Annotated in this window: 180 protein-coding genes, 2 tRNA genes and 3 pseudogenes (2 of these 185 only partly in view); 122 read left to right on the forward strand and 63 right to left on the reverse strand. The window is 41.3% G+C overall.

Features of this window, described 5'->3' with window-relative positions:
* The 6 genes from NQ505_RS13390 to NQ505_RS13415 all read left to right on the forward strand — a co-directional run.
* On the forward strand, window positions 1-5 hold the end of the coding sequence (locus NQ505_RS13390; protein ID WP_004302261.1) for a Cof-type HAD-IIB family hydrolase. Its footprint begins 1,228 nt before the window's first position; the window shows 5 of its 1,233 coding nt (coding positions 1,229-1,233); its start codon lies beyond the left edge, outside the window; the stop codon is at window positions 3-5.
* Window positions 2-1,117, forward strand: coding sequence for an isochorismate synthase (locus tag NQ505_RS13395; RefSeq protein WP_009000796.1), 1,116 nt, complete (start codon window positions 2-4; stop codon window positions 1,115-1,117). Before NQ505_RS13390 ends, NQ505_RS13395 begins: the two co-directional genes overlap by 4 nt.
* 19 nt (window positions 1,118-1,136) lie before the next feature.
* Window positions 1,137-2,804, forward strand: coding sequence for a 2-succinyl-5-enolpyruvyl-6-hydroxy-3-cyclohexene-1-carboxylic-acid synthase (gene menD / locus NQ505_RS13400; protein WP_009000797.1), 1,668 nt, complete (start codon window positions 1,137-1,139; stop codon window positions 2,802-2,804).
* A 3-nt stretch (window positions 2,805-2,807) separates the two neighbouring features.
* Window positions 2,808-3,632, forward strand: coding sequence for a 1,4-dihydroxy-2-naphthoyl-CoA synthase (menB, locus tag NQ505_RS13405; protein WP_009000798.1), 825 nt, complete (start codon window positions 2,808-2,810; stop codon window positions 3,630-3,632).
* A 61-nt stretch (window positions 3,633-3,693) separates the two neighbouring features.
* Window positions 3,694-4,719 (forward strand): o-succinylbenzoate synthase, encoded by a 1,026-nt coding sequence (locus NQ505_RS13410; RefSeq protein ID WP_009000799.1) that lies wholly within the window; start codon window positions 3,694-3,696, stop codon window positions 4,717-4,719.
* Window positions 4,720-4,750: 31 nt separating this feature from the next.
* Entirely contained in the window at window positions 4,751-5,887 is a 1,137-nt protein-coding gene (locus tag NQ505_RS13415; protein WP_009000800.1) for an AMP-binding protein, read from the forward strand.
* Between the two features lie 542 nt (window positions 5,888-6,429).
* On the opposite strand, the gene NQ505_RS13420 is transcribed toward NQ505_RS13415, so the two are convergent.
* A complete protein-coding gene (locus NQ505_RS13420; RefSeq protein ID WP_009000801.1) occupies window positions 6,430-6,993 on the reverse strand; it encodes an RNA polymerase sigma-70 factor in 564 nt (187 codons plus the stop codon).
* 173 nt (window positions 6,994-7,166) lie between these two features.
* Between NQ505_RS13420 and NQ505_RS13425 the strand changes: the two genes are divergently transcribed.
* The 17 genes from NQ505_RS13425 (at window position 7,167) to NQ505_RS13505 (ending at window position 35,741) form a co-directional block, all read left to right on the forward strand.
* Window positions 7,167-9,158 carry an SUMF1/EgtB/PvdO family nonheme iron enzyme gene (locus tag NQ505_RS13425; protein WP_259825075.1) on the forward strand — a complete coding sequence of 664 codons (1,992 nt, stop codon included), beginning with the start codon at window positions 7,167-7,169 and terminating at the stop codon, window positions 9,156-9,158.
* A gap of 95 nt (window positions 9,159-9,253) precedes the next feature.
* Complete coding sequence (locus NQ505_RS13430; protein ID WP_032811819.1) at window positions 9,254-10,174, forward strand: FecR family protein; 921 nt, start codon at window positions 9,254-9,256, stop codon at window positions 10,172-10,174.
* Between the two features lie 254 nt (window positions 10,175-10,428).
* Complete coding sequence (locus NQ505_RS13435; protein WP_009000805.1) at window positions 10,429-13,722, forward strand: SusC/RagA family TonB-linked outer membrane protein; 3,294 nt, start codon at window positions 10,429-10,431, stop codon at window positions 13,720-13,722.
* A gap of 23 nt (window positions 13,723-13,745) precedes the next feature.
* Window positions 13,746-15,359 carry a SusD/RagB family nutrient-binding outer membrane lipoprotein gene (locus NQ505_RS13440; RefSeq protein ID WP_032853856.1) on the forward strand — a complete coding sequence of 538 codons (1,614 nt, stop codon included), beginning with the start codon at window positions 13,746-13,748 and terminating at the stop codon, window positions 15,357-15,359.
* A gap of 24 nt (window positions 15,360-15,383) precedes the next feature.
* Window positions 15,384-16,469 (forward strand): endo-beta-N-acetylglucosaminidase family protein, encoded by a 1,086-nt coding sequence (locus NQ505_RS13445; RefSeq protein ID WP_009000807.1) that lies wholly within the window; start codon window positions 15,384-15,386, stop codon window positions 16,467-16,469.
* Window positions 16,470-16,491: 22 nt separating this feature from the next.
* Window positions 16,492-17,706 (forward strand): DUF1735 and LamG domain-containing protein, encoded by a 1,215-nt coding sequence (locus NQ505_RS13450; protein ID WP_009000808.1) that lies wholly within the window; start codon window positions 16,492-16,494, stop codon window positions 17,704-17,706.
* A gap of 30 nt (window positions 17,707-17,736) precedes the next feature.
* Window positions 17,737-19,011, forward strand: a complete 1,275-nt coding sequence (locus NQ505_RS13455) for a BT_3987 domain-containing protein (RefSeq protein ID WP_232293050.1) — start codon at window positions 17,737-17,739, stop codon at window positions 19,009-19,011.
* A gap of 65 nt (window positions 19,012-19,076) precedes the next feature.
* The gene (locus NQ505_RS13460; protein ID WP_009000810.1) at window positions 19,077-20,153 is read left to right on the forward strand and encodes a DUF1573 domain-containing protein; all 1,077 of its coding nucleotides are present in this window, start codon (window positions 19,077-19,079) and stop codon (window positions 20,151-20,153) included.
* 73 nt (window positions 20,154-20,226) lie between these two features.
* A complete protein-coding gene (locus NQ505_RS13465; RefSeq protein WP_259825081.1) occupies window positions 20,227-22,575 on the forward strand; it encodes a glycoside hydrolase family 3 N-terminal domain-containing protein in 2,349 nt (782 codons plus the stop codon).
* A gap of 158 nt (window positions 22,576-22,733) precedes the next feature.
* On the forward strand, window positions 22,734-23,297 hold the full coding sequence (locus tag NQ505_RS13470; protein WP_008999073.1) for an RNA polymerase sigma-70 factor: 564 nt from the start codon (window positions 22,734-22,736) through the stop codon (window positions 23,295-23,297).
* Window positions 23,298-23,344: 47 nt separating this feature from the next.
* Window positions 23,345-24,340, forward strand: a complete 996-nt coding sequence (locus tag NQ505_RS13475) for a FecR family protein (RefSeq protein ID WP_008999074.1) — start codon at window positions 23,345-23,347, stop codon at window positions 24,338-24,340.
* 176 nt (window positions 24,341-24,516) lie between these two features.
* Entirely contained in the window at window positions 24,517-27,873 is a 3,357-nt protein-coding gene (locus tag NQ505_RS13480; RefSeq protein ID WP_008999075.1) for a SusC/RagA family TonB-linked outer membrane protein, read from the forward strand.
* Between the two features lie 3 nt (window positions 27,874-27,876).
* Window positions 27,877-29,442, forward strand: coding sequence for a SusD/RagB family nutrient-binding outer membrane lipoprotein (locus tag NQ505_RS13485; protein WP_008999076.1), 1,566 nt, complete (start codon window positions 27,877-27,879; stop codon window positions 29,440-29,442).
* Between the two features lie 31 nt (window positions 29,443-29,473).
* A complete protein-coding gene (locus tag NQ505_RS13490; protein ID WP_008999077.1) occupies window positions 29,474-30,538 on the forward strand; it encodes a glycoside hydrolase family 18 in 1,065 nt (354 codons plus the stop codon).
* A gap of 9 nt (window positions 30,539-30,547) precedes the next feature.
* Window positions 30,548-31,720 carry a DUF1735 and LamG domain-containing protein gene (locus NQ505_RS13495; RefSeq protein WP_008999078.1) on the forward strand — a complete coding sequence of 391 codons (1,173 nt, stop codon included), beginning with the start codon at window positions 30,548-30,550 and terminating at the stop codon, window positions 31,718-31,720.
* Between the two features lie 31 nt (window positions 31,721-31,751).
* On the forward strand, window positions 31,752-33,176 hold the full coding sequence (locus NQ505_RS13500; protein WP_008999079.1) for a BT_3987 domain-containing protein: 1,425 nt from the start codon (window positions 31,752-31,754) through the stop codon (window positions 33,174-33,176).
* Window positions 33,177-33,392: 216 nt separating this feature from the next.
* Window positions 33,393-35,741: a glycoside hydrolase family 3 N-terminal domain-containing protein gene (locus NQ505_RS13505; RefSeq protein WP_259825086.1), complete on the forward strand. Its 2,349-nt coding sequence runs from the start codon at window positions 33,393-33,395 to the stop codon at window positions 35,739-35,741.
* Between the two features lie 122 nt (window positions 35,742-35,863).
* Here the strand turns inward: NQ505_RS13505 and NQ505_RS13510 are convergent, their stop codons facing one another.
* Window positions 35,864-36,340 carry a Dps family protein gene (locus tag NQ505_RS13510; RefSeq protein ID WP_004305814.1) on the reverse strand — a complete coding sequence of 159 codons (477 nt, stop codon included), beginning with the start codon at window positions 36,338-36,340 and terminating at the stop codon, window positions 35,864-35,866.
* Window positions 36,341-36,476: 136 nt separating this feature from the next.
* Between NQ505_RS13510 and NQ505_RS13515 the strand changes: the two genes are divergently transcribed.
* Together NQ505_RS13515 and NQ505_RS13520 are read left to right on the forward strand one after the other, a co-directional pair.
* Window positions 36,477-37,403: a hydrogen peroxide-inducible genes activator gene (locus NQ505_RS13515; RefSeq protein WP_009000812.1), complete on the forward strand. Its 927-nt coding sequence runs from the start codon at window positions 36,477-36,479 to the stop codon at window positions 37,401-37,403.
* 147 nt (window positions 37,404-37,550) lie between these two features.
* Window positions 37,551-38,231: an MIP family channel protein gene (locus tag NQ505_RS13520; RefSeq protein ID WP_004302280.1), complete on the forward strand. Its 681-nt coding sequence runs from the start codon at window positions 37,551-37,553 to the stop codon at window positions 38,229-38,231.
* 131 nt (window positions 38,232-38,362) lie between these two features.
* Here NQ505_RS13520 and NQ505_RS13525 read toward each other — a convergent pair whose 3' ends face one another.
* Window positions 38,363-39,085, reverse strand: coding sequence for a NigD-like protein (locus NQ505_RS13525; RefSeq protein ID WP_004305817.1), 723 nt, complete (start codon window positions 39,083-39,085; stop codon window positions 38,363-38,365).
* A gap of 175 nt (window positions 39,086-39,260) precedes the next feature.
* Between NQ505_RS13525 and NQ505_RS13530 the strand changes: the two genes are divergently transcribed.
* The 15 genes from NQ505_RS13530 (at window position 39,261) to NQ505_RS13600 (ending at window position 55,144) form a co-directional block, all read left to right on the forward strand.
* Entirely contained in the window at window positions 39,261-39,809 is a 549-nt protein-coding gene (locus NQ505_RS13530) for an RNA polymerase sigma factor (protein ID WP_004302282.1), read from the forward strand.
* Between the two features lie 6 nt (window positions 39,810-39,815).
* Window positions 39,816-41,120, forward strand: coding sequence for an outer membrane beta-barrel protein (locus NQ505_RS13535; RefSeq protein WP_004302283.1), 1,305 nt, complete (start codon window positions 39,816-39,818; stop codon window positions 41,118-41,120).
* Between the two features lie 212 nt (window positions 41,121-41,332).
* Window positions 41,333-41,929: an RNA polymerase sigma-70 factor gene (locus tag NQ505_RS13540; protein WP_009000813.1), complete on the forward strand. Its 597-nt coding sequence runs from the start codon at window positions 41,333-41,335 to the stop codon at window positions 41,927-41,929.
* 63 nt (window positions 41,930-41,992) lie between these two features.
* Window positions 41,993-42,952, forward strand: coding sequence for a FecR family protein (locus NQ505_RS13545; protein ID WP_009000814.1), 960 nt, complete (start codon window positions 41,993-41,995; stop codon window positions 42,950-42,952).
* 76 nt (window positions 42,953-43,028) lie between these two features.
* A complete protein-coding gene (locus NQ505_RS13550; RefSeq protein WP_008648506.1) occupies window positions 43,029-44,588 on the forward strand; it encodes an ATP-binding protein in 1,560 nt (519 codons plus the stop codon).
* A gap of 170 nt (window positions 44,589-44,758) precedes the next feature.
* Window positions 44,759-48,097: a TonB-dependent receptor gene (locus tag NQ505_RS13555; RefSeq protein ID WP_004325423.1), complete on the forward strand. Its 3,339-nt coding sequence runs from the start codon at window positions 44,759-44,761 to the stop codon at window positions 48,095-48,097.
* 19 nt (window positions 48,098-48,116) lie between these two features.
* On the forward strand, window positions 48,117-49,535 hold the full coding sequence (locus NQ505_RS13560; protein ID WP_004325424.1) for a RagB/SusD family nutrient uptake outer membrane protein: 1,419 nt from the start codon (window positions 48,117-48,119) through the stop codon (window positions 49,533-49,535).
* Window positions 49,536-49,557: 22 nt separating this feature from the next.
* Entirely contained in the window at window positions 49,558-50,481 is a 924-nt protein-coding gene (locus tag NQ505_RS13565; protein ID WP_004325425.1) for a fibronectin type III domain-containing protein, read from the forward strand.
* Between the two features lie 9 nt (window positions 50,482-50,490).
* A complete protein-coding gene (locus NQ505_RS13570; RefSeq protein WP_004325426.1) occupies window positions 50,491-51,342 on the forward strand; it encodes an endonuclease/exonuclease/phosphatase family protein in 852 nt (283 codons plus the stop codon).
* A 102-nt stretch (window positions 51,343-51,444) separates the two neighbouring features.
* Window positions 51,445-52,650, forward strand: a complete 1,206-nt coding sequence (locus NQ505_RS13575; protein ID WP_232293052.1) for an MBL fold metallo-hydrolase — start codon at window positions 51,445-51,447, stop codon at window positions 52,648-52,650.
* Between the two features lie 36 nt (window positions 52,651-52,686).
* Entirely contained in the window at window positions 52,687-53,958 is a 1,272-nt protein-coding gene (locus NQ505_RS13580) for a histidine-type phosphatase (protein ID WP_004325428.1), read from the forward strand.
* A gap of 119 nt (window positions 53,959-54,077) precedes the next feature.
* Entirely contained in the window at window positions 54,078-54,212 is a 135-nt protein-coding gene (locus tag NQ505_RS13585) for a hypothetical protein (RefSeq protein WP_004325429.1), read from the forward strand.
* Between the two features lie 8 nt (window positions 54,213-54,220).
* Complete coding sequence (locus NQ505_RS13590; protein ID WP_004325430.1) at window positions 54,221-54,466, forward strand: hypothetical protein; 246 nt, start codon at window positions 54,221-54,223, stop codon at window positions 54,464-54,466.
* 56 nt (window positions 54,467-54,522) lie between these two features.
* Complete coding sequence (locus NQ505_RS13595) at window positions 54,523-54,876, forward strand: type II toxin-antitoxin system RelE/ParE family toxin (protein WP_004302296.1); 354 nt, start codon at window positions 54,523-54,525, stop codon at window positions 54,874-54,876.
* Window positions 54,842-55,144 (forward strand): helix-turn-helix domain-containing protein, encoded by a 303-nt coding sequence (locus NQ505_RS13600; RefSeq protein WP_004302297.1) that lies wholly within the window; start codon window positions 54,842-54,844, stop codon window positions 55,142-55,144. The genes NQ505_RS13595 and NQ505_RS13600 overlap by 35 nt, the downstream gene beginning before the upstream one ends.
* 239 nt (window positions 55,145-55,383) lie before the next feature.
* Here NQ505_RS13600 and NQ505_RS13605 read toward each other — a convergent pair.
* Together NQ505_RS13605 and NQ505_RS13610 are read right to left on the reverse strand one after the other, a co-directional pair.
* Window positions 55,384-57,500: pseudogene (locus NQ505_RS13605) on the reverse strand (BT4734/BF3469 family protein).
* A gap of 87 nt (window positions 57,501-57,587) precedes the next feature.
* A complete protein-coding gene (locus NQ505_RS13610) occupies window positions 57,588-57,818 on the reverse strand; it encodes a DUF4248 domain-containing protein (protein WP_004302304.1) in 231 nt (76 codons plus the stop codon).
* A 193-nt stretch (window positions 57,819-58,011) separates the two neighbouring features.
* On the opposite strand from NQ505_RS13610, the gene NQ505_RS13615 reads away from it, so the two are divergent.
* Genes NQ505_RS13615 through NQ505_RS13625 form a run of 3 tightly spaced genes read left to right on the forward strand, consistent with a single transcriptional unit; the run spans window position 58,012 to window position 59,133 of the window.
* Window positions 58,012-58,515, forward strand: a complete 504-nt coding sequence (locus NQ505_RS13615; protein WP_004305836.1) for an HU family DNA-binding protein — start codon at window positions 58,012-58,014, stop codon at window positions 58,513-58,515.
* Window positions 58,512-58,703, forward strand: coding sequence for a hypothetical protein (locus tag NQ505_RS13620; RefSeq protein WP_004302306.1), 192 nt, complete (start codon window positions 58,512-58,514; stop codon window positions 58,701-58,703). The genes NQ505_RS13615 and NQ505_RS13620 overlap by 4 nt, the downstream gene beginning before the upstream one ends.
* A complete protein-coding gene (locus tag NQ505_RS13625; protein WP_004319684.1) occupies window positions 58,690-59,133 on the forward strand; it encodes an N-acetylmuramoyl-L-alanine amidase in 444 nt (147 codons plus the stop codon). The genes NQ505_RS13620 and NQ505_RS13625 overlap by 14 nt, the downstream gene beginning before the upstream one ends.
* Window positions 59,134-59,160: 27 nt before the next feature.
* On the opposite strand, the gene pflA is transcribed toward NQ505_RS13625, so the two are convergent.
* Window positions 59,161-59,889: a pyruvate formate-lyase-activating protein gene (gene pflA, locus NQ505_RS13630; protein WP_004308786.1), complete on the reverse strand. Its 729-nt coding sequence runs from the start codon at window positions 59,887-59,889 to the stop codon at window positions 59,161-59,163.
* A gap of 15 nt (window positions 59,890-59,904) precedes the next feature.
* Window positions 59,905-62,133: a formate C-acetyltransferase gene (gene pflB / locus NQ505_RS13635; protein WP_009000816.1), complete on the reverse strand. Its 2,229-nt coding sequence runs from the start codon at window positions 62,131-62,133 to the stop codon at window positions 59,905-59,907.
* 241 nt (window positions 62,134-62,374) lie between these two features.
* Here pflB and NQ505_RS13640 point away from each other — a divergent pair.
* From NQ505_RS13640 to NQ505_RS13675, 8 genes are all read left to right on the forward strand, one after another.
* Window positions 62,375-62,459, forward strand: a tRNA-Ser gene (locus NQ505_RS13640).
* A gap of 274 nt (window positions 62,460-62,733) precedes the next feature.
* Window positions 62,734-63,966, forward strand: a complete 1,233-nt coding sequence (locus NQ505_RS13645; protein ID WP_009000817.1) for a site-specific integrase — start codon at window positions 62,734-62,736, stop codon at window positions 63,964-63,966.
* Window positions 63,967-64,042: 76 nt separating this feature from the next.
* Window positions 64,043-64,585: an ORF6N domain-containing protein gene (locus NQ505_RS13650; RefSeq protein ID WP_009000818.1), complete on the forward strand. Its 543-nt coding sequence runs from the start codon at window positions 64,043-64,045 to the stop codon at window positions 64,583-64,585.
* Between the two features lie 257 nt (window positions 64,586-64,842).
* Window positions 64,843-65,295, forward strand: a complete 453-nt coding sequence (locus tag NQ505_RS13655) for a RadC family protein (RefSeq protein WP_009000819.1) — start codon at window positions 64,843-64,845, stop codon at window positions 65,293-65,295.
* A gap of 297 nt (window positions 65,296-65,592) precedes the next feature.
* Window positions 65,593-66,126, forward strand: coding sequence for an antirestriction protein ArdA (locus NQ505_RS13660; RefSeq protein WP_009000820.1), 534 nt, complete (start codon window positions 65,593-65,595; stop codon window positions 66,124-66,126).
* Between the two features lie 43 nt (window positions 66,127-66,169).
* Entirely contained in the window at window positions 66,170-66,382 is a 213-nt protein-coding gene (locus NQ505_RS13665; RefSeq protein ID WP_009000821.1) for a hypothetical protein, read from the forward strand.
* A 24-nt stretch (window positions 66,383-66,406) separates the two neighbouring features.
* Entirely contained in the window at window positions 66,407-66,622 is a 216-nt protein-coding gene (locus NQ505_RS13670; RefSeq protein ID WP_009000822.1) for a DUF3873 domain-containing protein, read from the forward strand.
* A 19-nt stretch (window positions 66,623-66,641) separates the two neighbouring features.
* Window positions 66,642-67,121 (forward strand): DUF6956 domain-containing protein, encoded by a 480-nt coding sequence (locus NQ505_RS13675; RefSeq protein WP_009000823.1) that lies wholly within the window; start codon window positions 66,642-66,644, stop codon window positions 67,119-67,121.
* A 96-nt stretch (window positions 67,122-67,217) separates the two neighbouring features.
* Here NQ505_RS13675 and NQ505_RS13680 read toward each other — a convergent pair whose 3' ends face one another.
* The 18 genes and pseudogenes from NQ505_RS13680 to NQ505_RS13765 all read right to left on the reverse strand — a co-directional run bounded on the left by NQ505_RS13680 (window position 67,218) and on the right by NQ505_RS13765 (window position 81,087).
* Window positions 67,218-68,234 (reverse strand): hypothetical protein, encoded by a 1,017-nt coding sequence (locus tag NQ505_RS13680; RefSeq protein WP_130059663.1) that lies wholly within the window; start codon window positions 68,232-68,234, stop codon window positions 67,218-67,220.
* 40 nt (window positions 68,235-68,274) lie between these two features.
* On the reverse strand, window positions 68,275-69,048 hold the full coding sequence (locus tag NQ505_RS13685; RefSeq protein WP_009000825.1) for a hypothetical protein: 774 nt from the start codon (window positions 69,046-69,048) through the stop codon (window positions 68,275-68,277).
* 142 nt (window positions 69,049-69,190) lie between these two features.
* The gene (locus tag NQ505_RS13690) at window positions 69,191-69,634 is read right to left on the reverse strand and encodes a DUF3872 domain-containing protein (protein ID WP_009000827.1); all 444 of its coding nucleotides are present in this window, start codon (window positions 69,632-69,634) and stop codon (window positions 69,191-69,193) included.
* 21 nt (window positions 69,635-69,655) lie between these two features.
* The gene (locus tag NQ505_RS13695) at window positions 69,656-70,234 is read right to left on the reverse strand and encodes a conjugal transfer protein TraO (RefSeq protein WP_009000828.1); all 579 of its coding nucleotides are present in this window, start codon (window positions 70,232-70,234) and stop codon (window positions 69,656-69,658) included.
* A gap of 2 nt (window positions 70,235-70,236) precedes the next feature.
* On the reverse strand, window positions 70,237-71,145 hold the full coding sequence (gene traN / locus NQ505_RS13700) for a conjugative transposon protein TraN (protein ID WP_009000829.1): 909 nt from the start codon (window positions 71,143-71,145) through the stop codon (window positions 70,237-70,239).
* 33 nt (window positions 71,146-71,178) lie between these two features.
* A complete protein-coding gene (gene traM / locus NQ505_RS13705; RefSeq protein WP_009000830.1) occupies window positions 71,179-72,531 on the reverse strand; it encodes a conjugative transposon protein TraM in 1,353 nt (450 codons plus the stop codon).
* The gene (locus tag NQ505_RS13710; protein WP_009000831.1) at window positions 72,506-72,811 is read right to left on the reverse strand and encodes a TraL conjugative transposon family protein; all 306 of its coding nucleotides are present in this window, start codon (window positions 72,809-72,811) and stop codon (window positions 72,506-72,508) included. The genes traM and NQ505_RS13710 overlap by 26 nt, the downstream gene beginning before the upstream one ends.
* 3 nt (window positions 72,812-72,814) lie before the next feature.
* A complete protein-coding gene (gene traK / locus NQ505_RS13715; RefSeq protein WP_009000832.1) occupies window positions 72,815-73,438 on the reverse strand; it encodes a conjugative transposon protein TraK in 624 nt (207 codons plus the stop codon).
* A gap of 12 nt (window positions 73,439-73,450) precedes the next feature.
* A complete protein-coding gene (gene traJ, locus NQ505_RS13720) occupies window positions 73,451-74,476 on the reverse strand; it encodes a conjugative transposon protein TraJ (protein ID WP_009000833.1) in 1,026 nt (341 codons plus the stop codon).
* A gap of 20 nt (window positions 74,477-74,496) precedes the next feature.
* A complete protein-coding gene (locus tag NQ505_RS13725) occupies window positions 74,497-75,126 on the reverse strand; it encodes a DUF4141 domain-containing protein (protein WP_009000834.1) in 630 nt (209 codons plus the stop codon).
* Between the two features lie 4 nt (window positions 75,127-75,130).
* A pseudogene (locus NQ505_RS13730) lies at window positions 75,131-75,487 on the reverse strand (DUF3876 domain-containing protein).
* 28 nt (window positions 75,488-75,515) lie between these two features.
* Window positions 75,516-78,020, reverse strand: a complete 2,505-nt coding sequence (locus NQ505_RS13735) for a TraG family conjugative transposon ATPase (RefSeq protein WP_009000836.1) — start codon at window positions 78,018-78,020, stop codon at window positions 75,516-75,518.
* On the reverse strand, window positions 78,017-78,349 hold the full coding sequence (locus NQ505_RS13740; RefSeq protein WP_008775036.1) for a DUF4133 domain-containing protein: 333 nt from the start codon (window positions 78,347-78,349) through the stop codon (window positions 78,017-78,019). Before NQ505_RS13740 ends, NQ505_RS13735 begins: the two co-directional genes overlap by 4 nt.
* A gap of 12 nt (window positions 78,350-78,361) precedes the next feature.
* Window positions 78,362-78,658, reverse strand: a complete 297-nt coding sequence (locus tag NQ505_RS13745; RefSeq protein ID WP_005926215.1) for a DUF4134 domain-containing protein — start codon at window positions 78,656-78,658, stop codon at window positions 78,362-78,364.
* Between the two features lie 163 nt (window positions 78,659-78,821).
* A complete protein-coding gene (locus NQ505_RS13750) occupies window positions 78,822-79,535 on the reverse strand; it encodes a hypothetical protein (protein WP_009000837.1) in 714 nt (237 codons plus the stop codon).
* Window position 79,536: 1 nt separating this feature from the next.
* Window positions 79,537-80,007, reverse strand: coding sequence for a DUF3408 domain-containing protein (locus NQ505_RS13755; protein ID WP_009000838.1), 471 nt, complete (start codon window positions 80,005-80,007; stop codon window positions 79,537-79,539).
* Window positions 80,008-80,011: 4 nt separating this feature from the next.
* Complete coding sequence (locus NQ505_RS13760; protein WP_009000839.1) at window positions 80,012-80,773, reverse strand: ParA family protein; 762 nt, start codon at window positions 80,771-80,773, stop codon at window positions 80,012-80,014.
* Window positions 80,770-81,087, reverse strand: a pseudogene (locus NQ505_RS13765) (hypothetical protein). Before NQ505_RS13765 ends, NQ505_RS13760 begins: the two are co-directional and overlap by 4 nt.
* Window positions 81,088-81,156: 69 nt before the next feature.
* On the opposite strand from NQ505_RS13765, the gene NQ505_RS13770 reads away from it, so the two are divergent.
* From NQ505_RS13770 to mobC, 4 genes are read left to right on the forward strand one after another with little or no spacing between them, the layout of a single operon-like run.
* Entirely contained in the window at window positions 81,157-81,426 is a 270-nt protein-coding gene (locus NQ505_RS13770; protein ID WP_232293053.1) for a hypothetical protein, read from the forward strand.
* Between the two features lie 20 nt (window positions 81,427-81,446).
* On the forward strand, window positions 81,447-81,884 hold the full coding sequence (gene mobA / locus NQ505_RS13775; protein ID WP_008775030.1) for a conjugal transfer protein MobA: 438 nt from the start codon (window positions 81,447-81,449) through the stop codon (window positions 81,882-81,884).
* Window positions 81,869-83,107, forward strand: coding sequence for a conjugal transfer protein MobB (mobB, locus tag NQ505_RS13780; protein WP_009000842.1), 1,239 nt, complete (start codon window positions 81,869-81,871; stop codon window positions 83,105-83,107). The genes mobA and mobB overlap by 16 nt, the downstream gene beginning before the upstream one ends.
* A 20-nt stretch (window positions 83,108-83,127) precedes the next feature.
* Window positions 83,128-85,137, forward strand: a complete 2,010-nt coding sequence (gene mobC, locus NQ505_RS13785; RefSeq protein ID WP_009000843.1) for a conjugal transfer protein MobC — start codon at window positions 83,128-83,130, stop codon at window positions 85,135-85,137.
* 19 nt (window positions 85,138-85,156) lie between these two features.
* Here mobC and NQ505_RS13790 read toward each other — a convergent pair whose 3' ends face one another.
* Window positions 85,157-87,283, reverse strand: coding sequence for a DEAD/DEAH box helicase (locus NQ505_RS13790; protein WP_259825143.1), 2,127 nt, complete (start codon window positions 87,281-87,283; stop codon window positions 85,157-85,159).
* A complete protein-coding gene (locus NQ505_RS13795; RefSeq protein WP_009000844.1) occupies window positions 87,268-88,107 on the reverse strand; it encodes a DUF1837 domain-containing protein in 840 nt (279 codons plus the stop codon). The genes NQ505_RS13790 and NQ505_RS13795 overlap by 16 nt, the downstream gene beginning before the upstream one ends.
* A 243-nt stretch (window positions 88,108-88,350) precedes the next feature.
* Here NQ505_RS13795 and NQ505_RS13800 point away from each other — a divergent pair, with 243 nt between their 5' ends.
* From NQ505_RS13800 to NQ505_RS13810, 3 genes are read left to right on the forward strand one after another with little or no spacing between them, the layout of a single operon-like run.
* Entirely contained in the window at window positions 88,351-89,880 is a 1,530-nt protein-coding gene (locus tag NQ505_RS13800; protein ID WP_009000845.1) for a DUF3945 domain-containing protein, read from the forward strand.
* Window positions 89,877-90,044: a hypothetical protein gene (locus NQ505_RS13805; RefSeq protein WP_009000846.1), complete on the forward strand. Its 168-nt coding sequence runs from the start codon at window positions 89,877-89,879 to the stop codon at window positions 90,042-90,044. The genes NQ505_RS13800 and NQ505_RS13805 overlap by 4 nt, the downstream gene beginning before the upstream one ends.
* A 17-nt stretch (window positions 90,045-90,061) precedes the next feature.
* Window positions 90,062-92,143, forward strand: coding sequence for a type IA DNA topoisomerase (locus NQ505_RS13810; protein WP_009000847.1), 2,082 nt, complete (start codon window positions 90,062-90,064; stop codon window positions 92,141-92,143).
* A 105-nt stretch (window positions 92,144-92,248) separates the two neighbouring features.
* On the opposite strand, the gene NQ505_RS13815 is transcribed toward NQ505_RS13810, so the two are convergent.
* The 7 genes from NQ505_RS13815 to NQ505_RS13845 form a co-directional block, all read right to left on the reverse strand.
* Window positions 92,249-92,770, reverse strand: a complete 522-nt coding sequence (locus NQ505_RS13815; RefSeq protein WP_009000848.1) for a dihydrofolate reductase family protein — start codon at window positions 92,768-92,770, stop codon at window positions 92,249-92,251.
* 375 nt (window positions 92,771-93,145) lie between these two features.
* The gene (locus tag NQ505_RS13820; protein ID WP_009000849.1) at window positions 93,146-93,424 is read right to left on the reverse strand and encodes a helix-turn-helix domain-containing protein; all 279 of its coding nucleotides are present in this window, start codon (window positions 93,422-93,424) and stop codon (window positions 93,146-93,148) included.
* 12 nt (window positions 93,425-93,436) lie between these two features.
* Window positions 93,437-95,479, reverse strand: coding sequence for a bifunctional DNA primase/helicase (locus tag NQ505_RS13825; RefSeq protein WP_009000850.1), 2,043 nt, complete (start codon window positions 95,477-95,479; stop codon window positions 93,437-93,439).
* Window positions 95,442-95,801: a helix-turn-helix domain-containing protein gene (locus NQ505_RS13830; RefSeq protein WP_009000851.1), complete on the reverse strand. Its 360-nt coding sequence runs from the start codon at window positions 95,799-95,801 to the stop codon at window positions 95,442-95,444. Before NQ505_RS13830 ends, NQ505_RS13825 begins: the two co-directional genes overlap by 38 nt.
* Window positions 95,802-96,012: 211 nt before the next feature.
* Window positions 96,013-96,861 (reverse strand): RteC domain-containing protein, encoded by an 849-nt coding sequence (locus NQ505_RS13835; RefSeq protein WP_009000852.1) that lies wholly within the window; start codon window positions 96,859-96,861, stop codon window positions 96,013-96,015.
* 32 nt (window positions 96,862-96,893) lie between these two features.
* Complete coding sequence (locus tag NQ505_RS13840; protein WP_232293054.1) at window positions 96,894-97,415, reverse strand: prolyl-tRNA synthetase associated domain-containing protein; 522 nt, start codon at window positions 97,413-97,415, stop codon at window positions 96,894-96,896.
* A gap of 24 nt (window positions 97,416-97,439) precedes the next feature.
* Window positions 97,440-98,336, reverse strand: a complete 897-nt coding sequence (locus tag NQ505_RS13845; protein ID WP_009000854.1) for an EamA family transporter — start codon at window positions 98,334-98,336, stop codon at window positions 97,440-97,442.
* 600 nt (window positions 98,337-98,936) lie between these two features.
* On the opposite strand from NQ505_RS13845, the gene NQ505_RS13850 reads away from it, so the two are divergent.
* A tRNA-Ser gene (locus NQ505_RS13850) sits at window positions 98,937-99,024 on the forward strand.
* A gap of 88 nt (window positions 99,025-99,112) precedes the next feature.
* On the opposite strand, the gene nuoE is transcribed toward NQ505_RS13850, so the two are convergent.
* The 3 genes from nuoE to nuoF are packed head-to-tail and all read right to left on the reverse strand — an operon-like array spanning window position 99,113 to window position 103,296.
* Window positions 99,113-99,589 (reverse strand): NADH-quinone oxidoreductase subunit NuoE, encoded by a 477-nt coding sequence (gene nuoE, locus NQ505_RS13855; RefSeq protein WP_004305841.1) that lies wholly within the window; start codon window positions 99,587-99,589, stop codon window positions 99,113-99,115.
* A gap of 19 nt (window positions 99,590-99,608) precedes the next feature.
* Window positions 99,609-101,375: an NADH-dependent [FeFe] hydrogenase, group A6 gene (locus tag NQ505_RS13860; RefSeq protein WP_009000855.1), complete on the reverse strand. Its 1,767-nt coding sequence runs from the start codon at window positions 101,373-101,375 to the stop codon at window positions 99,609-99,611.
* 13 nt (window positions 101,376-101,388) lie between these two features.
* Window positions 101,389-103,296: an NADH-quinone oxidoreductase subunit NuoF gene (gene nuoF, locus NQ505_RS13865; protein WP_009000856.1), complete on the reverse strand. Its 1,908-nt coding sequence runs from the start codon at window positions 103,294-103,296 to the stop codon at window positions 101,389-101,391.
* Between the two features lie 162 nt (window positions 103,297-103,458).
* On the opposite strand from nuoF, the gene NQ505_RS13870 reads away from it, so the two are divergent.
* From NQ505_RS13870 to NQ505_RS13950, 17 genes are all read left to right on the forward strand, one after another.
* The gene (locus NQ505_RS13870; RefSeq protein ID WP_009000857.1) at window positions 103,459-106,212 is read left to right on the forward strand and encodes a heparinase II/III family protein; all 2,754 of its coding nucleotides are present in this window, start codon (window positions 103,459-103,461) and stop codon (window positions 106,210-106,212) included.
* Between the two features lie 240 nt (window positions 106,213-106,452).
* Window positions 106,453-106,998 (forward strand): DUF3575 domain-containing protein, encoded by a 546-nt coding sequence (locus NQ505_RS13875; protein ID WP_004305849.1) that lies wholly within the window; start codon window positions 106,453-106,455, stop codon window positions 106,996-106,998.
* A gap of 26 nt (window positions 106,999-107,024) precedes the next feature.
* Window positions 107,025-109,058 carry a tetratricopeptide repeat protein gene (locus NQ505_RS13880; RefSeq protein WP_004310198.1) on the forward strand — a complete coding sequence of 678 codons (2,034 nt, stop codon included), beginning with the start codon at window positions 107,025-107,027 and terminating at the stop codon, window positions 109,056-109,058.
* Window positions 109,059-109,082: 24 nt separating this feature from the next.
* Entirely contained in the window at window positions 109,083-111,449 is a 2,367-nt protein-coding gene (locus NQ505_RS13885) for a hypothetical protein (RefSeq protein WP_004316053.1), read from the forward strand.
* Window positions 111,450-111,668: 219 nt separating this feature from the next.
* Window positions 111,669-113,039, forward strand: a complete 1,371-nt coding sequence (locus tag NQ505_RS13890; RefSeq protein ID WP_004316051.1) for a DUF5690 family protein — start codon at window positions 111,669-111,671, stop codon at window positions 113,037-113,039.
* 13 nt (window positions 113,040-113,052) lie between these two features.
* A complete protein-coding gene (locus NQ505_RS13895) occupies window positions 113,053-114,198 on the forward strand; it encodes an OprO/OprP family phosphate-selective porin (RefSeq protein ID WP_004302334.1) in 1,146 nt (381 codons plus the stop codon).
* A 336-nt stretch (window positions 114,199-114,534) separates the two neighbouring features.
* Window positions 114,535-115,947, forward strand: coding sequence for a glycosyl hydrolase family 28 protein (locus tag NQ505_RS13900; RefSeq protein ID WP_009000858.1), 1,413 nt, complete (start codon window positions 114,535-114,537; stop codon window positions 115,945-115,947).
* A gap of 447 nt (window positions 115,948-116,394) precedes the next feature.
* The gene (locus NQ505_RS13905; RefSeq protein ID WP_009000859.1) at window positions 116,395-118,308 is read left to right on the forward strand and encodes an alginate lyase family protein; all 1,914 of its coding nucleotides are present in this window, start codon (window positions 116,395-116,397) and stop codon (window positions 118,306-118,308) included.
* 59 nt (window positions 118,309-118,367) lie between these two features.
* Window positions 118,368-122,444, forward strand: a complete 4,077-nt coding sequence (locus NQ505_RS13910; RefSeq protein WP_004310204.1) for a hybrid sensor histidine kinase/response regulator transcription factor — start codon at window positions 118,368-118,370, stop codon at window positions 122,442-122,444.
* A 114-nt stretch (window positions 122,445-122,558) separates the two neighbouring features.
* A complete protein-coding gene (locus tag NQ505_RS13915; RefSeq protein ID WP_004325485.1) occupies window positions 122,559-122,933 on the forward strand; it encodes a hypothetical protein in 375 nt (124 codons plus the stop codon).
* Window positions 122,934-123,170: 237 nt separating this feature from the next.
* The gene (locus tag NQ505_RS13920; protein ID WP_004302348.1) at window positions 123,171-123,701 is read left to right on the forward strand and encodes a sigma-70 family RNA polymerase sigma factor; all 531 of its coding nucleotides are present in this window, start codon (window positions 123,171-123,173) and stop codon (window positions 123,699-123,701) included.
* Between the two features lie 49 nt (window positions 123,702-123,750).
* Window positions 123,751-126,999, forward strand: coding sequence for a SusC/RagA family TonB-linked outer membrane protein (locus tag NQ505_RS13925; protein ID WP_004325486.1), 3,249 nt, complete (start codon window positions 123,751-123,753; stop codon window positions 126,997-126,999).
* 33 nt (window positions 127,000-127,032) lie between these two features.
* Window positions 127,033-128,829, forward strand: a complete 1,797-nt coding sequence (locus NQ505_RS13930) for a RagB/SusD family nutrient uptake outer membrane protein (protein ID WP_004325487.1) — start codon at window positions 127,033-127,035, stop codon at window positions 128,827-128,829.
* Between the two features lie 36 nt (window positions 128,830-128,865).
* Complete coding sequence (locus tag NQ505_RS13935; protein WP_009000860.1) at window positions 128,866-130,059, forward strand: DUF5013 domain-containing protein; 1,194 nt, start codon at window positions 128,866-128,868, stop codon at window positions 130,057-130,059.
* Window positions 130,060-130,108: 49 nt separating this feature from the next.
* Window positions 130,109-132,148, forward strand: a complete 2,040-nt coding sequence (locus NQ505_RS13940; protein WP_004325489.1) for an IPT/TIG domain-containing protein — start codon at window positions 130,109-130,111, stop codon at window positions 132,146-132,148.
* A gap of 58 nt (window positions 132,149-132,206) precedes the next feature.
* Window positions 132,207-133,505: an alginate lyase family protein gene (locus NQ505_RS13945; RefSeq protein ID WP_032848567.1), complete on the forward strand. Its 1,299-nt coding sequence runs from the start codon at window positions 132,207-132,209 to the stop codon at window positions 133,503-133,505.
* Between the two features lie 14 nt (window positions 133,506-133,519).
* On the forward strand, window positions 133,520-134,926 hold the full coding sequence (locus tag NQ505_RS13950; RefSeq protein WP_009000861.1) for a glycosyl hydrolase family 28 protein: 1,407 nt from the start codon (window positions 133,520-133,522) through the stop codon (window positions 134,924-134,926).
* 459 nt (window positions 134,927-135,385) lie between these two features.
* Here the strand turns inward: NQ505_RS13950 and uxuA are convergent, their stop codons facing one another.
* Together uxuA and NQ505_RS13960 are read right to left on the reverse strand one after the other, a co-directional pair.
* Entirely contained in the window at window positions 135,386-136,573 is a 1,188-nt protein-coding gene (gene uxuA, locus NQ505_RS13955) for a mannonate dehydratase (RefSeq protein WP_009000862.1), read from the reverse strand.
* 40 nt (window positions 136,574-136,613) lie between these two features.
* The gene (locus tag NQ505_RS13960; RefSeq protein ID WP_009000863.1) at window positions 136,614-137,429 is read right to left on the reverse strand and encodes an SDR family oxidoreductase; all 816 of its coding nucleotides are present in this window, start codon (window positions 137,427-137,429) and stop codon (window positions 136,614-136,616) included.
* Window positions 137,430-137,549: 120 nt separating this feature from the next.
* Here NQ505_RS13960 and NQ505_RS13965 point away from each other — a divergent pair, with 120 nt between their 5' ends.
* The gene (locus NQ505_RS13965; protein ID WP_009000864.1) at window positions 137,550-138,431 is read left to right on the forward strand and encodes an AraC family transcriptional regulator; all 882 of its coding nucleotides are present in this window, start codon (window positions 137,550-137,552) and stop codon (window positions 138,429-138,431) included.
* 70 nt (window positions 138,432-138,501) lie between these two features.
* The gene (locus NQ505_RS13970) at window positions 138,502-140,454 is read left to right on the forward strand and encodes a glycoside hydrolase family 97 protein (protein ID WP_009000865.1); all 1,953 of its coding nucleotides are present in this window, start codon (window positions 138,502-138,504) and stop codon (window positions 140,452-140,454) included.
* A 181-nt stretch (window positions 140,455-140,635) separates the two neighbouring features.
* Here the strand turns inward: NQ505_RS13970 and NQ505_RS13975 are convergent, their stop codons facing one another.
* Window positions 140,636-141,487, reverse strand: coding sequence for an aldo/keto reductase (locus NQ505_RS13975; protein WP_009000866.1), 852 nt, complete (start codon window positions 141,485-141,487; stop codon window positions 140,636-140,638).
* A 236-nt stretch (window positions 141,488-141,723) separates the two neighbouring features.
* Here NQ505_RS13975 and NQ505_RS13980 point away from each other — a divergent pair, with 236 nt between their 5' ends.
* The gene (locus NQ505_RS13980) at window positions 141,724-143,340 is read left to right on the forward strand and encodes an alpha/beta fold hydrolase (protein WP_009000867.1); all 1,617 of its coding nucleotides are present in this window, start codon (window positions 141,724-141,726) and stop codon (window positions 143,338-143,340) included.
* Between the two features lie 25 nt (window positions 143,341-143,365).
* On the opposite strand, the gene NQ505_RS13985 is transcribed toward NQ505_RS13980, so the two are convergent.
* Both NQ505_RS13985 and NQ505_RS13990 read right to left on the reverse strand, forming a co-directional pair.
* Window positions 143,366-143,749, reverse strand: coding sequence for a DUF3037 domain-containing protein (locus tag NQ505_RS13985; RefSeq protein ID WP_004297000.1), 384 nt, complete (start codon window positions 143,747-143,749; stop codon window positions 143,366-143,368).
* Complete coding sequence (locus NQ505_RS13990; protein ID WP_009000868.1) at window positions 143,727-144,509, reverse strand: HipA family kinase; 783 nt, start codon at window positions 144,507-144,509, stop codon at window positions 143,727-143,729. The genes NQ505_RS13985 and NQ505_RS13990 overlap by 23 nt, the downstream gene beginning before the upstream one ends.
* 164 nt (window positions 144,510-144,673) lie before the next feature.
* Here NQ505_RS13990 and NQ505_RS13995 point away from each other — a divergent pair, with 164 nt between their 5' ends.
* The 12 genes from NQ505_RS13995 (at window position 144,674) to NQ505_RS14050 (ending at window position 166,906) form a co-directional block, all read left to right on the forward strand.
* On the forward strand, window positions 144,674-146,605 hold the full coding sequence (locus tag NQ505_RS13995; protein WP_009000869.1) for a glycoside hydrolase family 127 protein: 1,932 nt from the start codon (window positions 144,674-144,676) through the stop codon (window positions 146,603-146,605).
* A gap of 18 nt (window positions 146,606-146,623) precedes the next feature.
* Entirely contained in the window at window positions 146,624-148,549 is a 1,926-nt protein-coding gene (locus tag NQ505_RS14000) for an alpha/beta fold hydrolase (protein ID WP_009000870.1), read from the forward strand.
* Between the two features lie 21 nt (window positions 148,550-148,570).
* Window positions 148,571-150,838 carry a heparinase II/III family protein gene (locus tag NQ505_RS14005; RefSeq protein ID WP_009000871.1) on the forward strand — a complete coding sequence of 756 codons (2,268 nt, stop codon included), beginning with the start codon at window positions 148,571-148,573 and terminating at the stop codon, window positions 150,836-150,838.
* Between the two features lie 236 nt (window positions 150,839-151,074).
* Window positions 151,075-153,900: a two-component regulator propeller domain-containing protein gene (locus NQ505_RS14010; protein WP_009000872.1), complete on the forward strand. Its 2,826-nt coding sequence runs from the start codon at window positions 151,075-151,077 to the stop codon at window positions 153,898-153,900.
* Window positions 153,901-154,601: 701 nt separating this feature from the next.
* Window positions 154,602-155,117, forward strand: coding sequence for an RNA polymerase sigma-70 factor (locus NQ505_RS14015; RefSeq protein ID WP_009000873.1), 516 nt, complete (start codon window positions 154,602-154,604; stop codon window positions 155,115-155,117).
* Window positions 155,118-155,249: 132 nt separating this feature from the next.
* Entirely contained in the window at window positions 155,250-158,480 is a 3,231-nt protein-coding gene (locus NQ505_RS14020) for a SusC/RagA family TonB-linked outer membrane protein (protein ID WP_009000875.1), read from the forward strand.
* Between the two features lie 10 nt (window positions 158,481-158,490).
* Complete coding sequence (locus NQ505_RS14025) at window positions 158,491-160,227, forward strand: RagB/SusD family nutrient uptake outer membrane protein (protein ID WP_004319584.1); 1,737 nt, start codon at window positions 158,491-158,493, stop codon at window positions 160,225-160,227.
* 29 nt (window positions 160,228-160,256) lie between these two features.
* The gene (locus NQ505_RS14030; protein ID WP_009000876.1) at window positions 160,257-161,732 is read left to right on the forward strand and encodes an Ig-like domain-containing protein; all 1,476 of its coding nucleotides are present in this window, start codon (window positions 160,257-160,259) and stop codon (window positions 161,730-161,732) included.
* Window positions 161,733-161,741: 9 nt separating this feature from the next.
* Complete coding sequence (locus tag NQ505_RS14035; protein ID WP_009000877.1) at window positions 161,742-163,118, forward strand: alginate lyase family protein; 1,377 nt, start codon at window positions 161,742-161,744, stop codon at window positions 163,116-163,118.
* A gap of 207 nt (window positions 163,119-163,325) precedes the next feature.
* Window positions 163,326-164,975: a glycoside hydrolase 43 family protein gene (locus NQ505_RS14040; RefSeq protein WP_009000878.1), complete on the forward strand. Its 1,650-nt coding sequence runs from the start codon at window positions 163,326-163,328 to the stop codon at window positions 164,973-164,975.
* A gap of 88 nt (window positions 164,976-165,063) precedes the next feature.
* Window positions 165,064-166,284, forward strand: a complete 1,221-nt coding sequence (locus tag NQ505_RS14045; RefSeq protein ID WP_009000879.1) for a glycoside hydrolase family 88 protein — start codon at window positions 165,064-165,066, stop codon at window positions 166,282-166,284.
* 64 nt (window positions 166,285-166,348) lie between these two features.
* A complete protein-coding gene (locus NQ505_RS14050; RefSeq protein WP_009000880.1) occupies window positions 166,349-166,906 on the forward strand; it encodes a TlpA family protein disulfide reductase in 558 nt (185 codons plus the stop codon).
* Window positions 166,907-166,996: 90 nt separating this feature from the next.
* Here NQ505_RS14050 and NQ505_RS14055 read toward each other — a convergent pair whose 3' ends face one another.
* The 4 genes from NQ505_RS14055 to NQ505_RS14070 form a co-directional block, all read right to left on the reverse strand.
* Complete coding sequence (locus NQ505_RS14055) at window positions 166,997-167,470, reverse strand: copper resistance protein NlpE N-terminal domain-containing protein (RefSeq protein WP_032853868.1); 474 nt, start codon at window positions 167,468-167,470, stop codon at window positions 166,997-166,999.
* Window positions 167,471-167,527: 57 nt separating this feature from the next.
* Complete coding sequence (locus NQ505_RS14060; protein ID WP_009000882.1) at window positions 167,528-168,820, reverse strand: hemolysin family protein; 1,293 nt, start codon at window positions 168,818-168,820, stop codon at window positions 167,528-167,530.
* A gap of 185 nt (window positions 168,821-169,005) precedes the next feature.
* On the reverse strand, window positions 169,006-169,788 hold the full coding sequence (locus tag NQ505_RS14065) for a M48 family metallopeptidase (RefSeq protein WP_008774941.1): 783 nt from the start codon (window positions 169,786-169,788) through the stop codon (window positions 169,006-169,008).
* 32 nt (window positions 169,789-169,820) lie between these two features.
* Window positions 169,821-172,199 (reverse strand): TonB-dependent receptor, encoded by a 2,379-nt coding sequence (locus tag NQ505_RS14070; protein ID WP_009000883.1) that lies wholly within the window; start codon window positions 172,197-172,199, stop codon window positions 169,821-169,823.
* Between the two features lie 181 nt (window positions 172,200-172,380).
* Here NQ505_RS14070 and NQ505_RS14075 point away from each other — a divergent pair, with 181 nt between their 5' ends.
* Both NQ505_RS14075 and NQ505_RS14080 read left to right on the forward strand, forming a co-directional pair.
* Window positions 172,381-172,815: a DUF2007 domain-containing protein gene (locus tag NQ505_RS14075; protein ID WP_004296960.1), complete on the forward strand. Its 435-nt coding sequence runs from the start codon at window positions 172,381-172,383 to the stop codon at window positions 172,813-172,815.
* A 25-nt stretch (window positions 172,816-172,840) separates the two neighbouring features.
* Window positions 172,841-173,659, forward strand: a complete 819-nt coding sequence (locus NQ505_RS14080) for an alpha/beta hydrolase (protein ID WP_004296959.1) — start codon at window positions 172,841-172,843, stop codon at window positions 173,657-173,659.
* A gap of 408 nt (window positions 173,660-174,067) precedes the next feature.
* On the opposite strand, the gene NQ505_RS14085 is transcribed toward NQ505_RS14080, so the two are convergent.
* Both NQ505_RS14085 and NQ505_RS14090 read right to left on the reverse strand, forming a co-directional pair.
* Window positions 174,068-174,862, reverse strand: a complete 795-nt coding sequence (locus tag NQ505_RS14085; protein WP_004296958.1) for a DUF4595 domain-containing protein — start codon at window positions 174,860-174,862, stop codon at window positions 174,068-174,070.
* 6 nt (window positions 174,863-174,868) lie between these two features.
* Window positions 174,869-176,314, reverse strand: a complete 1,446-nt coding sequence (locus NQ505_RS14090; protein ID WP_004305925.1) for a S41 family peptidase — start codon at window positions 176,312-176,314, stop codon at window positions 174,869-174,871.
* A 180-nt stretch (window positions 176,315-176,494) separates the two neighbouring features.
* Between NQ505_RS14090 and mnmA the strand changes: the two genes are divergently transcribed.
* Window positions 176,495-177,562 (forward strand): tRNA 2-thiouridine(34) synthase MnmA, encoded by a 1,068-nt coding sequence (gene mnmA / locus NQ505_RS14095; protein ID WP_004325516.1) that lies wholly within the window; start codon window positions 176,495-176,497, stop codon window positions 177,560-177,562.
* Window positions 177,563-177,602: 40 nt separating this feature from the next.
* On the opposite strand, the gene NQ505_RS14100 is transcribed toward mnmA, so the two are convergent.
* From NQ505_RS14100 to NQ505_RS14130, 7 genes are all read right to left on the reverse strand, one after another.
* Window positions 177,603-178,262 carry a LuxR C-terminal-related transcriptional regulator gene (locus NQ505_RS14100; protein WP_004319560.1) on the reverse strand — a complete coding sequence of 220 codons (660 nt, stop codon included), beginning with the start codon at window positions 178,260-178,262 and terminating at the stop codon, window positions 177,603-177,605.
* Between the two features lie 89 nt (window positions 178,263-178,351).
* On the reverse strand, window positions 178,352-178,942 hold the full coding sequence (locus NQ505_RS14105) for a DUF4251 domain-containing protein (RefSeq protein WP_004325517.1): 591 nt from the start codon (window positions 178,940-178,942) through the stop codon (window positions 178,352-178,354).
* 67 nt (window positions 178,943-179,009) lie between these two features.
* The gene (nhaC, locus tag NQ505_RS14110; RefSeq protein ID WP_004325518.1) at window positions 179,010-180,437 is read right to left on the reverse strand and encodes a Na+/H+ antiporter NhaC; all 1,428 of its coding nucleotides are present in this window, start codon (window positions 180,435-180,437) and stop codon (window positions 179,010-179,012) included.
* Window positions 180,438-180,593: 156 nt separating this feature from the next.
* Window positions 180,594-181,028, reverse strand: a complete 435-nt coding sequence (locus tag NQ505_RS14115) for a hypothetical protein (RefSeq protein ID WP_004305936.1) — start codon at window positions 181,026-181,028, stop codon at window positions 180,594-180,596.
* 46 nt (window positions 181,029-181,074) lie between these two features.
* Window positions 181,075-182,250 (reverse strand): MFS transporter, encoded by a 1,176-nt coding sequence (locus NQ505_RS14120; protein WP_004325519.1) that lies wholly within the window; start codon window positions 182,248-182,250, stop codon window positions 181,075-181,077.
* Window positions 182,251-182,276: 26 nt separating this feature from the next.
* Entirely contained in the window at window positions 182,277-184,700 is a 2,424-nt protein-coding gene (gene pbpC / locus NQ505_RS14125; RefSeq protein WP_004325520.1) for a penicillin-binding protein 1C, read from the reverse strand.
* Window positions 184,701-184,811: 111 nt separating this feature from the next.
* On the reverse strand, window positions 184,812-190,442 hold the full coding sequence (locus NQ505_RS14130; protein ID WP_009000885.1) for an alpha-2-macroglobulin family protein: 5,631 nt from the start codon (window positions 190,440-190,442) through the stop codon (window positions 184,812-184,814).
* Between the two features lie 99 nt (window positions 190,443-190,541).
* Here NQ505_RS14130 and NQ505_RS14135 point away from each other — a divergent pair, with 99 nt between their 5' ends.
* Complete coding sequence (locus NQ505_RS14135) at window positions 190,542-190,943, forward strand: FKBP-type peptidyl-prolyl cis-trans isomerase (protein WP_009000886.1); 402 nt, start codon at window positions 190,542-190,544, stop codon at window positions 190,941-190,943.
* 24 nt (window positions 190,944-190,967) lie between these two features.
* Here the strand turns inward: NQ505_RS14135 and NQ505_RS14140 are convergent, their stop codons facing one another.
* From NQ505_RS14140 to NQ505_RS14160, 5 genes are all read right to left on the reverse strand, one after another.
* The gene (locus tag NQ505_RS14140; protein WP_004296947.1) at window positions 190,968-191,354 is read right to left on the reverse strand and encodes a LytTR family transcriptional regulator DNA-binding domain-containing protein; all 387 of its coding nucleotides are present in this window, start codon (window positions 191,352-191,354) and stop codon (window positions 190,968-190,970) included.
* Between the two features lie 165 nt (window positions 191,355-191,519).
* Complete coding sequence (locus NQ505_RS14145; RefSeq protein WP_004325522.1) at window positions 191,520-192,632, reverse strand: AraC family transcriptional regulator; 1,113 nt, start codon at window positions 192,630-192,632, stop codon at window positions 191,520-191,522.
* A 128-nt stretch (window positions 192,633-192,760) separates the two neighbouring features.
* On the reverse strand, window positions 192,761-193,114 hold the full coding sequence (locus NQ505_RS14150) for a DUF1622 domain-containing protein (RefSeq protein WP_009000887.1): 354 nt from the start codon (window positions 193,112-193,114) through the stop codon (window positions 192,761-192,763).
* A gap of 341 nt (window positions 193,115-193,455) precedes the next feature.
* A complete protein-coding gene (locus tag NQ505_RS14155) occupies window positions 193,456-194,466 on the reverse strand; it encodes a GGGtGRT protein (protein ID WP_004296943.1) in 1,011 nt (336 codons plus the stop codon).
* 19 nt (window positions 194,467-194,485) lie between these two features.
* Window positions 194,486-195,187 (reverse strand): iron-sulfur cluster assembly scaffold protein, encoded by a 702-nt coding sequence (locus NQ505_RS14160; RefSeq protein WP_004296942.1) that lies wholly within the window; start codon window positions 195,185-195,187, stop codon window positions 194,486-194,488.
* A gap of 238 nt (window positions 195,188-195,425) precedes the next feature.
* Between NQ505_RS14160 and NQ505_RS14165 the strand changes: the two genes are divergently transcribed.
* The 9 genes from NQ505_RS14165 (at window position 195,426) to NQ505_RS14205 (ending at window position 204,002) form a co-directional block, all read left to right on the forward strand.
* Window positions 195,426-195,830 carry an HsmA family protein gene (locus NQ505_RS14165; RefSeq protein ID WP_009000888.1) on the forward strand — a complete coding sequence of 135 codons (405 nt, stop codon included), beginning with the start codon at window positions 195,426-195,428 and terminating at the stop codon, window positions 195,828-195,830.
* Between the two features lie 601 nt (window positions 195,831-196,431).
* The gene (locus NQ505_RS14170) at window positions 196,432-196,932 is read left to right on the forward strand and encodes a DMP19 family protein (RefSeq protein WP_004325524.1); all 501 of its coding nucleotides are present in this window, start codon (window positions 196,432-196,434) and stop codon (window positions 196,930-196,932) included.
* 82 nt (window positions 196,933-197,014) lie between these two features.
* Window positions 197,015-197,773, forward strand: coding sequence for a hypothetical protein (locus NQ505_RS14175; RefSeq protein ID WP_009000889.1), 759 nt, complete (start codon window positions 197,015-197,017; stop codon window positions 197,771-197,773).
* A gap of 32 nt (window positions 197,774-197,805) precedes the next feature.
* Complete coding sequence (locus NQ505_RS14180; RefSeq protein ID WP_004305955.1) at window positions 197,806-198,351, forward strand: Yip1 family protein; 546 nt, start codon at window positions 197,806-197,808, stop codon at window positions 198,349-198,351.
* Between the two features lie 9 nt (window positions 198,352-198,360).
* The gene (gene smpB / locus NQ505_RS14185; RefSeq protein WP_009000890.1) at window positions 198,361-198,813 is read left to right on the forward strand and encodes an SsrA-binding protein; all 453 of its coding nucleotides are present in this window, start codon (window positions 198,361-198,363) and stop codon (window positions 198,811-198,813) included.
* An 89-nt stretch (window positions 198,814-198,902) separates the two neighbouring features.
* Window positions 198,903-201,650: a methionine synthase gene (gene metH / locus NQ505_RS14190; protein ID WP_009000891.1), complete on the forward strand. Its 2,748-nt coding sequence runs from the start codon at window positions 198,903-198,905 to the stop codon at window positions 201,648-201,650.
* Window positions 201,651-201,661: 11 nt separating this feature from the next.
* A complete protein-coding gene (locus tag NQ505_RS14195; protein ID WP_004296933.1) occupies window positions 201,662-202,261 on the forward strand; it encodes a nitroreductase family protein in 600 nt (199 codons plus the stop codon).
* A gap of 71 nt (window positions 202,262-202,332) precedes the next feature.
* Window positions 202,333-202,458 carry a symporter small accessory protein gene (locus NQ505_RS14200; protein WP_004296931.1) on the forward strand — a complete coding sequence of 42 codons (126 nt, stop codon included), beginning with the start codon at window positions 202,333-202,335 and terminating at the stop codon, window positions 202,456-202,458.
* On the forward strand, window positions 202,455-204,002 hold the full coding sequence (locus tag NQ505_RS14205; RefSeq protein WP_009000892.1) for a sodium:solute symporter: 1,548 nt from the start codon (window positions 202,455-202,457) through the stop codon (window positions 204,000-204,002). The genes NQ505_RS14200 and NQ505_RS14205 overlap by 4 nt, the downstream gene beginning before the upstream one ends.
* Before the next feature lie 28 nt (window positions 204,003-204,030).
* Here NQ505_RS14205 and NQ505_RS14210 read toward each other — a convergent pair whose 3' ends face one another.
* A complete protein-coding gene (locus tag NQ505_RS14210) occupies window positions 204,031-205,422 on the reverse strand; it encodes a transglycosylase SLT domain-containing protein (protein WP_009000893.1) in 1,392 nt (463 codons plus the stop codon).
* Window positions 205,423-205,439: 17 nt separating this feature from the next.
* Window positions 205,440-206,051, reverse strand: coding sequence for a uridine kinase (udk, locus tag NQ505_RS14215; protein ID WP_008648370.1), 612 nt, complete (start codon window positions 206,049-206,051; stop codon window positions 205,440-205,442).
* 108 nt (window positions 206,052-206,159) lie between these two features.
* Here udk and NQ505_RS14220 point away from each other — a divergent pair, with 108 nt between their 5' ends.
* Both NQ505_RS14220 and NQ505_RS14225 read left to right on the forward strand, forming a co-directional pair.
* Window positions 206,160-206,459: a Dabb family protein gene (locus NQ505_RS14220; RefSeq protein WP_009000894.1), complete on the forward strand. Its 300-nt coding sequence runs from the start codon at window positions 206,160-206,162 to the stop codon at window positions 206,457-206,459.
* A 15-nt stretch (window positions 206,460-206,474) separates the two neighbouring features.
* Entirely contained in the window at window positions 206,475-208,532 is a 2,058-nt protein-coding gene (locus tag NQ505_RS14225; RefSeq protein WP_009000895.1) for a protein-disulfide reductase DsbD family protein, read from the forward strand.
* Window positions 208,533-208,637: 105 nt separating this feature from the next.
* Here the strand turns inward: NQ505_RS14225 and NQ505_RS14230 are convergent, their stop codons facing one another.
* Window positions 208,638-209,342: a pirin family protein gene (locus tag NQ505_RS14230; protein ID WP_009000896.1), complete on the reverse strand. Its 705-nt coding sequence runs from the start codon at window positions 209,340-209,342 to the stop codon at window positions 208,638-208,640.
* Between the two features lie 195 nt (window positions 209,343-209,537).
* Here NQ505_RS14230 and NQ505_RS14235 point away from each other — a divergent pair, with 195 nt between their 5' ends.
* The 16 genes from NQ505_RS14235 to hisB form a co-directional block, all read left to right on the forward strand.
* Window positions 209,538-210,140 carry an RNA polymerase sigma-70 factor gene (locus NQ505_RS14235; RefSeq protein ID WP_009000897.1) on the forward strand — a complete coding sequence of 201 codons (603 nt, stop codon included), beginning with the start codon at window positions 209,538-209,540 and terminating at the stop codon, window positions 210,138-210,140.
* An 86-nt stretch (window positions 210,141-210,226) separates the two neighbouring features.
* Window positions 210,227-211,216 carry a FecR family protein gene (locus tag NQ505_RS14240; protein WP_004305966.1) on the forward strand — a complete coding sequence of 330 codons (990 nt, stop codon included), beginning with the start codon at window positions 210,227-210,229 and terminating at the stop codon, window positions 211,214-211,216.
* Between the two features lie 208 nt (window positions 211,217-211,424).
* On the forward strand, window positions 211,425-214,868 hold the full coding sequence (locus NQ505_RS14245; protein WP_008648359.1) for a TonB-dependent receptor: 3,444 nt from the start codon (window positions 211,425-211,427) through the stop codon (window positions 214,866-214,868).
* A gap of 23 nt (window positions 214,869-214,891) precedes the next feature.
* Window positions 214,892-216,283, forward strand: coding sequence for a RagB/SusD family nutrient uptake outer membrane protein (locus tag NQ505_RS14250; RefSeq protein ID WP_004305970.1), 1,392 nt, complete (start codon window positions 214,892-214,894; stop codon window positions 216,281-216,283).
* Window positions 216,284-216,310: 27 nt separating this feature from the next.
* Window positions 216,311-218,275, forward strand: coding sequence for a PQQ-binding-like beta-propeller repeat protein (locus NQ505_RS14255; protein WP_004296919.1), 1,965 nt, complete (start codon window positions 216,311-216,313; stop codon window positions 218,273-218,275).
* Window positions 218,276-218,281: 6 nt separating this feature from the next.
* The gene (locus NQ505_RS14260; protein WP_009000898.1) at window positions 218,282-219,163 is read left to right on the forward strand and encodes a sugar phosphate isomerase/epimerase family protein; all 882 of its coding nucleotides are present in this window, start codon (window positions 218,282-218,284) and stop codon (window positions 219,161-219,163) included.
* Between the two features lies 1 nt (window position 219,164).
* Complete coding sequence (locus NQ505_RS14265; protein ID WP_009000899.1) at window positions 219,165-220,223, forward strand: MBL fold metallo-hydrolase; 1,059 nt, start codon at window positions 219,165-219,167, stop codon at window positions 220,221-220,223.
* Window positions 220,224-220,243: 20 nt separating this feature from the next.
* Window positions 220,244-221,143 (forward strand): glycerophosphodiester phosphodiesterase family protein, encoded by a 900-nt coding sequence (locus NQ505_RS14270; RefSeq protein ID WP_004319541.1) that lies wholly within the window; start codon window positions 220,244-220,246, stop codon window positions 221,141-221,143.
* A 12-nt stretch (window positions 221,144-221,155) separates the two neighbouring features.
* The gene (locus NQ505_RS14275; protein WP_009000900.1) at window positions 221,156-222,523 is read left to right on the forward strand and encodes an MFS transporter; all 1,368 of its coding nucleotides are present in this window, start codon (window positions 221,156-221,158) and stop codon (window positions 222,521-222,523) included.
* Window positions 222,524-222,729: 206 nt separating this feature from the next.
* Window positions 222,730-223,386 (forward strand): DUF2490 domain-containing protein, encoded by a 657-nt coding sequence (locus NQ505_RS14280; protein ID WP_009000902.1) that lies wholly within the window; start codon window positions 222,730-222,732, stop codon window positions 223,384-223,386.
* 307 nt (window positions 223,387-223,693) lie between these two features.
* On the forward strand, window positions 223,694-225,598 hold the full coding sequence (locus NQ505_RS14285) for a fimbrillin family protein (RefSeq protein WP_009000903.1): 1,905 nt from the start codon (window positions 223,694-223,696) through the stop codon (window positions 225,596-225,598).
* Window positions 225,599-225,671: 73 nt separating this feature from the next.
* Window positions 225,672-226,163, forward strand: a complete 492-nt coding sequence (locus NQ505_RS14290) for a PaaI family thioesterase (protein WP_004296910.1) — start codon at window positions 225,672-225,674, stop codon at window positions 226,161-226,163.
* Between the two features lie 258 nt (window positions 226,164-226,421).
* Complete coding sequence (gene hisG / locus NQ505_RS14295) at window positions 226,422-227,273, forward strand: ATP phosphoribosyltransferase (protein WP_004305985.1); 852 nt, start codon at window positions 226,422-226,424, stop codon at window positions 227,271-227,273.
* A gap of 41 nt (window positions 227,274-227,314) precedes the next feature.
* Window positions 227,315-228,604 (forward strand): histidinol dehydrogenase, encoded by a 1,290-nt coding sequence (hisD, locus tag NQ505_RS14300; protein WP_008648347.1) that lies wholly within the window; start codon window positions 227,315-227,317, stop codon window positions 228,602-228,604.
* Window positions 228,564-229,661, forward strand: coding sequence for a histidinol-phosphate transaminase (gene hisC / locus NQ505_RS14305; protein ID WP_008648343.1), 1,098 nt, complete (start codon window positions 228,564-228,566; stop codon window positions 229,659-229,661). The genes hisD and hisC overlap by 41 nt, the downstream gene beginning before the upstream one ends.
* Window positions 229,662-229,664: 3 nt before the next feature.
* Window positions 229,665-230,686, forward strand: partial view of a bifunctional histidinol-phosphatase/imidazoleglycerol-phosphate dehydratase HisB gene (gene hisB, locus NQ505_RS14310; RefSeq protein ID WP_004296905.1) — the 5' portion only. 103 nt of this gene lie beyond the right edge of the window; only the first 1,022 of its 1,125 coding nucleotides appear in the window; it begins with the start codon at window positions 229,665-229,667; its stop codon lies beyond the right edge, outside the window.

The following is a 230,686-nucleotide window of genomic DNA, read 5'->3' on the forward strand; positions in this document are numbered from 1 at the left end:
GATGACCGACGAAGAAATAAGTAATTTGACAACTATTGATGCATTTATTCAGCGGAAGCAGCCGTTTGCTGTTTACCGTATTCCCGGGGAGAAAGTTCCCCGTCTGTTGACACAGGCGGAAGGAGCGGTACGTCTGATATACGACCTGAAAGAACTGAATGGACAGAGAGGATTTGTCATCGCTCCGTTTCAGGTGAGTGAGACGTGTCCTGCCGTATTGATTCAACCCGATCAGTGGGGGCAACCTTTGCCGATTGACAATGATACGGCAGAAGAACGGGAAGTCGCTTTGCGGATGCAAGGACAAGAATCGTTCCTGACTTCTTCTACGGAGGAATATGCCTCCTGCTTTCATACCTTTATAAATGCTTTGCGTGATAATACTTTTGATAAATTAGTACTTTCACGTCATCTTACTATTGATAAAGTATCCGGTTTTTCTCCTTTATCTATATTTCGTGCAGCGTGCAGGCGTTATATTCATTCATATATATACTTGTGCTACACTCCGCAGACGGGTATCTGGCTGGGAAGCACTCCTGAAATCATTTTATCGGGTGAAAAAGATGAATGGAATACAGTAGCGTTGGCCGGGACACAGCCTTTGCAAGATGGTAAACTGCCCCAAATATGGGATGAAAAGAATCGGAAAGAGCAGGCTTATGTAGCTTCTTACATTCGTCGCCAACTCCTTTCGTTGGGTATTCATTCTACGGAGAACGGGCCTTATCCGGCTTATGCAGGTGCTTTGTCACATTTGAAAACAGATTTCCAGTTTTCTTTGAAAGATAACAAAGGTTTGGGAGATCTCTTGAAAGTGTTGCATCCAACGCCTGCTGTATGCGGTTTACCGAAAGAAGAAGCCTATCGGTTTATATTGCAGAACGAAGGCTACGACCGCCGCTATTATTCCGGCTTTATCGGCTGGCTGGACCCGGAAGGGCGAACTGACATCTATGTGAATCTGCGCTGTATGCATATTAAAGATGAACAACTGACTCTTTATGCCGGCGGTGGACTACTGGCTTCTTCGGAATTGAATGACGAATGGCTGGAAACGGAAAAGAAGTTGCAAACCATCAAACGGCTGATTGCAACGCCTCCTTTAAAATCATAAACTACTAATAATTATCATCATGTATACAGACAAGAAGAACATACTCCAGTTGGTTGCGTTGCTCGAGGCGCACGGGATTACTAAGGTTGTGTTGTGTCCGGGTAGTCGTAATACGCCCATCGTACATACTTTGTCTAATCATCCGAACTTCACCTGTTATGCAGTGACGGATGAACGGAGTGCCGGTTATTTTGCTATTGGTCTTGCGTTGAATGGTGGTAAGCCCGCTGCTGTGTGCTGCACTTCCGGTACTGCATTATTAAATCTTCATCCGGCTGTAGCGGAAGCATTTTATCAGAATGTTCCTTTAGTTGTCATTTCAGCAGACCGTCCCGCTGCCTGGATCGGACAGATGGATGGACAGACAGTGCCGCAACCGGGTGTGTTTCAAACGCTGGTAAAGAAGTCGGTCAATCTTCCGGAGATTCATACGGAAGAAGATGAATGGTATTGTAATCGCCTGGTGAATGAAGCCTTGCTGGAGACGAATCATCATGGAAAAGGCCCGGTGCATATCAATGTTCCTATTTCCGAACCGCTGTTTCAATTCACGGTAGATGCACTCCCGGAAGTACGTGTGATAACCCGTTATCAGGGATTGAACGTCTATGACCGTGATTATAATGATCTGGTCGACCGGATGAATAAATATCAGAAGCGCATGATTATCATCGGTCAGATGAACCTTATTTATCTGTTTGAAAAAAGATATATCAAGTTATTATATAAACATTTTGCCTGGTTGACGGAACATATCGGCAATCAGACAGTTCCCGGTATTCCGGTAAAGAATTTCGATGCGGCACTTTATGCCATGCCCGAAGAGAAGATAGACCAGATGGTTCCCGAATTGCTGATTACTTACGGAGGACATGTCGTTTCCAAACGATTGAAGAAGTTTCTCCGTCAGCATCCGCCTAAAGAGCATTGGCACGTATCGCCGGAGGGTGAGGTGGTCGATTTGTACGGCTCATTGACTACAATGATCGAGATGGACCCGTTTGAATTTCTGGAGAAGATCGCCAGCCTGCTGGATAACCGGACTCCTGACTATCCCCGTGTATGGGAGAATTATTGTAAGATTATTCCCGAACCGGATTTTGCCTATTCGGAGATGTTGGCTGTCGGTACATTATTGAAAGCTTTGCCGGAGTCCTGTGCATTGCATCTGGCAAACAGTTCGGTAGTTCGTTATGCACAACTATATTCGATTCCTCCTACAATTGAAGTTTGTTGCAATCGGGGAACAAGTGGTATTGAAGGGTCGTTGTCTACCGCTGTCGGTTATGCGGCAGCTTCCGACAAACTGAATTTCATAGCTATCGGAGATCTAAGTTTCTTCTATGATATGAATGCGTTATGGAATATCAACGTCCGTTCCAACCTGCGTATCCTTTTATTAAATAACGGAGGAGGAGAGATTTTCCATACTTTACCGGGATTGGATATGTCGGGCACCTCACATAAATTTATTGCAGCAGTTCATAAAACGTCAGCCAAAGGCTGGGCGGAGGAACGTGGTTTCCTTTATCTGCAGGTACAAAATGATGAAGAGCTAACTGAAGCAATGAAAACTTTCACCCAGCCGGAAACTATGGAACAACCTGTGCTCCTGGAAGTGTTTACCAACAAAAACAAGGATGCACGTATGTTGAAGAATTATTATCATCAATTAAAACAAAAATAAATTATGCCAACACAAAGAGAGTGGACAACCATCAGAGAATACGACGATATTCTTTTTGATTATTATAATGGAATTGCCCGTATCACAATCAACCGTGAACGTTATCGGAATGCATTTACCCCGACTACTACTGCCGAAATGAGTGATGCATTGCGCATTTGCCGTGAAGAAGCGGATATTGATGTGATTGTAATTACCGGAGCCGGTGATAAGGCATTCTGTTCGGGAGGCGACCAGAATGTGAAAGGACATGGCGGATATATCGGAAAAGACGGTGTGCCTCGTTTGAGCGTATTGGATGTGCAAAAGCAAATCCGTAGTATTCCGAAACCTGTGATTGCTGCCGTGAACGGCTTTGCCATTGGTGGCGGACACGTGCTCCATGTAGTATGTGATTTATCCATTGCTTCGGAAAATGCCATTTTCGGTCAGACAGGTCCTCGCGTGGGTAGCTTTGATGCCGGATTCGGTGCATCTTATCTGGCACGCGTGGTAGGGCAGAAGAAAGCACGTGAAATTTGGTTCCTTTGCCGGAAGTATAATGCACAGGAAGCATTGGATATGGGATTGGTGAATAAGGTAGTACCTTTGGAACAACTGGAAGATGAATACGTGCAGTGGGCGGAAGAAATGATGTTGCTTAGTCCGTTGGCTTTGCGCATGATTAAAGCGGGATTGAATGCCGAACTGGATGGTCAGGCAGGTATTCAGGAGTTGGCAGGTGACGCAACATTACTTTATTACCTGACGGATGAAGCACAGGAAGGCAAGAATGCGTTCTTGGAGAAACGTAAACCGAACTTCAAACAATATCCGAAATTCCCTTAAAAATGATAGGCTAATGAAAGACTGATTGTGCAGTAATTAGCAGATTGAAAAGATATTCATTATGGATTGTAAGATAGATATTATTCCCCGGTTGCTTCATTTCAAGCAACCCGCGGGAACTTCCCGGGGAATATATACTACCCGAAAAGTCTGGTATCTTCACTTTACTTCTCCTGACTTTCCGGGTAGAGTGGGAATTGGAGAGTGCGCGCCTTTGCCCGCTTTAAGTTGTGATGATCTCCCTGATTATGAAGATATATTAAAAAGAATTTGTCGGCAAGTAGAGAAAGAACAAGGAATGTGGGATAAGGATGTTTTATGCCAATATCCTTCCATCTTATTTGGTTTGGAAACGGCTATCTGGCATTTCTTTGCAGGGAGTTGGGCTTTGTCCGATACGGCTTTTTCACGTGGAGAGGTAGGGATTCCAATCAACGGCCTGATCTGGATGGGAGATTTTGATCACATGTTATCCCAGATCGAGAAAAAGATGGAAGCCGGATTCCGTTGTGTCAAACTAAAGATTGGTGCTATCGATTTTGAAAAAGAATTGGCGTTGTTACGTCATATTCGTACCCATTTCTCTTCTAAAGAAATAGAGTTGCGTGTAGATGCAAACGGTGCTTTCTCTCCGGGTGATGCAATGGAAAAACTGAAACGTCTGTCAGAATTTGATTTACATTCTATCGAACAGCCGATTCGTGCCGGACAATGGGAAGAAATGGCTCGGCTCACTTCTGAATCTCCGTTGCCAGTAGCATTGGATGAAGAGCTGATAGGATGCAACACGCTGGAAGAAAAAAAGAAACTGCTGGCAACCATCCGTCCGCAATATATCATCATTAAACCATCTCTCCACGGAGGAATATGTGGAGGGGATGAATGGATTATGGAAGCGGAAAAGCAACATATCGGCTGGTGGATCACTTCCGCTTTGGAGTCCAACATTGGTTTGAATGCTATCGCCCATTGGTGTGCAACATTCAATAATCCGTTACCACAAGGATTGGGAACGGGTATGCTCTTTACTGACAATATAGAAGTGCCTCTTGAAATCAGAAAAGATTGCCTGTGGTTTTGTAAATGATGGTATTTAGTGGTATTTAAAGGATATTCTGATGATATTCGATCGACAACAACAGCGCTTGCTACTGGAAGGAAAAGAATACACTTTTGAAGAAATAAGCCAACTGATAGCAGGAGGAGCAGAAGCTCATTCTCCTGCTTATTGGGATTTATATCTTTTCCTGAACGAATGGTTTAATGATTCTCCTGTTATTACAGTTCATACATCGGGCTCCACGGGTATACCTAAAGAACTGATGGTACGCAAGGATCAAATGATGCAAAGTGCACGTCTGACTTGTGAATTTCTGAATTTGAAGAAAGGTGAGTCGGCATTATTATGTATGAATCTTCGTTATATCGGTGCAATGATGGTGGTCGTACGTTCATTGGTTGCAGGCTTGAACCTGATTGTTCGTCCTGCTTCCGGTCATCCGTTGGCGGATATAAAAGAATCTTTGAGATTTGTGGCAATGGTCCCATTGCAAGTTTATAACACGATGCAGGTTCCCGAAGAAAAAGAGCGATTAAAACAAACGGATATTCTGATTATAGGAGGCGGAGCCGTTGATGAGGCTCTGGAAACGGAGATAAACCATCTTCCGACTGCCGTTTACTCCACTTATGGCATGACTGAAACTTTGTCGCATATTGCCCTTCGTCGTCTGAACGGAGCATCGGCTTCAGAACATTATTATCCATTTCCTTCAGTAAAATTGTCTTTATCCGCAGAGAATACATTAATCATTGATGCCCCTTTGGTATGTGACGAAACATTGCAGACCAATGACATTGCACGTATCTATCCCGATGGAAGTTTTATGATTCTAGGCCGGAAAGACAATGTGATTAACAGTGGCGGAATTAAGATTCAAGCAGAGGAGATGGAGAAGTTACTTCGCCCGTTTATTCCTGTGTCCTTTGTCATTACTTCAGTTCCGGATCAGCGTTTAGGGCAGGCTGTAACCTTATTGATAGTGGGACAATTGGACACAAGGGAGATAGAAAATAAGTTGCAGGCAACATTGGAACCATATTATCGTCCCAAACATATTTTTATTACAGAATTTATTCCACAGACGGAAAACGGCAAAATTGATCGTGTCGGATGTCGCGCTTTGGCAGCATCATACCTTTCCCATTCGCATCAGTTCCCATCCATAGAACTACATGATGATGCAATAATGTAGTTGAGGTTTCCGGTAAAACTAGTGAACTTGTAAAACAAGGAGGTGTCGCATTTACAACTTGAATTCAGCCTCCCATAAGCGATTTGGCAATTCTATTTCTCATATTCTCATGAATATAAGTCAACCTGTTGAAACATAATGTAATAGAATATGAGAAATACTTTTAAAAGTTGGCATTTCTCATACTCATTCTCGTTATTTCTCATAGCAGTTGTATAACAATCTACTGCTATTTTACGCCTAAATCATTAATAGCAAAGTTATTCTTCATTATAGATAAACTTGTTTGGGGTTAATAGTAAACTTGTTTTTCACCTATTATAAGCTATAATTGCAAGCTTTGATTATATAATTGCAAGTTTCATTTTTATAAATGCAACCTTTGATTATAAAAACGAAGCTTGCATTTATAGTTTATGATTAGTCGAAAGCAGCTTTATATATAAAGGATTGGAAGTTTGCTATTAGGCAATAGCAACTTTATTATTAATACTTTCCGGACGGACAAGTAATAGTTTGTATGTGTTGATTAGGAGTGGCTGTTATGCGTGATGGAATAACAAAAGTAACAATGGCAGATAGTCTTTCAGTTCATTACGTAATAGTTCCATTGTCTTTTGCTTGTAACGGTTGATAGATTTCACACTAAGATTCATCTCTTCTGCAATTTCTACATGCGTTTTGCCTTCAAAGAAGCTTTTTATAAAGACGGTTCGATAGTTTTCGGGAAGTTTGTTTAATGTCTCATACAACATTCTGTATAGCTCATCAAGAGTATATATACTATCCGGTTCTGTTTCATAGACAGGAGCTTTCTTCTGTATATTTTCCGCATAGCTCCATTCATATTCCTGATGTTTCAGGAAATTCAGGCAGCTATTTTTTACACATATTTTGATGTAAGCTAATGCAGTGTTCGATTGAAGATCAAAAGAATCAGTATCCAGTTTATCCCATAATGAGGTGAATACATCCGAAACGATGTCTTCACGTGTTTCTTTATCATCAACAAACCTTTTTGCATACAAACAAAATGGGGCATAATACTCCTCATAAAGTTGTTTGAAAGCCCGTTCTTTAGTCTGTTTAGAAAAAGATATTTTCATTATTTTGAGGTTCTGTAGTTTTTCATTTCGTTGCAAATATATAATAAGATAATTATCAAAGCCTCATTTTCGATTCTTTTTTTTGCTTTCACCCCTAATGAATAGAAAATAATCAGATAAGACTGTCCTTTTGTATATAGGTTGATTGTATTATATATAAACAGGATTAAAATATGAAAAACAAGTTTTTTTTATTGGCTATAACCTTTTGTTTGCCAATACATTCTCAAGAAGTTTCCAAGTCTTTTATTCCGATGGCTGAAATACCTGCCGGAAGTTTTTATATGGGAAGTGACGGATTAGGCGAAGATTTTGATGAGGCTCCTATCCATCAGGTAATAATCTCTCGCCCGTTTCGTATGGGAATCACTGAAATAACGAATGCGCAATATGAATCATTCCGTCCGGAACATCGGGCATTACGAGGAAAAAACGGTGTTTCGCTGGAAGATGATGAAGCAGTCGTCAATGTGAGTTATTCCGATGCTGTTGCCTTTTGTGAATGGCTTAGCCGGAAAGAAGGCAAAAACTATCGTTTGCCAACAGAAGCGGAATGGGAATATGCTTGTCGGGCAGGCACATACACACTATTTTCTACAGGAGACGGGTTACCTGCAGTTTATCATCGGAATCAAAAAGTGGTTCGTGACTTTGATCCGGTATCTTTAAAAGTAGCCCAGACTCCTCCTAATACATTCGGGCTTTATGATATGCATGGAAATGTGGAAGAATGGTGCTTGGATTGGTATGCTTCTTATTCCGCAGAAAAGCAGAAAGACCCGGCAGGACCATTGGCAGGAGAGTTTCGGGTCACTAGAGGAGGGAGTCATCACACCCCGGAGAAATACTTGCGAAGTGCCAATCGACTGGCTATGCTCCCGGAAGATAAACATTCCCAAACCGGATTTAGAATTGTGGAAGCAGATACTCGTTTGAATGTATCGGGAACATCTGCCCCTGTCCCGTTCAATCAGGAATCTGTAAAAAATACATCTATAAAATGGAAAAAAATATCTGCTATCACACCGATGTTTCTGCCTCCGATACCATTTGTGGTACGTCCGGCATGTGATTCGAATACCCCATTTTATCTGCATAATCATCAGCCTGCAGTTACGTGGTGTGATAATGGAGATTTGCTGGCAATATGGTTTTCTGCAAATGAAGAGAATGGGAGAGGGATGGTAGTACTCGGTTCCCGCTTGCGTGCCGGGCATACTGATTGGGATGTGGCTTCTTTATTCTTTAAAGTTCCGGATCGGAATATGACAGGAAGCGCTTTGCTCAATGATGGAAAAGGAAAATTGTATCATATCAATGGAGTGGAAGCATCGGGTGACTGGCAGAATCTCGCAATGGTACTACGTACCAGCACAGATAACGGTGCTTCATGGAGCACTCCTAAACTGATAGCTCCCGAACATACCAAACGTCATCAGGTAATAGCTGGTACGATTTGCACACGTGAGGGATGGCTGGTTCAAGCCTGTGATGCGGGTCCCGGCAGTCATGACGGGGCAGCTGTTCAAATCAGTAAAGATGGAGGAAAAACATGGTGCGATCCTTGGGATGGCGCTCCTTTGCCAGACTTCAAAGAAGAAGGAACGGGAAGTACAATCGCAGGTATCCATGCGGGGATTGTACAATTAGAGAACGGAAGTTTGATGGCTATGGGGCGTGGTAATAGCATACGGAATAAAGAAGGAAAACTCCGAATGCCAATGAGCATATCAGATGATATGGGAAAGACCTGGAAATATGTAGCAAGCGAACTCCCTCCTATTGACGGAGGTCAGCGTCTTGTTTTAATGAGACTGAATGAAGGCCCTTTATTATTGGTTTCTTTTACAGACCATCCGCAACGTACGCCTTTGGAAGAACGTGGTCTGGAATTTAAAGATAAAAATGGAAATGTGAAGAAAGGATATGGCATGTATGCGGCTCTTTCCTACGATGAGGGAAAAACATGGCCGGTAAGAAAACTACTGACGGACGGTGAATATCGCTTTTTAAACGGTGGAGCATGGACGGGATATTTCGAAATGGATGAAAATCATGCTGAACCACGTGGCTATCTTGCAGGAACACAAACTCCTGATAATGTGGTTCATATCCTTAGTAGCCGATTGCATTACCGCTTCAATTTGGCATGGCTCGAAAAATAAAATAAAAAAAAGTTTGTTTTTGCTGTCCTTTTCCAATTACTTCAGTTGTATTATAAGTGTAATTACAATTAAAAGATAAGATTTTGAAAGAAAATATGGAAAATATGAGTCCGGAATCATTGCTCCGTAAAGCACAAGCATTGGGAGATGATATTAAAGAAATGGAATCCATTGATGTATTGGGTGCCTATTATCAAGCACAAGCCAAACTAAAAACTAATAGAAGAAAGAACATGTATAATCAACTGATGCGTTATGCGGCATTTCTGACTATACCTTTATTTCTCTCTTCTCTGGTTTTGGGATATTTATATTTTAGTGGAACAGAAACCGACGAAAAATATGCAGAGGTGGTAACCGCTACCGGTTCTGTCATACGTTATGAACTTCCAGATCATTCTGTAGTATGGTTGAATGCGGGTAGTACATTGCGTTATCCTACCACTTTCAAGAAAGACAACCGGTTGGTAGAGTTGAAGGGTGAAGCATATTTCGAAGTGCAGGCAGACAAAGATCGTCCTTTCTATGTAAATACTCCGAATGGCTTGAGCGTATATGTTTATGGTACCAAATTTAATGTAGCTGCTTATGAGGATGATAATTATATAGAAACAGTATTGGAAAAGGGTAAGGTAAATGTGATAACCCCCGATCAGGAGACAATTGTATTGGCTCCTGGAGAACAGTTGCTTTACGACAAACAGAGTCAAAAGTCGAAAAAAAATAAAGTGGATGTCTATGGAAAGATAGCTTGGAAAGATGGAAAACTAATTTTCAGAAATGCTTCATTGGAAGAAATCCTGAAGCGTCTGGAACGACATTTCAATGTAGAAATTCAGTTTAACAATAGGTCTGGAAAAGAATATAAGTACCGGGCTACTTTCCGGACTGAAACTCTGTCGCAGATATTGGATTATCTGGCCAGGTCTGCCGATTTAAAATGGAAAATTGAAGAACCGCAACAACAGGCAGATGATACATTATCAAAGACTAAAATTAGAGTAGATTTATATTAGAGTAGTAACCCTTAAAATAAAAGCCCATGGAATAACACAAGAGAATAAAAGAAAAAAGGAAGAAAGCTGCTACCAACAGCTGTCTTCCTCCGAATTTTCCAGATTCACGGTACAAGGTCTCGCAAACACTAGCCGGAATCAAACCATAGTTCATTTAGTAATAAACTTTAGTTAGCCACAAATGTATGAAAAAAAATCATTCATTTACAGCATTATGTCCTAAATATGCTTTAAATCTAAAACTTCCTTTAGTTATGAGGATTAGTCTAGCACTACTTTTCGCAGTAGTATTACAACTTTCTGCCGAAGATGGTTATGCCCAGCGAACGCGGGTTGCCATTTCAATGAACAATGTATCTGTAGAACAGGTACTGAATAAAATAGAGGAGACGTCCGACTATGTTTTCCTTTATAATGATAAAACAATTCAGAAGAACCGTATTGTTTCTGTGAGAAACAATTCAGGTAAGATACTGGATATTCTTGATGAGGTGTTTAAAGGAACCAACATTACTTATACAGTGGTTGATAAGCAGATTATCTTGTCTACCAATAAATTGAATGTAACAGAGCAAGATCCGACTATCCAGGTAAAAGGTACAGTGAAAGATACAAAAGGAGAACCTTTGATCGGAGTGAATGTGAAAGTAAAAGGAACAACTACCGGTGCTATTACAGACTTCGACGGAAACTTTCAGATTCAAGCTAAAAAGGGAGCGGTATTGGAGATCTCTTATATTGGATATGCTTCTCAAGAGGTGAAGGTTGCAGATAATAAATCGCTTTCCATTGTGATGACGGAAGATACCAAAGTCTTGAATGAGGTTGTTGTAACGGCTTTGGGCATTAAACGAGAAACTAAGTCTTTGACATACAATGTGCAGCAGATTGGCGGGGACGAAGTGGCAAAGGCGAAAGATATGAATGTGATGAGCAGTCTTGCCGGTAAGGTGGCGGGTGTGAATATTAATGCAAGTTCATCCGGTATTGGAGGTGGTGCCCGTGTGGTAATGCGTGGTACGAAGTCTATATCCGGTAATAACAACGCTCTATATGTAGTAGATGGAGTTCCTTTGGCTAATATATCAGGTGAACAACCTGACGATCAGTATACAGGTGCCGGACAATCCGGTGACGGATTGGCTAACTTCAACGCTGATGATATAGAATCAATTTCAGTACTTAGCGGATCGGCCGCCGCTGCACTATACGGTTCGGCTGCTGCCAATGGTGTGGTACTTATCACAACGAAGAAAGGGGCTGTAGATAAAACCAGATTGACTTACAGTAATAATTCAACCTTCTATTCACCATTCCGATTGCCGGAATTCCAGAATACGTATGGTTCGGAAACTGGAGAGTGGTATAGTTGGGCATCTAAATTGTCATCTCCTACCGATTATGAAGTTAAAGATTTTTTCCAGACAGGTTACAATGTAGCAAACACTGTAAGTCTGACTACAGGGACACAAAAAAATCAAACCTATGTATCCGTAGGTGCTGTGAATGCCCGGGGTATCATTCAGAATAATGACTTGGACAGATATAATTTCTCTGTTCGTAACACGACCTCTATGCTGAATGATAAACTGACGATGGATTTAAGTTTTATGTATTCTAATGTAAAGGAACAGAATATGTTGTCGCAAGGAGAGTATGCCAATCCATTGGTTCCCGTTTATTTATTTCCGCGCGGTGATGATTTCTCGAAATATCAGTATTATGAACGATATGATGTAGACCGTAACATAAAAACACAGTTCTGGCCATTGAAAGAAAATGGATTATCCATGCAGAATCCTTACTGGATTACGAACCGGAATATGTATACCAACAAGAAAGACCGTTTTCTGGCAAGCGGTTCACTAAAATATACGATAACAGATTGGTTGAATGTTTCCGGACGCGTGAAACTGGATAAGGAAACTATCAACTCGGAAAAGAAAATGTATGCTTCCACTTTGAATGTGATTGCTGAAAACTCGGATAAAGGAGCATACGTGCAATCGAACAAGAATACCAGTCAGATATATGCGGATGCCATGTTGAATATCAATAAATATTTTTATCACGACACATGGAATTTGACAGCATCTTTAGGTGCCAGTTTATTGGATTTGGATTATAAGGAGCTTAATTTTGGAGGAGGATTACTGACCATTCCTAATCTGTTTACTTCTAACAATGCGAACGTTTCCGGTAAATTAACCTATAAAAAAACGAACTATCACGACCGTACCAATTCTTTATTCGGAACATTCTCATTAGGATATAAGGGCATGGTTTATGTAGACGGTTCGTTACGTAATGACTGGATATCTGCTTTGGCAGGAACAAACCATTCTTCCATATTATATCCTTCTATCGGTGCTTCAGCAATTCTGACTAATATGTTTACAATGAAATCTAACATTCTTTCTTATGCAAAGGTTCGCCTTTCATATAGTGAGGTGGGTAATGCACCGGAAAGATTCAGGGCTATCACTACTTACGCAGTGTTGGGAGGATTGAATACCACTTCTTATTTCCCGATAAAAGACCTTAAACCGGAGAGAACTCATTCATGGGAAGGAGGATTTAATTTAGGTCTGTTTGATAATAAACTGACACTGGACGTGACAGCTTATAAGACATATACAGAGAATCAGCTCTTCAGTCCGGAAATTTCTACAACAACCGGATATTCTAAACTATATGTAAATGCAGGTAAAGTAACGAATAAAGGTATTGAGTTAGCTCTTGGCTTTAAACAGAATATAGGGCCTGTAGATTGGAAAACCACTTTACTATGGTCGCTCAACAGAAACCGCATTGACCAATTACTCCCTGAATATACAAATGAAGAGTTGGGAGTGACAGTACATCTCGACGAAATGGATGTCTATTCGTTAGGCGGTGCCAAACAACGGCTAACAGTAGGGGGCTCTATGGGAGATGTTTATGTTAATACAATGAGAACTGATGAGCATGGACATATCTGGATGAATTCAATGACAGGTGCATTGGAAACAGATAAGAATAATTATGTCTATGCCGGTAATACCAATCCGAAATATACTCTTAGCTGGAGAAATGAATTTAATTGGAAAGGAATCAGCCTCGGATTTATGTTGAATGCCCGTGTAGGCGGTATCGGAGTTTCTGCCACTCAAGCTGTAATGGACTATTATGGAGTGTCTAAGACATCGGCAGAAGCACGGGATAATGGTGGCGTGAAAGTAAACGGCCAGATGATTGATGCCCAGACATGGTATCAGACTATCGGAGCTAATGGTACAGGTTATGTAGGTTCTATGTATGTATATAGTATGACTAATGTTCGTTTGGGAGAATTGACATTGGGATATGATATTCCGATCAATAAATGGTGTAAATGGATTTCTGGATTGAATGTATCCTTTGTAGGACGTAATTTATGGATGCTGTATTGTAAGGCTCCATTTGACCCGGAATCTACTGCAAGTACAGGTACTTATAACCAGGGTATGGACTATTTCATGCAACCGAGTTTGAGATCGATGGGATTTTCTGCAAAGATTTCTTTCTAATTGGATAACCTTTAAAAAAAATAATGATGAACATACGTAAGTTTTTTAAAGTAAGGAACTACTACTTACTCCTTGGAGTAATCATGATAAATGTAGGTTGTACGAAAAATTTTCTGGAGTACAATACCAATCCTAATGAAGCAACCGACGAGATGACGGATTGGGATAATGTGAGAACTGGTTCTCTTCTTTTACAGATGGAGCAGAACGTACTGGTGGTAGCACAACCGGGACTTAATATCGGTTCGGACAGATATCAGACTGTGGAAGTGATGGGTGGAGATGGCTATGTCGGCTATTTTGGTTTTCCTGCTCCTAGTATCAATTCTGCCGGTCGTTACAATTGGGATAAAAGAAGTTGGTATGGTGATATGTTCACTACCAATTACCTGACGACTATGAATGCCTGGCGTGAAATAAGAAAAGCGATTAACAATGACGAAGATCCCCGGTTTTCTATGGCGCAGATTTTGAAAGTAGCGGCAATGCATCGTGTGACAGATACCTATGGGCCTATTCCTTATTTGAATTTTGGAGTTTCAAAAGAAGTGCCTTATGATTCGCAAAAGGATGTTTATTACAGATTCTTTGAAGAATTGGATGGAGCTATCAATAACTTGGATAGTTATGCTGCATCCGGAAGTAAAGTTTTGTCATCATGGGATTGCGTGTTCAACGGTGATGTTACATCTTGGATAAAGTTTGCCAATTCACTTCGTTTGCGTCTTGCATTGCATCTTGCCTATGTGGATGAAACAAAGGCAAAAAGTGAAGCCCAACTGGCTATTGGCAATAGTTATGGATTGATGAATGTGAAGTCTGATTTAGCAGAACTTCAGCATATTACTCCAATAGCGACTTATGAAAGTCCTCTGTATATTCTGAAAGGATGGGATGATATTTGTATGGGAGCGACGCTGGATTCATACATGAATGGTTATCAGGATCCACGACTTTCTGCTTACTTCGAGGCAGGTACGGGTGGAAAATATCGGGGTATAAGAGCCGGAATGTCAAAGGACGTAAGTAAGGATAAATATATAACAGGAATCTTTGCCGAACCACAGGCAACTGCTACTTCCAATGTAGTGTGGATGCGTTCATCCGAATCATATTTCTTGTTGGCGGAATATGCTTTGCGTTGGGGAACGAATGCCGATGCTAAAAAGTATTATGAAGATGGAATAAGAATGTCTTTTGATGAACATGGTGCATCAGGAGCTGACGCGTATCTGACAAGAACTGCGGCGGGTGGATATGTGCCTGCCAATTATGAGGATCCGGTGACATCATCTCATTCCATGGATGCTTTGGGGACTGTTTCTATCGCTTGGGATGAATCGGGAGATTTTAGAACAAATCTGGAACAAATCATTACTCAAAAGTACATTGCTCTTTATCCGGTGGGACAAGAGGCATGGACAGAGTTCCGCCGTACCGGTTACCCGAAAGTATTTCCGGTTGTTGTGAACGAAAGTTCCGGAGGTTCTGTAGACACAAATATACAAATCCGCAGATTACCTTATCCGGAATCGGAATATAATACGAATAGAACAGAGTTGGATAAAGGCATCACACTTTTAGGTGGCGTAGATAACCCGGGTGTCAGATTGTGGTGGGATGTGCCTAATAAATAATTGGTTACTTAAATAATGCAGAATATGAAAAGAAATTATGTATATTTTTTGTTCACCTATCTCTTGACATTTGTTGTGAGTGGTTGTGATACGGATATTGAACCGGAAGTTATACAGGCGGCTAATACTTATAATGAAGAATATTATCAGAACTTACGTGAATATAAGAAAACAGATCATGCTATTTGTTTCGGCTGGTATGCCGGTTATACTTCAGAAGCATCTCCTTCGCAGGGACTTCATTTCACAGGTTTGCCGGATAGTCTGGACATCGTCAGTCTGTGGTCAGGTATTCCTTCCAACAATCCGGCTTATGTAGAAACTAGTTATTATAACGAGCGTTATTTGCCGACTGCTTATGAGGAAATGAATTATATCCGTACAGTAAAGGGGACTCGCGTTGTGATGTGTACGATTTGCCGTATTGGAAGTACGGAGTTTCCTAAAACCGACGCAGGTATCGAGGCTTATGCTTTACATCTTGTGAGATGTGTGTTGCGTAACGATCTGGATGGTTTGGACTTGGACTACGAACCGGAAGGCGACTGGTTGCAAAATGATAACTTTACAAAGTTTATAAAGGTATTGGGAAATTATTTCGGTCCTCAATCGGGTACAGGCAAATTATTAATTGTTGACTTCTATAATCAGCTGCCTCCTAAGGAAACAGAACCTTATGTCGATTATTTTGTACGACAATGTTACACCACCGGTAGTGCTCAAAGTTTGCAATCTAAATTTGACCAGCTTAGCAGCTGGTGTCCTCCTGAAAAATTCGTTGCTACGGAACAAATGGGATGGTACTGGCAGAATGGTGGAGTCGAATTTACGGAAGCCGATGGAAATAAAGTAGATTCATGGGGCAATCCAATCTATTCTGTAATAGGTATGGCACGCTGGAATCCTACACAAGGACGAAAAGGCGGATTCGGCGGATATTATTTTGAATATGAATACAATACCACTCGTCCTGCTAATCAGGCTATAGGTGATAAAGAGAAAGCCGCTATTCCTTATTATAGCCTTCGACGTGGTATTCAGGAACAAAATCCTGCCGGAAAGCCTGTACAACAGTCTACTAAACAAGAAACGGAAGAAGAAAATGGATGAATTTTAAATTTGTATGCAAGGTATGAAAACATTGAATAATATAAAAAAGATATGGGGAGCTGCTTTGATAGGAATAGCTTCTTTTATGCTGCAGGGATGCCAGGAAGCCGCTCAAAAAGGTGACGGGTTGTTAATGACCGGAACATCTTCGGATAGATTGGTAAAGTTTGCCATTGATGGATTTCCATCTGCGTATGCTGTTTCTGTGACTTCAACTTCTCGCGTTGAATCGGATATTCAGGTGAATCTGGCTGTTGATGCAAGTCTGGTTGATACTTATAATGAGGAAATGGGAACCAATTATTATCCCATTCCGGATAAATCATATACATTTGAAAATCCGGAGGTTACGATTTCAGCAGGACAGGCAATTTCTTCTGCTGCCTCTCTTTCAATTGCCGATGATTCGGAATTTGTTCCGGGACGTGTTTATTTGATACCAGTTACCATAAAAAGTGCGACGGGAGATTTGGATATTATAGAAGCAGGACGTACTATTTTCCTGAAAGTATCCCGAACATTGCGTTTCCATGCTCCGTATGTAGGACAGGCTTCTATGGCTTATCAATTTTTGCTTCCGGATCCTATTCCTTCCTTGCCTACTTATACATGGGAAGTGAAGATTTATGCCACTCAATTCCGTTCTTCCGGAGCTTCCGGTACTACCCGTGTTTGCTCATTTGGAGGTAGTGAGGCGTCTGTAGAAGGGGGAGCAATTGATGATGGGGGCTTTAAATGTGACCAGAACCTGCTTCGTTTTGGTGAAGGAACGGATGAGCCGAACCAGCTGCATGTAACAACTAAACAGGGTAAAATGTCATCGAATACTCGCTTTGCTTTAAATACCTGGTATGCTGTTGCCTTGGTAAATGACGGCAGTACGTTGACATTGTATATTAATGGAGAGAAAGATAACTCAATGACAGTTGCTCCGTATGAATATGCGCTTTATGGAGTACAGATCGGTATGCCTTCAAAAGGTTATCAATCTTCACAATTGTTTTATGGTCGTTTGAGTGAGATGCGCCTTTGGACTCGTCCTTTGTCTGCTCGTGAAATTAAAGCAAATGTATGTGGGGTAGACCCTTCTACCAATGGGCTTGTGTCTTATTGGAGAATGAATGAAGGAGAAGGAACTACTTTCTATGATTTATCTCCGTCAAAGCGTGATATCAGTTATAAGAATGGAATCACGATTGACTGGACTTATGATGATACGAATAAATGTCTTGAATAAGGTAATAATAAATGAATAGACTGTATGATAATGAAAAACAATATAAATAGATTAACTCTCCTTTTGCTTGTTTTATTGGGAGGAGTAGGATTCACATCCTGTTCGGATGATGACAATGATTTTATTGAATTGCCGACAATAGAGATGCCACAGTCGGAAGCAGGACCTGTTTCTATTGATTATAGGGAGATACTGGATGCAGGAAGCTATGTTTATGATTATACTATCAAACTGGATAAACCTGCTGCTACTACTTTATTGTGTGACATTGCCGTGGACGAAAGTATGGTAGAGGCTTATAATGCTGCAAATAACACGTCTTATAAGATGATGCCTGCTTTTGTCTATGAGTTGCAAGCTAAAAATGCGATAGTGAAGGCAGGACAGCAAGAATCCAATTCCTTATCAGTTAAGTTTTCATCGTTGTTCGGTTTGGTGGAAGGTGAAGAATATTTGCTTCCTATTGTTGCAACAATAGATGAAACGTGTGTAGGACAATTTGTAACGGACACTCGTTCTGTTTCTTATTTTACGATTAGCATTGATGGGGAATTGGATTATATACCGGGATTGAATATGAGTTCTTATTCAACGGATATGTATCGTACGTTAAGTTTCGCAAATGATGAAGTAGTTACGATTGAAGATAATACACATACGTTTGAGATGCTTGTATATCCATATAGTTGGCATAGTGGAACTAATTATATAGGTACATGGCGTGGTAAAGATACCAACAATAATAATGAGTTTTTTAGTGGTTGTGAACTACGTGTGACCGGTGCAACGGGAGCGTCTAATATTGGTAATCGTCAATGTGACTTGACATTGGCTAATCAAAATATAACGTTGCCGGCTAATCAATGGGTAAGGTTGACTATTACTTGTGACGGAACAAAAACGGGCCAGAATACTGAGGTTGCTTATCGTTTATATATTAACGGTGAGGAAGTTGCTTCTGCAAAACCTACTAAACGTTGGGGACCATCCTCTTCTCAAAGATTCAAGGTGGGATATACGTTGACTGGTATTCAGTTTGGTAATACAAGTTCAAGTATGTATTTTGATGGTCTGATTTCTGATATTCGTATGTGGAAGAAGTGTCTGACGGCGGAAGAAGTAAAAGCTAACTTGCGTACAATAGCTTCTCCATCTTCGTCGGACTTATATGGCTATTGGAAATTGGATGAAGGAGAAGGAAATACATTGAAGGACAGTTCGGGCAATGGGCGTGATTTAACTTTCCCTGCTTCGGCAAACATCATTTGGAATGCAGAATTCAATGATTTGCCTCAAGATAATTAAAATGTGATTTTATATTGGGAGTTATTGTGTTTTTACGTAACTCCCAATATTAACTTAAAGAAATGATGATGAAACGTTTTATGTCAGCTTTGATCGTTTTACTGTGCTCTATTGTTGGCGTATGTGCTCAACAACAGGGAAAAACTGTATTACGTTTTGATACTACTACTTGGAATTTTGGTAATATTCAGGAAGTAGAAGGCAAAGTGAGTCATACTTTTCATTTTACTAATATACATACTTCTCCTGTTGTGATTGAAGAAGTGATTTCAACTTGTGGGTGTGCCATTCCTGTTTATAGTAAACAACCTGTAAAACCAGGGCATACAGGCACTATTACCGTAACTTTCGATCCTAAAGGGCGAACAAACTTTTTCTCTAAGAGTATAAGGGTTGTTTCTAATTCAGGGCAAAGTGTCAATACTCTTTGGGTAAAAGGCACGATAAATACAATGAATCGTATAGAGGATGAATATCCTTATTCTTTATCATCAGATATTCTGGCAGACCGAATGACTCTATCTTATGATCTGTTACAGCATAATGGGAGGCCAAAACAATTGGAAATTAGAATCTATAATCGGTCGGATAAAATAGTCAGGTTGTCATACTCGCTGTTGGATAAGAGTGGATGTTTGTCGATATCTATGCCATCATCTCTTCAAGGTCGATCTTGTGCGACTATAAAAATAACAGCTTCTCCTTTAAAAGGCTTTTACGGTACATTTAAAGATAAGATTATTATTAGTGCCAATTCCGTACACAGTTCTCCTATACAAATCTTTGGTACAGTGATTGATGATATGAGAAAAGTAAGCACGGCAACTGCTCCCCGGATGAAGTGTTCACAGTCTTATTTTAATTTGGGGAATATCTCATTAAAAAAGCGTATTCAGAGAAAAGTTAAAGTTACTAATGAAGGGGCGAATCCTCTTATTATCCGCAAAATAGAATGTCCGGAATTTGTTTCTACTAATATCCGGGGTGAAAAGGTTTTGAAGCAAAATGAGTGTTTGGAGGTTCTGTTTGAATTAAATGTATCATCTTCAAACCATCTATTGGATGCAAAGGTCAAGTTGATAACAAATGATACTCATCAGCCTGTACATACAGTTATATTTGAGGGAGAAATGGGTAAGTAGGGTTGAATATCTCTATTTGAAAGATTAGAAATACACTATAAATTAATTGAGTCATTTTACTGTATATAACATTATGATAAAACGATTGTATATTTTGGTGATGGTACAGATGGTATGTACTTTGGGGTTTACTCAATCCTCTCCCTCGTTACCTGCTTACAAAGATCCCAGTTTGTCAATAGATATAAGACTTTCAGATTTACTTTCCCGCATGACTCTGGAAGAAAAGGTCGGTCAGTTACTTTGTCCTTTAGGTTGGGAAATGTATGAAATCCATGGCAGTGAGGTTCATCCTTCCGGAAAGTTCAAGCAATTGATTAAAGAAAGAAATGCCGGAATGCTTTGGGCAACTTATCGTGCTGATCCCTGGACAAAGAAAACATTGGCTAATGGCTTAAATCCAGAATTGGCAGCGAAAGCCGGAAATGCATTGCAAAAGTATGTGATGGAGAATACCCGTCTGGGAATTCCGATGTTTTTAGCGGAAGAAGCCCCTCATGGGCACATGGCAATTGGTGCTACAGTTTTTCCTACGGGTATCGGAATGGCGGCTACCTGGTCGCCGGAATTAGTAAAAGAAGTTGGTCAAGTTATCGCTAAAGAAATTCGTTCCCAAGGTGGGCATATTAGTTACGGTCCCGTACTTGATCTGACCCGTGATCCCCGTTGGTCCCGCGTGGAAGAAACATTTGGTGAGGATCCTGTGTTGAGTGGCATTTTAGGGGCGTCTATGGTTGACGGTTTAGGTGGAGGTAATCTATCACAAAAATACGCTACCATAGCTACCTTGAAACATTTTCTGGCATACGCTGTGCCGGAGGGTGGACAGAATGGTAATTATGCTTCAGTCGGTATTCGTGATTTGCATCAGAATTTTCTTCCTCCTTTTCGTAAGGCAATAGATTCAGGGGCATTGTCTGTAATGACTTCATACAATTCGATAGATGGGATACCTTGTACGTCGAACCATTATTTGCTGACTCAACTCTTGCGTAATGAATGGAAGTTTTGTGGCTTTGTAGTTTCCGATTTATATAGTATTGAAGGGATTCACGAAAGCCACTTTGTTGCTCTAACTAAAGAGAATGCAGCCATACAATCTGTAACGGCTGGCGTTGATGTTGACTTGGGTGGGGATGCTTATACCAACCTTTGTCATGCAGTTCAATCCGGACAAATGGATAAGGCTGTGATTGATACGGCTGTCTGCCGGGTGTTACGGATGAAGTTTGAGATGGGCTTGTTTGAGCATCCTTATGTGGATCCGAAAATTGCTGCTAAAACAGTACGCCGTAAAGAACATATCGAACTGGCACGTAAAATCGCACAGTCTTCCATAACACTTCTCAAAAATGAGAATTCAATTCTTCCTTTAAGCAAGACGATAAATAAGGTGGCGGTAATTGGCCCTAATGCTGACAATCGATATAATATGTTAGGGGACTATACAGCTCCGCAGGAAGATAGTAATGTGAAAACTGTTCTTGATGGAATTATAACAAAATTATCTCCTTCTCGTGTGGAATATGTACGAGGCTGTGCTATTCGTGATACTACAGTGAATGAGATAGAACAAGCAATTGAAGCTGCCCGTCGCTCCGAAGTTGTAATTGTGGTTGTGGGTGGTTCCAGTGCCCGTGATTTTAAAACGAGTTATAAAGAAACAGGTGCGGCTGTAGCTGAAGAGGGTAGTGTAAGTGATATGGAGTGTGGAGAAGGATTTGACCGTGCCAGTTTATCCTTACTTGGTAGACAACAAGAACTATTGGAATCTTTGCAAAAGACAGGTAAGCCTTTGATTGTCGTTTATATTGAAGGTCGTCCTTTAGAAAAGAATTGGGCTTCGGAATATGCTGATGCACTACTGACTGCTTACTATCCGGGGCAGGAGGGTGGAAATGCCATAGCGGATGTTCTCTTTGGAGATTATAATCCTTCCGGACGTTTGCCAATCTCCGTTCCGCGTTCTGTAGGTCAGATTCCGGTTTATTATAATAAGAAAGCTCCTCGAAATCATGATTATGTGGAAATGTCATCTTCTCCGTTATATAGCTTTGGTTATGGGATGAGTTATACCACTTTTGAATATTCTGCTTTGCAGGTAGTGCAGAAATCTGCTCGTTGTTTTGAAGTCTCATTTAAAGTAAAGAATACAGGGAAGTATGATGGTGAAGAAGTAGCACAACTTTATATGAGAGATGAATATGCATCAGTTGTTCAGCCGATGAAACAGTTGAAACATTTTGAACGTTTCTATTTAAGTAAGGGAGAGGAAAAGTTAATCGTCTTCACGTTAGCAGAAGAAGATTTATCTATCATTAATCAGGCTCTGGAACAAATAGTAGAGTCCGGAACTTTTCAGGTAATGATTGGTAGTTCTTCGGATGATATTAGATTAGAAGGTTCTATTTTAGTAAAATAAGTTTTATTATTAGGATGTTGTTGCTCACTTTTATAAACCTAGGTAAATAAGAGAATATACCGGAAAATGAATGTCTGGAGGAAATAATAAAATTGCTTTTATTGCTGATATTATTTGTTTTTTTTAATAAAAGCATCTACTTTTGGCTCCCATAAAAAATGATAATAACCGGAAAATCTCTGATGACACATATTGGTGAACAAGAAAAGAAGAAGAAATTCGAGCAGTTTTTCATTCTTACTTTTCCGAAGGTAAAGGCTTTTGCATGGAAGATTTTGCGTTCGGAAGAAGATGCGGAAGATATTGCTCAGGATATATTTGTCAAGCTGTGGGATAATCCGGAAATCTGGGAAAACAAAGAAACATGGGATAGTTATATTTATACGATGGCTCGTAATCAGATTTATAACTTTCTGAAACATCAGTCCGTGGAGCTTAGTTATCAAGAGAAGTTAGTGCAGGAAGATTCCCCCTCTTTCGAATTTGATATTTACGATAAGCTTTATGCTAAAGAACTCCAACTTTTAATAAAACTCACTTTAGATAATATGCCGGAACAACGTAGAAAGGTTTTTTCTATGAGTCGGAAAAATGGAATGAGTAATCAGGAAATCGCTGATAATCTGCAACTTTCTATTCGTACAGTGGAGCGCCACATCTATCTTGCACTACAAGAATTAAAAAAAGTCATCTTAATTGCATTTTTTTTCTATTTCAGTTGAGTAGTCCGTTTTAGCAAGTTGTCTATATTATATAAGGCAAATCTAAAATGAAGAATTATATTCAAAAAATTATCAATGTATTTACTGCTTCCGAGCATAGTGAGAATGTAACCAAAGAAGTACATCAATGGTTGGTGGATGAGGAGCATGCTGATGAGAAAGATACAGCGTTGAATACACTATGGAAAGAAACAGAAGGTAAAGTTGATGCAGGCACATGGACTTCCTTGGCGAATGTATATGATAAGTTAAGGGTTCCCCAGCAGAATACCAAGTCTCGGTTCCGTATACGAGCATGGCAATATGCAGCTGCAGCGGTCGTGTTATTGATGGTTGTTATTTCGGGAACTTTCTATTATACTAAAGATATGTATTCTGCAGTTGCCATGGTTGAGAAGTTTACCCCTGCTGGAAAAATGAATGTAATAGAGCTTCCGGATGGAAGTAAAGTACAAACCAATTCTGGTACTATTTTACTATATCCTGAAGTATTCAAGGGTGATACACGAACAGTCTATCTGATTGGTGAGGCTAATTTTAAAGTGAAGAAGAATCCCGAACAACCTTTTATCGTAAAATCAACAACGATGTCTGTTACAGCTCTTGGTACTGAATTCAATGTCATGGCTTATCCTGAAAATGAAGAAATTGTCGCTACATTGATTCATGGAAAAATAAAGGTGGATTGTAATAGTGGAAAAGAAAGTTATATACTGACTCCCGGACAACAAGTGACTTATTTACGTAATACATCAAAGAGTCTGCTTGCTGATGCCAATTTAGAAGATGTAACAGCTTGGCAAAAGGGAATGTTTGTATTCAGAGGAGTGTCTATTAAAGATATTTTTTTAACATTGGAACGTAGGTATGCGATGACTTTTCAATATAATGCCAACTTGTTCAATGACGATAAATATAATTTCCGTTTCCGCGAGAACTCAAGCATAAAAGAGGTGATGGATGTGATGCAAGAAGTGGTAGGAGGATTTGATTATAAGATAGAAGAAGATATATGCTACATAAAGGCGATTAAGAAGAAATAAATCAGTCAAGATATAACATTTGTATAACCTTAAAATAACGAGTTAGTCATGAAAAAAAGTATCCGGAAAAAGGATGCCGCCTGATTCCGGATATGAAATCCTTTTTAGTATTAAAGCTATATGCTTACTCTTTGAGAAATAAATATTATGAGTTAACACTAAAAACGCTCAAATCTATGAATTTTTATCGATTTAAAGCTGTTCTTTTTATAATTTTTAGCTGTTTCTTATTGCAAACAGCCCTTTTTGCTCAAGGTAATGTTAAAATTACGATCAAAAAGAAAAATGTAACGTTACAGGAAGCGTTGCAGGACGTAGAAAAACAATCAGCTTATCTGGTTGCTTTTAATGAGTCAAAATTGGAGAAAACAAAACAAATTCATTTGAATATCAATGCCGAACCTCTCGAAAAAGCCCTTACTATTATTCTTTCGGGCACAGGTTTGACTTACAAGATTAAAGATAAATATATAATGATTGTTCCTGCAGGAAAACCTGCTCCTGAAAAGAAAACAATAACGGGAGTGGTGCAGGATGCCAATGGTGAGCCATTGATTGGCGTCAATGTTTCAGTTAAAGGAGGTTCTGCAGGTACTGTGACAAATCTGAATGGCGAATTCTCTTTACAGGCTGCCAAAGGAGAAATATTAGAATTCTCCTATGTTGGATATGTGGCTGCTTCTCAAACGGTGACAGAAAGAAATTCACTTGCAATAATAATGCAAGAGGATGCGAAAACTTTAGATGAAGTGGTAGTCACTGCCCTAGGTATCAAACGTGCGGAAAAGGCGTTGAGTTATAATGTGCAGCAGATTAATGCGGATGATATTTTGGAAAATAAAGATGCTAACTTTGTCAATTCTCTTTCGGGCAAAGTGGCCGGCGTCAATATCAATTCATCTTCGTCTGGTGTAGGAGGTGCTTCCAGAGTTATCATGCGTGGTACTAAATCTATTGAACAGTCATCTAATGCATTGTATGTGATAGATGGTGTACCAATGTATAATTCGAAAGGTGAAGGAGGTACGGAATATGGTTCTTCGGGTGTGACGGAAGCTATTGCCGACATCAATCCTGAAGATATCGAATCGCTCTCCGTACTGACTGGTGCAGCAGCTGCTGCTCTTTATGGTTCGGATGCTGCCAATGGTGCGATCATCGTGACTACGAGACAAGGAAAAGAGGGAAAACTCTCTGTGACAGTGTCTAGTTCTATGGAATTCATGAAAGCATTTGTTATGCCTAAGTTCCAAAATCGTTATGGTTCCAGTTCGGGTGACATGAGTTGGGGTGACTTACTTTCTTCATCATCTTATATCGGATATGATCCTGCAAGTGACTATTTGCAAGGAGGATTAGTGGCTACAGAGACAGTGAGCCTTTCTACCGGTACGGAGCGTAATCAAACATATTTCTCTGTAGGTGCTGTAGATTCAAAAGGAATAGTTCCCAACAATGGTTATCATCGTTATAATTTTACATATCGCAATACCACTTCGTTTTTGAATGATAAGATGAAGCTCGATGTGGGTGCCAGTTATATCTATCAGAAAGATCGTAATATGACTAATCAGGGTGTCAACTATAACCCACTGATTGGTGCATACCTCTTCCCCCGGGGTAACGACTGGGAAGACGTGGAGATGTTCGAACGCTACGACCCGCAACGTAAGATTATGACTCACTATTTTACAATGGATCCGGGTGAGTATATTATTCAGAATCCTTATTGGATCAACTACCGTAATCTGCGTGAGAACAGCAAGAACCGTTATATGTTGAATGCGTCATTGAGCTATGAGATTACTGATTGGCTGAATGTGTCAGGACGTATCCGTTTGGATAATTCTGTAAATAAATATACGGAGCGCATTTTTGCTTCTACCCCCGAACAGCTGACGATGTTGTCAAAGAATGGATTGTATGCTATCACCCGCTCATCGGACATGCAGATTTATGGTGATATTCTTGCAAATATAAACAAGCGGTTTGGTAATGATTGGTCTCTTTTTGCTACTCTTGGTGTATCGCTCACCGATCTGAACTATTCAGATACAGGTATGCGTAGTCCTCTTCGCGATGGTTCGATAGAAGGTGAGACGACAGGTGTTGCCAATGTTTTTAATCTATCTAATATGAGTAACAAAGCATTGGAAAAAGTGGAGAATCCATGGAGGGAACAGACCCGTTCTATCTTCGCCAGTGCAGAAATTGGTTATAAGAGTACTTACTATCTGACACTGACCGGTCGTAACGATTGGCCTTCGCAGTTGGCAGGACCGGCCTCTACAAGCAAATCGTTTTTCTATCCTTCTATAGGTGCATCAGTCATTGTTTCAGAAATGATTCCAAACTTGTCGAAAGATTATATCTCGTTTTTGAAAGTGCGTGCTTCTTATGCTTCGGTAGGTAATGCGTTTAAGCGTTTTGTTGCAAACCCGGTACTTGAATGGAATAATACCAGTTCTACGTTTGAACAGTTGACGAATTATCCGGTTTCAAACTTAAAGCCCGAACGTACTAAGTCTTGGGAGTTTGGTTTGACTGTTAACTTCCTGAAGTATTTTAATGCCGATCTTAGCTATTATCTGACTAATACTTATGACCAGCTTTTCCAACCTGACATTTCGGTTGGCTCGGGTTATAGTACTATTTATGTGCAGACAGGAAATATTCGTAACCAGGGTGTGGAATTGGCATTAGGTTTTAAGAATACATGGAGAAAATTCACATGGAACTCTAATCTGACATTTAGTACCAACAATAACAAAATTATCGAGTTGGGTAACAATCTGGTTAATCCGGTCACCGGGGAGCTCTTCTCTATATCTTCATTGGATATGAAAGGACTGGGTGATGTGCATTTCTTGTTGAAAGAAGGGGGGACACTGGGCGATATGTACTCTTCCGCAGACTTTGTACGTGATGATAATGGTAACATTTATGTGGATTCCGAAGGTAAGGTTGTCTATGAAAAAGGTATCAAAGAACCAGAGAATTGGAAAAAGTTGGGAAGTGTGTTGCCTAAAGGAAATTTGGCGTGGCGTAACCGTTTTGATATAGGCAATTTAAACGTCGGTTTTATGCTTGCCGCACGTTTGGGTGGAGTAGTATATTCGCGTACACAAGCTACATTGGATTATTATGGTGTGTCCGAAGTTTCTGCCATTGCCCGTGACAATGGTGGTGTACGAATCAATCAAAGTATCATGGATGCAGGTGATTTAATAGAGGCGCATAGTTGGTATAATCAAGTGGCTGTATCAGGAGGTATTCCACAACTCTATACTTATGATGCGACGAACGTCCGTTTGCAGGAGGCTTCCATTGGTTACACTATCCCGCGCAAGTGGTTGGGAGGTGTAATGGATATCGACCTCTCCATTGTTGGACGTAACCTATGGATGATTTATTGCAAGGCTCCTTTCGATCCGGAGAACGTAGCTACCACAGGTAATTATTATCAGGGCATTGATTATTTTATGATGCCGTCTACCCGGAATATTGGATTTAATGTACGATTAAAGTTTTAAGCTATGAAAAATATAATAAAATACATATCATTTGGGGTACTTTGCGGTCTTGTCACGGCATGCACACCCAATTATGAATACATTAATCAGAATCATGCAGGTGTTACGGAGGAACAAGCCGAAGCCGACGGATACAACATCACGACTTCACTGATTACTTTGCAGAACAATGTAATATCCACCAGTACAAGTCGTGCGCAGTATGTAGATTTATTGTTGGGAGGAACATGGGGACGCTATGCTGCTGAATCGAAAGCTAATTCATGGCCTAACAAGTTTTCAACTTTCGATCCGCCTGCAGATTGGTCCGGAGTGGAATTTAACGAAGTGATTCCTTATATTTTCCCCTATGTGAGTAGTATAGAGAGAGTGACGGACGATGTGGTTCCCCAAGCGATAGCCCATATAATTAAAGTGGCTGCTATGCATCGAGTGACAGATACATACGGGCCTATTCCTTACACGCAAGTGGGAGTTGACGGTCAGGTACAGACAGCTTATGATTCACAGGAGCAGGTATATAAGGCAATGTTTGTCGAATTAAATCAAGCAATTACTGAACTAACCGATCATCAGACAGAATCTATTTCCCAGAATGCCGACCTGATATTTAAGGGAGATTTGCTGAAATGGATTCGTTTTGCCAATTCACTGAAACTTCGTTTGGCTATACGTACTTGTTACGTGCCACAATTTAATGTAGATGGAAAGACATCACAACAATTGGCGGAAGAAGCGGTGAATCACTCGGTGGGTGTAATGACATCGAACGACGATGTAGCTCGATTGACAACTTTCTCTAATGTTGGAAATCCATTGAATGAGGCTATTAAGTTTAATGAGGGTGACCACCGGGCTATTGCTGATATGACTATTTATATGAATGCTTATAATGATCCGCGCCGTGCTGCATATTTTAATGAGTCGGGATATTCGTCTCAAACCTATTGCGGACTTCGTACGGGGTTGGCTCCGATTGGCTCGTCAGATTTCAATAAGTTCTCTACCATTAAAATAGAACGCGAAACGCCGTTGGTATGGATGTATCCGTCAGAGGTGATGTTCTTGTGTGCGGAAGGTGCGTTGCGTGGTTGGAACATGGGCGGTGGAACAGCACAGTCGTATTATGAACAGGGTATTAAACTTTCGTTTGAATATTGGGGAGTGTCTGATGACAATTACATTCATAGTACCAAGGCTCCGGATACTTATTCTGATCCTTCTGGAAAGAATTCTTATTCTAACAAAGTTAGTAACATCACTGTACAGTGGAATAACGGAGGTGTTTTTGAAGAAAACCTGGAACGCATCATCGTGCAGAAATGGCTGGCAAACTTCCTGCTGGGATTGGAGTCGTGGTCTGACATGCGCCGTACAGGTTATCCGAAAGTGTTACCCGTTGTGCAGAATAACAGTAATGGTTTGCTGAATAATGATGAGATTCCTCGTCGTTGCATTTATCCTACAAGAGAAGGGCAAAGCAATGCACAAAATTATCAGGCTGCTTTGAAACTGTTGGGCGGGCCGGACAATCTGGCAACTCATCTTTGGTGGGATTGCAAGGAATAATGAGTACTAACAAAGAAATAAAGTAGTAAAAATGAAGAATTTATTTACTAAGAATTATAAATGGATGATGGTAGCAGTCTGCATAGTCGCGGTATTCACCTTTGCTTCGTGTGATGACTGGACGGAAGTGGAGAGTCTTACTGTCAATCAGCCGAACATTGCAGAGCAGGAACCGGCTTTATATGAAAAGTACTTGGAAAGCATACGCAACTATCGGCACGTGAGCCACAAGGTAGTTATTGCCCAGTTTGATAATCTGGATAATCAGGGTGGCCGTCGCTACCACCTCACCAATCTTCCCGATAGCATTGATATCATTTCACTTAAACAGCCGGAAGTGTTGCCTGATTGGATGCAGAAAGAGATGATGACTTGTCGTGACCGAAAAGGAATGAAGTTTGTTTATGAAATAGATTTTGCTACCCTCTCACAAGAGTATAAAGATTTGGAAAGTGCATCCGAAGTAGAGCAACAGACATTTGCGGATTATGCAACCGAGTATGTAAACAGACATTTGGCATTGTGTGAGAAAGAAGGGTATGATGGCGTAATTGTTCGCTATGTAGGTTTGTATACTGGATATATGACGAATGACGAAAAGGAAGATTATATTGCCCGTCAGTCAATTTTCTTGGATATATTTATTAATTGGTATAATGAACATACTGGTAAGATACTTATTTTTAGAGGAACTCCACATTTCATTGAGGATAAGTATTTGGCAGAGGGATCCTTGTTGTTAAATTCTAAGTATATTATCGTCGAAACTTCAGCTGCAACAGCAGCTACAGATATCGATTATCTGATGGCAAATGTGATGGACAAGTCGGGAATTCCTTTCGACCGTTTTATAGTGACTGCCAGTACTTATTCACTTGATGCAAAAGATCAGACCACTGGCCATTTCTGGGATGTGAAAGGAAATGCTGTCAGTGCGGTAAGTGGATGTGCTCGGTGGGTAGTTTCGTTCAATAATGACTACAAGAAAGCCGGACTCTATATTTTGGAGACACAGAATGATTATTATCATTCTGAAAAGGTCTATCCTAATATTCGTGAAGCTATCTCAATTATGAATCCACCAGTTATTAAATAAAGAATAGGTATGAAACAGATTAATTCTTGGATGTACTTCCTGATAACATTTGCCTGTGCTGCCGTTTTGTCTGCTTGTGCAGGTGATGGTATCGAAGAGTCGTCATTTGAAAGCAAAGTATATCTTAACTCGGAAAAGGAAGAAACACTACTCATCAAGCCGGGTGAACCTTCCTATACTAAAACTCTGCAGACTGCATTACCCAAAGCTCTTGATCATGATATCACTGTGAGATTCGCTGCTGATCTTTCAAAAGTGGACGAATACAACACTGTATATAAAGACAATGCCTTGCCATTGCCAGAAGCACAATATAAATTCACCACTTCCGAAGCTATCATTCCGGCTGGAACGGTACGTAGTACACAAGCGGTAATTGACTTTGTAGATGTTGATAAGTTAGATCGCGAGAAGCGTTATGTATTGCCGGTACGTATTGTAGATGCAGGTGATTGTACCATCTTGGCGCGTAGTGCTACTACTTATTATATCTTTAAGGGCGCTGCTTTGATTAACGTAGTGGCCAATATGGAAAGAAATTATTGCAAAGTGAACTGGCAAAGCAATGTTAGTGCGATGAGTGAGCTCACTTTCGAGGCCTTGGTTCGTGCCAAGTCTTTCACGAATCCGGAATCAAGTAATGATATCCTTTCATTGATGGGAATTGAAGGATATTTTCTTCTCCGTACAGGTGACACTCTTTATCCGGGACAACTAATGTTGAGTACAGGTACTAATTTCCCTGGTAAGGATGCAACCAAAGTGCTGCCAGCAAATGAATGGATACATATTGCTCTCACATTTAGCAGTGGAAATGTAATCATTTATATCAATGGAAAACCTCAATCGGAAGGTTCAATTACTCGCAAAAGTATTAATTTGAAAAGTTCAGGGTCAGCTGACGACAGCAATATGAAAGGTTTTCTTATTGGTGCTTCTTGGGATAAGAGTCGTTGGTGGGTAGGTGAAATGTGTGAAATGCGTGTGTGGGAAACTGCTCGTACGCAGGAAGAAATCGCTTCTAACTTTTATTATGTTGATCCACATTCGGAAGGACTGGTTGCCTATTGGAAATTTGACGATGGCGAAGGTAGTAAGGTTACCGATCGCACTGGGCATGGAAATGACGCAGTAGCTCTTAATGAGATCACGTGGATACCAGTGGAACTACCTGCAAAATAAAACAATATGTTGAATGTAAAAACAATATGATATGTATAATAAATGGATAAAGATAATCGTAATGCTCACCGCATGGGGAGGGTTCATGGCGTTGAGTTCGTGCGAAGATGATCTTACGGCATATACGGTGGACAAAGACCGCTACGAAGTGAACGAGCATCCTTGTGCATTCCTGCGCAATGTGCAGGGAGATGGAAAGAATCTAATCGATCTTTACAATGCTGAAGGAGAACAAGTGGAGCTGAACATCCAATTAACGAAACCTGTGACTGCTGATACAAAATGTACACTGATTGCAGACGAATCGTTATTGATTAATTACAATCAGATACATGGAACGGACTTTGCCATATTTCCCATTGTACAAGTAGTCTTCGAGAATGGAAAAGTGGTAACTGTTGAGGCCGGAAATTTAGTATCTGAATCAGTGAAAATTAAGTTAGAAGCAAGAGAATCACTGGAAACAGGCAAAACGTATGTACTTCCTATCCGCATTGAATCAGCTTCCGACATAGCTCTGTCTGAAGATAGAGATACTTATTACTATTTAATTAAGGCACAGGGAGACCGCATCAATCCGCAAAAGGATCCTGATGTAAAAGTGATGAGTTGTTTTGGATTAGACTGGGAGAATCCGTTGATCCATACGCAGATGTTCTTGAAAAAAAGTGGAAAACCATTGTTCGACATTGTGTGTCTCTTTTCAGCAGGTATTAACTATAATGCTGAAACAGGACAAGCCTATGTATACAAGAATCCTAATATTGTCCATTTGTTGAATAATCGTGATAAATATATTAAGCCTTTGCAGGATATGGGCATCAAGGTGGTCATGGGGCTTTGTGGTAATCGAGATTTTACAGGATGCGGATCTATGTTGCCAGAGGCTTGTAAACAGTTTGCCCGTGAATTGAAAAATCTTTGTGATCAATACGGACTGGATGGTGTCTTGTTCGATGACGAATATTCTTCTTATGGAGTAGACATAAAACCTGGATTCTCATCATATGCGTCAAGTGCCAATGCTTCACGTTTATGCTATGAAACTAAAAAGCTAATGCCTGACAGGCTTATTATTCCGTTCTTATGGGGATCGATGAGCTATCTTCAATCAGTAGATGGCATGACACCAGGTGAGTATTGCGATTATTTCTTCCCTAATTATAATTTATATCCTTCTGCTGCAGGTGGAGCTCAAATGAAGCAGATGGGAGCAGGTTCGCAAGAGTTGACTGGTTATCAATGGTATGCCAGAAATTATGGAGATTTAAGTAGAGTAAATAGTAGAGGCTATGGGCTCACTACTGTTTTTGGTATGGGACCCTATCAGGAAGAACGTAAATCAGGCTCGTGGTTGCCGTGGAGTACACAGAAAAAGAGTTTAGATATTATCGCTCGTGATATATTCGACGATGAAGTTGTATGTGACGAGGTCATGATCAGGAAAGATTGGTGATAGATGGTAAATCGAATTGAAGGGTAGGATTAGTAATTTAATCTGAATGAAAGTCCCGTGAGTAGAGAATACTTCTATCTTACGGGACTTTTTTATCATAATCCCATAGAGCCTTTTTAAAAAAGGGAGAAAGCTGATTAATAACGGAGATATAATGAAAATAAAAAGTTACTTTGTTGTTTGTAGAAAAAGAACTGACTTACATTAAGAAATACAATGAAATATATTTTTATTATTTTATGGATATGTGTTTGGGTGACATGTACTCCTATTTTTGCACAGCAGGTTTCTGTTTTGACTTATCAAAACCCTAATTTATCAATAGATATAAGACTCGCAGACTTACTTTCCCGCATGACTCTGGAAGAAAAGGTTGGCCAGTTACTTTGTCCTTTAGGTTGGGAAATGTATGAAATCCATGGTAGTAAGGTTTATCCTTCCGGAAAGTTCAAGCAATTGATTAAAGAAAGAAATGCCGGAATGCTTTGGGCAACTTATCGTGCTGATCCCTGGACAAAGAAAACATTGGCTAATGGCTTAAATCCAGAATTGTCAGCGAAAGCCGGAAATGCATTGCAAAAGTATGTGATGGAGAATACCCGTCTGGGAATTCCGATGTTTTTAGCGGAAGAAGCCCCTCATGGGCACATGGCAATTGGTGCTACAGTTTTTCCTACGGGTATCGGAATGGCGGCTACCTGGTCACCGGAATTAGTAAAAGAAGTTGGTCAAGTTATCGCTAAAGAAATTCGTTCCCAAGGTGGGCATATTAGTTACGGTCCCGTACTTGATCTGACCCGTGATCCCCGTTGGTCCCGCGTGGAAGAAACATTTGGTGAGGATCCTGTGTTGAGTGGCATTTTAGGGGCGTCTATGGTTGACGGTTTAGGTGGAGGTAATCTATCACAAAAATACGCTACCATAGCTACCTTGAAACATTTTCTGGCATACGCTGTGCCGGAGGGTGGACAGAATGGTAATTATGCTTCAGTCGGTATTCGTGATTTGCATCAGAATTTTCTTCCTCCTTTTCGTAAGGCAATAGATTCAGGGGCATTGTCTGTAATGACTTCATACAATTCGATAGATGGGATACCTTGTACGTCGAACCATTATTTGCTGACTCAACTCTTGCGTAATGAATGGAAGTTTTGTGGCTTTGTAGTTTCCGATTTATATAGTATTGAAGGGATTCACGAAAGCCACTTTGTTGCTCTAACTAAAGAGAATGCAGCCATACAATCTGTAACGGCTGGCGTTGATGTTGACTTGGGTGGGGATGCTTATACCAACCTTTGTCATGCAGTTCAATCCGGACAAATGGATAAGGCTGTGATTGATACGGCTGTCTGCCGGGTGTTACGGATGAAGTTTGAGATGGGCTTGTTTGAGCATCCTTATGTGGATCCGAAAATTGCTGCTAAAACAGTACGCCGTAAAGAACATATCGAACTGGCACGTAAAATCGCACAGTCTTCCATAACACTTCTCAAAAATGAGAATTCAATTCTTCCTTTAAGCAAGACGATAAATAAGGTGGCGGTAATTGGCCCTAATGCTGACAATCGATATAATATGTTAGGGGACTATACAGCTCCGCAGGAAGATAGTAATGTGAAAACTGTTCTTGATGGAATTATAACAAAATTATCTCCTTCTCGTGTGGAATATGTACGAGGCTGTGCTATTCGTGATACTACAGTGAATGAGATAGAACAAGCAATTGAAGCTGCCCGTCGCTCCGAAGTTGTAATTGTGGTTGTGGGTGGTTCCAGTGCCCGTGATTTTAAAACGAGCTATAAAGAAACAGGTGCGGCTGTAGCTGAAGAGGGTAGTGTAAGTGATATGGAGTGTGGAGAAGGATTTGACCGTGCCAGTTTATCCTTACTTGGTAGACAACAAGAACTATTGGAATCTTTGCAAAAGACAGGTAAGCCTTTGATTGTCGTTTATATTGAAGGTCGTCCTTTAGAAAAGAATTGGGCTTCGGAATATGCTGATGCACTACTGACTGCTTACTATCCGGGGCAGGAGGGTGGAAATGCCATAGCGGATGTTCTCTTTGGAGATTATAATCCTTCCGGACGTTTGCCAATCTCCGTTCCGCGTTCTGTAGGCCAGATTCCGGTTTATTATAATAAGAAAGCTCCTCGGAACCATGATTATGTGGAAGTGTCATCTTCTCCGTTATATAGCTTTGGTTATGGGATGAGTTATACCACTTTTGAATATTCTGCTTTGCAGGTAGTGCAGAAATCTGCTCGTTGTTTTGAAGTCTCATTTAAAGTAAAGAATACAGGGAAGTATGATGGTGAAGAAGTATCACAACTTTATATGAGAGATGAATATGCATCAGTTGTTCAGCCGATGAAACAGTTGAAACATTTTGAACGTTTCCATTTGAAAAAAGGAGAAGAGAAAAAAGTTACTTTTGTTTTGACAGAGGAGGACTTTTTCTTGGTTAACTATACTTTGAAGAAAGTAGTAGAGTCTGGAAATTTCCATCTTATGATTGGTGCCGCTTCTAATGATATTAGGTTGCAGAATGTTATTTTAGTGGAGTAATTTTTATTAATATCTATATTAAGAGATTTCCTGTTTCGTTTTCTCTTAATAAAAAAGAGAGAATATTCCTTTTGCGGAAATATCCTCTCTTTCTCACCTAAAACCTAAACCTTTTATTTTAATTACTTGCTATTATAAGCAACCAACATCCAAACCAATTTTTCCTGTTCTTTCAGATAATCGCTCATCATCGAAACGGTTACTTCGTCTCCGGCTTGAGAAGCGATAGATAAGATCTTACGTTCTTCACCAATCAGATAGCTGATAGACTGAAGGATATTATTCAATGCTTCGTCTCCGTTGCTTACCTTATCCACTTCATTCACATTTGCTACTTTTAGATAATCGCTGAATTTATTGGCAGGAGTACCACCCAGCATCAAGATACGTTCTGCGATTTCATCCACCTTTTCAGCCGTGTCATCATACATCTTTTCGAATTGACTGTGGAGTACAAAGAAATTATGTCCCTTGATATTCCAGTGGAAACCGCGAAGATTGGTGTAATACACTTGGAAGTCTGCTAATAGTTGTTGCAAAGATGCTACTACGTTGTTTGCTCCCGATTCGTTCAATTTGATAAATTCTAAAGTTTTCATATTCTTCTATTTTTAATGATTTATACTTATTTTCTTTTTTTCTGTACTGCAAAGATAAGGCGTAAAATGCTTGCTGTCAAACTGAAAATTTCTATCTTTGCATAGATGAAATCTATAACTTAATAAGATTTGATAGATGACGATACAACAATTAGAGTATATACTGGCTGTAGACCAGTTCAGGCATTTCGCACGGGCAGCTGAATATTGTCGTGTGACGCAGCCTACTTTGAGTGCAATGATTCAGAAACTGGAAGATGAACTGGGAGTAAAGTTGTTCGATAGGACAGTACAGCCCGTTTGTCCGACAGCCATCGGACAGAAAGTGATAGACCAGGCTCGCGTGATTCTGGCGCAGGCAGCTCAAGTGAAAGAAATAATCAGTGAAGATAAACAGTCATTGTCAGGCGTATTTCGCTTGGGGGTATTGCCTACTATCGCTCCCTATCTGCTTCCTCGCTTTTTTCCTCAACTAATGGAAAAATATCCCGAACTGGATATTCGTGTCACGGAAATGAAGACACAGGATATTCAGCAGGCTTTGCATGCCGGAGATTTGGATGCGGGAATTATTGCCAGTAAACTGGAAGATACGTTCTTGACAGAAGAAACTCTTTTCTATGAGCAATTTTACGCTTATGTGTCACGAAAAGAATCCTCTTTCAAGCATGATATGATCCGCACTTCTGATATAACAGGCGAACATCTTTGGCTTTTGGACGAAGGACACTGCTTTCGCGATCAACTCGTCCGTTTCTGTCAGATGGAGGCCGTGAAGGTTAATCAGATGGCCTATCGTTTGGGAAGTATGGAAACCTTTATGCGAATGGTAGAAAGTGGAAAAGGAATCACTTTTATTCCCGAATTGGCAGTGATGCAATTGACGGAAGAACAGCGGCAGTTGGTACGTCCGTTTGCCATTCCCCGACCTACACGGCAAGTGGTACTGGTAACAAATAAAGATTTTATTCGCCACAGTCTCTTATGCGTCCTGAAAGAGGAAATAAAGGCGGCGGTTCCCAAGGAAATGCTTTCTTTACAGTCCATACAATGTTTGTTATAGCACATTAGGGAATCCCTTTTTCCATCGAGAACAATCTCTTTCAGTAAAAAATGTAGCAAAGTTGCGTTATAATAATATGGATATGTTTTGATTTCTAGTCTGAATTGCTTATTTTTGGAAAGTAAACAAAAAACAATATTAATTACTATGAAAAAGTACATTGCAGAAATGATTGGAACGATGGTGCTCGTTCTTATGGGATGTGGTAGCGCCGTCTTTGCTGGTGGTTTGGCTGATACAGTAGGTGCTGGTGTGGGAACAATCGGCGTAGCTTTAGCCTTTGGTTTATCCGTAGTAGCGATGGCGTATGCTATCGGAGGTATTTCGGGATGTCACATTAATCCTGCTATTACATTAGGAGTGTTTTTGACTGGTCGTATGAATGGAAAAGATGCAGGTATGTATATGATTTTCCAGGTAATTGGAGCTATTATCGGCTCGGCTATTCTTTTTGCTTTAGTTTCTACCGGTGCTCATGACGGGCCTACAGCGACAGGTTCGAATGGTTTTGGCGATGGAGAAATGTTGCAGGCATTTATTGCGGAAGCAGTATTTACTTTCATATTTGTATTGGTAGTGCTCGGCTCTACCGATCCGAAGAAGGGAGCAGGTAATCTGGCAGGACTTGCCATCGGTTTGACTCTTGTATTGGTACATATTGTATGTATTCCTATCACAGGGACTTCTGTAAACCCGGCACGTAGTATTGCTCCGGCATTATTCCAAGGAGGAGAAGCATTGTCGCAGTTGTGGCTGTTCATCATTGCTCCATTTGTAGGAGCTGCATTGAGTGCAGTTGTTTGGAATTATCTGGGAGATAAGAAATAACTCTTTTAGAAGAAAGAATATAAAGAAGAAAGTAAAAGGGCGGCAGTTTCACAACTACCGCCCTCTTTTGCGTAATTAATATATTATATTAAAAAAGAGTGTGTTTCGCATGTTCACATTAGATTAGTTGTCTAAGGAAATTTCACTTCATAAGTTTTCGGCCCGCCATAAATGGTGTTGACACGAATTCTTAGTCCCTTTTTCCCCTCCATCCGGTTTTTAATCTTATCCAGTTTGAAAGACACATATCCTTCACCCAAACGTTGAGGATCATCTCCTTCACTGTTATGACGGAATTCCAGATTGATATATTCGTCCTCCGCATTGCCTTCGTCAGCAGTGGGAGCAGTCTCTTCTTTGTCGTTAATCACCAGATTCAGGAAATGTTTTTTATCTTCACTATGTGTTCCGTAATATTGGAATTCAATCGTCAGATATTTATTATCCTTATTGATCCACATATAAGTCGTGTTGATCTTATCATCTCCGATTTTCTCTTCGTCGTTGTCATCTTCACCCATTGTGACGATGTCTTTGGTTAAGATTGGATTGATACCTTTCACCTGAATATTAAGGTCGTATCCATTCACAGGCTCTTCCAACTCGTTGAATATCACAAAAGCTCTTTGTCCCTCCACCCAATCTTCATTGTTCCATCCTTGTGAGTTGCTGGGATACATCTTTTTCCCGTCATCCAAAGTGAAATAAAATTCCTTGCTATCCTGGCTAATCATATTGATGGTGCTGATAGCCAGAAGATCGGACGAATTATCATCGTCGTCCAAGCATGACTGGAGAATCGGCATGGTAGTCATAATAGCAAAGATAAAGGCAATGAATTTAAATTTCTTCATATACTTACTAGGTTTTAGATTTTATAATATTTATGTTTTCTGTAGTGAAAATGCAAGAGGATAGAAAATATTGCATTCGGATCTGTTAAAGAAACAAAAGTGATAAAAGAGTTGTTCTCTCTATGCAGTATTTCTATCTTTGCTGCATTTATAAGGTAAACACGTGTATAAGAGAATGGAAGAAATAGAGTTGTCGGAACAATGTAGGCTGGGTAATAATCGGGCCCGCAAGGAACTGTATGAACAGTATGCGGGGCGTATGCTTGGCATCTGTCTACGCTATACCGGCGACCGGGATACAGCCCAGGATCTGCTTCACGACGGTTTTTTAAAGATATTCGATTCGTTCGATAAGTTCACCTGGAGGGGTGAAGGCTCTTTGCGAGCCTGGATGGAACGGGTGATGGTCAACACAGTTTTACAGTATCTTCGGAAAAATGATGTGATTAATCAGTCGACACCTTTGGAAGAGTTGCCCGAAGAATATGAAGAGCCGGATGCTTCCGATGTAGAAGCGATACCACAAAATGTGTTGATGCAGTTTATTGAAGAATTACCCGCCGGCTATCGTACTGTGTTCAATCTTTATACATTTGAAGACAAATCGCATAAAGAAATCGCACAGGTATTAGGTATCAATGAAAAATCTTCAGCTTCGCAACTGTTTCGTGCGAAGAGTGTATTAGCAAAAAGAGTAAAAGAATGGATAATGCATAATGGATAGATAGAGATGGAAGAGAAAGAATTGTGGATGAATAAGTTGAAGGAGAAGCTTGCGGATTATTCCGAACCGGCGCCTGCTTCCGGTTGGGAACAACTGGAGAAAGAACTTATGCCTCCTGTGGAGAAGAAAATATATCCTTATCGAAAATGGATGATGGCTGCTGCAGCTATTATAATATTAGCTGTCGTTTCGTCAGTAAGTCTGTATTTTCTAGGGACACCCGCTGCGGATGAAATACGTCATATACAAACTCCGGCATTGGCTTCCACGCCCGATGCATTGCCGGGTGTGCAACAACCGGATATGCAGGGAACTGCTGTGGAACCTGTCTTACGGCCGGTAACTCGCGAAGATCGTTTGGCGAAAGTCGACAGGAATCATACGGAGCAGAAAACAGGTGTAGATCCATTAGGGATCGGTAATGAAAATAAACTTTCAACAGGAAATGGAGAAGACTCTTTGAGTGAGGAAGATAAGAATGTAAAAGGAAATGGAGAAACTGAAAATGTAAAAGATGAACCGAAGCAGGCAGAAAATACAGATGTCAGTCAGGGACAGTCACAGGATACAGAGCGATCGAATAACAGACCGCGTCGTCCTTCCGGTAAAGACAAACTTCATATTCCGACAGAAAAAAGATCTTCTCAAAAGGGAACATGGTCAATGGGACTTTCGGTAGGAAATTCAGGAGGTGCTTCAACAGAAGTAGGTGCCGGATCTCATGCTTATATGTCACGTGTGAGTATGCTTTCAGTTTCCAACGGTCTGATGGAGACGATTCCTAATGACCAAACATTGGTTTTCGAAGATGGAGTACCTTACCTGCGTCAGGCAAAACAGGTGGTTGACATTAAACATCATCAGCCTATTTCTTTCGGATTGTCCGTTCGTAAAGGTTTAGCTAAAGGATTCTCTCTTGAGACAGGACTGACTTATACGCTGCTTTCTTCGGATGCAAAACTGGCAGGTGAAGAACAACAGATAGAGCAGAAACTGCATTATATCGGTATTCCGTTGCGTGCCAACTGGAACTTCCTGGATAAGAAACTTGTCACTCTTTATGTTTCCGGTGGAGGTATGGTTGAGAAATGTGTTTATGGAAAGCTAGGATCTGAAAAAGAAACAGTGAAGCCTTTGCAGTTCTCGGTATCCGGTGGTGTAGGTGCGCAGATCAATGCAACGAAACGTTTGGGTATTTACGTGGAACCGGGTGTTGCTTATTATTTCAATGATGGCTCCGATATACAGACTATACGTAAAGAGAATCCGTTTAACTTCAACATACAAGCAGGTGTTCGTCTGACTTATTAGTACGAATTACCTCACTAAATATAGTAACGCCATCCGGTTCGGATACCGTCACTATCCTGATTGGATAGCGTCATTATCCTGACCGGATGGCGTTACTATTTGCTATTTACTATCTTTTTCTTCAGAAAAGTCGGATAATTGAGAAAATATTAATAATATTGTCACCTGTTTATGACCTATGGCTGCATACCTTTGTTGCAAAATTCTAAGATATGGTAGATTCTACAGATGAAAAACATATATTAATCGACTTAAAAGGCGGTTCCTTTCAGGCATTCGAAAGATTGTATAATATGTATAGTGGCAAACTGTACAATTTCATTATGCGACTCTCTTCCGGCAATCAATATATGGCCGAAGAAGTGGTGCAAGCCACTTTCATTCGTATATGGGAAGTGCATGAAAAAGTAGACCCGGCTTCCTCGTTTATCTCTTTTCTCTGTACGATTGCCAAAAACTTATTGATGAATATGTATCAGCGTCAGACCGTAGAGTATGTTTACAATGAATATCTCATGAAAAGTAGCGTAGACTGTGATTCACAGACAGAAGAGAATATTGATCTGCGCTTTTTGAATGAGTATATCGATTCTCTTGCCGAAGAACTGCCTGCGCAACGGAAGAAAATATTCATTTTGAGCAAAAGGCAGAATTACACAAATAAAGAAATAGCCGAAATCATGGGAATTTCCGAAAGTACGGTTGCTACCCAATTATCTTTGGCTGTGAAATTTATGCGTGAACAGTTGATGAAGCATTATGATAAGGTAATTACCCTTTTGTTGGCCTTTTTTGTTAATGAAATGTAATAGTAATACTTGTTTTTGGATGGGAAGTAGGATGAAAATGTATACTTGTAAATAAGTGGAAAGATGGATAAGACACATTATAAAGAGCTAATTGAAAAATATTTCGAAGAAACGATCACGGATGTCGAGATAAAAGAACTGTCAGACTGGATAAAGAATGACCGTCAGTTGCATGACTGGTGGGAACAAGAGTTTGAGAGATCGGATTCCTCCATGAACCCAGTGTTGCGTGATAAACTTTTTGCCCGGATCAAAGAAGAGACTTTGGGCAAGGAAGTGCGCCCCCTCCGTATCATCCCTTGGAAATGGGTTGCTGCCATTTTATTACCTGTCTGTGTCGCTTTCTTCACTTACTATCTTTTAGATTCTTCTCCAACGGCAGAAACACCCTTTATTGTGAAAGCGGGCAAAGGAGATAAAGCAACCATTGAATTGCCGGACGGAACAAATGTTGTTCTCAATTCAGCTTCCCAATTAAGTTACCTGAATAACTTCGGAGAAAATGTGCGTCGTGTGCAACTAAATGGTGAAGCCTATTTTAAAGTAGCCCATGATGAGAAACACGCCTTCATTGTGCAAATCGGTGATTTGGAAGTGAAAGTGCTCGGTACTTCTTTTAATGTATCTGCCTATGAAGATGCCAAAGACGTGACAGTCGTTCTTTTGGAAGGAAAAGTAGGGGTCTATGCGCAGAAAATATCGCATATCATGAAGCCCGGCGACAAAATAGAATATAATAAAGCCACTCATAAGATAACAGCCACTCAAGTGCATCCGACTGACTATATTGAGTGGACGAAAGGAAATATGTACTTTGAGAAAGAATCTTTGGAAAATATCATGAAAACTCTTTCACGTATTTATGACGTAGAGATTCGTTTCGACTCCAATAAACTACCTAATGAATATTTCACCGGAACCATTCCGGGAGGCGGCATACAGAATGCGCTGAATATTCTGATGCTAACTTCACCTTTCTATTATGAAATGGACGGTTCGGTGATAGTTTTGAAAGAGAAATAAGTGGAACTTTCATAGAGTATCTTTGTTTATTCATCGAATAACATCTATATTTGTGGTACACTAATTTGAAGATGCAATGAATACATTAGAGCGCAAATTGCCGATAGGGATACAGACATTTGAAGATATACGCCAAGGGAATTATCTTTATGTGGACAAAACATCTATTTTATGGCAAATAATAAATACGGGAAAGCCTTATTTCCTTAGTCGTCCCCGTCGTTTTGGCAAAAGTCTGCTTATTTCTACTCTTGAAGCCTATTTTCAGGGTCGTAAAGACCTTTTTGAGGGTTTGGCAATTGAAAAGTTAGAGAAGAAATGGGAGCAATATCCGGTTTTGCATCTTGACTTGAATGCGAAGAAATATGAGACGGCGGCAGATTTGGTTGCCATGCTAAACCAATATTTGGAAAAATGGGAAGCCGTCTATGGCGATGAGAAAAAAGACCGCAGTCCTGAAGAACGTTTTAGCTATGTCATTGAGCAAGCCTGCTTGAAAACAGGAAAAGGAGTTGTGGTATTGGTAGATGAGTATGATAAACCCTTGCTGCAAGCCCTTTTAGACGAGAACCTGCTGGATGAATACCGTCGTATCCTGAAAGCCTTTTACGGTGTACTGAAAAGTTCCGACCGCTATCTTCGGTTCATCTTCCTGACAGGAGTCACAAAATTTGCCCAAGTAAGTGTGTTCAGTGATTTGAATCAGCTGAATGATATAAGTATGAAGATTCCATACGCCAATATCTGCGGTATTACTAAAAAGGAATTAGTATCCACATTTACTCCCGAGTTGGAGCGCTTGGCAGAAGTACAGGAGATGTCTTTTGACGATACTGTCGATAAAATGACAGCGATGTACGATGGATATCACTTTACATATAGCGAAGATGGATTGTTTAATCCCTTCAGTGTGCTCAATGTTTTTGATGGATTAATGTTTGATAATTACTGGTTCCAGACCGGTACCCCTACCTATCTTGTAGACTTGTTGAAACAAAGTGATTATGACTTACGTTTACTCATAGACGGTTTGGAAGTCGGTAGTTCCGGCTTTGCCGAATATCGGGCCGAAGCAAAGAATCCTCTTCCGATGATTTACCAAAGCGGCTATTTGACGATTAAAAATTTCGATAAATCATTGAACCTATATACATTAGGCTTCCCGAATGACGAGGTGAAATATGGTTTCCTTAAATTCCTGATACCCTATTATACCCCCATCTCTTCTGATGAAACGGACTTTAACGCCGTTAAGTTTGTCCGTGAACTTCAGTCGGGCGACGTTCATTCTTTTATGGAACGTATGAAATCATTCTTTGCCGACATTCCCTACGAATTGAATACAAAGACTGAACGTCATTATCAGGTTATTTTCTATCTTGTCTTTAAGTTGATGGGACAATATGTAGATGCGGAAGTCCGCAGTGCAAAAGGGCGTGCCGATGCCGTGGTGGAAACAAAAGACCGTATTTATGTTTTTGAGTTTAAGCTGGAAGGAACAGTAGACGAAGCTCTGAAACAAATAGATGAAAAAGGATATCTGTTACCTTATCAAACAGACGGGCGTGAGCTGGTTAAAGTCGGTGTCTCCTTTAATGCTGAAGAACGTAATATTGGTGAATACAAAGTAGTATAATTACTTATTGAGTAAAATATAGAATAGAGCCATTCCGGAGCCCGCTTCTTTGGAATGGCTTTTTTGTTCTCTGAATTGAATAAGTTAACGAGAGTTAAAGTCTGATAGACGATTGGACGAGCGAGTATGACAGTCTGTATACCTATCAAACAACTTAAAAGTTTTGATATATGAAAAACAGAACAACCTTTGAGAAATTCCCTCGAACAAATGCAGGGAGAAGTAAGAACTGGAAAACACTGCGGGCTCTTTGTCTGCTATTGTTTTTAAGCGTCTCTTTTACCGCTTATTCTCAAATAACGGTGAATGTAAAAGACATCTCTTTAAGAGCCTCTTTAAAGAAAATCGAGCAAGTAAGTAATTACAAATTCTTCTACAATGAGAATCTTCCTGAATTAAATCAGAAAGTATCGTTGAATGTACAGAATGCAACGATTCAGCAGGTCATGAAGCAACTTCTAGGCAAAATGGAACTCACTTACAAACAGGAGCAAGAAAATATCATCGTTTTGATTCGTAAAGAACAAGAGAAGAAGCGGAATATAAATGTTTCCGGAACGGTAGTAGATGAGAAAGGTGAACCTGTTATCGGTGCGAGTGTTACGGTGGTTGGAACGGCGTTAGGTACTATAACCAATTTGGAAGGGAAGTATTCTCTAACTGATGTTCAGGAAGATTCAAAGGTTGCTATTTCATTTGTTGGCTATGGCGCATTGACATTTTCGGCGAAGGACAAGCAGTTGGCAAGAGTTGTATTAAAAGAAGATTCTGAATTGTTGGATGAGGTGGTTGTAATTGGTTATGGAACGGAAAGGAAATCTGATTTATCAACCGCTGTCAGCCAAGTTAAGTCTAAAGATTTTGAAAGCATATCTTATAGTGATCCCGGACAGGCTATTGCGGGAAGAATGCCAGGAATTTATGTCAAACAAGCAAGTGGAGCACCGGGTGGCAATCCACAGATTTCTATCAGAGGTACTGGAACCATTAGTTCCGGAAGTTCACCTTTGGTTGTTGTAGATGGTTTACCGGTGACGGATGATGTGGGACTGAATTCAATCAATCCTAATGATATAGAGAGCATTAACGTTCTGAAAGATGTAGCTTCTGCAGCAATTTATGGTTCCAGAGCTGCAAATGGTGTAATTCTTATTACTACAAAGAAGGGGAAAGCTGGTAAGGCACAATACACATTTAACACATATTATGGTGTTCAACAAGTTGAGAAAAAATATGATCTTGTAGATGCATATCAGCAGGCCGAATTGATGGCTGAAGCTTTTCAATATAAGAATCAAGAAATTCCCAATTTTATAAAGCCATATTTAGAGCATCAACAGGGATTGGTAAATACCAATTGGCAAGATCATATATTTAGAGATGCACCTACAAATTATTATGAGTTATCGGTTTCAGGCGCAAATGAACAAACCGTTTATTTTGTTTCAGGCAGTTACTACAAACAAAAAGGAATAGTAATCGGTTCTGACTACGAAAGAATTTCGGGCAGAGTAAATTTGACATCAAAACTATCAAACAAATTTGAATTTGGAATTAATTTAAATCCCAATTATTCTATGCAAGATAAGATAACGGAAGGCTGGGAAGAGTCTCCTTTATCAATGGGGATTTACAATTCCTATCCATTCTTCCCGGTATATGAACCCGATGGATCTTATGCAATAAGCAAACAGATCCATGCGGTTCAAAATTATGGAGGTATGGCAGAAGTGGAGAACAATGTTGCAACTGCCAACTTAACGACCAATCAAGTTGAAAACTTTAAGATTCTAGGTGGTGCATACTTGTCTTATACGCCACTTAAAGGTCTTACGTTCAAAACTTATGTTGGAGGATATTTTATATCCAACAGAGCCGAGTATTATAGACCATCTACGATTGGCGCTTATAGGCAAGCCGCTCCGACTGTAGCAAAAGCTGCGTCTTCTACCTATGAAACCTTCAACTGGATGTCTGAAAATACAATAACCTTCAACAAGAGTTGGGGAAAACATGATTTTGAAATACTGGGTGGTATGTCATTCCAAAAAGAAACGACAAATAATAACTCTATTGATGCGGAAAACTTTCCTAATGATGATATCCCCACATTGAATGCGGCTCTTACTATAAACACCGCTTCTGCAACCCGTTATCAATGGGCGTTACTCTCATATTTTGGAAGACTGAAGTATGACTATAAGAAGAAATACTTTTTTACGGCAGCTTTACGTATGGATGGCTCATCGAGATTTGGACGCAATAACAGATTTGGACTATTTCCATCACTTTCTGCCGCATGGAGAATATCAGAAGAGAACTTTTTTCCGAAAAATGATATTATTAGTGAATTAAAACCACGTATAAGTTGGGGTATTTCAGGAAATGATGAGATTGGTAATTACTCCAGTTTGTCTCTGATGAGTAGCGCTAAATATAACTTCAATGGCAATCTGGTAGCCGGAATGAGACCAAACACATCTCCCAATGCCAACTTATCCTGGGAAAAAAATAATACTGTTAATGTCGGACTTGATGTTGGCTTATTTAGGAATGCGCTGAATTTAAACTTTGAATATTATGTATCGAAAACAAGCGATATGCTACTTGAAGTGCCGGTACCTGCATATTCCGGTTATTCTACCTCTTTACAGAATGTAGGTAGTGTTCGGAATAAAGGTTTTGAATTTGCAGCTTCATTCAAGAACCATATCAAAGATTTTAATTATCAGATCTCTGCCAATTTCTCGACCAATAAGAATACAGTATTGTCATTGGGGGCAAATCAAAATGAAATAATTACGGCACGAAATATCACAAAAGTAGGTCATCCCATCGGAGCATTGTATGGTTATCGGATCATCGGTATATTTGAAAACGAAGAGCAACTGAAATCTTTACCTAATTATCGGGACTCACAAAAAGTGGGTGACTATATTTTCAAAAACATTGATGACAGCGATAATACCATAACGGAAAAAGATCGGGAAATCATCGGTAATCCTCACCCCGAATTTACTTATGGTGGAAACATTCAATTGTTTTATAAGAATTTTGATTTAGGTATAACGATACAGGGAGTTTACGGTGTTGATGTTATAAACAGAGACCTTCCTACTACCATTTTAAGTAGTGAAATTTGGTCTGTTATGTCCAAGGAATATTATAACAACAGATGGATAAGTCCTGATAAGCCCGGAAAATACGCAAAAGCCGGGTCAAACTCGAATACTTTAAGCAGAGAGTCTGACTTAATGATGCAAGACGGAAGTTTCTTTAGAATAAGGGATATTTCCTTGGGATATACATTGGATAAGAAGTGGTTAACGCGAACCTTTTTGACTAATGTAAGAGTCTACGTCTCGGTTAAAAACCCGCTTCTTGTTTCCAAATACATGGGGCTGAATCCCGAAAGTGAAGGCTCGTCAAATCCACTTAACGCTGGTGTGACCTTAGGACAATATCCTGCAGAAAAGAATTTTGTCGTAGGTGCTTCCATTAGTTTTTAACAACCTTAAAAATTGCATTATGAAAAAAATATTATTTATTCTCATTAGTGGTATTTTTACTATAACTTCTTGTACGAATATGTTGGATTTATATCCTATTTCCAGTTCGACTAAAGAAAATAGTTATACTAAGCCCGAAGATTTCACACAGCTATTAAATTCGGTTTATGCTTTTCTGCAATCAAACGGCCAATATGGACAAAATTTCCATTTCCTGATGGAAGTTCCTTCTGATAATTCGAAAGAAACGTCTGCCACAGTGCGTGGAGGTGTGTATTATCAATTTGAGATACTTCAGGTAGCAACAGACAATAGCATCATAGAAGCTTCATGGACTGACTGTTATAAAGCAATTCAATCTTGTAATATTTTACTTGAGCGGATAGACAATATAGCTATGGATGAACCCCTAAAAACAATTACTATAGGAGAAACCTACTTTTTAAGAGCACTTAATTATTTTAATCTTGTCAGACTGTTTGGTGATGTTCCGTTGATTCTTACCGAAACTAAAGACCCCGCAGATTTATTAAGTGTCGGTCGTGAAAATAAGTCTAAAGTATATGAACAGGTAATTATCGATTTGAAAGAAGCGATCAAAAGATTGCCTGCTATTCAGGAAGAGAAAGGAAGGGCTACTATAGGGGCGGCATATACGCTTTTGGGAAAAGTATATCTTACATTGAAGCAGTATCAGGAAGCTGTGGAAGCACTGCACAACGTAAAAGGATATGCTTTGGTGAAAAATTATTCACAAATATTCGGTCCGGATAATGAATACAATGAAGAATCCATTTTTGAAGTTAACTTTACCTCAAACTTAGAAAACGAGGGAAGTGCTTTGGCTAATCTGTTTGCACCTACAGGCGAAGGTCCGACATTGGGTATTGTGGGAGCTGTATACAACCAGAATATACCGACACAAGAATTGTACGATTTATATTCTTCAGATGACAAGCGCAAGAATGTAACAATCGGAGTCAGCAACAATAAATTATATGCAAAAAAATATGTAGGTCCTACCGTTAAGGATCAGGATTCTGATATAAATGTAATAGTTTTAAGATATGCGGATGTAGTTCTTATGCTGGCAGAAGCTTTAAATGAAATAGGATATACGGGTGACGATTCAGGTGAGGCCTTTACGCTTCTGAACAGTATACGTTCGCGCGCAGGAGTATCTACTTATGATTCAGACGATTTGCCGGATCAAACAAGTTTCAGAAAAGCCATTGCGGATGAAAGAAGATTGGAACTCGCTTTTGAAAACCATAGGTGGTTCGATTTGATTCGTACAGGTACTGCTGTCGAAACAATGAATAATAGCAGCCAGGAGAGCAGTAAGTTCACGGTGAAAGATTATCAATTAGTATATCCTATACCGCAACGCGAGATTAATGCAAATCCTGTCGTTATTAAACAAAATCCGGAATATTAATATAAAAAATAAAAATAGAGTCATGAAAGATATTTTAAACTTCATCATTATTTTATCGATGTCCTTATTGTTAGCCTCATGTGGAGATGATAAAGACGGGATAAATCAACCAGATCCGATAACAGGGTTGACAACGGAGGTATTTGAAGAAAGTATTTCTTTATCATGGGATGTACCAAACGGGGAAGTAAAGAAGTATGTCATTGTATATAATCCCGGAGACGGACTGATTGATATCGTTGATCCTGCTATAACTAAATATTCAATTGAAAAGTTGAAACCGGGCACGGACTACGAGATTGATTTGTATTGGGTGAATAATGCAAATGTACGTTCTCTTGCAAGTACGGTTAATGTAACGATTCCACAGAAAGAAGGAGTGATAGAACATATTTATGTAGGCGATTTGCTGCTGCCAAATCAAAAGGCAATCGATAATTTACAGTTGAAATACACTTCTGTGACCGGTAAATTACGAATTGGAAATGGGACATCAGGCAGTGATATTACAGATGTATCTATGCTTGCAAACATTACCGAGGTGGGTACAAACCTTGAGGTAGATGGTAATAGTCTTCTGGGAAATCTTGATTTTCTAAAAAATCTAAAGAAGATTGGCGGTAATTTTTGGTTGAGAAATAATCCAATGTTGACTTCAATAACCGGTCTGAAAAATTTAAGTGAAATAAAGACGAATCTTTATATTATGGGAAATCCCAGCCTTACAAACTTGAATGGATTAGAAGGGCTTACGGCAGTGAAACTAATTAATATAGGGATAAGAAGTGGAAACAAATCAGACAAAGGTAATGAAAAATTAACTGACCTTTCCGCATTAAAACCAATATTAACCAGTCTGCCTACAGTAAGTTATCATTGTGAAGGTAATGCCTACAATCCATCAGTAGATGATATCTTAAATGATAGAGGGTCTGATTCTAAATAATTAATAGCTATGAAATATCTGAATATTTTGCTTATAATATTGCCTTTTATATTCTCATGCAGTAGTGATACTCCGGAGAATGATAAGGAAAAAATCCCCCCTATAATAGATACTTCTATTCGTGTCGGAACTTTTAATGTGGATGTAGGGCAAACGGCGACAGCGGAAGAAATAGCATTGAGTCTAAAGTCTTTTTATTTAGATATTCTTTCATTGGAAGAATGTCCCATTTTGATTGATAAGAATTCCGGAGTTGAAGAGTTTTATTCAATAATAGGTAAAGCTTTGGGAATGGAATATTTTTATATCGGTGATATATCCTCCGGAAATCATTGGATTGAATGGGGAAAGGATAAAACTGGAAAATATGCAGGAAAATACAAAGTAATATTGAGTAAAACTCCTATATTGCAGTCAAAAGAATTTGCTTTGGAGGGAAAAGGTTGGACACATTCATCGACTATTCGGATTGAAACCAAGATTAAAAATAAGGAACTAACCTTTTATAGTCTGCATATTCCGGGTAGCGCAGGAGTAGTTGAAGGTTCTGTCATGAAGAATTTAGTAGATGTTGTTTTGATGAAAGATACTAGTAAAAGAATCATAGTCATGGGCGACTTCAATGATTTGCCGGAAACTAATGCCATGCAATACATCTTTAATTCAGGCTTTAAGAGTGTATGGGATGATGTGGAAGATGCTGAACAATATATTGATAAATACAAATATGGGCAGATTGATAATATATTAATCAATAAGAATTCTGGTATGAAAGCGGAAATCGCATATAGCATTTTTAAAAAAGACATTAGTCTTTCAGATCATCCATTTCTATGGAGTAAAATAATTATTGGAGAATAAAGTACAGTAGTAATTTATAAACAGATTGATAGAACGATGGATATAAAGAAAATAGTTAATTTCATATTTTTACTCGTTTTTAGTTGTATAATCAAGGCTCAAATGACAATACCGCCTTTCCCTAAATGGGAGAAAGGATACCTTGATATTCATCACATCAATACCGGGCGGGGGAATTGCGCTTTTCTGATTTTTCCTGACGGAACGACCATGATGATTGATGCCGGTGATTTTGATGGCAAGGAATATGCCGCTAAGTATGCACCGATGCATGCAGTTCCGATATTTCCGGATAGTAGTTATACGCCCGGTTCGTCTATCATTAATTATGTGACAAATCTATTGGGAAAGGATGTAGTGATTGACTATTTTCTTCTGACCCATTTTCATTCCGATCATTATGGTGATGTTCAGAAGGCCACTGGAACTTCCAAAAACGGATATCGTATTACGGGGCTGACGGAAGTCGGAGATGTGATTCCTATCAAAATGTATGTTGATAGGGATTATCCTGACTACCAATTCCCCGTGGATTTACGATCAAAGAATGATGGAGTAGATTTGCCTACTTTCTTGAACCTATTGGAGTTCCTCAACTATCAGGAAAAACACAACGGATTGAAAGTCGAAAAGTTCGACATAGGCTCTAATACGCAATTTGTATTAAAGAAAGAACCGAAATCTTATCCGGGGTTTGAAGTCAGGAATATAAAATCGAATAATCGGTTGTGGACAGGGGAAGGTAAAAAAACGACTATTCTGTTTACCAAGGAAGAATTGATGGCAAAAAATGGCAAGTATAGTGAAAACCAAATGTCGACGGCTATTGTGGTGAAATATGGCGCATTCAAGTATTATGCGGGAGGGGATAATTCTGGTTTGGTAGACCAAGACCATGCGGAATGGTATGATATAGAAACTCCTATGGCACCCATAATAGGAAAGGTGTCGGCAGTGTCGCTCAATCATCATAGCAATCGGGATGCCACTAACCGGAACTTTCTCGAAGTGCTCGATCCTAAAGTAGTAGTGGCTCAATCATGGAGTACCGATCATCCGGGAGCGGAAGTGGGGCAACGGTTGTTATCAAAGAATATCGGAACGCAGCCTAGGGATGTTTTTATGACTTACTATGATGATGAAACGGGGGTAGCTATTGGTCCTTGGTTTGCCCGTAGCTTGAAAGCAAAACAGGGGCACATTGTGATAAGAGTATATCCGGACGGGGAATATGAAGTATATGTGCTGGATGCCCGGAAAACAGACTTGGTTATATCGAACAGGTTTGGTCCTTACTCTAGTGAATAATTCTGTGGTATCTTAAACTTATTAAAAAAAGAAAGTATGAAACGTTTTATTTTGTTGACAATCCTTTGTTGCCTTGTGCTTAGTATAAGTGCACAGATAGCAAGAGATGAAATATTTGAAGACATACATCGCTCGGCAGCCAACCATTATGCCTATCCTGATCCCCATTTCACAATGACTGCCCCACCCAAGGGGTATAAACCGTTCTACCTAAGCCATTATGCTCGTCACGGTTCCCGTTATAGAGTGAATCCTGATGATTATACGAAGCCGTTGGCAATTCTTCGCGAAGCAGAGAAAGACGGAGTACTTACAGATTTAGGCAAGAAGGCCCTCTGGCTTGTAGACAGCCTTGCGCGCGGAGCAGAAAATAGATATGGTGATTTGACTCCATTAGGTGCCCGTCAACACAGGGGAATTGCCCGAAGAATGTACAATAACTTTCCTGAAGTGTTTCAGGGAGCGGCAGAGGTGGATGCACGTTCTACAACCGTTATCCGCTGTATACTCTCTATGACGGCTGAGTGCTTGCAATTGCAATCTCTGAATCCGGAGTTGAGAATCAAGGATGAGGCTACTTCTTATGATATGTATTATATGAATTATGGAAATGAATACTTCAAAAAGAAGCGTCAGGAAGATGAAGTGATTGCTGTAAAGGCAGCTTTTCGGAAAGAGCATCTCCATCCCGAACGTTTGATGAAGTCTCTTTTTAATAACGATAATTATGTAAAGTGGAAAGTGGATGCTGGCAAGTTGATGAGTTATTTGTTTGAACTGGCAGCCATTACGCAAAGTCACGACACGGACCTTGATCTTTATTCTCTTTTTACCAAAGAAGAGTGTTATGATTTATGGCTAATCAGCAATCTGAATTGGTATATTGACTACGGGCCGTCTCCGCTCACTCAAGGTAAGATGCCTTATGTGGAAGCAAACCTGCTTGAGAATATACTGAATACTGCAGATACTTGCGTCGTGAAAAAAGAGAATAGTGCTACCCTGCGCTTCGGGCACGAGACTTGTCTACTTCCTTTGGCTTGTTTATTGGAATTAGGTGATTGTGCATATCAGACTACTGATATAAATAAATTGTCAGATATATGGCGTAACTATCGTATCTTTCCAAAAGCTTGTAATATTCAGTTCGTTTTTTACCGTAAGAAAGGAAATGATAATATCTTGGTGAAAATTTTACTCAATGAACAAGAAATGAAACTTCCGCTTGCAAGTGAGCTAGTACCCTATTATCATTGGGAAGAGGTGGAAAGATATTATAGGAATAAATTGGCTACTTTTGTCCATTGAAAGAAACAGTAATATACAAAAACTGGTCTTAAAAATGTTAGTCACCATTCCGGGAAGTAAGTAATGATTGCTTATCTTTCTGGAATGGCTTTTTTATAATCAATTAAATGAAAAGTTTTATGGAAAATTCATGTAATGATGAATTGTTTTGTTCATTGAAAAATGAACTTCGTGAAGTAACCGCACAAATCAATGTGCATAGTGAAAAATTAATGGAGCTGCTCGACCAAAAAAAAGAATCGTCAGTCAACTGACTCGAGAGATGTCGCATCTCACGCCTGTCACCATTGAGTATCGGGGAAATCCGAAGCAATATGTCTCTGTTGTGCTCGATGCCATCAATCGGGGTAGGTTGACGTATGACGGAATAGCAAATTGCGAACAGACTTTTCGTGCGTTAGCAAGCGTTGTAGATGTGATAAGCCCTAAGAATGGGAAAACGCTTAGTGTAGAGACGCTGGTGTCTTATGAGAAGAAAAAGCGTGCCGGAGAATTTGAGGAAAAATAATATAAAATAAAAAGACGATTGTTGTATAGTTGAACAACAATTCGTATATTTGCAGTATGGAAAAGAAACGTAAGATCCGTACATACGGAGGTTACTTTGAGGCTTTCATGGAGACTTTAACCGAAAAGGAACAAGATAAAATCCAGTATGGACTACTCTTGTTGAAAACACAAGAAAGACTCTCCACTAAATTTGTAAAATTTGTTCAGGACGGAGTTTTTGAACTTCGTACAGAATATAATGGTAATATATACCGGGTATTTTTCATATTTGATGATGGAAATATTGTAGTGTTGTTTAATGGCTTTCAAAAGAAGTCGCAAAAAACACCGGGTAGTGAAATAGATAAAGCATTAAAAATAAAGGAGGAATATTATGCAGATAAACAATCATCAAATAGTAGATTATGACGCTGTTCTTGATGCGAAATTTGGAGCAGAAGGTACTCCCGAACGTGCGGAAGCAGAAGAAAAAGCGTATGCTTTCTACACCGGGCAAATTATCGAAGACGCAAGGAAAAAGGCTAAGATTACTCAAGCAGAGTTAGCTCGGCGTATCGGTTCCGACCGTTCTTATATTTCAAGAGTGGAAAGTGGTCAGACAGAACCTAAGGTTTCTACCTTCTATCGTATCATGAATGCGTTAGGTTGTAGGATCGAATTTTCGATGTCTTTATAAGAAGCGATTAAAAAAAACATGGTGGGAAATTTGAAAAAGATAACTGTCTTTTTCAAATTTCCCACCGTTTTTTTGAGGAAGAAAAAGGAAAAAGGTGAGGGTAGGTGAGGGTCAATTTCTAACATTCGTATTTTTTTTTAGAAGAAAATAGAAGAATAGAAATAAGAAATATAAAAATGAAAAGTTGCAAAAGTACCCTCACCAACCCTCACCTTTTTACGTGCGAAGGAGATGAAATCTTATTCATATAGCCTGTTTGATTTCACCTGTTCTGTATCAATAATGAATACAGTGTATCTTCTCCCGTTTTTTCCCTTATGAAATTCGAAGCCGTGTTTGGACATCACTTTTCCTAGTTGGGCTTTGGTTCCGTGAGAATATTGATACCCCGTCCGTTCGCGAATCAATTCCGCAATTTCAGTGACCGTCAGATAATGCACCTTTTCGAAACGTTCCGGTTTGCGGATATGTGTCAACACCAGTTCTTCTTCCGGTGAGTGGAAAATGAAATCCTCGTTGTTCTCTTCAATCCGTGAGTTTTCCCACTGGGTGAACCAATACTGATACCCCGGCTTGTTGAGCAGATACTTGATTTGTGCATACAACTGCGCGTAGTTTATTTTGATAAACTCCATCGAGTCGACATGAAAGCAGAGAAAACGGCGGTTACCTGTGGTGTCGTGAAGCACTTCCTGGTAATTGCATGTGCCGGCAAAAGAAGCCGTATGAGGAAAGTTTTGCGAACGCCGCGCGTATGGCAGGCGGATGCTGATTACTTTGCGGGTAACCAAATCCTTGAAGATATTCAGTTCCCGTCCGCTCATCCCTTCAAATTCATCCAGATTGATAAGCATTGCCTGCGCTATTTTGGCTAGATCATCCTTGTTGCTCGGGTTGATAAGACCGGTAGAAAGATAGGCGCGCAATTCGGGCGGCAGCAGGTTGTTGATAAACGTAGTCTTTCCGATGTTCTGTATTTCGCTGCAAAGCAACAAAACAGTGTGGTTCACCACATCGTCTTGTGTGGCGGCAGCGCACATTCCCACCAGATAACGTTCCAGACATTCTACCCAAAATTTCTGGTGACTAGTATGCACGCTGTTGGCAAGGATACCGATATAATCCGTTCCGTCCCATTCAGGCAGCGAGTCTAAATACTCGCGAATAGGATGGTAGGTGATGCTGAAGTCGGAGTAGATCAGATTCTGAATCGTCTTGACGGTGCACGAATAGCCCAGTTCGTTCATCTCCATCCAAATGCTGTTTTCCATCATTTCGTCGAGAATATGGAAAGGTTCCGGTTGCTCCGTGTCCGTTTTCCTTCTGCGATATTCCATGATATGAAGCACTTCGTTGTAGCGTGTATCGTAATTTTCTTTGATATGTTGCTCAATCTGTAACATTCGCTTCTGCGTACTATTCAGCTTGCGGGTGTCGAATTCCTCGTTGTGTCCGTAAGCACTCCCGATCAGTGCGTCCATTTCATCCGCGGGAAGATCGGTGAACTGGCTCTTGATAAAAGCTGCCGCCTCTTCCTGGGGGACGCCGTAGCGATTGTACATACAAGCCAGGCAATGCAGGTAGTTGTTCCGGTTGCCGGTGACGTACTTTTCGGATTTATTGTGATAATAGTTCAGAGTCACCATTAAGGAAGCGTGCGAGGAATGGTAGTTGAGGGCCACTTGTTCGGTGAGGGGATTGTTGTCTGGTGCTGTCGTCTTTTTCTTTTTGCCGGATGCCCTTTTCTTCTTTTGAGACTTGAAGAACATCGGTGGCTGTTCCACGATGACAGCTGTGGCATCGGGATTGAAATAAATATCCGGATCGTAAGAGAACAGGCAAGTGCGGCTAACATCCTGCCCGGAAGTGTGACCTCAACTCCGCAGAGCTGGGCATAAAAGGAAGCGATTTTGTGATAAGCAGCATGATGGAAATCTTCAATTTCCTGAATTGTTTCGGGCAATGTCCCGTCTGTCCGGCATACACGTACCACGATTTTCAGTCCCATTCCTTTGGGGCTGATGAAAGCGATGCGGGTGTGGGCACACTTTTTTGCCAGTGCGAGGATGCGTGCCAATGCTTCCTGTGTCTGATGGTCGATGTCTACCACGATGTATCCCAGATACTTGACGAGAGTTGCGTTTGAACGTCCTCCCCGGTAGTTGGCTGAAAAGGTGATTTCCGGTAGTTCTATTTTCTTTTCGTTGGCTGCTTTCTCGCCTTGTTCCGCGAAGATTCGGCGCACGTCCTCCACCGTTTCCCGGTATGTGCCGTTGCTGATGGCCGATACGATTTCTTCTTCTGTCATTTCGGCTATGACGCGGTAAAAGTCTTGAAAGATGGTAAAATGATCCATGTTGGTTTGTTCTTTTTAATTTGCGGTTGCAAAGAAATTTGTTTGTAAAATAATAGAATGGAACTTTTCGTTTTTTTGATTAAGTTCCTAGGGTTCTCCCAAATAGCGTATGATCGTTGCCACTTGCCGGGGAGAGAGAAGGCGGTTGCGGGCACGATAGCCTTCTTGTTCGAGTTCTTGCAGGAGCGGAAGGTTGTAGACAATCCAACGACGTAGTATTTGTAAGGCTACTTTGAGGCATACGTTGGGGTTGTAAAGATGAGCTAGTTCCGACTTTTTATAAGTGCGGATAAGAAATGGCTGGTCCGGATAATACATGATGAATGATGTTTGGTTTATGCTATAAAGTTACTGAAAATTAATGGTTTATTAAAAGAATAACGTCATTATTATTCATAGAGTATCAGGAAACTTCGTTGGGGAATCCGGAGGGTGGAAAATGTGTTATCTTTATGTCGTTAACAAATAAGGAACGCGTTCGAAATGTGTGAAATCTTAAAATTATTTTATTATGGCAATGACAGTAACTTATTCAGTAGTGCCGCGCAAGAATCCTGCCAAAAAGGATGAGTCGGCAAAGTATTACGCGCAGGCACAGGCTTCGGGAGAGTTGGATTTTGAAGAGTTGTGCGAAGGAATCACCAGTCGGTCTACCTGTACGGAGACAGATGTGCGTGCCGCCATTTCGGGTATTCTTTATGAGGCGAAGCGTGCGTTGAAAGCGGGAAGAATAGTCCGGTTGGGTGATTTGGGCAGTTTGCAGATCGGGTTGAACAGTGAAGGAGCTGTGTCGGTCAAGGAGTTTTCAAGTTCGCTGATTACGGCTGCCCATATTATTTTCCGTCCCGGAAAGACGTTGGCGGACATCACGAAGATTCTTAGCTACCAACAAGTAACGACGCGTGCGGTGGCCCAAACGGGCGGTAGCGGCAATGAAGGAGAAGACGATGACAAAGGTTCCGGTGGTGGTTCAGACGGTGGTGGAAGCGGAGAAGCTCCGGATCCGGCAGCATGATAACTTTAATATTAGATCAAATGAAAGAAATTGTAACTAAGATTTTGGATGTAATCATGTTCCTTGTGCCTTTCTTCGGAAAAAGAAAGCGGAACAGAATTGTGAGAGAGGTGCGCTTCAATGCTACCCATAAGGAAGTGTGTAATGTGAAAACGACGGAAAGGGAGAAGGACGATGAGAAAGATTAGTCTGATTGTGATTCACTGCTCTGCTACCCGTGTCGATCGCGACTTCACGGCGAAGGATGTGGACACTGCCCATCGCTTTCGGGGCTTTTCGTGTTGGGGGTATCATTACTACATTCGCAAGTCGGGACAGATAGAGCCGATGAGGGATGAAGATACGGTGGGTGCTCATGCACGCGGTTTTAATGCGATTAGTTTAGGGGTGTGCTATGAAGGCGGACTGGATGAGGACGGAAAGGCAGCGGATACGCGTACTTCCCGCCAGAAAGAATCTTTGCATCGCCTGGTACGCGAACTGTTGCAGCGTTATCCGGATGCAAAGGTGGTCGGTCATCGGGACTTGAGTCCTGACACCAATTATAATGGAATTGTTGACCCTTGGGAGCGGATCAAAGAGTGTCCCTGTTTCGAGGTGAAAGCAGAGACATGGTGATTTTTATCCTATTTATTACTGTGGTGGTTAATTGACCACCACAGTAGTGAAATACTCTTTAAATACCTCCGCAGCTTTTTCAAGTTGTTCGGGGGTATTTTCTTTTACGTCTTTCAGCTTGTATTCCTGCTCCATCGCTTCATACTTATGTACGCCTAATGTATGATAAGGCAGGATTTCCACTCGTTGCACCATCTTATATTTTCCCAGAGCCTCTCCCAAGCGGCGGATATCCTCTTCGAAATCGCTGTATCCGGGCACTAATACATAACGCAGCCAGAAAGGTTTCTCGTTTTCTTCCAGCCATGCTGCCGTGCGGATGGTTTGCTCGTTACTTCTTCCGGTCAGTGCTTGATGGCGTGCCGGATTGAACTCTTTAATATCCAGCAATACAAGATCCGTCAGTTTGAAAAGTTCTTCTACTTCTTCGTTCCAGATACCGCCGTTGCTGTCTATGCATACATGTATTCCCTTTTCTTTCAGTTCACGCACTAAAGGGACTAGTGCTTTGGCCTGAAACGTAGGTTCTCCTCCGGAGAAAGTGACTCCTCCGCGTTTCCCGAAAAAAGGACGTTGGCTCATAGCCATGCGGACGATTTCTTCCGGTGGGGTAGGTGTGCCTCCTTTTCCGGCTATCGTGTCGGGGTTGGCACAATACAGGCAGCGGAAATTGCATCCTTGAAGAAAAACGACGAGCCGTAAGCCCGGCCCGTCGAATGTTCCCATACTTTCGTATGAATGTACGTTTATCGTCATATTGAGTAGATCTGATTACATACGTTCGTGGAAGCTACGGCTGATAACTTCCAATTGATGTTCGCGGCTCAACTTCACGAAGTTTACGGCATAACCGGAAACACGGATGGTGAGTTGCGGATATTTTTCCGGATGTTCCATGGCATCGTAAAGCATTTCACGGTTCAGTACGTTCACGTTCAGGTGGTGAGCGCCTTTGGTGAAATAGCCATCCATCATTGTCACCAGATTTTCTACGCGATCCTCTTCAGTAGCTCCCAGTGATTTGGGGACGATGGAGAAAGTGTTGCTGATACCGTCCTGTGAGTCGCGGTAACGTAATTTCGCTACGGAACTCAAAGAGGCGATGGCACCGTTCTTGTCACGTCCGTGCATAGGGTTGGCTCCCGGAGCAAAAGCGACACCTTTGGCGCGTCCGTCGGGAGTAGCACCTGTCTTCTTGCCATACATCACGTTGGAAGTGATGGTGAGCAAAGATAAAGTAGGACGGGCATTTTTGTAAACCGGAAGTTTCTTCAATTCTTCGCTGAAGAAATAGACCAGGTCAACACCCAGGTGGTCTACCTTGTCGTTGTCATTACCGAAGCAAGGGAATTCGCCTTGAATATCGAAACCTTCTGTCAGACCGATGTCGTTGCGGCGTGCGGTTACTTTAGCATATTTGATGGCCGACAGTGAATCGAGGGCGATAGAAAGTCCGGCTACACCATAAGCAAGGTTGATGCGTGGGTTGGTATCTACAAGAGCCATTTGGGCTTTTTCGTAGTAATACTTATCATGCATATAATGGATGATGTTCATCGCTTCGTTGTAAACACGGGCGATTTCTGTCAATACCTTCTTGTAGTTGCTCATTACTTCTTCGAAGTTCAGTGTGTCGCTGGTTAGTACGGAAATATTTTTCACCATTACCGTACCGGTGTTTTCGCAACGTCCGCCGTTGATGGCAAGCAACAGGGCTTTTGCCAGGTTGCAACGTGCGCCGAAGAACTGGATTTGTTTTCCGATTTCCTGATAAGATACGCAGCATGCGATTCCGTAGTCGTCAGACTGGCGTACTTCACGCATCAGGTCGTCGTTTTCATATTGGATGGAAGAAGTGTCGATAGATACTTTTGCGCAGAATTCTTTGAATCCTTCCGGAAGTTCCGGGCTCCACAATACAGTCAGGTTCGGTTCCGGTGAAGGGCCGAGGTTGTAGAGTGTTTGCAGGAAGCGGAAAGAAGTCTTTGTCACCTTGGTGCGTCCGTCGTTGAGGCGTCCGCCCAGAGATTCGGTTACCCATGTCGGGTCGCCGGCAAAGATGTCGTTGTAAGATTGCATACGCAGGTGGCGCACCATACGCAGTTTGATGACAAATTGGTCGATCAGCTCCTGTGCGAAAGATTCTGTGATGGTTCCTTTGCTCAATTCATATTCCATATAAATGTCGAGGAACGAAGAGACGTTACCCAGTGACATGGCAGCACCGTCTTGTTCTTTTACGGCAGCAAGGTAAGCCATGTATACCCATTGTACTGCTTCTTGTGCGGTGTAGGCAGGACGGCTCAAGTCGAGTCCGTAGTATTCGCCCATTACCTTCATGTCCTTCAATGCCTTGATTTGCTCTGCCACTTCTTCGCGCAGGCGGATGCGGGCTTCGGTCATCGGACCGGTAAGGTTACGCAAATCTTCTTTTTTTGCCTCAATCAATCGGTCGATACCATAGAGAGCCATACGGCGGTAGTCGCCGATGATACGTCCGCGGGCATAGTTGTCAGGAAGTCCGGTGAGGAATCCCAGAGAACGGAACGAACGGATTTCTTCGGTATATACGTCAAATACTCCGTCGTTGTGCGTCTTGCGGTAGTGAGTGAATATATCTTTTACGCGGTCGTCCACTTCCACGCCGTTTTCGTGGCAGGCTTTGCTTACCACATTGATACCTCCGAAAGGCTTGATGGCACGTTTCAGAAGTTCGTCTGTCTGCAGACCGACGATCAGTTCGTTTTCTTTGTCGATATATCCGGCTTTATGAGAAGTGATGGTTGAGACGGTGACATTATCCAGTGAGCGTACTCCGTTATTGGCTCTTTCTTCTGCCAGTGCTTCGAGGCAGCGGTTCCATACAGCTTTTGTGCGTTCGGTAGGTCCTTCGAGGAAAGAAGCATCTCCATAATACGGAGTGATGTTGTGACTAACGAAATCTCTTACGTTGATTTCTGTGCTCCAAAGACCGTCTTTAAAGATCTTATTTAATTCCATAAATGATAAAATTAGAGGTTGTAGTTATCCTTTTCTTTAGAGCGCACAAAGTTACAACGTTTTTTCATATAATCAGCATAAATATGCTCTATTTTATGCTTTTCAACATAAAATACCTAGATATTGCTATTCTTTGGAAATGATGTTCGTGATTTTTTTTTGTGAAAACTCTTGTAAGTTTAAAATATATTCGTACCTTTGCACCGCTTTTAACGAAAAGCACTTCTGATAAAGAAGTTTTGGAGAGGTGGCAGAGTGGTCGATTGCGGCGGTCTTGAAAACCGTTGTACTGCGAGGTACCCGGGGTTCGAATCCCTGTCTCTCCGCAGAACCTACTGGACAAAACAGGACAGTAAGCGGACAAAAACCTACAAATCAGCGATTTGTAGGTTTTTTTATTGCCTATAAGTCTTGTTTCCAAGACAGCAAAAGGACTTGAAAAGACATAGTTTCGTTACTAAATCGTTACCTATTTCCTACCGGACAAAAACGGTAACGATTTGTCCCGAAATGACCGCAGAAAGTCCGAATTTGTCCACCGTCTATCTATCTCATATTTAATAAGTTATTAGTAGTTTTGCAACTTAAAAATGTGAGGTTATGAAGAGTACATTTAAAGTCCTTTTCTATTTAAAGAAAGGTTCTGAAAAGAAAAACGGCGAGGTTATGATTATGGCAAGAATTACCATTGACGGTAAGTTGTGCCAGTTCAGTACAAAACAAAGCATCCTGCCCGAAAACTGGAATATAGCAGCAGGTAAAGCCAAAGGTAAGGATGCAGGCAGAATAAATGCCTTATTGGAGGATATAAAAGCATCCCTGAATAATATCTACCACGAACAGCAACGGCGTGATAACTATGTGACAGCCGAAAAGGTGAAGAATGAATTTTTGGGACACAGTGAAAAACACGAAACCATTTTAGACCTTTTCAAAAAGCACAATGACGATGTGAAACAGTTGGTCGGCATATCCAAGACGATTGCCACCTATCGTAAATACGAAGTGACCCGCCGCCACCTTGCCGAGTTTATCCAAAGCAAATACAATATATCGGATATTGCCATCAATGAAATCACCCCGATGTTTATAACAGACTTCGAGTTGTATTTGCGTACCGCCTGTAAATGTGGTTATAATACGACTGCCAAGTTCATGCAGTTCTTCAAACGCATTATCCTGATAGCCCGTAATAACGGTATCTTGGTAGGCGACCCGTTCGCCAATTATAAAATCCGTTTGGAGAAAGTGGATAGAGGGTATTTGACAGAGGACGAAATAAAAATCATCCTTAAAAAGAAGATGGTTTCCGAACGTTTGGAAAACGTCAGGGACTTGTTTATCTTTTCCTGCTTCACAGGTTTGGCTTACATAGATGTCGCCAACCTTACCCAAGATAATATCCGTAAATCCTTTGACGGTAATTTATGGATAATCACCAAACGCCAAAAGACCAACACGGACGTAAATGTTCCCTTGTTGGATATTCCCAAAATGATATTGAAGAAGTATAAGGGCAAGCTGCCGAACGGTAAAATACTTCCGGTAATCAGCAATCAAAAACTTAACGCCTATTTGAAAGAAATAGCGGACGTTTGCGGAATTAAAAAGAATTTGACATTTCACCTTGCAAGGCATACTTTCGCAACGACAACCACGCTTGCCAAAGGTGTACCCGTTGAAACCGTTAGTAAGATGTTGGGGCACACCAACATAGAAACCACACAGATATACGCCCGCATTACCAATAATAAAATCAGTAACGATATGCAGGGGCTTGACAAGAAGTTTGTCGGCATTGAAAAAATCTACAAAGAAGTATCTATGAAATAGGTATATAGGGGGACTTGTCACAAGTTGTGATAAGTCCCTTTATGCTTTTAATTACTCACCATTTAATAATAACATTATGGACTTACAAATCATTCAGAGCAAGATTTATGAAATCAGAGGTTGCCGGGTTATGCTCGATAGTGACCTTGCGGCACTTTATCAGGTGGAAACAAAAGCCTTGAAACAGGCTGTCAAACGTAATATTGAACGTTTCCCAAGTGATTTTATGTTTGAAGTGACAAAGGAAGAAGTAGAATGTTTAAGGTCACAAATTGTGACCTTAAAGAATAATCCCGATGAAACGGAAGAAGAAACCAGTTCAAAACGTGGTAAACATACTAAATATTTGCCCTATGTTTTCACGCAAGAGGGAGTAGCCGCCTTGTCCGGTGTGCTACGCAGCCCTATTGCCATACAGGTGAATATTTCCATCATGCGGGCATTTGTAGCCTTGCGTCAAATGATAACAGGCTATCAGGAACTACTAAAGCGCATTGAAGAACTGGAAGAAAGTACGGATGCACAATTCAGCGAAGTGTACCAAGCACTTACCCAGTTATTAAGCAAACCCGAACCGAAGCCACGCAAACCGATAGGATATAGAACCTATGACGAATAACGGTTTAAGGTATTCGGTTGTCTAAGGGGTGTCACCAGTGATACCCCTTTTCAGTTCCCTAAAGTAATGTATCTCAATCACAAATTTTAGCAAAGTTACAGCCCGGCGAGGACAAATACCAAATCCGAGCCGTTCCGGTTTTTTAAAAAATCTCCACACCTACGGGTCGTATTTTTTGAAAAGATATGGTTGAAGTCCCCGCCAAACTGTGGGTGTCCGGCAAAATTTCTTATTGTTTAATTTAAAATTCAGTAGTCATGAAAACAACAGAATTTACCATGCCGGAAATCACTATCTCTTATAAAGACAATGTAAAAGCATCCGAAAGGGTGAAAATACTCTCATCCGAAACGTCCTGTTCTTTCTTGAAACCGTTCTATGCGGAATGTATGGAACACCACGAAGAAAGTTATGTAATGTTCCTCAACCGGGCTAACAAGGCTTTAGGCGTTTCCCTTATCTCTAAAGGTGGCATGGCTGAAACTGTTATGGACGTGAAAATCATCCTGCAAACCGCCCTGAAAGTCCACGCTTCGGGGATAATCCTCTCACATAACCACCCATCGGGCAACCTGCGTCCGAGCGAACCGGACAAACAAATCACCTCAAAAATAAAAGAAGCCTGCAAGGTCTTGGATTTACACCTGTTCGACCATATCATCCTGACAGAAGAAAGCTATTACAGTTTTGCAGACGAGGGGCTTATCTAAGCCCTTTTTTTACTCTCTCATTACCCAATACAAAAAGCCTGATGGCTTTTACTTCTATCCTCTCAAATAAGAGAAAATTTTCCCTAAAACTGATTGGAACATTGTCAAAGGTATATCCGTGCCTGTTACTGTTCAAATTATTTTTTAGAAATCTCCACACCTGCGGGTAGTATTTCATAAATAATAATTTGCCCTGTACCATTCCCGAACCTTTGAAAAGACAATGTTCCCATTCAGTTAAAGGAAAAATTCATGTGGTGGGCGACAAGCGATGTAAACAATTAAAATACAAAAGTCATGGAAACAGTAACATTATCAGAAGCAAGAGTTTATGTAGGTACTTACGCCAAGTATAACAACGGTTCACTTTTTGGCAAGTGGTTAGACCTTTCGGACTATTCGGACAAGGACGAGTTTTTGGAAGCGTGCCGGGAACTACACGAGGACGAGCAAGAACCGGAATTTATGTTTCAAGACATCGAGAACATACCCGAAGCCCTAATTTCCGAAAGTTGGCTTTCCGATAAGTTCTTTGAGCTACGGGATGCCATCGAAAAACTAAGCGAAACCGAGCAGGAAGCGTTTTTCGTATGGTGCGACCATCACAACAGCGATATAAGCGAAGAAGATGCGGACGACCTTGTTTCTTCCTTTGAGGACGAATATCAGGGAGAATATAAAGACGAGGAAGATTACGCCTATGAAATCGTAGAGGAATGTTACGACCTGCCGGAGTTCGCAAAGACCTACTTTGATTATTCCGCTTTTGCCCGTGACCTGTTTATGACTGATTACTGGATGGATAACGGTTTTGTTTTCCGTTGTGCCTGATTATTAACTGGGTGGAGCAATCCATCCATAACACATCAAGACAATGAAAGTATATAATAAGATAACGACTTTTTTACGATGGTTTATACTTGCTTTTATCATCTATCAGGTAGCCACCAGCACTGCCGGAATGTGGATAGCCCTAATCATAGGCTTTTTTATTATCCGGTTCGTTCTCCGGCTATTTATCTCTGCCGTTTACCTGTTTTGTATGGCGATTATTTTCATTGTGCTGCTTTCACTTCTGATTATCTGATAACTCATTATAAATTATACCAATATGGAAACTTTAAACAAAAACGGGGTAAGCATTACCCAAACACCGGGAGAAGAAAAATATGTAAAATGCTGTTTAGGCGCATTCAGGGGGCAGATTTATTTCCAGTATGATTATCGCCATACAGATATGGAACTGTTCAGCACAGTGGCTAAAACACTTGCCGAATGCCGCAAACAGCGGGATGAATGGATAGCGAAAAAAGAAAAGAAACAATAATGATAAAATAAGTACATTTATGAAAACGACAGAAGTAAATAAAAAGATTATCGGCAGACGCTGCAAGTGCATATTTACGGGCTTACTGGTAACGGGTGTTATCGAGGACACCACAGAGGATAAATATACGGTCAGCGTGAAAGTACGTTTCGACACGCCGCACCAGTGGGGTGATGAATTTTATTCCTATGACTGGTCTTTCGGACGTAAGGCGGACGATTCCGGCTCTTTGAAGTATTTGGAACTGTTGCCGGATAAAACGACATTCGATGCAATGATAGTTACTTTCGGCGACTCCATCGACACGCTGAACGGCATTTTTGAGGATGCGAAAACATGGGGTGTCTGCTCCCTGAAAGGATGGATAGACAGCTACGAAAGCACCCGTTTCACTCCCATAGGCACAGATAAGGCAGTGATAACAAGTGAATATAATATGGAATGTGTAAAAGAGTGGTTGGAACATAACACACCCATAAAGAACATTATAATCGGTTAATGAAGAACGGTGGCAAATGCCGCCGCTACTTTCTTTCTGTGAGCCGAAGCGGACAAAGAAAGATAGCAAAGAAACCTATTTTCCGGACAGATTTTATTAGTTTTTTCTATTTTTAATAAACTCTTGTATGTGGTCGGGGAACTTTTCTTCAAAATATTCAAAAACCAAAGGATTTCCAGTCAAATACTGGCTTGTTAATTCCGTCCAATCATCTATGCTGATTAATCCATTAACTTTAAATAGTTTTAAAGATAAAGTTTTTAGTTGTGAGCTGTTTTTGTTATTGTGATTAAAATCGCTATCACGTCTTTGGTAATATTCATCACTTGTATAAAAATGAATTGCTCCGTCAAAATGTCTGAATGTATTTTTATTCATATCGAACTCCGCATGTAGATATTTGGTCGGGAAAAAATCTTTCCCATTTCTTGATATCTTACATTTTTCACTCTTAAATTCCTCTGCTTGAAATGTCTTGATTCCATTTTTTGATGACCATTTAATATCAAGAGCATATGTGTCACCAAAAAAGAATTCTATTTCAAATGAATTTAAATCTAATGGTGGTCTTAATTTTACTACACCATCATCTATATCTTTGATTGTTTCTTGAAATTTAGCACCATACCAAGTGTCAAATTCCATATACATAGTATTGTCTACATTTATTCGCACCCTATCAGAGTCAATAGCAATGTGTTTTTGAATATCTTTTTTATTAAATTTCCAAAAAACATCAATAAATCTTGGAGCAAAGTTGCAATTGTCATGATATCCACGTCTAAAATATGGGTGAGCCATAACCATATATTTATCCGAATAGTAATAACCAGAGGCAAATGGCTTCATTTGATACTCACTTTCTAATAAGTTCATACCAACTAAGTTTTCTTTATCAGGAATAATTTTTTCATTTAACAAATAAACAATATTTGGATATTTCGCAATTATTCCAATAGTTTGAATATAATCAAAATTTGCTTTTGTTAGATTTATTTGTTTGCTGTTGCAATATTTGATAAATTCGTCAATAATAACTGAATGTTTTTTCAGTTCTTCCATTTTTTCTTCGTTCTGGTATTGCAAATAACGATTTAGTCTTTCATTATTCATAATTTAAGTATTTGAATATATAGCTTAATGCTGGAGACTTCTATTTATTTATACTTTTTACTTTGAGTGACTCTCTTTCAACATATTGTTTTAAGTGATCCTTTGAATATTTTTCCAATTTAATAAATAGCTCAAAATAAGTTCTTAGAGAATCTTTATAAATCATTAAGTTATCATGTCGATGCTTTGCCGTTAAAAGCATACTTTTGTCATATGACATCATTTCTTGATGAAAACCATGAGTTTGAATATCTGTCAGTATCCTTAATAATTCAACATCCAAAAATGCACTTTTTTCAAGTACAATCTTTATGAAATAGTCTATACTGTGGACATATTTAATCATTACACCAAAAAAATGTGGTATTGGTGTGAATCCTGGTAACACAGGCTTGTCTTTATCAATTTCATTCGGGTTTATTTTCGAACAAATTATTTTAAGTTCTTCCTCATTAGGGTATATTTTAGTGTTTCTATCATAAATGCTTGTTTCAAACGGAAAATATTCTAACCCAGACTTACTTCTCATTGAATAGCAAAAATATACACAGTTATTCATTGCAACAAAAACATAATCTGCAATAAATGGCAATATTACTCTCTCGTCTTGTTTTGATTTAAAAACATAAATAACAATATAGAAAATATAAGAAGTAATATATGCCATTGATATGTTTTCAACAAGCCTGTTAAATTTATCCGCATTTTTAAAAAATGTTGTAGTGATATACAAATCTTCAAAAAAGTTTATCCAAATGACAACAATAAATGCGATAATAAATAAAAGATTGATTATTAGTTTGTACATTCTCATGATTGAATGATATAATGTTAAATATTATACTTCGTGTTAATTATAAATAGGCTTTTTATGTCTATTTTCTGCAAAATTAATCACAAAGAAACACTCAGCAAATTTTTGTAGAGTGTTTCTTAACACATTCATTCAAAAACGATTATTTATTTTCCTTGCTACTGTCGTTGTTGAACGAGAAAGTCAGTTGAATGAGCGTCCCGAAGCTATCCTGAAAATACACATCTACCGTTTGTTGGTCGGTCGATGCGGAAGTATAATAAAGCCGGAATGTTTCACTCGGAAGCGGGTACAGGTCATTCGGAAGTAAAACCGTCCCATCGGACATTTGCAATGTTCCCGCCCCGTCCGGTTGAAAATAGCGGATGAAGTACTCTGTTTCTTCATAGCGTCCATCCCGGTGAAGCTGACACCTGATTTCCGCCGTTTCACCTACCTTTAATTTTTTCGGCACTGGCATCGTTTCAATACTGAACGGGTAAGACTGCTGTATATCCACGTTGTCACTACACGCACCCACCAATAACAAGGTAGCCACTATGTAGCACCCTGTTAGCATCTTATAAATTACATTTCTCATATACATTATATATAATAGGTTAGTTTATCACATTATTATCTTTAGACCGATACCGAACTGTGTATGGAACTTTCCAACGGAAGAACCGAACAGGCATCTTTCCCGTGCGTTAATCAGGAATACCACCCGGTCAGTAATGTAACTCTCCAGTTCCAGCGTCAGCGCACCGCCATAGACAAAACCGTCCTTATCGGTCAGGGTAGAGCCATCAGGTAGCAGCTTGTCACCCCAATTACTTGTTTCGTACCCGGCAAGGGCAGACAAGCCCAGCGAAAGGAAAAAGGTTTTCTTCCGGTCTGAAAGGAAATTCAAATAGTAACCGCCCTCGCCTGTAAACTGGCTCACGGGTATCTGCAAATCCTTATAGGGGTAATTCTTTTCGAGGTATTCCCCGCCGATAACCCACCTGTTCCCGTTTTGGGTATAGGTACTCATGGCAGCCCCGAAGTAATAAGCGAAATCGCTTTTACTGTTCCAGTGAACGCCGTCCGCCATGCCGCCCGTAACCTGCAAGCCTTTCATTCCCGGCAGACATCTTTGTGCGTGTGCCCGGTTGAAAGTCAGGCACAGCACAAAAAGGGATATAATACAGCATATCCTTTTCATGTTCATTTGATTTTAAGTTCGTTAATCACTTTGGCTGCCACGACATCCGAGTTTTCCACCCGGATAGTTTGGTGTCTGCCCCCGTTCTTTTCCATCAGTTCGATAACTAATATCTTATCGTCAGGGATAGTGAACTGTGGAACGGTGTACACGGTACGGACGGTACTTTTGCCGCCGATAACCAGTATCTCGTTATAGCTCCGCACCGGGTCAATGACGGTTTCCTGAATAGCCGTTCTTTGGGCTACTTTCTTATCCACAATTTTGAAACGGATAAAATCGGTATCAAACGGCACGTTTGAACTATTCTTTGTTTGTGTGTGGAAGTAAAAAAGCCCGTTATGCGAATAAATGCCCTTTACCAAGAACTGCACCCCGAAACGCTTGCATCCCAAATGCTTTATTTCCCGGTCATTGTTCTTGTAGATGGACTGCATAATCAGCTTTACCAAAAGTGGGCTTTCGCTGCCCAGTTCACGGAAATAGATGTTCATCCGGGTATGGCTGAAATCCGTTGTGTCCTCATTCTCCAAGAAGTCTTTCATTTCGATGTTCAGCATTTCCGGTTCGTGTGCGTATTTTGCATTGAAACTGTAAAAGCTGCCATCCTCACAGATAACGGAAAAATTGGTTTCACCGGGAAAGCCCTCTGTCGTAGCCTTGACCCTGACAACATTTTCCGCCCCGTCCGCTTTTCCGGCAATAATGTAGTTGCTGCCTAAATCCACGTATTTAACGGCAGACGGGAAAATGATATGTACCGTTTTGGCGAACGTCACCTGCACGCCGTAAGGTGTCACCATTTGGCGGTAAGGCAGTTTCTTTGTAATACCCTGATATAAGTCGTTACTTTGTGCTTTCATTGAAACCACGCCCATGATAAGAGCGAATAAAATCATTAACTTTTTCATTTTGGATTGAAATTTTTATGGTTGATAAATAAATTACTGTTGTTTGGCGTAAAGCATCACCTGATAGTTCGCTTTCAGGTGTACTTTTACCGTTCTGAACTTCTTGGCAAGGTATTGCGAACCGCCTTGCATCAAGCCCCTTGTAATATCCATTGCGACCTGCTGCCCGGCACTTTGCGCAAATGAAATGCTCGTACCCAGTCCCGCACCGATATTCGCCATCGCTTCTTTTGCCGCTTCCTGTTCCAGTGACGAGGGAACGGAAAGCCCCTTTTGCCCGTCACTGTCGTACACGGCAAGTTCCACCGGAATGATGTTACCTGCATATTCGAGCGAGGAAACCAGTATATCGAGCCGTTCACCCTGCACTTTGGCACTTCCCGATACAAGGCTGTTTTTCGGGACAATGACATTGCCCGCTTGCAACGGTTCTAACAACCGCAGTTTGACGGTCTGCCCGTCCGTAAGTGTTTGGTCGTTATGAATGCACGCCCGGATAGTGTTCTTTCCCATCGAATAGCTACTGCTGACCGCCGTATTAAACCCGTAATTGCGTGGCTTACTGTATTCGGCGATAAATTCGGCGTTGCTCATGGGCTGCTGCAATCCTGAAACCGTCCTGTCCGATACCGATTTTACGGGTGCGGCATTTCCTTTTTCCTGAATAGCTGCTGTGGGTGTTACTTGTGCTACTTGTCCCGACTGCCCGCCGTTCATATACTTTGCCGCCAGTTCGTATGACTTTTCCATAAGAGCCACTTGTTCATCCATGCTACCCACCCCGTTTTCTTTCGCATCGAGCCGGGCAGTGAGTTCTTCCACCTGCCGTTTGAGTTCCTCTTTTTCCTTGTCCTCTTTCGGCGTTTCATAGAAACTGCCTAACTGACGGTTCATGTCCCGGTAAGCCGCCGCCGAAGACTGGATAGAGGAACGGCTATTGCTCGGCGCACCCGCCCCGAAGTCTATTACATTGGTTTTCGGTTTTTCTGCCGGAGCATCATCTATCAGAGTCAAATCTTCCCCGTTCCCGTTTTCCTCTCCGAGTGAAAAGGCAAAATCCTGCAAGGAGCGCATCTTATCCGCCTGTTTGTTCTCCATCTGTTCCTGTTCGTAGGCGGTCTTTTTATCGCTGATTATCCCGTCCCCTTTGGGTTGCGGAATATCGGCGTTAAATCCGCCCACGTTTTCCACCTTTGCTTCGTCCTTATCGGACGGTGCAAAAATCAGGTACATAGACCCTAAGAATACCAGTCCCATAAGCGGGTAAACCAGCATCTTCTTCCGTTGCTGTATCTGTTGCGGGGTAAGTTCCTTTTTCGTTTTTTCCTCTTTCTTCCTGTCCGTTTCCGGTGCAGGAACTTCATTCCTTACTTCTTTTTCTTCCATTGTCTGACTGATTAAAAATGTTCGTACTGTCTTTACCTTGTAGCTGTAACTGCCTGATATGCTCTATCCGTATGGTTTCGCCGTCCTCTTTGCCTATCCGGTAAATGGATGATACCGTAAAGTATATGGATAGCCCGCCGAAGAACAGGAGCATAAGCAGGATTACCGCCACCCTTATTTCCGGTGTCATGCGCCCGCACAGGTGGCGGAGTTTTTCATCCGCCCAGTCCTGCACATGGATAATTGCCTGATTCACCGGAGAGAGAATTTTCCGTATCATGGTTTACCGCTTTATGGTGTTCAAGTCCTTGTTTTCCGTTATCTCGAAACTTTCCATGATAAAGCCGTGCGGGTTGTTGTCACTCCTTACGGCGTTCAGCAACCGGCAACGGGTGACAAGGCTTCTTTCCGTCACGCTGCTTTCACGGATAATCATTTGGCGGGCATAGGTAGCCACCGCATATGGGTACACATCGAAATTGCAAGAAACACTGTCTATATGTATGGTCTGGCTGATGTTACCGGAGATTATACGGTTGTAATATCCCTTTTCCGAAAGGTCACGATAATAGTTGAATGCGCTCTTGTCGGCAAGGAACAGCGACCGTTTGATATTGCTTTCGATAGCGTTCTTATCCGGTGAGAGCGTGAAAAATAGTTCGTGAAAACGCTTCACGTGTTCCCTTGCTTCGACCGGACGGTTTTGCGAGAGGTCTTGCGAAAGCGCAAGCATCAACGATTTACCGCCATCCAAGACGTAAATCTTCTGCCGTTGCGCTTCGGCAAACGTATAGGAGTTCCAAACGGCATACCCCGTTATCAGGGTACACATGACGACAAACACAATCCCGAAAAGACGTATCTGTTTGAAACTGGTTTCAATATTCTTTAAACTTTTAAATTCCATCTTAATTTTTAATTATTGATTACTTTTGATTAGTTTACCGCCAACCCTGCCACCAGCGTTCCCGGTGGCTGCTCCGGCTACCGCACCGACACCGCTACCTGTTTTGTTAGCTGCACTGTTTATATTCCGGCTCATGTTGCCCATTCCGCCCGCCTGAATAATCCAGTTCGATACGGTGGGAATGGTGAAGTAACCGATGATACCGATTATCATAAAAATGATGTACACGCTGTTACTTCCGTCCGGTATGAAATTGGGGTCTGATAGTTCCTGAATATCCTTTTGGAGCATAAGCACCTGTATTCGGGCAAGAATGGAACTGAACAGGTCTGAAACGGGAAGCCACAGGTAAACGGAAATGTACCTTGTTATCCATTGGGTCAGTGTCGCCTGAAAGCCATCATACACGCTGATGGCAAAGGCTATCGGCCCCAGTATAGCAAGGACAATCAAGAAAAAGGTTCGGATAGTGTCTATCACAAGGGCTGCCGATTGAAAGAGCAGTTCCAACAATTCCCTGAACCAGTCCCGGACGGATTGCTTGATATTGTGGGCTGCCCTATCCATGTACATACCGCCCATTGTGGCAATATCTTTGGCAGACCATCCCAGTTCATCTATCTGCTTGTCAAACGCTTCATCCGAAACAAGGTAAGCCGTTTCCGGGTTGCGTACCATCGCTTCATATTCCAGCTTGTCCTTTTGCTCCCGGTAGGCGTTCATATCGAAAGTTTGCGTTTCGAGCATATTGTTACACCCCTTGACAACTGGCGACATCACGCTGTTAATCGTACCCAGTACGAACGTGGGAAAGAACATAATACAGAAGCCAATCACAAAGGGACGCAGAAGCGGGTAAACGTCTATCGGTTCGGCACTGGCGAGCGACTGCCATACTTTGGCAGCCACATAAAACAAAGCCCCCAGTCCCGCTATTCCTTTGGCTACCCCCGCCATGTTCCCGCACAGCGGCATCATATCCGTGTACAGACTTCGTAAAATCTGATGCAGGTTATCAAATTCGATTGCTAATAACATACTTATCTGTTTTTTAGAAGTTACCAGTAACGTTCATCTGCCGAGCCGTAAAGAGCCATTACCCGGTCGGTGTCCTTTTTCTTTTTCGCCCGCAGGTAGGAAACGGAAATGTTCTTCCGGGTATAGTAACTCACCAAGTCCCGGTAATTCCTGATGGCGTTATACGTCCGGTCGATAATATCCATGCGTTCCTTGTCCGACATGGAAAGTCCGTTGATGTTCACCACGCTTTTCATTTCTTCCAGCACATCGGAACTTTCCTGCAACAGTTGGGTATAGCCGTAGGCGATAGCTGAAAGCTCGTCCGGCGTATAGTTTTCATCCGAAAGCATCTTCTGAAAACTGTTCACATAGATGTCGGAAATTTCCCCGATAAGCAGGATGGACTTTTGCACCTTTCGGGCATCTTTGACAAGGTTATGTACTGATTTAAGCCTGTCGTAGTATTCCTTACCCTGTTGGTAAATCTTCACCGTTTCCTGAAAATTCTTTACCATATTCTGTGCGGTGGATGATGTCTGCACGATGTTCTTTGACGCATTGATAATCCCTTGCGCCAAGTTGCCGGGGTCACTCACCACCCATTGTGCGTTTACCTTTCCGGTAAACAGGCTGCATACTACGAGCAGCATTATAATCTTTGTTCTCATACGCTTACTTTTTTATTGGTTGGTTACTCCGTTTGTATTCTCCGCCGGGTGAAAGCAGAATCCGGTCGTTCTCCTTGTCGTAGGTCAGCAGGACGGAAAGCCCCGTTTCAATGAACAGGTTTCCGTCCTATTCTGAAATCTGATAGGTTTCCGTTTGGATAGTCCCCCGGTAGGTCTTTCGATAGGTCGTTACCCGGTAATGCCCGTTTTCTTCAAAAAGGGTAAATGCCGGACGGTTCTTTACGCTTACCCAGTCGCCACGCATCGCCCTAAGACGGTCGGCGTTTGTTTCCTTACAGGAGGAAAGCCCCAGTAACAAGGTGCATAACAGCACCGGAAACAAGAATTTTAAATGTTTCATACTGAATGATTTTTAATTTTTTAATTGATTATTTTTCGGGATTGCGCTTGCTTTCAGCAAGCCGTTTGATAGCCAGTTCGAGATTGCCACCTAACTTTTCAGACAAGGTGAAAAGTTCCATCTTTTCCGTTTCTTCGGTCGTATATGTAAAATATTCTTCCAAACTCACTTCTGTGGCATATACGGCTGACTGTGTACCGCCTAAGCCTATCCAAACTTCCTTGTATTTCCGGTTCGGATGATTGGCAAGGTTGATGGAAAGCACCTGTGAACGTTCCTTGTCGGTCAGTCCCAAAAGGTTCTGTATGCTGTCGAACTTGTTCAGGTACTTTCTTTGGTCGAGCAAGATTTTACAATCCGAATTGTTTATAATACTCTCTTTTACAATGGGAGAAGATATAATATCTTCCACTTCCTGTGTGACTACAATCGCTTCACCGAAATACTTTCTGACGGTTTTATAGAGGTACTTGATGTAATCCGCCATGTTCGCCGATGCAATCGCTTTCCACGCTTCCTCAATTAATATTAATTTCCTGATACCCTTTAGTTTACGCATCTTATTGATGAAAACTTCCATGATGATAATCGTAGTAATCGGAAATAAAATTTTGTGGTCTTTGATATTGTCCAACTCAAAGACAATGAAGCGTTTATGTAACAAATCAAGCTCCTTGTCGGAGTTCAGCAGGTAGTCGTATTCGCCCCCTTTGTAGTAAGGTTCTAATACATTCAGAAAATTGTCTATATCAAAATCCTTTTCCCGAACGTTCTTTTCTTGCAGGTGTTCCCGGTAATCGGTTTTCACATACTCGTAGAACGTATTGAAGCAGGGAGTAACCGAACTGTCTTTGGTAATCAGTTCGATATAGGAACTTACAGCGTTCGACAAAGCCACTTCTTCCGCCCGTGTGGGTGCTTCATCGTCCCTTTTCCAAAGGGTCAGGATAAGCGTTTTTATACTTTCCTTTTTCTCGATGTCAAACACCCCATCTTCCACATAGAAAGGATTAAACGCTATCGGGTTTTCGGTGGTATAGGTAAAGTAAATCCCATCTTCCCCGTGCGTTTTCCTATTTATCATTTCACACAGACCTAAATAACTGTTTCCGGTATCAACTAACAGGACGTGTGCCCCTTGTTCGTAATACTGGCGCACCATGTGGTTGGTAAAAAATGATTTGCCGCTACCACTCGGCCCAAGTATGAACTTGTTGCGATTGGTAATGATACCTTTTTTCATGGGCAGGTCTGATATGTCGATGTGCAACGGCTTTCCCGTTACCCTATCCACCATCTTGATACCAAAGGGGGAAAGCGAACTTTTATAATTCGTTTCTTCGGTAAACAGGCAAAGAGCCTGTTCGATAAAGGTGTAGAAACTTTCTTCCGCCGGGAAGTCCGCCTGATTGCCGGGTATTCCCGCCCAAAACAGGGTCGGCGTGTCGGTGGTGTTGTGGCGTGGCTTGCACTCCATAAGTGCGAGCTGTGACCCCACATCATTTTTAATGTGTTTCAGTTCGTCCCTGTCATCACTCCATGCCATGATATTGCAATGGCAACGCACGGAGATAAGCCCCTGTGAATGTGCTTCGTTCAAATATTCCTCTATCCAAGACTTGTTAATCTGATTGGCACGGCTGTATTTGGAAAGCGAGTGCATATTACGAGCCATCTTTTCAAACTGTTTCAGGTTCTCCGTGTGGTCGTCAATGAAAATGTACTGGTTATAGATATGGTTGCAGGAAAGTAACACCCCAACCGGAGAAGCAAAAGACAATCTGCAATCGCTCCGGTCAGTGGATAGTTTCTCATAGCGGGTATCTGTTCCCACCTTGCCCGGCATATCTTCCGCATCCGAAAGGGTATGCAGGCAAAGGATGTCGTCGCCAATCTTCATTTCGTCAGCACCCAGTGAAATATCTTTCAATGTGGTGGTGTCTGTCTGTGAGAGTGAAAAGTATTTCTCCACGATGCCCGCCGTTTCCTTTGTTCCGGTGATTTCGTCCGAAGTCAGGCGGGTAAGGGTAATGAAACCGCTATCGTTCATAATGCTTTCAAACTGCCCCACCGCTTCGAGGAACTTTGTAACCGTTTCCTTGTCCCTTATCTCTTTGGGGACAAGGAAGCCCCGGCAAAGGGTGGAGAAGTTACTCTGCATCCGGCTGCGTTCCTTTGTTGTTTTCGTCAGGAACAAATAGCAGGTATGGTTTAAGAACGGACGTTCATTGAAATGCCGTTCAAAGGAACGGGAAAGGAAACTCAAATCATCCTTTTGGATGTCGGGCGCATAGTTCTCTTTGATGAACCAGTCCTGTTTGTGTACGATGCTGTAATCGGGCAGTACCTTTACCGCCTTGTTCCAAGCGGAATGTATCGCTTCGTATTCGGCTGCCGTGACAGTGAACAGTTCGGGCAGTTCCACCCGGAACGCTACTGTTATGTCGGCATCTTTGGAAACGATGCACCCGTTTTCCACCGTGAACAGTGGAAACTTGTTTTCCAGCGTAGTAGCTTTTAATATATTTCTCATTTCGATGCTTGTTTCTGATTTTTAGTGAATAATCGGGATATGGCTTTTCGGTTGATGATATGGAAAGGGTGGCTTTTGCGTGCGGACAATTTCATTAACCCGTGTGTCCCGTACTTTTCGTTTAACCGGAATGTGAGCCATACAAGCAGCGTTGCCGAAGTAACGCCGAAGATGATACACACCCACTGGTTAATGCCTACCATGTACATGATGATGAAAAGCACGAACAGGGCTAATAGCCCGCCCGCAAAAATGAAAAGATACTGGCTTTTCAACCCCTTAAACTCAACTGGTTTGCCTATCCCCCTGTTAATCGGATAGTCTGCCATAGTCCGTTCTTTTTACAGGAAGAACGAGCGTAGAATGGTAGCTGCCACAATCAAGAAGATACACGCACCGAACCATGAAGCCGCCGTTTTGCTCGTATCAGGGTCGCCACTGCTAAACTTGCCATATACTTTCACGCCGCCAATCAAGCCCACCACCGCACCGATGGCGTAAATTAATTTTGTCGCCGGGTCGAAATAGGACGTTACCATGTTGGTAGCTTCTGTAATGCCCGCCATGCCGTTACCTTGTGCAAAAGCGGAGGATGCAGCCAAAAGAACGGCTGCCGAAAAGAGAACTTTCTTTTTCATTATAAATACATTGATTTTAAAATTGCCGGACGGGTGGATAGTCCGCCCGGCGGAGTGATTAATAATTAAATTTTTGTGGTTGCGGGGAGTGTTCCCCGTTTTCTAAAAGGTCTGTTTAACCGTAATCTCTCTGTTTCATCATCTTATTATTTAAAGTTTACCATTAAAGAAAATCGTTCATGTCAAAGGCTGCCACTTCATCATTTCCGGCAGCCGGGACGGTGACGGGTACGGGTATCTCATGCTTTTGTAAAAGTTCCGCTACCCGTGACCTGCCCCCGTTAATCTGTTCCACCAGTGAATGAAACAGGTTTGTTTCCGTCCGGCAGATAGTCTGTACCGCTTGCCGTTCTTCCATTTCGGGTGCTTGTTTTACTTGAATGACCTGAACCATTTGCCCCAGTTCCCCCAGCGTGACACCTTGCGCCATTTCCGGTTCACCCTCACCCATGTAACAGGCGATTTCTTCCGCTTCGATTTCATCCGGCGAAACGTCCGGTTCTTCCGAATCTTCCGTTTCAAATTCCATTTCAAATTCGGTTTCAATCGCTTGCGGGGTATCGGTGTTTTTTTCATCTGCCAGTTCGTTATCAAGCGTTTTCGTTACCGTTTCATCACCTTGCGGGACAAATATAGAAGCATTATCAACCCCTTTTGAAAGGTGTCCTAAGATGTCCCCGTTTGTCCTCATTTGTCCCATCCGATAACGGCTTGCGCCTACAAGAGAATCCCCGTTTCCGGTTTTCACGGTTGGTTTGCTTCCCGGCTGTTCCGGCTCTCTTTTTCCGCTTGTAAACCATGTTCCCAAGCTGTCCCGGTATCGCCATAAGAGGATGGCGTAATACAGGAGCGTTCCGATAATAAACCATTTTAGCATATCAGAACGGCTTTTCAAATTTGCTTTCGTACAGTTCGTTTATCTCGTCCTGAAACTGGTCGAAATGCCGGAGCAGGATATTTTCTACATAGCTGCTCACGGTCGCTTTACGTCCGCCGATAACAGTTACTATCTTCATCAGCTTTTCGTGGGTGGTACGGCTGACGTACAACGGTTGTCGGTCGGTCAAGTCCACCCGCATGAAATAGGTTTCCCGGAAATCTCCCGGAGCGTTCTTTTTCCGGCGGGCAGGTTCTTTCACCGCCTTTTCTTCCTTTACGGTTTCCGTTTCCCGTTTCGGTTCTTGTTCAGGTACGTTTGCCGGGATGTCGGGTGTTTCCGCTTTAGTTTTCACTTCCGTTGGTATTGCCACCATTGGCGTTTCCTGTTTCTTCACAGGCAAGCCCTGTGAAATAATCTCTTTCATAAAATCCTCATCTATTTGCGGTTTCCCGCCGCTTTGCTTTGCCATATCGTTACAGTTTTATAAGGTATGCGATTTCGGTTATCAGTTCTTCCATGTTGCTGCCCTTTACCAGCCGTTTGTCCGCCGGGAACAGCGTAGAACGGAACACGGTTTTACGCTGTGCGTCCAGTTCCTTTTTAAACCTTTTGGTGTCCGGGATAAATACTTTCATAAGGGGTAGTTCCAGTTCCCCGATGGTCTGTTCATACAGGGTGTACAGGTCTGTCTTTTCCCGCCCATCTACCATGTTCCAAAACAGGTGCAGCCCTTTCAGTCGGCAGGCTTCATTCTTTACCAGCAGTTTGTCGATAGCCACCGCAAAGGAAAGGCTGCTTTCCAATACCACCCGGTCGGCGGCTATGGGGGTGAAAATATAATCCACCCCTGAAAGGGAGTTGATAACACCCTCGCTGTTCACCGTTCCGGGCAGGTCGAAAAAGACCACATCATAGTCCATTCCGGCAGACGCAAGATATTCATCCGCCGTTTTTATCGCTTCGTCCGGTGAACTGCAAAGGACAGGGTACGCTTTCTTTCCCAGTGTTTTGAACTGGCTGAAAGCAAGCCGTTTGTAATACTCATCACTGTTCACCTGTTCGGCATCCCGTTTGCGCATGGCGGAAATAGAATGTTGCGGGTAGTCGCAATCCACGACTGCCACATTATACCCTTTCAGGTAATACAGGTAACTTGCCACCAAGACGGTGAACGTTGTTTTGCCGACCCCGCCCTTTTGGGTGGAGAAAGCTACATACAAGGTTTCTTTCTTCATTGTAATACTGGTTTATTGTGATACATCTTTATTTCATTCCATCCGTTTAGATTGACAGACAGAGTGTTTTCTTTCGTTCCATACAGGAAGCCCGAAAGCAGGAATGATTTCTTTCTTCCTATTCTTGTTCCTTTCAATCTTTCCACAAAGACGGACAGTTTTCTTTCCCGATTGAATGACCGTTTCCTTTCAATCATTCCATCCGGTTTGCTTTCTTGTTTTCTTGAAAGATTGCAATCTTGAAATCTTGTTTTCAAGTTTTCAAAACCGCTTTCTTTCCGCACGCTTTTCAAGCTATATTTCCATCTATCCATATTGCTATCTTTCTTAAATCCGGGACAAATAAACATAGAAAAACAACCCGTTTCGAGATGTGTCCTCAAATGTCCCCATTTGTCCTCATTTGTCCTATAACCTGCTATTTCACAGCATTTTTAATACCCGTTACTTTGCAACCGAAAGGTATCGGTCAGGCTAACCAAGCCCCCGCCGCCGGGAGCGTTCCAATCTCCGCTAACTCCAATCCGTCCGTAGGCGGATTTTTATTTGCACTGGCAGATAGCAAGGTGTGTTCTGCGCTGCTTGAAATTCTTTCAGCAGCTTTGAACGCCTTGCCCGGACGAAGCCGGGATAGGGTCACTCCGAAGTCGTAACCCTTTAAAAATAATGTAGCATGAAACAGAAAAATGAAAATGCGTCCCGTCCGGGTGGCGCAGGACGCAAGCCCAAAGCAGACCCGGCAGTGTTCCGGTACTCTATCAGTTTCAATGCGATAGACCACGCCCGCTTTTTGGCATTGTTCGACCAGTCCGGTATGCGCACGAAAGCGCATTTTATCACTGCCCGCATCTTTGGCGAACCGTTCAAAGTGATTAAAATCGACAAGGCGGCAGTAGAATATTATACCCGGCTGACTGCTTTATATTCCCAGTACAGGGGTATAGCCGTGAATTATAATCAGGTGGTAAAGGCTCTCAATACCAATTTCTCCGAGAAAAAAGCTCTCGCATTTCTCTATAAACTGGAAAAGGCAACGATGGAACTTGCCGACCTGAACCGCCAAATTATTGAACTGACCCGTGAATTTGAAACAAGATGGTTGCAAAGATAAGCGTAGGAAGCTCCCTGTTCGGTGCGCTTTCCTACAACCAAAACAAGGTGGATGAAGAACAGGGAAAGGTACTTTTAAGCAACCGTATGTTCGAGAGCGAGGACGGAAATTTCAGCATCCGGCGTTGTATGGAATGTTTTGATATGCACCTGCCCGCAGACCTGAAAACGGAAAAACCGATTATCCATATCTCCCTGAACCCGCACCCGGACGATGTGCTTTCAGACAGCCAGCTTGCGGATATTGCCAAAGAGTATATGGATAAGTTGGGGTACGGCAACCAGCCGTATATGGTTTACAAGCACGAAGATATTGCAAGGCATCACATCCATATCGTTTCCATCCGGGTGGATGAAACGGGCAAAAAGATAAACGACAAGTTCGAGCATATCCGCAGCAAACAAATCACCCGTGAACTGGAACAGAAGTACGGGTTGCATCCGGCAGAGAAGAAACAGGCAACCGAACGCCCCGAACTTAAAAAGGTGGACTACCGGGCAGGGGACGTAAAGCACCAGTTATCCAATACAGTAAAAGCCCTTGCCAGCAGTTACCGTTTCCAGAGTTTTACGGAATACAAAGCGTTGCTATCTATATATAATGTACAGGCGGAGGAAGTGAAAGGGGAAGCGAACGGCAAACCCTATAACGGCATTGTCTATTCGGCGACCAATGACAAGGGAGAAAAGCGGGGAAACCCGTTCAAATCTTCCTCTTTGGGTAAGTCGGTAGGTTACGAAGCCATCCAGCGACACATCAAGAAATCCGCAAAGGGCATTCAGGACAAGAACCTGAAAGAGCGTACCCGCCGGACGGTCGGCGCAGTGATGCAATCCGCCCGTAGCCGGGAACAGCTTATTACGGAATTGAAAGCGAAAGGCATAGATGTTCTTTTCCGGCAGAACGATACAGGCAGGATATACGGTGTAACATTCATCGACCACGAAAACCGTACCGTCCTGAACGGTTCACGGTTGGGAAAGGACTTTTCCGCCAATGTGTTCAACGACCTGTTTTCCGGCTCCCGTACTTTGACGGGAAACAGCAAACAGGAAACGCAGGAACACACGCCGGAATTTAACCCGACCGGACACATTGAAAATACAGGCAAAACCATTGCGGGACTGTTCAGCCTGTTATCCGGTGGGGACGATACGCCACCCGACAACAGCCAAGTTCCACCACCCAAGAAGAAAAAGAAGAAGAAACAAAGACGTATTTAATAACTATAAAAATTTCAATTATGCAAAATGAAGATGATTTAAGAGGACTTGCAAAGGTCATGGACTTTATGCGGGCAATCAGTATTTTATTTGTAGTGATAAACATTTACTGGTTTTGTTACCAGTCGTTCCGGGAGTGGGGTATCAATATCGGGGTAGTCGATAAAATCCTGCTGAACTTCCAGCGTACCGCCGGGCTGTTCTCCAATATCCTATATACCAAACTTTTTTCAGTGGTATTCCTTGCGCTTTCCTGTTTGGGAACAAAGGGAGTGAAAGAGGAAAAAATCACATGGAACAGGATTTATGTGTTCCTGACAATCGGTTTTATCCTGTTTTTCCTGAACTGGTGGCTGTTGGTTCTGCCGTTGCCACTGGCGGCAAACACGGCATTGTATATCTTTACCATGACCGCCGGGTATCTTTCGCTACTTGCTGCCGGAGTATGGATTTCCCGCCTGTTGAAAAACAACCTGATGGATGATGTGTTTAATTTGGAAAATGAAAGTTTCGCACAGGAAACACGTCTGATTGAAAACGAATATTCTATCAACCTGCCGACCCGTTTCTACTATAAGAAGAAATGGAATGACGGATGGATAAACATTGTAAACCCGTTCAGGGCAAGCATGGTTTTAGGTACACCCGGTTCGGGAAAATCGTATGCGATAGTCAATAATTACATCAAACAGCAAATTGAAAAAGGTTTTGCTGTTTATATTTATGACTACAAATTCCCCGACCTTTCGGAGATAGCATACAACCATCTAATCAACCATTTAGACGGGTATAAGGTAAAGCCTAAATTCTACATGATTAACTTTGACGACCCACGTAAAAGTCACCGATGCAACCCGATAAATCCGGCATTTATGACGGACATATCGGACGCATACGAAGCCAGTTATACAATCATGTTAAATTTGAACCGCAGTTGGATAACCAAACAGGGGGATTTCTTTGTGGAAAGTCCGATTATCCTGCTCGCTTCTATCATTTGGTATTTGCGTATCTATCAGGGGGGAAAGTATTGTACATTCCCGCACGCCATCGAGTTTCTGAACAAGAAATATGCCGATACGTTCACTATTTTAACCAGCTATCCCGAACTGGAAAACTACCTTTCACCGTTCATGGACGCATGGGAAAGTAATGCGCAAGACCAGTTACAGGGGCAGCTTGCAAGTGCTAAAATCCCGCTTTCAAGGATGATTTCACCCGCTTTGTATTGGGTAATGACAGGGGATGATTTTTCACTGGATATAAACAACCCGGAAGAACCTAAGATTTTGGTAGTAGGCAATAATCCCGACCGTCAGAATATCTATTCCTGTGCTTTGGGATTGTATAATTCCCGTATTGTGAAGCTGATAAACAAGAAGCATCAACTGAAAAGTTCTGTAATCATTGACGAACTACCGACCATCTATTTTCGAGGACTGGATAACCTGATAGCAACGGCACGAAGCAACAAGGTAGCGGTCTGTTTGGGCTTTCAGGATTTCAGCCAGTTACGCCGGGACTATGGGGACAAGGAAAGCAAAGTAATCGAAAATACAGTAGGTAATATCTTTTCCGGTCAGGTGGTTTCTGAAACGGCTAAAACGCTTTCAGACCGTTTCGGAAAGGTCTTACAAAAACGCCAAAGTATGACTATCAACAGGAATGATAAATCAACCTCTATCAGTACGCAGATGGATAGCTTGATACCACCCAGTAAAATATCCAACTTAACACAGGGTATGTTTGTGGGTGCGGTCAGTGACAATTTCGATGAACGGATAGAGCAGAAAATATTCCATGCGGAAATTGTGGTGGATAACGAGAAAGTGAAGCGGGAAACAGCCCAATATAAGAAGCTACCCCAAATTATAGATTTCAGGGACGAGGACGGGAACGACCGGATGCAGGAAGAAATACAAGCAAATTACAACCGGGTCAAGCAGGAAGTCCAGCAAATTGTCACGGACGAAATGGAACGGATTAAGAACGACCCTGATTTGCGGCATTTGATTAAGACTGAAAATTAGTATAAGTTTCAAGAGTATATCAAATATACTCTTGAAACTCTTCTATAAATTCTTTTTCAATCTTAGGTAAATTTGTCATCATAGGATTAAATCTGCTTATTTGTTGTAATGCTTCATCTATATTGGGAGATAATTGAATGATTTTACCGATTTTTTCAGAAATTTGGATAGGTAATCCGTATTCGTCTAAAGGAACAACATAGGGAGAAATGAAATAACATTCAACCATACTTGCAAAGTAGCTATAATCACATTGCTCTAAACGATACTTCTTGAATACATCATTTGCTATATCATTGAGACTAATTAAAAAACGAGGAAACTGAAAATTAATCCAGTGTCTTTGAATATCAAAAGATAATTCAATTTTTTCATTGATTTCTTCATTTGATTTACAATCTTGTATAATCATTGAAATAAAATTTTTAATATTTCCAGCTTCTCTATATTGATTTATTCTAAAATGTAATTGTCTTCCTGAACTTACACCATATATCATTTTATTAGATGCAACTAAAAATTCCCAAATCAATATACATACAGCTTTTAACTGTTCATTCGTTGGATATTGATTCCAGTTTAATATAGGATGTACTTTAGATAAATTTTCTTTAATGAATGAAGCCAGTTTAATTTGTTTATCTAAATCAATATATGAATTTTTCTTAAGTACCTCTTTGGATAATACCTCTTGCTCTATATATTTTTTTAACTTAAGTTTTGAACTTTCTTTTAAATCTTCTTCATCTATATTTATTAATAGCTTTTCAGGCACATCTTCTGTTTGTGAAAAGATAGGAAAATCTACTAATGGCAATTCTGCTAATGGTGGCTCATGAAATAAATATATATTGCCAATAAAATGTGAGAACATTCTTCCTGAACGACCACAAATATTATTGAATGTAAAATAATCAAATTTGCTTCTTGCTATTTTATTATCATATATGATTACATTTTTAGCTTTTGTATTTACTCCTTCAATTAATGTAGAGGTACATATTAAGAATTTTAGATTTCCATCGTTAAATAGTTTGATACATTTTTGAGCAATAGAACGAGGAATTTTCCCATGATGAATTCCTATTTTACGTTCTATACAGTTGGGTAAAATCCATTGTGGATGATAATTGTTTTTAAGCCATTTTACTAAATCATCATTAATTGTTTCTTTAGGAAAAACTTGACTTTCTAAAAATGCAGTAGCTACTTTATTGGCACTTGCTGGTGATTGGCAAAATATAAGAGTTGGCTCGTCCAATTCTTTGCATAATTCTATCAGTTTATTAATGGGCTTTTCATTTTTACCAACAGTTATATTATGCCGTTCTGATACGACTGTTTTATAGTCTGTTTTAATGAACTTGTATTGAATGTTATCTAATAATTCTGTGGTAACTCGTTCTATATTTGGTCCTAATAAATAAAATTGAGCACCAGTCTTTACTAATGTGTAGAATACCTGATTTAAGATGTGGCATCTTTCTTCATCTGTTCTTTGTGGACTTAATTTATAGAATTCATCTATAACAAAAAAATCAACATTGGTATTTTTAATTATTTCCAATGCCCTCTCTTGTGTAAGGATAAATACATTCTTTGAAGTAATAACTTGACTTGGATGTGTAATAATTTTGTATATAGATTTAAATTTTGAAAGTCGTTTCCTTGTTTCATCAATCAATGCTATTGTTGGTACAATTATGACGATATTTGAATAATTCAAAGAAGCTATAATTGAATCAATAATAAGACTTTTGCCAAAACTAGTTGGAGCACTAAGTACAATGTTTTCTTTTCGCAAAAGTGCGTAATAAATTTCTGCTTGTGCGTGATGAAAAACAATGTTCTCTTTAAATCCAGTAGGTCTGTGCATTTCATACGCAATTGTATCTCTAAAAGATAATTCATCTTCATTAAGATAAGGAAATAATCCTACTTGCCTTACCAATGAATAAATGATTTCCTCAAATCCTTTAAAATCAGAAATTCGGGACAAAAGCCTAAGAATAAACTCTTGACCTATAGTTCTATTTAATGCAGTTAAATTTGCAATATCTTTTAAGATTGAATATTTATCTATTTGACGAATTACTTTACCTCTTAAAATTCGTCTTAGTTCTTGTATATTTATAGACTCTGCCATATTCTTAATTTTTTATCAATACATTCAATCAGTTCTTTTTTAGTATTTAAAGGCAATAAAAATAAGTGGACAGTAACAGGAAATTTCCCTAAATCATTGCAGAATTTATCATGATATTGTATCAATTCCTGTGTAATCTCATCAATATATTCCTTGCATGATTTATTGTATTTAGCTAATATTTTCGAGTCATATGTTAATAATACTGGGATGCATGTATTTTCAAACACATCGTCTAAAGATGTATTTGGATTTAGTAATGCTTTTAATTTATCCGAATGTGACCATTTACTATCTATTTTATTTGTAATAGCAATAAACTCACTCTTAATGTATCTAACTTCAATATGTTGTTTTAACTCTTCTATAACACTATGCATTGCGCTGGAAATATCTTGATAAAACTTAACTTCTCCCAACCAAAGTTCTAAGGTTTCTCCTAAATCAATGACATGCACAGCATCGAAGCCTTTTACCGTTTCATTTGGACCATCTTTGTAATATATCTTACTGATAGCGGGGATTGTGTTATATGTTTCCCGAATGATGGCATGTAATAATAACTCTCCAAATTCTCCTCTACTTTCAAATTTTTTTGATTTATATATATTAGCTGCAACTTGCCTTATTTTTGCAATAGCATTTTCTCCATTAAGGTCTATATATTCAGAATAGTTTAAAGCAAATTCCGGTAAATATTCGAATAAATGGTCTACAAGCTGTTCTTTTCTCCATTTTAGTCCTTCAAATCCTGCACATATCCCGTGCAAATCTGGTATGTTTTCATCTTTGTGAATTATCACTTTGAAAAATGGATGTATCATAATCTATATTTTGTTTTCAATCAATAACATTATTATGCTTTTTACAAAAATAAAGAAAAATGTTGGTTTTAAGGAGCATAGCTACTAAAACTTTAATTTTTCTGAATAATTCTTTAACAATAGGACAAATAAGGACAAACGAGGACTAATGAAGCCACACGTTCCCAAATCCTTAAATATACTCTATTTCATCCTTACTTTTACTTCCGAAAATTTTATTTATTCACTAAAATTCAAAAAGTTATGGATGTAAACACAGCCAACCAATCCACCAGTGACGAGCAGATGATGGATATTCTTCTTGTACTGGATAAGGAGAAAAAGACAATCAGCGCAGTAAAAGGCGTGGATGAAAACGGGGAACTTCAAACCGTACCGCCGGAGAACAACAGCGAACTACTGAAATTCGATCGTCACGGTGATTTCTTTTCCAATTTCTTTTCCAACATGATGAGCCAGTTGAAGAACCCGACCCGCTTCAACTTCTTCAAAATCCCGAAGATTGAACTTCCCAAAATCGAGCCGATAATCAGGGATAACTTCAACAACCCTACACCGGAAAATGAAGCGAACATAGAGCGTTACCGGGTGACACCTGAAACCGTAAAGCAGGAAGTGAAGAAAGAACAGCAGGAAACCCAAAACGGGCAGCAGTCAGCCAAAGAAGCGGGAGCAACGGCACAAGCACTGCAGCAACCCGACAAAAGCAAATATTACATCGACCCCGATAAAGTGGACTGGGAAGCCCTGAAAAACTTCGGGCTATCCAAAGAACAGCTTGAAAAGGCAAAGGCTTTAGAACCCATGTTAAGAGGGTATAAGTCACCCGGAGCGTTCACCATTGCGGGCAACTACAATTCCGCCATTATGAAGATGGATGCACGCCTATCTTTCCGGCACGACAAAGACGGGAATGTGGTTTTGGCTATACACGGCATCCGCCAAAAGCCGGAACTTGAACGCCCGTTCTTCGGTCACGAGTTTTCCAAAGAGGATAAAGCCAATCTTCTTGAAACGGGAAACATGGGACGGATAGTGAACCTGAAAAACTATATCACGGGAGAAATAATACCCTCTTTCGTCAGCGTGGATAAGGTAACAAACGAACTGGTTTCCATGCGTGCAAGCAGCGTCCAAATACCCGATGAAATAAAGGGTGTCAAACTGAACAAGGAACAACAGCAAGCCTTACGGGAAGGAAAAGGGGTATTCCTTGAAAATATGATTTCCAACCGTAAAAATCCCTTTTCCGCAACCGTTCAGGTCAATGCCGACAAGAAAAGTCTGGAATTTATCTATCCCAATGCCAAACAGTCACAGGAACAACAGCAGAAACAAACGCAGCAGAACAGTCTTGTCACCAGTGACGGTGTAACCATTCCCAAAAGCATTTCAGGAATAGAACTATCCCGCCAGCAACAGCAGGATTTAGTCAATGACAAAACCATCTTTGTTGCCGGACTGAAAGATAAGCGAGGGGTAGAATATGATGCTTATATTCAGGTGAACCATGATAAGAAGAAGTTAGGCTTTTACAGTGACAATCCCAGTTTTGACCGTTCCGCCGTGAAAGAGATTACCCCCGCCAGCAAGAACCGCACACAGGTAGCGGTCAATTCGGAGGGCAAGACCAACGAAGCCACCAAGAAAGTGAAAGAACCCTTGAAAAAGGGTCAGGACAAGCCCACTGAAAAACAAAAGACCAAGCAGGATAAAAAGGAGAAGCAGGAGCAGACGGACAAACCCAAACAAAGCAGGGGACGCAAAAGATGATAGCGGTATTCATCCTTATCCCGGTTGTCAGTTTCGCCCTGTTCATTTTCGCCTGTTACAAAACAGACTGGAAAGCCATAGACGAGCAGAACCGACAATTTTATGTTGATGGCTATCACATCTACTATGACCGGAAAATCCTAAGACAAAAAGAAATAGAATAATTAAAATCGAAATTAGAATGATTGCAGTAATCGGAGAAAAACCAAGCGTGGCAAGGGACATTGCCCGCATTTTAGGAGCGAATGAAAAACAGGATGGCTATCTTTCAGGTAACGGGTATCTCGTTACCTGGGCGTTCGGCCATCTTGTAGGTTTGGCAATGCCGGAAGCCTACGGCATACAGAGTTTCCGCCGGGAAAGTCTGCCTATTATCCCGGATAGTTTTCAACTTACACCCCGGCAGGTGAAAGCGGATAAGGGGTACAAGGCAGACCCCGGAGCATTGAAACAGCTAAAGGTAATCAAAGAGGTATTCAACCAGTCGGACAAGATTATAGTCGCCACCGATGCAGGGAGAGAGGGAGAACTTATCTTTCGCTACATCTACCAGTATATCGGATGCAACAAGCCCTTTGTCCGTTTATGGATAAGCAGCCTTACGGACAAGGCAATCCGTGAGGGACTGCAAAACCTGAAAGCCGGCAGCCTGTATGATAATCTTTTCCTTTCGGCACAGGCACGCAGCGAAGCGGATTATTTGATAGGCATAAACGGTACACAGGCTTTAAGTGTGGCAGCCGGACAAGGCATTTTTTCTTTGGGACGGGTACAATCGCCCACGTTGGCAATGATATGTACCCGTTTTTTGGAGAACAAGAATTTTGTCCCGCAAAAGTATTGGCAACTGAAATTACAGGCAGCAAAGGACAATGTTTCCTTTGTTGCACTATCCGCAGACAAGTACGATAAGCAGCAGCCCGCCATCGACACGTTGCAAAGGATAAAGGAAGCGGAAACGGTACAGGTGAAAAACGTAGAGCGTAAGGAAGTGAACCAAGAACCGCCGTTGCTCTATGACCTAACCACGCTCCAAAAAGAAGCGAATACCAAACTGAATTTTTCCGCAGACAAAACCCTATCCATCGCACAAAAGTTATACGAGGGTAAACTAATCAGCTACCCCCGAACCGGAAGCCGTTATATCTCACAGGACGTGTTCGAGGAAATCCCGGAACGTCTTGTTAATTTGGAACAGTACGCCCGTTTTGCCGGATATGCTGCCGGGATGAAAGGAAAAGCCTTAAATTCCCGTTCCGTGAACGATGGCAAGGTAACAGACCACCACGCCCTGATAGTAACGGAAAACCTGCCCGGTAAACTGGAAACGGACGAACAGGTAATCTATGAACTGATAACCGGACGGATGTTGGAAGCCTTTTCTGAAAAATGCGTCAAAGACGTTACCAGTGTAACGCTGGAATGTGCAGGGTCGCTTTTCACGGTCAAAGGCTCTATAATCAAGTCCGCCGGATGGCGTACCGTATTCGGCGAGAAAGAGGACGGAGAAGATAACGCCACTTTGCCCGCCATGCAGGACGGAGATAGTTTACCGCTTTCCGGCATTGAACTGTTAGAGAAACAGACCAAACCCAAGCCGTTGCACACGGAAAGCAGTTTGCTTTCTTCAATGGAAACAGCGGGTAAGGAACTGGAAAACGCAGAACTGAAAGCCAGCATGAAAGATACGGGTATCGGCACGCCCGCAACACGGGCAGCCATCATCGAAACGCTGTTTTCCCGCCAGTACATTGTCCGGGAGAAAAAGAACCTTGTCCCGACCGAAAAGGGGCTTGCCGTTTACAACATCATCCGGGACAAGAAGATAGCAGACGTTGAAATGACGGGTATGTGGGAAAATACGCTTGCCAAAATAGAAAGCGGCGAAATGAACCCCGATACGTTCCGTAAAGGCATCGAAGTATATGCACGGCAAATTACGGCTGAACTTTTGGACGTTCAGCTTTCTTTCGCTTCGGGTAGTGGTTGCATTTGCCCCAAATGCAAGACCGGACGCATCTTTTTCTATCCGAAAGTCGCCAAATGTTCCAATGTGGACTGTTCCGTTACTATCTTCCGCAATAAGAGCGACAAGCAGCTAACGGACAAACAGATTACCGAACTGGTGACTACCGGGAAAACCGGGTTAATTAAAGGCTTTAAAAGCAAGAACGGCAAAGTCTTTGACGCTTCACTTGCCTTTGACGAACAGTTTAATGTTACTTTCGTGTTCCCTGAAAAGAAAGGCAAACCGAAGAAATAAGACGAAAATCGTTATATTTGCCACAGAAAGTTTCATTATAGATAGATTTATAATTGAAATTTTTGTGGTTGAAGCACCCGGAGGGACACCGGGTGCTTTTTAAAATCATTCCCCTTTATACTGGTAGGTCAGGCAAACGACCTGATTGTCTATCACCCGGTGTCCGGTCAGTTCCCACTTCGACCCGAAAGTCTTTCCTATAAACCTGATACCGTCCCCCAGCATGACCGGAACGATATATAGCGTTATTTCATCCAGCAGGGACGCTTCAATCAGCGAGGTTATAAACTTACCGCCGCCAATGACCTGAATATCCGTTTCCGAACTTGATTTAAGTTCATTGATTGCCCGTAAAGGCATATCGGTAAGAAAGGTTACATTCTCCTTTTCGGTCACATTGGTGTCGTAGTGGGACACAACAAAAGTCTTTTTACTTTTGTACGGCCATCCGCCCCAATGTTCAAAGATATAAGAATAGGTGTTTACTCCGGCAAGTAGTATATCCGGCTGTTCATAGGCTGCTGAAATCTCCAGCTTTACATTTTCAGGCATCCAGTCCAATTCATTATCCTTTGTGGCAATGAAGCCATCGAGAGATACAGCAATACAAGTTTTTAAATGTTTCATAATTGGGTATTTAACAGTTACTTTTTATAAACTGTTCGCCAGCACATCCAAAGAAAAAGCGTGAACTCACACTATTCCAACGTAGAGGCACTGGTACGCCTAAGAGAAGAAACAGGCAAGCCCACGCTATACAGAAGTATAGCATGAACATTGCGCATAAATCTCTTCTCTTTGAAAATTACCAGTTTTCTACGTTGAGACGTTCTGCGAACGCTATGTTATATATAAAAGCAATCGGCTTTGCAGCCTATGCTGTTATTATCTTATGAAACAGTTGCAAATATACGGAAAGTCTCGGATATTCACGAATCGGAAAAAGAAATCCTGCCTTATCTCACGACAAAACAGGATTGAAAGCCATTAGAAAAGAAAAAATCAATCGGTTTTCTCACGGATTAACTTGTGTACGTCCGTAGCACGGTAATAACACCTGCCGTCCAGCATAAGGAAAGGGAGTATTCCCTTTTTCCGGTAACGGGTCAGTGTTCGGGGGGCTACTTTTAGCAGCAGGCACAAATCCTGATTATCCAGCAGTTCTTCCCCGTCCAAACAGTTACGCCCCTTTATAACTTTGTCTATCTTTTTGTCCTGCATATCGAACCTATCCATGATACGTTCCATCCATGCGGTAAAATCATCTTTATCTATATACATAAGGCTGTCCGATTAAATTAAACCAATCATAAAATAACTTTGGTTGGACGGGTCTTTGATGATAATGTCCCGTTCCCGCATGAAGCGGATATAGCTTTTGGCGGTGCGTTCTTTCACGTCCAAAATCTGCTGTATCTGCTCGCACAGGTCTATATAGGTTATATGTTCCTGTCTGCCGAATACGTCACGGGCAACCCCGACCAGTTCCTTTTCCTTGCGCTTCTCTTTTTCCTCACGTGGCTTTTCTCCTTTGTAAAGGTGCATCCCGGTTGTTTTGTCCCATGCGAACAGCATCAGGGGAACATCCAGCGGGCTGCCATCCCTTACTTTCAGGGCTTTTACCACTGATTGTGTGGGTTCTTCGTCCTTTTCGATGGAAAGGATAGTTGCCGCTTTACGTTGTAATTCGCTACCCAAGTGTCCCCGCAGTTTCAATCCATTGGGTACGAAATGCAACACGCAGAGAATACAGGTATTATAAATCCCTGCCAGTCGGTACAGTTCATCTATCACCGCTACGCTTTCCACTTCATCATTGGCACTTTTTACAAGGTCGGCGATGCCGTCAATAACTACCAACTGGATGCCGCCATACTGGTAATAGAATTTATCCATACTTTGTACAATAGCGTGCAGGCGTTCTTTACGAGACATACCCGTCAGACAGAATGCTTTCAGTTCTTCCGGTTTGTTCTGTTGCTTGGCACGTGTCAGCAGGTTACTTACATTTTTGAACAGTTGTACTTCGGACTGTTCCGTATCATAGAGTAATACCGCTTTGTGTTTACTGTTGGCGGCTATCTGTATGCCGAGCGTATCTACTTCCTTATCCGGTTGGCAGATACAGCCCGCTAACATGGCGGCTATATAATTACTCTTTCCTGTTCCCTCACCGCCTGTGATACCAAACAGGTTTCCTTGTGTCCCCAATGGGACATCTCCGGCAGAAATTATCACCTGTGCTTTTGCCGGAGGATTATTGAAGTCTATTTCGCACGATTTAAGCATAATCAATGTATCACTATATAGGTTATCTAAAAATTCGATAAACAATTTCAGGAAATCTTCACGGGTATTTCCTGCCTTGAAATAGTCCGATATGTCCTTTTCTTCTTTCGTTCCGGGAAGTGGTAAGAGCAGACGTTTTACCCCCAATTCTTCCAACTGTTTTTCCTGTTTGCGTGCGCTTTCCTTACCCGTCTTGTCGGTATCATATAATAGGATGATATGCTTAAAACGGAACGTTAGTTTATAAATCAGGGTAGGCGAGATAGTCACCGTTTCACTGTTGAAACAGATAGCGTGAAAACCGTGTGCCGCCAATGACATGACATCTTTTTCACCACCCGTGATAAATAATGTATCCCCTTTTGCGGGTAGTTGTTCCAGCCCGAAACAATAATTTTCACCGAAGCTGCCACCATACAGAAAGCGGGTTTTCGAGAATGGACGATATAGTTTTATATATCGTTTACTTTTATACCCGTACATCGGTTCTGCCACGGACGAAGTATAAGTAAATGGTGTACCATCCGCCGTTTCACTTTGAAAATCCCGCAGGGAACAAACCTTATACAGTTCTAATATCTCCGGGGTGATGCCGTATTGTTGCCAGTACATCAATTCGGCAAGCGGAAATTTTTGTTCCCTGAACTGGTAAGGTTTGCTTTCCTTTTCAGGTGTTTCTTCCGGCATATCATCTACTATATGACAAGAAGTACGGGTAACTGGTATCGGATTGCCTGTTGCCAGTCCCAATCCCAAATCCCGGTCTATGGTTTCCAGTATCTCCACGAAATCCATTGAATTATTGCAGTCCAGCCCTTTAAGTTGCCCCACGAAAAAGAAACAATCACCGCTATAACTGTCGTTGCCGAAGTCTTTCATCTTGTAGATACCACTTCGGCGGTCGAAATAGATGTTACAGGATGCTTTGTTATCCTCATAAAGCGGGTTCAAGAAATTGCGACCTATCCGCCAATTACCGGATATGTAATGCTTGAATACGGATAACCCGTTATTTGTCCTTTCTAATATTTCTTCTTTCCTTAACATATAGCTGATGGTTGGTTATCAGGTTTTGAATATTTTCTTTATTACTTCTTATCAGGCGTTCTTCCAGCATCCGTTTTACTTCGCTGATTTTGTAGAAGTAACGTCCCCGAATATTAGAGTAGGCAATAGTTCCAGCCACTCGCAGACGTTGGAGCGTCTTTTCACTGATTTTTAAGAATGTGCAGACCTCGTAACTATCCACCCAAATATCATCTTCATTGGTACTTTCCGCTTCTATGTGATTGAATATATAATCGGCGATAGCGGTAATTTTGTTGTCTAAATCCTTGTAGGCTTTTGACTCGAATGTTATTATCTCCATTTTGCTAACTAATTGATTTGCTGCAAAGGTCGGGAGTTACAAAAGATAAAACTTACAAGATACTACCAAGTTGGTTGATTTATTTTTTTGTGGGAATTGGTATCTGAAAAGGGATAAACAGGAGAATTTAGGAGTAAAAATATCCTTTAGAATAGGACATAAAAAAACTACCAAGTTGGTAATAACTTGGTAGTTTTTTAGAGGAAGTTTATTATAACTTGTCGTCTTCGTCCATTTTTCGCAGTAGTTGATTTATAAGATTGGTTAGGAATGATGTTTTATCTTTCTTCCTTTCTCTTATTGTAAGATAAGTACGGTAGTAATCTCCTAAATCTATCTTGAATGATGCTTCTATATAGGTCATAATCTCTTTAATATCAGCATTTCCATTATTTAGAACTCCGGCTGCATAAATAGCATAGCCCAATTCAATTGCAGCAATTTTAGTTCCTGTCCATTGAAATGGATTATCCGGTAATGAAGCCCGACTGATTTCTATCACTTCTTTTCTTTCTACCTCTTGCAATCGCTGTTGGAGATAAATTTCCAACATATCATAAGCCAGCATTTTAGCAACTCTATGGTCGCAGCAGGTTGAAAACAACGGGTCTTTATCAAACATACCACCGTTATGGCATAATTTGTAGTTTTCATGTCCTCTTAGAAAGTAGTATTTATCCAAGTGAGTAGCTTTAGAACGGTAATATTGGTAAAAATCGAGATTATTATTACAAAATTCCGTTATTGTAGTTTGCTTTTTTTTGTAATACTCTTTAAGAACATCTTTACTTCCATTCGGTTTTCTTAATTCAAGTGTGTATATATCATTAAAATATATCAGTTTGCTTAAAATGAATGGCTTAATGTTTTTGAAGAATGATATTTCCTCATTAGCATCTTGAAAAGTATATTCATGGATAAATTCTCTTAACCTTTCAAACAAAGGTCTTATGAAATTAAGCATATACAGAGCTTTGTCGGACGATACATCACTATTCATACAGACATTTTCTATTTCTGTATTAATTTGAGATATTATCATATTTACAAATTTTTCCATTTTCTTATTTTGAATATTAACTTATTTACAAATTATTGGATTTGGATAATGGTAGGTATGTGCATAGCATAATTGAGGAAATTATTAATAATCAACTTTGTGCTTATTTTCATATATCCTGTCGTCGTACCATCACTACAACCGTAGAAATCTTCTGATATTACTTCTTCGTCAATAACTACTTGTATTTCGTTTTTTACATCAAGTAATACGCTAAAAATTGTTGCAGCTCCAATTTTTGTCCCTAACTTCTCCTGTAATAGTTCAGCGGGAGTAAACGAAATGCGTGAAATATTGAGTGCTTTACTGAATTCTTTCGATTTGAAAGATTTATGTGCAGTAGTTATGAATAGGTAAAACTCAGTTTGTTGTCGATTGCACAAGAAAAGAGTTTTCACCATTTTCATATTCATTTTTTGATTGATTAACACACAATCATCCATTGAAATAGCTTCATCGGTATCAACACGTTCAAATGGAATTTCCAGCTTATCTAATGTTGTGTAAACTAAATTTTGTAATTCTGTATTGAATACGGTCGGTTTTGTATTCATTATTTCACTTATATAGAACATGACTTATTTTTGTTTTTTTGTTTTTAAATATTTGTAGTAGTTCATTGATGTTATAGCTGCAAGCATGATTATTATGCCTGCTATCTGTAATGGACTAATATATTCATTTAGTACCACATAAGCACAGATTACAGCTACGGGTAGTTCGATAGTCATAAGGATAGAACTAATTCCTGCCCCTATTTTGGAAATACCTGCTGCAAATAAAGCTGTTGGAATGGTTGTTCCTACGATAGCAAGAAATATAGCCCAAAGCATAAAATCACTACCAAAATGATTATTTACCAAAATGGTTTGACTGTTTATTATAAAAATGGATAATGATGACCCTATCATAATAGACATACTTTTAGCTTGCCATCTAACTCCCTTACTAACTCTACCATTAGCTATTATATATACTGCGTAGGTAAGTGACGAAAATAGAGCCAGCATAATACCTTTAGGTGAAAAAGACCATTCTTTTACATCGAAAAGATTTCCTGCCATTAATGTACCTATAAGAATAAAGAAAACTGTAAGGAACTCAAGTCGTGATGGCTTTTTAGTAAATATAATCCATTCCAGCAATAAACTGAACCATGTAAATTGCATCAAAATTACGATAGCTAATGAAGCAGATATGTAACTCACGGATTGATAATATAGGAAGTTGGTCAATCCAATAGCACTACCAGTTAGCAATAATGGCAAAAAATCTTTATATAACAATTTGCCTTTATCGGATTTCCTTGTTATAAACGTACATACCCCAAGAAAGAGGGCTGCAAGTAAGGCTTGCCAAAAAGCTAATTCAGCAGCATTAAATCCTTTTGTGTACAATAGCTTCACCAATGAAGACATTGTACCATACATAGTTCCACCGAGTAGAACCAAAAAAATGTATTTGATATTTTTCATTCCAAGATTGTTTAATGTATTAATAAATATACACGCCAAGATATAGGCTAAACAACCTTGTAATACTAAGATAAGTACACAAATATCCCTTTTCCTTATAAGACAATAAGGAATAAAAGATTATAAAAGACCGGTTATTTAGCCATTAGGCTACCGGGGGAGGGGTATTTGCTGCGAAACCGTGATACATAATATAATTTCATTTAGTTTAAAAAACGGCGCAAAGATAACTGTTTTTTTTATATGATTTGCAATGTAACTGTTAAATCTACTTTTAGTGCAAGGTGCAAGTATATATCTATATATATAGCTTGCACCTTGCACTAATCGCTAAACATTTATATTCAGACATTTGCGTAATTCAGAAAAGAGTTGTATCTTTGAACCCGTGAGATAGGCAGACAAACAGCAGACAAAGCTGGACAGATAACTCTGTGAAAATCGTTACTGTTTCGTTACCTATTTGAAATTTTGGAAAATAAAAAGCTGATTTATAGGCGGTTAGATGTATGGGTTCAGTACCCTCCCTCTCCGCTAGAAAGCAGCTTTTTGCTGCTTTCTGTTTTTATGGAGAGTTTTTTCTCTAGTTGGTAATTGTAAGGAGAGGTGCTCGAGTGGTTGAAGAGGCACGCCTGGAAAGCGTGTATACGCCAAAAGTGTATCACGAGTTCGAATCTCGTTCTCTCCGCATCATTTTTTTACATTTTAATATTAATGAACGGCTGTTTTGACTTATCAAGGCAGCCGTTTGTTTTATATTGTTTTCGGGAATTCGGTTATTCCAATTCTTCAATAATCTTCTTTACATCTACCGGTTGTAATCGACCATATACCTTCTCGCCGATCATCACTACCGGAGCCAGTCCGCAGGCGCCTACACAACGCAGACAGTCTAATGAGAACTTTCCGTCCGGGGTAGTGTCACCGACTTCGATACCTAATACACGTTTGAACTCTTCCAGCAGTTTTTCTGAACCACGTACATAACAAGCTGTACCCATGCAAACAGAGATGGGATGTTTTCCTTTGGGAGTCATGGTAAAGAAAGTATAGAAAGTGACGACACCATACACTTTCGATACGGGAATTCCAAGTTTGGAAGCGATAATCCGTTGCGTTTCCTCGGGTAGATACCCTTGCAAATGCTGTGCCTCATGCAAAATATTGATAAGTTCGCCCGGTTTGTTTCCATGCTTGTCGCAGATCGTTTTGATTTGCTCTGCCATGTCACAGGCTAGTTTGATATCTGACATAATACTCTTCATTTAAAAGTTAATCAATCGCTTTGTTGAAATAATGCGTATGCAGGAGAGTTTCCGATTTCTCACCTAGCGGTTTGCCGAGATAATCCTCGTATAATGTCTTGATATACGGATTCTCGTGCGATTTGCGCAAAGGTTTGTTGGCGTCTTCACGGTAAAGTGCGTTGGCGCGTGCATAGAGTATTTCCGAGTTGCCGTGATGCAAAGGCTGCCCGCCGCCACCGATACAGCCTCCGGGGCAAGCCATAATTTCGATTACATGATATTCGTTATGTCCGTTCCGTATATCTTCCAGTAGATGACGAGCGTTGCCTAGTCCGTGTGCGATGCCTACTTTTAATTCAAATCCGTTTAGGTTAATGGTAGCACGACGGACGCCATTTAGTCCGCGTACCTGTTCGAAATTTACATTTTTCAAAGTTTCTCCGGTATAGATTTCATAGACAGAACGGAGGGCGGCTTCCATTACACCACCTGTTGTTCCGAAAATGACACCGGCACCTGTCGATTCACCCATCGGGTTGTCGAATGGGCTGTCCAGTACGAGAGGGAACCCGATATTGGCACGTTTAATTAGTCGTGCCAGTTCACGGGTAGAGATAGAATAATCCACATCGGGGATACCGTTCACTTTGAATTCATCACGTGCACATTCGTACTTTTTAGCCAGACAAGGCATGGTAGATACGACAACCAGCTTTTCTCTGGGTATGCCCATTTTCTCCGCCCAATAGGATTTGGCAATGGAACCGAACATCTGTTGTGGGGAGCGGGCGGTGGACGGAATGTCCAGCATGTCCGGGAAATGATGTTCGAAGAAGTTGACCCATGCCGGACAGCAGGAAGTCAGGATAGGTAATCGTACGGATTTATCTCCGTTGAGATAACGTGTCAGGCGGTTCAGAATTTCAGAACCCTCTTCCATAATGGTAAGGTCGGCTGCAAAATCAGTATCGAATACATAGTCGAATCCCAGTTCGCGAAGTGCATACACCATTTTCCCGGTTACCAGAGTGCCGGGAGGAAATCCGAATTCTTCACCTAGGGCCGCCCGTACGGCAGGTGCGGTCTGCACAATCACTACTTTGTCCGGATTAGCCAGATCGTCGAGCAGACGGTTGGTGTAGTCACGTTCTGTTAATGCGCCTACGGGACAGACAGCCACGCACTGACCGCAGTAAGTACATTCACTTTCCGTCATCATTCGGTCAAAGGCAGGAGCGATGGTTGTATTGAATCCGCGACGGATGGCACCCAATGCTCCGACCGTCTGTACATCATTGCAAACACTTTCACAACGGCGACAGAAAATGCATTTATCCATATTACGGACGATAGAAGCGGTAATTTCCCGTTTGCGGGGGGACAGCTCACCGCCATTGAAAGGCATTTCGCGAATGTTGAAACGCAGTGCTAACGTTTGGAGCTCGCAGTTGCCGCATTTAGGGCAAGTGAGGCAGTCATTGGGGTGATCCGAAAGGATCAGTTCAGCCACCACTTTGCGAGCGTTCATTACGCGCAGGGTACTGGTTTTTACTACCATGCCCTCCGTGCAACGGGTAGCGCAGGCAGGAGCCAGGTTGCGCCGTCCCATCACTTCAACCACACAAATACGGCAGGAAGCCGGATTATTTTTTATACAGGTTCCTTTTAGGTCGATATGACACAGCGTAGGTATATTGATACCGATTTTGATAGCGGCTTCAAGAATAGTGCTTCCCTCGGGCACAGTGATGAAATGACCGTCTATCTGGAGAGTAATTTGTTTTTCTTCCATAGTAAATAAGATTTTAGCAGACAAGAATAGCATTGAATTTGCAGCGTGCCATACACATGCCGCACTTGATACATTTATCAGGAGCAATGACATGTGGCTTACGCACCAGTCCGCTGATAGCATCCGCCGGACAGTTTTTGGCGCATAGATGACAACCAATGCAACGTTCCGGACTGATGGTATATGTTAATAGTGATTTACATTGCTTGGCGCGACAAGTCTTATCCCGCACGTGCTCCATATATTCATCGTAGAAGTTATCCAATGTGGATAAAACGGGATTCGGAGAGGTTTGTCCCAGTCCGCAGAGGGCCGTATCTTTGATGACTTGTCCCAAAGTGGCAAGTGTGTCCAGGTCTTTTTCTGTGCCTTTTCCTTCTGTAATCTTGTTCAGTAGTTCCAACAGACGTTTGTTTCCAATGCGGCAAGGTGTGCATTTCCCGCAGGACTCTTCCACTGTAAAATCCAGATAAAAGCGGGCTACGGATACCATGCAGTCGTCCTCATCCATGACAATCATCCCTCCTGAACCCATCATGGAACCGGTCGAGAGAAGGTTGTCAAAGTCAATGGGAGTGTCCAGATGTTTTTCTGTCAGACAGCCGCCTGACGGTCCTCCTGTTTGTACAGCTTTGAACTTCTTTCCGCCTTTGATGCCTCCTCCGATTTCGTAGATTACTTCCCGAAGAGTAGTTCCCATCGGCACTTCGATCAGTCCGACATTATTAATCTTTCCGGCAAGAGCAAACACTTTGGTTCCTTTGGAACGTTCTGTGCCAATCGTTGCAAACCAGTCGGCTCCTTTGGTTAGAATAATGGGAATATTGGCAAGCGTTTCCACATTATTTACATTGGTTGGTTTTCCCAGATAACCGGATTCGGCAGGGAAGGGAGGTTTCAGAGTCGGCTCTCCCCGTTTTCCTTCCATCGAATGAATAAGGGCAGTTTCTTCTCCGCAGACAAAAGCTCCGGCTCCGTATCGTATTTCTATGTCGAAACTGAAATCTGTTCCTAAGATATGATCTCCCAATAATCCGTATTCGCGTGCCTGATTGATAGCTGTTTTCAGTCGGTTGATGGCTAACGGATATTCCGCACGGATATATACTAATCCTTTGGTGGACCCGATGGAATAACCGCAGACACACATCGCTTCTACAATCGAATGTGGGTCGCCCTCCATTATGGAACGGTCCATGAATGCACCGGGATCTCCTTCGTCGGCGTTACAAACCACGTATTTGACATCCGACTGTTGTTTGTTGGCAAATTCCCATTTCAGTCCCGTCGGGAAACCGCCACCGCCACGTCCGCGAAGTCCCGAACGTTTGATAATATCAATAACGTCCGTCGGCTGTTTGTTAAGCAGGCAATCGGCCAATGCAAAGTATCCTTCACGGGCGATATACTCTTCAATATTTTCGGGATCGATAAAACCACAGTTACGCAATGCGATGCGGAGTTGTTTCCGGTAGAAATCCATGTGCTTGGAGTCGCTGACGGTATGTTCCGTTTTAGGATCTACATACAGCAACCGTTCGATTCTTCGTCCTCCGATGATATGCTCGTTGATGATTTCTTCCGCATCTTCGGGAGTGACTTGGGTGTAAAAGGTATTATCGGGGATAATTTTCACGATAGGACCTTTTTCACAGAAGCCGAAACAGCCTACGGTGATGACTTCTACTTTATCGGTGATTTCGTTCTTTTTGATGGCTTTTAGAAGATTGTCTGTAATACCCTGGCTGGAAGATGCCTTACAGCCTGTACCACCGCAGATCAGAATCTGAAGATGTTGCGCACCGGATGCCAGTCCGTAACACTTTTCAGTCACCTTTTCATTACTTTCTTCGCGCAATGAAAGATTGTGCTCTGCTCTCTTCCTGATTGTTGCCAAATCATGGATAGATAAAATTTTCATAAGTATCAGAATTGTTAGTCGGTTTTTTGCAAATATAATTCTTTGTTTGAAATAACAGCGTAGTCTCGTACAAATAAAATTGTTCTTTGACGGAGGATTTAGGTAAATAAATCTCTATCTTCGTATTTAATAGGTATCAAACCTAAAAAATATAACTGAAGTATGAGACGAATTTTACTTGGACTATGTTTTCTATCCTTTCTGAACAGCGCATCCGGACAAGAGATTCCTTTGCCGGAAAAGATGCCGCAGACACATCCGCGGGTACTGACTACTCCGGCGGGAAAGCAGGAAACATGGAAGCTGATTAAAAAAGAAGAATGGGCGAAAGATGTTTTCAATAAATTGAAGGAACGGACGGAAGTATATACGAACCTGACGGATGCTCAACCGGCGTGGTTGCTGTCTCGTTTGGCAATGTACTGGAAGTCTCATGCCACGGAAGTATATGTGAAAGGTGAAACGTTCGACCATGCAGGTGGTGAAAGAGCTCCTTATCCCACTGTGCGCTACACGGGAACCCGTGGCACAGCTGCCACCCACGGCCGTCCCAAATTGGCGGATGTCGTTCCTTATGATGATGAGGACGGGAATGTCACTTTCTGCAATAATGCACTTCCCGACCGTCCTATGGAGAGTGTACACCCATCCAAAACAGGCCGGAATATTGAAAGCCTGAACTGCGAAATCCTGGGAATTGCCCGTGATGCCGCTTTCCTTTATTGGATGACGGATGAAGAGAAATTCGCTAAACTTGCCGCAGGGGTCTTTGATACATATATGACAGGTATTTATTATAGAAACGCGCCCATCGACCTGAATCACGGCCATCAGCAAACATTGGTAGGATTGACTTCTTTCGAAGTCATCCATGAAGACGCACTCCATATCGCTGTACCTTTATACGATTTTCTATATAATTATCTAAAGGCCAATTACCCGGATAAAATGGAAATCTACGCCGGGGCTTTTAAGAAATGGGCGGATAATATCATTGCGAACGGTGTACCTCATAACAACTGGAATTTGCTACAGGCACGGTTTGTTATGAATGTCGGATTGGTATTGGAAGACAATAAAGAATATGCCGACGGAAAAGGACGTGAATATTATATCGACTATGTGATGAACCGTTCCAGCATCCGCCAGTGGAGTCTGACGCGATTGGCGGATTATGGTTTCGATATAAATACGGGAATTTGGGCAGAATGTCCGGGATATAGCAGTGTGGTAATCAATGATTATGCCAATTTCGTGAATCAGTTTGATACGAATCTGCAATATGATTTGGTGAAAGCAGTGCCTGTATTGTCGAAAGCGGTAGCAACCACTCCCCAATATCTGTTTCCCAACCGTATGATTTGTGGCTTTGGAGATACGCATCCGGGATATTTGAGTACGAACTTCTTTATCCGTATGATACAGAATGCACAGGCGAACGGGAAGAAAGAACAGGAAAACTATTTCACGGCTTTATTGAAATGCCTGAACCCGGATTTGGGAAATGATAAAACAGAAAAGAAGAATGTGCGTGTATCTGTCAATTCTTTCTTTGAAGATAAACCGCTGACGCTAAATCCCAAAGTGCAGCCGGGAAAGATAGAAGATTATGTTTCTCCTTTGTTTTATGCTCCCAATGTGTCATGGCTGGTACAGCGTAACGGTATGCATCCGCGCAACAGTTTGATGATTTCGTTGAATGGCAGTGAAGGGAATCACATGCACGCTAACGGCATTTCGATGGAACTTTACGGAAAAGGATACGTATTGGGTCCGGATGCAGGTATCGGGCTTTTCCTGTATAGCGGACTGGATTATGCGGAATATTATTCTCAATTCCCCAGTCATAATACAGTTTGTGTGGATGGAATATCGAGCTATCCGGTGATGAAAAGTAACCATTCTTTTGATTTGCTTTCCTGTTTCCCGGCATCAGCGGAACCGGGCAAAGCATTTACGTCCGTTACTTACAGTAACCTTTATTTTCGTGAACCGGAAAGCAGGGCGGATCAGACCCGTATGATGAGTATTGTCACTACTGGGGCGGAGACGGGGTATTATGTCGATGTATTCCGCAGCCGGAAAGAGAAAGGAGGCGATAAGATGCACGATTATTTTTATCACAACCTTGGGCAGACTTTGACATTGACGACAGCAGATGGCAGCGACCTGAATCTCCAGCCTACGGAAGAACTCGCCTTTGCAGGCGCACATCTTTACGCTTATTCCTATTTATATGATAAGAAAGTGGCTGTGACCAATAAGGATGTCAAGGCAACTTTCACCATAGATATGAAAGATAAGGACGGCGATGATATATACATGAATCTTTGGATGAAAGGCGAACCGGATCGTGAAGTCTTTACGGCTTTGGCGCCAATGACCGAAGGGCTAAGCCGTACACCGAATATGCCCTATAATATAAAGGAGCAGCCGACGCTGACATTTGTTGCCCGTCAGCATGGAGAAGCTTGGAATCGTCCTTTTGTCTCGATATATGAACCGAGTACGAAAAAGGAACCGTCTGCTATTCAGTCTGTTTCTTATTTTGATGCAGAAGGAGCAGGTTTGGAAGACTTTGCCGGTATCTGTGTGAAAAGCAAAAACGGACGTATAGATCATATCTTCTCTCTATCTGATGCTGCACAAACCGCTACTTATCAAGGAATGAAAGTGAAAGCGGATTATGCTGTTATCAGCAATGAATATGCAGGAAACCGGACGTTGTTTTTAGGGAATGGAACCCAATTGGTTGCACCCGGGGTAATGATTCAGACCGACAATGCCGCTAATGTATTGCTCGAAAAGAAAGAAGGGAAATGGTATATTATTTCTTCTGCTCCCTGTACGGTTGTTATCGGCGATAAGAAGATAAAATCCGATGCTGCGTCGGAGCCTATGTTGTTGCGTATCTGATGTTTCATTGGTAATAAAGAAAAATTGTATATCTTATCCGTAGTATGGTATATTATGGCCTAAGATGGAAATTGTTGCAATAAAAAACAAAAAAAGCGTGTTTAAACGTTTTTAATACTATATTTTTTCTAATTTTGTGGCTTTCTGTCCAAGTAGTATATAAAATGGACAGTAAGCCCTTTTTTGTGGGTAAATATTTAGTGGGAAATATTTAGTGGGAAATAAATGATGGTATATGTGATGAGAAATGGTCGCAGGGTAATAGCTGCGTTATCATTTCTGTTATTATGTTGTGGTGTACATGTGCACGCACAACGGGTGGCTGTAAAGACAAATGCATTGGGTTGGCTGACCGCCAGTCCGAATGTAGAAGCAGAATTTGTATTGGGTAGTCATGTCTCCTTGAACATGGGGATTGCTGCGAACCCAATCAGTACAGACAACTTTAAAACGACTTTCACGCATTTTCAGCCTGAAGTTCGTTACTGGCTAAATCGTCCGATGGTGAGTCATTTTCTTGGAATCACCGCTTTCGTGAATAATTTTGATATGATGGTAAAAGATGTGCATCACAAAGGCGATGCATACGCCGCTGGTTTGACCTATGGATACGCATGGGTGCTGGGCGATCATTGGAACATCGAAGCAACTGCCGGAGTGGGTGTGTTGCGCTACCGTCAGTTTAAGTATGATAAGGGTACTCCGAAACCGGGTGCGGTCAACGATAGTAAGACCACCATTGCACCTGTCAAACTGGGGGTATCCTTTGTTTATATTATTCGATAACGAACATTAGCTAGTCAGAAAAGAGAATGAAAATCAATTTGAAACGTGATAGATTAACAGGTATACTTCTCGTGGCGATGATGTTCGTCGGTATGAATGTATCCGCCCAACGGATCCGCGTGCAGGGGCATATCACAAACCCGCAGGGAAAAAGTGTTCCGAATGTAAATGTGTTGAATCCGGTCAATGACGAACGTATAGAAATGTCCGACGAGGATGGTCGTTACAGTGTCTTGGTTGAGAAAAACGGCTCGTTGAAGTTTACATGTGTCGGTTATGAAGACAAAACAGTGAAGGTGGCAGGAAAGCAGATTCTGAATGTAGTATTGAAAGATGCCGTCATCGAACTGGACGAAGTTACGATTACTTCCAAAGTGAAGGACAAAGTGATTCCGGAACCTACGGACATCGAAATCAAAGGTAATTATTTTCATCTGAAAACCCGTGTCCCGGTGCCTAAGGAGATGTTTAACTCACATCGTCGCTTGGTATTGCAGCCTTCCATTTATGATGTGACACTGAAAAAGCGTCTGTTGATGCGTCCTGTTGTATTCGACGGGGATACTTATAATACAACGCAAAATCGAATGTACGATTATGATATGGATAAAGATCCTTTGCACGATTACATCCGTGTGAAAACTACTTCTTCACGCAAGGGGGATATTATTGCTTACCATGATTCTATCTATATAGAATATCTGCAACATGACTACCGTGCAGATGTGCATCTGGCGATGGAAAATTACCGGAATATCATTTATCGTGACTCTTTCTCCATTGCACGCGGAACGGTCAACCCGCTTCGTTTCTTGGAGTATAAATTCTCCGCTTTCAGCCTGACGGACGAGAAATATCTTCCGAAACCCGTGATGCAGTTGCGGGATACGAAAGGTGAGGTAAACTTAACCTTCCTGGTAGGTAAAGCCGACCTGGATGATAAGAATCCACAAAATCAGGTGGAACTGAACCGATTGAATCAGGAATTACGTGCTATTGAGACGAACCCGGATGCCTCTTTGAAGAGTTTTCATATTACGGGGGTGGCTTCGCCGGACGGTTCTTACGCGACGAATCTTCGTCTGGCAAAATTGCGTACGGATAAGGCCCTGGAACGTATACTGGCACAACTGGACCCGGAAACACGTAAACTGTTGGAGGTGAAATCGGATGCATCGGTTGCCTCCTGGAAGGAGGTAGCTGAATTGCTGAAAAAAAACTCCAAGCCGGAACTGGCTAAAGAAGTAGAGGACTTAATCAAACAATATGCAGCTACTCCTTACCGGTTGAATGGGGTCTTGAAATCGAAACCTTTCTACAAGGAACTTGCGGCTACTTATCTGCCTAAATTGAGAAAGGTGCAATATACCTATGGTTATTCAATCTTCCGTTCTTTGACGGACGACGAGATTAGAGAACTTTACAGAAAGAATCCGAAGCAACTGACCCGTTTCGAATATTACCGTATGATTACGACAGCAAAAACTCCCGACGAAAGGGAAAAGTATTGCAGGGAAGCTCTTGAACTTTATGATAACTTTACGTATGCAGCCAATGAACTGGCAGTGGCAACGATACAGAAAGATACTCCGGATTCACGTATTCTCGAACCGTTTGTCAGTAAATCGGCACCGGCGGAGTTATTGTCCAATCAGGCTATTGCCTTGCTGCATGAAGGGAAATATACAAAAGCAGATTCAGTCTTGACCTTGGTTCCCGAAGAAGCGGTTTCTGAAGATTTGCAGGCCATTGTTCAGGCATTGGCCGGTTATTATAATGATGCTTTCGAAAAGGTGGCGGCTACCAGCCCTTTCAATGAGGTGGTGATGCTGCTGGCAATGAAGAAGAATCAGGAAGCATGGGATAAGATTTCTACCATGGATGTAGAGACCGCCCGCGAATATTATATAAAAGCGATTGCCGCCAACCGCCTGGAGAAAATAGGTGATGCGATTATGAGCATTGAGAAGGCCCTTGAACTTGATCCTTCCTTATTGGAAGTAGCGAAGGTGGACGGTGATATTATTGACTTGCTGCCGGAAGAGCAGAAAATTAAATAATGATATATACAACAAGAGTAAACGATGAATATCTTCAGAATCAACAATAAATATGTAGCAGTGGCAATCTTCCTGATGCTTGCTGTTACCTTACAGGCACAGGATTATGGTGCATTGCAATATATGTTACAGAAACGGCCTGCAAATGAAAAGTTCGAGAGCAATAAATTCAATGAACATCTCTTTTTCTCTGCCGGAATAGGGCCATACAGCTTGTTAACAAGTGGAGATAGTCAGGATGGAATGGGAATGACCGCCCATCTCTTTATGGGAAAGTGGATTACTCCGGTTCATGGACTTCGGATAGGGGTGAATTTAGGTTATCTGCCGTCGAGTATCTACGATTCTAAAATAAAAATGGGTGGCGGCAGCCTGGACTATCTGTTGAATATGTCCTCCCTGGCATACGGATACAATGCAAACCGTTGTTTTGAGTTAGTAGGGATTGCAGGTATAGAAGCCGGTTATTCTAAGGTGGGCGACAATAGCGATCGTTCCGAAAAGTATCCGGATTTGAAAGGCGGCGGTCAGCTTTATTACGGCGCTCATCTCGGTTTACAGGGAAATGTACGTCTTTCTTCTACATTGGATTTGTTTGTAGAACCGCGGATCGGATGGTATAATGACGGTTTTGCGTATACGGAAAGTTGGAGAAACTATAAAATGGCTGGTTCGGTTCTGGTAGGTCTGACCTATATGCCTGCTGCTCCGATGGGAACTAAGATTCATTTCGATGATTTCGATAAAAGTTCCTTCCTGAATCATATGTTTATCTCTTTATCCGGTGGTATCAGTACACTGAAAGTTCCGGGAATCAAGAATACGATTAAAGGATTAGGTCCCCAGTTCTCTGCCGGAATCGGTAAATGGTTCAGTCCTTCTTCCGGTCTGCGTTTGTCCGGGACGGTTGGACTTTCAGACACCCCTTCGGGCAGTGCAAGCGGCTACTTTAAACATGTCGATCTGCATGCGGACTATCTGTTGAATATCAATAATGTTCTTTGGGGATATGATGAAGACAGAATATTTAGTCTGATCGGTATTGCCGGAGTTAACCTGGCAGGTACGAAAGGAGTGGATAAAACCGCCAAGTATGCTCCGGGAATAGGAGTCGGTGTGCAAGGAAGTTTCCGTATCAACCGTTCTGTGGATTTATTTATAGAACCTCGCCTCAATGTGTATAATAAGAGATATGCAGGAGGTCGCGGAGTAGGTGGCAATACGGATCAGCTCGGAGAGTTGAATTTTGGTTTGACTTATCATACGATTGACCGTGCGGCACGTCCGAAGAACGGATTCTCAAGCAATCACATCGCAGACAATCTGTTTATGACTTCGGGAATCGGTGTGCAAATGTTCCTGAATAAGACGAATCTTGAAAACCTTGGTTCTTTAGGTCCGCAGGCTTCTGTCTCTATCGGTAAGTGGTTGAGCCCTTATTCCGGTTTGCGCCTGGTGGGTACGGGTGGATTCTTTACGAACTATGTAGTTCCGGGAAGTGTTAAAGCGGGCAAACTTAGACATGCCAGCGTCAGTGGTGGTCTTGATTACTTGTGGAACATAACGTCTACCATGAGTGGATATAATCCCGATCGTATCTTTGATTTAATAGGTTCGGTAGGTGTCAACCTTGCTTATACTTCCAAATCAGACCATAAGTTCCAACCGGGTATTAATGCAGGCATACAGGGATTATGGCATGTGAATGATTTTCTCGGTTTGTACATTGAACCGCAGATTCGCTTGTATGGAGATAAATTCATTGAAGGTAATCTGGGCTTTATGCAGAAAGACGTAATGGTAGGAGTCAATGCAGGTTTCCACTATCGCTTTGTTCCTTATTCAAAAGCAGCCAATCGCAGCGTGTTTGGTCAGGATGACAAGCGTTACTTCATCTCCGGTGCACTTGGATTGGGTAGCTTGCTCGTAGCCAACAAAGATTTGGTGAAGAATGCAGGTGTAGAAGCAAAAGGAAGCATAGGTAAATGGTACACTCCGTTATCTGCATGGCGGGTAAATGGAACAATTATGTACAAGGCCAAAACGTCGTCGAAGATGAATCTTCATTATGCCGGTTTGGGTATGGATTATATGATGAGTCTGGCCACATTGGCAAAAGGATACAGCCCCGACCATGTGATAGATGTTGTTCCTTTTGTGGGAGTTACGGCCGGACTGGTACGCCGTTACGGTAAGTTCCGAGCAGTGCCGGGACTGGATGCCGGTGTGCAGGTAAAGCTGAAAGTGGCTTCTTCTTTGTATCTGTATGCCGAACCTAAAGTCGGTATCCGTACCGATACATACGATGGCTCCGAACAGGGAAGACCTGACCGCGTAGCTTCCATGGTAGGTGGATTATTGTACAGATTCAAGATGCCTACTTTCCAATAAGAAGAAAAATAAGAAATCGAATAAAAAGGGTTGCGCAATACCGGATTAGTGATTGTGCAACCCTTTTTGTATTCCATTTCCAAGAAATTACGGTTACATAAACGTTACATTAATATTACTTCCATTTCTACCTGATAATGAATAAAATGAATCTTTAGAATTCATTTTCTCCCTTGCTATTCTCCTCTACTTTTGCTCCAGAAATTAAAACGAAAACGTATGAAAACGATTACTGAAGCAATATCGAAACAAAGTTCAAACAGAAGATTAGCCGATTTCCTCTTTATTCTATGGGCAGGTGGAGCAGCCCTTCTTTCTTACTCACTGGTTTATACATTGCGCAAACCTTTCACAGCTGCTACTTTTGACGGGATAGAAGCATTCGGCTTTGATTATAAAGTACTGGTTACTATCATTCAGATAGCAGGTTATCTGATAGCCAAGTTTATAGGTATCAAGTTGATTTCCGAATTGAAGAGAGAGAATCGCCTGAAGTTTATACTCGTTTCCATTGCCGTAGCGGAATTGTCATTGGTTGCGTTCGGAGCACTTCCCACTCCTTATAATATGTTTGCCATGTTCTTCAATGGATTGTCATTGGGCTGTATGTGGGGAGTTATTTTCAGTTTTATCGAAGGTCGCCGCACTACGGATATTTTGGCCAGTCTTTTAGGAATCAGTATTGTTATCAGTTCGGGAACGGCAAAATCCATCGGATTGTTCGTTATGAATACATTGAACGTCAGCGAATTTTGGATGCCGGCACTTATCGGTGCTTTTGCACTTCCTTTATTGGCTCTTTTGGGATATAGCTTAACCCGTTTGCCACAACCTACGGCACAAGATATAGAACAAAAGAGTAGTCGTGTAACTCTGAATGGCAAGCAACGGAAAGAACTGTTCATCGACTTTATGCCATTTCTTGTATTATTGTTTGTAGCTAACCTAATGTTGGTAGTGCTTAGAGATATTAAGGAAGATTTCCTGGTGAAGATTATTGATATGAACGGACAGTCCTCATGGATGTTTGCGCAGGTAGATACAGTCGTTACATTAATAATTCTGGCGTTATTCGGAGCGATGGTCTTTGTGAAAAGTAACATAAAAGTTTTGGTTGCCCTGCTGGGATTGGTCGTACTTGGGACAGCCACCATGAGTTTTATATCTTTCAATTATGATTCTCTGCAATTGGATGCAATCACCTGGCTGTTTGTCCAAAGTCTCTGTCTGTATATTGCCTACCTCTGTTTTCAAAGCATTTTTTTCGACCGCTTCATCGCTTGTTTCAAGATAAAAGGAAATGTCGGTTTCTTCATTGTGACCATTGATTTTATCGGATATACGGGAACTGTACTTGTCTTGATGTTCAAAGAATTTGCCCATGTAGACATAAACTGGTTGGAATTTTATAATATATTATCCGGTTACGTAGGACTGATCTGTACGGTTGCTTTCACCTGCTCCATGATTTACCTGATACAGCGCTATAAAAAAGAGAAACAGCTGAAGAAAGCGAAAGAAGCCGAAATGAGCAACGGGATAAAATTTACGGGAGAAGGTATGGAGCCAACTACTTTTTCACAAATTTGATAAAAGGTGGACGATGAAAATAATAGGACTATATTTGAAATTCTCCTTCCTTCTATCTCTAATACTAACGACTTCCCGGATAACGGCACAGAATCTGCCCGATGGCATACAATATAAAATCACCGGGCGTCTATTAATGGATGGAGGAGTGTATCTGAAGAATCCGAATAACTTTGGCAACGGCACGGAATTTAATGACCTTCGCATCGGTGTAAAAGCTACCTATCAGAACTGGGGAATGAAACTGGAAATGGGATATGCCGGAAACAAAGTAGCCATCAAAGATGCTTTTGCCACCTATTCCTATAAGAATAGTTCCATTCAGATAGGACAATTCTATGAGCCATTCAGTCTCGATATGATTTGTAGTACATTTGATCTTCGCTTCAACCAATCTCCGGGAGCTGTGCTGGCATTGACAAATAGCCGACGTATGGGAGTAGCCTATTCCTATCGTACCCAATATTACTATCTGTGTGGCGGATTCTTTACCGATAATGATTTGAGCAACCTGAAAAACGCATCGCAAGGATATGCCATTGACGGACGTTTGGTTTACCGTCCACTTTATGAGCAAGCGAAACTGATACATATAGGATTAGCAGCTATCCATCGTACACCGGACGGCACGCTTCCCGAAGATGAGAACAGGAATACGTTTACTTATAAATCTCCGGGCGTGAGCACGATTGATAATCGTACATTAATACAAGCAGATGTAGATCATGCAGCATCCCAATTTAAAATAGGAACCGAACTGCTAATTTACTATCATAAATTCTTTCTTCAGGGTGAATACATCCGCGCCCATGTAAAACGGGAAAAGGGTTTTGAGAACTATACGGCACAAGGAGCTTATCTGCAATGTTCCTGGCTATTGTTGGGACAGAATTATCTGTATGACGAAGAAGTAGCCTGTCCCGGAAGACCGGAAGGAAAAGCACTTGAACTATGTGCCCGTTTCAATTATCTCTCTCTGAATGATGCCGGAATAAAAGGCGGAACACAGAAAGACCTCTCCTTCGGATTGAATTACTATATCAATAAACACATTGCTGTCAAATTGAATTATAGCTACTTCATCCCCGGCTCGCATATCAAAGAGATCGAAAGCACAAACTTTAGTGTAGTACAGGGACGTTTTCAATTCATATTCTAGTACTTGGCAGTTCCGTTCGAATAAAGCTATAATAAAGAATAGGAAGGTGTATTGTATACTAGTTTTACTAAATGTTTCAAAGACATATTGAGAGCACTGCCGACTCAATATGCAGAACCGTATGTAAAAAGTAAAAAATAAGAAGACAGAAAAAACTGGAATGTTCTAGGTAAATCTCCTTTATTGTTCGTAATAGACAATAAAGGAGATTTTTTGCATTGGTTATTTTTTCTATAGTTTCTGTTACCAGTTTGCCAACCTGGGTGGAATAGAAAGTATAGTTTTAGAAAGAACTTCAATAAACAGAATAATTAAAATATAACATAGTTTAGTGATATGAATATAGTAGGAGTTTTATCAGGTAAAAGAAAATGTTTGTTAGCAATAGCTATTGCATTTTCGACATTCGGGAATGCCCAATTAGTAACCTATCCGGAAGGATTGAACACTGGTATGCCACATAATGATGATTATACAGTCAAAGTACGTGAAGCAGGCGGTGAATGGAAAGATGTATTCGAATATGAAGTCCAAGTAGATATGGATCGGGTACAATCTGCTTCAATGGTACAGTTTGATATAGGCAGTCCCGTAGAAGTGATGGTGAAAAAGAACAATGGCACCATTCAGGATGTGAAAATCCGTCCGTTAGCAATAGGTATACAACATACGGTAAACCACAATGCTATCTTTTTTACACTCACTAGACCTCAATGCCTGTCGATTGAGTTTAACGGTGATCGTTTGCATAATCTTCATTTGTTTGCTAATCCTTTGGAAACAGAAACTTATACTGAAAGCAGTGACAAAGTAATGTATTTCGGACCGGGTGTCCATCGTCCGAAAGATTTGCCGAACACACAGATACAGATTCCTTCCAATACTACTGTTTATTTAGCTCCCGGAGCTGTTGTAAAAGCTAAATTAGTGATTGACAAAGCTGAAAATGTACGCATTGTCGGGCGTGGTATTCTCGACCATCCGATCCGTGGAATAGAAGTTACCCATTCTAAAAATATATGGATTGACGGTATTACAGTTATAAATCCAGATCACTATACAGTATTTGGTGGTGAGTCTACAGGGTTGACCATCAATAATTTAAAGTCTTTTAGTTGTAAAGGATGGAGTGATGGCATAGATCTGATGTGTTGCAGTGACGTATTAATAGACAATGTTTTTATGCGGAACAGTGATGATTGTATTGCCATCTATGCCCATCGCTGGAACTATTACGGAGGAAGTCGTAACGTGACTTTACAGAATTCAATCCTTTGGGCGGATATTGCTCATCCGATCAATATTGGAGGACACGGTAACCCGGACGATAAGGTTGGAGAGATTCTTGAGAATATAACTGTCCGTAATGTCGATATTCTGGAACATGATGAAGATGATCTTCTTTATCAGGGCTGTATGGCAGTGGATTGCGGTGATAAAAACTTGGTACGCAAAGTATTATTTGAGGATATCCGTGTAGAGAATATTCAGGAGGGAAGATTGTTTCATATTAATGTTCGTTTCAATTCAAAGTATGATAAGCAACCCGGCCGGGGAATTGAAGATATTATTTTTCGGAATATCATTTATAATGGAGTAGGGGAGAATCCATCTCTATTGAAAGGGTTTGATAAAGAACGTTCCGTCAAGAATATCATCTTCGATAATGTGATTATCAACGGCATGAAGATGAAAAATATAGATGATTTTATCACGAATGAATACATAAAGAATATCACAGTCAAATAGCATAATCTGGTATATGAAGTATGAATGGAAAAATCTCTTTGTATTAGGTGCAAACTTCTTTTCTTCTAATATCAAACTTTCTTTAGGTTAAACATAAACTATAAATGCAAGTTTCATTTATATAATTAGAACTTGCAATTATATAAATGAAACTTTCGTTTATATAATCAAAGCTTGCAATTATAGATTTCTATTAGATAAGAGTAACTTTAGTATTAGAAGGAAAGAACTTTGCAATAGGAAGATAATAACTTATCTATTAATAGATGAGAGCAAAGCTGCACTGGAATCAGAATTAAGGAGTCTGGAAGAGAACCATGAGTATAAATACAAGAGTTTTATTCCCGGGTTTATGCTAATCAAAGTAAATGTTTCATTCACTTTGAACTCCTTTCTATTACTAAATACTATCTTTGCTTATCACTTGTATAAAAAACGAATCGCACTATGATTAACAAAATTATATGGATTATTGGGATTGTATGGATTGGGAATATTCAAAATGGAGTGCAAGCGCAACGACGTAACTTTATCCATCCCGGAATCACCTATACCCAAGGTGATTTAGACCGGATGAAAGCTATGGTCAAGGCGAAACATGAGCCTTATTATTCTACTTTTCTGAAATTAAAGGAATCTCCCTATTCTTCACTCAATACGCAAGTTATCAATCGGGGAAAACAAATCAGAGAAGGACGTTTTAATGCTACTATCGGAGTAGATGGCAGGCGGGCACATGATTTAGCATTGCTTTGGCATCTGACGGGCGATGAGGCTTATGCCCGTAAAGCGGTCGAATATCTGAATGCTAATTCTTATTATACCAATACAAGTAGTCGTGGAACAGGACCATTAGATAACGGAAAGATTTACCTTTTAATTGATGCCGCCGAATTAATGCGTGATTATTCCGGTTGGAAAGTAGAAGACCAGCAACGTTTTAAAAATATGTTGGTCTATCCTGGATATAGCAATACGGAAGATTTCTCTTCCAAATATGCAAATTACTGGGATGATTCAAAGAACGGAGTTACATTCTATTGGAATATTTTTAATTTCGATGCCGCAAGGTTTGGTAATCAAGGACTTTTCGCTGCTCGTGGAATGATGGCAATGGGTATTTACTTAGATAACGAAGTAATGTATGACCGTGCTTACCGTTATTTATTGGGAATGAAGCATCGACCGGATGATTTACCTTATCCTTCAGGACCACCGGTCATTAGCAAAGAACCGATTAAGAAATCACCAACCATGCTTGATTATAAATTGGAAGGAAGAGAAAACAAGATTTCAGATTATGGATACGATGAACAGCTACAGTATTATATCTATCCAAACGGTCAATGTCAGGAGTCGAGTCGCGACCAGGGACATGTATTGGCAGGTATCCACAATTATGTAGCTATCGCAGAAATGGCATGGAATCAGGGAGATTCTTTGTATAATTGTCTCAATAACCGTTTGCTTCTTGGTTTGGAATGGAACTATCGTTATAACCTCTCTAAAGTCCAGACCTATGAAGAGCAAAAAGAGCCTTGGGAACCGACAAGTTATAGTAAGAATTCAAATGAAGTTACCTTTGAGAACGGAAAATTTCTCCAGATAAAAAGCCGTAGTGGACGTTGGGAATCCGTAGCCGTATCTCCTCACGGACGTGGAGACGTAGCAGGTAGTGGCGGAACTCGTGAAATGGCATTGGCGCATTATGCAGTACGTGCTGGATTGCCGGAGAACAACTATACCTGGTTGAAACGTTACCGTGATTATATGATAGAACATCACGGTTGCGAAAACTGGGGGATAGCACCCAACTGGTTTTATGAATGGACTGACTGGGGAACATTGACCAAGCGATTGACTCCCTGGATGGCAGGCGATCCCGTTTCTTTCTCTACGGGAAAGCGTGTATCAGGAATTCATTTGCTACCTAGTGAAATATCGGCTGCCGATTACGATTATTATTGTCTTGCGGAAGATCCCGAAGGGCATACCTATCACAATGTAGGAAAGAAACGTGGCAACGAATACAGACCTGACGGAGCAGTAGAGCTACGAAAAGAAGAAGATAATTACGTCGTTACCCAAATAGAAGATGGAGAATGGATGAATTATACTGTAAGTATTCCTACCGATGGAGATTATACCGTTTATCTTGTTTATCAATCAAAAGGAAATTCTTTATTGTCCGTAGCTTCTGATTCAGAAGTAAAGACAGAACCCATGCAATTACCCAGTTCTATACAATGGACGGAAAGAGAAATAGGAAAACTCACTCTTCCCGCAGGAGCTTGTGTACTTCGTTTACAGATAGAGCAAGCCGGAGATAAACTCGAAATTCAGAAAATAATAGTAAAGTAGGATAAGGGGATTTGATTCTTCGTTCGTACTTAATAATAGTACTACAAAAAAAGATGGCCATGAAAATTCGAATATGTTTGTTGATCATACTAATGGGATTATTGTATCCGGGTTATATTAGCTCGCAAGAATCCCCTTATGTATTCCGCCAGATTGGAGTTGTCGAAGGATTACCGGATAACTATGTAAAAAGCGTTTTCCCCATTCCCGACGGACGTATCGGTGTGCGAAGTACTGTGTTATTAAGCCTGTATGATGGTGCGAACTATTCAAATTTCCCTTTCAATATTCATGGCGAATATTCGATAGCATATAACCATATTATTCCCGAACAATATATTGATGCCGACAAACGTTTGTGGATGAAAGAACGCAAGAGCCTACGCGTCTTCGATTTGACTACCGAACAGTACATCTATAACGTAGATTCTTTATTTCAACAATTCGGCTTAAAGGATAAAGTGGCGGACCTGATTATTGATTCAGAGAAACATTGTTGGTTTCTGACGCCGGGTTCCTCTGTCTATATGTACGATGCAGAGACAAAATCAATCGAACAGGTTTGTAGGAATGATGAGTTTATGGAATACTATGGAGGATTACTCGGAGTAGAAAGTCATGGAAAATACAGTTGGATGGTTCATCAGAAAGGGGCTATCCGTTGCTACGATTTAGAAAAGAAACGTTTCGTGCATCAACTTGATTTCCTGAAAGACCAACTGAAACCGGATGACCGTGTGGTTTTGAAGATACTCGATAATGGTGACTTTTGGTTGATGTGGGATCGTGGAGTAGGCTATTATGATGTCTATAATAAAAAATGGAACCAAATTTCAGGTATCCAACTCGGACACTATTCATGGTTTACTTCTATGGATGTGGATAAAGGTGGAAATGCATGGGTAGGAACCGTTATCGATGGATTCTATGTCATTGATATGCACAATTTCTCTGTAACCCGGACACTGGATATTCCTTTATTATCAGGTAATACAGTACGAAACGGTATTCAAAGCATCTATTGCGACCGGGAAAATAATTCCGTTTGGATAGGACTTTATAATCAGGGAATGTGTTATTATCATCCCAGCATGAATAAAATAGTGCTGTACAATAAGAAGATGATAAATGGCGACTGGAAAGGAGAGGAAATCCGCTGTATGCTCGAAACATCTAAAGGAGAAATTCTGATGGGTACTACTCAGGGTGTCTATCGCTATGAACCGGAGACTAAAAGCATGAACAGATTCTATCATGAATTCAGTCAGAAGAATTGCCGTGTACTTTATGAGGACAGCAAGAAGCGTGTTTGGGTCGGAACATACCACGATGGGCTCTACTGCATAGATCATGGAAAGGTACAATCTTACGATTATCCCGATACGGATTATCAGAATGAATTGGATTTCAGTAATATCCGTGTCATGGTCGAAGATTCTTCCGGTCGATTGTGGGTAAGTATATATGGTGGTGTAGGATTATTCAATCCTGAAAACGGGCAAATAAACTTATTGTCCGAACAGTTTCCCGAACTCAAAAAATATAAAGTAGCGAATGCATTGGCCATAGATAATCAATCCCGGTTGGTCGTAGGCAGTGATAACGGACTCTACATTTACGATCCTGCAACGAATAAAATATGGATACCGGAGGAAGACGGCCAGGCTAATTCTATTTTCAATCAGGGAAGTATCAAGTATAATCAGATACTCAAAGACCATGAGGGAACTTTATGGTTTGCTACACAATATGGCTTGAGCGTTTTGACTTACAATGGGCAAAGCTACACATTAGGGAAAGAAGAAGGTCTGTCTAAAGCTATCCTGAACGTAGTGGAAGATAAGAACCATGATATATGGATTTCGACAGTCACTTCTATTTATAAGATAAAAGTAGACAGAAGAGCAGATAAATACAGCTTTCATGTAATCAGCTGTCTGTCGGAAGATGAAATCCGTCAGGATGATTTATATAGTTTCCCTTCGTTAATGACCAGGGACAATCAGCTTTTCCTGGGGCTGATGAACGGCTTTATTGCTTTCTCACCAGAAAACATGATAGATAATCAGTGCCTCAATCGTCCTCTGTTTACCTCATTCCGCTTGTTTAATGTTCCGGTTGTTTCGGGCGAAATATATAACGGACGTGTCTTATTTGATAAAGCATTAAGTTATTCGGACGAAGTACAATTAAAATATGATGAGAACTATATCACACTTGAGTTTTCTGGTCTGAACTTCCCTAATCCTTCTCAAACCTCTTTCCGTTACCAACTGGAAGGATTTGACAAAGAATGGACGGAAACCCTTTTTGAGAATGGACAAGGACGTGTGGTCTATAATAATCTCCCTTCGGGCGAATACATCTTCCGTGTGTCCGCTGCCGGAAACGACCGGATATGGGGACCGGAGTCTGCATTCAAAATTGTAATTCATCCCCCATTCTGGGATACACTGGCCGCTCGTATTTTCTATGCAATTTTAGTTATTCTCTTAATCTTCGGGCTGATCTACGTAATAAACCGCCGCAACCGGCAGAAGATGATTCGTATGCAAGAAGAGGAAGCGTTGAAGCAGAAAGAAGAACTGGATCAGATGAAATTCCGCTTCTTCACAAATATAAGCCATGAACTCCGCACTCCGCTGACATTGATTATCACGCCATTAGACATGGTGATACGTCGATTGACAGACGATGCGATGAAAAAGCAACTGAATACCATCTATAAGAATGCTCAAAACCTATTGTCATTGGTGAATCAGCTACTCGATTTCCGCAAACTGGAAATGAAAGGAGAGAGGTTGCATCTGATGAACGGCGATATGGAGGAATTTATTGTTTCTGCCTATAACAACTTCATGCCAATGGCAGTAGAGAAGCACCTTAACTTTGTGAACCAATCTGAACATAGAGCGCTTTATATGTTCTTCGACCGGGATAAGGTACATAAGATTATGAATAATCTCTTGTCCAACGCCTTCAAATATACACCGCAGGGAGGCACAGTGAACTTACAGCTCGCGACAGAAGAGATAGAAGAAAGAAACTACGTGAGAATATCCGTATCTGATACTGGAATCGGAATATCCGAATCAGACCTTCCTTATATCTTTGACCGTTTCTATCAGGTAGGAAATGAAGGGGACGAAAAAATAGGCAGTGGCATCGGACTTCATTTGGTAAGGGAATATGTAAATATACATGGTGGCCGTATTAAAGTGGACAGTCAGATAGATCGTGGATCAGTATTCACCGTTTGGTTGCCGATGGACCTGAAACCGGAACCGAACGAACTGCCGGAAGAAATCATCGGAACGGAAACACCAGACATTAAAGAGAAAGAAACCACTACATCTACAGTCGATGATAACCTGAAGAAACTGTTGTTAGTGGAGGACAATCAGGAATTCCGTACTTTCCTGAAAGAACAGTTAGAAGATTTTTATCAAATCATTGAAGCGGCAGACGGCGAGGAAGGAGAGCGAAAAGCGATAGAGGAAAATCCGAACCTGATTATCAGCGATATTATGATGCCGAAAGTAGACGGTATCGAACTTTGCCGTCGGATCAAGACGAACGTGCAGACTTCCCATATACCTGTGATATTATTGACAGCCCGTACTGCCGATGATATCAAGATTAACAGCTATGAAGTAGGAGCAGACTCTTATATGTCGAAACCTTTCAACTTTGATATGCTGATGGTACGCATTGAAAAGCTGATAGAGCAGCAGGAAAAGAGAAAACAGGAATTCCGTAAAAACATAGAAGTAAATCCGAGTGCTATCACCATTACTTCAGTAGACGAACAGCTCATACAGAAGTGTCTGGAATACATAGAAAAGAACATGGACAATCCGGAATATGGCGTAGAAGAATTGAGTGGCGATTTGGGTATGGTGCGTATGAGCCTTTACCGTAAGCTACAATCCATCACCGGACATACACCGACAGACTTTATTCGCAGCATCCGTTTGAAACGGGCGGCACAATTATTACAAGGAAGTCAGTTGCCGATTGTTGAAATAGCGAACCGGGTAGGATTCAGTTCACCCAGCTATTTCTCGAAGTGTTTTAGAGAAATGTTCGGTATGCTTCCCAAGCAATATGCCGAGGAATCGGGAAGAAAAGAATGACATTGTGCTTGTGTTTGTAGTTTAATTATTACATTTGCGCTGAATAAGTGAGATAATTGTAAGATCTTGTTCACATTGGGGCAGAAGAAGTTTTATTTTATAATATATATTGATATGAAAGTATTAGTTTTAATTTTGTTGGTAGGAGGTTTGATGTTATCCTCTTGCGGAGGTAGCAGTTCAAAAAATAATGCAAATGTTAAGGAGGTAAATCCTGCAGATACCATCTATTTGGGAGACTTACGTGAAAAATTTGCAAATGATAGTGTTTTCTTTAAAATAGTGGCACCGGATTTGATGTTGATGGATTATCAGTATCTTTGGGCAGTAACAGAATCGGAAGCAGTAGAGAAAGGACTGACAAAAGAATACTATAAACGTGTGAAGAAAGAAATCACCGATACGAATGAAGCGATCAAAAGAGGTGTAATGAAAGGTGCGAACGTAAAACGTATACCGGATTTCCAGGCATCACAGGAAAATAAATAATGAATCCTTCCGGATGAAAGCTTTCATCCATGCAAATATAAGAACAGGGGAGTCGTCAAATGTAACGACATCCCCTTTTTTATTGGTGTAACGGTTAGATTTATCCCGATGAAATGGGAAGTTTTTGCAAAAATACACGCTTGTTACGATAGTTTTGTTATCTGTTACTTTTGTGGTATTTGAATTTGAAACTTGTTCCTACTTTTGTATCATCGTTAAACGGATAAATTTAATGCCATGAATAAACAGCAAGCTACATTTGACGACTTCTTCTCTGAATGCTATCTTAAATATAAGGAGTATATCAAGAACTATATCGCTATCCGCATTTGCCATCCGCATGAAGCGGAAGATTTGGCACAGGATGTCTTTGTCCGCTTATGGGAACACAGGGCATTCGTGAACAAAGATACAGTCTGGTCTTTGCTTTTTACCATCGCTCGCAATATAGTAACCGATAAAATCCGTCGTTATTATAAACAGGAAGATTTCGTCGCCTACATATATAATAGGATGGAAGACACCAGTCGGAATACCACAGAAGATACCATTCATTTTCGTGAACTAAAGAAGATGCATGACCAGGTTATGGAAGCTCTTCCTGTTAAACGCCGTCAGATTTATGAACTTAGTTTCAATCATGAACTCTCTTGTCCTGCCATTGCAGGAAAGCTGTCCTTATCTCCCCGTACAGTAGAATGTCAATTATTACTGGCTCGTAAAACGGTTCGTACTTATTTGAAAAATGAATTCTCCAAAGTCGGTTAAATACCAGATTCGGAAAAACACATATTAACTTTAACAATTTAATAGTATTATGGAAATTAAATCCAAATTCTTATGTTCAAAAGGAGTCGCATTGGCTTTCGCCATGCTGCTGGGTGGTTCGCCCGGTGTATTGCTCTATGCAAATGATTCTGTAGAAGAGAGTTTGATGGTAGTCCAGACGGGCCGCATCATCAAAGGACTTGTGACAGATGCGAATGGTGAACCACTAATTGGTTGTAATGTAGTGGTCGTAGGAAGTAATGCAGGAGTAATTACCGATATTGACGGTCGGTTTACGCTGAATATTCCTGCTGATGCCAAACAGATAAAAGTTAGCTATATCGGATATGTAGATCAGATTATTAACCTTCATGGCCGCTCTGATTTTAAAGTGGTATTAAAGGAAGATAATAATGCACTGGACGAGGTTGTTGTAGTGGGTTATGGCACGCAGAAAAAAGCGACGTTGACAGGGGCGGTAGAACAAATTGGTAGCCAGGTATTGGAAAGTCGTGCCATTACCAATGTCGGTGCTGCTCTGCAAGGAGCCACTCCGGGTTTGGTAGTCACTCGTTCTTCCTCACGTCCGGGTAATGAAGGTTTGAATTTCCAGATTCGTGGTCTGACATCTGTCAATGGCGGTAGTCCGTTGATTATTGTGGATGGAGTACCCGTATTGAATTCAGAGTCATTCCAAAATCTAAACTCGGATGATATTGAGAATATTAGTGTATTGAAAGACGGTTCAGCTTCCATTTATGGGGCGAAAGCAGCTAATGGCGTTATCTTGGTTACTACCAAAAAAGGTAAAGGCAAGACAACGGTTGATTATGGCTTCAATATGCGTTTCACTACCAATGGTATTATGGCTTTCTCTCCCAGTATGCAGGAATATGCTTCCATGTGGCTGGAAGCCAATAAAGAAATGCCGGAACATGACTGGTGGGGCTGGGGAGAAGAAAACCTGAAGAAGATGGCTCAAGGCATTGAAGGTATTTATGAGTCGACTGTAGCCGATTGGGGTACGATGTTCGTTGGTAATGCCAATCGCCTGGATGAATTGTTTGCCCGCCGTTATTCTTACCAGCATAACTTGAGTGTAGCAGGTTCTACGGATAAATCCGATTACCGCATTTCATTAGCTTATGCTGATAACCAGGCTAATCTGGCTACAGCCTATGACGGACAGAAACAGTTGAACTTGCGCTTAAACTACGGCATCAAATTGACTGATTGGTTCAAACTGGAGACTTTAGCCAGTATGATTAAAACAAATACCGAAACACCCACACATGGTATCGACCGTACACTTTACGGAAACGATGCTCCGTTTTTCCCGGCAAAAAATCCCTATGGACAATGGTACGCTAACTTCGGTAATGTAGGTGATCGCAATGCGGCAGCAGCTACAACGGATGGTGGACGTGACGAGAGAGAGAAGTTGACTACTCGTGTCGATTTTAAAGCATTGGTGGATATTTGGAAAGGAATCACTTTCGAGGGTACTGCTTCATTTCAAAATGAGGAATATCGCAGAGAACGCTATTCGCTTCCGGTACAGTGTTACAATTGGTTCGGCGAGCAGACGGCGAAGTTAGTATATGAAACAACACAAACCCTTAGTACTCCGCAAGATGTGCTGAATTTTAAAGATTCCCATCAGCCGGGATATTTGGTACAGGCAAATAATGCCCGGTATCAGTACTATTCAGGGTTATTGAAATATAAGCGTACATTTGCCGAAGTACATAATATAGATGCTATGTTCGGCATCAATGCCGAGAAATGGGTGACTAAGAAAGTTGTTACCGCCCGTGAGAAGTTTGAGGATGCCGGAATTTACGATTTGAATTTGGCTACGGGTACACAGGGTAACGGTGGAGGAAAGACTCATAATGGTACCTATTCATATATTGCCCGTTTGAATTATAACTATGCGGAAAAATATATGGTTGAATTGATGGGGCGTCGTGACGGAAATTCCAAGTTTGCTCCCGGTTATCGTTTCAAAAGCTTTGGTTCTGTCTCTTTGGGATGGGCATTCTCGGAAGAACAATTTGTAGAATTTTTAAAACCTGTTCTTTCTTTTGGTAAGTTGCGTTTAAGTTACGGTAGTTCGGGTAATGATGTCGGGCTGGGTGATTACGATTATGTGTCTACTGTCTCTCTTGGAACAGCCGGTTTTGGAACTATACCTGCCAATCAGGTATCTTCAGGTTTTGGCGGTTTAATTTCTTATGACCGTACTTGGGAGAAAGTTTCACAGAAAAACTTTGGTATCGATCTTAACTTTTTCGATAATCGTTTGAAAGCTACATTCGATTATTTTATAAAAGATAATACCGGTATGTTGGTAAATGTCACATATCCGGGTGTATTAGGAGGTAAAGCTCCTAAAACGAATAGTGGTCATTTGAATGTAAAAGGTTGGGAATTCACTATTGGATGGCGCGATCAGATTAAAGACTTTTCTTACTATGCCAACTTTAATATTGGTGATACAAAGAGTCTGTTGAAAGAGATGGAAGGAGCAGATTCTTATGGGGCTGGTTGGAATGCAGCCGTGAATGGGTATCCGTTGAATTCGTACTTTCTTTATCGCACAGATGGTTACTTTAAAGATCAGGCAGAAGTAGACCGCTATTATGCACTCTATGGAGAGGGTAAAGAAGATTTGACTGGTGTAGGAGCAGGAAGTGCAAGCCGGTTGCGTCCAGGTGATACCAAACGTTTGGATTTGAATGGTGATTATAAGATTTCCGGTGCAGGGAATGAGAATAGCGATTTGCAATATCTCGGTGACTCCAATCCACATTTTGTTTTCGGTTTCACACTGGGAGGATCATGGAAAGGTATTGATGTGAACGCAATGTTCCAAGGTGTCGGCAAGCAGTATGTTATCCGTAATGACTGGATGGCTTATCCTTTTCAAACACGTACTGCCAATCAGAACCCGACATATTTGGGAAAGACATGGACAGAGAGCAATCCGAATGCTGAATTCCCTCGCTTGACTACCAATGCGAATCTCGCACGCTGGAATTATCAGAATAACGACTTTATGATGCAGAATAACCGCTATATCCGTTTGAAAACATTAATAGTCGGCTACACATTGCCGCAGATATGGACTCGCAAGGTGAAACTGGAAAAAGTACGTGTTTACTTCTCTGGTAATGATTTATGGGAAGCTACCAGTATTCGAGACGGTTTCGACCCGGAAATGGGAGCAGCCTCCAACAACAGTGGATACCCGTTTGCACGTACTTGGTCGTTCGGTCTGAACATCACTTTATAGTAGCTATGGAAAATTAAATACAGAATAGAAGATATGAAAAAGATAACGAACTATATATTAATTTGCACCTGCGCATTGGGATTTTCTTCATGCGTGAATACGTTCCTTGACTTGGAACCACTGGATGCCAAGACAGATGTGATTTATTTCAAAACTCCGGAGCATTTCCGTGAATATGCTAACGGGCTTTACGGGCAATTATTGGGATGGCAGTCTTCCTATGGAAGTATATTCGATCACATGGATGCGGCATCCGATCTTTCTACTTGTTTCAGATATTCGTATGGTGTGGGGACCGGTGTGATGGGAGTTCCTAATGACGATAGCCGTTGGGGTAATTGCTATGGTAATATTCGTGCCACTAATCACATGTTTGAAAGAGCAGTTTCTTCCTATACAGGTAATTTAGCGGATATTAAAAAAGAATTAGCCGAAGGTCATTTTTTCCGTGCCTATAACTATTTTTACTTATTGAAGTTTTTTGGTGGAGTGCCTGTCGTTACGAAAGTTCTCGACGTGACTTCACCGGAGTTATATGGAAAACGTAACAGCCGTTATGAGGTTGTCAACTTGATTCTTTCCGATTTGGATGAGGCTATTGCAGGGTTGCCGTTGGAACAGAATATAACCTCTGCCGACAAAGGTAAAATCAGCAAACAGGCTGCACAGGCATTTAAGGCTCGCGTGTTACTTTATGAAGCTACCTGGCGTAAGTACAATGGCACTTCTACTGATTTTGAAGGTTCTGCCGGTCCGGCTTCCGATCAGGTAAATACTTTCTTGGAAGAATCTGTTCAACTATCCGAAATAGTGATGGGGGATGCTGCTTATTCTCTTTGGAATTATAATAATGTAGCAGCAATGAAAAATTTGAGTAGCCGTTATCTGTTTAATATTGAAGAAGAAGCTAGCAATCCTGCCGGTGCAGGAAGAGCGACGAACAAGGAATTTATCATAGCTTCTGTATATAGTCAGGAAACGCGTAAAGGACAGGTTGATTTGAATCAGGTGATTTATACGGATATGCGTCCCAGCCGGAAATTGATTGATATGTTTTTATGCACTGACGGGCTTCCGGTTAGCATGTCCGATAAGTTTCAGGGGTATAAGAATCCGGGGGATGAATTTCAGAACCGGGATTTCCGTTTGACTTCTTATGTGGGTTCATATTCAACGAGCCTGACAGTTGAGAGCTGTGGGTATGGTGTTTCTAAGTTTGCTATTACTGATATTCAACGTCAAAGTAAAGATGAATCGGCTAATTATCCGGTACTTCGGTTAGCAGAAGTATACCTGAACTATGCCGAAGCCGTGATGGAACGCTATGGTGAAATATCAGATGACCAGTTGAATAAGTCGATAAATAAAATCCGTGCCCGTGCGGGAATTGCTAACCTAACAAATGCATTGGCAAAGCGAATTCAGGAAGGAGTGCCGGCAAATGCGACTAAGACAGTCAATCAGGTAATGTTGGATGAGATCCGTCGTGAACGTGCTTTGGAACTCTATATGGAAGGTTTCCGTTGTGACGACCTGAAACGTTGGGGCATTGCGGAGAAGAATCTGAATGAGTCTCGTTGCGGTGCGGTAGTAGGTAATGCCAGCTATCCGACAGCATTTGTAGACGAAAACGGGAACGCTACCAGTGCTTTCAATTCGGCTATCTTTACGAAGGGGACGGAAGAAGTGGAAACAGGTAAAGGCAAATTACCTTGTGTAGTGCTCCTCAAATCATCCGACTGTGCATTTACTAAGGGAGATTATTTGTGGGCGATTCCAAGAAATCAAATCAACCTGAATTCAAATCTGGTACAAAATCCGGGATATTAATCATTCAATCGTTTAACGTATAATACCATAGATTATATGAAGTTTTTATTCAAATATACATTTCACTTGGCAATACTTGCTTGTGTTTCCGCACTTTTCTCCGGTTGTGAGCAAGACCCCAAGTATAGAGTTTATGATTATCCCGTGCCAGTAGTGGAGAGCATTTATCCTACGGACGGATATGTCACTACACAGGTAGTTATTACGGGAACCAATTTTGGTGACCGTGCTGAAGCAGTGAAAGTTTTCTTCGGTGAAGCCCAATCCAATAAAGTGCTCGATTGCAAAAATAACCGTTTGGTAGTGGAAGTGCCGGAAACTGCAGTAACAGGCAATCTGTCTTTACAGATTTATAATAAAAAGGTGGAGAATATCGGTCATTATACAGTACTGCCTACACCGCGTGTCATTACAGTGACTTCTGATAGTGAAGACGGTGAAGGGGTAGCCGATACGGGAGACAAGGTCACTATAACAGGTGAGAACTTTGGTACGGATCCATCTGATATTTCTGTCAGCTTCAATGGAACACCGGCTGAATTTGAACTGGTGGATGAGTCTACTATTGTTGCGACAACTCCTGCAGATTATAAGACAGGTAATGTGACTGTAACTATTCATGGATATACAATGACAGGTAGTGCAATGTTTAATCCTAACTCAAAGGGTGATGTAACAGTGCTTTACCTTCAAAACTACAAGCAGCCGTTTGCCAAGGCAAATGATGAAAATTGGAAGAATGGTGAATGGTGGACTCCGGCAGTATGGAATCAGAATAAGGCATCTTTCAATGCAAAAAACAATACTACTGTTACCGGAATGCAGTATAAAGCAGCAGAGGGCTTCACATTAGCGTTCCAGAATGGATGGGAGAAGGAAGCTTATACGAATGGAAAAATATGGCAAGTTGCTACACTTCGTCCTGGTAAATACAGACTGGAAGTTACTTATGCCTATACGATGGTAGTAAGTGATGCGGGGAATTTTATTTCTGCATTGATGGCCAAAGGAAATAGTGAGAGTGATATACCGAATGTAGCTGATATTGAGCAATTAAATGGAGTTTGTGCGATCTATGACAAAGCTGGAACAAATGATGACTCGGGTGTTTTGGTAACCCCTTCATTTGAAGTGACGGAGACAACGGATGTTGTCATTGGATTCCTGACTTCTCTGGCTAAAGGTAATTCATACTTTAAGGTGACAGAATTGAAATTGATTCTTGAATGATGTGGAAAAAGAAAAAAGAGTAATTCATCGTGATAATATAATTAAGATTATGAAGAAAATATATAACTATCTGTTTCCCGTTTTTCTTTCGCTTTTCGCATTAGCTGCTTGTGACGAGGATAACGAAGAAATTGTTTCAATGAGTTACACTGATCCTGTGGCGACTGTAACAAAGATAGATCCCGTAGAAGGATATGTTGGGAATGAGTTTACCGTAAGTGGCAGTGATTTTGGTATCATAACAGAAGATGTGAAAGTATTTATCGGTTCCCAGGAGGCAGTAGTAGTCTCCTGCGCCGATGATGCTATCCTTGCGAAAGTGCCGGAATCGGCAACAAACGGAAAGATAACCGTTGAGGTTTTCGGGCAACGTGTGGAGACTGATCTAGTTTATCGTGTACTTGGTAAGCCGGGTGTCAGCGTAGTGAAACCTTCTTATGGTTTTCCGGGTGCCAGTATCGTTTTCGAAGGACAAGAATTTGTTTCTTCTAAAACACTGTATACTTTGACTTTCGGGACTTCCACAGACAAGGCAGAGATTGTGGGTACACCTATTGATACCGAATTTATGGCCAAAATTCCCGAGACAGCTGTCAGTGGAGTTATGACACTTATTATGGCAGAACAAACGATTGATTTGGCTTCTTATCCTTTCACTGTGTTGAAGCATGCAACGCTTGATACTCCTAAGGAAGACGAACCGGTTCCATCAGGTTTTGCTGGCAGTAAATTTGCAATAACAGGAACCAATCTTGTGCAAGAATTGCTGGATAAGTCTGTTGAAGGGTTGGAGCCTTTGAAAGTAACTTTCTTTAAAGCTGGCGGAGAACCTGTAGAAGCTGCAATAGATACAGATAATTTGACGGATAAGAGTATTCCACTCACTGTACCTGCTTCGTTGGAAGCCGGAGATTATACAATAACTGTCATTACTCCGTTTGAAGCTATCGGGACACAGTTGAAATATACGGTATTACCGATGCCGACAGTAACAGGCATTTCAACGAAAGCCGGATACATTAATGCGGAAGTAACGATCATTGGTCAGAACTTTGGTACGAAAGCTGAAAATATTCAGGTCTTTTTCGGAGAAACAATTTGTGATAAAGTGACACTGAATGATAAAGGTAATATCGTAGTGAATGTTCCCAAAGGAGTTTCATCTGAAGCTCCGGTGAAGATTAAACTGATAATTCAGGGTAAGGAAATAGAGATGGGCGAATCGGGCACATTTGAGGTTTGGGAAACTCCGGAAATCACTTCTGTTGAAACACCGTATATTTATCCTAATGGCACATTAGTAAAAGCCGGACAGGAAATAACATTTACAGGAAAAGGTTTTGGAACGGATAAGAATTCTGTTACAGTTACTTTTGAGGGAATATCCGTACCCGTTACGGTTAAAGAGATTACTACGACTTCTATTACTGTAACGGTTCCGCAAGGTTTCAATGGTGGAAAAGTAACAATGGTGTTTGAAGGTATTGCACAACCCGTAGAGAGTGATATGTTACAACCTCTGCCGGTGGATGGAGATATTTCTCAATATGTACTCATGAACTATAAACAGCCTTTTGAATATGTAAAAGAAGGTGGGGATAAAGGATTCCATAAAAAAGGAGAGTGGGCAAAAGCTGCTTATTGGATAGTTCAGAACTCTAACTTGACTGCTGGTGAAGGAGGTGCTGCTGTTGATTTGGCATTTAAAACGAAATATGGTGATGGAAGTGATGCAGGTTTGGCTTTACAAACAGATTGGGGATTTGACAATCCTAAAAATGATGGTAAGGTATATCAGACTTCTCATCTTCAAAAAGGAAAATATAAGTTGACGGCACACGTTTATGAATATGACGGCAGAGGTTTTACCGGTTATGTTGCGGTTTGTAAAGGTAACGAGATGGCAAATACGAGTGATATACCAAGTAAGAGTCTGGCAAACGCTTCTATTTCGGGTACGGGTGATGTAGTAGTTGATATTCTTGTTGAAGAGCCTACCGATGTTGTCATTGGTTTTGTATGTACGATTACAGTAAAACAAGGACGGGCTAAGATAGATAATTTCAAATTAGAGTTAGTAGAGCAATAAACTATAATTGGGTGCACCGTAATCAATGGTAGATGCGGTGTACCATTAAACCAAAAATATGATGAAAAAGATATATTATATAACCGCAGTATTTGCTACCCTGTTTTTGGTAGGATGTGGGGACGGCATTGACCTTCCGGGTGTCAATGTGGAAACTGATTTGAATAAAATTCCTCTTCCTGATAATAACGTAAATTTGGAACAGGTTGAACTTAAACCGTCAACGGAACCTATGCTGCATGAAGGGTTGCATACAGAGGAAGACTTCCAGCGTATCCGGGATAAAAAAGCTGCCGGAGAAGAGCCTTGGGTAAGTGCTTATCAATTATTAGTAGAAAGCCAGTTTTCGCAGAAGACGGCAGATACTTATCCTACAGAATGGATTAAACGAGGTATTTCAGGAGATGAAAATTACATGAATGCAGCCAGAGGAGCCACTATTGTATATCAGCAAGCGCTTCGTTGGAAAATTGAACAAGATGATGAATATGCGGCAAAAGCGGTGGAGAATCTGAATAAGTGGGTACAGACTTGTGTAGGTGTAACAGGTAATACGAATTTATCGCTTGCTGCAGGACTTTATGGTTATGAATTTGCTATTGCCGGTGAATTATTGAGGGATTATGGAGGATGGGATCGTGCGGACTTCGCAGCGTTCCAGAATTGGTTGCTTAAAGTGTTCTATCCTGCTAATGATGATTTTCTGAAACGTCATCACGATACGAATGCGTTACATTATTGGGCTAACTGGTGTCTTTGTAATATAGCGGCTAAAATGGCTATCGGCATTGTAACCGATCGTCGTGATATTTATAATGAAGGTATCGCCCATTTGCAGACAGGTGATACAAACGGACGTTTACGTCGTGCTATCTATCACGATTATGCACCGGACTATAACTTTGCTCAATGGCAGGAAAGTGGACGTGACCAAGGACACACGTTGATGTGTGTCGGATTGATGGGAATTATTTGTCAGTTGGCATGGAGCCAGGGAGACGATTTCTTTGCTTATGATGATAATCTCTTCCTACGGGCCTGCGAATATGCCGCTTGCTGTAATTATACCAATGAGACTGTACCATATACTACTTATATATGGCAAAAACAGAGTCAATGGGGATATCCGATTCCGGAAGAACAAACAACACTTGGTGGCGGTAAATGGATCAAACGTGCGATATGGGCGTTGCCTTACTATCATTACAAAGGGATAAAAAACATCTCGGATGATAATCTCAAATATACTAAGATTGCTACCGAATATGTAGGAATAGAAGGCGGCGGCGGTTATTATGATGCTAACTCTGGTGGGTATGATGTACTTGGACTCGGTACATTGATGTATGCACAATAAATGAATAATTCAAAATGAATAGATTGATACGAATAGCGCTTACATTTTTACTTGTAATGACTTCAGGAGTTATACAGGCAGAAATTGTCATCTATCCGGTGCCACAAGGCATCTACTATGCCCGCCATAATGACGATTATACAGTAAAAGTACGGCAAGTGGGTGAAAAAGATTGGGTAGACCTTTATGAATATAATGTAAAGGTGGATATGGATACCAAGTCGGATGCAACCATGGTACAGTTTGATTTTTCCGGTAAAGTGGAAGTGCTGGTGCAAAAGAATAACGGGGAACTCCGTTCAGCAGTAGTGCGTCCACTATCTAAAGGAATTCAGCCGGAGATAGACGGAAATTTTCTGCTGTTCACATTGGATAAACCACAAAAACTCTCTGTAGAGTTCAACGGTGACCGTTTGAATAATCTGCATGTGTTTGCCAATCCGATCATTGAGAATGTGCCTGATAAGAATGATCCGAATGTGATGTATTTTGAGTCCGGTATACACGAACCCACAGATGTGGCAGGCAAATGCTTCCGTATTCCTTCCAACACGACTGTCTATCTGGAAGGTGGAGCGGTGCTGAAAGGTTGCCTGACTTGCGACAGTGTAGAGAATGTAAAGATTCTCGGACACGGTATGTTGCTTGAACCGCAGCAGGGAATATCGGTGGCATACTCCAAGAATGTACTGATTGATGGAATTACAGTTGTCAACTCCCGTCACTATACAGTTTCCGGTGGACAATCACAGGGAATTACTATCAAGAATTTGAAATCATTCAGTTATCAGGGTTGGAGTGATGGATTGGATTTTATGTCTTGCTCGGATGTAGTGATTGATGATGTTTTTCTTCGTAATTCAGACGACTGTATAGCCATCTATACGCATCGTTGGAATTATTATGGAGATTCTCGTAATATCCGTGTACTTAATTCTACACTATGGGCGGATATTGCTCACCCTATCAATATCGGTACGCATGGAAATACGAAAACAGGAGATGAGGTTTTAGAAGATATATTGTTCAAGAATATCGATATCTTGGAACATGATGAGGACGATCGTGATTACCAAGGCTGCATGACTATTAATGTAGGAGATCACAATCTGGCACAAAACATCACTTTTGAGGATATTCGTGTGGAACATATCCAGGAAGGACAGTTGTTTCATCTTCGGGTGATGTATAACCAAAAGTATAACACAGGTCCCGGCAGAGGTGTCAGAAACATAACGTTCCGTAATATTTCATGTACCGGAAAATATATCAATCCTTCTTTGATGGAAGGTTATGATAAGAATAGGAAGGTTGAGAATATTTTGTTTGAGAACATAATGTTGAACGGCAAACGGATCACTTCTTTGGAAGAACTGAATATAGATAAAAAAGATTTTGTAGGGAAGATACAGATAAAGTAGCTAACAAATAAAAGATTGTGCTGATTTTACCCTCACACTCTCACCCGACTCTCAATCCCTTTATCCATCGTACTTTCGTGGGTGAGGGTAAAGGTGAGGGTAGTGTGAGGGTAAAATTTACCCTCACACTGTCGACGCTTACCAAATGATATGAGTATGCATTGGCATTGAAAGGTTTAGCTATTGAGAGGACAGTCCGTTGTATTTTATTGTATCGGAATTATAGGATCATAACTAAAAGTCCGGAGGAATAGTCGTTTCTTGTCTTTGAGATAGAATTTACCTGCTTTAGAAACTATAGTTTCCCGCTATTGGAACTAGAGTTTCGAGTCTTTGGAACTAAAGTTTCAAGGCGGGAAACCATCAGTTTCGTGTCTCGAAACAAAATGTTTCCCGCCTTGAAACAAATAACGAGGTTATTGCTCTGACGAAGCTCTGACTATATCAGCACTGTGATGATTATAATATTATCTGTCGTTTTTTCTCATCATCCACCACAGCCATCATTCCTTCTACTTGTGCAAGAGCCAGCATACGTCCGTGAAAAGAATATCCCGGGTTGTAGCCTTTATCTTCATCTCCCAGCATCATTCGTCCGTGGTCTACACGCGTCGGTAATCCCGGATTCTCATTTTCGAAGATACGGATAAGGTCAATCAGATGTCCTCTTCCCGTAAGATGGGAGCTTTCAATGAAGTTTCCACCTTGCATGGCAGCTGTGCTGCGCAGATGTACGAAATGAGTTCTTTTTGCAAATTTCTTAGCCAACTCACGTGTATCGTTATGTTCGCCTGCACTCAAAGAGCCTGCACAGAAAGTCAATCCATTATGAGGATTATCTACGGCATTCAGGAACCATTCAATATCATTTTCATTGGTAACGATACGTGGTAAACCTAATACTTGGAATGGAGGGTCATCCGGATGTACGCACATATTAACTCCATATTCTTCGCATACAGGCATGATTGCAGATAAGAAATAACGCATATTTTCACGCAAAGCATCCCGGTTTATATCTTTGTACAAAGCAAGTAACCGCTTGAAGATGGAAACCGGATTTTTATCTCCTTCTTTGATATTGCCATTAACAAAACCTTGAGTCTTGACAATGATCGTATCAATCAGAGCGTCTTTTTCTGCTTCTGTGATAACCTTATCTAGTTCGGCAACCTTCTGAAGTTCTTCTTCAGTGTAATCTTTTTCAGCTCCTTCACGTTCCAAGATTCGGATATCGAAATAAGCAAAGCGGATATGGTCGTAATACAGGGAACTGGTACCATCCGGCCAAGGGTGTTGCAAGTCTGTACGTATCCAGTCGATAACGGGCATGAAGTTGTAACATACTGTCTTTATACCGCATTTACCCAAATTGGCAAGGCTTACTTTGTAGTTTTCAATCAACTGTTCACGTTCCGCTCCTGCGTATTTGATTGCTTCGCATACAGGAAGACTTTCCACTACCGACCAACGCAAGCCGTATGATTCGATGTATGATTTCAAATCATTAATAGCTTCCATTGTCCATATTTCACCGTTCGGTACATCATGCAGGGCAGTGACAATCCCTTCTACCCCTATTTGTCGGAGCATCGGCAAGGTTATCTTATCCTTTTTGCCAAACCATCTCCAAGTCTTTTCCATCATAGTCTTTTTTTTCTCTTTATTACAGGCTATTATTTATTGCTTAAACTCCGCTGAATGCACTGAAACCGCCATCAATAGGTAGCATTGCTCCGGTTACGAAGCTAGCGGCTTCACTACACAGGAAATGCACTGCACCATTCAATTCTTTAATGTCACCGAAACGTTTCATTGGAGTTTTTGCCAATACTTTCTTGCTTCTATCTGTCAGTGAACCATCTGGATTGATAAGCACACGACGATTTTGATCGCCGATGAAGAAACCTGGTGCAATAGCATTTACACGGATACCATCACCGTATTTAAGTGCCATTTCGCTTGCCAGCCATTGAGTGAAATTGGCTACGGCAGTTTTTGCAGCCGAATATCCCGGTACACGGGTGATAGCGCTGTATGCTGCCATTGAGGATACATTAATGATACATCCTTTGCCTTGTTTTGCCATTACTTTACCGAATATCATAGACGGATAAACCGTTCCGTTCATATTCAGATTAGTCACTTTCTCCCAACAGGAAATATCCATGTCATAAAAATGTTGTTCCGGTTCAAGAGTAGCTCCCGGCATATTGCCACCGGCAATATTCAGCAGAATATCAATCTGTCCCCATTTGGCTACGATTTTTTCGGCTACTTTTTCCAGGCTGGCAATGTCAAGGACATTACCGATGATACCGATTACATCGTCACCATATTGTTTGAGTTCAGCTACACGATTGTCCAGTTGCTCCTGACGAATGTCAATAGCTACTACTTTTGCTCCCTGCTGTACAAAGTGTTGGGCAATATTTCCGCCCAGTACACCACCTGCTCCGGTAATAACAGCAACTTTACCGGCAATACTAAATAATTCGTTCATGGTTTCTATCAAATGTTTTTATGAATTGATGCAAAAATAGCGGGTTTTTATACATGATATGATGCGTATCTTTGCAAGATATTTACCTATCTTTGCAAAAGCAGTTTAGAAAGGAGATTTATGAAGAAGATAATGAATGAGAAGTTGACTATTACGACTTCTAATCCCGTCCGTGCCCGCTTTTATGAATATCCACGTTTCACGTATCCGTGGCATTTTCATAGTGAGTATGAAATTATTTATGTGGAGAAGGGAGAGGGGGATTGTCTGGTGGGTGACAGCATTATCTCCTATTCAAAAGGTGATTTGATTCTTTTCGGTTCCGAACTGCCTCATAGTATGCAAAGTCCACCGGACGACGGGGAAGAATCTGATAACGAAGAAAAATCCGAACCGAAAGTAAGAGGAGTCAATATTCAGTTTGAGAAAGATTTTATGCATTATTCTATTTCTCAATACTCCCAGTTTATCCCTATCAGGAATTTATTGGAGGATGCTTGCAGAGGAATTAAATTCACAATTACCCGTTCGGGGAAAATCATTAAGTTATTGGAACAAATTCCTTCTGCCAAAGGAGCGGATCAAATCATCCTGTTGCTTTCACTTCTACAGATGATGGCTACCAGCAATCATAAGAAATATCTGACTACTTCTCATTATACTCCGTCCCCTTCGATTATGCGTAATGAAAGAATGGAAAAGGTGATTGCCTATTTGAATAAACATTATACCGAGTCTATCGGTCTGGATGAAATTGCTTCTTATACAGCGATGAACCCTGCCGCTTTCTGCCGATACTTTAAAGAAAACACAGGAAAGACATTTAAAGAGTATGTACTTGATATGCGTATCGGATATGCTTGTAAACTATTGAATAGTAGTATGATGAATATATCTCAAATCAGTGCTACTTGCGGATTTGAATCACCTGTACATTTTAACCGCATTTTTAAAAGGGTGACAGGAATGACACCGACTTTATATAGAGAGCAGATGGAATAAGCTTTTCAGGCAATAAACATTTGAGTATAATTTCTTTCTCGTTCGTATATAATAGGAAAGATGAATAAACATGAACGTAAATAGAATGAAGAAAAGAATTTTGCTTTTGTTGTTGGTGATACCGGCATTGATAAAAGCGCAAGATGTGATGACAGAAACCCGTCAGGAACTGACGTCTCCTGATGGAGCTTATCGTTTTACCTTTTATCAACGTGCGGTGGGAGAGGATAATGCACAAATGTATTATACCTTGACTTATAAGAATCGTCCGGTGATTGAAGAAAGTAAACTGGGTGTTCTGATTGAAAATCAGTTATTTGAATCGGCGTTGGGTATACCGAATGATACTTGTCATTTTTGGTGTGAAAATCTGAAGTTGACAGAGACTGAACATCAAAAGACGGACGAGAGATGGAAGCCTGTATATGGCGAGCGTGCGGAGGTTCGTGATTGCTATAATGAGATGACTTTGAAGTTTAAGAAAGGAGAAGGAAAAGGTAATCGGGATGGTGGTTATGATAAGCGTAAAAACTACTTTATGAATATCATAGTTCGCGCTTATAATGAAGGAGTTGCTTTCCGTTATCATTTTCCGGAAATGACGAACGGTCTTTTCTTGCATATCGTCGGTGAGCAGACTAGCTTCACAATGCCTGAAGGAACGATGGCGTATTATGAACGTTGGGCACAAGGGCCTTATGAACTTCGTCCGTTGGAAGGATGGGGCAAAGAGGAGAGTGAGCGTCCTTTGACATTGGAACTGCCTGATGGATTATCTGTAGCCTTGTTGGAAGCGGAAATGGTGGATTATGTTCGTGGTAAATTCCGTTTATCGGCAGAGAAACCTTCCACTTTGGAGACAAGCCTGTATAGTAGCGTCGATATTATATCTCCTTACAGCACTCCGTGGCGTGTAATCATGGCTGCCGAACGTCCGGTCGATTTAATTAATAACAATGATATTGTCTTGAATCTGAATCCGGCTTGTAAGCTGGCTGATACTTCTTGGATCAAACCCGGGAAAGTATTCCGTTCGGGCGACTTGAAACAAGATAGAGTAAAAGCAGCCATTGACTTTGCGGCAGAACGTGGTATTCAGTATGTGCACATGGATGCAGGATGGTACGGACCGGAAATGAAAATGAGTTCGGACGCTACTACTGTTTCTCCGGACAAAGACCTCGATATACCCGCTTTGTGTAAATATGCCGAATCGAAAGGAATCGGACTTATGGTGTATGTCAATCAGCGTGCGTTAGTGCAGCAGTTGGATACTTTATTGCCATTGTATAAGAAATGGGGATTGAAAGGTATCAAGTTCGGTTTTGTACAGATAGGTAATCAGCGTTGGAGTACCTGGTTGCATGATGCAGTTCGTAAATGTGGAGAATATGATCTGATGGTAGATATTCATGACGAATATCGTCCGACAGGTTTCAGCCGTACTTATCCTAACCTGATGACGCAGGAGGGTATTCGTGGAAATGAAGAAATGCCGGATGCCACACACAATACGACTCTTCCTTTCACCCGCTATCTGGCAGGTGCAGGAGACTATACGCTTTGCTATTTCAATAATCGGGTGAAGAATACGAAAGCACATCAGTTGGCGATGGCAGCTGTGTATTACAGTCCTTTGCAATTTATGTTTTGGTATGACAGACCGGAATTCTACCAGGGAGAAGAAGAACTGGAATTTTGGAAAGCAATTCCGAGTGTATGGGATGACAGTCGCGCGTTAGATGGAGAGATTGGTGAATATATCGTTCAGGCACGTCGTTCGGGGAATGACTGGTTTGTAGGAGCAATGACGAATACGGAAGCCCGCACAATTACATTGACTACGGATTTTCTGGAACCGGGTAAGAAGTATATGCTTCACCTGTACGAAGATGACGACAAATTGAATACACGCACAAAAGTACGCAGTACTCATAAGAAGATAAAAGCCGGAGATAAGCTTGTTTTGAAGCTAAAAGCGAGTGGCGGAGCCGCATTGCATTTCACTCCATTGGAAAAATAAATATGATAAATAATAAAGCAGGAAATAACATACTGCAAGAATTAGTTGCACGACACCCGGGTGTCAGGCGTACCGAGACCCGGATGTCAGGCATACCAACACCCGGGTGTCAGCATGCTTGAGATCCGGGTGTCATACAACTTGTTTATATAGCACAAATATTTCTTGAATACATATCGTTTCATTCATTTTTGGTACTATAATTAATCAACCACTTCACCATCTCCGGATCATAATGGGAGAAGAAAAGGGTTTTAGCTGTATCAAGCGCAGCGATAGCCGCCATATCATCCGGTGTTAATGAAAAATCGAATACATTGAAATTCTCAATCATACGTTCTTTATGAGTCGATTTAGGAATCACGATAATATCGCGTTGAATCAGATAACGCAGTGCGACCTGTGCCACTGATTTGCTATATTCTTTACCGATTTCCTGGAGAGTCGGGTTGGTAAAGAAGTCGTTTCGTCCTTCAGCAAACGGTCCCCATGACATAATTTTAGTACCATATTCTTTCATTACTTCCTGTAACTTTATCTGTTGGTTGAAAACATGTGTCTCTACCTGATTGATGGCAGGAGTGATTTCACAGAACTCTGCCAAGTCTATAAAGCGGTCAGGATAGAAGTTACTGACACCGATCGCACGGAGTTTACCAGCCTTATATGCTTCTTCCATAGCCCGGTAAGTTCCATAATAATCACCGAATGGCTGATGAATCAGCAGTAAGTCTATATAATCACTCTTTAATTTACGAAGTGATTCATCAATAGAAGCTTTAGCCTTTTCGTAACCGGCATTTGAAATCCATACTTTTGTAGTGATGAACAGTTCCCCACGCGGTACTCCGCATTTACTGATTGCATTTCCAACACCTTCTTCGTTATGATAGGCTTGTGCCGTATCAATAGAACGATAGCCCACACTGATTGCATCCGACACGCAACGTTCACACTCTTCAGGCGTAACCTGATAAACACCATAACCTAAAATAGGCATTTCAATGCCATTGTTCAATTTTACTTTTTCCATAATCGAGTATATTATTAAAATAAAAGCGTATTCTAATGTTTTTATTATCTTTATTTCCTCTATACAAAGTTAGTCTGTAAAAGGTAATCTGTTTTTATATAGATTACGGGTTTTGCTACCTTTTTTACGGATAACTCTATCTTTGCATTTAATATCTACTATTATATAGTCGTTTTTTGAGTATTTTGTTCTTCATATTCGTAGTATAGGAAGTTAAATCAATTAAAAGAAGCATTATGAATAAATATTTTCTTGTTGTATTGTTGTCATTATTCATGCAGGTTGCTAAGGTGGCAGCAGCCCCCTGGCAGTGGTCTGTAGAAATAAAAGAGCTGATTTCAGAAGAGACAAACGCCCACCCTTCTGCCTATCTATGGATACCGGAAAACTGTAAACAAGTCCGTGCCGTCATCATCGGGCAACACAATATGACCGAAGAAACAATTTTCGAGCATCCTGAATTTCGGAAGAATATGGGCAAACTGGGAATTGCAGAGATATGGATCACTCCCGGAATAGACCAACGCTGGGACGTGACAAAAGGTACCCAACAAATCTTTGAAACAATGATGAAGAACTTGTCTGAAGTAAGCGGATATACAGAACTGAAGTTTGCCCCGGTCATCCCTATCGGACACTCGGCAATGGCTACTTATCCGTGGAACTTTGCCGCCTGGAATCCTGAACGTACATTGGCCGTACTCTCTATTCACGGTGATTCTCCCAGAACTCATTTGACGGGTTACGGGCGTGCGAATTTGGATTGGGGAACCCGTACGATTGAAGGTATCCCCTCATTAATGGTAATGGGAGAGGACGAATGGTGGGAAGACCGGTTGATAACCTCTTTCGATTATCGTCGTGAATATCCGAATGCTCCCCTTTCATTTCTTGCTGATGTAGGACACGGACATTTCGACATATCCGATGAATTGATTGATTATCTTTCCCTCTTTCTGAAAAAGACAGTGGAATATCGGTTGCCGGAGCATTCGTCATTGGATGCTCCGATTCAGTTAATTCCGGTAGAAGCAAAGAATGGCTGGCTGGCAGACCGTTGGCGAAAGAATGAAAAGCCTACAGCCGAAGCCGCTTCCTATGATAAGTATAAAGGAGACAAGAACCATGCGTTTTGGTATTTTGATAAGGAAATGGCAGATGCCACAGAAAAATATTACGCCAATGAGCGTGGAAAGACAGAGCAGTATATCGGTTTTGAGCAAAAAGGAAAACTGATCACTTTCAATCCGAAATCCCATGTACGTATGTCTCCTTCTTTTCAACCCGAAGCGGACGGAGTCACTTTCCACCTGAAAGCAGTGTACACAGATACGTTAAGGAACGAATATTCAAAAGAACACAGTACGCATCCCATTCGAATGTCGAGAATTTGCGGTCCGGTGGAAGTGGTGAATGATACAACTTTTACTGTTCGTTTCTATCGGATGGGATTGGATAATCCTAAACGTACAGGAGGCATCTGTCTGATGGCTTCCGTAAAACAGGATTGTAAATACCGGAGTGCCGTTCAGCAGGTAGAGATTCGTATTCCTTACCGGAATAAGGAAGGGATACCCCAACGTATAATTTTCCCGAAACTATCCGATGTAAAAGCTTCAGTGAAAGAAATAAGTTTAAATGGAACTGCTGACTCCGGCCTTCCGGTTTACTATTATGTAAAAGAAGGTCCGGCAGAGATAAAGGGAGATAAACTGGTATTGACTAAAATTCCCCCACGTGCAAAATTTCCGGTAAAGGTGACAGTGGTAGCCTGGCAATATGGGCGTAGCGGAGAACCTAAAGTGCAGACTGCTGAAGCAGTAGAACAGAGCTTTTATATTACTGCCCGTTAGTTTGACAAAGAGATTGTTCAAGGAATCAGAGTACTAATTCCTTGAACAATCTTTCCAAAGTCTTATCTAAATCAGTAGAAAATCCCGGATGTGGGCGAGATACTTGTATGCAGGAACTTTTTACAGCAGTCAGCCAACGAAATCTGTCAGGAATATCCATATTGGCTATGGCTCCTCCCTCTTTATTTCCCATGCATATCTTGTCAAAGACCTGTAACCCTTCTTTCAGGCAATTAATATCCAGTTCGGAAGAAAACAGTTTTAGTTTGTTCTCATCTATCGTATAGAGGGATTTCAGGTATTTAGCTTGTTTGGAAAACAACACAATCCCCATATTGATAAACTCCTCCCGTTCTACTTTAGGAACGAAACGGATGACTGCGTATTCATATAAGTGCCTTTCTTGCATTTTGCGCTTCATTTACAAATGTTTCGGAATGCTTAATCCTTTCTTCTAAGAATCGAATATAAATGTCTCTCAAATCCTGTGGAGTTTCTGTGCCCTCTGTCCAGTTCAACCAGTCGTCGGGAATAGCATTGACTATCTCACGGATTTTATCCGAAGTCAATATCTGTCTGAATTCGATATCTACCTCTTCCAGTTTATCGGCAAACGGTAATAATACATGGTCTTTTATCTGTACAAAAGGAACCAGTGCCTGTTTTTGCCAGTTAGTCCAGGAATGGTGGAAATAAAGGGACGCCCCATGATCTATCAGCCATAGTTCTTTGTGCCATATCAACATATTAGTATTTTTAATGGTACGGTCTACGTTAGTCAGCAAGGCATCCAGACATACTACTTGCGAAGCCGTTTTTCCATCTACTTGATGTACTATCGGATCAAAAGTCAACGAACCGGAAAGGAAATGCAATCCCATATTCAGTCCTCGACTCCATTGAAGTAAATCCTGTATCTCTTCGTCTGCTTCCGTTCGTCCGAAGGCCTCGTCTAGATTCAGAAAAACTATTTCGGGGACTCTGAAACCCAGTGCACGGGCTATCTCCCCACCAATCAGTTCGGCAATCAGCACTTTTGTTCCGTGTCCTGCCCCTCTGAATTTGACTACATACTTAAATTCATCGTCAGCTTCGGCTAAAGCAGGCAATGAGCCTCCCTCACGCAGAGGAAGAATATATCTTGTAACATTTGCCGTACGTAAATCCATGTAGCTCCTTTCTTTGATTTGGGGAATAAAGATAGGACGTTTTAGATGAATTTTATAAGAAAGTGGGCTTTAAATTAAAGAATTGTAGCTTAATTAAATAATTTTGTGGCTTTGAGTGTTTAAGGCACCTTGTTCGTATCTTATAGATAAAAGATAGAAATAATATGAATAAGAAAGTTTTAGTTACGGTAATCTTGTTTGGTTCATTGACAGTATCGGGTATAGTGTCAGCTCAATCTGTATATCCCGGACAACATCAGGGAAAGTTGAAAAAGGAAACAGTGGCTCCCCTTCAGGCGGAAAGTTTTGATTTGAAAGATGTTCGCCTGTTGCCAAGTCGTTTCCGTGATAATATGCTTCGGGATTCTGCCTGGATGACGTCAATAGATGTGAATCGTCTGCTACATAGCTTCCGTACCAATGCCGGTGTATTTGCCGGACGTGAGGGCGGATATATGACAGTGAAGAAACTGGGTGGTTGGGAATCTTTGGATTGCGAACTTCGCGGACATACTACCGGACACATGCTCTCGGCACTTGGTTTGATGTACGCAGCTACCGGCAGTGAGATATTCAAACTGAAAGGCGATAGCTTGGTTAACGGATTGGAAGAAGTGCAGAATGCACTGAAAAACGGATATTTGAGTGCCTGGCCCGAGGAACTGATAAACCGGAATATTCAGGGAAAAGGTGTATGGGCTCCCTGGTATACTTTGCACAAACTTTTCTCCGGGCTGATAGATCAATATCTGTATGCGGATAATAAGAAAGCATTGACTATCGTCACCCGAATGGGTGATTGGGCATACAATAAATTGAAACCCCTTAGTGAAGAAACACGTAAACTTATGATCCGCAATGAATTTGGCGGTATCAATGAGTCATTCTATAATTTATACTCAATAACGGGAGATGAACGTTATCGTTGGCTGGCGGAATATTTCTACCACAATGACGTAATCGACCCATTGAAAGAACTTCGTGATGACTTGGGAACGAAGCATACCAATACTTTCATCCCGAAAGTGATAGCTGAAGCCCGCAACTACGAATTAACCCGCAACGAGACAAGCAGGAAACTATCGGAATTCTTCTGGCACACCATGATTGACCATCATACTTTTGCTCCGGGATGTAGCAGTGACAAAGAACACTACTTTGATCCGAAGAAGTTATCCCAACATCTGACCGGCTATACCGGAGAAACTTGTTGTACCTATAATATGCTCAAACTTAGCCGCCATCTTTTCTGCTGGACGGGCGATTCATCTATTGCAGATTATTACGAAAGGGCATTGTATAATCACATCTTGGGACAACAAGACCCTGAAACAGGTATGGTAGCTTATTTTCTGCCTTTGCTTTCCGGGTCTCATAAACTGTATAGCACAAAAGAGAACTCTTTCTGGTGCTGCGTAGGTAGCGGATTTGAGAATCATGCAAAGTTTGGAGAAGCCATCTACTACCATAACAATCAGGGAATATATGTAAATCTATTTATCCCTTCACAGGTAACCTGGAAAGAAAAAGGACTGACAATCCGTCAGGAAACGGAATTCCCACAGGAAGAAACAACACGTTTTACTCTTCAGGCAGAAAATCCTGTCCGCACGACTATTTATCTGCGCTATCCTTCGTGGAGCAAGGATGTAAAAGTTTCGGTGAATGGTAAGAAAATATCTGTAAAACAGAAATCTGGTTCTTATATTGCCATTACCCGTGAATGGAAAGATGGCGATCAAATCTCGGCTACTTATCCGATGCAAATCAAACTGGAAACTACTCCGGATAACCCGGATAAGGCAGCCCTGTTATATGGCCCGTTGGTATTGGCGGGAGAACGGGGAACTGAAGGTATGCAAGCACCTGCTCCTTTCTCAAATCCGGCTCTTTATAATGATTATTATACCTATAATTTTCATGTCCCTGCACATCTGCGCACTTCTTTGAAACTGGATAAGAAACACCCTGAACGTGCATTGCAACGTGTAGGAAGTGATTTGAAGTTTACGACAGAACAAGGAGATGTGATTCGTCCGCTGTATGATTTACATCACCAGCGCTATGTTGTATATTGGGATTTACAATCAGAATAATAGATAGTAAACAACGATATGAAGAATCTATTAATTGCCACTTTTGTAGTAAGTATCAGCCTTTTGAGTGGTTCTTGCAAAGTATCATCCGGTCAGGGAAAACAGTATGACTTCTCTTCTTTGGATTCTGTTATCCAAGGATGGGTAGACAAGGGATATTACCCCGGAGCATCTATTTGTGTAGTGAAGAATGATACCGTCATTTTCCAGAAGAACTATCGGGACTATACACCCGATACAAAAGTATATGTCGCTTCTGCCGGGAAATGGGTAGCGGCTGCCGTCATCGGTGCAGTGGTAGACCGTACAGATTTGGGATGGGATGATTCGGTAGAGAAATGGTTGCCTGAATTTAAAGGTGATCCCAAAGGCAGGATTCTTCTCCGGCAATTATTATCTCATACATCAGGAGTACGCCCGTATCTTCCCGAACCTCGTGTAGATAACTATAATCATTTAGATTCGGCAGTCACAGAAATTCTCCCTTTGGATACAGTCTTTACCCCCGGCACTCGTTTTGAATATGGCGGACTTGCCATGCAGATTGCCGGAAGAATGGCGGAAGTAGCAATGGGAAAGGAGTTTGAAACGCTTTTTCAGGAACTGCTGGCACAACCTTTGGAAATGAAGAACTCTCATTTTACCCCAATCAACACGGACGGCGGACATGCACCCATGTTAGGGGGCGGGCTGTGTACTACAATGAATGATTATCTTCACTTCCTGTCCATGATTTATCACGATGGAATGTATAATGGCAAGCAAATTATATCAGCAGAAACTGTGAAAGAAATGCAGGCCGACCAAGTGAAAGGCGCCATAATCCCTTCGAATAACTTGGATAATTATGTAGCGAAAGGACTAGGACAATTCCACAATGGAATCTATGGATTAGGAGAATGGCGTGAATTAATAGATAAAAAGACAGGCGAAGCTTATCAGATTAGTTCACCGGGATGGGCTGGTGCTTATCCGTGGATAAATAAACACGATAAAGTTTACGGGTTCTTCATTTCTCATGTAACAGGTTCTTCTGTTAAAGAAGACGGTTTCTCTTCTTTCTTTGGCAGCCCTGTCATTTCACGGACCGTTTCAGAAATACTGAAAGGGAAGCCATTGGTTGTCAAACAAGGGCGTATCAATGTAGGAAATGGCTCTCTATACTATGAGGAAGCCGGTCAGGGTGAACCGATCATCTTTGTACACGGTCATTCGCTTGACCATCGTATGTGGGATGAGCAATTTTCTGTGTTTGCGAAAAAGTATCATGTCATTCGCTATGATTTAAGAGGATACGGCATTTCTTCTTCCCAAACAGAAGATTATCAATTTATGCATGTTGAAGATCTGGTTACTTTGATGGACTCTTTGCACATCAAGAAAGCGCATATCGTCGGACTTTCTTTGGGTGGATTTATCACTGCTGATATGTTGGCGTATTTCCCTGACCGGATGTTATCGGCTTTTCTAGCCAGTGGAAACATCCGGAAATCGAAGGGTCCCAGTGAGCCGATGACTAAAGAAGAAGCAAAGGTGCGTGATGAAGAAATAGCTGCCCTGAAAAAGAAAGGAGTGGAGGTGATGAAGAAAGAGTGGTTTGAAGGATTAATGAAATCCGGTGGAAGTCAACGTGAGCGGATGCGTGCTCCTTTGTGGCAGATGATTGACGAATGGGATGCATGGCAACCGCTGCACAAAGAAGTACGGGTAGTAGCAGGGCTGGATGCTATTGAAGAATTGAAGAAGAGTCACCCTGCTGTACCTGCTTTAATTGTAGAAGGTCATTCTTCTGATAACAAATTTTCAAAAAATCCTCCCATATTGGAATATCTACCTAATGGAAAGTTGAAAATCATAGAGGATTGCGGGCACATGATGAATATGGAGCGACCGGAGGAATTCAATGCAGCTTTAGAAGAATTTTTAATCAATATTGAACAGTAAAATGAAAAAGCAATAAGTATCATGAAACAAATAGTTCTATGCCTGATCGGAATATTATTTGCATCGTTTGTATCTGCACAAAAGATAAATCATCCTTCACTTTTGTATACCCCTCAACGCATTCAGCAGGTAAAACAACGTATGCAGAATGAACCGAAATTGCGGGAAGCCTGGGAGGATATTCAGAAAACCGCCGATGAAGCCTTACAAAAGAAAGATTTCAATCGGTTGGATTATTTGTCGTTGGCCTATCTGATGACGGATAATAAAGAGTATGCAAATATAATCAAAGAGATTCTTTTGAAAGCTGTGGAAGCCGAATCCTGGGGAGATATGGAAATGATGGCACGTATTCCGGTCTGGCGTTCGCAACTGGGCATGGCACATAAGAGCTTCCTTTCTGCCATAGGATATGATGCGGCTTATAACATAATGTCTTCTTCGGAAAGAAAAAAGATTGCCGAAGGCTTGAAACGATTGGCTGTAGAGCCTGCCTTGGGCGACTGGCTGTTGGAACCTACCCGAATCCATTCTTTGAACTCTATGGGACACAACTGGTGGACTTCCTGTGTATGCCAGGGTGGAATATTAGCATTAAGCCTACAGAATGAACTTCCCGAGGTAAAAGATTGGGTGGAGCAACTTCATGAATCACTTCCCGAATGGTTTGACTTTGCAGGCGATGCCTTGCAACAGAAAGCAAAGAGTTTTGATGAGGCCGGAGGAATGTATGAAAGTCTGAATTATGCAAACTTTGGTATTCAGGAAGCTCTATTGTTTCGAATCGCTTGGATAAACACTCATCCGGGACAAAATCCCGGCGATATACCCCAATTAGCAAAACTTCCGAACTACTTTTCTCAAGTATGCTATCCTCGTACAGGTATGCTGTATAGTTTGAATTTTGGTGATAGTCATAAGAACGTATCAGCAGAATCCAGTATGATGTTATTGTATGCTTTGGGACTGAAAGACCCGACTATTCTGTGGTATATAGCCCAAGTAGAGCAAGGACAGCATCGCGATGGATTCTTCCTGAATCGTCCGATGGGCTTTCTCTATACCCCTGATTTGAGTAAAGCTCCCGTAACTCCCGATTTGAAAACCTCACAGCTATTCTCGGATTTCGGTTGGGCCACCATGCGTACTTCTTGGGAGAAGGATGCTACGATGCTTGCTGTGAAAAGCGGTCATACGTGGAATCATTCCCATGCGGATGCCAACTCCTTTATTGTATTTCATAAAGGCGTTGATATTATCAAGGATGGAGGAAACTGCTGGTATCCCAATCCTGCCTATCGCAACTATTTTTTTCAAAGCCAGGCACATAATGTAGTCCTGTTCAACGGGGAGGGGCAACCTCGTGAACAACAGTATAGCGGCTCTACTTTGCGAGGAAATCTTTATCATCTCTTGGATGCGGGTAATGTGAAATATGTTTTGGCCAATGGAACAGGTCCTGTCTCTAATAATTTCAGCCGTAACTTCCGTCATTTCCTGTGGATGGATAATGTGATTTATATGATCGATGATTTGAAGACACATAAGGTAGGGCAGTTCGAATGGTTATGGCATACTAATGGAACTTATGAGAAATCGGGCATTGACGTGAATGTGACAAACGGAAATTCTTCAGTAGTCATCCGTCCTTTATATCCCCGCATGCTGGCTAAGTCCGATTTTGTGCACGACTATCCCGAAGATTTATATTGGGAAGAAATAGAAGCTCCTACGGAAGATCTGAAAGGAACCGAAAAATATTATTCATTCCATTTACCAGCCGAGGTGAACCGTGTGAAAGGACTGACAGCTATTATTCTGAAAGACGCTCCCGATGAAAAAGACCTGCCTCAAATGGAAAGACGTGAAGGGCAGGACTGGATAGGGCTTCGTATCCGTCATAAAGGTAAAATTACCGATTTATATATCAACCAACTGGCGGACGGAAGATTAATGCACAGTAATTCATGGATTATGCCCGACGGCTGGATGACAGATGCTTATATGTTTGCAGTCTCTTACCCAGAAGGTACTGAAGCAAAGGATGCTAAGGACTTCTTCATTGCCTATGGAAGCGCATTGAGACGAGATAATGAAACTTACTTTTCATCATTGGCTAAGCTGTTCGTTATTCAGAAAGCAGAAGATAAGAAACTTGATCTTTGGATAAACGGACAGCCGAAGATAAATACCACCTTTAGAAGCACAAAGAAGCCTGTGGCTGTAGAAGTGAATGATAAGAAAATCCCGGTAGTTTATCAGAAATCGCAGGTGAAAGTGAAATTATAAATTCTACAACATCGTTCTTGTATATATGCTGTTATCTTTTTCTAAGGTAGTAAATTCTTTATTTTTGTTACTCAAATATTTTTCAAATAACATTGAGTAAATAATTTAATCCCTTCGTATTTGTTTATGTGCATATAGAGAATACGAAGGGATGACTTTTTTAATTATAAGTACTTCCTTTTGGAGATTTTTATGTATGTTTGTCACATGTTTAATATGAAAGGAAGCAGTTGTAAGTGAAAGACACGATTAAATATCTGATTCTTATATTAATATATTTGGCTTGTGGTGTGGAACTACAAGCTAAAGACTATATATTCCGTAATATTGTCATGTCCGATGGGCTGTCAGGACTGTTGGTCAATGCTATTTATAAAGATTCCGAAGGTTTTGTGTGGTTAGGGACAGATAATTGTCTCGACCGTTTTGATGGAGTAAAAGTACGCCATTTTGAATTCCGGGGTATTGAATCAGGAAGAAAGAAACGGGTAAACAGCGTTACAGAAACAGCCAACAAACAACTGTGGGTAGGAAATGGAATCGGACTTTGGCGATTGAATCGTACAAACAGTCAATTGGAAAGAATTGTCCCCGAAAAGATTGATTTTGCCGTAAATACTTTGTTGGCTAATGAGGATATTCTTTATATTGGAACAGAGAAAGGCTTATTCATTCATAAAGACGGTCAATTACTACAGGTCTTGACAGACCGGAATATGCTTGCCGCTTGTAACAGAATTATGGATATTTGCCTGAATGAAGATAAAACCGTATTATGGTTGGCCACGGTACAAGGATTGTTCTCTTATTCACTGAAAGACGGCAAGATTGATTCCTGGCATTTTCAGGAGAATGTGCCCGAAGCCGATTATTTTCGTTGCCTTACCCGTATCGGCGAAACGCTCTATCTCGGTACAATGAGCCAAGGTGTAGTACGTTTCGATACAAAGAAGGAATCATTCTCTCATGCGGTATCTTTAGGGTGCGATGTCGTTTCCGATATTTCCAGCGATGGTAAAGGGACTGTGTATATAGCTACTGACGGCAATGGCGTACACTTCCTTTCACATAAAGACCAGCAAGTGACACGTCGTTTCTACCATGATGTTAATGATAAGGAAGGAATTCGCAGTAATTCTATTTATTCCTTACTTGTAGATGATAGAGGTGCCGTCTGGGTGGGGCATTTTCAGGCAGGACTGGATTATTCACTCTATCAGAACGGCCTTTTTTGTACGTATGACTATCCGCCTTTGTTCAATTCGGCCAATCTTTCCATTCGTTCTTTTGTAAACAAAGGGCAAGAGAAGGTCATCGGTTCACGTGACGGCTTGTTTTATATAAACGAAGCTACGGGAATAGTGAAAAGCTTTGTAAAACCCGTCTTGACCTCGGATTTGATACTGACAATCTGCTTCTATCAAGGAGAATATTACATCGGTACGTATGGTGGCGGTATGATGGTATTGAATCCGGAAACGCTGTCTCTGAAATATTTTGCCCAAGGTGATACGGAGCTTTTCCAGAAAGGACATATCTTCTGTGTGAAACCGGATGCCAAAGGAAATCTTTGGATAGGGACTTCGCAAGGGCTGTTCAGCTATAACGGACAGACAAAGCAGATAAAGAGCTTCACCAGTGCTAACTCCCAACTGCCGGAAGGCAATGTGTATGAAGTCAGTTTTGACTCTACCGGCAAAGGATGGATTGCTACCGAAACCGGTATGTGTATTTACGACCCGGCTTCCCAAAGTTTGCGTTCCAATGTCTTTCCCGAAGGATTCGTGAATAAAGATAAGGTTCGTACAATTTACGAAGATGCTGAACACAACCTCTATTTTATCCGTGAGAAAGGAAGCCTGTTTACATCCACTTTAACGATGGACCGTTTTCAGAACCGCTCTATCTTTTCTACTCTTCCGGACAACTCGCTGATGTCCGTAATAGAAGATAACTTGGGCTGGCTGTGGGTGGCCTGTAATGACGGGTTGCTGCGTATCAAAGAAGAGGGAGAGGAGTATGATGCTTTCACTTTCAATGATGGAGTGCCGGGACCAACTTTTACAAATGGAGCTGCTTATAAAGATGAAAAAGGACTATTGTGGTTTGGTAACACCAAAGGACTGATTTATGTCGATCCGAAACGTGTGGACGAAGTGCGTGGCAAGGTCCGTCCGATCGTATTTACTGACATATTAGCTAATGGTGTCCCTTTTACCAGCTCCTCTTTGAAATACAATCAGAATAATTTGACTTTCTGTTTCACAGACTTTGCTTATGGTCTCCCATCTGCTTTACTATATGAATATAGACTGGAAGGAGTGGACAAGGACTGGAAATTATTGGCAGCACAGAACGAAGTTTCTTATTACGGACTTTCTTCCGGGACTTATACTTTCCGTGTACGTCTTCCGGGAAATGAGCAATCCGAAGCTAGCTGTCAAGTGACAGTATGCCCTATGATACCTTGGTGGGGATGGGGACTTTCCGTTTTATTAATCGTAGGAATTATAGCCTTTATACGGTATTATGTCTGGAAACGTATGCGTCGTTTACTAGATTCTTCTGCTTCGTCGATTTCAGCATCAGCAGGGGAGGAGATACAACAGAGAGAGCAATCTGTAGAACAGCCGGAAGTAATTTCAGAGCAACAATCTTCCACTGTTGAAGAGAAATATAAGACCAATAGACTGACCGAAGAGGAGTGTAAAGAACTTCATAAGAAACTGGTGGCTTATGTAGAGAAAGAAAAGCCATATATCAATCCCGATTTAAAAATGGGGGACTTGGCTTCTGCATTGGATACTTCTTCACATTCATTATCGTATCTTTTGAACCAGTATCTTAATCAGTCTTACTATGACTTTATCAACGAATACCGCGTTACCCAATTCAAAAAGATGGTAGCGGATAGCCAATATTCCCGTTATACATTGACTGCATTGGCAGAACTTTGTGGTTTTAGTTCGCGTGCTTCTTTCTTCCGTTCATTTAAAAAGAGTACGGGAGTTACTCCGAATGAATACATCCGTAGTATAGGCGGAACAGCCAAAGAAGAGTAACTTTTCGACTTATTATCTCTGAAATCTATTTTGCACCCATATTCCCTTCACCCTTCACTTCTCCCTGTTCATAGGGGTTTGAGGGTGAACCCTTCCCTTTCACCTGGTGAATCCTTTCTTTTACTCTTTTCCTATCTCCAATCTGTTATTAGATAAATTCTTCTTCTCTCTATCTAAACTTCCTTTTCCTTAATTGCAAAGTTGTTTTTCATAGGAAGCAATCTATAAATGCAAGTTTTGTTTTTATAATCAAAGCTTGCATTTATAAAAACAAAGCTTGCAATTTTATAATCAGAGCTTTCATTTATAGTTTGTCATTAACCGAAAGCAACTTTTCAACAAGAGCAAAACAAGTTTATCATTAATGAAAAGGAACTTATCTCTTAATGTCCTGCATCATCATTAGCCTGAATGTAAGATGAAGGGAAGGCCAAAATGGTGAAGAAAGGGACTAAAGAGGTGAAGGGGGTGAAAGCAAATGGGTATAAGGAGAGCGAAAATACATTGTTTTTTAGTAAACAGAGTATCAGATTATAAAATGAGACTCTGTTTGCTGTGAGTGTAACTAACTGATATTTAGTGAAATATATGCGAATAAGTCTATCTGGATTCTCAGAGATTACTCCGCCCTATTTTCAAGCTGTTATATCCGAAATCCCCTCTATATTTGCATCGTGATCAAAACCGAAAAAGATAGTATTATGGAGACAACAGCTAACATTTCCGACAACATTATCACCCGTTCTTATGAAGAATATTATCAGGTGATTCTTACCTATATTACTTATCGTATCACTCATCGCTACGAAGCGGAGGATCTAACCCAAGATGTATTTGTACGTCTGCTCGACTACAAACAAATGCTCCGTCCGGACACAGTGAAATATTTCCTGTTCACTATTGCCCGCAATATTGTAATCGACTATATCCGTCGTTATTATAAAAAACAGGAAATAGACAGCTACTTCTATGATACTGTGTCTACTTCAACCAATGAAACAGAAGAAAAAATTATCGGTGATGATTTAATGACAATGGAACGGACCCGTCTGGCTGCCATGCCCGAACAACGTCGGTTAATTTATACATTAAACCGTTTCGAAAATAAAACTTCTCCGGAAATCGCTAATGAATTGAATCTAAGTTGTAGGACGGTAGAAAACCACCTATTCCTTGGACGCCGTGAAATGCGCGAGTTTTTCCGAAATTGTATATAATCTTATTCATTAATAAATAACCCTTTGTGCTTATGGAAAAGGAGTCAGAATTTACAAAGAGGTACTTGTATGCCTCACCTTATTTTAGAGATCAAAAATTTAATACTATTTTTAAACCTCAAATTTAATTTTATGAAACGAAGAGGATTAATATTTAATTCGCGACCTAACAAGACAGCTGTGTTTGCGTTAGGATTAATGCTGGGACTTTGTCCTGTTTCACAGATCTGGGCTTTTGATAATGCGAATGAAAATCAAGTTGTACTACAATCTCATAAACAGGTAAAAGGACAAATTGTAGATGCAATGGGAGAGCCGATTATTGGTGCAAGTATACTTGAAAAAGGAACTACAAATGGGGTAATTTCTGATATTGATGGAAATTTCTCTTTGAATGTAAGTGCACCAAACGCTATTATTGTGATTTCATATATAGGCTTTAAATCACTAGAACTTCCTGCCTCTGATCCGAATTTGAAGAGAATCGTGATGAAGGAAGACACAGAAGTGTTGGATGAAGTTGTTGTAGTTGGTTATGGTACTCAAAAGAAGGAGTCTTTGACAGGTGCGGTGACTGTTGTAGGAGCTAAACAATTGGAAAATAAGGGAACAATGTCGAGTCCTTTGCAAGCTATGCAAGGAACAGTTCCGGGAGTGATTATCACGCGTAATTCTGGAGCACCAGGAGATGAAAGCTGGGGTATGAAACTCCGTGGTGCATCTTCTTCTAATTCTACAGATCCACTTATAATTGTGGATGGAGTGGAATACAGTGATGGTATTAATGGTATGCGCAATCTGAATCCGGATGATATTGAGTCTATAAATTTCTTGAAAGATGCTTCTGCTGCAATATATGGTTCGAAAGCGGCGGGTGGTGTCGTTCTGATTACAACTAAAAAGGCAAAAGCCGGAAAAACCGTTGTTCAGTATAATGGTTCCTTTACAGGAAAAGTTGTTGGATTACAACCGGAACTGATGTCCTTAGATCAATGGGCAGATGCTGTAATCACTGCACAGACTAATGATGGTTATTCAGATTCTAACTGGATTCGTTATGCAAAACTGGCCAAGCTTTATAAAAATCAATATATTGACTTAAATCATAGTACTCATCCTATTCCGGAAGGTTTTAAAGACGTTGAAGATTTTGTATTTATGGATAATGATTGGCAGGATATATTGTGGGGAAACTCATGGTCTACCCAGCACGATCTAAGTGTCTCCGGAGGTACCGAGAGGAATTTATTTCGTTTATCATTGGGATATATGTATGACAACAGTACTTTGAAATGGGGAAATAATAATAACCAACGTTACAATATGCGTTTGAATAATCAGTTCAAATTATCGGATAATGTAATGTTGACATCCAGTATTGGCTATAATCGTCAAGATCAGGTGTCTCCCAGTATGATTGGCAAGGTCCTTTCCCAGTCTTCCCCTCAACCGGGTTTACCTGCTTCGACAATAGATGGACGCCCGTATGGCTGGGGTACTTGGCGTGCATTGAACTGGTGGGCTGAAGAAGGTGGCGATAACAAACTGAAGGTTTCGGCCATTAATATTAGTGAGTCATTGAATTGGAAAATATATTCAGATCTTGATATGGTTGTGAATGTGGGATATAACACGTCTACAGCAACACGTGAGAAAGTGGAAAAATCAATAGATTGGTATAATTACGCTGGTACAACATTGTTGGCAACAGAACCTACACAGGAAAATAGTAAATATTCTGATTCTTTCTCAAGGACTGATTATTATATGGCATCCGGTTATTTAAACTGGCATAAGACATTGGCAGAGGTGCATAACTTGAGTGCTATGGCTGGCGCACAGTATAACTATACACAGTATAAATATACTTTTGTATCAGTAAAAGACATAAATCCATCTTTGGAAATACCTAATGGTGCTGGAGAAGTTTTGATTAAAGACGGGGATAGCAAACCAGCGAAATGGCATGAAGCTATGATGTCTTATTTCGGACGTTTGAATTACGATTATAAACAACGTTATTTGTTGGAAGGTAATCTTCGTTATGATGGTTCTTCAAAATTCCGTCCTGAAAATCGTTGGCAATTCTTTTGGGGAGTATCCAGTGGCTGGCGCTTAAGCGAAGAGAGTTTCATGCACTCATTATCTTCCGTAGTTAACAATCTGAAATTGAGACTTTCATACGGTGTATTAGGTAATCAAAGTGGAGTAGACCGTTATGATGGAACACAGTTATATAATTTTGCTTCTTCCAACGGAGCATATATTGGTAGCGGAAAAGTTTCCACTATTGATACGAACGGAAAGATAGTGACTACAGACCGTACTTGGGAACGTATTCATAGTTATAACTTGGGAGTGGACTTTGCTTTTCTCAATAACCGGTTGACTGGTACTTTCGAACTTTTCATGAAGAAAAATAATAATATGTTGATTGATGCCCAGTATCCGGGTGTGTTGGGAGACAATGCTCCTACAATGAATCTAGGGAAGTTTGAGGCCAAAGGTTGGGAAGGAAACATTACATGGTCGGATAAAATCGGACCAGTTCAATATCATATTGGTGGAACTATAACTTATACCACTAATAAATTGATTGATTTGGGTGCAACTTCTGTTTTGAAATCAGGTTTTGTAGATAAGCAACAGGGATATCCTTTGAATTCTTATTTTGGTTTACGCTATATTGGAAAGATTCAGACACAGGAAGAATTGGAAAAATATAAATATTATTATTTGGATGGAAATGGGATAGGAATGCAGGATAATATTCGTTTAGGTGATAATATGTTTGAGGACGTAAACGGCGATGGTGTTTTGGATCAAAATGATTATGTATATTTGGGAACAGATGATCCGAAATTGTCTTATTCATTTAATGTCGGGTTAGAATGGAAAGGCTTTGATTTTTCAGCTATTTTCCAAGGAGTCGGTCGCAGAACTGTTTATCGTGGTGGTGAAGGTAACGAAACTTGGCGAGTACCTATGAGTGCCATTTATTTGAATACAACTACTCAATCTATTGGCAACACATGGAGTCCTGAAAACAGAAATGCTTATTATCCTACCTATACCAGTGTAGGATCTATTAACAATTATAATTACCAGTGTTCTTCCTGGTCAGTAGAGAATGGATCTTATCTTCGATTGAAGAACCTGACTTTGGGATATACCTTACCTGTTTCGTGGTTGGCAAAAACAAATGTGATAAGTAAGTTACGTATTTACTTTACCGGAGCAGATCTTTGGGAACATAGTAAATTAAAAGACGGATGGGACCCGGAGGCTTCACGCAAAACCAAAGATCTGGGACGTTATCCTTTTAACAGAACTTTTACTGTGGGTGTTAATGCAACTTTTTAAATAGAATATTATGAAACGATCAAAAATAACATTTTTCCTTACTATAGTGTTAGGAATAACTTTGCACTCTTGTCTGGACATGGAACCTCAAGATCAGTTGGGGGGTAAAAACATGTGGACTTCAGTCAATGATTATAAACAGTTTGCCAATACTTTTTATAGTTGGACACGTGACTTCTCTTCTGTTGTATATGATGGAACACATAGTGATAAGCGTTCGGACTTGATTACTTACCAGAGCTATAATGAATTTAGCCGCGGAATAAACTCGATCCCTTCTTCAGATGCTAACTATACGGATAATTATAAACATATTCGTCGTACAAACTTATTGATAGAAAATGCTGAAACTTATTCCAAACCGGAAGATATAAAACAATATTTAGGGGAAGCTTATTTTTTCCGTGCATATAGTTATTTTGACTTACTTCAATTGTATGGTGATGTTATTATAACGAAGAAACCGTTGGATATTACAGATCCGGAGATGAAGGTAAAACGGAACGACCGTAGTGAAGTGGTTGATCTTATTATTGATGATCTCGGACATGCTATTGACAACTTGCCGGCTTTTAAGGAGCTTAGTACTGAAGAAGAGGGACGTATTTCTAAAGAAGGTGCGCAGGCTTTCCTTTCCAGAGTTGCTCTTTATGAAGGAACATGGCAGAAATCACGTAATAATAACCAGAATACGGAACGTACCAAGAATTTACTGGATATAGCTGCCAAGGCAGCACGCACGGTGATGGATGCTAAATATGGATATAGTTTCCGCTTATTTGGAACAGATAGTGAAACAAAAGTCTTGGGTGACAGCGCACAGAAGTATATGTTTATTTTGGAGAATGAGAAATCTAATCCGGCTGGCATCAAGAAATCTGCTAATCATGAATATATTTTTGCTCGTCGCCATGACCAGATTTTAGCTTCAATCGGAAAGAATATAACTCAAGAGTGTCTGGCAAATGTACAATGGATTACTCGTAAGTTTGCCAATCTTTATCTATGTGATGACGGATTGCCCATTGATAAATCAGATCGTTTTCAGAAATATGATGAGAAAGTTTCTGAATTTCTGAACCGTGACAATCGTATGCGTTATACTTTACTAAAGCCGGGAACTCGTTATTGGGGAAATAAGTTCGGACGGACTTCTTGGCAATGGGATGAGGTAGATCTGAAGACCTCAAAGCTATATGATCCTGCGTCCGGTACTTGTTATGGTAATCAAAAATGGAGCGCTGAACGTGTCGTTCCGGATACACAAGAAGGATATGACTTTCCACTTATCCGTTATGCCGAAGTTTTGTTGAATTATGCAGAAGCTGTGTATGAAAGGGATGATAAGATAGAAAATGAAGACTTGAATATATCTTTGAACCAGGTTCGTCAGCGGGTGAATGGCAGTATGCCGGCTTTGACCAAGGAATTTGCGCAGACCCACGGACTGGATATGAGGACAGAAATACGTAGAGAACGTACTGTTGAGCTGTTTAACGAAGGTTTTCGTATTGATGACTTGAAGCGTTGGAAAACTGCAGAAAATGAGATGCCGCAAGCAATGTTAGGTATTAAATGGAAAGGTACTCAATATGAGTCATGGAATACGCCATTCAGTTTGAATGATGATGGATGTATTGTTGTAGAAACAGGTCGCCAGTGGGCAGATAAGAACTATTTGTATCCATTGCCTTCCGATCAGTTACAGTTGAATCCGAATTTGGGACAGAATCCCGGTTGGAAATAACGGAGTATGAATAAAAACAGAGAATCAATATGAAATATATAACTTTTTTATCAGCGAAATGTGTATCGGTGAGCCTTGCTATATTAGGCTTGTTATTGTCAGCAATTGCATGTGACGATAAAGAATATGGTGATGCGATGAGTGAAGGGCAATTGATGAATGATATTGAGATGAATATAGAATCATCCATAGCGTTAGCTGTAGGAATGGATATACAGGTTATTTGCAAACCTGTTCCGGAGAATGTTACTTATCCGGAGATGTCTTGGAAATCATCAGATGAGAATATAGTATCTGTGTCACAAGAAGGTAAAATTACTGCAAAAGCAGTAGGAAAGGCAAAAGTGAATATTTCCCAGAAAGCGGCCTTTGAAACACTTAAAACGATAGATGTGGAAGTAAAACCGGTAGCTACTGCGATTGAGATGGATGACTTTGAACTGTTTGAAGGTACGACTAAAAAAGCCTCTGTAAAAATTACACCTTCTAACGGATATAATGTCTTTCATTGGAAAAGTAGCAATGAGGAAATAGTAAAGGTGGATGCAGATGGTACTGTGACTGGAATTATCCCGGGAGAAGCTGTTGTTACAGCTATTGCCACTGATGGAACTTCTTTGACAGTTTCTGCTAAAGTGACTGTTCGGAAGGTAATCCCGGTAGAATCAATACAATTAGATCCGGTTGATGACATAATGATTGGACAGACTGTTGTTATTGGCTGTCATTTAGTTCCTGAAGAGGCCACTTCCGGTTTGTTAAGTTGGGTAAGTAGTGATGAAAAAGTGGCTGTTGTGGATGCCGATGGTGCTGTAACGGGAGTGGGTTATGGAACTGTAACGATTACCGCAACCGATCCTATGTCAAATATTTCGGCTACCACTAGTGTTACTGTAGGAGCTTTATTGGATTATCAGTTCCAATCTACTTTGAAACCATGTGATTTAAAACCTAATCAAGGTGGTACGGTTACATTTGATAATGGATATGCTCATGTCATAATGAAAGGTCCTGACGGTAATGGAAATTGGCGCCAAGATATTAATATAGTTAATGATGCATATCAAAAGAAACTGGAGTATGCTCCTCAAACTTATAAATATTTAGCTATTAAATTAAGGAGACCGCAACAAAGTGCAACTGCGAATGCAGGTGTGTTGAAGTTTGATATAGGAGATGGAGTGACTGCAGGTAATTATTGCAATTCAGCAGATTACTATGTGTTTGATAAAGAAACTCTTACCATCGTAAAAAAAGGTACAGGAGTAGAAAAATATGGTGAACCTAATATCTATGTATATGATATGTCTGTGGATAATGCTATAAAAGGAAGTAGCCCAATATCAACCAATGAGGCCGGTGTTGCTACGATGACATTGTTATCTTTGTGGATTGCTGATGTTAAAGAAGCCGCAATCGATAAAACGTATGATATGTATTGGATAAAAACCTTCAAAACATTAGAAGATTTGAAAGCTTACATAGAAAAAGAAAATAACAAATAAATCTGAAGTATGAAAACGAAATATATAAATGTGTTATTTAGTTTTGTTATAGCATCTTTTATGATGTCATGCAGTAGTGAAATTCCTACTGGGGACGCAAATAAGTTTAGTGATATGAAAAGTCCGGAGGAGGATATGGTAAAGAGAGATTATTTGCCATTGAACCATCCTTGTATGCTCCATACGCAGGCTGATATTAATAGGGTAAAGAGCAATTTGAACCGATCCCCTTGGGCGGAAGCTTATGCCCAATTGGAAGCAAGCCAATATGCGCAAAGTTCTTATACTGAAAACACAAGAGCTTTGCTTGACGGATATTTGAAAAGAATGGATAAGAATAATTGGTCAGGTAAATATTCGGATTATTCAAATTACACAGCATGTATGTATGATGCTGCGGCTGCTTATCAATTGGCACTTCGTTATCAGTTATCAGGAAATACATCATTTGCGGATGCTGCTGTGAAACTTTTCAATGCATGGGCTACTAATTGTAAGGGAATATTAAGAATGGAAGGTTATACCAATAATATTCCAGATCCTAATCTATATCTAATTCCTATTCAGGCACATCAGTGGGCAAATGCAGCAGAATTACTTAGAGACTATAATGGCTGGGATAGGGATGATTTTGAAAAGTTTAAAACTTGGATGAAAGATACATTTTATAGTGTTTCCGATATGTTTCTTAAAAATCATAATGGTGGACAAGGTAATATGCACTATTGGTTGAACTGGGATTTGGCCCAGATGACGTCTATTCTTTCAATTGGTATTTTATGTGATGATAACGTGATGATTAATCAGGCTATTGTATATTTCAAGAATGAAGAAGGAAGATATAAAGAGGCGGGAAATATAAAGAATGCAGTTCCTTATTTGCATCAAGACCCGGATTCGGATGAAATACTTGGGCAATGTGAGGAGTCCGGACGTGACCAGGGGCATGCTACTTTATGTGTTTCTTTGATGGGAGCATTTTGTCAAATGGCTTATAGTATTGGTGAGGACTTGTTTGCTTATGATAATTATAGGGCAGTGGCTATGGCAGAATATGTAGGAAAGTATAATCTTATCAAGGATGAGTCTTTTAACAAAGGAACATTGGTAGGGGATGATTTCATCTATGATTCTAATTCTTTCCCTTATACTTCTTATTCTAATCCCTCGTATACAAACGCAACCATATCTACAGAGCAACGTGGCACTAAACGGCCTTCGTGGGAATTGTTTTATGGATATTGTAAGGAGAAAGGAATTTCTTCTCTCTATAGCGAAAAATGGGCCGACCAGATGCGTCCTGACGGAGGAGGTGGAAACTACGGACCGAACAGTGGAGGATTTGACCAGTTAGGTTTTGGTACGTTGATGCATTATAGAGAATGATAATATTCATTTTTGAATATTTTTTGCAAGGGGATTAGGTATTTACCTAATCCCCTTCGTATATATAAGCAAATAGGTTAGTAAATAGATTGTTTGAAATCAGAGATTGGATTCAGTTTTTTAAGTGATTAGTTTTTGTAAAGGTAGAAAGAACCTGTTTTTAGGAATAACGAATCTTATTTTGAATGAAATTGATTATTAAGGTATATGCGTAAAAAGATTCTGTTTTTAGCAGGAATGATGGCTTGCTGTTCATTGGCAGGTGCACAAGAAATTTCTAAGACCTGGGTGGCTGATAAGGGGAATGGAACTTATCAGAACCCGGTTCTTCATGCAGACTATTCGGATCCGGATGTATGTGCAGCCGGAGATGATTTCTATATGACAGCATCCAGTTTTAATTGTATTCCCGGAATTCCTATTCTTCATTCCAATGACTTGGTGAATTGGTCGCTGGTAAACTATGCTTTACCGATTCAGGAGCCGGAAGAATTCTTCGATAAGGCACAGCATGGTAAAGGCGTATGGGCACCGGCTATTCGTTTTCATAACGGAGAGTTCTACATTTACTGGGGTGATCCGGATTATGGAATCTATATGATTAAAACCAAAGACCCGAAAGGAAAATGGAGCAAGCCTGTGTTGGTGATAGCCGGGAAAGGGATGATTGACCCGACACCACTTTGGGATGAAGATGGAAAAGTTTATCTTGTACATGCATACGCTGGTAGCCGTAGCGGAGTGAATAGCATCGTAGTTATTTGCGAACTGAATGCTGAGGGAACAGAAGTAATTTCCGATCCGGTGATGGTATTTGATGGAAATGATGGAAAGAACCATACGGTAGAAGGACCGAAGCTCTACAAACGCAACGGATACTACTATATTTTTGCTCCGGCAGGTGGAGTAGCAACCGGTTGGCAATTAGTACTTCGCTCGAAGAACATTTACGGCCCTTACGAATCGAAGATCGTAATGGCACAAGGAAAGACAAATATCAACGGGCCTCATCAAGGTGGCTGGGTAGACACCAACACAGGAGAATCGTGGTTCGTTCATTTTCAAGATAAAGGAGCTTACGGACGCGTGATTCATCTGAATCCGATGACTTGGGTAAATGATTGGCCTGTAATCGGAATAGATAAGGATAAAGATGGTTGCGGTGAACCGGTAACGACCTATAAGAAACCGAATGTAGGAAAGACATATCCGATAGCCACTCCGCCGGAGAGTGATGAATTCAATACTCGGCATTTAGGGTTACAATGGCAATGGCATGCCAATAAAAAAGACACTTACGGGTTCACGACCGACTTGGGGTATATTCGTCTTTATGCAGGCAGTCTCTCAAAAGAATTTGTGAACTTCTGGGAAGTTCCTAACTTGTTGATGCAAAAGTTTCCGGCTGAAGAGTTTACGGCTACGACCAAATTGACATTTACTGCCAAGCAGGATGGGGAACAAACCGGAATCATTGTAATGGGATGGGATTATAGCTATCTCTCCATTCGTAAGGCGGGAGATCAGTTTATTCTGCAACAAGCAGTCTGCAAGGATGCGGAACAGCAAAATCCCGAACAGATAAAAGAATTGGCAAACATTCCGGTGGAACATCTGAAGATGCCGGGAGTAGCAGATAATGAGTGGCAAACAGTTTATTTGCAAGTAAAGGTTCGTAAAGGAGCCGTTTGTACATTCGCTTATAGTCTGGACGGAAAGAAATACATGACAGTGGGAGAGCCTTTCACAGCCCGACAAGGCAAATGGATTGGAGCCAAAGTTGGAGTATTTTGCGTAACTCCGAATGAAGGCAATCGTGGATGGGCAGATGTAGACTGGTTTCGGATGACTAAGTAACTGATGGAGTGACTAAGTAACTGACCGATCAAGTAACTGACAAAGAGAAATAAAGATTAAGAATTAACGCGAATATATTTGAACTAAGATGAAAAAGATTGTAGTAGGTCTGGCTGTGATGTTAGGTTTTTGTATGTGCACTCACAAGCCTTCCGGTACATTGGATGTGAATAAGGCATTAGACTATTGTGCAGAGCAGACACAACGTACGCTTACGGAACTGAAAACAGATTCCGGCATTGACTATACGATGATGCCACGTAACATTATGGCTGACGAACACCACTGGAACTGTCGTAAGGCAACGAAAGAAGAATGGTGTGCCGGTTTCTGGCCGGGTGTGCTCTGGTATGATTACGAATATACACAGGATAAGCATATTCTGGAAGAAGCGAAGAAGTTTACGAACTCATTGGAATTCCTTTCTCGAATACCAGCTTATGACCATGATTTGGGATTTCTCGTATTCTGCAGTTATGGAAACGGCTATCGCTTGACGAAAGATCCTGCTTATAAGAAAGTGATTCTGGATACGGCCGATTCGCTGGCTACTTTATTCAATCCGGTTGTAGGAACAATGCTTTCGTGGCCTCGTGAAGTGGAACCACGCAACTGGCCTCACAACACAATCATGGATAACATGATTAATCTCGAAATGCTTTTCTGGGCAGCAAAGAATGGTGGAAATCCTTATTTGTATGATGTTGCCGTTTCTCATGCTGATAAAACAATGAAATGTCAGTTCCGTCCCGATTATACATCCTACCATGTAGCAGTATATGATACCATCACTGGTAATCTGATAAAAGGAGTAACCCATCAGGGCTATGCAGACAGTACCATGTGGGCGCGTGGTCAAGCATGGGCAATCTACGGATATACTGTAGTCTATCGGGAGACGAAAGATCCTAAATATCTTGATTTCGCACAGAAAGTGACAGATGTTTATCTCGAACGTCTGCCGGAAGACAAGGTTCCTTATTGGGATTTCAGTGCACCGGGAATACCGGATGCTCCGCGTGACGCTTCTGCTGCGGCAGTGGTGGCCTCTGCTTTGCTTGAATTATCCACTTACCTCCCGAATGGAACAGGAAAACGTTATAAAGATGTTGCTATTGAAATGCTGGCAAGCCTGAACTCTGACAGTTATCAGAGTGGCAAGAGCAAACCGTCCTTCCTGCTTCATAGCGTAGGACATTGGCCGGCTCATTCAGAGATAGATGCCTCTATTATTTATGCAGATTATTACTACATTGAAGCATTGCTTCGGTTGAAACGTCTGCAAGAAGGAAAGAATGTAATTAAATAAAGAAGATTTATATCGAATAAAACACTATCTTTATCACAGTTATTTAACAATAAATCTATGTTGTATGAAACAGTGCATTAAAACAAATGGAGTTTTATTCTTTTTTTGTTTGATATCATTAATCATTACTGCACAGGAGCAATCAGTGCAGTCTAATATCAAATGCTTGAATTATCCTAGTTCGTTTGAGTTATTGCTTCGGCATTTTAAAGGAAAAATTGTATATATTGATGTAATGGTATCTTGGTGTAAACCCTGTCTGGCAGAACTCAAAGAATATGAAAAAACAGATGATTTTTTCAAAAAGAATGATATTGTAAGACTTTTTATTTCAATAGATGAACCCAAGGATTGGAATGTCTGTTTGAAAAGATTGGATGAAAGATTATTAAATGGGTATTTTGTCACCTATCATCGACCAGAGAATAGTGTTGAGAATAATAAATTTTCTGTTGAAGTGGAGAAGTTGTTTGTCACTTATGATGAGAAAGGTAATTTCGCCGGGCTTTCAGTTCCTCAGTTTATTATTGTTAATAGGGAGGGAACTATTGTAGAATATAAGGCACAAAGACCAAGCAATCCGGAGGAATTGAAGAATCAGTTGAAACAATACTTGGAATAATATGAGGAAAGACTCCCAAAAACGAAAAGCTCTGCAAGAACGGACCGTTCTATGCAGAGCTTTTTTTACTGGTTAGGGTTAGGCTTATTATTATTTTACCTTGATGATGTCATAATTCAGATTGCTGACAGCTTCTTGCAAGCTATCGTTCACCAAACGAAGAGTGGTATCGTTAACAACCACGAAATACATCGGAGCTTCACCATCCTTCGGAGTTAACTTAACAGCAGTAACAGGTTTTTTGTTCACTACCTTGTGTACAGTCTGCTGTTTTCCTTTTGAAGTGAAAGTCTTGTTTTGTCCTTGACCTTCAGCATCGAGGTAAGTCATATCCAGTGTATACGCAGTATCTACACCGTCAGTTGCAGCGTTCAAGGTTAGTACATAGTCAATACCCGGACCGTCGGCAGCAGGAAGAGTACCTTCATAAACTTCAGTTAGTTCGGTAATCGGAGTCATAGCAAGAGCTAGACTGTCTGCTTGAGCCTCTGCGGCTTTGTTTGCTTTTGATTGGCATGATGCCAAAGCAGCTACGACTGCTGCTAACATAATTACTTTTTTCATCGTTAAGTGCTTTAAGTTAATATAAATATAGTGAGCTATTGCTCGTTTTTTGCTATCCTATTCCTGTTCATCGTCCCGTTTGATGACAAGCAGTTTGTCTACTCGTCCGCGGTCCATGTCCACCACTTCGAATTGCAGATTCTTATAGGTGAAGATGTCTCCCGCTTTCGGGATACGGCCAATCAGGAACATGGCTAATCCCCCCAGAGTGGTGAAGTCTTCCGATTCCAGATCTTCATAGGATAAAATACCCATTTCCTCCATGAAGTCGTCGATGTTCATTGAAGCTTCCACCAGCATCGAACCATCCTGCCTTGTGACGATTTCTTCTTCTTCCGTTTCATCCTCTTCAAGGATGTCTCCGAAGATACTTTCGGTCAGGTCGTGCAGTGTGATAATGCCTTCTGTGCTGCCATACTCGTTAACAACAACTCCGAACTTGTTTTTGTTCTTCTTAAATAGCTCTAAAACTTTATTTGCATATAAACTTTCCGGAATAAAGAGGGGAGGACGGGCTATTTCGCGTAAGTTAAACAGTTTTTTACTGCCTATCATCAGGATAATATCCTTTACGGAAACCACACCGATAATCTCATCTTTCCGTTCGTCCACCAACAGATATTTGCTATAATGTTCTTCTTCGATTGTCTTCATCACCTTTTCCTGCGTATCATCAGGGTGAAGGATAATGAGATCTCTGCGATGCGTCATCAGTTCGTTAGCCCGTTTGTCGGAGAAGCGGAACACATCACGTATCATTTCCGTTTCCTCTTTGTCAATCACACCCTGTTCCGAACTTTGATGGAGAATCATTTTGATTTCCTCCTGCGTCATGGGGCGTTCTTCGCTTTTCAAACCGATGAGTTTATTCAGTAGCCGGGTAGAGACACTCAGCAACCATACAAAAGGATAAGAAACCTTTGTCAGGAGAATCATGACCGGGCTGAACAAAGTGGCGTATCGCTCCGGATTACTAAGAGCGATAGATTTGGGTACTAGCTCTCCGATAATCAGAGAAAGATAGGTAATGATTGCTACGGTAGTAATCATTGCCAGGTTGCGTGCATAAGCTTCTGCGCCCGGAATGAGGGAAAAGAAAGGAACGAGGTCGTCGGCAATAGCCACACCACCATACGCACCGGATACGATACCGATCAGCGTAATACCGATCTGAATGGTAGATAAGAACTTTTCCGGTTCTTCCAATTGTTTTAAAACTCCACGGGCTGATTTGTTACCTTTTGCGACAAGTGTTTCAAGACGTGCTTTGCTGGATGATACCAGCGCAATTTCATACATGGCAAAAATGCCATTCAGTACAAGTAAGAGAAGTATGATAAGAAATTCCATAAATGGATTAAAATGGTTATAGGGTCGAAATTACAAGAAATCAGGGCACTATGCAAATCTATGTTATAGATTAATGATTTTTTAATAATAGTGTGTCCTTTTTTATCAAAAACAGAGGAGGAGATACATTGGTTTGTCAACCGCAGTATCTCCTCCTTTATTTGATTTAGGAACGATGTCCGTTATTATTTAGCGTAGGTTGCTGCTTTTGCTTTCGCACGTTCGATACGTTTCATGGTATCCGGGTGTGACGAGAACATCTTTTGCAGGTAAGAAGCTTGTGGAGCATCTTTCGACAGTTCGGACAACTTAGTCAGTGAGTTAGCCATTGCATACGGGTCGATACCGTTCTTTACACAGAACTCTACTCCGTAATCATCCGCTTCGCTTTCCTGCTTCTGTGAATATTGTGCGCCTGCCAGAGCTTCAGCCATAGCTCCCAGCTCGGAGTCGGTCAGTTTGGCTACTTTATCGCTGCTGGCACCTGCTGCATTCTTCACGGCTGAACGGAGATAAGCATTCTTCATGGCATCTTTAGAATCTGTGTGAACTACGTGGCCAATCTCATGTCCTACCACTGCCATCACTTCTTCATCCGTCATCACATCCATCAGACCGGCGCAAATACGTACACTACCGTCGCCACAAGCGAAAGCATTTACGTCTACCACTTCATATACACCAAAGTTAAGTTTCAGTCCATCCACTTCTTTGATATGTCCCGTCAACTTCTCCAGACGTTTGCCATATTCAGTATCAGGTTTGGTCAATGGATTATGAGCATCCATCCATACCATATACTCCTTACTCATGTTGGCGATGTCCGCATCAGATAAAGTAACGGCTGATACTACGTCTTTACCGGCTTGTAACGCTTTTCCCAAATTAATCTTCTTGCCGAATTGTGCAGAAGCTGTCATACCCATGCCTAACAATACGAAGGCAATCATAGCGATTTCTCTTTTCATACTCTTTTCTAGTTTACAGTTTTATGCATAAATTAATACTCAAATGTTATTCCTAATGTGGGGAGCAATGTCCCGCTCGATTGTTTGAGGCGTTTCATTTTATAGTGTTGGCTGTCGGCAGGAGCTTCCGGATTTTCGATGATACCGGTGCTCATCAGTACATCTTGCTGTTTCAGTTTGCTTACCGTGATATTTTGCAAATCAAGATAGAATCCCAGCATACAATGTTTCAGATAAAATGTCTTGTCGATACGGAGGTCTACCTGTGCAAAAGCCGGAAGACGTTCTTTATTATATTTAGAATAGTCGTAATATGCTTTACCTTGTGCATCCCAGGCAGATACCAGAGATGACTTTTCTTCATCATAAGGCGTATAAGGAGCACCGCCGATGCAACTGACTTTCATCCCGACACTCCATTGGCGCGGCAGATTGTAGGTTCCCCGTAAGTTGAAGATATACCGGTTGTCCCATGCGGATGCAATGTATTCACTCTCTTTGTCGTTGCGGTATTCGCTTTTAAATAAGGTAAAGGAAGAAGCCAGATTCAGTTTCTTGGTGATCAGCCATTTCACCAAAATCTCCGCACCATACGAACGTCCCTGGGCGGTGGAGGTCAGCAATTCGTTGCCAATCACCCCGTAGTCATTTCCTTTGCAGGTAAGAGGAATGCCATCCACAACGGAGAGCGGAATTTTATCATAATCTTTGTAGAATCCTTCCACGGAAACTTCGAAAGTATCTCCTTTGCGCCAACTGATACCCAAGCTTTCCTGGCTGACTTTCATATAGCGGAGATTGTATTTGTTGACATACGTTCCGTTATTATCCTTAAAACCGAGAGCCGTGTAAGGAGGCAACTGGTAATAAAGTCCTGCATTTCCACTTAAAAACCAGTGATCGGCAAGTTGATAGGAAAGCGATATGCGCGGTGAAAGCTGGTCGGAGAGTGATTTCATCGCCGATGAATAATTGTTGGCATCCGCTCTCAATCCCAAAGAAGCAGTGAAGCGTTCGTCCATCGAAGAGTAGCTGATAGTGCCGAAAAGTCCCCAGCGCATCATCCCCAAATAAGTATGGTAATCAAACGTTTGTGCCTGATTGGTATATGCCTTTTGAAAGGTGGTGTTGGTATATTGGCTGTAATCCAGGTTCAATCCGAGGTTGACCTTCCAGTTGCGGAAAGAAGAATTGTTTTCGAAACGGAATTTTGTCTCTTGTTCGGTAGAACGGAGGCGGAGCATCAGATTCTCCGGAATACTTTCATCATTCTGACGGTATTTGGTGTTGCGGTTGTTCAGATAGCTGTGACTGACTACCACTGACTGCACATGTGCGCCTGCATAATGACGATAAACGGCTCCCAATGTAAATGTCTCCTGCTTGATTTTCGGCAGGTAACTAAGAATATATTCGTTGTCTTCGCTATCCGCTTTCGTGTTCAATCGCATATTGTCGATTCCTCCGAGTCCCAGCACTGTCAACTCGTTCTGTTCGTTAAACCGGGTTTTCAATTTGAACTGCGCATCGGTGAAAGTCGGCAGGAAAGGGAGGTCGAGCATATCAAACAGGAATTGCAGATAAGATTGACGTATAGATACCAGATAAGAGGTCTTTTTCCCGATATGCCCGTTGGAGGCGAGCGAGACTTCGGATGCTCCGAGGGTAGCCTTTACAGAGTTGTGCTCCATATCTCCGTCGCGCAACTTGAAATCAAGAACGGAACTAAGTGCGTTTCCTCTATCAGTGGGGAAAGCACCGGTGTAGAAATTGACTTCACGTATCAGGTCGGCATTGAGGATTCCCACCGGACCACCGGAGGCTCCTTGCGTACTGAAGTGATTGATATTGGGAATTTCCACTCCATCCAGGTAGAAACGGTTTTCAGAAGGAGAACCACCGCGCACAATCAAGTCGTTGCGGTATCCAATCGGTGAGAAGGCAACTCCCGGATAAGACTGAACAATACGTGAAATGTCCCGATTAGCTCCCGGACTTTTTTCTATTTCCTGCAATCCGATAATGCGCAGGCTGACGGGGCTTTCCAAATCACGTCGGAAAGGAGAAGCGGTGACGGTTACTCCTGCGAGTTCGGTCAGGTTCTCTTCCATCTCTATCGAGATATTCAGATCTTTGGTAGATACAATATATTCGGGAGTAGTGACACTTTTGTAGCCGATGGCAGTTGCTTGCAGGCGGTAGATGCCGGGAGGTACTTGTTCGATGGTGAAATGGCCTTCCGCATTGGTGACGCCACCTTTGTTCAGCCCGAGAACCATTACGTTAATGAACTCTAATGGTTGACGGCTGTTTTTCTCAATAACCGTTCCCCTGATTTGATGTACAGGTTGTGCCTGTAGCAGGGAAAGTAGAAGGTTTGAAAATAGTAGCAGAGTCAACAGTCTTTTCATGTGATTGCGAATTATTGCTGCGAAAGTACGAAAAAAGTATTAAAGAATGATACCTTCCGTGAATAAAAACAGAATCACTTCCTGTTTGGTTCGTTTTACCTACTGATAAACTTAGCCGGATTTTGTTTCACATTTCATTTTTATATCTTATTTTTGTGGGACATATTAAAACAGATTCCTTATGAAGACTGTAAAATTGATAACTTGTAATGATGCGATGAAGGCACATATCCTTCAGGGAGCGTTGGAGAATGAAGGCATTGAGTCTATTCTGCACAATGAGAATTTCTCTACTTTGTATAAGAGTTGTGTGAGCAATATAGCAGGAGTGGATATATTGGTGGCGGATGAGGACTATGAAAATGCTGTCCAAGTGTTGAGGGATAACGATAGTTGGCCGGAAGAATTAACGCTTTGTCCGTATTGCGGTTCATCGGACATTCAGTTGGTTCTAAGAAAAGGAAAGCGGTGGCGCGCTTTGGGTGCCGCTATCATTTCTGCATTGATGGTCACTCCTCCGGGAGATAACCACTGGAACTATACCTGTAAACAGTGTCATAAAACCTTTGAAATGCCGGTTTCTAAATTTAATCCTTCTGCAGAGACAGAGGAATAACTATATCTAACTATTATAACACACAATGAAAAAGAAAAAACTTCTATTAATTGCTCTTCTTTTAGTATGGGTGGCTCCTTCGTTTGCTGCCAAAGTAGATACTTTATTAATTAAAAGTCCTTCCATGAATAAGGATGTGCAAGTGGTGGTGGTAACGCCGGATGCTGCGCTGGGGAAGAAAGCGGTAGCTTGTCCCGCCATTTATTTGTTGCACGGTTACGGTGGAAATGCTAAAACATGGATTGGAATTAAACCGAATCTTCCTCAAATTGCGGACGAAAAAGGAATTATATTCGTTTGTCCGGACGGAAAGAATAGCTGGTACTGGGATAGTCCGCTCAATCCGTCTTATCGTTATGAAACTTTTATTTCATCGGAACTGGTGAAGTATATCGACGAACATTACAAGACGATTGCCGACAGAAAAGGACGTGCCATCACCGGATTAAGTATGGGTGGACACGGAGCGATGTGGAATGCAATCCGTCATAAAGATACGTTTGGTGCCAGTGGAAGTACAAGCGGAGGGATGGATATTCGCCCGTTCCCGAAAAACTGGGACATGTCCAAGCAGTTGGGAGAATATGAATCTAACAAGGAAGTATGGGATAATCATACCGTTATCAATCAGATTGATAAGATAGAGAATGGCGATTTGGCTATCATTGTCGATTGTGGAGAAGGAGATTTCTTCTTGAATGTGAACAAGGATTTGCATAACCGCCTGTTAGAAAAAAAAATCGATCATGATTTTATTACCCGTCCGGGAGGACATACAGGGCAGTATTGGAATAACTCCATTGATTATCAGATTCTGTTCTTTGATAAGTTTTTCAAGAAATAAAACCGGGAATACTTGACTTTGGCTTTTCAATGTTGTATCTTTGGTACAGAATCATAAAATAGATTGAGGTTAAACTACGATAGAAGGAGGGAGTGGAAGCTTTCTCCTTTTTTGTTGTATCCTTGGGAGGCGTGAGCTTTATCCCGGCTTATAAAAGGGATGAAACCAGAGATTAACGTGTTTTATACCGCAGCTTTATAAAAATTAGACGGTGCGTTACGACTCATTAAACGCTGCGTTAGGAGAAGTTGAAGCCTTTGTTAGGTAAAATCAGAGCCTTTGTTTCGGAATAAACAAAGTTGAGGTATGAAAAGGGGCTTTATAGGTTAAGAATCTATAATTCTGCTCTTGACAGAAATAGAGTGATTGTGCTACTTTAAAAGAGAATGCGATGTTCGGAATGAAAGATTATTCGAAAGAAACCGAAATGTTGCGTGTGTATGGATAATAGTTGGCCTGTCCTCCGGCATAGGTCGTTTGACAAATCATCCTGGATGGATTCCCTTTTTTATCAAACTCATACGAATAGATTGTCTTTTCATCGTTACTTCCTGCAGGACAACTGCGTATGGTGAAATGGCGCGGGTCCTTACCCAATAACCCAGCGTAAAGAGCTTCAATATGGAATGTCAGAGGGTGTATTTCTAATAAACCGAGGCAGGGTAAATGGTATGTCGAACTTTCTTCTCCCGGTTCATAAATGAACTTGTTTTCAAGGCCGTTCATCTTGGAACTGATAGAGGTTATATCTCCGTTCTCGTATGTAAGTGATGTTGATGAGTATTCTGTATTGTCAATATTCTCGACAATTCCGGTTAAGTATCCTTCTGCAGAGTAAGAAAATTGATAAATACGATTTTGTGAAGACAAACTGTATACACATTGACTGGCATAGCCTTCGCTATTTAATGTATATACTAAAGTGAGATAGTCAGTGGTAACTGTTACCTGATTATCAGAGTAGCTCAAGTTTACTTCGTTGCTGATTTCTTCTTCGAAATAACGTTGTTTTATAATATGTTGAATCAGGCGCTCACCATCGAACATAAATTTCTCTGTCTTATCTACAGGGTTTGAATCGTTCTTGACGGATTCATTGAAAATCATAGCCCATTGCCCTTTATTCTCTACTGTGCCCTTTTCGTCATCATCCGAACAACTGAATATCAGTATTGCCAGCAATAAAATAGCTATTTTTTTCATCCTTTCTTATTTTAATCGTAATCCGTTACTACTAAAACGTCTACTTGCCGGACTTATTACGCTTTTCTCTATTTTGAATTGCGCTTTTGTGGTCTCTTCGGTTTCTTCATCCTTTGGTGGATAACTTCCGTCAATAACACCGATGGCTACTTTTAACATTCTTTCGTTAGGATCACCGAATGGTAAAAATTCACTATAATTAGTAACTCCATCAATAGTAGTTTCACTGATTTTAAGATCTGTTGCAGGGGAGATAGCTCCTCCGGCATCGTGGTTGGAATCATAGACAGTGCATACTACCGGGTTGATTGACCACAGAAATTCTTCATTAATGAATTGTTCTGTTGCTACATTTTGTCCTTTAGTGACACCACCGATGGTTACGACAGGATAACTGTCTTTCAGTGAAAGACTCCTAATTAACATTTCCGGTGCTCCGGCTGTTGTACTGCTTGTAATAGCAAACAGAGCGGGCAGGTCTAAATTAACACCGCTCTTTAATATCTCACTATCAAAGTTGATGGTAGCATCCTTGTCTCTGTTTTTATTATTATATTCCAGATAGGCCATCGGCTTATTTAATCGTGCCTCTGAAGTCAGAATTGTACCTAATAACTGAACACAATCCAATGAACCACCGGTGTTGTAACGTAGGTCAAGTATAACATATTTCACGCCAGCTGTCTTGAACTCTTGTGAGATTTGTCGCAGTTCGTTATTGTATTTGTCCGGATCACTATTGGTTCCGGCTGTGAAGCTATTGTACATGAGATACCCTACTTTAATATCTCTATTGTTTTCTTTTACCGTAAGTATTTTGGTCTTATGCACTGGATTATCCTCAACGGATCGTGCCGCAGGTAGTTTTAATGTTATGTCATTAGGTACTACCTTGTATACAAATTCTTCTTCTCCTTCTTCCCCTTCTTCCGGCTCAACAGGAACTTCTTTCCATACTCCCATCACCAAATCCCGGGCTTGGGTTCCTTGCAGTAATTGAGTCTCGTATTTCTTGCTGATGTAAGAAGTATCGACTTTCATAATCCAGTTTCCACGTTCCAGTCCGGCTGCTTCTGCCGGTGAACCGGGGATGACGTAAGTAATTAATGCATTATATGCTGTATCGATATCCGCACTTCGAACCAGTGAATAATCAAATCCATAGGTAGGCAGCGGAGTCTCCATCACAGAGTCCACAAACGAATAGCTGTCGTTTTTTGATTTTACTTTAGATAAAAACGAGGCAGGTTCCAGAAACAGATTCACATCATCGTAGGAAGGTAGATCTTGATACCACAGATAGTTCTGCTGCATGATGTCGTACATCCATGTATCCAGTGCGGTCTGATGGGCATACTCCGGCCAGCGGTCGACACCACAGGAGAAAAAGCCACTGATAAATACGATGCTCAGGGCAGGTATGAGGATTATCTTTCTTAATTTCGTCATCATAAAAAGCTTTTTACTGTGCAAATGTAGGAAATACTTTGCTTATCTACCACATTTATGGTATAAAAATGCCTTCAATATGTGATTGGCTGTTAGAGATTCTTGCCTTATCTTTGTAGCATAGAATTTTTTAATAGGTATTAGCTTACATATAGAACGTTATTAATAGACGAATCATTATTCATGGATATAGCTGCATTATTATCAGGAGGTGTCGACAGTTCGGTTGTTGTACATCTCCTTTGTGAGCAAGGATATAAGCCCACTCTTTTTTATATTAAGATAGGCATGGACGGAGCGGAATATATGGACTGTTCGGCAGAGGAAGATATTGAATTATCTACTGCTACGGCACGTAAGTACGGTCTGTCTTTGGAGGTAGTGGATTTGCATCAGGAGTATTGGGAGAATGTAGCGGCCTATGCCATTGATAAAATCCGGCAGGGGCTGACGCCTAATCCGGATGTGATGTGTAATAAGCTTATCAAATTCGGTTGCTTTGAACAGCGTGTAGGGAAAGACTTCGACTTTACGGCAACCGGTCATTATGCCACCACCTTGCAACGCAACGGTAAAACTTGGTTGGGCACAGCGAAAGACCCTGTGAAAGACCAGACGGACTTTCTCGCACAGATTGATTACCTGCAAGTTTCCAAACTCATGTTTCCCATTGGAGGTTTGATGAAGCAGGAAGTGCGTGAGATTGCCAATAAAGCCGGATTGCCGAGTGCCAGAAGGAAAGATAGTCAGGGTATCTGTTTTCTCGGGAAGATAAACTACAATGATTTTGTCCGTCGCTTTTTAGGAGAAAAGGAAGGGGCGATTATTGAATTGGAAACCGAAAAGAAATTGGGTACACATCGCGGCTATTGGTTTCATACAATCGGCCAGCGCAAAGGGCTTGGATTGAGTGGTGGACCCTGGTTCGTAGTCAAGAAGGATATGGAAGAAAATACAATTTATGTGTCCCGCGGTTACGGTGTGGAAACACAGTACGGCAATGAATTCCGGATGCATGATTTCCATTTCATTACTGATAATCCCTGGAAAGGGCAGGAGAAGGAGATAGACATCACTTTCAAGATTCGTCACACTCCCGACTTTACCAAAGGAAAACTGATACAGGAAGGGGAGAAGCAATTCCACATTTTGTCCTCTGAAAAGCTGCAAGGCATTGCTCCGGGGCAGTTTGGGGTGATTTATGATGAAGAGGCGAAAGTTTGTGTGGGAAGCGGAGAAATTATCTGTTAAATAGTTCCCTTAGAGGGGTAGAGGTTAGTGAATAGCGGTGTCAGATATAGTATTCGGCTAAATCCACAATCCCTGCCCTCATCGCATATTTAGTAGCCTCGTGCACATTATTCACTCCCAATTTGCGAAAGATATTCTTACGATGGCTGTTGATCGTATGGAAACTAAGATTTTTCTCTGCGGCAATCTCTTTCGTTGTTTTCCCTAATGCAATTTCTTTTAGGATATTCTTTTCTGTCTGCGTCAGCAAATGGTCGTCCATGCTTGACGCTGCCAGCGGAGAAGAAGTTCCCGAAAGCAGCAGATTGCTGACATGATTGCAAATATACCGTTGTTTGCGGGTGGCGCATTGAATGGCAGTCATGATTTCTTCTTTTGAGTTATCTTTCATCACTACCCCGAAAGCCATGCTGCTGAATAATACTTGGCGGAGAAAGTTCAGGCTTAGTTCGTCAGAGAATAGAATCCAGTCGGCTTCCTTGAATCTTTCCTGCAAGACAATCAATTCATCTGCCCCCGCAAAATTGAACAAAGTATAATCCAGAATAATCACTGCTTGCGGATACAATCGTAGCTGCTGAATCAGTTCAGCCTTGTTGTCAGCTTCTAAAAGGAGGGATACCTCCTTTTGTTTACTCAACAGGAACATCATTCCTGCCTTACTGATATCCTGATTGTCTGCAATGATAAATTCTCTCATAAGCCATACTGAATAAAAAAAACTCCGCTACAAATGTACGCATTTTGCGTGATTTGTAGCGGAGTTATGATAAGATTCTTGTATTCGGATTACCAGGAACGTCCCTTGAAGATATTTGACTGGTCAAGCGGAACGATATTTCCGTTCAATGTCAGGTTGTTGTTGCTGAAGTTCGGGCTGATACTAACCGAAGCTGTATTGTTTCCACTGCTCATATTAATAAATACTTGAGCGGAGATGCCGATACCCTGAACACTGAATGAACAGTTCACATTTCCTTTTTTGTCGATATTCATCTTCATATCCGAAGAATTACCATCTACTGTCACACCACCGATTCCGTTAGGACCAGGGTAAGGAGTGTTGAAAGCAGTCTGTACGGTAGCTCTGTTGCCGTTCATCAGGACGAAGTTGGTGTTTGAAGTAACAAAAGCACTCATACCGTTGCGGAAGACAACCTGATTAGCTTCCAGAACAAATTGCTTGTTTTTCAAAGCCTGTACAGCTTGTTGGTAGGCTACCATGTCCTGCACCTCTTCTTCGGCACGGAGTTTTGCTCTCTCTGCATCTCTTTCTGCTTTTCTTTCTGCGCGGCGTGCTGCTGCGTTACTTTCTTGTGCATACATCATTGTGCTTGCACTCACTAATACTAATGCTACTAATGCAATAAACTTTTTCATAACTTTTTTTTGTTTAGGTTTAATACGTTGTTCGTTTATTGCAAAAACAAAGAGCATGCCAGATTGTTCACGAACGTCTTGCAATTTTATATCCGATGGCTGCCACGGTGATACTCATTAAAGGACTGATAATGTTGAAAAAACAATAAGGGAGATACACAAGTGTGGGTACACTCAAGATAGTGGCTTGAGTCATTCCACAGCTGTTCCACGGGATCAATACGGATGTAACGGTTACTGCATCTTCCGTGGTACGGCTTAGTAAGCAACTTTCATACCCTTTCTTGGCATAAATATCGCGAAACATATTTCCCGTCAGAATAATACTGATATATTGATCGGCAGTGGTCAGATTAAGAAACAGACCGGAACAAACCGTCGCACTGACCACGCTGACTGTTTTCTTCATAAAGCGCACAAAGATGGAAGTGATACTTCCCACCATGCCGCTTGCTGTCATTGCTCCGCCGAAACACATGGCACATAGTATCAACCAAATCGTATTCATCATTCCTGACATGCCACGTGTGGCAATTAAATCTGTCAGAACGGCATTATCCGTGTGTAAATTTGTCTCTCCGTAGATAGTCATCATCAGTCCTTTAAACAGTGAATCGAATCCGGAAGCGGCAATTCCTGAAATTTCTTCCAACAAATCCGGCTGAAAGATCAAAGCAAAAACAGCAGCCAGCAGGGTGGACAGGAACAGCGTAACGATAGACGGCACTTTCTTCGCTATCAATATGCCGGTTACTACGGGAACTATCAGCAGCCACGGAGTGATATGAAACTTTTCATTCAGAGCTGTTGCCACTTCTGCGATGTGTTGTGTATTGTTGGCATCATGAGAGAATCCTGCTACAGTGAAAATAATTAGCGTAATGACAAGAGATGGAACCGTAGTAATCATCATATAACGGATGTGACGAAACAGGGGAGTATCTGTGATGGAAGAAGCCAGGATGGTGGTTTCGGATAAAGGAGATATTTTATCTCCGAAGTATGCCCCTGAAATAATGGCTCCGGCAATCCAGCCGTCTTCAAAACCTTGCGCCTTTCCGATACCCATCAGGGCGATACCGATGGTAGCAATGGTAGTCCACGAACTTCCGGTCATGACGGAAATCAATGCGCAGATGATGCAGGTAGATGCCAGGAAGAAACTGGGATGGATAATTTGCATCCCGTAGTAGATTAGCGTAGGCACTACTCCACTAATCATCCAGATCCCGCTCAACGCACCGATTATCAATAGAATAATAATGGCTGTTGCCACTCCGGCAATATTGTTGGTGATGGCGAGCTCATAATCTTTCCAGGGAATTTTATAGAACACCATACCGATAAGGATACAAATAGCTGTAGTGGTGAGTAGTGACACTTGGCTTCCGCCGCTTAGGGCATCACTGCCAAATGTGCGGATAGTGGCAAACAATAATAACACCAGTACAATGATCGGTATCAATGATACAAGGGGAGAGGGGGCTTTCTTCATGTTGATTCTTATAACCTTTTATTTGTTTTCCGGCTACTGTTTTGTTTATAGCCGCGCAAAGATACAACAAAAAAGAATGAAATCTTTTGCTTCAAAATGTCAGGCAATAAAAATTATTATAAGTTTGTATTTGATTGGAATATGTATAAGACCGGCTCAATTAGCGAAAGTCTTACGCCTTATCCACCAGTAACGGATGAAAAGTACCCCTGTCAGGATGAGGGCAATGGATAATCCGGTATAGAAAACAGAAATGAACGTTTCGGGCAGAAGATGGAAGCTACGTATAGTAATTCCCAGAGAAATCATGAAGATCATTGTAATCCAGCTTTTCACATCGAAAAAGGAGAACGGGCAATTTTTGTGTTCTTTCTTTTGTTCGATTCGTTGGGTATGTTTATAATAAAGTCTTCTGAACACCAGAACGAAGAATAACAAGAAAACGACGGTAGCTTCTCCTATTTTGAACATCCAATCTTGGGAGGTGTTTAACCAGGTTACAATTCCTATTCGCAGAATATTCGCACCGGCTATAATCCAGACGGTGCCGGCTGTGATAAGTAAGATTTGTCTGTTAACTCCGTATTTCATTGGCTTTTTTATTGTAATAAACGGTTTGACCGTCCGTTTTGTTGACTCACTTCTTGTAGAAAGTCGTAATTAATAAAGAAATTCCGGTTAAAACGACTCCGGTACCGATAACTCCGTGCCAACCATACAGTTGCCAAAAGCTGCCCGCCAGAAATGTTCCCATCGAACCGCCAATAAAGTAAGTAGTCATGAAAACTGTATTGATACGGTTCGAAGCGCGCGGGTCTAGTTCGAAGATACTTGTCTGGTTGCTAAGTTGGATGCATTGCATCCCTATGTCAATGATGATGATTCCGGCAATGATACCAATAAAGGTGTTTTCACCGATGAAGAACAGTAACCAGGCAAAGAGAATCAATCCGCAACCGATAAAGTTGAAGCGGCGTACCCCGACTTGTTTTACATATCTTCCAACAAAAGAGGCTGTTAATGCTCCCGCCACTCCGCAAAGTCCCAGCATACCGATTACGTCGCTGTTAGCGAAGAACGGGGCTTGTCCCATTTTAAAAGCCAGACAGGACCACATGGCGAGGAGGGAACCGAAATTCAGTGCCGCCCGGATCGAATAAATGCGTAGTTGCGGGTATTCTTTCACTAAGGCTAACAGGGATTTCATCAGGCCGCTATACTTTCCCTGAAAGTTGGTCTGAATGTCAGGAAGGACTTTTAATACAACGATTGCGCAGATAAACATCATGCCTGCAGCGATGTGATACATTTCCCGCCAGCCAATCAGTTCACCGATAAATCCGCTGACGACACGTGAAGCCAGAATGCCGGTCAATAGTCCTGATAAGACAATCCCTACATTCCTGCCTTTATTTTCCGGACGGGAGAACTGGGCGGCTATCGGAATGAATATTTGTGGAATCATCGAACAAACTCCCGTGAGGAATGAAGCGATAAGTATCAAATGAAAATTGTGCGTCAGGGCGATAGTCAATAGGGAGAATATCAGAATGGTGAAGTTGACGAGGATGATTTTCTTACGCTGATATAAATCTCCCAGAGGGGTGATAAACAACAATCCTGCCGCATAGCCTATTTGCGTGACCATGGCAATCAGGTTAGTTCTGAACTCTGATATGCCAAGTTCATGGCGTATCATATTTAATAGGGGTTGAATATAATAGATGTTGGCTACCGAGACACCGGCCACAATAGCAAGTGTCCAGAGGATAGATGCCGGTAGTCCCCCGTTTTCTTTTAATGGCTGTTTCATGCGGCAAAGATAATAAAATAAGATGTTTATTCGATAAAGAAAGTGGTGGAAACTGTGTTGCCTTCTCCGTCTACTGCCGTCAGGGAATGTTTGCCGGGAGCAGGTTGCAGGGAAATTTTGTGGAAATCCTGTGTCTGTGTCTGATAGGTGTCGTCGAGATGCCAGAAGATAGTGGCATTGGGATTGCTGTGTGCCAGTTCCACCGTGATAAAGCCTTTGCTGCCATCCAGTTGCTTGGGCAGCTTGATGTGGGCGTTCATCGGAGGGTAGATGAACTGCATGGGTTGGAAAGAATCTTCTCCGCAGCCGGCTTTGAAAGGTGGCAGCGGTTTATATTCCGGATGGTGTTGTTTATAGTACCATTCCCATACGGGCGGCAGGGCAAACCATGATTTCTGAATGGTAGGTTCCGTGTTTGCACAGTTTTCATAGATGCGGTGGCTTTCGTCGGCGGATAGTGTGACGAGATGATGGTAAGGACAAGCCTCTGTCCGTAATCCGACGGGAAGGATCAGTACGGTGTCGGTTTCTTCACAGAAACGTCCTTTCAGATGACCGGATTGACGGCATATTTCTGCATCAACGAAAATTTCTGTGGGACGTTCGAACCAGGGTGAAGATGGGAGATAATTGAATATATCGAATAATACGGGACCGGCTGTCTGTGCACCGACCAATCCGGGTTTTCCTTCTCCGGTTGCATTTCCTACCCATACGCCTACTGCATAACGGGGAGTCACGCCAACGGCCCAGGCGTCACGGAATCCGTAACTCGTTCCGGTCTTCCATGCGATAGTCTGCATTGAGGGGATTGATTTCCAGTCAATTTCTTCAGGGCGGTTGACTTCTGTTAAGGCGGAAAGGGTGAGCCAGGCCGCTCCTGCAGAAATGACTCCTTCTGAAATAACTCCTTCTGATATATCCTTTCTCGAAGTTGTTTTTCTTGAAATGGTCTTTCCTGAAGTAACTTTTCTTGAACCATCTCTTTCCGAAACTGTCTTTTCTTCTGTTCCCAGTAGTATCTGCACTTCCTTTTCTTGGGGAAGGTCGTTGGAATGACTGTTGGAGAGGCTTCGTCCCATTTGTGCATAAGCATTCGTCACATCCCATAAAGTAGCTTCGGCACCTCCTAAAATGAGTGATAATCCATAATGGGAGGCTGATCGGTTGATAGTCTTGAACCCCATTTGTTGCAGCATGTGATGAAATTTGGGTACTCCATATCTTTGTAACATGGTGACAGCCGGGATATTCAATGAGCGGGCAAGAGCTTCGGAAGCGGGGACGGCTCCTTCAAACTGCATGCTGAAGTTTTGTGGAGTAAAGCCATTGATATTAACGGGTACGTCCGGTAACAGCATTTGCGGTAATAGACTTCCCTCCTGTAGCATGGCACCATAGAGAAAGGGTTTTAAAATACTGCCTGTACTTCTGGGAGCTTGAATCACGTCTACTTGATTCCCCCCTTGCTTACGGTCGAAATGTACATTTCCGCAGTATGCTACCACTTGATTGGTGGGAATGTCTATAATTAGGATAGCCAGGTTACGGATATCACTTCGATTAAATTCATTGCTCCACCGTTCCGCCAAACTCTCTATATGGGTTTGTATTCCTTTATCGATGGTTGAGCGGGTATATAATCCGTTTCTTTCTTGATAAAAGCGGGTAACCAGGTGGGGGGCTATTTGAGGAAGAGGATGTGGTTCGTCGGGTAACGGTTCGCTGATAGCCAATTCATAGGTGGACGCATCAATAATCTCTTCTTCAAAAAGTTGTTTTAATAAACGGTTGCGTTTGGAAAGTAGTGTTTTTCGTCCTTTGGATAGATGAATCATGGCGGGGGCATTTGGCAGGACGGCCAGCATGGCTGATTCCGCCCATGATAAATCTTCGGCAGAATGACCGAAGTAGCGCCAGGCAGCAGCATCCAGTCCTACTACATTTCCTCCGAATGGTGCATGAGAGACATACATGGATAAGATTTCCTCTTTGGAAGTCCGGAACTCCAAACGGGTAGCCCAGATCATTTCGATGACTTTCTCTCCGATAGTTCTGGGTTTGTTCCGGGCGAGACGGATGGTCTGCATGGTAAGGGTACTGCCTCCGCTTACAACACGTTTATTCTTTAAATTCTGATAGAGTGCTCTTCCGGTAGATAGCGGATTAACTCCCCAATGGTGGTAAAAGTGTTTATCTTCAAAGGTAATAAGGCATTGTTTGATTTTCTCGGGTGTTGTCTTTCGGGGAGGAAACCGCCATTGACCATCCGAAGCGATACGTGCTCCCAGTAATTCTTCGTTTCGATCAGTCACAACGGTGGAGTAGGGTACATGAAACAGTTGCCGGGGAAGGCAAAAGATGTATCCTATCATCAAAAGAGCAATGCTTATTGTCATTACTTTCTTAGTAACAGATAATCGTTTGAAGAATTTATATATAGGATTCATTTAAATGTTAAGAGCTAAGAGACATATCTTTGTGACAAATAATTAGGCACGGATTACACGGATTACGCATTTTTGGTTAACGAGTAGAACCGTGTAATCCGTGCCTGAAATTTATCGACTGACAGTTGTTCTTCCCGCTTTGCTGCGTGCCTGTACGTTTACATCATACATTGCTTCACATTGAACGGCAGGAAGAATAAAGTTACCTGCATAAGTCGCTTGCAGTCTGACAGTGAATACTTTTGTTTCACCACGACGCAAATTGAAATAAGTTAATACCCTGTCATCGCGTATATCCAGATAATTATATTTGCTGACGGATTTACCGGAACCGTCGGCTGCTCCGCTTTCCGTTTCGGGGGCAACCATTCTTTCGTTGTATATTTCCCAACCGGACGGTATGATATGCGTCAGTGCCAGATTGGTGTAATCGGAAGTTCCGCTAATATTGGATATGGAAGTGATAGCCATAAAGTCAGTTCCCTGTATAATATCATTGACAGAGATTGGTGTACCGTTCAGGTTGGCATATCTTATATCCATGCGAAGATTGTCGCTGATGGCCGGTAATGTATCGTTCAACAACTGTGTGCGTGTGATAAGGTCTACGCTAAGCGCTCCTTTTCCTTGATTCTTCACAGCAATCATACCGGATTTGGGAGTGGTGGCGATTTCCTTTTCAAACACAGCTTTAGCCGATTTCACGGCAGGTTGTTGTTTGTCGTTCCATGTCCATACGAAATCCAGTGTGCCTGATAGCTTTTCAGCCAGACGTCCCATTGCCATAAGAGCAAAAGCGGTGGATTGTGTACTGAACCACTCCTCTTGTGACAGATTCTTTGAAACGACTTTTGCCTGCTGCAAAGCATCCCGTTCCCGGTTCATCAGGATCAGTGTTTCCAGAATCATAGCTTCATCACGGTCGGAGGAACCATAAATCTGATTCATGGAAGAGTAGGGGCTTACTGTTGTTTCTGCATTATACACCAGTTCTTCAGCCGGTTTCATCTTTCCGGTCAGTGCATAGGTTGTTGCCAGTCTCCATTTAGCTTGAATGGATAATCCTGCCTGTTCTTTCATCCGGTTCATGGCCCCATATTCCGGTACTCCTGCCAATGCAAGCGTATATAAGCGGAAAGCCTGTTGCAATTCCGACTGCCATTGTTGCCAGCCGCTTGCATCCTGCGGCATCCGCCAGTTTTGTGCGGCAGCACGTTGAAAACGCTTCCACTTGTTCAGTACATTCGAATGAACGGCGTATCCTTTTTCTTGTGCCAGTGTCAGGAACATTCCTGCATAAGAACTGATCCATTCGTCGGCAACAGCATTTCCCGGCCAATATACAAATCCGCCATTGGGGAGTTGACGACCATAAATCTGCCGGATAGCTTCCTGTATATTTGTCTTTATCTTTTCGGCTTCTATCTTATCTATTGTTTTGAATTGACCGACAAACAGAAGAGGCAAAGCCTTGGAAGTCAACTGTTCCGTACAATGGTGCTGATAGTTATATAAGAAGTCGAACCGGCGGCTGATATCAACCGAAGGTATGCGTGATACTTCCAGCTTTATCTGGTTATTTGCAGAAGAACTGCTTAGATTGTATGAAAGTTCTTTGCTTTGTCCGGCTTCTACCCATTGACTGTTGCGCAGGGTTACTACCGGATTCGGGTTGCGTACTTCTATTTCAATGGTTTCTTTAGTTTGTTGTCCGCCACCATTGGCTGTCAGATGGATGGTAGCCTTTCCTGTTTTACTACCTGTTTTTAAGGTAAAGAACACGAGCTGGTCACCCGGTTGGCTAAATTTGAGCGACTGTTGGTTGGCCCCTACAATCTGTACTCCTCCACCGGATGCCTGAAGTGATACGGTTACATTCTTCACTTGATTTTCCATCGCAAAGATATTTACCGGAACGGTGATTTCTTCCTGAATACTAAGCACACGGGGCAAGGTGGACAACATCATTAACGGAGTCCGCACGAAAGCCGTTTTTTCCGCATTGCCGTACGCTCCCTCTTGTCCGGCAACCACCATGGCACGTACCGAACCTACATACATCGGAAGTTTCAGCGTATGCGTCTGGCTCTTACCTTTTCCCAGATAGAAAGGACCTATAAACTTGACTACCGGTTTGAAGCGGTTTGCTTTTGCATCGGCAGGTTTTAATGTGGCGTCTCCACCCGTACTGAAAAGTGAACTGTAACTTCCGGCGGAAGCTCCCAATACATTATCATACATATCCCATGTCCGGATGCCGAGTGCTTCGCGTGAATAGAAATCATTCCATGGGTCCGGGGTTTTGAAATTGGTAAGATCCAGCAAACCGTCGTCTACAATAGCTAATGTATAAGTCATCGGTTTTCCGGTCTTTTCGCTGACGGTCACATTGAAGTTGGTTTCCGGGCGTAACACTTCCGGCATCTGTATCTGCGGTTGCAACACCGTCTGACTGTTAGTCACGAATACCGGAACGACGCCATACATACGGATAGGCAGGTCATTGACTGTTTGCGCGTGAGGCTGTAACAGACTGATATGCAGATATACATTCGGAGTCATCTCTGGTGTAATCTTGAATGTATATTTCGTATCTCCTCCGTTGGAAACCTCTATCCATTCTTGTCGTAATACGGTAGAACCGTTTTCTATGGATACCAGTGCACGTCCTCCCGCTGCTGCAGGAATGATTGCTGTGGCTGTTTCTCCTATTTCATAAGAATCTTTGTTCAGCGAGAAAGCAAGCATTTTGATACCGCTGGGATCAGTCTTGCTCGAACGTCCCCGCCATTCCGGCCAGTCAACATAAACTGTACCTCCGGTGGCATGTCCACTCTCTTTATCTTTCACGTAAACCAGGTAGCGTCCCCATGACGGATAATCGATACGGAATTTGAAAGATGCTTTTCCGCCTCTTGTCTGTAAATTGCCGCTGGCAACAGGAGTGATGGAACTGTTGTTGATATACGTTCCGAAAGATTCACCACTGTTTTCCCACCACCAACTCCAGCCGATGCGGTATATTTTGTATTCCAGATTAGAACTGTTCACTAACTGTCCCTGCGTGTTTACAGTTACAATATCGAATACATGATCTTTGTCAGTTTCAATATATTTGCCTTTTGGCTGGTTCAGATTGATACCGACATAAGAGGTGAATGGTGAGAATGGAATTGTTTGAGTGTAGATGCTGGCATCTCCTCCCGGTTCGAACACGCGGGTGGTGAAAGTGGCGTTCAGCATACCCGGCGCTTCCGTTGCGGTCGGAACTTTCAGCATGACATTTGCTTTTCCTTCTGCATCCAGTGTGCCGTCAAATATATCTGTTTTGATAGTCGTGAAATCCGTAGCCGGATTGTTAAAGATATATTGTCCGTAATTCTTAAACTGTGTATTCACTTTCGATAAAGACATTTCTACTTTGGCTTTCAGTTTGGAGGCAGTTGCTCCTGTCAGCCAGGTTGAAGTGAGTGGGGCATAGAAATCCTTGTCCGTGGCTTGAAGAACCTTCGGCAATGCCAGATTTATTTTCAAGCGGTTGGGCTTTATGGTTTCGATACGCAGACCTTTGTGGAAGGTGGTTCCTCCCACCTTAATATACGCATTCCAAAGTCCGGTCGGGTCTGTTGCCTGTGTCGGAACGTCGAATGTATAGAATCCGTTCATTCCTTGTGTTGAAATCATTTTCGTGTAGAACTGTCCTCTCGGATTGTAAATCTCCAGTGCTACGGGGTGCTTGTCGGGGATTCTCTTTTCGCGGTCTTCCAATATAAAGGAAATGTGCAGCGTGTCTCCGGGGCGCCATACCCCTCTTTCGCCATATATAAATCCTTTCAGTCCCTTTTGAATATCTTTTCCTCCCACGTCGAATCTGCTGACGGACTGTTCTTCACCGTCCACAACGCGCACATACGCCTTTTGCTTTTCCGATTCTGCCACGATAATGAAAGGCACACCGTTCGGAGCGATTTCAACGAATCCTTCTCCATTGGTTTCTCCTTTCCCTATGGGTTGTAACTGGAAGTTATACGCTGTTACCTGTGCTTTTCCTATCGGTTTTGTATCCAAAATATTACTAACGGCAATCCACAGTTTATTCAGTGAGTTCCGTTTTACAATCATTCCCAGGTTGGAAGCAAGAACGTTGCAGGCAGCTGCCCGGTCTGAATCCATATAATAAGACGGATGGCAGGGGTTGTCGCGTTCCGTCCATCGGTACACACTCCAGTCCATTGTTCCGCCATTGTAATAATAGTAGGCTTCGGGGGTATTCCAGATTGCTTCATCTTCTTCGGACAAAACACTTCCACTTACTTTGGTCAGCCCGTCGGAGGTGCTGCTGTCGGCGAATTTCATATCCTGATTCTCGCCTCCTCCACAAGGATAAGCGGAGTATTCCTGACGAAATGAAAGTATGACACGATAGATGGCACCCGGTTCCTGGTGGATTAATCCGGCAAGGTCTATCGAGTAATCTCCCCAATGATGAATGTCTTTGGAAGCATCTTTGGCAAGCCATAATGTTTTCTTGTAAACCAGTCTTCCCGAACGGCGTAGCTCATTGGCCGAGGCCAGTGAATTGGTTTGCATAAACATCAATACATTGTTCTCGAAAATGCGGATCACGCTCAAATCCACAGCGTATAAGTTGACAGCCCTGAAAGGAATAATCAGACTTTTCGAATCGGGCAGGATAGCGGCGGTAGTAGACATTTCCACTTGTGGCTTCAGACTTACTTCACTGAATGAGATCGTATGAGAAGTTCCCAATGCTTTACCTTGACAGTCTTTGACTCCTTCATGGATATTCAACGTCAGTTTGTTCTGTGTGTTTGCTTCGAAATAGATAAAAACTCTGTTCTCACTGATTTGGAAGATCGATGAGGAGATTTCCGGGATCTCAATCAGTCCTTTTAAATCTTGAGTAGTGGATAAGGGAGCGGAGAAAACAATCTCGATTCCATTTTCCGGTTGGTCGATGCGTTCGGCAGACATGAAACGGAAACAATCTTTCGCCGGTATCAGTACTTCTTCGCTTTGTTTACGGTCGATGCCGGCTGCGTTGCCGTTGGCTGTGATAGTCAAGGGGTAATCATCAGCTTCTCTGGGGATTTGTCTGATACTAAACAAATACCGGGTATGATTGTCGGTTGCGGTGACTTCCACCGGATAACTCTTTTTTCCGTCACTGGCAGTCAGCATCTTTTCTACCTCTTCCTTTTTCACTACGTCGCTGAAACGTATCTCTCCTTTAATATTTATTTCATTCGGTTGGGTAGCTGTAATCGGCAATGATTCCAGTTGCAGGGTGAAGTTACGTTCCTGTACACGGAATGAGAAGTTGAACTCTTTCAGCTTTTTGTCCACTTCGATGAAGTCTCCGAGCCGGAAAGTTCCTTCGTAAAGTGTTCCCGGTTTCAGCGCTCCTTCTTCGGGCACAAATTCAATGGTATTGTTGCTAACCCAATATGCTTTTCCTTTTAATGAAGGTGAGAAACTGAACGGATTGCTTTTTAACTCATTGTTCATATCCACCATGGGTTGGTCGTGGGTCAGTTCTATACGTATGGTCGAATTTTGCGAGATGACTCCTCCCGTATACGCATTTACATACGGTGCATAATCGGCAGAAGGAATGATGTCTTTTTGAGTGCGTGTGCATGAATATAGGCCCACAGTCATCATGATAAGTAAGAATAGTCCGGTAGCACTGATGCTACGTGTAGTCTTTGTTTGTCCCATAGTGAGAAGTTTTTTATAGTTCAACAAACAAATATACAGTTTTTATGCTAAATCCTTTGTTATTCTGATTATTTTTGCAAGTTCTTAATCAATTTATTTATGGGGAAAAAGAAAGAATACAAAGAGGCCAATCGGCGATTTTTGAAAAAACTGTCTTTTCAGGAAGGTGTTTTCGCGTTGCCGTGTGGAATCTATTACAAAGTTTTGGAAACTGGCGAAAGTACGATTTCTCCGGGTGCGCGGAGTATTGTTACCGTGCATTACAAAGGAAGTCTGATTGATGGTCGGGTGTTTGATAATTCTTATGAGCGTACTTGTCCCGATGCCTTACGTCTTAGTGATGTAATAGAAGGGTGGCAGGTGGCACTTCAGAAAATGCATGTTGGTGATAAATGGATTATTTATATTCCTTATGCAATGGGATACGGTATCAAATCTTTTGATTCTATTCCTGCTTACTCGACATTGATCTTCGAAGTGGAACTGCTTGGCGTTGCATAGAACATAAAGATGAGCTATATACAATCAGATACATGGATATTTTTCTTTTAGCTTTTTCATAAAAGACTTGCTTACTTGTAAAAGTTCCATCTCATTAAATGGAGGAAGCAATATGCAATTGTTGTCTTCAATCGAAACCAGATAGCTTATATTGATAATGTGTGACTGGCTAATCTGGATAAGATAGGGATGCAGACTCAATATCTTTTGTGAGTTTGTATTTCTTTTGAGTGCCAGGGTATGATTATTATTTAATACAGCTTCCCATAGTTTACTCTTGGAGTTATACCGGAAATAGCCAATCTGTTCTAAATGGATTAGTTGCAAGTTTCCAGTAATGGTAGTATATAAAAAGATCTTTTCTTCTTGATGTTTTTCTGTGTCGGTGTGATTACAATTGTCAATATTCATATTCTATTTATCTTAGTATTCGATTAATCTGTTGATGATGCCAACGTCGTAGTTTTATTTTGCATCAAAAGTAACGGATTGCTTTTAGCTATAAAAATAAAAAGTGTCTCATTCCTGAAATGAGACACTTTTTACTATTAAGAATTGTGCTTTTAAAAAAGGAAATTATTGTTCTACTCTTTGATTCTCAATGAATTTACTGGGTGATACACCATACTTTTCTGAAAAGTTACGATAGAAAGTTGCCCGGGAGGTGAAACCGCATGCAAACATAAGTTCTTTTACATTACTCTTTGGATTTTCGGCGGCTAACTGTCTGAAATATTCCAATCGAAGATAATTAATGTATTCCCGGAAACCTGTAAAGCCCTGACTTTTGATTGCTGCTGAAATATCATGTTCCTGTTTATTCAGGGACTTGGCTAAAAGTTCTATGTTATACCGTTGATCGGTGTAGGGATGCTGTTCCTGAAGATAGGCTTCAATCGTTGAGAAGAGCGGGAGAGTAGGAGATGGCTTTCCAGCTTGTAGCATTATAGTGCTTTCCGTATTCTTTGCATTATGAATCATGTTTATATGGTTCGAAAACGGATTCTCATAACGTAAATATTGTATGGAGAATAAGACCGTAAAAACGATTGCCATAATGCCGAACAGATTGAAAACAAATTCATTGATATTTAGAGTGAACAAAATGTATATCCCTAAAAATACGAATAGAAAACCGATGAATAGATACATGTTATTATTTATCCTGCGGTAGGTCTTGTTATTCATCATCGGATAAATAAGAAGAACGAGTGGGGTAAAAACGGATAATAGGAATATGCAAGCCCTAAGCTTGACATCTATTTGATGGATATTCGGAATAATTTCATCTATGGAGTGGATGGGAGTGATATTCCCATTGAAACCTAAATAACTGATTCCTACAGTTATCGTAATGATGGGTAATAATAGAAAAGTAAATATTCTGAAATGGTTCAGATAGCCCGGTGATAAAGAAGCGATAGGGAACAGGGCTACAATATTTGCTAAAGCATACCATTTGAGCATTTTCTCAATGTTGAGCAATTCTGTGAAGTTGTATTCCGGAGTGTCTGTGACAATTGTCAGCCATCCGATATTTTCCCATGAAAACATAATACCGATGCCAGTTGCTATAATTCCCCAATATAATTTCGGATAATTGTCTTTAGCACGTATAATAAGGATGATTCCTATAATTAACGCAATCAGATCAAGTGTAAGCTCAATAGATAGATGTGTAATTCCCATTTTTTTGACGTGTTTCTATTCCTTGCCAGTCAGTGTGTAAATGTTTCCCGTACAAAGGTAGGCAAAATAGAAATATCAGGCAATAAAAAAGATATGGCTTTGGAGAAACTTAGTTGTGCGGCGATATGCTATATTTCTTTCGCTGAATCATTTTCGGCCAATTCTTTGATCTCTTTATTCAAAAATACAGAAAGCACAGTTCTTACTACAACCACTCCACCCAGGATTGCCAATTCGTCCAACGTTGGATCAACCACAGTTTTTAGTATGTCGGAAGCAATTAGAAATTCCAATCCAAGCAAAAGGTAAGTGCCAAAATCCGCCCTCAACTGCCGTATATTGTAAACCGTATATGTTCCGTTGAATCGTTTTATTTCATTGCGTAAAAAGGCGATGAAGCAGACTAATACTCCGTAAGTGACAATTAGCAGACTAATAACACTGATAATAGTGGCAAGTGTATTTAAGAATGTGAGTAGCATTGTTGTATAATGTTTTAGTATCTGTTATGTAAACAGGCGAAGTCATACAAAAGTTCTCGAATTAGCTACATTATTTGCTCTTACAGGTTTATATTTGTATATTCAAGTTAAAAGCTACCTATTTGTCCAGTTTAAATAGTGTCTGGAGGGTATTCAAAGTGGGTTGAAAGTGGATGTAAATCAAACACTGATTGGTACAAAGGAGAAAGAAAAGATGATATGGTTTATATGAAGTAATACATTTCAGAATAAATTTATCCATATCAAATTATTACAAATAAAAAGAACTCCTGTAATCGTTAAGATTACAGGAGTTCTTTATCTATATAAAGTAACCTGAATTACTTACCTAAAGCCTGAGCAACATCAACCGCACAAGCTACTGTACAACCTACCATCGGGTTGTTACCAATTCCTAGGAATCCCATCATTTCTACGTGAGCAGGAACTGATGAAGAACCAGCGAACTGTGCATCAGAGTGCATACGACCCATCGTATCCGTCATACCATAAGAAGCAGGACCGGCAGCCATGTTATCCGGGTGAAGAGTACGACCTGTACCACCACCAGAAGCAACAGAGAAATAAGGTTTGCCAGCAAGAACACGTTCTTTCTTGTAAGTACCAGCAACTGGGTGTTGGAAACGAGTCGGGTTAGTAGAGTTACCTGTGATAGATACGTCTACACCTTCTTTCCACATGATAGCTACACCTTCGCGAACGTCGTCAGCACCATAACATTTTACTTTTGCACGAGGGCCGTCAGAGTAAGCGATTTCGCGAACAACTTTCAGTTCACCTGTGAAATAATCGAATTGAGTCTGAACATAAGTAAAGCCGTTGATACGAGAGATGATCTGAGCAGCGTCTTTTCCAAGACCGTTCAGGATGCAACGCAACGGTTCTTTACGTACTTTGTCTGCTTTTGCAGCGATTTTGATAGCACCTTCAGCAGCAGCGAAAGATTCGTGACCTGCCAGGAAAGCGAAACATTTAGTTTCTTCGCGCAGCAACATAGCAGCCAGGTTACCATGACCGATACCAACCTTACGGTCGTCAGCTACAGAACCCGGGATACAGAATGCTTGCAAACCGATACCGATAGCTTCAGCAGCTTCAGCAGCGTTTGTGCAGTTCTTCTTAAGAGCGATAGCAGTACCTACTACATAAGCCCATTTTGCATTTTCAAAGCAGATAGGCTGAGTTTCTTCACACGTTTTATAAGGATCAAGTCCGGCAGCTTCGCAGATAGCGTTAGCTTCTTCGATGTCTTTGATGCCGTTAGCGTTCAAGGCTTCAATGATACCTTTGATACGACGGTCTTGGCTTTCGAATTTTACTTCTCTAATCATAGTTTCTTTCCTCCTTATATTATTCGTGACGTGGATCAATAGATTTAACTGCTCCCTGTTCTGCTGTTACGCGTCCATAAGTACCTGTAACTTTCTTCAAAGCTTCGTTAGCATCAGTACCTTTCTTGATTTCGTCCATGAACTTACCCATGTGTACGAATTCGTATCCGCAGATTTCGTCGTTCTTGTCCAAGAAGATTTGCTTGATATAACCTTCTGCCATTTCAAGGTAACGAGGACCTTTAGCCAAAGTACCATAAAGAGTACCTACCTGGCTACGCAGACCTTTACCTAAGTCTTCCAAACCTGCACCGATAATCAAACCACCTTCAGAGAAAGCCGATTGAGTACGTCCGTATACGATTTGCAAGAAAAGTTCGCGCATTGCAGTATTGATAGCGTCGCAAACAAGGTCAGTGTTTAATGCTTCAAGAACTGTTTTACCCGGAAGGATTTCAGAAGCCATAGCAGCTGAGTGAGTCATACCAGAGCAACCGATTGTCTCGATCAAGGCTTCCTGGATGATACCTTCTTTAACGTTCAGTGTCAGTTTACAAGCACCTTGTTGAGGAGCGCACCAACCGATACCGTGTGTCAAACCAGAAATATCAACGATTTCTTTAGATTTTACCCATTTGCCTTCTTCGGGTATGGGAGCCGGTCCATGGTTAGGACCCTTCTTTACAACACACATGTGTTCCACTTCGTGTGAATAAGTCATAATTAGCTCTTTTTTTAAGTGATATAATTAAAAATACGTAGTCACGATTCTCTAAATCGCCCACAAAGGTAGTCGATTTATTTGTTTCTGCAAATCGCCTTTTATTACTTTTTTGTGAAAAGTGACAAATCTGTTTACGTTTTTTTGTCGTTTGTAAAGTCGGGATTGCATTTGTGAAAGATTGAGACCGGGAGAACTATCTATTCTTTGCTTTGTTGTTATTAGAAAAAGAAAATTTATGGAACTGAATCAAGTAGATATACATTATTTAATAGCGGCAATTTGCGTTATTTCATCTGCACTTATTTTTTATACGATAGGTGTTTGGGGAGAACGTCTTCAAAGGAAATTAAAGTTTTGGCATCTCATTTTCTTTCTTCTCGGGTTGTTGGTTGATACGGTGGGTACAAGCCTGATGGAGCATATTGCCGAACTGACTCATCTGCATGACGAAATGCATACGGTGACAGGGGCAATTGCTATTCTTCTGATGTTTGTACATGCGTTATGGGCGATATGGACCTATGTGAAGGGAACGCCTATAGAAAAGAGACATTTTAATCGTTTCAGCATTGTAGTTTGGTGCATTTGGCTTATACCTTATTTAATAGGGGTTTATTTGGGGATGCGATTACACGTATAGGATTAGGCAGCAGATAAATAGGGGGAGAGGGATTATTCCGCTAAAAGCTTACGTTATTTAGTTCAAAAGGATACAAAAATGAGGGTGTTCGGAGAGGGGTGTACAAAGCGCTGAAACGCCCACCAGTAAAGGGGGAAAAGCCAATGAAAACCAGTAGAGTAGAGAAGAGAAGAGTAAAGAAGAGTAAGTAAAAGTATTATTTCTGTTATAAACAACAGCAATAATACTGGGCAGAGAAGATGGCTTTGGCTGCTGCCGTTGTCGGTTCGGATCACTTCGTCGGTACCGTTTCTGTTCCCGTGTCCCTCATGAACTGTTCGTCCGGCAGATGACCGACTTTTGTCTGGTAGGTTGTTGATGCTCGCCCGGTAGGTAACGGACATTCACACGGTAGATAACCTACGTTTGTACGTTAGGTAAATTCTATATTATTTCACGGGCTACCGTTTCAATACTTGTTTGCTAAAGTATCATTTGCTTCAAAACCATACCGGAAGGAATGAAACGGATTGATAATTGTTTTTAGTAAGATTGTAGGCGTATCATTATTAGATATGGGATTAAAGTTGTAACTTTGTTGCTTCAAATATTAAATGAAGATATGATCGAAGTTTTAGAGTCTGCTTTACAGAAGGCTGCGGGTGAAGGAATGGATGAATTTATCCAAGCGTTTACAGATAAATATAAAGAGATTATCGGTGGCGAACTAACTGCCGAAACAATGCCTCTGCTGACAGGAGAACAACATTCTTTGCTGGCATATCAGATTTTTCGTGATGAAATAATGGTTGGTGGATTTTGCCAATTAATTCAGAACGGCTATGGTGGATATATCTTTGATAATCCGTTTGCGAAAGTGATGCGTTTATGGGGGGCAGAAGAATTCTCTAAATTAGTCTATAAGGCTAAGAAAATCTTTGATTCCAACCGGAAAGATTTGGAAAAGGAACGGACGGATGATGAATTTATGGCTATGTACGAGCAATATGAAGCTTTTGATGAGTTGGAAGAAGCTTATTTAGAGATGGAAGAACAAGTCACAGCATTGATTGCAAGCTACGTAGATGATCATTTGGAACTTTTTGCAAAAATAATAAAGTAACGGATGCAGTATTTTTTAAGTACTTGCATTTATTAATTATGAATTAGAATTTATATCTTTGCAAAATCTAAAAAATATGTTTATGAAACAAGTGAAATTTTTCTTGGTGGCTTTGATGGCTGTGGTTATGGGGATGTCGGTTACTTCATGTATGAATGGAGACGATAACCACAATGTTACGATGACTGTTCCTGTTAAGTATAATTATTCATCATTTTTGATGGGTGATGGAACTACTAAGTTGGTTCCAACTACAGAATTAGGTTTATTGGATGGGATTATGTACATAATTTCATGTCAATATGACCAATCACAGGTATCAGCGAATAGTAATAGTATACCAGTAACGCTGTTATCTACTCCACTTTGTATTGATCCTAAAGGTGATGAAAGTTTGTCTACAACAAAGACTAAACCTACTAATCCTCTTTATACATTGGATAAGCAACAGTCAAGTCTGGTTTATTATGATAAAAATACGATTGTTTTAACAATGCCATATTGGGTGAAGGTTACAAACTCTAGTGTTGAAGAATCAGAATTAAAGAAACATTCATTTTGTCTTTCCTATAATCCTGATGAAATAGAAAGCAATGCTACTAAGTTGAATTTATATATTAGTCACCGTGTTGAGGATGGAGAGGAAAGTGTAACTCGTTCCAACTTCACATATGCTTATAGAGCTTATTCAATTAGTTCAGCTCTTTATCAGTTTAAAGAGAAAACTGGTAAATTGCCACAATATTTGGTATTAAAAGCTGAAACCAATAGCTCAAAAGATGAATTGAAAGACGAGAATGGAGAAACTTCAGTTGAATATCAATACGCGTTTACAGAATAACATTGAACTACAAAGAACTATTTAACATAGCAATGAAATTGATTTCCTCTCCGGCCAAGGCCTGGGAGGAAATTTCTATGGAAGAGGATAGGCGAAAAGTATATATAGCTTTTGTCTATCCTATGATTGGTTTATGCGGTCTGTCCGTATTCATTGGTTCGTTATTGACGAATGGATGGGGAGGTCCGCAAAGTTTCCAGATAGCTATGACCAATTGTTGTGCCGTAGCTGTAGCCCTGTTCGGTGGCTATTTTCTGGCAGCTTATGCCATTAATGAAATGGGAACAAGAATGTTTGGTATGCATAGTAATATGCCGTTGACACAACAGTTTGCAGGATATGCATTGGTTGTGCCTTTCCTGCTTCAGATAGTAACCGGACTGTTACCTGATTTTAGAATTATTGCTTGGTTGCTGCAGTTCTACATCGTCTATGTGGTATGGGAGGGAGTTCCTGTATTGATGGGAGTAGAAGAAAAACAACGATTAAAATACACCCTTTTGTCGTCTGTATTGTTAATACTATGTCCGGCGGTGATACAGATCGTGTTTAATAGACTGACGGCTATACTTAATTAATGAGTAAAGATGAAACAACCTCCTGTAAATATAAAGAATAAACGGGCTACGTTTGATTACGAGCTGATAGATACCTACACAGCAGGTATCGTATTGACCGGTACGGAAATAAAATCCATTCGTTTGGGAAAAGCCAGTCTGGTAGATACGTTTTGCTATTTTACGAAAGGCGAATTGTGGGTGAAGAATATGCACATCGCCGAATATTTCTATGGATCGTACAATAATCATACGGCACGTAGAGAGAGGAAGTTGTTGCTTAATAAAAAAGAATTGGAAAAATTTCAGCGGGAGATGAAAAATCCCGGCTTTACGATTGTCCCTGTACGCTTGTTTATCAATGAGAAAGGTTTGGCGAAACTGGTCATAGCTTTGGCGAAAGGTAAGAAAGAGTATGATAAACGGGAATCCATTAAGGAGAAAGACGACCGTAGAGATATGGCAAGAATGTTCAAGCGGTAAGTAAAAAACGCTATAAGATAAAACGCCGGACTACGAGAGGTCTGGCAGATGTTGGCAGAGTGGTAATTAGGTATTAATGTGATAGGGTAATGAAAAAGACAATTTCTCAGATCGTATCCGAGCGCATCCTTATTCTGGATGGGGCAATGGGTACAATGATTCAACAATATAATCTCAAAGAAGAAGATTTTCGTGGTGAACGTTTTGCGCATATTCCCGGACAGCTGAAAGGGAATAATGACTTATTGTGTCTGACACGTCCCGACGTGATTCAGGATATTCATCGTAAATACCTGGAAGCGGGTGCGGATATCATCGAGACCAATACATTTAGTTCAACCACAGTTTCTATGGCTGATTATCACGTAGAAGAATACGTGCGTGAGATGAATCTTGCAGCCGTAAAACTGGCTCGTGACCTTGCTGACGAGTATACAGCCAAGAATCCCGATAAACCACGTTTTGTGGCCGGCTCCGTAGGACCTACCAATAAAACCTGTTCTATGAGCCCGGACGTAAACAACCCGGCTTATCGTGCTTTGAGTTACGACGAACTGGCTGCATCCTATCAGCAACAAATGGAAGCAATGCTTGAGGGTGGGGTAGATGCTATTCTGATTGAGACAATCTTTGATACCCTAAACGCTAAAACAGCAATTTTTGCTGCTGAACAAGCCATGAAAGCCACTGGTGTCGAAGTGCCTATCATGTTGTCTGTAACTGTATCCGATATTGGCGGACGAACACTGTCCGGACAAACATTGGATGCATTTCTGGCTTCTGTGCAACATGCCAATATCTTTTCAGTCGGTTTGAATTGCTCATTCGGTGCCCGTCAGTTGAAGCCGTTCCTGGAACAGCTGGCATCCCATGCACCTTATTATATTAGTGCCTATCCGAATGCCGGGTTACCGAATAGTCTGGGTAAGTATGACCAGACACCTGCGGATATGGCTCATGAAGTGAGAGAATATGTTGAAGAAGGATTAATCAATATTATTGGTGGCTGTTGTGGTACGACAGATGCCTATATTGCTGAATATCCCGCCCTTGTAGAAGGAGCTAAACCGCACGTTCCTGCCTCTGCGCCGGATTGTATGTGGCTCTCCGGACTTGAACTGTTGGAAGTGAAGCCGGAAATAAACTTTGTGAATGTCGGCGAACGTTGCAATGTAGCCGGTTCGCGCAAGTTCCTTCGTCTCATCAATGAAAAGAAATATGATGAAGCCCTTTCTATCGCCCGCCAACAAGTGGAGGACGGTGCTTTAGTGATTGACGTCAATATGGACGATGGATTGTTGGAGGCAAAGACAGAGATGACTACTTTCCTGAACCTTATCATGTCTGAACCGGAAATAGCCCGTGTTCCGATCATGATTGATTCTTCCAAATGGGAAGTTATTGAAGCCGGACTGAAGTGTCTTCAGGGCAAATCAATCGTCAACTCTATTTCTTTGAAAGAGGGAGAGGAAGTTTTCCTTGAACATGCCCGAATCATCCGGCAATATGGAGCCGCTGCTGTGGTTATGGCGTTCGACGAGAAAGGACAGGCAGATACAGCCGCCCGTAAAATCGAAGTTTGTCAACGGGCTTACCGTCTTTTGGTTGACAAAATCGGCTTTAATCCTCACGATATTATTTTTGACCCCAATGTGCTTGCTGTAGCTACGGGGATTGAAGAACATAATAACTATGCTGTAGATTTTATTGAAGCTACCGCTTGGATAAAGAAAAATCTCCCCGGTGCACACATCAGCGGAGGAGTCAGCAACCTTTCTTTCTCTTTCCGTGGCAACAATTATATCCGTGAAGCCATGCATGCGGTATTCCTTTATCATGCCATTCAGCAAGGAATGGACATGGGGATTGTGAATCCGGGAACTTCCGTATTGTACACTGATATTCCGGCTGATGTCTTGGAAAAGATAGAAGATGTTGTCTTAAACCGTCGTCCGGATGCGGCGGAACGGCTTATTGAATTAGCGGAATCTCTGAAAGCAACCATGAGCGGAACTGCCGGACAACCGGCTGTGAAGCATGATGCCTGGAGAGAAGAATCTGTTCAGGAACGCTTGAAATATGCCTTGATGAAGGGAATCGGAGATTTTCTGGAACAGGATTTGGCAGAAGCTTTGCCTCTTTACGATAAGGCGGTGAATGTGATCGAAGGGCCGTTGATGGATGGAATGAACCATGTTGGTGAACTGTTTGGTGCCGGTAAAATGTTTCTGCCTCAGGTTGTGAAGACTGCCCGCACCATGAAGAAAGCCGTAGCTATCTTGCAACCGATCATTGAATCGGAAAAAGTGGAAGGAAGTGCTTCGGCAGGTAAAGTGCTACTGGCAACTGTAAAGGGGGATGTGCACGACATCGGAAAAAACATTGTAGCTGTAGTGATGGCCTGCAATGGTTATGATATTGTAGATTTAGGAGTAATGGTTCCTGCAGAAACCATCGTTCAGCGTGCTATTGAAGAAAAGGTAGATATGATCGGGTTGAGTGGACTGATTACTCCATCTTTGGAAGAAATGGCTCACGTGGCTGTTGAACTTGAAAAAGCAGGTTTGGATATTCCTCTTTTGATTGGTGGAGCCACTACATCGAAGATGCATACGGCATTAAAGATTGCTCCTGTTTATCATGCTCCGGTAGTACACCTGAAAGATGCTTCCCAAAATGCAAGTGTCGCTTCCAAATTGCTTAACCCGCAGGCAAAAGCCGAGCTGGTGAATGAATTGGAAACAGAATATGAAGCACTCCGTGAAAAGAGTGGGCTGATGAAACGTGAAACTGTTTCGTTGGAAGAAGCACAGAAAAATAAGTTGAACCTGTTTTAAACATTGTCACAATGAAAAAGATTTTCTCTTTCTTATGTCTGATTGTAGCAGTCACTGCTATGACCTCCTGTTCTTCTGCAAAAGAAGAAAAAGGAACATCTGGAACCGGAAATGCTGTGTTGGATAATATTTTCGAGCGCAAAAGTGTGCGTGCTTATCTGAATAAAGGAGTAGAGAAAGAGAAAATCGACTTGATGCTTCGTGCCGGAATGGCTGCTCCTACGGGTAGGGATATCCGTCCATGGGAATTTGTGGTAGTATCTGATCGTGCCAAACTGGATTCAATGGCAGCAGCACTTCCTTATGCCAAAATGCTGACGCAGGCCCGTAACGCTATCATCGTCTGTGGAGATTCAGTACGCTCGTCATATTGGTATTTAGATTGTTCTGCAGCAGCACAGAATATTTTGTTGGCTGCTGAAAGTCTGGGATTGGGTGCTGTATGGACAGCGGCCTATCCTTATGAAGACCGTATGCAAGTAGTGCGTAAATATACTAACCTGCCCGATAATATTCTTCCGCTTTGTGTCATTCCTTTTGGCTATCCGGCTACAAAAGAGAACCCGAAACAGAAATTTGACGAGAAAAAGATACATTATAATCAGTATTAGTAAACAAAAGTTTTGTCTTTTCAATAATTTCCTTACATTTGCGTCTAAATTGATTAAAATCTGATACGCAAATGTTTGGAATAGACGACCCTTTTATTATTCTGCCTTACCTGCTTTCGGTGGTATGTGTGATTTTTGCTGCCTGGTTTGGGCTGAAATATTGGAATAAGGACGACGAAAAAGACGAAACCCGATGAATACATTTACTCTTGGACTAATTGTGGTAGCTTATCTGCTGTCACTGGCCTACCTCGGCTTTTTGGGATATAAGAAAACAACGAATACCAGTGACTATTTGGTAGGCGGACGTCAGATGAATCCTATCGTAATGGCACTTTCTTATGGTGCTACGTTTATTTCCGCATCTGCTATTGTAGGTTTTGGAGGAGTGGCGGCTGCTTTTGGAATGGGTATTCAGTGGCTCTGTTTCCTTAATATGTTTGTAGGGGTGGTTATAGCTTTTATCTTTTTCGGTTTGCGTACCCGGCGTATGGGGGCAAAGTTGAATGTGAGTACTTTCCCTCAATTATTAGGCCGTCATTTCCGTTCCCGTAATATACAGGTATTTATTGCTGCTGTTATTTTCATCGGAATGCCGCTTTATGCAGCGGTTGTAATGAAGGGTGGAGCCGTATTCATCGAACAGATTTTCCAGATTGATTTCAATATCTCTTTGTTGATATTTACATTGGTCATAGCTGCTTATGTTATAGCAGGAGGAATGAAAGGAGTGATGTATACGGATGCGTTACAGGCAGTTATCATGTTCGCCTGTATGCTGTTCCTGTTATTCTCACTATATCAGGTGCTCGGTATGGGCTTTACCGAAGCTAATAAAGAGTTGACTGCTATTGCTCCATTGGTTCCTGAAAAATTTAAAGCATTGGGGCATCAGGGGTGGACAGCAATGCCTGTAATGGGTTCACCGCAGTGGTATTCACTTGTTACTTCTTTGATTTTAGGAGTAGGAATCGGCTGTCTTGCACAACCCCAGCTGGTCGTTCGTTTTATGACCGTAGAGAGCAGTAAGCAGTTGAACCGCGGTGTATTTATCGGTTGTTTCTTTCTGATTATAACAGTAGGAGCTATCTATCATGCCGGAGCCTTGAGTAATCTTTTCTTCCTGAAAACAGAAGGAGCGGTTGCTACCGAAGTAGTGCAGGATATTGATAAGATAATTCCATATTTTATTAATAAAGCGATGCCCGACTGGTTTGCCGCACTCTTTATGTTGTGCATCCTTTCAGCCAGTATGTCTACGCTAAGTTCGCAGTTTCACACGATGGGTGCTTCGGTAGGTTCTGATATTTACGGAACTTATAAACCCCGTTCACGGAATAAACTTACCAATGTGATCCGTTTGGGCGTATTGTTCTCTATCCTGGTCAGTTATATTATTTGTTATATGTTGCCTCATGATATTATAGCCCGCGGAACTTCTATTTTTATGGGAATTTGTGCAGCTGCTTTTCTTCCGGCTTATTTCTGTGCTTTATATTGGAAGAAAGCTACTAAACAAGGCGTCATGGCAAGTCTTTGGGTGGGAACAATCGGCAGTCTGTTTGCTCTTGTGTTTCTTCATCAGAAAGAATCTGCAGCATTAGGTATCTGTAAAGCGTTATTCGGACGGGATGTGTTGATAACCACTTATCCTTTCCCTGTGATTGACCCGATATTATTTGCCTTACCATTATCTGTATTGGCTATTGTCGTAATCAGTCTGATGACCTATAAGAAATAAGTATTAGGTATTACACCTAATACTTTACTTATGCTTTTATTTTCTTTTTGTAGGATTCATAGCGCGACATAATATCTCGAACGAAATTGTAAGTCTCGATGCCACGGAAATATCCGTTTTTGCAGACAGGATCGTTGAAGTATTCTTGATTGCTTTTAAGCAAGATGAAGTTTTCTACATTATCTTTCCATACTAATTTGTTCTTCCCGTATTTTTCGGCTAGTGCCATTGCGTCATATATATGTCCCAAACCGGCATTGTAAGATGCTAAGATAAAATTGAGCCGTTCCTGCTTATCGGGAATCATGCTGAAACTCCGGTCGGTGGCAGTAATATATTTAATAGCCGCTTTCACACTTTCCTCCGGATTCTGCTCTTTGCCGGGAGGTACTCCCATTGCACGTGCTGTGGCAGGCATTAACTGCATGAGTCCTTTGGCACCTGCCCAAGATACAGCGGTAGTGTCAAAATTGGATTCTGTATACGCTAATGATGCAAGCATGCGCCAGTCCCAGCCGATGTCTTTGGAATACTTCTTGAATAAATGGTCATAATGAGATATCTTTCCTTCTTTTAAGGAGAGGATAGGAGAGTGCGGCATCATTTTACTATTCTCAAAATAACGTTTCATACTTGCTGTGTAAGCAGGAGAAGTCATGTTTTCCTGATGCCATTGGGTAGCAGCGGCTGCGAGCTCGGGGCTGTCTTTTCGTACCGCCCACGAAGAACGTTGATCGAAACTGATGGACAGATCGATATTTAAATTGGGATAATAGGTCTTATTAAGTCTGGCTAAATCATTGTCGGCCACCGTATACGGAATTTTTCCTTGTGCTACTTGTGTAATCAAGTCCTCAATAGTGATACTGTCATTGGTGACTTCATGAATCCGGATGCCTCCTCCTAATTCACTGTTCAGATTGACGAGGCGATCATAATATTTCCCCGGTTTTACGTATATATCTTTTCCGACCAGTTCGGTTACATCTTCCAACGGCTTCTGTTTTCCTCTTCCTTGCTGAACAATTACCTGGTGAGTAATTACATCTTCGCCACAATAAAGAAGACTGTCTTTCCACTCTTTGGTGATTGGCAGATTATAGGCAATCATGTCTCCTTCGCCTGCCAATAATTTTTGGATCATTTCGTCGACGCTGTTGGCTACTTCAATCCTAAGCTTTAGTCCCAGACTTTTGGCAAACTGTTCACTAAGTTCATACTGGAACCCCATTTCTTGTCCCCGGTAAATGAAATAGGAAGTAGAGCTATATAATGTCAATACAACGAGTTCGCCACTATCTTTTATTTGTGGAAGATCACGCGCTGTCTCATCCATCTTGTTATGATGCTTATTCCGGCATCCGAGTATACAACAAAATAGAATAAGAAATAAAGGAATACTCAGTGTCTTGACATTCATTTCTTAATTTTTAATTTTCAATTTTTAAGGTGCTTCTTGATGTACATGGTCAGTATATCAATAGCCACCCTATTACTGCCTCCTTCCGGTACAATAAGGTCGGCATATCGTTTGCAAGGTTCGATAAATTGCAGGTGCATAGGTTTTAAAACCCGTGTATAACGTTCCATAACAGCTTCGGCAGTACGTCCGCGCTCAATGACATCTCTCTGGATGACACGTATCAGGCGTTCGTCGGGATCGGCATCAACAAATATTTTGAGGTCCATCATATTGCGCAGCTTTTTATCACATAAGGCAAGGATTCCTTCAATGATAACCACTTCACGAGGTTCGATATGAATGGTTTCGGGCTGGCGTGTACATGTGAGATAAGAATAGGTGGGCTGTTCGATGCTCTTTCCTTCTTTCAGCGTCATGACATGCTTGGAAAGCAGACTCCATTCAAAAGCATCCGGATGGTCAAAATTGATATTCTGGCGTTCTTCAACCGGGACATGACTACTGTCTTTGTAGTATGAATCCTGTGGTAAGAGTACTACTTCTCCTGCGGGGAGGCTTTCTATAATTTTCCGTACGACGGTGGTCTTTCCGGAGCCCGTTCCGCCTGCTATTCCTATAATTAACATCTCTTTAAATGTATATTTGAACCAAATAGAGTATTTTTGCATTACTATTAATGTGGTAAACGCATTAACAAGACAAATATAGAAACAATTCATTAAAATAACAACGTAATGGTAAAACACATTGTATTATTTAAGTTAAAAGACGAAGTTCCTGCTGAAGAGAAACTGGAAGTCATGACTAAATTCAAGGAAGCGATAGAAGCTCTTCCTGCTAAAATTTCTGTAATTCGCAAAGTGGAGGTCGGATTGAATATGAATCCTGGTGAAACATGGAATATTGCGCTTTACAGTGAGTTTGATACACTAGAAGATGTTAAATTCTACGCAACACATCCCGACCACGTAGCTGCCGGAAAGATTCTGGCTGAAACGAAGGAGGGCCGTGCGTGCGTAGACTATGAATTATAAACCCCAAAAATAAAGATGAGAAAAATAATTTCTTTCCTGCTTTTAAGCTTTGTTGTATATGCATTGCAAGCGCAGATCAAAGATCCGGTAAAGTTTAAAACAGAGCTGACAGCTCTCTCCGATACGGAGGCAGAGGTGGTGTTTACAGCTACCATGGATAAAGGTTGGCATGTTTATTCTACCGATCTGGGAGATGGCGGCCCTATTTCCGCAACATTCAATGTTGATAATAAATCGGGTGTCGAGCTTGTTGGCAAACTGAAGCCTGTAGGCAAAGAAGTATCTACTTTCGATAAATTGTTCGAAATGAAGGTACGCTATTTCGAGAATACAGCAAAGTTTGTGCAGAAAGTAAAATTCACGGGTGGAGCTTACGCAATCGAAGGTTATCTGGAATATGGAGCTTGTGATGACGAGAGTTGTCTGCCTCCTACTCAAGTGCCGTTTAAGTATTCCGGAGTAGCAAAAGCCGGAAATGCCGCTGCAACGAAAACAGAGCAACCGGAGCAAAAGGTAGCGGATAAGCAAAAAGAAGAACCCGTTCCTGCTGCTACGAAAGATTCTTCTGCGATGATGGAACTGGTGCCTGCAACTACAACCGAAGCTGCTACGGATATTCAGCCTGCTGTTGCATCGGGTGATCTTTGGAAACCGGTAATCAGTGATTTACAAGCCTTAGGAGAAGAACATGGTCAGGAAGACATGTCCTGGATATATATATTCATAACAGGTTTTCTGGGTGGATTATTGGCATTGTTTACCCCTTGTGTATGGCCGATTATTCCGATGACAGTCAGTTTCTTCTTAAAACGTAGTAAAGACAAAAAGAAAGGAATTCGTGATGCGTGGACATACGGTGCATCTATCGTAGTGATTTATGTGGCATTGGGCTTGGCTATTACTTTGATTTTCGGAGCCAGTGCATTAAATGCTTTATCTACCAATGCTATTTTCAACATTCTCTTCTTCCTGATGCTGGTGATTTTTGCTGCTTCATTCTTTGGAGCGTTTGAAATCAGGCTGCCGTCGAAGTGGGGAAATGCGGTAGATAGCAAAGCTGAATCAACGACCGGATTGCTAAGTATTTTCCTGATGGCTTTCACGCTTTCATTGGTATCTTTCTCTTGTACAGGTCCGATTATCGGCTTCCTGCTGGTACAGGTATCTACAACAGGAAGCGTAGTTGCTCCAGCAATCGGTATGTTAGGATTTGCCATTGCTTTGGCGTTGCCGTTCACACTCTTCGCCCTGTTCCCGTCTTGGCTGAAATCGATGCCAAAGTCCGGCGGATGGATGAATGTTATCAAGGTTACGCTGGGTTTCCTCGAATTAGCATTTGCACTTAAATTCTTGTCAGTTGCTGATTTGGCTTATGGTTGGAGATTGCTTGATCGCGAAACATTCCTGGCTTTATGGATTGTCATCTTTGCTTTGCTTGGATTCTACTTGTTGGGCAAGATCAAATTCCCGCACGATGACGATGATAATAAGGTGGGAGTAACCCGCTTCTTTATGGCGTTAATCTCTTTAGCATTTGCCGTATATATGGTTCCCGGTTTGTGGGGAGCACCATTGAAAGCCGTATCTGCATTTGCTCCGCCTATGCAGACGCAAGATTTCAATCTGCATAAGAATGATGTACACGCGAAATTCGATGACTATGATTTAGGAATGGAATATGCCCGTCTGAACGGAAAACCGGTTATGCTCGATTTTACCGGATATGGTTGCGTAAACTGCCGTAAGATGGAAGCAGCGGTATGGACTGACCCGAAAGTGAGTGATTTGATTAATAACGACTACGTATTGATAACACTTTATGTAGATAATAAAACTCCGTTGACCGAACCCGTGAAGATTATCGAAAATGGTACAGAACGTACTTTGCGTACTGTCGGCGATAAATGGAGCTATCTGCAACGTGTGAAATTCGGAGCTAATGCCCAGCCTTTCTATGTATTGCTGGACAATCAGGGTAAACCGTTGAATAAGTCGTATGCTTATAACGAAGATATCCCTAAGTATATTGAATTCTTACAGACCGGATTGGAGAATTATAAGAAAGGGAAATAACGATTTCTCCGATAATGACCAATCTTGGATAATGAATAAAAAAGCGGTCTCATCTTTTCGATGAGGCCGCTTTTTGAATAGAATAAATTGAAATTTTAGCGAAAATTACATGGGTACTTCTATTAATAGAAGTTGGGTTCCTTTTAATATATGTATCGGGAATTCTTTTGTATCCCAAACACCGATACCATCACGTTTGGACAGCCGTTCTTCCGCCACTGTGATTTCTCCTTCAAGTACGAAGATATATACTCCGTTACCTTCCTGATGCATTTTATATTCGATTGTTTTTTCCGTATCGAAACTTCCCATAGAGAACCATGCATCTTGTTTGATGGAAGCTGGAGTCTTACCGTTCGGAGAGAGGATTAATGCCAGCTCATTTTGTTTCAGGAGCGGACGAATATCGAAGTTATTATACTCTGGTCTCGTATTTTCAACTCGTGGAAATATCCATATCTGCAGGAATTCCAATTGTTCTTTATCGCTTCTGTTGTATTCACTGTGATAAATGCCACTGCCTGTACTCATAACCTGAATATCACCTGGAGTGATGGTTTTGGTGTTTTGTACACTGTCACCATGTTTCAGGTATCCTTTCAGGGGGATGGAAATCACTTCCATATTTTTATGCGGATGTGTATCGAATCCCATAGACGGGTCTACACTGTCATCGTTCAGCACTCGTAATGCTCCGAAATGAATTCTTTCCGGATTATAATAGTTGGCAAAACTGAATGTGTGATGGGTCTTGAGCCAGCCGTGATTGAAATAGCCTCTTGATGAAGCTCTGTCGATTACTTTTTTCATAATCTTCCTTTCTTTTTTAATAGAACTTTGTTGTGCGTCTTATTTGCACTTTACTATTACTAATAACAATGGAAAGGTAGATAAAGTTCTTAACGGGAGATTTAATAAGAAGGGAGCTTTATTTTTTTATTTCAGAAAAAATACATACGTTTGTAACATCATAACAATACCTTTGTGGCCAAAAATAAAGAAAGTATGTACGCAACAGACACTCTAATGGATGAACGGGAATTGGTTCTCCGTCTGATAGACGGAGATGAAGAGGCCTTTTGCGAACTTTATGCCGCTTATAAGAATCGTTTGCTCTACTTCGCCCTGAAATTCGTCAAGTCGCGTGAATTTGCGGAGGATATATTCCAGGATGCGTTTACGGTAGTTTGGCAAACTCGTCGTTTCATTAATCCCGAAGCCTCTTTCTCTTCCTATCTTTATACTATTGTGCGTAATCGTATTTTGAATCAGTTGCGGGATATGGCTAATGAAGATCAGCTGAAAGAGCAGATTCTTTCTCAAGCGATCGATTCAACGAACGAAACGAATAATCATATTCTGCTCAATGATTTGAAAGAGATTATTGCCCGTGCATTGGAGCAATTAACGCCCCGCCAGCGTGAGGTATTTAAAATGAGCCGTGAACTACAGATGTCTCATAAAGAAATAGCCGAAGCATTGGGCGTTTCAGTTCATACAGTGCAAGAACATATTTCTCTTTCTCTAAAAGTGATTCGTTCCTATTTGACTAAATATTCAAGTACATCAGCCGATGTACTTTTGATTCTATTGTGCTTGAATTTATAATAAATGTTAATCACACCCTAGCTCTTTCTTACTTTTGTGTATTACTTATACAAAGGGAAGGAAATTAATATCCTTATATTGAATATATGATGAAAGATACTAAAACAGAAAAAGATAAATTGCATCGCTATCTGGATGATCTTTATACCCGGGATGATGCTTCACAGTTGTTGCAAAGTATTAAGGATTCAGAAAACCAAGATATATTGGACGAACTGGCAGCAGAGGTTTGGGAAGAATCCGGGAACCTGCAACCTGGTAATGATTTGGAGCGGGAAAAATATAAGAGAGAGGCACGCCAATTACTGAAACGTATTGAACACAAAAAACGTACATGGTTCCGCCGGGCTTCTGTAGTGGCAGTCAGTACAGCGGCTGTAATAGCCATTATCATAGGGAGTGTCAACTTTTTCCGGTATATGAATGAACAACAGGTCACACTGGCTGAAATTACCACTTCCTTTGGTGAGAAAAGACAAGTGACTTTGCCGGACGGGACTCTTTTGGTTCTGAACTCTTGTTCGCAAGTGCGTTATCCGGATCGTTTTGTTGGAGATCTCCGTGAAGTGGAACTTGAAGGAGAGGGATATTTCCGTGTTGCCCGTAATGAAAAGATGCCATTTGTTGTGAGGACGAAGCGACTGGATGTTCAGGTGTTAGGTACCCGGTTTGATGTAAAATCCTATTCAACAGATGAAATAGTGTCTGTGAGTGTGGAGAGTGGTAAGGTGCAGGTCGATTTGCCGGAAGCGATGATGAGGTTGACTGCTAAAGAACAGGTGCTTATCAATACTGTTTCCGGAGAATATAGTAAGAAAACAGAGGATAGGGGAGTGGCTGTCTGGATGAAAGGTGGGTTACGCTTTTACAGTACACCTATCCGCGATGTGGCAAAGGAACTGGAACGGGTATATAATTGCCGGATTACTTTTGCTCCCGGTCAGGATTTCAACAACTTGATTACCGGCGAACATGATAACAAGAGTCTGGAAGCGGTACTTAAATCCATTGAATTTATCAGCGGTGATATCAAATATAAGAAAGAGGGCATCAATGTACTTCTTTATAAAGAATGAGATGAATAATAGATAATGTTCAACCTTTTAAAAAATAATAGATGAAAACAGCTCCTTCATGAACCTCCCCAAAATGATAGAAGCACTCCAAAGGAATGCCTCTATCCGCAATCCGGACGGATATTCATAAGCTTCGACCCAAATGAATAACGTATCGCGCATTGCTTGTTTTTAATAACTTTAGTCAATTACTAAAACGCACAAATTTATGAATAATCTTCTTATTTGTAAAGGGATAAGTAAAAATAGCTGTTCGTTTTTAGCTTTTTTACTATTCACCTTCATTTTAATAGCTCCGGCTGCTGCTCAGACATTGAAAGAGCATGATATTACGCTTCGTGTGCAAAACGAGCCGGTAGAGAGTGTTTTCAATAAAATCAGCAAACAGACTAATTTTAAGTTTCTCTATGATCAGGAGACGGTGAACAAGGCTCCGAGAGTTTCTTTCGACATTAAAAATGCTTCATTAAAACAGATTCTGGGAGAAATTACTTCCCAGGCCAAGCTTTATTTCAATAGGACCGATCATACAATTGCTGTCAGCAAACAGCCGCTTAAGAAAGAAGAAACTGCTCAACGTGCACGCACTATCCAGGGAATAGTTGCAGATGATAAAGGAGAGCCGGTGATTGGTGCCAGTGTGCAGATTAAGGGAGAAGGCAGTGGTACGATTACCGATATTGACGGACGTTATTCATTAATGAATGTACCGGAGTCTGCAACATTGACTATTTCCTATATTGGATATAAAACGGTAAATATCTCTGCAAAGGATAAAAATACGGCGAAAATCACGTTGGTAGAAGATAGTAAGATGATTGATGAGGTAGTAGTGGTGGGATATGGAGTTCAGAGAAAAAGAGACGTCTCTACTTCTATTTCTTCCGTGAAAGCTGAACAAATTGCAGATGTTTCTGCTTCAGACTTTCGTCAGGCGTTGGCAGGTAAGATGCCGGGGGTACAGGTTACACAGCCAAGTGGTGATCCGGAGGGAAGTGTAAGTATCCGTGTTCGTGGTATCAGTACGGTTAATGCCGGTAGTGATCCTCTTTATATTATTGATGGCGTGCCGGTGGAACGTGGATTTGCCAATCTGAATAATAATGATGTCGAATCTGTGGAAGTTTTGAAAGATGCTTCGTCGGCAGCTATTTATGGTAGTCGCGGTTCCAACGGTGTAATTATTATCACGACCAAGCAGGGACAGTCGGAAAAGATGAAAGTGCAGTATGATGGATATTATGGTATCCAGAGTGTTTCGAAGAAACTTTCAATGATGAATGCATATCAGTTTGCCGAATTTGCAAAGGATGGTCATGACAACGCTTATCTGGATGCTAATCCCGGAGGTTCACCGGATGACCCGAATGGAATGCGCCCGAATTCATGGGAACGTATTCCTACCGAACTCTTTCCCTATCTGAATGGTGATAAGGGGTTGACGGATACGGATTGGCAAGATGCTATTTTTCGTACTGCTGCTACTACCAGCCACAATGTTTCTATTTCCGGCAGAGGAAAGACAGTCGGCTATTTCATTTCAGCCAACTATTATGATAAAGAAGGTATTATAATTAATTCCGACTTTAAGAAATATAGTATGCGTATGAATTTGGACGGGAAATATAAAAGACTGAAATTCGGTTTGAATTTCTCTCCTTCCTATTCTACTTCCAATCGGGTAGATGCTTCCGGATCTAATGGTATTGTGCAATCGGCATTGATGATGCCTCCGGTATGGCCGGTGTATAATGCGGATGGCAGCTATAATTATCAGGGAAATGGCTATTGGAGAATTGGAAATGACTATCAGCATAATGCCGTATTGAACCCGGTAGCCATGGCAAACTTACAATCGGATGTCGTAGACCGTATGGCGATTGTCGGAAAAGTTTTTGCTGAATTGGAGTTGTATAAGGGGCTTACTTATAACATTTCTTTTGGTGGCGATTATTATGGTTCGCATAATGACCAATATCGTTCTTCGGAACTTCCTTTATTGGGACAAAAGTATTATGATGTAAAGTCAAATCCGACAGCCTACAGTTCATCAGGTTTTTATTTCAACTGGTTGGTGGAGAATAAAATCAATTATAACACAACGATTAAAGATGCTCATTCTATCAATGTGGTCTTAGTACAGTCGGCTCAAAAAGAGACATATAAAGGAGATAATGTGACGGCGACCGATTTCCCGAACGACTATATACAAACAATTTCCGGAGGTACGGTGACGAAAGGTGCATCTGATAAAACCCAATGGACGATTGCTTCTTATCTGGCGCGTATGCAGTATAGCTATAAAGGTAAATATATGGCTTCGGCAGCTATTCGTGCAGACGGTTCTTCCCGTTTTGGCAAGAATAACCGGTGGGGATATTTTCCTTCAGCTTCTTTGGCGTGGAGAATAAGCGGAGAAGACTTCTTTATGAAGGCTAAGTGTCTGTCGTTTGTTGATGATTTGAAGTTAAGAGCGAGTTATGGAGTGACCGGTAACTTCCAGATTGGCAATTATGATCATTTGTCTCTGATGGCTTTGGATAATTATGTGCTTGGCACAGGTAACGGACAATTGGTGAATGGTTATAAGCCAAGTACCATAAAGAATGAAGATTTGAGTTGGGAAAAGAATGCGATGGTGAATGTGGGTGTTGATTTGCAGATGTTCAAAGGATTGCTGGGATTAACTGTGGATTATTATAATACCAATACCTCTAATATGTTGTTGAATGTACCAGTTCCCCACCTGACCGGATATAGCACTGCATTGATGAATATCGGTAAAGTGAATAATAGGGGATGGGAAGTTGCTTTGACCTCACAGAAGAATATAACTAAAGATTTCGGTTATTCGTTTAATGCTAATTATGCCACTAATACGAACGAAGTGAAGGCACTCGGTCCGGGTAATGCTCCTATCATATCTACCGGTAGCGTAGATCATGCTTATTACATAACGAAAGTCGGTGAACCCATCGGATGTTATTATCTGTTGGTGCAGGATGGAATTTTCTCCAATGAAGAAGAATTAAAAAAGTATCCTCATTTCAGCAATACCCAGCCGGGAGATTTCCGCTTTGTGGATGTAGACGGGGATGGAGTGATGGATTTGGATAAAGATCGTACAATCGTGGGTAACTATATGCCCGATTTTACCTATGGGTTTGGTGGTAAAGTCTGGTTTAAGGGATTTGACCTTGATTTTAATTTTCAAGGAGTATATGGTAATGAGATTCTGAATCTGAATCGTCGTTACATTGATAATCTGGAAGGTAATACCAATGGCACCACTATAGCCTTGAATCGTTGGAAAAGTCCGGAAGATCCGGGAAACGGTCAGGTGAATCGTGCCAACCGTAAGTCAAAGGGGTATAATGGTCGTACTTCAACCTGGCATCTGGAAGATGGTTCTTATCTGCGACTGCAGAATGTGACACTAGGATATACCTTGCCGAAGAACCTGACTCAACGCTTTTTCGTGGAAAAATTAAGAGTTTACGTTTCCGGACAAAATTTATGGACTTCGACTAATTATAGCGGATATAATCCGGAAGTAAATGCACGTCCGAGTAATTCTCTTTCACCGGGTGAGGATTATGGAACTTATCCATTAGCTAAAACATTCTTGTTCGGGCTAAACATAACACTTTAATCATCCTTTAAAATACACGTTATATGAAAAAATATAAACTAATACTATTCCTATCAACTGCCTTGTTATCAGTTGCTTGTACAGATAGTTTCTTCGATTTGGAACCGAGTAGCAGTGTGCCTACCGACAAGGTATATAAGACAGCGGAAGATTTTAATGTAGCTGTGATAGGATGTTACTCCAAATTGCAGACACAAGTTTCCTATTTTACAGAGTGTTGCGAATATCGGAGTGATAATTTGACATTGAGTGCGCCCACTGCCGGAACACAAGACCGTTATGATATCGATCAGTTTGCAGATAAAGCCTCTAATGGAATTTTGGAAGATGCCTGGGCAAACTTTAATAATGGAGTCTATCGTTGCAATCTTGTATTAGATAGAATTGATGAGGCCAACTTCGACGCAACTCTGAAAAAACAATATAAAGGCGAAGCTCTTTTTATCCGTGCCCTTACTTATTTTAATATGTATCGTTTATGGGGAGGGATACCGATGACTAATAAAGTGGTGACGGTGGCTGAAGCTCTTAAAATCGGGCGCAGTTCCGATCAACAGGTTTATGATTTTCTTGTCGGTGATTTGAATCAGGTTATTAATGAAAATATGTTGCCGTCTTCTTATACAAGTGCCGATATGGGACGAGTGACTTCCGGTGCTGCAATGGCATTGCTCGGCAAGATTTACCTGACTTTCCATAAATGGACGGAGGCTCGCAATGTGCTATCTCAACTAGTGGGTCGGTATTCTTTAATGACTACTCCCGAACAGGTGTTTGACGTGAACAATAAAATGAACGATGAGATTATTTTTGCTGTTCGCTTTAATAAGGATGTTGAAGGAGAAGGACATGGATATTGGTTCTCTATTATTAATCTGACTGATGATACCAATCAGACAAAGTCTCTGAAAGAGTGCTACAAAGATGGGGATAAGCGCAAGAATCTGATTACCTATGTAAAGGTGGAAGATAAAGTATGCGTGATGAATAAATTTAAGGATGTCAAAAGTGCGACCTATAATACAGTCGGTAATGACCAGATTATTCTCCGTTATGCCGATGTGCTGTTAATGTACGCTGAAGCTTTGAATGAAATCAGTTATAGTAATTTGCAGAATTCAGAAGCTATGGTTGCTTTGAATGCTGTGCATACTCGTGCCGGATTGTCTCCGCTTCAGATAACAGAGCTTCCCGATCAGGATAGCTTCCGTAAAGCGATTATGTTGGAACGTCAACAGGAGTTTCCTTATGAAGGACAGCGTTGGTTCGATTTGGTACGTATGGGAGGTGCTAAGGAGGCTATGAAAGCAGAAGGACATATTATTCAGGACTATCAATTCCTGTATCCTATTCCAAAAACGGAGTTGGAAAGAATAAACAACACAGAACTGTTGTGGCAGAATACGGGATATTAATAGGATTAAACTAAAAGAAATCAAACGATGAAAAAAATACTATATAGCTTGTTGTTTATTTTCACGGTAGTCTTTACTGCTTGTGAAGAAGATCTGCCAAAGGCAAGTTTCGATTTATATGAACTGAAGTCACTAACGGCAACAGCCGGAGATATGAATGTGACTCTTTCCTGGGAAGCATACGAGAATGCCCGTCCGAATGAATATTTGATTCTTTGGACTTCCGGATCATCAGAAGCGGAAGGAGGCGAGATGACTGTGGATGCAAAAACAATGACTGCCACTATCAATAATCTGGTGAACGATGTTGCTTACACTTTTTCTGTGCAACCTCGTTATGCGGGAGGATTGGCCAGTAAAACTACTGCTGCCTGTACACCGAAGAATGCAAGATATCCGATTTCTGATCTGACGGCAGCAGCCGGCAATGAAAGAGTGCGTTTGAGATGGACGAAACCTGCAAGTGAACGTTTCACTCGCTATCAGGTTACCGTGAATCCCGGTAATCAGATTATCAATCTGGATGATACTTCATTGGAAGAATACATCGTTGATGGTTTGACTAACGATCAGGAATATACATTCAATGTAGTCTGTGTTTATCCTACAGGCAATTCTATTGCGGTGGAAACTTCTGCTACTCCCGGATTGATCTATCCTATTCTCGCTAGTACGGAACTGGTTGTGTGGGAGCCTTCTACCTTTGCTTATAACGATATGTATTTCATGGCTGGTGAAGTGAAATCGGTAAGTTGGGATTTTGGTGATGGTACGACATCGGGAGAAAACAATCCGGTGCATGCTTTTACTACTACCGGTACTTATACAGTGGCTGTAACGGTGACTTATGTTAATAATACCACCGAGTCGGGCAGTCTGACTGTCACGGTCGGCAATTATAAATGGAATTCTGTCGATTTGAACTTCGGTGGACTTACCGGATATGTAAAGACCTCCAATCCGGTGTTCTCTCCGGATGGAAAAACAATGTATATCCCGACATCTACTCCTGCGGGTCATTTATTTGCTATTGACGTAGTGAGCGGTGAATTCAAGTGGGTGTTTGCTATCAGTCAGATAACTTATGGCGGAGGTGCGTTGGTGGCTCCTGATGGTACAATCTATCAGTGTGTAAGAAATGCCACTATTAATAATGTATATGCTATTAATCCGAACGGAACTCAAAAGTGGGCAGTAAAATTGGATGCTGCGATAGGAGCTTTCCCTGCATTGTCGGCCGATGGTGTTCTTTACTGTCTCACCAATAAGAGTACGTTGTATGCGCTGGATGCATCCAGTGGTGCTATTAAATGGCAACAATCGCTTGACGGAGCAACCGGTAGTGCTGTGGCTATTGATAAAGCCGGAAATGTTTATGCAGGTACAAGTGCAGCCATTTATTCTTTTAAACCGAATAAAGAGCAGAATTGGAAATTGGAAGAAGTGAATGTGACAGAACAGGCTACGTTTGCTTTGAAGGATCAGGTACTTTATGCGACTTTGAAAAACGGAGGACTCGTTGCTGTTGATATGACAAACGGAACGAAGAAATGGACGTATCCGACCACGAAAGGAGATGCTTATTTCCCGATTGCTGATAAAAATGGCAATGTCTATTTTACTGAAAAAGGATCGCAGACTGTTCATGCAGTAAATGCCAGCGGATCTAAAATCTGGGAGAAAAATGTGGGTAACAATTTGAACTACAGTGGAGGTGCTTTGAGTACGGATGGTATTCTTTATATAGGTACCCAATCGAATAACAAAGTGCTGGGACTTGACATCACTAATGGAAACATTGTTTTTGAAGAGACTGTGGGACAACAGGTCATGGCAGCTGTTAGCATTGGTCCGGACAGACGGCTTTATTGCGGAACGATCGGATCTAATAATATCGGTTCGATAAAGGCTTTTGCTGTCAATAAGACATTAGCAACAGACTCCTGGAGTATTCGTGGTGGTGATATTCAAGGTACAAACCGTCAAAAGTAAGCGATAATGAGAGTTCCTGTTTTTATCTTATTTATGGCGATGACAATGGGTTTATATGCACAGAAATATAAAGTAGGTACGACTACAGCTTTGTGGAAAGTACCTGCTTCCACAGACTTTTCTCAAGCCCGGTCTGTGGGGGTAGAGTATGTGGAAGTAGCATTTAACCAGTGTTATAGAGGAGTTCCGGCAGATGAAGTTGTTCCTCGTATCCGGGATATGAAAGCAAAAATTGATAGTGCCGGTATCAAGGTCTGGTCTATACATCTTCCTTTCTCACGCACGTTGGATATATCGGTGCTGGATGAAAAGAAAAGGAAAGAAAATGTAGATTTTATGGCGGAGATGATTGGACAGTGCGCTCAGTTTCAGCCGAAATGTTTGGTACTGCATCCTAGTTCCGAGCCTATTGCTGACAGTATTCGGGCACAAAGAATAACTAACGCTTCCAGGTCTATCGCTTATCTGAAAAAATATGCGGATCAAATAGGAGCACAGTTGTGCATCGAAAATCTGCCGAGAACTTGTCTGGGTAATACTCCTGAAGAGCTTTTGGAGATAATCAAAGATATTCCGGGTGTGAAAGTTTGTTTTGATACCAATCATTATACTAAAGGGACGACAGAGCATTTTGTAGAAACTGTTGGTGAACGTATAGGTACTATACATGCCTCGGACTTTGACTTTGTCAACGAGTGTCACTGGCTTCCTACACAAGGTGACATTCAATGGGGAAAGTTAATGTATGCACTCGAAGGAATCGGCTATGAAGGGGTTTTTATGTATGAAGCTACCAAAGACCATGAAAACGACAATACGCGTCCGACACCGGAACGGGTGGTTGAGACTTTCAATAAAATAATTAATGACTATAAAAATCAGAAATAAGATGGATATAATAAGAAAAATACAATATTTACTGTTTTGTCTTTTGGCAATAGGTTTTGTTGCTTGTGATGATGATGACAACAACAGTATCGAAACAGGTCATGAAGGAATTCTTACGCAATTGGCAGAGGAAGTAGATGCCACTGCACAACAGTTGTGGAGTTCTTCTCCTTTGATTGTCAATACCGGACGTACCACTACTTTGACCAAGATCCAGGGATATGCGGATAAGTGTAAAGATGATTATTTCATCAGTTATCTGAATGGCTTCGATCAGGCAAGTACGAGTATGGAAAAGTGTGATCCGATTATCTATTTTTATCGGAGTGCATTTGATCGTGTAATGGATGGAATTAAAAACTCAAAAGTAGAAAATGGTACGGCAGCGATCTGGTTACTCTATAATATGGGGTATGTGGTAAAAACTCCGTCAGGATGTTTTGCTATTGACATTTCTCATCGTTGGGCGAAAGAGCTGGCACCTTATATTGATTTTCTCTGTGTTACACACAAGCACTCCGATCATTATGATAATGATCTTATCCAGGCTATGTTTGGTTTAGGTAAACCGGTGTTATCCAACTATTTGAAAGATACGACATATCCTTATACTGCAAAGGGGGATAAAGATTATGAAATTGGAAAATTCAAGATTAAAACCTGTATCACTGACCATAACAATGCCGGGTTATCTAATTTTGTGACTGTGTTTTCGATCGATTGTGGGGAAGATACCGGTAATTTCGTTTTTATGCATGTAGGAGACTCTAACTATAAACCGGAACAATATACGAATCTGGCTTCTCATGTGAATGTTTTGATACCGCGTTATGCTCCCAATGCTCTGACCGAAAATAATATTCTGGGTTCAGGTGCGGGACAGGTGGAGCCCGATTATGTCTTGTTATCACATATCTTGGAACTGGCTCATGCAGGTGTTGATGAATCAAGATGGTCATTGGATATGGCACTCGAACGGGCTTCGAAGATTAACTGTGAACAGACTTATGTACCAATGTGGGGAGAAAAACTAGTCTGGAAAAACAATAAACTGAATTAAAATTCTTAATGCTTGAACTTATGAAACGGATATGTAACTTCATACTTCTTCTGTGTTTGGTGCAACTGGCTGTTGCTCAAAATAGAATAGCTGAAATCAGAGAAAATCTGCTGGGAAATCATCCAGATAAAATATTGGTTGTATCCCACCGGGCTGACTGGCGTAATGCCCCGGAAAACTCATTGCAAGGTATACAGAATTGCATTGATATGGGTGTCGATATGGTGGAGATCGATTTGAAACGAACCAAAGACGGACATTTAGTAGTGATGCATGATAAAACGATCAATCGTACCATGTCTGGAAAAGGACTGGTGGAAGATTATACATTGGCCGAATTGAAAGCAATGCGTCTTAAAAATGGAGTAGCTTGTAAGACAAGACATCAGATTCCTACATTGGAAGAAGTGATGTTGCTCTGCAAAGGTAAGATCATGGTAAATATTGATAAGGGGTATGATTATTTTCAGGAAGCTTATATTGTACTCGAAAAGACGGGAACGGTTGACCAGTGTGTTATCAAAGCCGGCCTTCCTTATGAACAAGTGAAAGCCGAAAACGGTGCTGTATTGGATAAAGTGATTTTTATGCCTATTGTACAGTTGCATAAAAAAGGAGCCGAAGCTATTATTGACAGTTACAAGATTCACATGAAGCCTGCTGCTTATGAGTTAGTGTTTGATAATGATAGTCCTGAGGTGCTTAACCTGATAAAAAAAGTGCGTGATACAGGTTCTAAGTTGTTTATAAACTCTCTTTGGCCCGAATTATGTGGTGGTCATGATGACGACCGTGCAGTAGAACTTCATCAACCGGATGAAAGCTGGGGATGGATCATTAATCAGGGAGCCAAATTAATTCAAACTGACCGTCCTGCCCTCTTATTGGAGTATCTGCGCAAAAAGAAACTTCACGACTAAATAGACTTTTTCATGTTGAAACAACTTATAAACTTTTACAAGGTCTCTTCACCGAGACCTTGTAACGGGGAAGCTTTGTCTTCATCCGGCTCACAACATCTTCATTCCGATGCCCGTCGTCTGAAATACCTGAAATGGTCTACTTTTCTTTCAGCCACTTTCGGTTACGGCATGTACTATGTTTGTCGTCTTAGCCTGAATGTCGTGAAGAAGCCCATCGTAGATGAAGGAATTTTCTCCGAAACAGAACTGGGAATTATCGGTTCGGTATTGTTCTTTACTTACGCCCTTGGAAAATTTACGAATGGTTTTCTGGCCGACCGTAGCAATATCAACCGCTTTATGACTACCGGTTTACTGGTAACTGCTTTAGTGAACCTGTGCCTGGGTTTTACCCATTCTTTTATTCTGTTTGCTCTCCTTTGGGGGATTAGTGGCTGGTTTCAGTCTATGGGTGCTGCTTCTTGTGTAGTGGGACTTTCCCGTTGGTTCACGGACAAAGAACGAGGTTCCTATTACGGATTTTGGTCTGCCAGCCACAATATCGGTGAGGCGTTGACCTTCCTAATTGTTGCGTCTATCGTTAGTGTATTGGGGTGGAGATACGGTTTCTTCGGTGCCGGTATTGTTGGTTTGCTTGGTGCTTTAATTGTGTGGAAGTTCTTCCATGACACTCCCGAGAGTCAGGGCTTTCCTCCTGTAAATGCTCCCAAACAGAAAGAGGAGATGAGTGTGGTGGAAACGACAGACTTTAATAAAGCCCAACGCCAGGTATTGATGATGCCTGCCATCTGGATACTGGCTCTTTCGAGTGCTTTTATGTATATCAGTCGCTATGCTATCAATAGCTGGGGTGTTTTTTATCTAGAAGCGCAAAAAGGATATTCCACGTTGGATGCCAGCTTCATTATTTCCATTTGTCCAGTCTGTGGTATCGTAGGTACCATATTTTCGGGTGTTATTTCTGACAAGTTATTTGGCGGTCGTCGAAATGTTCCCGCCCTGATTTTCGGATTGATGAATGTTCTTGCACTTAGCCTGTTCTTGTTGGTTCCCGGCGTACACTTCTGGATAGATGTGTTGGCCATGGTTCTTTTCGGTTTGGGTATCGGAGTTCTCATTTGTTTTCTGGGTGGCCTGATGGCAGTCGATATTGCTCCCCGTAATGCGTCGGGAGCAGCATTGGGGGTAGTCGGCATTGCCAGTTATATTGGGGCCGGATTACAGGATGTAATGAGTGGTGTTCTGATAGAGGGGCAGAAGATGGTTCAGAATGGAGTCGATGTTTATGATTTCACTTATATCAATTGGTTCTGGATAGGAGCGGCTTTATTGTCTGCATTTTTCGCTTTATTGGTGTGGAATGTGAAGCCGAAGTAATGATTTGAATAACAATGCTTTATAAAAAGGGACTTTTCCCTTTTAAACCAACGGGTCGTTTCTTTTAAAGGAACGACCTGTTTCACACCGAGAAACAACATGTTCCTTTTAATGAAACGCAAACAGTTTTTCAGTATTATTTCAGTATCATGCTTTTTCTTTGCCGGAGATAATTTGTTATCTTTGTAACTTTAACCCGAAAATCAATGAGTAGAATAATATTAAATACTAAGACTTGGCTATTATTTGTGCTGTTGTTTGGAATATCATTTTCTGCATGGGCACAAAGTGACGATTTCAATACATGGACTAAATTCAAGGTTAATCATAAGATAGATTCCCGGTTTTCAGTTTCAGGTGATTTGGAATTGCGCATGAAAGATGATGTGAGTAAATTGGATCGTTGGGGACTTATTGTTGGTGGAAGTTACCGGCCCTATTCGTTTTTGAATTTGGGTGTTGGCTATGAAACCCATCTTCGGAATTTGGGTGACTCGGACTGGAAATTCAGGCATCGCTATCATATAACTGCTACTGCCAGTTTTCGTTATCAATGGTTGAAAGTAGCTGTAAGGGAAAGATTTCAGCAGACTTTTGATCGTGGCAACTCTGAAACTCGTTTGCGTTCCCGCTTGAAATTATCCTATGCTCCTACAAAAGGAATTGTTTCTCCCTATTTTTCTATTGAAATCTATCAGAGTCTGGATGATGCTTCTTTTTGGAGGGCCAGTCGTATGCGCTATCGTCCCGGAGTGGAAATAGCTTTGGCCAAACGTTGGTCGTTGGATGCATTCTATTGTTATCAATATGCATCTTCACAAGGCAGACACATTGCCGGAATAGAAGTGGGGTATTCTTTCTGAAATTAGTAGGCTCTTAATATAATAATGTGAGAGTTTAATACTTGGTTTCTGACTACTTGTTTATAACTCATTGGCTATTTGTGCTTTAACTTAAAATGTAAAATTTTCCTATAGAAACTATACTTCGACTTAATATAATTATATACTTTTGCTTTCAAGACATCAAAATGATATCTTGAAATTGATGATTCCACAGTACAACAGACGTGTTGTTCAGTATCCCATAACCGAAAGCGAATACTTCCTCTTATGCCATTCTTTCTGTTCAATCAAAAGTTTCTATTGGGAAATTAAAAAAATAAATGTGATGAAACTATTTTATAACCTACAAAGGGGCGTGGGGTTACTTGTTTTTTGTTCTATCTTGCTTAGTGCTTGTGTGAACCATATTTCGGAGGAAGAGGAGGATAGTGTTAATAATGGAGATATTCCATTGAAATTTATTGCCGATATTCGTGAGTCAGTTGGTACCCGTATGGCAAATAATAACTTTGCCAAAGGGGATGAAGTCGGTCTGTTTGCTCTTGCCGGAACCACTACAATGCAAGAAGAACGTTATGTAGATAATCTTCATTTCATACGTTCATCCAATGGTGAGTTTGAATCTAACGAGTCGGTATACTATCCGGATGATGGAGTTACATTGAATTTAATCAGTTATTATCCTTATCAAAAGAGTGGAGTGGGGATAGGGGAGAGTACCATGCAGGTGGCGGTTTCAACGACTCAAAATATTCCTGACGATTATTCACATTCTGATTTCCTGATTGCTTCTAAAGAAGAGGTATTAGCCAGTAAGGAGGCGGTCGCTCTGACCTATAATCATCAGTTTTTTCGTTTGAAAATTGTTCTTATTCCTGGAGAGGAGGAGAATCTGGAAGATATGTTATCCGTAAAGCCTACGCTTTCGGTGAGTGGCTTTTATACTAAAACAAGTTATGATTTTCAGAAAAAGACTTTCTCTGGTTATTCCGAAGAGAAAGATATTATTCCTGCAGGAGAATGGGAGATAAAAGATGGTCGACTGATAGGAAAAGAATTTATTCTGATACCGCAGGAGGCGACTCCGGGATACCAATACATAACGTTGGAAGCTGCAGGAAAGCAATATACAAGTCTATTACCATCTACTTTGCAATTAAAAAGTGGAAAGCAGCGCGAATTGGAAATAAAGTTTGTATCAGCTGAAGATGTATTAATGAGCAAAGTGAATGCGGAAATCGGAGATTGGGACGGAACCGAAATAGATCATACAGAATCGGTCACGCTTCATAAATACATAGATATTTCGAAGTTGACTTTTGAAAAGTCGAATGTGTATAAAGTGTTACATTCGGGAAAGCAAGTAGCCGAAATATGTAAGGAGTATCTTGTTACTTCGGAATTTTCTTCGCAGGCAATCGTTGCCTATCCGATGAAAAAAGATGGTAGTGTGGACTTATCTCAAGGTGTTGTGGCACAGTTACTAGGGAAATCCGGAAAAGTGAATGGAGGAAGCGTATCATGGAATATGGAAGATCACTCATTGGCCTATGTTGACGGAACTTTTCCGATTCGTAATAATGTATATGTGATGGCAGACGGAACCGTTTCTTTATCCGTTACAATGGTAGATGACATACTACCAGTTTTGGCATTGGAAGATATCGTTCGTGATGTACGTGGAGGAATCATTCATAATTATCCGTTAGTGAAGATCGGAACTCAATATTGGATGCGGGATAATCTGGAGGTATCTTCGTATGTCGACGGTGAAGTACTTCCCAGACTGGATGCAGTGACAGCGAATGTTGTCGGATATCTGCAATCTGCTACGGAACACTATTTTTATACAGCTAATGTAGTACTTTCTAATAAAATTCTGCCTGCTCATTGGAGTATACCGGATTGGAAAGACTGGAACATTTTAAAAGACTATCTGAATGGAGAGGCTTCTTTGCTGAAATCAGGTACTTGGTTACCTTTGAAAGCGGGAGAACAGGTACAGCCTGCAACTAATTTATCCGGTTTTAATGGAATACCTGTAGGAATGTATGTGGGGGCTTTTCAAACTGATTACGAGAAAAAACATCTGGCATATTGGACACTGGATAATGCAAATGCCGCTATCGATATCAAGGTTTTCTATCTGAAAAGTGATACGGATATCATTGAAGAATCTAATGCAGGTGTTGATACAAAAGCCTTTGCCATTCGTTGCATAAGAAAGTAAATCGACGAAAAAGGCTTCTCTTTTCCATAAATTGCTTATATTTGGGAAGTAAAACTAACTAAAAGAGAGAACTATGAAGAAGATAATAAACCCCTGGAAAGGTTTGGAAGGGTACAACTGCTTTGGTTGTGCTTCCAATAATGAAGCCGGATTAAAAATGGAATTTTACGAAGATGGTGACGAAGTGGTAAGCATTTGGAAACCACGTCCCGAATATCAAGGCTGGATTGATACCTTGCATGGCGGTATTCAAGCTGTCTTGATGGATGAAATCTGTGCCTGGGTTATACTTCGTAAACTACAAACCACGGGGGTGACGTCGAAGATGGAAACTCGTTACCGAAAATCGATTGATACCAAAGATTCTCATATCGTATTACGCGCGTCTATTAAAGAGGTAAAGCGGAACATCGTTATTGTTGAAGCAAAGTTATATAATAAGGATGGAGAAGTCTGTACAGAATCAGTTTGTACTTACTTTACTTTCTCGAAAGAAAAGTCGAAAGATGAAATGCATTTTTCGAAATGTGATGTAGAATCGGAAGAGATATTACCATTAATTTGAAATAAAAACTTAAGTTTTTGTGATAAATGTTTGGTAGTATCAAACAAATACTTTACTTTTGTCGCAGTTAATAAAAGAAATATGAAATATACAGCTACACATCATCATCATCATTTTCCTAACGAATAATCGGTGGGCGTGGATGATATTGTGTATAACTATATAAACGATAACGAAGGCTTACCGAATGCGGTAAGCCTTTTTTGTTTTTCAACGCAGATTGTATTTGTAATTAATAATTAGTAATTAAATAAAGTCATGTTAAGAATCGCAGTACAAGCCAAAGGACGTCTCTTCGAAGAGACAATGGCACTTTTAGAAGAGTCAGATATCAAGTTAAGCACTACTAAACGTACCTTGTTGGTACAGTCTTCTAACTTTCCTATCGAAGTTCTATTTCTTCGTGATGATGATATTCCGCAAACGGTAGCTACCGGGGTAGCTGATTTGGGAATTGTTGGTGAGAACGAGTTTATGGAAAAGGAGGAAGATGCGGAAATTGTCAAACGTCTGGGATTCAGCAAATGTCGTCTGTCACTGGCTATGCCGAAGGATATTGAATATCCCGGTTTGTCATGGTTTGAAGGCAAGAAGATTGCTACCTCTTATCCGGTTATTCTTCGTAAATTCCTGAAAAAAAATAGCGTAAATGCCGAAATACATGTGATAACCGGTTCGGTAGAGGTGTCTCCGGGTATTGGATTGGCTGATGCCATTTTTGATATTGTAAGTTCCGGTTCTACTTTGGTCAGCAACCGCTTGAAAGAAGTGGAAGTTGTAATGAAGTCGGAAGCATTGTTGATTGGCAACAAGAACATGAGCGAAGAGAAAAAAGAAGTGCTCGAAGAATTGCTATTCCGTATGAACGCAGTAAAAACGGCCGAAGATAAAAAATATGTATTGATGAATGCTCCAAAAGACAAACTGGAAGAAATCATTGCTGTATTGCCGGGTATGAAGAGTCCTACAGTGATGCCATTGGCACAGGAAGGCTGGTGTTCTGTTCATACAGTACTTGATGAAAAACGTTTTTGGGAAATCATCGGAAAACTGAAAGGACTGGGAGCGGAAGGTATTTTGGTACTGCCGATTGAAAAGATGATTGTATAAATAGATAGGTACGGGAATCCGTTTCTAATAAAATATGAACCATGAAATTGATTAAATATCCCTCAAAAGAGCAATGGACAGAACTTTTGAAACGTCCGGCACTAAATACGGAAAGTTTGTTCGATACTGTTCGTTCTATTATAAATAAGGTAAGGACAGAAGGCGATAAAGCAGTATTGGAATATGAGGCTGCTTTTGATAAAGTAACCTTGTCCGCACTTGCTGTGACTCCTGAAGAGGTTCAAGCCGCCGGGACATTAGTAAACGATGAACTAAAGGCTGCCATTTCTTTAGCTAAACAAAACATTGAAACATTCCACTCTTCCCAGCGTTTTGTCGGGAAGAAGGTAGAGACAATGAATGGGGTAACTTGCTGGCAAAAATCAGTGGGAATCGAAAAGGTCGGCTTATATATTCCGGGTGGAACAGCACCGCTTTTCTCGACTGTATTAATGTTGGCTGTTCCGGCTAAAATCGCAGGATGCAAGGAAATCGTACTTTGTACGCCTCCCGATAAGAATGGAAATATTCATCCGGCTATCCTTTTTGCTGCGCAACTGGCAGGTGTCAGCAAAATATTCAAGGCTGGTGGTGTGCAAGCTATTGCCGCTATGGCCTATGGAACGGAGAGTGTACCCAAAGTATATAAGATATTTGGCCCCGGCAATCAATATGTGACAGCTGCCAAACAGTTGGTAAGCCTGCGTGATGTAGCTATCGATATGCCTGCCGGTCCTTCAGAAGTGGAAGTTCTGGCTGATGCATCTGCCAATCCGGTTTTTGTAGCAGCAGATCTTTTGTCACAGGCAGAGCACGGAATAGATAGCCAGGCTATATTGATTACCACTTCCGAGAAACTTCAAACAGAGGTGATGGAAGAAGTGGAGCGTCAATTAGCAGAACTTCCCCGTCGTGAAATTGCGGCGAAATCACTGGAGAATAGTAAATTGATTTTAGTGAAGGATCTGGATGAAGCATTGGAACTGACTAACGCGTATGCTCCGGAACATCTAATCATAGAAACGGAGAACTATATGGAAGTGGCCGAACGTGTGATAAATGCAGGTTCTGTCTTCTTAGGTTCATTAACTCCCGAGAGTGCCGGCGACTATGCTTCCGGAACGAATCACACCTTGCCGACCAACGGTTATGCCAAAGCCTATAGTGGTGTAAGTCTGGATAGTTTTATCCGTAAGATTACATTTCAGGAAATTCTCCCAGAAGGAATAAAAGCTATCGGTCCTGCTATTGAAGAGATGGCGGCTAATGAACAGCTGGATGCACATAAAAATGCCGTCACAGTTCGTCTCAAAGCAATTCAAAATTTATAATTTAAAACTTAAAGAAGTGAAAACGTTACAAGAACTAACCCGACCGAATATCTGGAAATTAAAACCCTACTCTTCGGCACGAGATGAATATAAAGGAGTTACAGCCTCTGTTTTCCTGGATGCAAACGAAAACCCCTACAATACACCTCATAACCGCTATCCGGATCCTATGCAGTGCGAACTGAAGACGTTGTTGTCGAAAATCAAAAAAGTATCCCCCGAGCATATTTTTCTTGGAAACGGTAGCGATGAAGCCATCGACTTGGTTTTTCGTGCATTCTGCGAACCGGGAAAAGATAATGTCGTAGCCATCGACCCTACTTATGGTATGTATCAGGTTTGTGCCGATGTGAACAATGTGGAATATCGGAAAGTATTACTGGATGATGACTTCCAGTTCTCTGCCAATAAACTGCTGGCGGCTACCGATGAACACACTAAATTGATTTTCCTTTGCTCGCCTAATAACCCGACAGGTAATGATTTGCTTCGTTCTGAAATTGTAAAGGTACTTTGTCAGTTCGAAGGATTGGTGATGTTGGATGAGGCTTACAATGATTTTTCCCAGGCTCCGTCTTTCCTCGAAGAGCTGGATAAATATCCCAACCTTGTCGTATTCCAAACATTCTCCAAGGCTTGGGGATGTGCTGCAATTCGCTTGGGAATGGCTTTTGCTTCCAAAGAAATTATAGACATTCTTAGTAAAATCAAATATCCCTATAATGTCAATCAGTTGACTCAACAACAAGCTATTTCTATGTTGCATAAGCACTATGAGATAGAACGTTGGGTGAAAACGTTGAAGGAAGAGCGTGATTATCTGGAAGCGGAATTTGAAAAACTTCCATGTACCATTAAACTGTTCCCGTCCGATGCGAATTTCTTTTTGGCAAAAGTGACGGATGCCGTGAAAATCTATAATTATTTGGTAGGGGAAGGAATAATAGTGCGTAATCGCCATAACATTTCACTTTGCTGCAACTGTTTGCGTGTGACTGTCGGTACTCGTGTCGAAAATAATACCCTATTGGCAGCTCTTAAAAACTATCAAGGATAATTTATGAAGAAGAAAGTATTATTTATAGATAGAGACGGCACGTTGGTGATCGAACCTCCTGTAGATTACCAACTCGACTCATTGGAAAAACTGGAATTCTATCCGAAAGTATTCCGTAATTTGGGCTTTATCCGCAGTAAGCTCGATTTTGAATTTGTGATGGTCACTAACCAGGATGGATTGGGTACACCTTCTTTTCCGGAAGAAACATTCTGGCCTGCCCATAACTTGATGCTTAAAACATTGGAAGGGGAGGGGATTACTTTTGATGAGATTCTGATAGACCGTAGTTTTCCTGAAGATAATGCGCCCACCCGCAAACCGCGTACCGGAATGTTGACGAAGTATCTGGATAATCCGGAATACGATCTTGCCGGAAGTTTTGTAATAGGCGATCGTCCCACAGATGTGGAACTTGCCAAAAATATCGGTTGCCGGGCAATTTATTTGCAAGACTCGACCGAAGCTCTGAAAGAAAAAGGATTAGAAGAAGTCTGTGTTCTTGCAACTACTGATTGGGATCGGATAGCCGAATTCCTTTTTGCCGGAGAACGGAAAGCGGAAGTACGTCGTACTACAAAAGAAACAGATATTTATGTTGCTTTGAATCTTGATGGAAATGGAACTTGTGACATTTTTACCGGTCTTGGCTTTTTCGATCACATGCTTGAGCAGATTGGAAAACATTCTGGCATGGACTTAACCATCCGTGTTAAAGGAGATTTGGAAGTAGATGAACATCATACGATCGAAGACACTGCTATCGCACTGGGCGAATGTATCTATCAGGCTTTAGGTAGCAAACGAGGGATTGAACGTTATGGCTATGCCTTACCGATGGATGATTGTCTTTGTCAGGTTTGTCTGGACTTCGGTGGTCGTCCCTGGTTAGTTTGGGATGCTGAATTCAAGCGTGAGAAGATAGGAGAGATGCCGACGGAAATGTTCCTTCATTTCTTTAAGTCACTAAGTGACGCGGCAAAGATGAATTTGAACATCAAAGCGGAAGGACAGAATGAACATCA

Source organism: Bacteroides sp. D2, assembly GCF_025147085.1.
Classification (GTDB): domain Bacteria; phylum Bacteroidota; class Bacteroidia; order Bacteroidales; family Bacteroidaceae; genus Bacteroides.

Coding starts and splice junctions, on each gene's coding strand:
- NQ505_RS13755 (WP_009000838.1), bottom strand. CDS start 80,007: ATGGCAAAGCAAAGCGGCGGGAAACCGCAAATAGATGAGGATTTTATG.
- NQ505_RS13825 (WP_009000850.1), bottom strand. CDS start 95,479: ATGTTAAGGAAAGAAGAAATATTAGAAAGGACAAATAACGGGTTATCC.
- NQ505_RS14130 (WP_009000885.1), bottom strand. CDS start 190,442: ATGGGACAAACAAAGACTACACGTAGCATCAGTGCTACCGGACTATTC.
- NQ505_RS13460 (WP_009000810.1), top strand. CDS start 19,077: ATGATGAAACGTTTTATGTCAGCTTTGATCGTTTTACTGTGCTCTATT.
- NQ505_RS14155 (WP_004296943.1), bottom strand. CDS start 194,466: ATGATTAGAGAAGTAAAATTCGAAAGCCAAGACCGTCGTATCAAAGGT.
- NQ505_RS14055 (WP_032853868.1), bottom strand. CDS start 167,470: ATGAAAAAAGTAATTATGTTAGCAGCAGTCGTAGCTGCTTTGGCATCA.
- NQ505_RS13655 (WP_009000819.1), top strand. CDS start 64,843: ATGAAAACAACAGAATTTACCATGCCGGAAATCACTATCTCTTATAAA.
- NQ505_RS14120 (WP_004325519.1), bottom strand. CDS start 182,250: ATGAAACAGCCATTAAAAGAAAACGGGGGACTACCGGCATCTATCCTC.
- NQ505_RS13620 (WP_004302306.1), top strand. CDS start 58,512: ATGATAACTTTAATATTAGATCAAATGAAAGAAATTGTAACTAAGATT.
- NQ505_RS13560 (WP_004325424.1), top strand. CDS start 48,117: ATGAAAAAAATATTATTTATTCTCATTAGTGGTATTTTTACTATAACT.
- NQ505_RS13710 (WP_009000831.1), bottom strand. CDS start 72,811: ATGATACGGAAAATTCTCTCTCCGGTGAATCAGGCAATTATCCATGTG.
- uxuA (WP_009000862.1), bottom strand. CDS start 136,573: ATGATGGAAAAGACTTGGAGATGGTTTGGCAAAAAGGATAAGATAACC.
- NQ505_RS13930 (WP_004325487.1), top strand. CDS start 127,033: ATGAAAAAGATAACGAACTATATATTAATTTGCACCTGCGCATTGGGA.
- NQ505_RS14220 (WP_009000894.1), top strand. CDS start 206,160: ATGGTAAAACACATTGTATTATTTAAGTTAAAAGACGAAGTTCCTGCT.
- NQ505_RS13670 (WP_009000822.1), top strand. CDS start 66,407: ATGGAAACTTTAAACAAAAACGGGGTAAGCATTACCCAAACACCGGGA.
- NQ505_RS13935 (WP_009000860.1), top strand. CDS start 128,866: ATGAAGTTTTTATTCAAATATACATTTCACTTGGCAATACTTGCTTGT.
- NQ505_RS13905 (WP_009000859.1), top strand. CDS start 116,395: ATGATTAACAAAATTATATGGATTATTGGGATTGTATGGATTGGGAAT.
- NQ505_RS14230 (WP_009000896.1), bottom strand. CDS start 209,342: ATGAAAAAAGTAATCGACAGAGCTTCATCAAGAGGCTATTTCAATCAC.
- traN (WP_009000829.1), bottom strand. CDS start 71,145: ATGAAAAAGTTAATGATTTTATTCGCTCTTATCATGGGCGTGGTTTCA.
- NQ505_RS13595 (WP_004302296.1), top strand. CDS start 54,523: ATGGAAAAGAAACGTAAGATCCGTACATACGGAGGTTACTTTGAGGCT.
- mobC (WP_009000843.1), top strand. CDS start 83,128: ATGCAAAATGAAGATGATTTAAGAGGACTTGCAAAGGTCATGGACTTT.
- NQ505_RS13550 (WP_008648506.1), top strand. CDS start 43,029: ATGAATACATTAGAGCGCAAATTGCCGATAGGGATACAGACATTTGAA.
- NQ505_RS14255 (WP_004296919.1), top strand. CDS start 216,311: ATGAAAAAAATACTATATAGCTTGTTGTTTATTTTCACGGTAGTCTTT.
- NQ505_RS13790 (WP_259825143.1), bottom strand. CDS start 87,283: ATGGCAGAGTCTATAAATATACAAGAACTAAGACGAATTTTAAGAGGT.
- NQ505_RS13480 (WP_008999075.1), top strand. CDS start 24,517: ATGAATTTTTATCGATTTAAAGCTGTTCTTTTTATAATTTTTAGCTGT.
- NQ505_RS13535 (WP_004302283.1), top strand. CDS start 39,816: ATGGAAGAGAAAGAATTGTGGATGAATAAGTTGAAGGAGAAGCTTGCG.
- NQ505_RS13975 (WP_009000866.1), bottom strand. CDS start 141,487: ATGGAAAAAGTAAAATTGAACAATGGCATTGAAATGCCTATTTTAGGT.
- NQ505_RS14025 (WP_004319584.1), top strand. CDS start 158,491: ATGAAACGATCAAAAATAACATTTTTCCTTACTATAGTGTTAGGAATA.
- NQ505_RS13795 (WP_009000844.1), bottom strand. CDS start 88,107: ATGATACATCCATTTTTCAAAGTGATAATTCACAAAGATGAAAACATA.
- NQ505_RS14160 (WP_004296942.1), bottom strand. CDS start 195,187: ATGACTTATTCACACGAAGTGGAACACATGTGTGTTGTAAAGAAGGGT.
- NQ505_RS13690 (WP_009000827.1), bottom strand. CDS start 69,634: ATGTATATGAGAAATGTAATTTATAAGATGCTAACAGGGTGCTACATA.
- NQ505_RS14070 (WP_009000883.1), bottom strand. CDS start 172,199: ATGAAAAGACTGTTGACTCTGCTACTATTTTCAAACCTTCTACTTTCC.
- NQ505_RS13445 (WP_009000807.1), top strand. CDS start 15,384: ATGAAAAGAAATTATGTATATTTTTTGTTCACCTATCTCTTGACATTT.
- udk (WP_008648370.1), bottom strand. CDS start 206,051: ATGTTAATTATAGGAATAGCAGGCGGAACGGGCTCCGGAAAGACCACC.
- NQ505_RS13615 (WP_004305836.1), top strand. CDS start 58,012: ATGGCAATGACAGTAACTTATTCAGTAGTGCCGCGCAAGAATCCTGCC.
- NQ505_RS13440 (WP_032853856.1), top strand. CDS start 13,746: ATGATGAACATACGTAAGTTTTTTAAAGTAAGGAACTACTACTTACTC.
- NQ505_RS13585 (WP_004325429.1), top strand. CDS start 54,078: ATGGAAAATTCATGTAATGATGAATTGTTTTGTTCATTGAAAAATGAA.
- NQ505_RS13495 (WP_008999078.1), top strand. CDS start 30,548: ATGAAACAGATTAATTCTTGGATGTACTTCCTGATAACATTTGCCTGT.
- NQ505_RS13735 (WP_009000836.1), bottom strand. CDS start 78,020: ATGAGAAATATATTAAAAGCTACTACGCTGGAAAACAAGTTTCCACTG.
- NQ505_RS13675 (WP_009000823.1), top strand. CDS start 66,642: ATGAAAACGACAGAAGTAAATAAAAAGATTATCGGCAGACGCTGCAAG.
- NQ505_RS13875 (WP_004305849.1), top strand. CDS start 106,453: ATGAGAAATGGTCGCAGGGTAATAGCTGCGTTATCATTTCTGTTATTA.
- NQ505_RS13815 (WP_009000848.1), bottom strand. CDS start 92,770: ATGAAACATTTAAAAACTTGTATTGCTGTATCTCTCGATGGCTTCATT.
- NQ505_RS13455 (WP_232293050.1), top strand. CDS start 17,737: ATGAAAAACAATATAAATAGATTAACTCTCCTTTTGCTTGTTTTATTG.
- NQ505_RS14115 (WP_004305936.1), bottom strand. CDS start 181,028: ATGAAATACGGAGTTAACAGACAAATCTTACTTATCACAGCCGGCACC.
- NQ505_RS14290 (WP_004296910.1), top strand. CDS start 225,672: ATGAAGAAGATAATAAACCCCTGGAAAGGTTTGGAAGGGTACAACTGC.
- NQ505_RS13970 (WP_009000865.1), top strand. CDS start 138,502: ATGAACGTAAATAGAATGAAGAAAAGAATTTTGCTTTTGTTGTTGGTG.
- NQ505_RS14245 (WP_008648359.1), top strand. CDS start 211,425: ATGAATAATCTTCTTATTTGTAAAGGGATAAGTAAAAATAGCTGTTCG.
- NQ505_RS13565 (WP_004325425.1), top strand. CDS start 49,558: ATGAAAGATATTTTAAACTTCATCATTATTTTATCGATGTCCTTATTG.
- nuoF (WP_009000856.1), bottom strand. CDS start 103,296: ATGAAAATTTTATCTATCCATGATTTGGCAACAATCAGGAAGAGAGCA.
- NQ505_RS14275 (WP_009000900.1), top strand. CDS start 221,156: ATGTTGAAACAACTTATAAACTTTTACAAGGTCTCTTCACCGAGACCT.
- NQ505_RS14035 (WP_009000877.1), top strand. CDS start 161,742: ATGAAAACGAAATATATAAATGTGTTATTTAGTTTTGTTATAGCATCT.
- NQ505_RS13820 (WP_009000849.1), bottom strand. CDS start 93,424: ATGTATATAGATAAAGATGATTTTACCGCATGGATGGAACGTATCATG.
- NQ505_RS14090 (WP_004305925.1), bottom strand. CDS start 176,314: ATGATGACGAAATTAAGAAAGATAATCCTCATACCTGCCCTGAGCATC.
- traJ (WP_009000833.1), bottom strand. CDS start 74,476: ATGTTATTAGCAATCGAATTTGATAACCTGCATCAGATTTTACGAAGT.
- mnmA (WP_004325516.1), top strand. CDS start 176,495: ATGGATATAGCTGCATTATTATCAGGAGGTGTCGACAGTTCGGTTGTT.
- NQ505_RS13540 (WP_009000813.1), top strand. CDS start 41,333: ATGGTAGATTCTACAGATGAAAAACATATATTAATCGACTTAAAAGGC.
- pflA (WP_004308786.1), bottom strand. CDS start 59,889: ATGACGATAAACGTACATTCATACGAAAGTATGGGAACATTCGACGGG.
- NQ505_RS13555 (WP_004325423.1), top strand. CDS start 44,759: ATGAAAAACAGAACAACCTTTGAGAAATTCCCTCGAACAAATGCAGGG.
- NQ505_RS13845 (WP_009000854.1), bottom strand. CDS start 98,336: ATGAAAAATATCAAATACATTTTTTTGGTTCTACTCGGTGGAACTATG.
- NQ505_RS13470 (WP_008999073.1), top strand. CDS start 22,734: ATGATAATAACCGGAAAATCTCTGATGACACATATTGGTGAACAAGAA.
- NQ505_RS14270 (WP_004319541.1), top strand. CDS start 220,244: ATGAAACGGATATGTAACTTCATACTTCTTCTGTGTTTGGTGCAACTG.
- NQ505_RS13435 (WP_009000805.1), top strand. CDS start 10,429: ATGAGGATTAGTCTAGCACTACTTTTCGCAGTAGTATTACAACTTTCT.
- NQ505_RS14080 (WP_004296959.1), top strand. CDS start 172,841: ATGAAAAAGAAAAAACTTCTATTAATTGCTCTTCTTTTAGTATGGGTG.
- NQ505_RS13695 (WP_009000828.1), bottom strand. CDS start 70,234: ATGAAAAGGATATGCTGTATTATATCCCTTTTTGTGCTGTGCCTGACT.
- NQ505_RS13515 (WP_009000812.1), top strand. CDS start 36,477: ATGACGATACAACAATTAGAGTATATACTGGCTGTAGACCAGTTCAGG.
- NQ505_RS13885 (WP_004316053.1), top strand. CDS start 109,083: ATGAATATCTTCAGAATCAACAATAAATATGTAGCAGTGGCAATCTTC.
- NQ505_RS13395 (WP_009000796.1), top strand. CDS start 2: ATGACCGACGAAGAAATAAGTAATTTGACAACTATTGATGCATTTATT.
- NQ505_RS13900 (WP_009000858.1), top strand. CDS start 114,535: ATGAATATAGTAGGAGTTTTATCAGGTAAAAGAAAATGTTTGTTAGCA.
- smpB (WP_009000890.1), top strand. CDS start 198,361: ATGAAACAACCTCCTGTAAATATAAAGAATAAACGGGCTACGTTTGAT.
- NQ505_RS13920 (WP_004302348.1), top strand. CDS start 123,171: ATGAATAAACAGCAAGCTACATTTGACGACTTCTTCTCTGAATGCTAT.
- NQ505_RS13890 (WP_004316051.1), top strand. CDS start 111,669: ATGAAAACGATTACTGAAGCAATATCGAAACAAAGTTCAAACAGAAGA.
- NQ505_RS13990 (WP_009000868.1), bottom strand. CDS start 144,509: ATGGATTTACGTACGGCAAATGTTACAAGATATATTCTTCCTCTGCGT.
- NQ505_RS13725 (WP_009000834.1), bottom strand. CDS start 75,126: ATGAGAACAAAGATTATAATGCTGCTCGTAGTATGCAGCCTGTTTACC.
- NQ505_RS14145 (WP_004325522.1), bottom strand. CDS start 192,632: ATGGGAATTACACATCTATCTATTGAGCTTACACTTGATCTGATTGCG.
- NQ505_RS13870 (WP_009000857.1), top strand. CDS start 103,459: ATGAGACGAATTTTACTTGGACTATGTTTTCTATCCTTTCTGAACAGC.
- NQ505_RS13835 (WP_009000852.1), bottom strand. CDS start 96,861: ATGGAAAAATTTGTAAATATGATAATATCTCAAATTAATACAGAAATA.
- NQ505_RS13800 (WP_009000845.1), top strand. CDS start 88,351: ATGGATGTAAACACAGCCAACCAATCCACCAGTGACGAGCAGATGATG.
- NQ505_RS13740 (WP_008775036.1), bottom strand. CDS start 78,349: ATGGCAGACTATCCGATTAACAGGGGGATAGGCAAACCAGTTGAGTTT.
- NQ505_RS14140 (WP_004296947.1), bottom strand. CDS start 191,354: ATGAATATTGACAATTGTAATCACACCGACACAGAAAAACATCAAGAA.
- NQ505_RS13660 (WP_009000820.1), top strand. CDS start 65,593: ATGGAAACAGTAACATTATCAGAAGCAAGAGTTTATGTAGGTACTTAC.
- NQ505_RS14235 (WP_009000897.1), top strand. CDS start 209,538: ATGTACGCAACAGACACTCTAATGGATGAACGGGAATTGGTTCTCCGT.
- NQ505_RS13810 (WP_009000847.1), top strand. CDS start 90,062: ATGATTGCAGTAATCGGAGAAAAACCAAGCGTGGCAAGGGACATTGCC.
- NQ505_RS14280 (WP_009000902.1), top strand. CDS start 222,730: ATGAGTAGAATAATATTAAATACTAAGACTTGGCTATTATTTGTGCTG.
- NQ505_RS14065 (WP_008774941.1), bottom strand. CDS start 169,788: ATGAAAAGAGAAATCGCTATGATTGCCTTCGTATTGTTAGGCATGGGT.
- NQ505_RS13985 (WP_004297000.1), bottom strand. CDS start 143,749: ATGCAAGAAAGGCACTTATATGAATACGCAGTCATCCGTTTCGTTCCT.
- NQ505_RS13625 (WP_004319684.1), top strand. CDS start 58,690: ATGAGAAAGATTAGTCTGATTGTGATTCACTGCTCTGCTACCCGTGTC.
- NQ505_RS14240 (WP_004305966.1), top strand. CDS start 210,227: ATGATGAAAGATACTAAAACAGAAAAAGATAAATTGCATCGCTATCTG.
- NQ505_RS14000 (WP_009000870.1), top strand. CDS start 146,624: ATGAAGAATCTATTAATTGCCACTTTTGTAGTAAGTATCAGCCTTTTG.
- NQ505_RS13750 (WP_009000837.1), bottom strand. CDS start 79,535: ATGCTAAAATGGTTTATTATCGGAACGCTCCTGTATTACGCCATCCTC.
- NQ505_RS14195 (WP_004296933.1), top strand. CDS start 201,662: ATGAAAAAGATTTTCTCTTTCTTATGTCTGATTGTAGCAGTCACTGCT.
- NQ505_RS13960 (WP_009000863.1), bottom strand. CDS start 137,429: ATGAACGAATTATTTAGTATTGCCGGTAAAGTTGCTGTTATTACCGGA.
- NQ505_RS13860 (WP_009000855.1), bottom strand. CDS start 101,375: ATGGAAGAAAAACAAATTACTCTCCAGATAGACGGTCATTTCATCACT.
- NQ505_RS13425 (WP_259825075.1), top strand. CDS start 7,167: ATGAAAAACAAGTTTTTTTTATTGGCTATAACCTTTTGTTTGCCAATA.
- traM (WP_009000830.1), bottom strand. CDS start 72,531: ATGGAAGAAAAAGAAGTAAGGAATGAAGTTCCTGCACCGGAAACGGAC.
- NQ505_RS13410 (WP_009000799.1), top strand. CDS start 3,694: ATGGATTGTAAGATAGATATTATTCCCCGGTTGCTTCATTTCAAGCAA.
- NQ505_RS13520 (WP_004302280.1), top strand. CDS start 37,551: ATGAAAAAGTACATTGCAGAAATGATTGGAACGATGGTGCTCGTTCTT.
- NQ505_RS13650 (WP_009000818.1), top strand. CDS start 64,043: ATGGACTTACAAATCATTCAGAGCAAGATTTATGAAATCAGAGGTTGC.
- NQ505_RS13895 (WP_004302334.1), top strand. CDS start 113,053: ATGAAAATAATAGGACTATATTTGAAATTCTCCTTCCTTCTATCTCTA.
- NQ505_RS13980 (WP_009000867.1), top strand. CDS start 141,724: ATGAATAAATATTTTCTTGTTGTATTGTTGTCATTATTCATGCAGGTT.
- NQ505_RS14015 (WP_009000873.1), top strand. CDS start 154,602: ATGGAGACAACAGCTAACATTTCCGACAACATTATCACCCGTTCTTAT.
- NQ505_RS13600 (WP_004302297.1), top strand. CDS start 54,842: ATGCAGATAAACAATCATCAAATAGTAGATTATGACGCTGTTCTTGAT.
- NQ505_RS13475 (WP_008999074.1), top strand. CDS start 23,345: ATGAAGAATTATATTCAAAAAATTATCAATGTATTTACTGCTTCCGAG.
- pflB (WP_009000816.1), bottom strand. CDS start 62,133: ATGGAATTAAATAAGATCTTTAAAGACGGTCTTTGGAGCACAGAAATC.
- NQ505_RS14265 (WP_009000899.1), top strand. CDS start 219,165: ATGGATATAATAAGAAAAATACAATATTTACTGTTTTGTCTTTTGGCA.
- NQ505_RS13590 (WP_004325430.1), top strand. CDS start 54,221: ATGTCGCATCTCACGCCTGTCACCATTGAGTATCGGGGAAATCCGAAG.
- NQ505_RS13500 (WP_008999079.1), top strand. CDS start 31,752: ATGTATAATAAATGGATAAAGATAATCGTAATGCTCACCGCATGGGGA.
- NQ505_RS14175 (WP_009000889.1), top strand. CDS start 197,015: ATGAAACAAGTGAAATTTTTCTTGGTGGCTTTGATGGCTGTGGTTATG.
- NQ505_RS14165 (WP_009000888.1), top strand. CDS start 195,426: ATGGAACTGAATCAAGTAGATATACATTATTTAATAGCGGCAATTTGC.
- NQ505_RS13490 (WP_008999077.1), top strand. CDS start 29,474: ATGAAGAATTTATTTACTAAGAATTATAAATGGATGATGGTAGCAGTC.
- NQ505_RS13545 (WP_009000814.1), top strand. CDS start 41,993: ATGGATAAGACACATTATAAAGAGCTAATTGAAAAATATTTCGAAGAA.
- NQ505_RS14150 (WP_009000887.1), bottom strand. CDS start 193,114: ATGCTACTCACATTCTTAAATACACTTGCCACTATTATCAGTGTTATT.
- NQ505_RS13580 (WP_004325428.1), top strand. CDS start 52,687: ATGAAACGTTTTATTTTGTTGACAATCCTTTGTTGCCTTGTGCTTAGT.
- NQ505_RS13665 (WP_009000821.1), top strand. CDS start 66,170: ATGAAAGTATATAATAAGATAACGACTTTTTTACGATGGTTTATACTT.
- NQ505_RS13910 (WP_004310204.1), top strand. CDS start 118,368: ATGAAAATTCGAATATGTTTGTTGATCATACTAATGGGATTATTGTAT.
- NQ505_RS13525 (WP_004305817.1), bottom strand. CDS start 39,085: ATGAAGAAATTTAAATTCATTGCCTTTATCTTTGCTATTATGACTACC.
- NQ505_RS13830 (WP_009000851.1), bottom strand. CDS start 95,801: ATGGAGATAATAACATTCGAGTCAAAAGCCTACAAGGATTTAGACAAC.
- NQ505_RS14250 (WP_004305970.1), top strand. CDS start 214,892: ATGAAAAAATATAAACTAATACTATTCCTATCAACTGCCTTGTTATCA.
- NQ505_RS14040 (WP_009000878.1), top strand. CDS start 163,326: ATGCGTAAAAAGATTCTGTTTTTAGCAGGAATGATGGCTTGCTGTTCA.
- NQ505_RS14200 (WP_004296931.1), top strand. CDS start 202,333: ATGTTTGGAATAGACGACCCTTTTATTATTCTGCCTTACCTGCTTTCG.
- NQ505_RS13645 (WP_009000817.1), top strand. CDS start 62,734: ATGAAGAGTACATTTAAAGTCCTTTTCTATTTAAAGAAAGGTTCTGAA.
- NQ505_RS14060 (WP_009000882.1), bottom strand. CDS start 168,820: ATGGAATTTCTTATCATACTTCTCTTACTTGTACTGAATGGCATTTTT.
- NQ505_RS13760 (WP_009000839.1), bottom strand. CDS start 80,773: ATGAAGAAAGAAACCTTGTATGTAGCTTTCTCCACCCAAAAGGGCGGG.
- NQ505_RS13575 (WP_232293052.1), top strand. CDS start 51,445: ATGACAATACCGCCTTTCCCTAAATGGGAGAAAGGATACCTTGATATT.
- NQ505_RS14085 (WP_004296958.1), bottom strand. CDS start 174,862: ATGAAAAAAATAGCTATTTTATTGCTGGCAATACTGATATTCAGTTGT.
- NQ505_RS14180 (WP_004305955.1), top strand. CDS start 197,806: ATGAAATTGATTTCCTCTCCGGCCAAGGCCTGGGAGGAAATTTCTATG.
- NQ505_RS13745 (WP_005926215.1), bottom strand. CDS start 78,658: ATGAAAAAGAAAGTTCTCTTTTCGGCAGCCGTTCTTTTGGCTGCATCC.
- NQ505_RS13465 (WP_259825081.1), top strand. CDS start 20,227: ATGATAAAACGATTGTATATTTTGGTGATGGTACAGATGGTATGTACT.
- NQ505_RS13420 (WP_009000801.1), bottom strand. CDS start 6,993: ATGAAAATATCTTTTTCTAAACAGACTAAAGAACGGGCTTTCAAACAA.
- NQ505_RS13805 (WP_009000846.1), top strand. CDS start 89,877: ATGATAGCGGTATTCATCCTTATCCCGGTTGTCAGTTTCGCCCTGTTC.
- NQ505_RS14050 (WP_009000880.1), top strand. CDS start 166,349: ATGAAACAGTGCATTAAAACAAATGGAGTTTTATTCTTTTTTTGTTTG.
- NQ505_RS13450 (WP_009000808.1), top strand. CDS start 16,492: ATGAAAACATTGAATAATATAAAAAAGATATGGGGAGCTGCTTTGATA.
- NQ505_RS13680 (WP_130059663.1), bottom strand. CDS start 68,234: ATGAATAATGAAAGACTAAATCGTTATTTGCAATACCAGAACGAAGAA.
- NQ505_RS14075 (WP_004296960.1), top strand. CDS start 172,381: ATGAAGACTGTAAAATTGATAACTTGTAATGATGCGATGAAGGCACAT.
- NQ505_RS13530 (WP_004302282.1), top strand. CDS start 39,261: ATGGAAGAAATAGAGTTGTCGGAACAATGTAGGCTGGGTAATAATCGG.
- NQ505_RS14170 (WP_004325524.1), top strand. CDS start 196,432: ATGATCGAAGTTTTAGAGTCTGCTTTACAGAAGGCTGCGGGTGAAGGA.
- pbpC (WP_004325520.1), bottom strand. CDS start 184,700: ATGAATCCTATATATAAATTCTTCAAACGATTATCTGTTACTAAGAAA.
- mobB (WP_009000842.1), top strand. CDS start 81,869: ATGGTTGCAAAGATAAGCGTAGGAAGCTCCCTGTTCGGTGCGCTTTCC.
- NQ505_RS13770 (WP_232293053.1), top strand. CDS start 81,157: ATGTCCCCATTTGTCCTCATTTGTCCTATAACCTGCTATTTCACAGCA.
- NQ505_RS13505 (WP_259825086.1), top strand. CDS start 33,393: ATGAAATATATTTTTATTATTTTATGGATATGTGTTTGGGTGACATGT.
- NQ505_RS14260 (WP_009000898.1), top strand. CDS start 218,282: ATGAGAGTTCCTGTTTTTATCTTATTTATGGCGATGACAATGGGTTTA.
- NQ505_RS13945 (WP_032848567.1), top strand. CDS start 132,207: ATGATGAAAAAGATATATTATATAACCGCAGTATTTGCTACCCTGTTT.
- NQ505_RS14105 (WP_004325517.1), bottom strand. CDS start 178,942: ATGAAAAAGTTTATTGCATTAGTAGCATTAGTATTAGTGAGTGCAAGC.
- NQ505_RS13925 (WP_004325486.1), top strand. CDS start 123,751: ATGGAAATTAAATCCAAATTCTTATGTTCAAAAGGAGTCGCATTGGCT.
- menB (WP_009000798.1), top strand. CDS start 2,808: ATGCCAACACAAAGAGAGTGGACAACCATCAGAGAATACGACGATATT.
- traK (WP_009000832.1), bottom strand. CDS start 73,438: ATGGAATTTAAAAGTTTAAAGAATATTGAAACCAGTTTCAAACAGATA.
- mobA (WP_008775030.1), top strand. CDS start 81,447: ATGAAACAGAAAAATGAAAATGCGTCCCGTCCGGGTGGCGCAGGACGC.
- NQ505_RS13570 (WP_004325426.1), top strand. CDS start 50,491: ATGAAATATCTGAATATTTTGCTTATAATATTGCCTTTTATATTCTCA.
- NQ505_RS13950 (WP_009000861.1), top strand. CDS start 133,520: ATGAATAGATTGATACGAATAGCGCTTACATTTTTACTTGTAATGACT.
- NQ505_RS14210 (WP_009000893.1), bottom strand. CDS start 205,422: ATGAATGTCAAGACACTGAGTATTCCTTTATTTCTTATTCTATTTTGT.
- metH (WP_009000891.1), top strand. CDS start 198,903: ATGAAAAAGACAATTTCTCAGATCGTATCCGAGCGCATCCTTATTCTG.
- NQ505_RS13685 (WP_009000825.1), bottom strand. CDS start 69,048: ATGAGAATGTACAAACTAATAATCAATCTTTTATTTATTATCGCATTT.
- NQ505_RS14005 (WP_009000871.1), top strand. CDS start 148,571: ATGAAACAAATAGTTCTATGCCTGATCGGAATATTATTTGCATCGTTT.
- NQ505_RS14045 (WP_009000879.1), top strand. CDS start 165,064: ATGAAAAAGATTGTAGTAGGTCTGGCTGTGATGTTAGGTTTTTGTATG.
- NQ505_RS13415 (WP_009000800.1), top strand. CDS start 4,751: ATGATATTCGATCGACAACAACAGCGCTTGCTACTGGAAGGAAAAGAA.
- NQ505_RS14285 (WP_009000903.1), top strand. CDS start 223,694: ATGAAACTATTTTATAACCTACAAAGGGGCGTGGGGTTACTTGTTTTT.
- hisD (WP_008648347.1), top strand. CDS start 227,315: ATGAAATTGATTAAATATCCCTCAAAAGAGCAATGGACAGAACTTTTG.
- NQ505_RS13485 (WP_008999076.1), top strand. CDS start 27,877: ATGAAAAATATAATAAAATACATATCATTTGGGGTACTTTGCGGTCTT.
- NQ505_RS13840 (WP_232293054.1), bottom strand. CDS start 97,415: ATGAATACAAAACCGACCGTATTCAATACAGAATTACAAAATTTAGTT.
- NQ505_RS13965 (WP_009000864.1), top strand. CDS start 137,550: ATGAAGAAGATAATGAATGAGAAGTTGACTATTACGACTTCTAATCCC.
- NQ505_RS13510 (WP_004305814.1), bottom strand. CDS start 36,340: ATGAAAACTTTAGAATTTATCAAATTGAACGAATCGGGAGCAAACAAC.
- NQ505_RS14020 (WP_009000875.1), top strand. CDS start 155,250: ATGAAACGAAGAGGATTAATATTTAATTCGCGACCTAACAAGACAGCT.
- NQ505_RS14100 (WP_004319560.1), bottom strand. CDS start 178,262: ATGAGAGAATTTATCATTGCAGACAATCAGGATATCAGTAAGGCAGGA.
- NQ505_RS13940 (WP_004325489.1), top strand. CDS start 130,109: ATGAAGAAAATATATAACTATCTGTTTCCCGTTTTTCTTTCGCTTTTC.
- hisC (WP_008648343.1), top strand. CDS start 228,564: ATGCCGTCACAGTTCGTCTCAAAGCAATTCAAAATTTATAATTTAAAA.
- nhaC (WP_004325518.1), bottom strand. CDS start 180,437: ATGAAGAAAGCCCCCTCTCCCCTTGTATCATTGATACCGATCATTGTA.
- NQ505_RS13430 (WP_032811819.1), top strand. CDS start 9,254: ATGGAAAATATGAGTCCGGAATCATTGCTCCGTAAAGCACAAGCATTG.
- NQ505_RS13915 (WP_004325485.1), top strand. CDS start 122,559: ATGAAAGTATTAGTTTTAATTTTGTTGGTAGGAGGTTTGATGTTATCC.
- NQ505_RS13880 (WP_004310198.1), top strand. CDS start 107,025: ATGAAAATCAATTTGAAACGTGATAGATTAACAGGTATACTTCTCGTG.
- menD (WP_009000797.1), top strand. CDS start 1,137: ATGTATACAGACAAGAAGAACATACTCCAGTTGGTTGCGTTGCTCGAG.
- nuoE (WP_004305841.1), bottom strand. CDS start 99,589: ATGTCAGATATCAAACTAGCCTGTGACATGGCAGAGCAAATCAAAACG.
- NQ505_RS14030 (WP_009000876.1), top strand. CDS start 160,257: ATGAAATATATAACTTTTTTATCAGCGAAATGTGTATCGGTGAGCCTT.
- NQ505_RS13995 (WP_009000869.1), top strand. CDS start 144,674: ATGAATAAGAAAGTTTTAGTTACGGTAATCTTGTTTGGTTCATTGACA.
- NQ505_RS13610 (WP_004302304.1), bottom strand. CDS start 57,818: ATGTATTATCCGGACCAGCCATTTCTTATCCGCACTTATAAAAAGTCG.
- NQ505_RS14205 (WP_009000892.1), top strand. CDS start 202,455: ATGAATACATTTACTCTTGGACTAATTGTGGTAGCTTATCTGCTGTCA.
- NQ505_RS14135 (WP_009000886.1), top strand. CDS start 190,542: ATGGGGAAAAAGAAAGAATACAAAGAGGCCAATCGGCGATTTTTGAAA.
- NQ505_RS14225 (WP_009000895.1), top strand. CDS start 206,475: ATGAGAAAAATAATTTCTTTCCTGCTTTTAAGCTTTGTTGTATATGCA.
- hisG (WP_004305985.1), top strand. CDS start 226,422: ATGTTAAGAATCGCAGTACAAGCCAAAGGACGTCTCTTCGAAGAGACA.